Annotated in this window: 231 protein-coding genes, 6 tRNA genes, 2 rRNA genes and 1 riboswitch (1 of these 240 cut by a window edge); of the genes, 97 read left to right on the forward strand and 142 right to left on the reverse strand. The window is 28.3% G+C overall.

Annotation, left to right across the window (positions count from 1 at the left end):
• On the forward strand, positions 1-1,450 hold a 1,450-nt coding region (locus ACTTA0_RS00005), incomplete at its 5' end, for a hypothetical protein (RefSeq protein ID WP_440675411.1).
• Positions 1,451-1,548: 98 nt separating this feature from the next.
• On the opposite strand, the gene ACTTA0_RS00010 is transcribed toward ACTTA0_RS00005, so the two are convergent.
• Entirely contained in the window at positions 1,549-2,790 is a 1,242-nt protein-coding gene (locus ACTTA0_RS00010; RefSeq protein ID WP_440675412.1) for a hypothetical protein, read from the reverse strand.
• Between the two features lie 140 nt (positions 2,791-2,930).
• Here ACTTA0_RS00010 and ACTTA0_RS00015 point away from each other — a divergent pair, with 140 nt between their 5' ends.
• Both ACTTA0_RS00015 and ACTTA0_RS00020 read left to right on the forward strand, forming a co-directional pair.
• The gene (locus tag ACTTA0_RS00015) at positions 2,931-3,902 is read left to right on the forward strand and encodes a GDP-mannose 4,6-dehydratase (protein ID WP_440675413.1); all 972 of its coding nucleotides are present in this window, start codon (positions 2,931-2,933) and stop codon (positions 3,900-3,902) included.
• Between the two features lie 11 nt (positions 3,903-3,913).
• Positions 3,914-4,633, forward strand: coding sequence for a glycosyltransferase family 2 protein (locus tag ACTTA0_RS00020; RefSeq protein WP_440675414.1), 720 nt, complete (start codon positions 3,914-3,916; stop codon positions 4,631-4,633).
• Positions 4,634-4,809: 176 nt separating this feature from the next.
• Here the strand turns inward: ACTTA0_RS00020 and gmd are convergent, their stop codons facing one another.
• From gmd to ACTTA0_RS00040, 4 genes are all read right to left on the reverse strand, one after another.
• Complete coding sequence (gene gmd / locus ACTTA0_RS00025; protein ID WP_440675415.1) at positions 4,810-5,871, reverse strand: GDP-mannose 4,6-dehydratase; 1,062 nt, start codon at positions 5,869-5,871, stop codon at positions 4,810-4,812.
• 25 nt (positions 5,872-5,896) lie between these two features.
• Positions 5,897-6,832 (reverse strand): hypothetical protein, encoded by a 936-nt coding sequence (locus tag ACTTA0_RS00030; RefSeq protein ID WP_440675416.1) that lies wholly within the window; start codon positions 6,830-6,832, stop codon positions 5,897-5,899.
• Positions 6,833-7,047: 215 nt separating this feature from the next.
• Positions 7,048-8,985: a hypothetical protein gene (locus ACTTA0_RS00035; RefSeq protein WP_440675417.1), complete on the reverse strand. Its 1,938-nt coding sequence runs from the start codon at positions 8,983-8,985 to the stop codon at positions 7,048-7,050.
• A 21-nt stretch (positions 8,986-9,006) separates the two neighbouring features.
• The gene (locus ACTTA0_RS00040; RefSeq protein WP_440675418.1) at positions 9,007-9,360 is read right to left on the reverse strand and encodes a phosphoheptose isomerase; all 354 of its coding nucleotides are present in this window, start codon (positions 9,358-9,360) and stop codon (positions 9,007-9,009) included.
• Positions 9,361-9,518: 158 nt separating this feature from the next.
• On the opposite strand from ACTTA0_RS00040, the gene ACTTA0_RS00045 reads away from it, so the two are divergent.
• Positions 9,519-10,196, forward strand: a complete 678-nt coding sequence (locus ACTTA0_RS00045; protein WP_440675419.1) for a glycosyltransferase — start codon at positions 9,519-9,521, stop codon at positions 10,194-10,196.
• A 35-nt stretch (positions 10,197-10,231) separates the two neighbouring features.
• On the opposite strand, the gene ACTTA0_RS00050 is transcribed toward ACTTA0_RS00045, so the two are convergent.
• Positions 10,232-10,855, reverse strand: coding sequence for an SIS domain-containing protein (locus ACTTA0_RS00050; RefSeq protein ID WP_440675420.1), 624 nt, complete (start codon positions 10,853-10,855; stop codon positions 10,232-10,234).
• Positions 10,856-10,994: 139 nt separating this feature from the next.
• On the opposite strand from ACTTA0_RS00050, the gene ACTTA0_RS00055 reads away from it, so the two are divergent.
• Positions 10,995-11,942 (forward strand): SDR family oxidoreductase, encoded by a 948-nt coding sequence (locus ACTTA0_RS00055; RefSeq protein WP_440675421.1) that lies wholly within the window; start codon positions 10,995-10,997, stop codon positions 11,940-11,942.
• Here the strand turns inward: ACTTA0_RS00055 and ACTTA0_RS00060 are convergent.
• The 7 genes from ACTTA0_RS00060 to ACTTA0_RS00090 are packed head-to-tail and all read right to left on the reverse strand — an operon-like array spanning position 11,939 to position 18,656.
• Positions 11,939-13,039 (reverse strand): DegT/DnrJ/EryC1/StrS family aminotransferase, encoded by a 1,101-nt coding sequence (locus tag ACTTA0_RS00060; RefSeq protein WP_440675422.1) that lies wholly within the window; start codon positions 13,037-13,039, stop codon positions 11,939-11,941. The two genes, ACTTA0_RS00055 and ACTTA0_RS00060, sit on opposite strands and share 4 nt — an antisense overlap.
• Positions 13,029-14,183: a DegT/DnrJ/EryC1/StrS family aminotransferase gene (locus tag ACTTA0_RS00065; protein ID WP_440675423.1), complete on the reverse strand. Its 1,155-nt coding sequence runs from the start codon at positions 14,181-14,183 to the stop codon at positions 13,029-13,031. Before ACTTA0_RS00065 ends, ACTTA0_RS00060 begins: the two co-directional genes overlap by 11 nt.
• 4 nt (positions 14,184-14,187) lie before the next feature.
• Entirely contained in the window at positions 14,188-15,120 is a 933-nt protein-coding gene (locus tag ACTTA0_RS00070; protein WP_440675424.1) for an NAD-dependent epimerase/dehydratase family protein, read from the reverse strand.
• 31 nt (positions 15,121-15,151) lie between these two features.
• Positions 15,152-16,312, reverse strand: coding sequence for a radical SAM protein (locus ACTTA0_RS00075; RefSeq protein ID WP_440675425.1), 1,161 nt, complete (start codon positions 16,310-16,312; stop codon positions 15,152-15,154).
• Positions 16,309-16,635, reverse strand: coding sequence for a hypothetical protein (locus ACTTA0_RS00080; RefSeq protein WP_440675426.1), 327 nt, complete (start codon positions 16,633-16,635; stop codon positions 16,309-16,311). Before ACTTA0_RS00080 ends, ACTTA0_RS00075 begins: the two co-directional genes overlap by 4 nt.
• A 4-nt stretch (positions 16,636-16,639) precedes the next feature.
• Positions 16,640-17,704 (reverse strand): alpha-ketoacid dehydrogenase subunit beta, encoded by a 1,065-nt coding sequence (locus tag ACTTA0_RS00085; protein ID WP_440675427.1) that lies wholly within the window; start codon positions 17,702-17,704, stop codon positions 16,640-16,642.
• Entirely contained in the window at positions 17,691-18,656 is a 966-nt protein-coding gene (locus tag ACTTA0_RS00090; RefSeq protein WP_440675428.1) for a thiamine pyrophosphate-dependent dehydrogenase E1 component subunit alpha, read from the reverse strand. The genes ACTTA0_RS00085 and ACTTA0_RS00090 overlap by 14 nt, the downstream gene beginning before the upstream one ends.
• Before the next feature lie 193 nt (positions 18,657-18,849).
• Between ACTTA0_RS00090 and ACTTA0_RS00095 the strand changes: the two genes are divergently transcribed.
• A complete protein-coding gene (locus tag ACTTA0_RS00095) occupies positions 18,850-20,337 on the forward strand; it encodes a PfkB family carbohydrate kinase (RefSeq protein ID WP_440675429.1) in 1,488 nt (495 codons plus the stop codon).
• A 58-nt stretch (positions 20,338-20,395) separates the two neighbouring features.
• On the opposite strand, the gene ACTTA0_RS00100 is transcribed toward ACTTA0_RS00095, so the two are convergent.
• The 4 genes from ACTTA0_RS00100 to ACTTA0_RS00115 all read right to left on the reverse strand — a co-directional run bounded on the left by ACTTA0_RS00100 (position 20,396) and on the right by ACTTA0_RS00115 (position 23,955).
• Positions 20,396-21,082, reverse strand: coding sequence for a sulfotransferase domain-containing protein (locus tag ACTTA0_RS00100; protein WP_440675430.1), 687 nt, complete (start codon positions 21,080-21,082; stop codon positions 20,396-20,398).
• A gap of 104 nt (positions 21,083-21,186) precedes the next feature.
• Positions 21,187-22,530, reverse strand: coding sequence for a pyruvate kinase (locus tag ACTTA0_RS00105; RefSeq protein WP_440675431.1), 1,344 nt, complete (start codon positions 22,528-22,530; stop codon positions 21,187-21,189).
• 4 nt (positions 22,531-22,534) lie between these two features.
• Positions 22,535-23,533 (reverse strand): hypothetical protein, encoded by a 999-nt coding sequence (locus ACTTA0_RS00110; protein WP_440675432.1) that lies wholly within the window; start codon positions 23,531-23,533, stop codon positions 22,535-22,537.
• Complete coding sequence (locus ACTTA0_RS00115; RefSeq protein WP_440675433.1) at positions 23,503-23,955, reverse strand: adenylyl-sulfate kinase; 453 nt, start codon at positions 23,953-23,955, stop codon at positions 23,503-23,505. Before ACTTA0_RS00115 ends, ACTTA0_RS00110 begins: the two co-directional genes overlap by 31 nt.
• Positions 23,956-24,021: 66 nt before the next feature.
• Here ACTTA0_RS00115 and ACTTA0_RS00120 point away from each other — a divergent pair, with 66 nt between their 5' ends.
• Positions 24,022-24,741, forward strand: coding sequence for a TSUP family transporter (locus tag ACTTA0_RS00120; RefSeq protein WP_440675434.1), 720 nt, complete (start codon positions 24,022-24,024; stop codon positions 24,739-24,741).
• A gap of 54 nt (positions 24,742-24,795) precedes the next feature.
• Here the strand turns inward: ACTTA0_RS00120 and ACTTA0_RS00125 are convergent, their stop codons facing one another.
• Together ACTTA0_RS00125 and ACTTA0_RS00130 are read right to left on the reverse strand one after the other, a co-directional pair.
• On the reverse strand, positions 24,796-26,079 hold the full coding sequence (locus tag ACTTA0_RS00125; RefSeq protein WP_440675435.1) for a hypothetical protein: 1,284 nt from the start codon (positions 26,077-26,079) through the stop codon (positions 24,796-24,798).
• A 314-nt stretch (positions 26,080-26,393) separates the two neighbouring features.
• Complete coding sequence (locus ACTTA0_RS00130; RefSeq protein ID WP_440675436.1) at positions 26,394-26,540, reverse strand: hypothetical protein; 147 nt, start codon at positions 26,538-26,540, stop codon at positions 26,394-26,396.
• Positions 26,541-26,716: 176 nt separating this feature from the next.
• Between ACTTA0_RS00130 and ACTTA0_RS00135 the strand changes: the two genes are divergently transcribed.
• Both ACTTA0_RS00135 and ACTTA0_RS00140 read left to right on the forward strand, forming a co-directional pair.
• Positions 26,717-27,499 carry an N-acetylneuraminate synthase family protein gene (locus ACTTA0_RS00135; protein WP_440675437.1) on the forward strand — a complete coding sequence of 261 codons (783 nt, stop codon included), beginning with the start codon at positions 26,717-26,719 and terminating at the stop codon, positions 27,497-27,499.
• Positions 27,496-28,152 carry an SDR family oxidoreductase gene (locus tag ACTTA0_RS00140; RefSeq protein ID WP_440675438.1) on the forward strand — a complete coding sequence of 219 codons (657 nt, stop codon included), beginning with the start codon at positions 27,496-27,498 and terminating at the stop codon, positions 28,150-28,152. The genes ACTTA0_RS00135 and ACTTA0_RS00140 overlap by 4 nt, the downstream gene beginning before the upstream one ends.
• 8 nt (positions 28,153-28,160) lie before the next feature.
• On the opposite strand, the gene ACTTA0_RS00145 is transcribed toward ACTTA0_RS00140, so the two are convergent.
• The 3 genes from ACTTA0_RS00145 to ACTTA0_RS00155 are packed head-to-tail and all read right to left on the reverse strand — an operon-like array spanning position 28,161 to position 30,989.
• Positions 28,161-29,003 (reverse strand): N-acetylneuraminate synthase family protein, encoded by an 843-nt coding sequence (locus ACTTA0_RS00145; RefSeq protein WP_440675439.1) that lies wholly within the window; start codon positions 29,001-29,003, stop codon positions 28,161-28,163.
• A gap of 4 nt (positions 29,004-29,007) precedes the next feature.
• Positions 29,008-30,228: a DegT/DnrJ/EryC1/StrS family aminotransferase gene (locus ACTTA0_RS00150; RefSeq protein ID WP_440675440.1), complete on the reverse strand. Its 1,221-nt coding sequence runs from the start codon at positions 30,226-30,228 to the stop codon at positions 29,008-29,010.
• Between the two features lie 23 nt (positions 30,229-30,251).
• On the reverse strand, positions 30,252-30,989 hold the full coding sequence (locus ACTTA0_RS00155) for a cytidylyltransferase domain-containing protein (protein ID WP_440675441.1): 738 nt from the start codon (positions 30,987-30,989) through the stop codon (positions 30,252-30,254).
• A gap of 24 nt (positions 30,990-31,013) precedes the next feature.
• Here ACTTA0_RS00155 and ACTTA0_RS00160 point away from each other — a divergent pair, with 24 nt between their 5' ends.
• Positions 31,014-31,769, forward strand: a complete 756-nt coding sequence (locus ACTTA0_RS00160; RefSeq protein WP_440675442.1) for an SDR family oxidoreductase — start codon at positions 31,014-31,016, stop codon at positions 31,767-31,769.
• Positions 31,770-31,842: 73 nt separating this feature from the next.
• Here ACTTA0_RS00160 and ACTTA0_RS00165 read toward each other — a convergent pair.
• From ACTTA0_RS00165 to ACTTA0_RS00180, 4 genes are all read right to left on the reverse strand, one after another.
• Positions 31,843-34,595, reverse strand: a 23S ribosomal RNA gene (locus ACTTA0_RS00165).
• Between the two features lie 132 nt (positions 34,596-34,727).
• Positions 34,728-34,803: transfer RNA gene (locus ACTTA0_RS00170), tRNA-Ala, on the reverse strand.
• A gap of 12 nt (positions 34,804-34,815) precedes the next feature.
• A tRNA-Ile gene (locus ACTTA0_RS00175) sits at positions 34,816-34,892 on the reverse strand.
• A gap of 98 nt (positions 34,893-34,990) precedes the next feature.
• Positions 34,991-36,465 (reverse strand): 16S ribosomal RNA (locus ACTTA0_RS00180).
• The 16S and 23S rRNA genes sit together here with 2 tRNA genes alongside, the layout of an rRNA operon.
• A gap of 337 nt (positions 36,466-36,802) precedes the next feature.
• On the opposite strand from ACTTA0_RS00180, the gene ACTTA0_RS00185 reads away from it, so the two are divergent.
• Positions 36,803-38,095, forward strand: a complete 1,293-nt coding sequence (locus ACTTA0_RS00185; protein ID WP_440675443.1) for a peptidoglycan DD-metalloendopeptidase family protein — start codon at positions 36,803-36,805, stop codon at positions 38,093-38,095.
• Here the strand turns inward: ACTTA0_RS00185 and ACTTA0_RS00190 are convergent.
• Genes ACTTA0_RS00190 through ACTTA0_RS00210 form a run of 5 tightly spaced genes read right to left on the reverse strand, consistent with a single transcriptional unit; the run spans position 38,092 to position 42,773 of the window.
• Entirely contained in the window at positions 38,092-38,532 is a 441-nt protein-coding gene (locus ACTTA0_RS00190; RefSeq protein ID WP_440675444.1) for a DUF4167 domain-containing protein, read from the reverse strand. The genes ACTTA0_RS00185 and ACTTA0_RS00190 overlap by 4 nt on opposite strands.
• An 11-nt stretch (positions 38,533-38,543) precedes the next feature.
• Positions 38,544-39,386, reverse strand: a complete 843-nt coding sequence (gene prmC, locus ACTTA0_RS00195; RefSeq protein ID WP_440675445.1) for a peptide chain release factor N(5)-glutamine methyltransferase — start codon at positions 39,384-39,386, stop codon at positions 38,544-38,546.
• A complete protein-coding gene (prfA, locus tag ACTTA0_RS00200) occupies positions 39,387-40,460 on the reverse strand; it encodes a peptide chain release factor 1 (protein ID WP_440675446.1) in 1,074 nt (357 codons plus the stop codon).
• Positions 40,457-41,557, reverse strand: a complete 1,101-nt coding sequence (gene ispG, locus ACTTA0_RS00205; RefSeq protein ID WP_440675447.1) for a flavodoxin-dependent (E)-4-hydroxy-3-methylbut-2-enyl-diphosphate synthase — start codon at positions 41,555-41,557, stop codon at positions 40,457-40,459. Before ispG ends, prfA begins: the two co-directional genes overlap by 4 nt.
• A gap of 4 nt (positions 41,558-41,561) precedes the next feature.
• Positions 41,562-42,773 carry an aspartate kinase gene (locus ACTTA0_RS00210; RefSeq protein ID WP_440675448.1) on the reverse strand — a complete coding sequence of 404 codons (1,212 nt, stop codon included), beginning with the start codon at positions 42,771-42,773 and terminating at the stop codon, positions 41,562-41,564.
• Positions 42,774-42,849: 76 nt separating this feature from the next.
• Here ACTTA0_RS00210 and ubiG point away from each other — a divergent pair, with 76 nt between their 5' ends.
• Positions 42,850-43,572 (forward strand): bifunctional 2-polyprenyl-6-hydroxyphenol methylase/3-demethylubiquinol 3-O-methyltransferase UbiG, encoded by a 723-nt coding sequence (ubiG, locus tag ACTTA0_RS00215; RefSeq protein WP_440675449.1) that lies wholly within the window; start codon positions 42,850-42,852, stop codon positions 43,570-43,572.
• Here ubiG and ACTTA0_RS00220 read toward each other — a convergent pair.
• Both ACTTA0_RS00220 and argJ read right to left on the reverse strand, forming a co-directional pair.
• A complete protein-coding gene (locus ACTTA0_RS00220; protein WP_440675450.1) occupies positions 43,569-43,997 on the reverse strand; it encodes a DUF1178 family protein in 429 nt (142 codons plus the stop codon). The genes ubiG and ACTTA0_RS00220 overlap by 4 nt on opposite strands.
• A gap of 39 nt (positions 43,998-44,036) precedes the next feature.
• Positions 44,037-45,338 (reverse strand): bifunctional glutamate N-acetyltransferase/amino-acid acetyltransferase ArgJ, encoded by a 1,302-nt coding sequence (gene argJ, locus ACTTA0_RS00225; protein ID WP_440675451.1) that lies wholly within the window; start codon positions 45,336-45,338, stop codon positions 44,037-44,039.
• 65 nt (positions 45,339-45,403) lie between these two features.
• Here argJ and secA point away from each other — a divergent pair, with 65 nt between their 5' ends.
• Positions 45,404-47,938 (forward strand): preprotein translocase subunit SecA, encoded by a 2,535-nt coding sequence (secA, locus tag ACTTA0_RS00230; protein WP_440675452.1) that lies wholly within the window; start codon positions 45,404-45,406, stop codon positions 47,936-47,938.
• A gap of 3 nt (positions 47,939-47,941) precedes the next feature.
• On the opposite strand, the gene ACTTA0_RS00235 is transcribed toward secA, so the two are convergent.
• A complete protein-coding gene (locus ACTTA0_RS00235; protein ID WP_440675453.1) occupies positions 47,942-49,036 on the reverse strand; it encodes an acetyl-CoA carboxylase carboxyltransferase subunit alpha in 1,095 nt (364 codons plus the stop codon).
• A gap of 104 nt (positions 49,037-49,140) precedes the next feature.
• Positions 49,141-49,228: riboswitch (glycine riboswitch) on the forward strand.
• 79 nt (positions 49,229-49,307) lie between these two features.
• Between ACTTA0_RS00235 and ACTTA0_RS00240 the strand changes: the two genes are divergently transcribed.
• Positions 49,308-51,470, forward strand: coding sequence for a malate synthase G (locus ACTTA0_RS00240; RefSeq protein WP_440675454.1), 2,163 nt, complete (start codon positions 49,308-49,310; stop codon positions 51,468-51,470).
• Here ACTTA0_RS00240 and recR read toward each other — a convergent pair.
• The 5 genes from recR to kdsB form a co-directional block, all read right to left on the reverse strand.
• The gene (recR, locus tag ACTTA0_RS00245) at positions 51,457-52,068 is read right to left on the reverse strand and encodes a recombination mediator RecR (RefSeq protein WP_440675455.1); all 612 of its coding nucleotides are present in this window, start codon (positions 52,066-52,068) and stop codon (positions 51,457-51,459) included. The genes ACTTA0_RS00240 and recR overlap by 14 nt on opposite strands.
• Positions 52,069-52,071: 3 nt before the next feature.
• Positions 52,072-52,389 (reverse strand): YbaB/EbfC family nucleoid-associated protein, encoded by a 318-nt coding sequence (locus ACTTA0_RS00250; RefSeq protein ID WP_262590178.1) that lies wholly within the window; start codon positions 52,387-52,389, stop codon positions 52,072-52,074.
• Positions 52,382-54,031, reverse strand: a complete 1,650-nt coding sequence (gene dnaX / locus ACTTA0_RS00255; RefSeq protein ID WP_440675456.1) for a DNA polymerase III subunit gamma/tau — start codon at positions 54,029-54,031, stop codon at positions 52,382-52,384. The genes ACTTA0_RS00250 and dnaX overlap by 8 nt, the downstream gene beginning before the upstream one ends.
• 138 nt (positions 54,032-54,169) lie before the next feature.
• Entirely contained in the window at positions 54,170-55,006 is an 837-nt protein-coding gene (locus ACTTA0_RS00260; RefSeq protein WP_440675457.1) for a prephenate dehydratase domain-containing protein, read from the reverse strand.
• The gene (gene kdsB / locus ACTTA0_RS00265; protein ID WP_440675458.1) at positions 55,006-55,737 is read right to left on the reverse strand and encodes a 3-deoxy-manno-octulosonate cytidylyltransferase; all 732 of its coding nucleotides are present in this window, start codon (positions 55,735-55,737) and stop codon (positions 55,006-55,008) included. The genes ACTTA0_RS00260 and kdsB overlap by 1 nt, the downstream gene beginning before the upstream one ends.
• A gap of 93 nt (positions 55,738-55,830) precedes the next feature.
• Between kdsB and ACTTA0_RS00270 the strand changes: the two genes are divergently transcribed.
• Positions 55,831-56,370 carry a c-type cytochrome gene (locus ACTTA0_RS00270; protein ID WP_440675459.1) on the forward strand — a complete coding sequence of 180 codons (540 nt, stop codon included), beginning with the start codon at positions 55,831-55,833 and terminating at the stop codon, positions 56,368-56,370.
• On the opposite strand, the gene argF is transcribed toward ACTTA0_RS00270, so the two are convergent.
• Positions 56,362-57,291, reverse strand: a complete 930-nt coding sequence (gene argF, locus ACTTA0_RS00275; RefSeq protein ID WP_440675460.1) for an ornithine carbamoyltransferase — start codon at positions 57,289-57,291, stop codon at positions 56,362-56,364. The two genes, ACTTA0_RS00270 and argF, sit on opposite strands and share 9 nt — an antisense overlap.
• On the reverse strand, positions 57,291-58,460 hold the full coding sequence (locus ACTTA0_RS00280; protein ID WP_440675461.1) for an aspartate aminotransferase family protein: 1,170 nt from the start codon (positions 58,458-58,460) through the stop codon (positions 57,291-57,293). The genes argF and ACTTA0_RS00280 overlap by 1 nt, the downstream gene beginning before the upstream one ends.
• A 170-nt stretch (positions 58,461-58,630) precedes the next feature.
• Here ACTTA0_RS00280 and ACTTA0_RS00285 point away from each other — a divergent pair, with 170 nt between their 5' ends.
• A complete protein-coding gene (locus ACTTA0_RS00285; RefSeq protein ID WP_440675462.1) occupies positions 58,631-59,125 on the forward strand; it encodes a GcrA family cell cycle regulator in 495 nt (164 codons plus the stop codon).
• A 4-nt stretch (positions 59,126-59,129) separates the two neighbouring features.
• Here ACTTA0_RS00285 and ACTTA0_RS00290 read toward each other — a convergent pair whose 3' ends face one another.
• Positions 59,130-60,113 (reverse strand): complex I NDUFA9 subunit family protein, encoded by a 984-nt coding sequence (locus ACTTA0_RS00290; protein WP_440675463.1) that lies wholly within the window; start codon positions 60,111-60,113, stop codon positions 59,130-59,132.
• Between the two features lie 16 nt (positions 60,114-60,129).
• Here ACTTA0_RS00290 and ACTTA0_RS00295 point away from each other — a divergent pair, with 16 nt between their 5' ends.
• The 14 genes from ACTTA0_RS00295 to ACTTA0_RS00360 are packed head-to-tail and all read left to right on the forward strand — an operon-like array spanning position 60,130 to position 72,548.
• Positions 60,130-60,741 (forward strand): ribonuclease D, encoded by a 612-nt coding sequence (locus ACTTA0_RS00295; RefSeq protein WP_440675464.1) that lies wholly within the window; start codon positions 60,130-60,132, stop codon positions 60,739-60,741.
• On the forward strand, positions 60,741-61,709 hold the full coding sequence (locus tag ACTTA0_RS00300; RefSeq protein WP_440675465.1) for a KpsF/GutQ family sugar-phosphate isomerase: 969 nt from the start codon (positions 60,741-60,743) through the stop codon (positions 61,707-61,709). Before ACTTA0_RS00295 ends, ACTTA0_RS00300 begins: the two co-directional genes overlap by 1 nt.
• On the forward strand, positions 61,710-62,282 hold the full coding sequence (gene lptC / locus ACTTA0_RS00305; protein ID WP_440675466.1) for an LPS export ABC transporter periplasmic protein LptC: 573 nt from the start codon (positions 61,710-61,712) through the stop codon (positions 62,280-62,282).
• Positions 62,282-63,058, forward strand: a complete 777-nt coding sequence (locus ACTTA0_RS00310) for an ATP-binding cassette domain-containing protein (RefSeq protein WP_440675467.1) — start codon at positions 62,282-62,284, stop codon at positions 63,056-63,058. The genes lptC and ACTTA0_RS00310 overlap by 1 nt, the downstream gene beginning before the upstream one ends.
• 6 nt (positions 63,059-63,064) lie before the next feature.
• Complete coding sequence (gene aroA, locus ACTTA0_RS00315) at positions 63,065-64,393, forward strand: 3-phosphoshikimate 1-carboxyvinyltransferase (protein ID WP_440675468.1); 1,329 nt, start codon at positions 63,065-63,067, stop codon at positions 64,391-64,393.
• Positions 64,386-65,042, forward strand: a complete 657-nt coding sequence (gene cmk, locus ACTTA0_RS00320) for a (d)CMP kinase (protein WP_440675469.1) — start codon at positions 64,386-64,388, stop codon at positions 65,040-65,042. The genes aroA and cmk overlap by 8 nt, the downstream gene beginning before the upstream one ends.
• Complete coding sequence (locus ACTTA0_RS00325; RefSeq protein ID WP_440675470.1) at positions 65,042-66,769, forward strand: S1 RNA-binding domain-containing protein; 1,728 nt, start codon at positions 65,042-65,044, stop codon at positions 66,767-66,769. The genes cmk and ACTTA0_RS00325 overlap by 1 nt, the downstream gene beginning before the upstream one ends.
• 16 nt (positions 66,770-66,785) lie before the next feature.
• Entirely contained in the window at positions 66,786-67,076 is a 291-nt protein-coding gene (locus ACTTA0_RS00330; protein ID WP_440675471.1) for an HU family DNA-binding protein, read from the forward strand.
• Positions 67,066-67,755 carry an orotidine-5'-phosphate decarboxylase gene (gene pyrF, locus ACTTA0_RS00335; RefSeq protein ID WP_440675472.1) on the forward strand — a complete coding sequence of 230 codons (690 nt, stop codon included), beginning with the start codon at positions 67,066-67,068 and terminating at the stop codon, positions 67,753-67,755. Before ACTTA0_RS00330 ends, pyrF begins: the two co-directional genes overlap by 11 nt.
• Complete coding sequence (locus tag ACTTA0_RS00340) at positions 67,755-68,384, forward strand: phosphoribosylanthranilate isomerase (protein ID WP_440675473.1); 630 nt, start codon at positions 67,755-67,757, stop codon at positions 68,382-68,384. Before pyrF ends, ACTTA0_RS00340 begins: the two co-directional genes overlap by 1 nt.
• Entirely contained in the window at positions 68,374-69,603 is a 1,230-nt protein-coding gene (gene trpB, locus ACTTA0_RS00345; RefSeq protein ID WP_440675474.1) for a tryptophan synthase subunit beta, read from the forward strand. Before ACTTA0_RS00340 ends, trpB begins: the two co-directional genes overlap by 11 nt.
• Positions 69,603-70,403, forward strand: a complete 801-nt coding sequence (trpA, locus tag ACTTA0_RS00350) for a tryptophan synthase subunit alpha (RefSeq protein ID WP_440675475.1) — start codon at positions 69,603-69,605, stop codon at positions 70,401-70,403. The genes trpB and trpA overlap by 1 nt, the downstream gene beginning before the upstream one ends.
• Positions 70,400-71,329 (forward strand): acetyl-CoA carboxylase carboxyltransferase subunit beta, encoded by a 930-nt coding sequence (locus tag ACTTA0_RS00355; RefSeq protein WP_440675476.1) that lies wholly within the window; start codon positions 70,400-70,402, stop codon positions 71,327-71,329. The genes trpA and ACTTA0_RS00355 overlap by 4 nt, the downstream gene beginning before the upstream one ends.
• A complete protein-coding gene (locus tag ACTTA0_RS00360) occupies positions 71,283-72,548 on the forward strand; it encodes a bifunctional folylpolyglutamate synthase/dihydrofolate synthase (RefSeq protein WP_440675477.1) in 1,266 nt (421 codons plus the stop codon). Before ACTTA0_RS00355 ends, ACTTA0_RS00360 begins: the two co-directional genes overlap by 47 nt.
• Here the strand turns inward: ACTTA0_RS00360 and ACTTA0_RS00365 are convergent.
• The 12 genes from ACTTA0_RS00365 to ACTTA0_RS00420 all read right to left on the reverse strand — a co-directional run bounded on the left by ACTTA0_RS00365 (position 72,545) and on the right by ACTTA0_RS00420 (position 81,837).
• Positions 72,545-72,862 carry a thioredoxin family protein gene (locus tag ACTTA0_RS00365; RefSeq protein WP_440675478.1) on the reverse strand — a complete coding sequence of 106 codons (318 nt, stop codon included), beginning with the start codon at positions 72,860-72,862 and terminating at the stop codon, positions 72,545-72,547. The genes ACTTA0_RS00360 and ACTTA0_RS00365 overlap by 4 nt on opposite strands.
• Before the next feature lie 34 nt (positions 72,863-72,896).
• Positions 72,897-74,333 carry an exonuclease domain-containing protein gene (locus tag ACTTA0_RS00370; RefSeq protein WP_440675479.1) on the reverse strand — a complete coding sequence of 479 codons (1,437 nt, stop codon included), beginning with the start codon at positions 74,331-74,333 and terminating at the stop codon, positions 72,897-72,899.
• Positions 74,334-74,348: 15 nt separating this feature from the next.
• Positions 74,349-75,035 carry a hypothetical protein gene (locus ACTTA0_RS00375; protein ID WP_440675480.1) on the reverse strand — a complete coding sequence of 229 codons (687 nt, stop codon included), beginning with the start codon at positions 75,033-75,035 and terminating at the stop codon, positions 74,349-74,351.
• A gap of 37 nt (positions 75,036-75,072) precedes the next feature.
• Positions 75,073-76,170, reverse strand: coding sequence for a DNA recombination protein RmuC (locus tag ACTTA0_RS00380; protein ID WP_440675481.1), 1,098 nt, complete (start codon positions 76,168-76,170; stop codon positions 75,073-75,075).
• 42 nt (positions 76,171-76,212) lie between these two features.
• Complete coding sequence (locus tag ACTTA0_RS00385; RefSeq protein ID WP_440675482.1) at positions 76,213-76,422, reverse strand: hypothetical protein; 210 nt, start codon at positions 76,420-76,422, stop codon at positions 76,213-76,215.
• Positions 76,422-76,670, reverse strand: a complete 249-nt coding sequence (locus ACTTA0_RS00390) for a hypothetical protein (protein ID WP_440675483.1) — start codon at positions 76,668-76,670, stop codon at positions 76,422-76,424. Before ACTTA0_RS00390 ends, ACTTA0_RS00385 begins: the two co-directional genes overlap by 1 nt.
• 34 nt (positions 76,671-76,704) lie before the next feature.
• Positions 76,705-77,073, reverse strand: a complete 369-nt coding sequence (locus ACTTA0_RS00395) for a very short patch repair endonuclease (protein WP_440675484.1) — start codon at positions 77,071-77,073, stop codon at positions 76,705-76,707.
• Positions 77,073-77,540, reverse strand: a complete 468-nt coding sequence (locus ACTTA0_RS00400) for a hypothetical protein (RefSeq protein ID WP_440675485.1) — start codon at positions 77,538-77,540, stop codon at positions 77,073-77,075. Before ACTTA0_RS00400 ends, ACTTA0_RS00395 begins: the two co-directional genes overlap by 1 nt.
• Entirely contained in the window at positions 77,537-78,328 is a 792-nt protein-coding gene (locus ACTTA0_RS00405; RefSeq protein WP_440675486.1) for a hypothetical protein, read from the reverse strand. The genes ACTTA0_RS00400 and ACTTA0_RS00405 overlap by 4 nt, the downstream gene beginning before the upstream one ends.
• A complete protein-coding gene (locus ACTTA0_RS00410) occupies positions 78,315-79,169 on the reverse strand; it encodes a hypothetical protein (RefSeq protein ID WP_440675487.1) in 855 nt (284 codons plus the stop codon). The genes ACTTA0_RS00405 and ACTTA0_RS00410 overlap by 14 nt, the downstream gene beginning before the upstream one ends.
• A 2-nt stretch (positions 79,170-79,171) precedes the next feature.
• Positions 79,172-81,301: a hypothetical protein gene (locus ACTTA0_RS00415; RefSeq protein WP_440675488.1), complete on the reverse strand. Its 2,130-nt coding sequence runs from the start codon at positions 81,299-81,301 to the stop codon at positions 79,172-79,174.
• A gap of 230 nt (positions 81,302-81,531) precedes the next feature.
• Positions 81,532-81,837: a hypothetical protein gene (locus tag ACTTA0_RS00420; protein ID WP_440675489.1), complete on the reverse strand. Its 306-nt coding sequence runs from the start codon at positions 81,835-81,837 to the stop codon at positions 81,532-81,534.
• A gap of 81 nt (positions 81,838-81,918) precedes the next feature.
• Between ACTTA0_RS00420 and ACTTA0_RS00425 the strand changes: the two genes are divergently transcribed.
• Genes ACTTA0_RS00425 through ACTTA0_RS00435 form a run of 3 tightly spaced genes read left to right on the forward strand, consistent with a single transcriptional unit; the run spans position 81,919 to position 83,507 of the window.
• Entirely contained in the window at positions 81,919-83,127 is a 1,209-nt protein-coding gene (locus tag ACTTA0_RS00425; protein ID WP_440675490.1) for a DNA cytosine methyltransferase, read from the forward strand.
• Positions 83,128-83,129: 2 nt separating this feature from the next.
• Entirely contained in the window at positions 83,130-83,345 is a 216-nt protein-coding gene (locus ACTTA0_RS00430) for a hypothetical protein (protein ID WP_440675491.1), read from the forward strand.
• A 30-nt stretch (positions 83,346-83,375) separates the two neighbouring features.
• The gene (locus ACTTA0_RS00435; protein ID WP_440675492.1) at positions 83,376-83,507 is read left to right on the forward strand and encodes a hypothetical protein; all 132 of its coding nucleotides are present in this window, start codon (positions 83,376-83,378) and stop codon (positions 83,505-83,507) included.
• Here ACTTA0_RS00435 and hisG read toward each other — a convergent pair.
• The 12 genes from hisG to ACTTA0_RS00495 form a co-directional block, all read right to left on the reverse strand.
• Positions 83,490-84,182: an ATP phosphoribosyltransferase gene (gene hisG, locus ACTTA0_RS00440; RefSeq protein ID WP_440675493.1), complete on the reverse strand. Its 693-nt coding sequence runs from the start codon at positions 84,180-84,182 to the stop codon at positions 83,490-83,492. The two genes, ACTTA0_RS00435 and hisG, sit on opposite strands and share 18 nt — an antisense overlap.
• Positions 84,182-85,234, reverse strand: a complete 1,053-nt coding sequence (locus ACTTA0_RS00445) for an ATP phosphoribosyltransferase regulatory subunit (protein WP_440675494.1) — start codon at positions 85,232-85,234, stop codon at positions 84,182-84,184. Before ACTTA0_RS00445 ends, hisG begins: the two co-directional genes overlap by 1 nt.
• Positions 85,212-86,606: a histidine--tRNA ligase gene (gene hisS, locus ACTTA0_RS00450; protein WP_440675495.1), complete on the reverse strand. Its 1,395-nt coding sequence runs from the start codon at positions 86,604-86,606 to the stop codon at positions 85,212-85,214. The genes ACTTA0_RS00445 and hisS overlap by 23 nt, the downstream gene beginning before the upstream one ends.
• A gap of 312 nt (positions 86,607-86,918) precedes the next feature.
• Positions 86,919-87,131, reverse strand: a complete 213-nt coding sequence (locus tag ACTTA0_RS00455; RefSeq protein WP_075505957.1) for a cold-shock protein — start codon at positions 87,129-87,131, stop codon at positions 86,919-86,921.
• Between the two features lie 81 nt (positions 87,132-87,212).
• Positions 87,213-87,287, reverse strand: a tRNA-Phe gene (locus ACTTA0_RS00460).
• Between the two features lie 4 nt (positions 87,288-87,291).
• Positions 87,292-87,507, reverse strand: coding sequence for a translation initiation factor IF-1 (infA, locus tag ACTTA0_RS00465; RefSeq protein ID WP_023854397.1), 216 nt, complete (start codon positions 87,505-87,507; stop codon positions 87,292-87,294).
• A gap of 2 nt (positions 87,508-87,509) precedes the next feature.
• Positions 87,510-88,793: a histidinol dehydrogenase gene (hisD, locus tag ACTTA0_RS00470; RefSeq protein ID WP_440675496.1), complete on the reverse strand. Its 1,284-nt coding sequence runs from the start codon at positions 88,791-88,793 to the stop codon at positions 87,510-87,512.
• 2 nt (positions 88,794-88,795) lie between these two features.
• Positions 88,796-89,188, reverse strand: a complete 393-nt coding sequence (locus ACTTA0_RS00475; RefSeq protein WP_440675497.1) for a DUF2948 family protein — start codon at positions 89,186-89,188, stop codon at positions 88,796-88,798.
• The gene (gene murA / locus ACTTA0_RS00480) at positions 89,185-90,447 is read right to left on the reverse strand and encodes a UDP-N-acetylglucosamine 1-carboxyvinyltransferase (RefSeq protein WP_440675498.1); all 1,263 of its coding nucleotides are present in this window, start codon (positions 90,445-90,447) and stop codon (positions 89,185-89,187) included. Before murA ends, ACTTA0_RS00475 begins: the two co-directional genes overlap by 4 nt.
• 3 nt (positions 90,448-90,450) lie before the next feature.
• Complete coding sequence (dcd, locus tag ACTTA0_RS00485; protein ID WP_440675499.1) at positions 90,451-91,011, reverse strand: dCTP deaminase; 561 nt, start codon at positions 91,009-91,011, stop codon at positions 90,451-90,453.
• A gap of 97 nt (positions 91,012-91,108) precedes the next feature.
• Positions 91,109-91,309, reverse strand: a complete 201-nt coding sequence (locus tag ACTTA0_RS00490) for a hypothetical protein (protein ID WP_440675500.1) — start codon at positions 91,307-91,309, stop codon at positions 91,109-91,111.
• A 172-nt stretch (positions 91,310-91,481) separates the two neighbouring features.
• Complete coding sequence (locus ACTTA0_RS00495) at positions 91,482-92,204, reverse strand: TVP38/TMEM64 family protein (RefSeq protein ID WP_440675501.1); 723 nt, start codon at positions 92,202-92,204, stop codon at positions 91,482-91,484.
• Positions 92,205-92,298: 94 nt separating this feature from the next.
• Between ACTTA0_RS00495 and rpmH the strand changes: the two genes are divergently transcribed.
• From rpmH to ACTTA0_RS00545, 10 genes are read left to right on the forward strand one after another with little or no spacing between them, the layout of a single operon-like run.
• A complete protein-coding gene (gene rpmH, locus ACTTA0_RS00500; protein ID WP_023854404.1) occupies positions 92,299-92,439 on the forward strand; it encodes a 50S ribosomal protein L34 in 141 nt (46 codons plus the stop codon).
• A 4-nt stretch (positions 92,440-92,443) separates the two neighbouring features.
• Positions 92,444-92,785: a ribonuclease P protein component gene (rnpA, locus tag ACTTA0_RS00505; protein ID WP_440675502.1), complete on the forward strand. Its 342-nt coding sequence runs from the start codon at positions 92,444-92,446 to the stop codon at positions 92,783-92,785.
• Positions 92,785-93,033 carry a membrane protein insertion efficiency factor YidD gene (gene yidD, locus ACTTA0_RS00510; protein WP_075505949.1) on the forward strand — a complete coding sequence of 83 codons (249 nt, stop codon included), beginning with the start codon at positions 92,785-92,787 and terminating at the stop codon, positions 93,031-93,033. The genes rnpA and yidD overlap by 1 nt, the downstream gene beginning before the upstream one ends.
• A gap of 1 nt (position 93,034) precedes the next feature.
• A complete protein-coding gene (gene yidC / locus ACTTA0_RS00515) occupies positions 93,035-94,711 on the forward strand; it encodes a membrane protein insertase YidC (RefSeq protein ID WP_075505948.1) in 1,677 nt (558 codons plus the stop codon).
• The gene (gene argB, locus ACTTA0_RS00520; RefSeq protein ID WP_440675503.1) at positions 94,711-95,577 is read left to right on the forward strand and encodes an acetylglutamate kinase; all 867 of its coding nucleotides are present in this window, start codon (positions 94,711-94,713) and stop codon (positions 95,575-95,577) included. The genes yidC and argB overlap by 1 nt, the downstream gene beginning before the upstream one ends.
• The gene (locus tag ACTTA0_RS00525; RefSeq protein WP_440675504.1) at positions 95,574-96,245 is read left to right on the forward strand and encodes a pyrimidine 5'-nucleotidase; all 672 of its coding nucleotides are present in this window, start codon (positions 95,574-95,576) and stop codon (positions 96,243-96,245) included. Before argB ends, ACTTA0_RS00525 begins: the two co-directional genes overlap by 4 nt.
• A gap of 4 nt (positions 96,246-96,249) precedes the next feature.
• Positions 96,250-97,077 (forward strand): 2,3,4,5-tetrahydropyridine-2,6-dicarboxylate N-succinyltransferase, encoded by an 828-nt coding sequence (gene dapD / locus ACTTA0_RS00530; protein WP_440675505.1) that lies wholly within the window; start codon positions 96,250-96,252, stop codon positions 97,075-97,077.
• Position 97,078: 1 nt separating this feature from the next.
• Entirely contained in the window at positions 97,079-98,236 is a 1,158-nt protein-coding gene (dapE, locus tag ACTTA0_RS00535; protein ID WP_440675506.1) for a succinyl-diaminopimelate desuccinylase, read from the forward strand.
• On the forward strand, positions 98,233-99,162 hold the full coding sequence (locus tag ACTTA0_RS00540; protein ID WP_440675507.1) for a histone deacetylase family protein: 930 nt from the start codon (positions 98,233-98,235) through the stop codon (positions 99,160-99,162). The genes dapE and ACTTA0_RS00540 overlap by 4 nt, the downstream gene beginning before the upstream one ends.
• A gap of 31 nt (positions 99,163-99,193) precedes the next feature.
• Positions 99,194-99,685 (forward strand): SET domain-containing protein, encoded by a 492-nt coding sequence (locus tag ACTTA0_RS00545; protein ID WP_262590133.1) that lies wholly within the window; start codon positions 99,194-99,196, stop codon positions 99,683-99,685.
• On the opposite strand, the gene truA is transcribed toward ACTTA0_RS00545, so the two are convergent.
• Genes truA through ACTTA0_RS00570 form a run of 5 tightly spaced genes read right to left on the reverse strand, consistent with a single transcriptional unit; the run spans position 99,665 to position 103,786 of the window.
• Positions 99,665-100,405 carry a tRNA pseudouridine(38-40) synthase TruA gene (gene truA / locus ACTTA0_RS00550; RefSeq protein WP_440675508.1) on the reverse strand — a complete coding sequence of 247 codons (741 nt, stop codon included), beginning with the start codon at positions 100,403-100,405 and terminating at the stop codon, positions 99,665-99,667. The two genes, ACTTA0_RS00545 and truA, sit on opposite strands and share 21 nt — an antisense overlap.
• Positions 100,406-101,326 carry a methionyl-tRNA formyltransferase gene (gene fmt, locus ACTTA0_RS00555; RefSeq protein WP_440675509.1) on the reverse strand — a complete coding sequence of 307 codons (921 nt, stop codon included), beginning with the start codon at positions 101,324-101,326 and terminating at the stop codon, positions 100,406-100,408.
• A gap of 2 nt (positions 101,327-101,328) precedes the next feature.
• Complete coding sequence (def, locus tag ACTTA0_RS00560) at positions 101,329-101,847, reverse strand: peptide deformylase (protein ID WP_262590130.1); 519 nt, start codon at positions 101,845-101,847, stop codon at positions 101,329-101,331.
• A 24-nt stretch (positions 101,848-101,871) separates the two neighbouring features.
• Positions 101,872-103,629, reverse strand: coding sequence for a hypothetical protein (locus ACTTA0_RS00565; RefSeq protein ID WP_440675510.1), 1,758 nt, complete (start codon positions 103,627-103,629; stop codon positions 101,872-101,874).
• Positions 103,604-103,786, reverse strand: a complete 183-nt coding sequence (locus ACTTA0_RS00570; RefSeq protein WP_075505937.1) for a hypothetical protein — start codon at positions 103,784-103,786, stop codon at positions 103,604-103,606. Before ACTTA0_RS00570 ends, ACTTA0_RS00565 begins: the two co-directional genes overlap by 26 nt.
• Positions 103,787-103,843: 57 nt before the next feature.
• Here ACTTA0_RS00570 and ACTTA0_RS00575 point away from each other — a divergent pair, with 57 nt between their 5' ends.
• Together ACTTA0_RS00575 and aroB are read left to right on the forward strand one after the other, a co-directional pair.
• Positions 103,844-104,356, forward strand: coding sequence for a shikimate kinase (locus ACTTA0_RS00575; protein WP_440675511.1), 513 nt, complete (start codon positions 103,844-103,846; stop codon positions 104,354-104,356).
• Positions 104,343-105,446: a 3-dehydroquinate synthase gene (aroB, locus tag ACTTA0_RS00580; RefSeq protein WP_440675512.1), complete on the forward strand. Its 1,104-nt coding sequence runs from the start codon at positions 104,343-104,345 to the stop codon at positions 105,444-105,446. Before ACTTA0_RS00575 ends, aroB begins: the two co-directional genes overlap by 14 nt.
• On the opposite strand, the gene ACTTA0_RS00585 is transcribed toward aroB, so the two are convergent.
• A complete protein-coding gene (locus ACTTA0_RS00585) occupies positions 105,438-105,698 on the reverse strand; it encodes a BolA family protein (RefSeq protein ID WP_440672726.1) in 261 nt (86 codons plus the stop codon). The genes aroB and ACTTA0_RS00585 overlap by 9 nt on opposite strands.
• A 17-nt stretch (positions 105,699-105,715) precedes the next feature.
• Between ACTTA0_RS00585 and ACTTA0_RS00590 the strand changes: the two genes are divergently transcribed.
• The 3 genes from ACTTA0_RS00590 to ACTTA0_RS00600 are packed head-to-tail and all read left to right on the forward strand — an operon-like array spanning position 105,716 to position 109,007.
• The gene (locus ACTTA0_RS00590) at positions 105,716-106,249 is read left to right on the forward strand and encodes a J domain-containing protein (protein ID WP_428079254.1); all 534 of its coding nucleotides are present in this window, start codon (positions 105,716-105,718) and stop codon (positions 106,247-106,249) included.
• Complete coding sequence (gene cobS, locus ACTTA0_RS00595) at positions 106,233-107,207, forward strand: cobaltochelatase subunit CobS (protein ID WP_440613503.1); 975 nt, start codon at positions 106,233-106,235, stop codon at positions 107,205-107,207. Before ACTTA0_RS00590 ends, cobS begins: the two co-directional genes overlap by 17 nt.
• A complete protein-coding gene (locus tag ACTTA0_RS00600) occupies positions 107,208-109,007 on the forward strand; it encodes a cobaltochelatase CobT-related protein (protein ID WP_440675513.1) in 1,800 nt (599 codons plus the stop codon). It abuts the gene before it with no gap.
• Here the strand turns inward: ACTTA0_RS00600 and ACTTA0_RS00605 are convergent.
• Positions 109,001-110,284: an ActS/PrrB/RegB family redox-sensitive histidine kinase gene (locus ACTTA0_RS00605; protein WP_440675514.1), complete on the reverse strand. Its 1,284-nt coding sequence runs from the start codon at positions 110,282-110,284 to the stop codon at positions 109,001-109,003. The genes ACTTA0_RS00600 and ACTTA0_RS00605 overlap by 7 nt on opposite strands.
• Positions 110,285-110,286: 2 nt before the next feature.
• Positions 110,287-112,350 (reverse strand): DNA gyrase subunit B, encoded by a 2,064-nt coding sequence (locus tag ACTTA0_RS00610; protein ID WP_440675515.1) that lies wholly within the window; start codon positions 112,348-112,350, stop codon positions 110,287-110,289.
• A 295-nt stretch (positions 112,351-112,645) separates the two neighbouring features.
• On the opposite strand from ACTTA0_RS00610, the gene ACTTA0_RS00615 reads away from it, so the two are divergent.
• Positions 112,646-113,302, forward strand: a complete 657-nt coding sequence (locus tag ACTTA0_RS00615) for an FkbM family methyltransferase (protein WP_440675516.1) — start codon at positions 112,646-112,648, stop codon at positions 113,300-113,302.
• A gap of 3 nt (positions 113,303-113,305) precedes the next feature.
• Here the strand turns inward: ACTTA0_RS00615 and ACTTA0_RS00620 are convergent.
• The 9 genes from ACTTA0_RS00620 to ACTTA0_RS00660 all read right to left on the reverse strand — a co-directional run bounded on the left by ACTTA0_RS00620 (position 113,306) and on the right by ACTTA0_RS00660 (position 122,961).
• Positions 113,306-113,395: transfer RNA gene (locus ACTTA0_RS00620), tRNA-Ser, on the reverse strand.
• A 2-nt stretch (positions 113,396-113,397) separates the two neighbouring features.
• Positions 113,398-115,206, reverse strand: a complete 1,809-nt coding sequence (lepA, locus tag ACTTA0_RS00625; protein ID WP_440675517.1) for a translation elongation factor 4 — start codon at positions 115,204-115,206, stop codon at positions 113,398-113,400.
• 5 nt (positions 115,207-115,211) lie between these two features.
• Complete coding sequence (gene pheT, locus ACTTA0_RS00630) at positions 115,212-117,620, reverse strand: phenylalanine--tRNA ligase subunit beta (RefSeq protein ID WP_440675518.1); 2,409 nt, start codon at positions 117,618-117,620, stop codon at positions 115,212-115,214.
• Positions 117,617-118,684 carry a phenylalanine--tRNA ligase subunit alpha gene (gene pheS, locus ACTTA0_RS00635; protein ID WP_440675519.1) on the reverse strand — a complete coding sequence of 356 codons (1,068 nt, stop codon included), beginning with the start codon at positions 118,682-118,684 and terminating at the stop codon, positions 117,617-117,619. Before pheS ends, pheT begins: the two co-directional genes overlap by 4 nt.
• A 40-nt stretch (positions 118,685-118,724) precedes the next feature.
• A complete protein-coding gene (gene rplT, locus ACTTA0_RS00640) occupies positions 118,725-119,081 on the reverse strand; it encodes a 50S ribosomal protein L20 (protein ID WP_440633264.1) in 357 nt (118 codons plus the stop codon).
• Positions 119,082-119,083: 2 nt separating this feature from the next.
• The gene (rpmI, locus tag ACTTA0_RS00645; RefSeq protein WP_023854436.1) at positions 119,084-119,290 is read right to left on the reverse strand and encodes a 50S ribosomal protein L35; all 207 of its coding nucleotides are present in this window, start codon (positions 119,288-119,290) and stop codon (positions 119,084-119,086) included.
• A gap of 53 nt (positions 119,291-119,343) precedes the next feature.
• The gene (gene infC, locus ACTTA0_RS00650) at positions 119,344-119,889 is read right to left on the reverse strand and encodes a translation initiation factor IF-3 (protein WP_075505925.1); all 546 of its coding nucleotides are present in this window, start codon (positions 119,887-119,889) and stop codon (positions 119,344-119,346) included.
• On the reverse strand, positions 119,890-121,806 hold the full coding sequence (gene thrS / locus ACTTA0_RS00655; protein WP_440675520.1) for a threonine--tRNA ligase: 1,917 nt from the start codon (positions 121,804-121,806) through the stop codon (positions 119,890-119,892).
• Positions 121,807-122,961 (reverse strand): glycosyltransferase family 4 protein, encoded by a 1,155-nt coding sequence (locus ACTTA0_RS00660; RefSeq protein ID WP_262590113.1) that lies wholly within the window; start codon positions 122,959-122,961, stop codon positions 121,807-121,809.
• A gap of 42 nt (positions 122,962-123,003) precedes the next feature.
• Between ACTTA0_RS00660 and ACTTA0_RS00665 the strand changes: the two genes are divergently transcribed.
• Positions 123,004-123,750, forward strand: a complete 747-nt coding sequence (locus ACTTA0_RS00665; protein WP_440675521.1) for an alpha/beta hydrolase — start codon at positions 123,004-123,006, stop codon at positions 123,748-123,750.
• Here ACTTA0_RS00665 and gltB read toward each other — a convergent pair.
• Both gltB and ACTTA0_RS00675 read right to left on the reverse strand, forming a co-directional pair.
• Positions 123,743-128,248, reverse strand: coding sequence for a glutamate synthase large subunit (gltB, locus tag ACTTA0_RS00670; RefSeq protein ID WP_440675522.1), 4,506 nt, complete (start codon positions 128,246-128,248; stop codon positions 123,743-123,745). The two genes, ACTTA0_RS00665 and gltB, sit on opposite strands and share 8 nt — an antisense overlap.
• The gene (locus ACTTA0_RS00675; RefSeq protein WP_440675523.1) at positions 128,248-129,687 is read right to left on the reverse strand and encodes an NAD(P)-dependent oxidoreductase; all 1,440 of its coding nucleotides are present in this window, start codon (positions 129,685-129,687) and stop codon (positions 128,248-128,250) included. The genes gltB and ACTTA0_RS00675 overlap by 1 nt, the downstream gene beginning before the upstream one ends.
• 182 nt (positions 129,688-129,869) lie before the next feature.
• Here ACTTA0_RS00675 and ACTTA0_RS00680 point away from each other — a divergent pair, with 182 nt between their 5' ends.
• Positions 129,870-130,634 (forward strand): undecaprenyl-diphosphate phosphatase, encoded by a 765-nt coding sequence (locus tag ACTTA0_RS00680; RefSeq protein WP_440675524.1) that lies wholly within the window; start codon positions 129,870-129,872, stop codon positions 130,632-130,634.
• On the opposite strand, the gene ACTTA0_RS00685 is transcribed toward ACTTA0_RS00680, so the two are convergent.
• Genes ACTTA0_RS00685 through aceE form a run of 3 tightly spaced genes read right to left on the reverse strand, consistent with a single transcriptional unit; the run spans position 130,631 to position 135,834 of the window.
• On the reverse strand, positions 130,631-131,524 hold the full coding sequence (locus ACTTA0_RS00685) for a DMT family transporter (protein ID WP_440650654.1): 894 nt from the start codon (positions 131,522-131,524) through the stop codon (positions 130,631-130,633). The two genes, ACTTA0_RS00680 and ACTTA0_RS00685, sit on opposite strands and share 4 nt — an antisense overlap.
• A gap of 6 nt (positions 131,525-131,530) precedes the next feature.
• Positions 131,531-132,793 (reverse strand): 2-oxo acid dehydrogenase subunit E2, encoded by a 1,263-nt coding sequence (locus ACTTA0_RS00690; protein ID WP_440675525.1) that lies wholly within the window; start codon positions 132,791-132,793, stop codon positions 131,531-131,533.
• Complete coding sequence (gene aceE / locus ACTTA0_RS00695) at positions 132,793-135,834, reverse strand: pyruvate dehydrogenase (acetyl-transferring), homodimeric type (protein WP_440675526.1); 3,042 nt, start codon at positions 135,832-135,834, stop codon at positions 132,793-132,795. Before aceE ends, ACTTA0_RS00690 begins: the two co-directional genes overlap by 1 nt.
• Before the next feature lie 147 nt (positions 135,835-135,981).
• Between aceE and ACTTA0_RS00700 the strand changes: the two genes are divergently transcribed.
• Both ACTTA0_RS00700 and ACTTA0_RS00705 read left to right on the forward strand, forming a co-directional pair.
• Positions 135,982-136,058: transfer RNA gene (locus ACTTA0_RS00700), tRNA-Arg, on the forward strand.
• Positions 136,059-136,174: 116 nt separating this feature from the next.
• Complete coding sequence (locus tag ACTTA0_RS00705; RefSeq protein WP_440675527.1) at positions 136,175-136,600, forward strand: PaaI family thioesterase; 426 nt, start codon at positions 136,175-136,177, stop codon at positions 136,598-136,600.
• Between the two features lies 1 nt (position 136,601).
• On the opposite strand, the gene ACTTA0_RS00710 is transcribed toward ACTTA0_RS00705, so the two are convergent.
• The 4 genes from ACTTA0_RS00710 to ACTTA0_RS00725 all read right to left on the reverse strand — a co-directional run bounded on the left by ACTTA0_RS00710 (position 136,602) and on the right by ACTTA0_RS00725 (position 143,273).
• Positions 136,602-138,923: a TRAP transporter permease gene (locus tag ACTTA0_RS00710; protein WP_440675528.1), complete on the reverse strand. Its 2,322-nt coding sequence runs from the start codon at positions 138,921-138,923 to the stop codon at positions 136,602-136,604.
• Positions 138,924-138,995: 72 nt separating this feature from the next.
• Positions 138,996-140,000, reverse strand: coding sequence for a TAXI family TRAP transporter solute-binding subunit (locus ACTTA0_RS00715; RefSeq protein WP_262590104.1), 1,005 nt, complete (start codon positions 139,998-140,000; stop codon positions 138,996-138,998).
• Between the two features lie 84 nt (positions 140,001-140,084).
• Entirely contained in the window at positions 140,085-141,311 is a 1,227-nt protein-coding gene (locus ACTTA0_RS00720; protein ID WP_440675529.1) for a pyridoxal phosphate-dependent aminotransferase, read from the reverse strand.
• The gene (locus ACTTA0_RS00725) at positions 141,312-143,273 is read right to left on the reverse strand and encodes an acetoacetate--CoA ligase (RefSeq protein WP_440675530.1); all 1,962 of its coding nucleotides are present in this window, start codon (positions 143,271-143,273) and stop codon (positions 141,312-141,314) included.
• Positions 143,274-143,447: 174 nt separating this feature from the next.
• On the opposite strand from ACTTA0_RS00725, the gene ACTTA0_RS00730 reads away from it, so the two are divergent.
• Genes ACTTA0_RS00730 through ACTTA0_RS00745 form a run of 4 tightly spaced genes read left to right on the forward strand, consistent with a single transcriptional unit; the run spans position 143,448 to position 147,531 of the window.
• Positions 143,448-145,925 carry a helicase-related protein gene (locus ACTTA0_RS00730; protein ID WP_440675531.1) on the forward strand — a complete coding sequence of 826 codons (2,478 nt, stop codon included), beginning with the start codon at positions 143,448-143,450 and terminating at the stop codon, positions 145,923-145,925.
• A 4-nt stretch (positions 145,926-145,929) separates the two neighbouring features.
• Positions 145,930-146,346 (forward strand): TerB family tellurite resistance protein, encoded by a 417-nt coding sequence (locus ACTTA0_RS00735; RefSeq protein WP_440675532.1) that lies wholly within the window; start codon positions 145,930-145,932, stop codon positions 146,344-146,346.
• A complete protein-coding gene (gene fdxA, locus ACTTA0_RS00740) occupies positions 146,343-146,669 on the forward strand; it encodes a ferredoxin FdxA (RefSeq protein WP_075484280.1) in 327 nt (108 codons plus the stop codon). Before ACTTA0_RS00735 ends, fdxA begins: the two co-directional genes overlap by 4 nt.
• Complete coding sequence (locus ACTTA0_RS00745; RefSeq protein ID WP_440675533.1) at positions 146,611-147,531, forward strand: CarD family transcriptional regulator; 921 nt, start codon at positions 146,611-146,613, stop codon at positions 147,529-147,531. The genes fdxA and ACTTA0_RS00745 overlap by 59 nt, the downstream gene beginning before the upstream one ends.
• A gap of 359 nt (positions 147,532-147,890) precedes the next feature.
• On the opposite strand, the gene ACTTA0_RS00750 is transcribed toward ACTTA0_RS00745, so the two are convergent.
• On the reverse strand, positions 147,891-149,588 hold the full coding sequence (locus ACTTA0_RS00750) for an AMP-dependent synthetase/ligase (protein ID WP_440675534.1): 1,698 nt from the start codon (positions 149,586-149,588) through the stop codon (positions 147,891-147,893).
• A 6-nt stretch (positions 149,589-149,594) separates the two neighbouring features.
• A tRNA-Leu gene (locus ACTTA0_RS00755) sits at positions 149,595-149,679 on the reverse strand.
• A gap of 57 nt (positions 149,680-149,736) precedes the next feature.
• Between ACTTA0_RS00755 and ACTTA0_RS00760 the strand changes: the two genes are divergently transcribed.
• Genes ACTTA0_RS00760 through ACTTA0_RS00770 form a run of 3 tightly spaced genes read left to right on the forward strand, consistent with a single transcriptional unit; the run spans position 149,737 to position 151,337 of the window.
• Positions 149,737-150,345 (forward strand): YqaA family protein, encoded by a 609-nt coding sequence (locus ACTTA0_RS00760; RefSeq protein WP_440675535.1) that lies wholly within the window; start codon positions 149,737-149,739, stop codon positions 150,343-150,345.
• Positions 150,338-150,820, forward strand: coding sequence for a disulfide bond formation protein B (locus ACTTA0_RS00765; RefSeq protein ID WP_440675536.1), 483 nt, complete (start codon positions 150,338-150,340; stop codon positions 150,818-150,820). The genes ACTTA0_RS00760 and ACTTA0_RS00765 overlap by 8 nt, the downstream gene beginning before the upstream one ends.
• Positions 150,804-151,337: a demethoxyubiquinone hydroxylase family protein gene (locus ACTTA0_RS00770; protein ID WP_262590095.1), complete on the forward strand. Its 534-nt coding sequence runs from the start codon at positions 150,804-150,806 to the stop codon at positions 151,335-151,337. Before ACTTA0_RS00765 ends, ACTTA0_RS00770 begins: the two co-directional genes overlap by 17 nt.
• Here ACTTA0_RS00770 and ACTTA0_RS00775 read toward each other — a convergent pair.
• The gene (locus tag ACTTA0_RS00775; protein ID WP_262590094.1) at positions 151,334-151,903 is read right to left on the reverse strand and encodes an HNH endonuclease; all 570 of its coding nucleotides are present in this window, start codon (positions 151,901-151,903) and stop codon (positions 151,334-151,336) included. The two genes, ACTTA0_RS00770 and ACTTA0_RS00775, sit on opposite strands and share 4 nt — an antisense overlap.
• A 47-nt stretch (positions 151,904-151,950) precedes the next feature.
• On the reverse strand, positions 151,951-152,601 hold the full coding sequence (locus ACTTA0_RS00780; RefSeq protein WP_440675537.1) for an alpha/beta hydrolase: 651 nt from the start codon (positions 152,599-152,601) through the stop codon (positions 151,951-151,953).
• A 49-nt stretch (positions 152,602-152,650) separates the two neighbouring features.
• Between ACTTA0_RS00780 and ACTTA0_RS00785 the strand changes: the two genes are divergently transcribed.
• Positions 152,651-152,854, forward strand: a complete 204-nt coding sequence (locus ACTTA0_RS00785) for a twin transmembrane helix small protein (RefSeq protein ID WP_440675538.1) — start codon at positions 152,651-152,653, stop codon at positions 152,852-152,854.
• On the opposite strand, the gene ACTTA0_RS00790 is transcribed toward ACTTA0_RS00785, so the two are convergent.
• The gene (locus ACTTA0_RS00790) at positions 152,851-153,360 is read right to left on the reverse strand and encodes a TlpA family protein disulfide reductase (RefSeq protein ID WP_440675539.1); all 510 of its coding nucleotides are present in this window, start codon (positions 153,358-153,360) and stop codon (positions 152,851-152,853) included. The two genes, ACTTA0_RS00785 and ACTTA0_RS00790, sit on opposite strands and share 4 nt — an antisense overlap.
• Positions 153,361-153,384: 24 nt before the next feature.
• On the opposite strand from ACTTA0_RS00790, the gene argH reads away from it, so the two are divergent.
• The 4 genes from argH to ACTTA0_RS00810 are packed head-to-tail and all read left to right on the forward strand — an operon-like array spanning position 153,385 to position 156,822.
• Complete coding sequence (gene argH / locus ACTTA0_RS00795) at positions 153,385-154,776, forward strand: argininosuccinate lyase (RefSeq protein ID WP_440675540.1); 1,392 nt, start codon at positions 153,385-153,387, stop codon at positions 154,774-154,776.
• Entirely contained in the window at positions 154,773-154,898 is a 126-nt protein-coding gene (locus tag ACTTA0_RS00800) for a hypothetical protein (protein WP_440675541.1), read from the forward strand. The genes argH and ACTTA0_RS00800 overlap by 4 nt, the downstream gene beginning before the upstream one ends.
• Positions 154,895-156,109, forward strand: a complete 1,215-nt coding sequence (lysA, locus tag ACTTA0_RS00805) for a diaminopimelate decarboxylase (RefSeq protein ID WP_440675542.1) — start codon at positions 154,895-154,897, stop codon at positions 156,107-156,109. Before ACTTA0_RS00800 ends, lysA begins: the two co-directional genes overlap by 4 nt.
• A gap of 11 nt (positions 156,110-156,120) precedes the next feature.
• Positions 156,121-156,822: a lysophospholipid acyltransferase family protein gene (locus ACTTA0_RS00810; protein WP_440675543.1), complete on the forward strand. Its 702-nt coding sequence runs from the start codon at positions 156,121-156,123 to the stop codon at positions 156,820-156,822.
• Here the strand turns inward: ACTTA0_RS00810 and dnaN are convergent.
• The 4 genes from dnaN to mutM all read right to left on the reverse strand — a co-directional run bounded on the left by dnaN (position 156,819) and on the right by mutM (position 160,827).
• Complete coding sequence (gene dnaN / locus ACTTA0_RS00815; protein ID WP_440675544.1) at positions 156,819-157,931, reverse strand: DNA polymerase III subunit beta; 1,113 nt, start codon at positions 157,929-157,931, stop codon at positions 156,819-156,821. The two genes, ACTTA0_RS00810 and dnaN, sit on opposite strands and share 4 nt — an antisense overlap.
• Positions 157,921-159,339, reverse strand: a complete 1,419-nt coding sequence (gene dnaA / locus ACTTA0_RS00820) for a chromosomal replication initiator protein DnaA (protein WP_440675545.1) — start codon at positions 159,337-159,339, stop codon at positions 157,921-157,923. Before dnaA ends, dnaN begins: the two co-directional genes overlap by 11 nt.
• Positions 159,340-159,654: 315 nt before the next feature.
• Entirely contained in the window at positions 159,655-159,915 is a 261-nt protein-coding gene (gene rpsT / locus ACTTA0_RS00825; protein WP_262590084.1) for a 30S ribosomal protein S20, read from the reverse strand.
• A gap of 48 nt (positions 159,916-159,963) precedes the next feature.
• On the reverse strand, positions 159,964-160,827 hold the full coding sequence (mutM, locus tag ACTTA0_RS00830; RefSeq protein WP_440675546.1) for a bifunctional DNA-formamidopyrimidine glycosylase/DNA-(apurinic or apyrimidinic site) lyase: 864 nt from the start codon (positions 160,825-160,827) through the stop codon (positions 159,964-159,966).
• A gap of 29 nt (positions 160,828-160,856) precedes the next feature.
• Between mutM and ubiE the strand changes: the two genes are divergently transcribed.
• The 6 genes from ubiE to ACTTA0_RS00860 are packed head-to-tail and all read left to right on the forward strand — an operon-like array spanning position 160,857 to position 165,963.
• Positions 160,857-161,561: a bifunctional demethylmenaquinone methyltransferase/2-methoxy-6-polyprenyl-1,4-benzoquinol methylase UbiE gene (ubiE, locus tag ACTTA0_RS00835; RefSeq protein ID WP_440675547.1), complete on the forward strand. Its 705-nt coding sequence runs from the start codon at positions 160,857-160,859 to the stop codon at positions 161,559-161,561.
• A complete protein-coding gene (ubiB, locus tag ACTTA0_RS00840; protein ID WP_440675548.1) occupies positions 161,561-163,129 on the forward strand; it encodes a 2-polyprenylphenol 6-hydroxylase in 1,569 nt (522 codons plus the stop codon). Before ubiE ends, ubiB begins: the two co-directional genes overlap by 1 nt.
• A gap of 8 nt (positions 163,130-163,137) precedes the next feature.
• Positions 163,138-164,343 carry a bifunctional phosphopantothenoylcysteine decarboxylase/phosphopantothenate--cysteine ligase CoaBC gene (coaBC, locus tag ACTTA0_RS00845; protein ID WP_440675549.1) on the forward strand — a complete coding sequence of 402 codons (1,206 nt, stop codon included), beginning with the start codon at positions 163,138-163,140 and terminating at the stop codon, positions 164,341-164,343.
• Complete coding sequence (dut, locus tag ACTTA0_RS00850; RefSeq protein WP_440675550.1) at positions 164,343-164,780, forward strand: dUTP diphosphatase; 438 nt, start codon at positions 164,343-164,345, stop codon at positions 164,778-164,780. The genes coaBC and dut overlap by 1 nt, the downstream gene beginning before the upstream one ends.
• A complete protein-coding gene (locus tag ACTTA0_RS00855) occupies positions 164,777-165,532 on the forward strand; it encodes a HesA/MoeB/ThiF family protein (RefSeq protein WP_440675551.1) in 756 nt (251 codons plus the stop codon). Before dut ends, ACTTA0_RS00855 begins: the two co-directional genes overlap by 4 nt.
• Positions 165,523-165,963, forward strand: a complete 441-nt coding sequence (locus ACTTA0_RS00860) for an SH3 domain-containing protein (RefSeq protein ID WP_440675552.1) — start codon at positions 165,523-165,525, stop codon at positions 165,961-165,963. Before ACTTA0_RS00855 ends, ACTTA0_RS00860 begins: the two co-directional genes overlap by 10 nt.
• Here ACTTA0_RS00860 and ACTTA0_RS00865 read toward each other — a convergent pair.
• From ACTTA0_RS00865 to ACTTA0_RS00880, 4 genes are all read right to left on the reverse strand, one after another.
• The gene (locus tag ACTTA0_RS00865) at positions 165,960-166,553 is read right to left on the reverse strand and encodes a DUF3501 family protein (protein ID WP_440675553.1); all 594 of its coding nucleotides are present in this window, start codon (positions 166,551-166,553) and stop codon (positions 165,960-165,962) included. The genes ACTTA0_RS00860 and ACTTA0_RS00865 overlap by 4 nt on opposite strands.
• A 2-nt stretch (positions 166,554-166,555) precedes the next feature.
• Positions 166,556-167,887, reverse strand: coding sequence for a (Fe-S)-binding protein (locus tag ACTTA0_RS00870; protein ID WP_440675554.1), 1,332 nt, complete (start codon positions 167,885-167,887; stop codon positions 166,556-166,558).
• A gap of 158 nt (positions 167,888-168,045) precedes the next feature.
• Positions 168,046-168,462 carry a rubrerythrin family protein gene (locus ACTTA0_RS00875; protein ID WP_262590070.1) on the reverse strand — a complete coding sequence of 139 codons (417 nt, stop codon included), beginning with the start codon at positions 168,460-168,462 and terminating at the stop codon, positions 168,046-168,048.
• Between the two features lie 106 nt (positions 168,463-168,568).
• Positions 168,569-168,997: a Fur family transcriptional regulator gene (locus ACTTA0_RS00880; protein WP_440675555.1), complete on the reverse strand. Its 429-nt coding sequence runs from the start codon at positions 168,995-168,997 to the stop codon at positions 168,569-168,571.
• Positions 168,998-169,091: 94 nt separating this feature from the next.
• Here ACTTA0_RS00880 and fabA point away from each other — a divergent pair, with 94 nt between their 5' ends.
• The 3 genes from fabA to ACTTA0_RS00895 are packed head-to-tail and all read left to right on the forward strand — an operon-like array spanning position 169,092 to position 171,592.
• Entirely contained in the window at positions 169,092-169,592 is a 501-nt protein-coding gene (fabA, locus tag ACTTA0_RS00885; protein ID WP_428079165.1) for a bifunctional 3-hydroxydecanoyl-ACP dehydratase/trans-2-decenoyl-ACP isomerase, read from the forward strand.
• The gene (gene fabB, locus ACTTA0_RS00890) at positions 169,592-170,803 is read left to right on the forward strand and encodes a beta-ketoacyl-ACP synthase I (protein ID WP_440675556.1); all 1,212 of its coding nucleotides are present in this window, start codon (positions 169,592-169,594) and stop codon (positions 170,801-170,803) included. The genes fabA and fabB overlap by 1 nt, the downstream gene beginning before the upstream one ends.
• Before the next feature lie 3 nt (positions 170,804-170,806).
• Entirely contained in the window at positions 170,807-171,592 is a 786-nt protein-coding gene (locus tag ACTTA0_RS00895) for an enoyl-ACP reductase FabI (RefSeq protein ID WP_440635116.1), read from the forward strand.
• 72 nt (positions 171,593-171,664) lie between these two features.
• Here ACTTA0_RS00895 and pnp read toward each other — a convergent pair whose 3' ends face one another.
• The 12 genes from pnp to ACTTA0_RS00955 form a co-directional block, all read right to left on the reverse strand.
• The gene (pnp, locus tag ACTTA0_RS00900) at positions 171,665-173,737 is read right to left on the reverse strand and encodes a polyribonucleotide nucleotidyltransferase (protein ID WP_440675557.1); all 2,073 of its coding nucleotides are present in this window, start codon (positions 173,735-173,737) and stop codon (positions 171,665-171,667) included.
• Between the two features lie 57 nt (positions 173,738-173,794).
• Positions 173,795-174,043, reverse strand: coding sequence for a 30S ribosomal protein S15 (gene rpsO, locus ACTTA0_RS00905; RefSeq protein WP_075485648.1), 249 nt, complete (start codon positions 174,041-174,043; stop codon positions 173,795-173,797).
• A gap of 12 nt (positions 174,044-174,055) precedes the next feature.
• Positions 174,056-174,424: a 30S ribosome-binding factor RbfA gene (rbfA, locus tag ACTTA0_RS00910; RefSeq protein ID WP_075485631.1), complete on the reverse strand. Its 369-nt coding sequence runs from the start codon at positions 174,422-174,424 to the stop codon at positions 174,056-174,058.
• The gene (infB, locus tag ACTTA0_RS00915) at positions 174,424-176,640 is read right to left on the reverse strand and encodes a translation initiation factor IF-2 (RefSeq protein ID WP_440675558.1); all 2,217 of its coding nucleotides are present in this window, start codon (positions 176,638-176,640) and stop codon (positions 174,424-174,426) included. The genes rbfA and infB overlap by 1 nt, the downstream gene beginning before the upstream one ends.
• A 10-nt stretch (positions 176,641-176,650) precedes the next feature.
• A complete protein-coding gene (gene nusA / locus ACTTA0_RS00920; RefSeq protein WP_440675559.1) occupies positions 176,651-178,204 on the reverse strand; it encodes a transcription termination factor NusA in 1,554 nt (517 codons plus the stop codon).
• Between the two features lie 97 nt (positions 178,205-178,301).
• A complete protein-coding gene (gene metK, locus ACTTA0_RS00925; protein WP_440675560.1) occupies positions 178,302-179,471 on the reverse strand; it encodes a methionine adenosyltransferase in 1,170 nt (389 codons plus the stop codon).
• Positions 179,464-181,002, reverse strand: coding sequence for an apolipoprotein N-acyltransferase (lnt, locus tag ACTTA0_RS00930; RefSeq protein WP_440675561.1), 1,539 nt, complete (start codon positions 181,000-181,002; stop codon positions 179,464-179,466). The genes metK and lnt overlap by 8 nt, the downstream gene beginning before the upstream one ends.
• A 1-nt stretch (position 181,003) precedes the next feature.
• Positions 181,004-181,465 (reverse strand): rRNA maturation RNase YbeY, encoded by a 462-nt coding sequence (gene ybeY / locus ACTTA0_RS00935; protein ID WP_440675562.1) that lies wholly within the window; start codon positions 181,463-181,465, stop codon positions 181,004-181,006.
• On the reverse strand, positions 181,458-182,453 hold the full coding sequence (locus ACTTA0_RS00940) for a PhoH family protein (RefSeq protein WP_440675563.1): 996 nt from the start codon (positions 182,451-182,453) through the stop codon (positions 181,458-181,460). Before ACTTA0_RS00940 ends, ybeY begins: the two co-directional genes overlap by 8 nt.
• Before the next feature lie 3 nt (positions 182,454-182,456).
• Positions 182,457-183,782 (reverse strand): tRNA (N6-isopentenyl adenosine(37)-C2)-methylthiotransferase MiaB, encoded by a 1,326-nt coding sequence (miaB, locus tag ACTTA0_RS00945; protein ID WP_440675564.1) that lies wholly within the window; start codon positions 183,780-183,782, stop codon positions 182,457-182,459.
• Positions 183,783-183,787: 5 nt separating this feature from the next.
• Entirely contained in the window at positions 183,788-184,198 is a 411-nt protein-coding gene (locus ACTTA0_RS00950) for a Fur family transcriptional regulator (protein WP_262590055.1), read from the reverse strand.
• A gap of 9 nt (positions 184,199-184,207) precedes the next feature.
• Entirely contained in the window at positions 184,208-184,594 is a 387-nt protein-coding gene (locus tag ACTTA0_RS00955; protein ID WP_440675565.1) for a peptidase M22, read from the reverse strand.
• A gap of 7 nt (positions 184,595-184,601) precedes the next feature.
• Between ACTTA0_RS00955 and ACTTA0_RS00960 the strand changes: the two genes are divergently transcribed.
• Entirely contained in the window at positions 184,602-185,603 is a 1,002-nt protein-coding gene (locus tag ACTTA0_RS00960; protein ID WP_440675566.1) for a polysaccharide deacetylase family protein, read from the forward strand.
• Here ACTTA0_RS00960 and ACTTA0_RS00965 read toward each other — a convergent pair.
• From ACTTA0_RS00965 to murJ, 4 genes are read right to left on the reverse strand one after another with little or no spacing between them, the layout of a single operon-like run.
• Positions 185,600-186,667 (reverse strand): glucosaminidase domain-containing protein, encoded by a 1,068-nt coding sequence (locus ACTTA0_RS00965; protein WP_440675567.1) that lies wholly within the window; start codon positions 186,665-186,667, stop codon positions 185,600-185,602. The two genes, ACTTA0_RS00960 and ACTTA0_RS00965, sit on opposite strands and share 4 nt — an antisense overlap.
• 6 nt (positions 186,668-186,673) lie before the next feature.
• Positions 186,674-187,213 (reverse strand): NifU family protein, encoded by a 540-nt coding sequence (locus ACTTA0_RS00970; RefSeq protein WP_440675568.1) that lies wholly within the window; start codon positions 187,211-187,213, stop codon positions 186,674-186,676.
• A 56-nt stretch (positions 187,214-187,269) separates the two neighbouring features.
• Entirely contained in the window at positions 187,270-188,271 is a 1,002-nt protein-coding gene (gene trpS, locus ACTTA0_RS00975) for a tryptophan--tRNA ligase (protein WP_440675569.1), read from the reverse strand.
• A gap of 4 nt (positions 188,272-188,275) precedes the next feature.
• A complete protein-coding gene (gene murJ / locus ACTTA0_RS00980; RefSeq protein WP_440675570.1) occupies positions 188,276-189,805 on the reverse strand; it encodes a murein biosynthesis integral membrane protein MurJ in 1,530 nt (509 codons plus the stop codon).
• 118 nt (positions 189,806-189,923) lie between these two features.
• Here murJ and ACTTA0_RS00985 point away from each other — a divergent pair, with 118 nt between their 5' ends.
• Positions 189,924-192,212: an NADP-dependent malic enzyme gene (locus ACTTA0_RS00985; protein WP_440675571.1), complete on the forward strand. Its 2,289-nt coding sequence runs from the start codon at positions 189,924-189,926 to the stop codon at positions 192,210-192,212.
• On the opposite strand, the gene ACTTA0_RS00990 is transcribed toward ACTTA0_RS00985, so the two are convergent.
• Both ACTTA0_RS00990 and rsmI read right to left on the reverse strand, forming a co-directional pair.
• Positions 192,209-192,805: a BON domain-containing protein gene (locus ACTTA0_RS00990; protein ID WP_440675572.1), complete on the reverse strand. Its 597-nt coding sequence runs from the start codon at positions 192,803-192,805 to the stop codon at positions 192,209-192,211. The genes ACTTA0_RS00985 and ACTTA0_RS00990 overlap by 4 nt on opposite strands.
• The gene (rsmI, locus tag ACTTA0_RS00995; RefSeq protein WP_440675573.1) at positions 192,795-193,655 is read right to left on the reverse strand and encodes a 16S rRNA (cytidine(1402)-2'-O)-methyltransferase; all 861 of its coding nucleotides are present in this window, start codon (positions 193,653-193,655) and stop codon (positions 192,795-192,797) included. The genes ACTTA0_RS00990 and rsmI overlap by 11 nt, the downstream gene beginning before the upstream one ends.
• A 33-nt stretch (positions 193,656-193,688) precedes the next feature.
• Here rsmI and ACTTA0_RS01000 point away from each other — a divergent pair, with 33 nt between their 5' ends.
• A complete protein-coding gene (locus ACTTA0_RS01000; RefSeq protein WP_440675575.1) occupies positions 193,689-194,843 on the forward strand; it encodes an ABC transporter substrate-binding protein in 1,155 nt (384 codons plus the stop codon).
• On the opposite strand, the gene rdgB is transcribed toward ACTTA0_RS01000, so the two are convergent.
• Positions 194,827-195,429: an RdgB/HAM1 family non-canonical purine NTP pyrophosphatase gene (rdgB, locus tag ACTTA0_RS01005; protein ID WP_440675576.1), complete on the reverse strand. Its 603-nt coding sequence runs from the start codon at positions 195,427-195,429 to the stop codon at positions 194,827-194,829. The two genes, ACTTA0_RS01000 and rdgB, sit on opposite strands and share 17 nt — an antisense overlap.
• 36 nt (positions 195,430-195,465) lie before the next feature.
• Between rdgB and grpE the strand changes: the two genes are divergently transcribed.
• From grpE to ACTTA0_RS01035, 6 genes are all read left to right on the forward strand, one after another.
• Positions 195,466-196,119 carry a nucleotide exchange factor GrpE gene (gene grpE / locus ACTTA0_RS01010; protein ID WP_440675578.1) on the forward strand — a complete coding sequence of 218 codons (654 nt, stop codon included), beginning with the start codon at positions 195,466-195,468 and terminating at the stop codon, positions 196,117-196,119.
• 63 nt (positions 196,120-196,182) lie between these two features.
• Positions 196,183-198,108: a molecular chaperone DnaK gene (gene dnaK, locus ACTTA0_RS01015; protein ID WP_440675580.1), complete on the forward strand. Its 1,926-nt coding sequence runs from the start codon at positions 196,183-196,185 to the stop codon at positions 198,106-198,108.
• 29 nt (positions 198,109-198,137) lie between these two features.
• Positions 198,138-199,265 carry a molecular chaperone DnaJ gene (dnaJ, locus tag ACTTA0_RS01020; protein ID WP_440675581.1) on the forward strand — a complete coding sequence of 376 codons (1,128 nt, stop codon included), beginning with the start codon at positions 198,138-198,140 and terminating at the stop codon, positions 199,263-199,265.
• A 170-nt stretch (positions 199,266-199,435) separates the two neighbouring features.
• Positions 199,436-200,212 carry a 4-hydroxy-tetrahydrodipicolinate reductase gene (dapB, locus tag ACTTA0_RS01025; RefSeq protein WP_440675582.1) on the forward strand — a complete coding sequence of 259 codons (777 nt, stop codon included), beginning with the start codon at positions 199,436-199,438 and terminating at the stop codon, positions 200,210-200,212.
• Complete coding sequence (gene nth, locus ACTTA0_RS01030) at positions 200,212-200,865, forward strand: endonuclease III (RefSeq protein WP_440676625.1); 654 nt, start codon at positions 200,212-200,214, stop codon at positions 200,863-200,865. Before dapB ends, nth begins: the two co-directional genes overlap by 1 nt.
• Position 200,866: 1 nt before the next feature.
• Complete coding sequence (locus tag ACTTA0_RS01035) at positions 200,867-201,796, forward strand: adenosine kinase (protein WP_440675583.1); 930 nt, start codon at positions 200,867-200,869, stop codon at positions 201,794-201,796.
• Positions 201,797-201,897: 101 nt separating this feature from the next.
• Here the strand turns inward: ACTTA0_RS01035 and ACTTA0_RS01040 are convergent, their stop codons facing one another.
• Positions 201,898-202,422, reverse strand: coding sequence for a winged helix-turn-helix domain-containing protein (locus ACTTA0_RS01040; protein ID WP_440675585.1), 525 nt, complete (start codon positions 202,420-202,422; stop codon positions 201,898-201,900).
• 50 nt (positions 202,423-202,472) lie between these two features.
• On the opposite strand from ACTTA0_RS01040, the gene ACTTA0_RS01045 reads away from it, so the two are divergent.
• On the forward strand, positions 202,473-202,967 hold the full coding sequence (locus tag ACTTA0_RS01045; RefSeq protein WP_440675587.1) for a L,D-transpeptidase family protein: 495 nt from the start codon (positions 202,473-202,475) through the stop codon (positions 202,965-202,967).
• On the opposite strand, the gene ACTTA0_RS01050 is transcribed toward ACTTA0_RS01045, so the two are convergent.
• Positions 202,964-203,623 (reverse strand): YggS family pyridoxal phosphate-dependent enzyme, encoded by a 660-nt coding sequence (locus tag ACTTA0_RS01050; protein ID WP_440675589.1) that lies wholly within the window; start codon positions 203,621-203,623, stop codon positions 202,964-202,966. The two genes, ACTTA0_RS01045 and ACTTA0_RS01050, sit on opposite strands and share 4 nt — an antisense overlap.
• Here ACTTA0_RS01050 and ACTTA0_RS01055 point away from each other — a divergent pair.
• Positions 203,618-204,142 (forward strand): thiamine phosphate synthase, encoded by a 525-nt coding sequence (locus ACTTA0_RS01055; RefSeq protein ID WP_440675591.1) that lies wholly within the window; start codon positions 203,618-203,620, stop codon positions 204,140-204,142. The two genes, ACTTA0_RS01050 and ACTTA0_RS01055, sit on opposite strands and share 6 nt — an antisense overlap.
• 51 nt (positions 204,143-204,193) lie before the next feature.
• Here ACTTA0_RS01055 and ACTTA0_RS01060 read toward each other — a convergent pair whose 3' ends face one another.
• Positions 204,194-205,147 carry a porin gene (locus tag ACTTA0_RS01060; RefSeq protein ID WP_440675593.1) on the reverse strand — a complete coding sequence of 318 codons (954 nt, stop codon included), beginning with the start codon at positions 205,145-205,147 and terminating at the stop codon, positions 204,194-204,196.
• Positions 205,148-205,351: 204 nt separating this feature from the next.
• Here ACTTA0_RS01060 and ACTTA0_RS01065 point away from each other — a divergent pair, with 204 nt between their 5' ends.
• The 4 genes from ACTTA0_RS01065 (at position 205,352) to holA (ending at position 209,918) form a co-directional block, all read left to right on the forward strand.
• A complete protein-coding gene (locus ACTTA0_RS01065; RefSeq protein WP_440675595.1) occupies positions 205,352-205,945 on the forward strand; it encodes a DUF3576 domain-containing protein in 594 nt (197 codons plus the stop codon).
• Positions 205,946-205,947: 2 nt separating this feature from the next.
• Positions 205,948-208,482: a leucine--tRNA ligase gene (gene leuS / locus ACTTA0_RS01070; RefSeq protein WP_440675597.1), complete on the forward strand. Its 2,535-nt coding sequence runs from the start codon at positions 205,948-205,950 to the stop codon at positions 208,480-208,482.
• A 64-nt stretch (positions 208,483-208,546) separates the two neighbouring features.
• Positions 208,547-208,939 (forward strand): LPS assembly lipoprotein LptE, encoded by a 393-nt coding sequence (lptE, locus tag ACTTA0_RS01075; protein ID WP_440675599.1) that lies wholly within the window; start codon positions 208,547-208,549, stop codon positions 208,937-208,939.
• Entirely contained in the window at positions 208,929-209,918 is a 990-nt protein-coding gene (gene holA, locus ACTTA0_RS01080; RefSeq protein ID WP_440675601.1) for a DNA polymerase III subunit delta, read from the forward strand. The genes lptE and holA overlap by 11 nt, the downstream gene beginning before the upstream one ends.
• Here the strand turns inward: holA and ACTTA0_RS01085 are convergent.
• The 11 genes from ACTTA0_RS01085 to hemE all read right to left on the reverse strand — a co-directional run bounded on the left by ACTTA0_RS01085 (position 209,908) and on the right by hemE (position 222,858).
• The gene (locus ACTTA0_RS01085; protein WP_440675603.1) at positions 209,908-210,747 is read right to left on the reverse strand and encodes a ParB/RepB/Spo0J family partition protein; all 840 of its coding nucleotides are present in this window, start codon (positions 210,745-210,747) and stop codon (positions 209,908-209,910) included. The two genes, holA and ACTTA0_RS01085, sit on opposite strands and share 11 nt — an antisense overlap.
• On the reverse strand, positions 210,747-211,541 hold the full coding sequence (locus ACTTA0_RS01090) for a ParA family protein (protein ID WP_440675605.1): 795 nt from the start codon (positions 211,539-211,541) through the stop codon (positions 210,747-210,749). Before ACTTA0_RS01090 ends, ACTTA0_RS01085 begins: the two co-directional genes overlap by 1 nt.
• A 21-nt stretch (positions 211,542-211,562) precedes the next feature.
• Positions 211,563-212,207 (reverse strand): 16S rRNA (guanine(527)-N(7))-methyltransferase RsmG, encoded by a 645-nt coding sequence (locus ACTTA0_RS01095; protein WP_440675607.1) that lies wholly within the window; start codon positions 212,205-212,207, stop codon positions 211,563-211,565.
• Positions 212,207-214,078: a tRNA uridine-5-carboxymethylaminomethyl(34) synthesis enzyme MnmG gene (gene mnmG, locus ACTTA0_RS01100; RefSeq protein ID WP_440675609.1), complete on the reverse strand. Its 1,872-nt coding sequence runs from the start codon at positions 214,076-214,078 to the stop codon at positions 212,207-212,209. The genes ACTTA0_RS01095 and mnmG overlap by 1 nt, the downstream gene beginning before the upstream one ends.
• Before the next feature lie 118 nt (positions 214,079-214,196).
• Positions 214,197-215,528 (reverse strand): tRNA uridine-5-carboxymethylaminomethyl(34) synthesis GTPase MnmE, encoded by a 1,332-nt coding sequence (gene mnmE, locus ACTTA0_RS01105; RefSeq protein WP_440675611.1) that lies wholly within the window; start codon positions 215,526-215,528, stop codon positions 214,197-214,199.
• Positions 215,529-215,606: 78 nt separating this feature from the next.
• The gene (locus ACTTA0_RS01110; RefSeq protein WP_440675612.1) at positions 215,607-217,316 is read right to left on the reverse strand and encodes an O-linked N-acetylglucosamine transferase, SPINDLY family protein; all 1,710 of its coding nucleotides are present in this window, start codon (positions 217,314-217,316) and stop codon (positions 215,607-215,609) included.
• Entirely contained in the window at positions 217,313-219,016 is a 1,704-nt protein-coding gene (locus tag ACTTA0_RS01115; RefSeq protein ID WP_440675614.1) for an O-linked N-acetylglucosamine transferase, SPINDLY family protein, read from the reverse strand. The genes ACTTA0_RS01110 and ACTTA0_RS01115 overlap by 4 nt, the downstream gene beginning before the upstream one ends.
• Before the next feature lie 72 nt (positions 219,017-219,088).
• The gene (rho, locus tag ACTTA0_RS01120; RefSeq protein ID WP_440675616.1) at positions 219,089-220,357 is read right to left on the reverse strand and encodes a transcription termination factor Rho; all 1,269 of its coding nucleotides are present in this window, start codon (positions 220,355-220,357) and stop codon (positions 219,089-219,091) included.
• A 65-nt stretch (positions 220,358-220,422) separates the two neighbouring features.
• Positions 220,423-220,857 carry a protoporphyrinogen oxidase HemJ gene (gene hemJ / locus ACTTA0_RS01125; protein WP_440675618.1) on the reverse strand — a complete coding sequence of 145 codons (435 nt, stop codon included), beginning with the start codon at positions 220,855-220,857 and terminating at the stop codon, positions 220,423-220,425.
• 3 nt (positions 220,858-220,860) lie between these two features.
• A complete protein-coding gene (gene hemH, locus ACTTA0_RS01130) occupies positions 220,861-221,853 on the reverse strand; it encodes a ferrochelatase (RefSeq protein WP_440675620.1) in 993 nt (330 codons plus the stop codon).
• A 3-nt stretch (positions 221,854-221,856) separates the two neighbouring features.
• Positions 221,857-222,858, reverse strand: coding sequence for a uroporphyrinogen decarboxylase (gene hemE / locus ACTTA0_RS01135; protein WP_440675622.1), 1,002 nt, complete (start codon positions 222,856-222,858; stop codon positions 221,857-221,859).
• A 268-nt stretch (positions 222,859-223,126) separates the two neighbouring features.
• On the opposite strand from hemE, the gene ACTTA0_RS01140 reads away from it, so the two are divergent.
• The 5 genes from ACTTA0_RS01140 to dnaQ are packed head-to-tail and all read left to right on the forward strand — an operon-like array spanning position 223,127 to position 226,544.
• Entirely contained in the window at positions 223,127-223,954 is an 828-nt protein-coding gene (locus tag ACTTA0_RS01140) for a pyruvate, water dikinase regulatory protein (RefSeq protein WP_440675624.1), read from the forward strand.
• The gene (locus ACTTA0_RS01145) at positions 223,944-224,531 is read left to right on the forward strand and encodes a Maf family protein (RefSeq protein WP_440675625.1); all 588 of its coding nucleotides are present in this window, start codon (positions 223,944-223,946) and stop codon (positions 224,529-224,531) included. The genes ACTTA0_RS01140 and ACTTA0_RS01145 overlap by 11 nt, the downstream gene beginning before the upstream one ends.
• On the forward strand, positions 224,528-225,322 hold the full coding sequence (gene aroE, locus ACTTA0_RS01150; protein WP_440675627.1) for a shikimate dehydrogenase: 795 nt from the start codon (positions 224,528-224,530) through the stop codon (positions 225,320-225,322). The genes ACTTA0_RS01145 and aroE overlap by 4 nt, the downstream gene beginning before the upstream one ends.
• On the forward strand, positions 225,315-225,884 hold the full coding sequence (locus tag ACTTA0_RS01155; protein WP_440675629.1) for a dephospho-CoA kinase: 570 nt from the start codon (positions 225,315-225,317) through the stop codon (positions 225,882-225,884). Before aroE ends, ACTTA0_RS01155 begins: the two co-directional genes overlap by 8 nt.
• Complete coding sequence (dnaQ, locus tag ACTTA0_RS01160; RefSeq protein ID WP_440675631.1) at positions 225,885-226,544, forward strand: DNA polymerase III subunit epsilon; 660 nt, start codon at positions 225,885-225,887, stop codon at positions 226,542-226,544. It begins immediately after the preceding gene.
• Here dnaQ and ACTTA0_RS01165 read toward each other — a convergent pair.
• Both ACTTA0_RS01165 and ACTTA0_RS01170 read right to left on the reverse strand, forming a co-directional pair.
• Positions 226,541-226,963, reverse strand: a complete 423-nt coding sequence (locus tag ACTTA0_RS01165; protein ID WP_440675633.1) for a protein-export chaperone SecB — start codon at positions 226,961-226,963, stop codon at positions 226,541-226,543. The genes dnaQ and ACTTA0_RS01165 overlap by 4 nt on opposite strands.
• The gene (locus ACTTA0_RS01170; protein WP_440675635.1) at positions 226,947-227,372 is read right to left on the reverse strand and encodes an FxsA family protein; all 426 of its coding nucleotides are present in this window, start codon (positions 227,370-227,372) and stop codon (positions 226,947-226,949) included. Before ACTTA0_RS01170 ends, ACTTA0_RS01165 begins: the two co-directional genes overlap by 17 nt.
• A gap of 58 nt (positions 227,373-227,430) precedes the next feature.
• Here ACTTA0_RS01170 and ACTTA0_RS01175 point away from each other — a divergent pair, with 58 nt between their 5' ends.
• Genes ACTTA0_RS01175 through ACTTA0_RS01185 form a run of 3 tightly spaced genes read left to right on the forward strand, consistent with a single transcriptional unit; the run spans position 227,431 to position 229,283 of the window.
• Positions 227,431-228,027: a Tim44/TimA family putative adaptor protein gene (locus tag ACTTA0_RS01175; protein WP_440675636.1), complete on the forward strand. Its 597-nt coding sequence runs from the start codon at positions 227,431-227,433 to the stop codon at positions 228,025-228,027.
• Positions 228,028-228,447 (forward strand): Smr/MutS family protein, encoded by a 420-nt coding sequence (locus tag ACTTA0_RS01180; RefSeq protein ID WP_440675637.1) that lies wholly within the window; start codon positions 228,028-228,030, stop codon positions 228,445-228,447.
• Positions 228,444-229,283, forward strand: coding sequence for a sulfotransferase domain-containing protein (locus ACTTA0_RS01185; protein ID WP_440675639.1), 840 nt, complete (start codon positions 228,444-228,446; stop codon positions 229,281-229,283). Before ACTTA0_RS01180 ends, ACTTA0_RS01185 begins: the two co-directional genes overlap by 4 nt.
• A gap of 2 nt (positions 229,284-229,285) precedes the next feature.
• Here ACTTA0_RS01185 and hslU read toward each other — a convergent pair whose 3' ends face one another.
• Both hslU and hslV read right to left on the reverse strand, forming a co-directional pair.
• The gene (hslU, locus tag ACTTA0_RS01190; RefSeq protein WP_440675641.1) at positions 229,286-230,659 is read right to left on the reverse strand and encodes an ATP-dependent protease ATPase subunit HslU; all 1,374 of its coding nucleotides are present in this window, start codon (positions 230,657-230,659) and stop codon (positions 229,286-229,288) included.
• A protein-coding gene (hslV, locus tag ACTTA0_RS01195; RefSeq protein ID WP_440675643.1) for an ATP-dependent protease subunit HslV crosses the window boundary here: on the reverse strand, positions 230,659-230,686 show its 3' portion. The gene runs 488 nt beyond the window's last position; only the last 28 of its 516 coding nucleotides appear in the window; its start codon lies off the right edge, out of view; its stop codon occupies positions 230,659-230,661. The genes hslU and hslV overlap by 1 nt, the downstream gene beginning before the upstream one ends.

Below are 230,686 nucleotides of genomic sequence, written 5' to 3' on the forward strand. Positions count from 1 at the left end.
ATTTAATAAAATTAAATATTCAATATTGCTAATTTTATTTACTTTTTATTTAGTTTCAATTTTACCTATTTCTGATGCTGATAGTATTGCATTACATCAAAATTTATCTAATGAAATATTTTTAAAAGGTCTAAGTAATATTAATTTTGAAAAAAATTTATCTTTTTCAATTTTTTCTAATACTCATAGCTTGCTAATTGTTTCACCTTCATTAAATTCTGATAACTTTGGTGCACAATTAAATATATTAACTTTAATTTTTTTCTTTTTTTCAAACTTTAATAATAAAAAAAATTTTTACTTAATTTTGCTCTCATGTCCTTTGATCATTTATTTGATATCTGTACAAAAACTGCAATTATTTTTTGGAATTTTATATCTAATAATTTTTATTCATGTGAATGAAAGGAAAATTAAAAGTAAACTTGAATTATTTTTAATTATTTTTTTATTAGCTTTTTATTCTTCTGGGATTTCTTCCTATATTTTGTTTTCAATTCCTTTATTTATTTATATTTTTATTCAAAATAAAGAGGTATGGAAAAGATTAATTTCATACTCAATTTTATCTTTTGTCATTATTTGGTTACCATTATTAATATTAAAACAAATATATTTCGAGAATATCCTAGCACCTTTCTTAGATAATTTTTTAGGTCAAAATAATTTTTTGTTCAACGCCTACTCTTTTTCTCTAAGAAGTACTGACGGCTGGCTACTAGATCCATTCAATTATAAATTATATTTAGTACCTTTTATTCCTTATGACGCAAGTTCGCTAACAACTTCTCTTGGAATTATATTTTTAATAATGATTTTAAGTAAATCCTTAAATAAAAAAACAAAATTTTTTCCTGTCGTAATAGTGTTTTTGGTTTTATTTACAGGTCAAATTATTCCAAGATATTATTTAGAATCTTTTTTGATATTATCTTTTTACTACACACCTAAACATTTTATTCCAAAAGCGATAATAGCTCTGCAATTTTTTGCTACTATTATCATGTCATTGGGCTACATATATTCTGCATATATCGATAACAATGTTATTAAAAACAAAGAGAAATATATGAATAAATTTTCATTTACATATTTTAACTCAAAAGAATACAATAAAATAGATACAAAAAAAAATATATTAAATTTAGTAGAGCCTAGAGACTCAATTTTTTTTGATGACAATTTATTTTCAGAGAGAACTATAGATATTGTAAGAGTTTATAATAACAATATAAAAAAAGACAGAAGTTTGGGAAATAATTTTTTAAATGATTTTATTTTAAATAACAAAATAGAATTCATTATAACAAATAAAAAAAAAATAATACCTAATTGTTTAGACGTAAGAAAATTAAAAGATATCAATTATAAATTAGCTGTCAGAAATTATTTAAGAAAAGAAAAATTACAAAAAATAAAACTCTTTGAAATTAAATCTAATAATTGTTAATCAATAATTAAAAATATAATTGATATTTTAACTAATAATAAAAAAAAACTAAAAATTGTATTAACTAAAAATTAAAATACAAAATTCTAAATATTGTTTTATTTGAACTTACCTTCAAATTTTTTTATTAAATGATTAGCTGTTGCTAAGTAAGTTTTCGTAGGGGGTTTAAGGCCAATTTTTTCTATGACAGATGAGTCAAAACAATATACATTTTTGTTTAATTTTCTATTATTTAGAAATTGATTAATTGAAAACAACTTTCCATTAAACTTTATCTTCAAGCAGTGATAATGAAAGCCAAAAGCAAATTTTAAATTTAAAATTTTAAAAACTTTAAGACCTATTTTATTTAAATTTTTAACACTTCTAGTATCATAATTATACTTATTTTTTGTGGTCGCAGATAAAATTATTTTTTTATCGTTTTTAATTTTTATTTCATTATATTCACCATTAATCCAAAACTGGCCATAAAAAAAATATTTACCAAGTATATCTTTGAAAAAAAAAATTATTTTTTTTAATAAATTGCTAAAATGGTAAGGATTTACATCATAAATTATACAAAAATTTACTAATTTATTTTTTTTTTTGATATCTAAGTCTACTAAATTTTTATTATTACTAGATAAATTATTACTTTTTTTAAATCTAAAACCAAATATCATTCTTGGATTATCATCTTTAAATGTAGCATAACTTATTTTTTTAAAAGATCTGATCAATATTAATGCATTGCCAATAGGGCCTGCGCTAAGAATCAAATTACGACAATACAATATTTTTTTTTCTGTCTTTACTAATATCAATTTTTCATTAATTTTTTTAAAAGATATTACTCGATCCTCTAATATTTTCTTTTTATATTTTCTTAAAATATTATTTTTACTTAATAATGGTTTTCTTAATATTGGTGGATTTATTTGTATAAATTGAAAATTATTTTTTTTTATATTCTTTGCTATATTTTGTTGTGGTGATGGATACAATTTATCAATTTCGTCTAAATTTTTTTTATATGAAGAATACTTTTTAAAAATTGACTTTGGCCAATAATCATTTTTTTGATAATTGAAAAATTGTTTACCCCAATAATTTGAAAGGCCTCCTATCTCTGAGGAAGAGTATATATAAAAATCATTTTTTTTTGAATATATAAGGTCAGAAAATTTAGTAGTATTTTTTTTAAGTTTAAGCTTAATTTTAGGATGTATGTTACGAGAGTTTATAACTTTTTTAGTTTTTCCCGTTATTAAGAGAGAATTTTTACTTATTTTGTTAAATATATGACAGCCAATTAGACCTGCACCAATTATAATATTTTTATGAATTTTCATTTACAATTTAATACGTATATGCATCTATCAATATCATAAAATAAATAAATAAGTTAATTGTAAAATTAAATGTGCTACAAAATATTTGATAGCATCCCAATGATTAAATACTAATATAGTATCCAAATATGTTTACTTAAATGAGCAAAATAAATAAAATATTAATAACTGGGGGTTTTGGCTTGGTTGGTACTGCACTTGTGAATTTTTTTTTAAAAAAAAAATTTAAAGTTGTAGTTTTTAGTAAAAAAAAACTAATTATAAGAAAAAATTTTTTTATAAAAAGTAAAAATTTAATTTTTGAAAATGGTAATTTAATTAATAAAACTAGATTAAAAAAAGTATTTAATAAACACGACTTCAGCGGTATATTTCATTTAGGCTCTCAAACTCAGGTATTGAAAGCTCTTAAAAAACCACACAATACATTTAAAGCTAACTTAATTGGTACATTAAATTTGTTGGAAATTCATAGAAAAAAAAATAACAAGGTCCCTTTTATATACAGTTCAACTGATAGAGTTTATGGTGATCTAAAAAAAAAATATTATACTGAAAATGATAACCTAAATGCAATCTATCCATATGATTGTTCCAAAGCTACATCAGACATGATATGTCAATCATTTAGCAAGACATTTAATTCAAAAATAGCAATTATAAGATCTTGTAATATATTTGGAGAATGTGATTTTAATTTAAATAGGATTGTTCCTGAGACTATAATATCTATACTTAAAGACAAAAAACTGAAGATAAGGTCTAACGGAATGCAGAAAAGAGACTATGTTTACGTAGGTGATATTTGCAAGGCTTATTATAAAATTTTTATTAATTTAAAAAATTCTAAAAATGATCTTTTAATTTACAATGCTTCTTCAAACTATAACCTAACTACTCTGCAGCTAGTAAAAAAAATATATAAATTGATGGCTTTAAAAGAAAATTATATGATTGAAAATAATTCAAAAGTTGAAATTAAAAATCAAAGATTAAATTTCAATAAAATAAAAAGTGAAATTAATTGGAAACCAAATACCTCTTTAGAGCAAGGTTTGAGATATACTATAAATTGGTACAAGAAAAACATTCAATTATTTAAAAATTTTTAAACCAAATAAAAATGAAATTATCAATTATTGTATGTGTATTTAATGAAATTAAGACTATAAAAAAAATTTTATTAAAGATTGATAAAGTTAATTTACCATTTTCATATCTTAAAGAAGTAATTATAGTTGACAACAATTCAACTGATGGCACCAAAGAGTATTTAAAAGAATTAAAGTTACCTAAAAATTACAAAATTTTTTTTCAAAATAAAAATTATGGAAAGGGTAACTCGGTTATAAAAGGTATTAAAGCTGCGACTGGTGATTTAACTATTTTTCAAGATGCTGATTTAGAATATGACCCTCAAAATTATATTAAGTTAATTAATTATTTAAAAAAAAATCAACTTGATGCTGTTTTTGGTTCAAGAATTAAAAATACAGAAGATTTTTTTTATTATAGAATAAATCGGCTTGCTGTAATTTATTTAACTAAATTAATCAATTATTTGTTTAAAGGATCATTTACAGATGCAGCTACAAATCATAAATTAATCAAAACTAATATTTTAAGAAAGTTAAAAATAAAAACAAAAGGATTTGAATCAGATTTTGAGATAACTTTAAAATTATTAAAATATAAGTTTAAGTGTGATGAAATTGCAATAAAATATTTTCCTAGAAAACATGAGGCAGGAAAAAAAATTAAATTTCAAGATGGTATTAAAAGTTTAATGATTATTATTTATTTTTACTTAAAATTTTTAACAAAAAAATTAACAAAATATTAACAAAATATATAACTCCAACAAAATTGTTACATTAAAAATTATAATTATCTTAAATTTTTTTAAATAAATTTAATAATTAATTTTTATAAGATTTTTTTGATCATATTTTCTAATTTATAAATTTTTTTTAATAATTTATTAATGAACTAAAATTAATTTTTTCTTTTTTAGTTGGTCTAAATACTTTTGTTTATTAATATTTCTTTTTCGGCAACTTTTAAATCTTCTTTAACCATTTCTGAGACCAATTCATCAAAAGTAATTTTAGGTTGCCAATTTAATTTTTCTTTCGCCTTACTTGCGTCACCCAATAAAGTTTCTACTTCTGTTGGACGAAAATATCGGGGATCAACCTTTATCACAACCTTATTTTTTATAAGACCGACTTCATTTATACCTTTTCCCTTCCACACGATATTTAGATCTAGTATTGATGCTGCTTTATCAATAAACTGACGCACAGAATACTGTTTGCCAGTTGCAATTACAAAATCTTCTGGAATTTTTTTTTGAAGCATTAACCACTGTGCTTCAACAAAATCTTTTGCATGGCCCCAGTCACGTTTTGCATCTAGATTTCCTATATAAAAATTATTTTGAGTACCTAATTTTATTCTTGTTAATGCTCTGGTTATTTTTCTTGTAACAAAAGTTTCACCTCTAACTGGAGACTCGTGATTAAATAAAATTCCATTACATGCATAAATATTATAAGCTTCACGATAATTTACTGTTATCCAATACGCGTAAAGCTTTGCTGCAGCATAAGGGCTTCTTGGATAAAATGGAGTTGTCTCTTTTTGTGGAGTTTCGCGTACTAGTCCATAAAGTTCAGATGTTGAAGCTTGATAAAACTTTGTTTTTTTTTGCAAATTTAACATTCTTATAGCTTCTAAAATTCTCAAAGTTCCAAGAGCGTCGGAGTTCGCAGTATATTCGGGTATTTCAAATGAAACGGAGACATGTGATTGTGCTGCAAGATTATAAATTTCATCTGGTTGCACTTGTTGAATAGTTCTAACTAAAGAGCTAGCGTCTGTTAGATCTCCGTGATGTAAAAATAATTTACATTTTGTATTGTGTGGGTCTTGATAGAGATGGTCTATTCGCTCAGTGTTAAAAAGTGAACTTCGTCGTTTAATACCGTGAACTTCATAACCTTTTTTAAGTAAAAATTCAGCAAGATATGAGCCATCCTGACCAGTAATACCTGTAATAAGTGCTTTTTTTATTTTCATATATCTAATTAAAAATCAACAATTATTAAATTAAAAATTTTTTAAAAACTTGCTTAAAAGTAAGTAAAGAAAAAAAAATAACAAAACCTACTATAATACTTAATAATAAATTTCTAATTAGATTATTTTGATCATGATATAGTTCAGTCTCAAATCTAAAATTAGGTTCAAAAGTAATTTTACTAATTTTATTATTTATTTCGTTAACTAGTTTAATTTGCAACGAAATGTCTTCCAAACTTAAGTCTGAAAAAATTTCTGAAACAGAATAATAATTATTATTATACTTATCAACTAAATTTAATATTTTAAGATCTTTTTCACTTTGGTTTTTATTTTTCGAGTTATTTTCAATTTCTTTTTTAATTTCATATTTTCTATTTAAGATTTCTAATATTTCATTAGATAATTTTAACTTTGAATTAATAAATTCTGATTTAGTTTTAAAAGAAATATATTGAATATAATCTTTTAAAAAATTAGTAACATCAAAATCTACAGGATGCGTTAAAAAAAAAGTAACTAGAAAATCTGCATCAAATTTTGAGTCTATTTCTGCTTCAAATTTCCCTGCTAAATATGACCTTGCATCGAGATTATTTTTATTAAATATTTTCAAATATTTAAGGTTTTTCTCTAGATTCAAAAAGTTGATCAAATTTTCAATTGAAATCAAATCATAGGATAATTTATTTCTATAATATTTAAAACCGTCATTAGTTGAATCATTTACACTCGGTCCTAATAATGAGTTAGTAAGATAAAATAATTCATGACCACTAGTGGGAAGTTCAACAAAAACACTAGTATTTATTTCTTGCATTTTTGAGGACTGTTTATGATTAAACAATATTGTAAAAGAAATTGATAATGCCAAAATAAAAATTAACAAATATTTTTCTTTAAAAATTAAATAAATTAAAGAGGATTCTATTTCACTATTTATTTTTTTGTTTTTCATACTTTTAATGTTTTATTCTGAAAACTATAATTTTAATCTCAATTATTCAAGCATTTACTTTTATTTTGATTATTTTACAAAATACTTTTATCTAATTCAAAATATTTTTCAAAGATAATTAGCACAGTAAGATTTTTATTCTATTAAAACCTAATTAAGTAGTAAATAATTTTGTAAATTTTTAAAATCCATTTTAGAAAGTTAATTTTAAAAAATTAAAATTTTAACAATAAGAAATTTTTATTGTCACATACAATAGATTTTGGATTATCCCTAACAAAACTATATAAAAACTTAGCAAAATCGAGCCAGGTTATTGCTGGATATAAATCATGTTTGCTGTAATTAGGATAAAAATTTTTTAAACTAAAATTATTACCAATCTTTCTCTCTTTAAATTCATTTATATAAGCGGTTACATATAGATCATTATATAAGATGTTTTTCTCAATTAAAATTTGGTCATAATTGTCATTAAAAAATTTTAATTTATCATTAAATGATTGAAAAAAAGGATAAGTTTTTTCAGACATAACAAATCCATACTTGTAATCTATAATGTTAATATTTTTATTCTTAACTAGATAAGCGTGCTTAATTAAAACTAGTAAATCTTTTTTAAATTGTTTTCCTATCAAACAAGATTCAAATTCATTAATATATTTTTTATTATCTTTTTTATTAAAAATTTTATCTCTATAAAAAAAAGGTTTTTTAATTTCTTGTTCTGGATAAATAATATTCTTAACACTTTCAAATCTATTTAGATAAAGTTTTTGGAAAAAACTTAAATCGTAAGTCGCTAAACTTAAGTTAATCAAGATAAAAGCAAAAAAAGTTAAATACAAATATTTTGCTCTCAATAATGTTATATTTTTGGTTGAAGATATATGAAAATGGCTCCAAATTTCTATTAATAAAAAAATTATTAATGCATTTTCTATCGGTAATAAATATCTTCTTGGATTTGAAAAATCTGGTAACGATATTAAACCAAGAATTAGACTGCTAATTAAGTAAGAAATTAATATGATTAAATAAAATGAAATTTTTTTTTTAATTAATATTACAGTAAATATTAGTAAAATAATAAATATTAAATGTTTTTTTACAAAAATTTTAAACCAAAAGTAAGCGTAATTGATTTCGATTGAGTCTATAAAATTTATTTCCTTAAAAAATTCATTATTTGTGATGTAAAAATTACTTCCGAATACTGGTGAAATTGTACCATACAAATAAAATTTATGAAAAAATTCAGGAAGTAAAAAAATGACTGCTATTAAACTAACTGTTATAATTTTTTTATTTAAATATTTAACATTACTAAAAATATTTATAAAAAAAAGAATTATAAATATAAAAGAAGTAGTTGATACCAAGTAGTTAAATCTTAAATTGTAAGCAATAAAAAATAGTGAGCAGATAAGAAGTATATTTTCTGAACCTTTATAAAATTTTCTCAATTCATCCAACAAAATTAAACTTAAAGAAAAAACAATAATATTAGGCATACTTGTTGCTGATAAACTCAAACAGGATAGTGAAATAAAGAATACAAAAAAAATAAATTCTAAATTAGAAATTTTTTTTTGTGTTATCTCATATATAAATATTAGAATTAGAAAGCATCCAAATGCTTGATCAAAAAAATAAAGTGAAGTGTATCCACCTATAAAAATAAAAATTGATTGTATAAAATCATAACCAAAACTTGATAACCATGCTCTTATATTTGCATCTGGTGAAAACTTATAATTATCATTGATTATTGTTGAATAAATATTGAAGTAACCATTAATATCATCATGATTTGTATATTGATAATTAAATACAAAAAGAGAGAAGATAAAAAATAAAAATATTAGTATACCAATTTTTACATTAAAACTTAATTTCAAATACTTATAATTTTTAAATAGTAATAATATGAAATGAATTAAAACTATTAGTAAAATATATTTAAATTTTCCTAATCCTGCTAAATAAATTAAATTGATAACAGAAATAAAAAAACCAAATCCAAGATATATATTTATATATACAATTAAATTCTGTTTAAAAATTTTTTTTGATAAAAATTTTCCAACCTCATTAAAATAAAAAATTAATGAAATTAAAACTAAATATGATGTAATAAAATTTATCAACACTTTTAAACTACATTATAAATTCTATTTTATTTTTAAGAATTTTTTTTGAAGTATTTTTGGCCAATCGTCTCTAAAAAAAAAACATTTATCATCAACAAGTATATCAAAACTTGGTTTTCCAAAAAAAATTTTGTGATAACTGACTTTCCATAATTTTAACTGACTTATGGTTAGTTTTTTGATCAATTTCTCTGATTTTTTTCTGTTATCTAAGGTCCTTCCCATACACCTGGCTGTATAAAGTTTGATTATAAAACCAGATTCAAATAAAGAATTTATCGTTTTAATATTTTTGATTATTGGTACACTTTTTTTATAATTTTTGTATTTTGATTTACAGATTACACCATCGATATCAAAACATATAGTTTTCATTTTATAAAAAAATTTTGAACTTAGAAGATTATAGTTTTTTATTTAAAGATTTAAATATTTTTATATTTCAAAATATGTATATAAACAATTATTTACTAATAATTAAAAGATTAATATTAAATGAATTTAATAAAAATATCTGACTAAATGCGATTTTAATGTCGATTTCAATAAACATACCAGTTTACAATGAAGAATTTAATATTGAGGATACTTATAATAACTTAATTAAAGCAATCAAAATTGTTAAACTAACCGATTATGAAATAATTTTTATTAATGATGGAAGCATTGATAATAGTTTAAAAATAATTAAAAAAATTTCAAAAAAAAATAATAAAGTAAAAATTATTAATAATGAAAAAAATTTAGGGTTAGCTATTTCTGTATTTAAAGCATTTAAAAAATCAAAAAAAGAATTTGTGTGGTGGCTACCATCAGATAATAATGTTAAAAAAATTGAAATTGCCAAAGTTATTTCAGACTATTCAAAAACAGACTTTATTCTTACTAAACATATTATGAGCAGAACTCCTTTTAGAAAGTTTGTTTCTCATGGATATACAATTTTAGTAAATGTAATTTTTTTATTAAATATCCCTTATTATAACGGTCTTTTTTTAATAAAAAAAAAAATGATTAAAAAGATTAAAATAAAATCAAGAAGTCAATTTTGGATGGGTGAAATGGTTATTAATTTACTAAAACTTAGTAATAATTATGAAATTAGAACAATTAAACTTACTGAGAGAAAAAAAGGCACATCTAACATATTTAACTTTAAACAACTATATTTAACAATAATGGATCTAATTAAGTTTAGATTGGGTATTTAAAATAAAGAATTAAATATAGTAATATGTAAATTCAACTAAAAAATACTTTTTTTTAATTTTTTTTGATTTATTCGTGATTGTTTTAAAAATTGTAAAATCAGATGCATCATTATCTGATTACAATCCTCTGAAATACCATAATTATCAATAGGAAAATGCAATGACAAATCACATTTTTTTTTTAAATAACCCCCATCAAATCCTACAAAACTAATTGTTTTGCATTTTTTTTTCTTAGCTAATTTAATTAAATTTATTAAATTTTTTGAGTTGCCAGAACTGGAAAAAAAAATAATCAAATCATTTTTTTCACACAAATTTTCAGCTTGATATGAAAATACTTGGTCATAACTTATATCATTAGAAATGGCAGTTATTAGTTCCAAGTTGTTAGCAAAGCTAATAATTTGAGGAACTAACTTTGTGTTCTGTTTTAAAGTTTTTGCAAAGTCGCAAAGCATATGATTAGCAAGAGAAGCTGAGCCTCCATTTCCACAAATAAAAATTTTTTTTTTTGATATAATTGTCTTTAAAATTAAATCTGAAATTTTTTTTAATTTATTATCATTTAACTTTTCGAGAGTATCGAAGAGATAATAAAAATAATCTTTTTTAAAATCAGTAATTTTAAGGTATTTTTTTAAAGGAAATAATTTCATTATAATTTTGTATTAAAATTATCTTAATAATTATTAATAGTCCATTAATGTTTCAAATAAATAATTTAACATTAATAAATTAAATTAACTGTTGATAAGTATATCAATAATAAATAAAAGCTTTCTAAATTAAAATATTATGAATATATTAGTTACTGGAGGTTGCGGTTACGTTGGATCAGTATTAATTCCTAAATTATTATCTGATGGACATAACATCATCAATATTGATACGCAATGGTTTGGTAATTATTTAAAAAAAAATAAAAACCTAAAAAATTTAAAGCTTAATTTATCAAATATAAATAAAATAAACTTAAAAAAAATAGACTGTTGTATTCATCTAGCATCTATTGCAAATGATCCTATGGCCGAATTAGATAAAAATTTAAGTTGGGAAACATCAGCTTTAAATACTCATACGCTAATGGAGAAACTTATAAAATCAAAAGTTAAAAGAATTATTTATGCTTCTTCGGGATCTGTTTATGGAATTAGTAAAAAAAATAATGTTACTGAAGATACTGAATTAAAACCAATATCTCTTTATAATAAGGTTAAAATGGTTACTGAAAGAGTGATTTTATCGTATTCAAATAAAATTGAGGTTTTCATAATTAGACCAGCCACAGTCTGCGGATACTCTCCTAGAATGAGATTAGATGTAGCTGTAAATGCATTGACTTTTTCTGCACTGAATAATGGAATAATTAAAGTATTTGGTGGAAGTCAAATTAGACCCAATATTCATATAGATGATATGTGTGATCTTTATCGATTTTTTATAAAAACAAAGAAAACAAATTCTGGCATCTATAATGCAGGTTTTGAAAATAAAAGTATTATTCAAATAGCAAATGATATTAAAAAGGAAATAGCGTCTAAAACTCAAATTATTAAAAATCTTAGCGATCCTAGAAGTTATAAACTTAATTCTTCCAAACTAATAAAAATAGGTTTTGTGCCAAAAAAAAATATTAAGAACGCAATTATTGAATTAAAAAATAGCTACTATCAAAGTATACTTAAACAAAAACCAAATTTTCATTCGTTAAAATGGCTAAAAACAATTCTCAAAAAAATTTAATTTTTTCTAAAAAATTCTTTTATACATTTACATACGTAAGATAGCTGTTTTTGCGTAAGAAAATAATGAATTGGTAAACTTAAAATTTGCTTAGAATATTCCTCTGTATTTTTGAGAATTATATTTCCAAAAACTTTTTTATAAGCTTCTTGTTTATGTATTGGTATTGGATAATGAATACTAGTTTGAACACCTTTAGACGCCAAATATTTTTTTAAATTATTTCTTTTACTAGTTCGAATTATATATTGGTGAAATGTTGGCTCTGTATTCTTTTGATCGTATTTGGGTGTTTCAACGTATTTATTTAAATTTGTTGTATAGTAATTAGCTATTTTTAAAAATTTTTTATTTATTCTTTTTATACTTTTTAAAAAAATATTGCCGAATGCAGCTTGTAAATTATCTAATCTTGAATTAGTGCCCCAAACCTTAGACAAATTTCTGTTTTTTAATCCATGATTTCTCAGTAATTTTAGTTTTTCATAAATATTTTTATTATTTGTAACAATGAGACCTCCATCACCCAAAACATGAAAATTTTTTCGAGGGTGTAAACTAAAAATACCAATATCACCTAAAGTACCCAAATATCTATTATTATATTTCCCACCAAAAGCATGCGCTGCATCTTCAATAAAAACTAATTTATTTTTTCTACAAATTTTTTTTATTTTATTAATGTTAACTGGGATTCCAGAAAGATGTACTGGCATAATTACTTTAGTTTTTTTATTTATTTTTTTTTGAATAAGGTCAGGGTTAATATTCATTGTACTGTCTACATCTACAAGTACAGGCTTGCAGCCCGAATAAGCTATTGCTCCACAAGTAGCAATAAAAGAATTTGATACAGTTATAATTTCATCATTTTTTTTTAAATTTAATGCTTTACAAACCATAACCATTCCTTCTGTCCAATTTCCAACTCCTAAGACATACTTAACTTTTAAAAATTTTTTTATGTTTGTTTCAAATTTATTTAATTCAGATCCAAAAACATACTCACCTTTTTTTCCTACTGATTTAAAGGATGATATCAGTTGATCCTCAAAAAACTCAAATTCACTTTTTAAGTCTGTAAAATTAACTTTCATTAAAAAAACCCTTAATTGTTTTTATTATGAAATTTAAATCCTTTTTTTTAATATATTCATGAACAGGTAAAGAAATTGTGGTATTTGATATCTTTTCTGTAGTTGGAAAATCTCCTTTTTTATAACCATATATTTTAGCAGCAGGCTGAAGATGCATTGGAATAGGGTAATGTATTTTTGCATCTATTCCTTTTTTTTGTAAAAACTTTATCAATTTTAATCTAATCTTTTTATTTTTAACTCTAAATTCAAACAAATGAAAAACCTCTTTTAAATACTTTTGCCTTTTTTTAAGAATTATTGATGTTATTTTTGAAAGTTTTTTATCTAGATACAAAGAGTTAGAGATTCTTTTATTTGTAATAAATTTTATTTTTTTTAACAAATGCAATGCTACAACAGCTTGTATCGTATCAAGTCTAGAATTATATCCAAATAATTGATTTTTATTTCTTGATATCAGACCATGGTTTCTTAAAAGCATCATTTTGTCATAAAAAAATTTTTTTTTTATTAAAACAAAGCCTCCATCACCCCAAACATTTAAATTCTTTAAAGGATGAAGACTAAAACATCCAAAGTCTCCGAAGTTTCCAGCCATTTTATTCTTATATTTTGCTAAAATTGCATGACATGAATCTTCCACTATTGGAATTTTATATCTATTTGAAATTTTAATAATTTCATCCATTTCACAAATACGCCCACTCCAATGAACTGGAAGAATAGCTTTAGTTTTTTTTGTTATTTTCTTCTCAATTTCTAATGGATCCAAATTATAGTCATCATTTATATCTACAAATATAGGTTTGGCACCAGCTGTAACAATCGCTCCTATAGTTGCATAAAAAGTATATGGTGATGTAATCACTTCATCTCCTTCTTTCACCCCCAAACACTTTAAGCTTAACATCAATGCATCAGTACCACTACCAACAGCCACTACATAATTTGCTTTTAATAATTTTTTTATCCTTTTCTCAAAATCATTGACATTTTTACCTAAAGTAAAATCGTTATTTCTTACAACTTTTTCAATTTTTTTAAAAATTTTCTTGTGGTCAGAAAATTGCTCAGAAAGATAATTGTGATTAATATTTAATTTTTTATCTTGTTTGTATTGTTTGGGTAAAAAATTTTTCATAAGCTTATCTGTGATAACTCATCATCTTCATTATACCACTCTTTAAGCTATATCTAGGCGACCATTTCAATTTTTTTTTAGTAAAACTGCAATTTAAAAAGTAGTTTTTATCTTTTCCAATTCTATCAGATGTATAATAAATGAGATTATTAAAATTTACCTTATATAATTTACAAACTAATTTTATCACATCTTTAATTGTAAAATATTCATCAGAGGCAAAATGATAAGTTTGTCCATTAACACCCTTGTTCATAACTTTAATTAAAGCATTATTAAAATCATTTTCAAAAATAAAATTTCTTTTTGACAGTCCATTTCCCTGAAGAGGAAATTTTTTATTATTTTTAATACAATCAATTAATTTTGGAATTAATCTGTGCTTCATTTGTCTTAAACCATACATGTTAGAAAATCTTGTAATAATTGATTTTTTCTTAAAAGAATTATTATAATTCAAAAGAGTTTGTTCACATGATAATTTTGATAATGCATAAGGTGTGGAAGGTTTATAATATTTGTTATTTTCATTTATAGATTTATTATTTGATCCAAATACCTCTGGAGTGCTTATATAAATAAATTTTTTTAGAAATTTTATTTTATGTAAACAGCTAATTAAATCTAACTTTGAATTTAAATTTACATTAAAATAATACTTTGGATCATTCCAGCTTTCATTTACTAAACAAATTGAAGCAAAATCAAAAATATATTCTGGCTTAAATTTTTTTACAATTTCAGTTAATTTATGATTATTATTGTTAAGATTTAATTTTACAAGTCTTTTGAGTATTTTTTTATTAGCGAATAACTTTGTTAAATTTTTTTTTGAATTATAAGTTCCTAAAATTTTATAATTGAAGTTATCATTTAAATATTCAAAAAAACTAGAACCTGCAAAACTGGATGCCCCTAAAACTAAAATTTTTTTCATTCGCTTTAATTTTAAATTAAAATAAGATTTCTTATAAAAAATTTACATGAAGTGGTTTTTTTCCTTCACGTTGGGTTATTCTTTGTATTCCTTTTAAATGATTGTCAAGCGCCACACTTGCGTAATGTTGAATAGGTAAAGTACCCATCATAGTTTGTGCATCAAAACTTGGGGAAGCTAGATAACTCATAATTTTCCAATATCTTTCAGATTTAAATATATCTTTAAATCTTTCATCAGTAAAATTACCTATATGTAGTTTAGAATACCTCGCATTAAAAAACATTCCTGACGGAGCAACTAATCCACTACCACTAATTTGTAACAAAAATTGAGGGCCATAAAATCTGTTATATGAGGGTATGCCTTTATCTTTTATTTTATCCCACTTAACAATTATTTTTGTATTTTCATTACTTAAAGATTCTGCTTTGCTCAATAACTCATATAAACTTTCGTAATCTGAATAATTAACTCCTAATGTTCCAAACTCATCATCTGAACAGTGTTTAATTACCCCATAATCAACTCCTAAATCTAATGCGAGTTTTGCAAACGGAATAATTTCTTCTTTAAATTCAGGCATTAAAACCATTTGAATTCCAAGTGTAACATCAAGTTTTAATTTTTTTTTCAACTCCACTGCATATTTTATATGAGAAATTGCTCTGTCAAAAACATCTGTATGATCAGGACCTTTAAACATGATTTTTGAATAACCTTCAGGGGTACCAGCTGCAACTGTAAATCTCACCCAAGTTAAATATGGAAGTACTTGATCAATCTTTTCAGGCTCCCACTCCCAGCCATTAGTTGCATTGCCAACATCAATTCCTATTTTTGATGCGTGTTGTATGAAAGGAACATACGCTTTAGATAATGTGCTCTCGCCATCTGAAATAAGTGAAACAGCTTTTACCCCAACCTCAGCAAAATCATCTAACAAATTTAGTGCATCTTTGGTCTTAATGCCTGATCTTTCTTGTGGTTCTTGCACCATTGCATAACAAAATGAACACATTGCACCACAAGCTCTAGTTAATGCCATATCAACACTAACTGGAGCAATCCTTTCACCACTTTCCCAAGCTTTCACTCTATCATAATGATAAGATAATTTGTGGGAATCTAGTATTAGTTTTCCGTCTTTTGTATTAACCTCATTATTTTCAAAATTTCTTTCTATCATCATGATTTTATAACAACCCCTCTTAGCTTTCTTAATTTACTTTTATCTCCAACTGGTTCACACCAAATTGTAATTCCTTCATCAATATTTTTTTTTAATTCATTTTCTAAATCTAATAGCAAAACACCTCTTTTATTAGATGGTATTAAATGGTCTATTCTTATTACAATTTGACCATTATCAGGAGCCTTCATAACTAAAAATTCCTTATAAACCACATTAGATTTTAAAAAATTTGAAATTATTTTAATTCTTTGACTTTCACTTTTTGTTTTCCATTCCTTACCTGTGGAAGGGGTTATGGAATTTGAAAAATTATCTATCATTTGTTTAAAATGGACCCATAAAATTTTTGTCAGGTTGGTTATAATTCTTATCTATATCATAAGTTTTTTTGATTTTAATTTTTTTTTTTAAAATTTTTTCTACAATTTTAATTATAGTATTTTTATTAGGATATGAAAATTTAGAGAGAGCTTCTGTACTTGGTATTGGTGTATTTGTTACTCCTATTCTGTTAATAGAATAAATTTTATGCTTCAAATTTTCAGAAATAATTGCCATAATTTCTGCACTTACACCATAATTAGTCCATCCATTATCTATAACTAAAATTTTTTTTGTTTTTTTTGCTGATTTTAAAAATAAACTTTTGTCTAAAGGTCTTAAACTTTGAAGGTCAATTATTTCAGCTTCAATTTTATTCTCTTTTAAAATTTTAGCAATTTTAATTGCTTCGATAACCATATAAGAGAAAGTGATTATCGTAATATCTTTTCCTCTTGTGATATATTTAGATTTACCAATTTTTATTTTATAGTATTTTTTTGGAACTTCTGATTTTGTATTATGAAGCCAACGATGCTCAAAAAAAATAACTGGATTATTGTCCTCAATACTGGATGCTAATAAACCTTTAGCGCTGTATGCATCTGAAGGGCATACAACTTTCAATCCTGGTATATGTGAGAACATGGCCTCTAAAGATTGTGAATGCTGAGGTCCCTGGCCCCATCCTCTTCCTATAATCAACCTTATAACTAATGGAACAGGTTTTTGACCTGCGTTCATATATAGCCACTTTGCTGCTTGGTTTACAATTTGATCTATAGCGAGCAATGAAAATTCAACTCTTTGATGAGTTATAATAGGTCTTTTGCCAGATATAGCAAGGCCTATAGCAAATCCTGTCATTGAATTTTCAGAAGTTGGCATATCAAAAACTCTTTTTGGAAAAAATTTATTTAAGTTAAGAGTTGTAGAAAAAATTGCTTTTGGGTCATCAATACCTAAACCCATTAACAAAATATTCCTATTTTTTTTCATTGATAAAAATAAAGCTTCATTTATTGACTCAGAAAATTTTAAAATTCTTTTATTTTTAGATATATACATCTTTGTAAAGGTTTTTTCTTTCTGGAAATTTCGAGTTTTCAGCAAATATAAATGCCTCTTTTATCTCGCTATTAATTTTTTTTTTAAGATTTTTAATAGTATCATTTGATAAAATTTTTTTTTTTAAAAGATAATTTTCTATTCTTTTTAAAGGACATTTGTTTACCCAATAATCAATATATTTTTTATTTCTATAATTTAAATTATCATCATTATTAGGTCCGCAATGTTCAAGATTTCTAAAAGTATCACACAAAAAAATAAAAGGTTTATTTTTTTTTCTCATTCTATTAATCACAATTTTGGATTTCTTATATAAATTTATAGAATTGTTTCCATCTAGATGAAGTCCCTGTATTCCAATCGCTTTTGCAATATTTAGAATATTTCTTTTTTTTGACTGCCTTTTTTTTATATTAGAATAAACTGAAAAATTATTATGCTCACATACAAATAACACAGGTAAACTATGTAAGGACGCAAAATCAAGGCTCTCTTGAAAAACACCCTCTTCTGTTGCTCCATCTCCAAAAAATATTACAATGATTGATTTTTCTTTATTAAGTTTATTACTCCAAGCGGCTCCTACCCCAATAGGAATTGTGCTTCCAACTATTGGAACAGCGCCAAACAAACCTGCTTTTAAGTCTATCAAATGCATTGATCCACCTTTGCCTTTTGCACAGCCTGTTTCTTTTCCATACAATTCAGCAAGCATCCTTTTAAGGTTGCCTCCTTTTGCTAAATAATGGGCGTGAGATCTGTGTGCTGTGAAAACCCTATCTTCTTTATTTAGATTTTTACATATTCCAACTGGAATTGCTTCTTGGCCTATAGATAAGTGAACTGGACATTTCATTTTTTGTTCACTATATTTTTTTGAAATCTCTATCTCAATATTTCTTATTCTAAGTGTTTCAAAATATATTTTTAATGCTGTGTTTTTATTCATTATTATTTTTAAAACTAAATGCAAAAATATTTATTTTTTTTCATAGTATCCAAGTTTATAATTTGTAAAATATATTTACATTTGCTTTATTAATTAAATTAATACATATTTAATCTCAATAGATTTTAGTAAATTAATAAATTTTAGTGTTTTGTTATAAGATGTTAATATATAGAATCTAGAAATTTATTGCATGAAAAGATCAAATAAAGCAAAAAATACTAAATTAAATAAATCTATTGGCATGGTTCATGGTGTATTTGACGTCATACATATTGGCCATATTATGTATTTTAAAGAGGCAAAAAGTAAAGTTGATAAATTAATAGTATCAGTAACTTCTGATAAATATGTAAACAAAGGTCCAGGAAAACCAATTTTTAATACATCGACTAGAATTAAGCTTTTAAGTTCTATTAAATATATTGATAAAGTTATAGAAAGTAACCATCCAACAGCTATTCCTAATATTAAAAAGATAAAACCAAACTTCTATATAAAAGGAATTGATTATAAAAACTTAAAAGATGATTTAAGTAAAAATATTTTTGCGGAAAAAAAAGAGGTCGAAAAATATGGAGGCAAACTTACTTTTACAGATACTCCTTTGTATTCCTCAAGTTCAATTATAAATCAAAATTTTGATTTTTTAACAACTGATGCAAAAAAATTTTTTGCAAAAGAAAAAAATTATTTACTTGGCCCAAAATTTAAAGAATTTATCAAAAAAAAAATAAATGAAAAAATTCTTATTATTGGTGATCCAATTATTGATGTTTTAAGATTTGTTAGACCATCTGGTAAATCAAATAAAAATAATATTATTGCCACAAGATTTCTTAAACAAGAAGAAAACTTAGGAGGTGTACTTTTAGTTTTAAATTTTTTGTCTCAATTTTTTAAAAGTATAGATTATTATTTTATAGGAAATAAGAATGATCTTAATTATATTAAAAGATACTTAAATGAAAATATTACAATCAAAATTATTTCATCTGAAAACAATATTATAAAAAAAATAAGATACGTTGATGATTATTCTCTTAACAAATTCTTTCAAGTAAATAAAAATGAAACTAATAATTTAACTTCCAAAGTTAAAGAAAAATTTTTGTCAATTTTAAATAAGAATATAAATAAATATAAGCAAATAATTATTTTTGATTATGGGTATAACTATAATTTTAAAGAACTAAATTTATTACTTCAAAAATATTCGAATAAACTAGTTGTAAATTGTCAAAGCAACTCTTTCAATTTTGGATTTAACCTAGCAAATAAATATAAAAAATCTTTAATCTTAAGTTTAGATGAAAACGAAATGAGACTAATGTCACAAGATATGCATTCTCCACTTAAAAATGTTATTAAAAAAAATACTCACATTTTTAAAAAAACAAAATTAGCAATAATAACCCAAGGTAGGAAAGGTTGTTTTGTGCTTAATAATAATAAATTACATTTTATTCCAACAATTTTAAAACAAAACCTAGATACAACTGGTTGTGGTGATATTTTTCTTTCAGCTTTTAGTGCATTAAATTTTTCACAAAAGTTTAATTTAAAAGAAAAAATTATTGTATCTCACATTGCAGCCGGTATTCATGCTAATGAATTGGGTAACAGATTCAACGTAAATTTAAAACACATGTCTAGTGTCTTGTCATCTGTTTTAAAATAAAAGAGAGATAAAAATCAAAAAAGTTAAATTCCTGCTTAAAATTTACGTCTATTAACTTTTAGTTTTTGGGTTCAATGCTAGTGCTTCCGTCAAATTGGTATCCTGCTAGTTTTGCTTCTTTACCACAAATCATCCAAAAAATGATATTATGAAGTTTTGTAAAATGATTTCTATAATCTCCAATTTGCCCTTTTCTGGCTTCTGGATTATTTACATCTTCATCACCACGTTTACGACCATAACAATTTTCAAAACTAAAAATATCAATTGATTCTAGTACGGTTTCTTTATTTATATCCAGCTCAAAGTTTGTTAGTATTGAAGTAATTACTTCAAATGTGTTTGTTCTAAGATCTTCGTATCGGACACGGAAGCTCGGTACATTTTGCCAAGATCTAAAATGTTTCCTCCAACTAAAAGCTGTAATAATAAAACTTAAAAATGGAATCATATGAAAAATTAGTTTTCTATCTATTTTACCCTTCTTAATTGCATTTCTAACCATATAATAATATGAAACTGCTACATCTCTTGGATCTCGAGTTAAATAAATAATAGATTTAGTTAAATCAATTTGTTGAGCTGGATGGGAGTGTGTTTTTACAACTATACTATAACGTGAATTTTCACGTCCTTTTAATCGACCTTTAGTGTTTTTTTCAATTACGTCTGATATACTATATTTGATACCTCCCATTAAAGCATAAGGCTCAATAAAACGTGCATTAAGAATATAACACAACATATAACTTAACCAGCCTTGTGCTGAACGTCCAAAATCTGATATTAATAATGTTTCGTCATCTTTATATTTGTTAATCATCTTCAAATTTAAATTGTTTAATTATATTAAAAATTTTCTTTATTAATTAGACTTAAAGTGTTTGCTCTAGATCCTTTTTTTGGAAAATTAGCAAATACAAGTAGTGCGTTGTTATTTTTTTTAAAAACTAAATTTTTATTTCTCTTAATGTTATTAAAAATGAAATTTTCCATATTTTTTGGAAAATCATTTGTCAATATAGGTGTGCAACTTGCTCTAAAATAACAGGTATTAATTACTTTTTTATCACAACTAAAAATTATTAGATTAAATGAGTTATTATTTCTTATTACTTTTTCAATAAAATAACCTTTTTTTGAAAAAACAATCAAAGTACTGTCATTAAGATTATTTAAAATCTTTAAAAAAGAATCTGAATTATATTCAACTGTTTTTTTATTTTCTGTAAAATTAATAAAATTATAAAGCCATTTAATAGTTGTATGATAATTTTTTGATGTAGCGGTTTCATCACTTAACATTATCTCATCTACATTTAATGTCTTAGAAAATGCTAATGACATAATTTCACTTTTGCTTGGTAAAGGATTTTCTATCATAGAACCCAAATTTTCTGTGGCCATGACCAATGGTTTGCCATTTCTTTTACAAATATTTGAAATTTGTATAACTGCTTCATAAAGTTTGGATTCTCCTATTTCTGCACTTAAATCACCCCTATCAATCATAACCATATCACTTGCTTCAGAAATTTTTTCAGTATTTTTAAAACCAATAATATTTTCTATTTTCGATAAAATTAAATGATTAGGGAATTTTTTTTTAATTTTTTTTACGATTTTTTCATTTTGAACATAACTAAGTCCAATGGCATCAAATTTAAATGATTTAATTTTATTTAAAAACTTTAAATATAAATCCAGCTGAAGTTTATTATCATAATATGAATTGGGTAAATTAAGCCCTTTTTTCGGTTTTAAAATGAAACTTTGAAGTGATTTTCCTATAATGATATTTTTTTTGAGCTTTACAATCTTAAAAGAATATAATCCATCTGAAATACTAAACTTCTTTGTTTTATTTTCAGTTTTCGGAATTGGGTTTGTAATTGGTACTTTTATATGTTTTAGGTATTTTTTTAAATTTTCATCTTTTTTAAAATAAAAAATAACTAAATCATTTTTTTTTACATTTATATTTACTTTATTATCTGTTCTGGGCTTTATTCCTGGAATATCTAATAAGATTTTATTGTCAATATTGTTAAATTTTATTCTCTGACAGATTTTTTTATGCCATGCTAAAGAATTGTGAGATCCATTTAGTCTAAAAAGATTAGTAAAGCTGCTAATTTTTTTTATAGAATTTGTACTTTCACTTACAGGACCAATGGTAGCTAATATTTTCATTTTATTAATTTATAAAAATTTTTTGCTTAAGTCCAAATATAAACTTTTGAAGATTGAAATCTGCATATTTAAAATACTTTTTGTTTTTTAAGCAATTTCTAAATTCTGTACCAGATATGTTTATTAATGTTTTGTGTGAACAGCTGGTTTTAATAACAACATCTTCGCATTTCTTGCAATAATAAGATCCTAAAACTTTCTCAACTTTTATGTTTAGATGGGTTTGTAATTTAGAAATATAATTGTAAGCTTGATGTGGTGTATATAAATTCTCAGATCCAGCATGATCTCTTCCAATTACAAAATTTCTAAAACCCAGAGTGTATCTTAAATTTGCATGATGAACAGCTTCTTGGGGGCCAGCATAAAACATATTTGAAATAAAAGGTATGTAGCTAACTTTTTTGTTGTACTTTTCTCTTAACAAAAATTTATATATTTTAGCTAACATATCAAATTTAATGTCTCCCTTTTTTTTAGGTCCAATTAAAGGATTGATTACTACATGGTCATATTTAGATAACAAATAATCTAAAATTTTTTCATGGCCATGATGAGGAATGTTTCTAGTTTGAAATGCACATACATTTTTAAATTTTTTTTTAATATTTTTAATTTCGTTGATTGAATATTTATTAAAATTTATTATTTTATTAACCAGATTTAGGTATCTCTTTTTGGGTTTTACAAAAGTAGAAAATTCATTACCAAATCTAACATAATCTTTAAAAGGCTTATATTTGTCATTTTTAGTATGATAGATATTTTTTAATAAAAAATTACCTTTAATAAAATATTGATCACTATTTGAGTAATCAAAAATTTTTAATTTAACTGGAAAAAGCGCAGGTATACCAAAATGTTTTTTTTTGAAAAAATTGTATACTTCATTTTTATTAAAAATATTACTTTGATACAAAAACAAATTTTGTTTCAAATTTGCATAATCTATTAAATATTTTTTTTCTCCTACTAAAGAATTGACAAATTTAGTGTTTTGCAAAAATTTTTCCTCCCATCGTTAATAATTTTTTTTGTTTTTATTTTTTCAAATGAAATATCTTTTCCTACAACATTCTTTTTATTTTTATAAGTTGGATGAGAATTCATTACATGTTTTATGTCGGTTCTCAAAATTCTATATGGTTCTATTTTGTATTTTTTACATGTTTTATGAACTTCGTTATTAAAGAAAACTGTTGATATAATTGGAAAATAGCCTTGTTCAATTAAAATTATTGCTAAGCCTAAAACTCTCTTGACCTGAATTGATCGGTCTTTTTTCGCATAACCAAGATCAAAACTTATGAATCGCCTTATTTGATCTCCGTCAATTATTACTGATTTTTTTATTTTTTTTTTTATATGATTAGATGCAAAAGTTTTGCCCGAACCTGATAGACCAAAAAACCAAATACCTTTCATTTATATATCTAAAATAAATTAATTGTTTATTTAATATTTTAAAACTTTATAAAATAAAAGATAATTATGTTAGAGACTATAATTATTATACTTTCGATCATTCAATCTATTTTTGGAATTGGGTTATTGGTAATTGGAACTCCCGTACTTCTAATTTTAAATTATGATTTCTTTAATATATTAAGTATTTTATTACCCTGTTCAATTTTAATAAGCATATTGCAAATTAATAGTTATGATACAAAAAACAATATTAACAAAGATGTAATCATATTATCTGTTCCTTTAATTATTTTAGGAACTTTTATTATTTTCATTTATAAATTTTATATAAATTTTAAACTATTTGTCGGAATTGGCATTTTTATTGTTCTTTTTATAAAATTTTTTTTAAAGAAAAACTTCATTAGCAATTTACTTAAAAAAAATAATAAAATTATATTCATGTTAATCGGACTATTCCACGGACTAACTAATGCTGGAGGCACATTAATATCAATTTATTTTCAAGAAATTTTAAAAAAAGGCAAAAAATTGCTAAGATTACATATAGCTTTTTCATATCTAATATTTGCTTCAACTCAATATATTTTAATTAATATATTATCTAACAAAACCGTATTTAATTTAAAAAATTTTGAAATACTCTTATTGAGTGCGGGAAGTTACATAATAGGGAAAAAAATTTTTTTACATTTAAGCTTCAAAAAATATTTATTTTTTTTAAATATAATTATTTTTTTATCTAGTTTTTGGTTAATTTTATCAGGCTTAGAATTGGTATAATTAATTTATACAGTGTTGTGTTAAATATTTTTTAAGTTTTTATTTTTATGAAGATCATAAAATATCTGAAACACTTTTCTTTTCTTTAAAGATATTTTGATTAGGAATTAAATTTAACTTTTTTAAATCTTCCAAATTATCAACATAATAAATATCAGGAGTATACTGTAACATCTCTTTACCAGAATCAAAATTAAAAATATCCAAGCTTATGGAAATTCTATTTCCAAGAAAAATACTCCACCACAAGACTGTAGAAATATCACTTACAATTATTTTTGATTCCAAAATTAATTGTTCGGAATTTGTTGACGATTTTTCAAATTCAATATTATTATATTTTTCAGATATTAATTTTAATACTCTATTCCAAAAAATAGTAGACTCTTCTCTAGGATGTAGCTTAAATTTTATATTAAAATTTTTAAACTTTAATAAAATAATTTGAAAAAAATTTATATATTGTCTCGCAACAAATTTAGTTAAATAATCAAAATTATTATTTTTAATTAATTCTTCATCAAAAAGTCCTGAGGATGGCAAAATTAAAATCTGATTTTTTTCTTCAATTGAACCGTATAGAATTTTATTTACAAACTTTCCTGAAGTAGACAAAGGATGATTTATAATTTCAAGATCTTGAACTTCATTACTTAATGCACTTTTTGCCTCACATTCAAGATATACAAAACATTTACTTATTACTTTGCTGTATAAATCGAGAGATTTTTTAACATGATTCTTACCAGTATAAATATTAAAGTGTGGCTTAAATGTTTTTTTTAAAACAAAAAAAGGAATAATTTTATAATAATACAAATACTTAATTAAATTTCTAAATTTGGTAGAGTAAATTAAAGTTCTAAAAAAATTTTTTAAAAATTTAAATTTTTTTGTTAAAATAAGTGCTTGGATATAAACTTCATACTCTCTATCTTTAACCATGTTTGAAGCAACTCTGGAACTCTGATATTGAAATATTTTTAAATTTTTCTTCTTTTTTTTACAAACGCATAAAAGCACTTGATTTTCAATGAAAGACACGTTGTACATTAAAATTTTATGAGGATCATATTTTTCAAAAATTTTATTATAATCTTTGTATAAATTTTTAATAAGTTTAAATCCCTTATCTTTTTTCTGATAATAAATAAATTTTATATCTAAATATTTTATTATTTTATCAAAATTAATTGAATTAGAATATTCATCACTAACCAATAAAACAAAATCATATTTGTCTTTGAGCTCCCAAAGATAATAAACTCCTGTTGTCCAGAAAAGATGTAAGGGACCAAGTTGAATTAATAAAACTGGTTTTGTTTTTGATATGTTCACAATTATGTGATTATATGACTTTTTAAAAAATAACAATTTTTTAAAATTAATTTATATTCTTAGTCACATATCTAAAGTAACCATTATTCTTTTTAAAAAATCATATAATCCATTGTCTGTAATTTTCCATTTTAAATCATAAATTACATCTAATTACCACGTGCAGTAATAGCTGAAGTATCTTGAGTTAATATTAAAGTGGGTATGGGATTTTTATTAAATGAGATCTTAATCTTAAAATAAATTCAACTACAAAATGTTGTATGTCTGCGGCAGATCCTCCATTTTCGCAAAATAAAATTTTTCCACTTATTTTAATTATTTATTATTAATTTTTTTTTTAAATCTAAATTAACTCTTAAGGTCATATTATTTTGATTTTTAATGTATACTCTTAACTTTTTAGCTATAGGAATTTCATCTTCAATTATTTTTTCTATAGACTCAGAAAAATTTTTCATTCCAGAAAATTTTAACAAAGCTGCTTGATCAAATTTATTTTTTTTATGAATTAGATTTATTTTTATTTTAGAATTTATTTATACATACAATTATAGTGTAACTAATATAATTTTGGTCTATAAGTATTAAATAAATTTTAACAATAAAAAACTGCTTTATTAGTCAGTTATATGCAATGAAAATAAAGATAATAGCTGAAATTGGACTTAATCATTTGGGGAATGAAAAATTGGCCAATAAACTAGTTAATGATCTATTAAAAACTAATATTGATGGCTTATCCTTTCAAGTCAAAAATAGCAAATTTAATAAAAATATAAAAAAATTTCATCAAACAAAAAATTTATCTTTAATAAAAGATATTAGAGAAAAAAGTTTTTTTATTGAAATGTTAAAAAAAAAAAAATTTAACTCATTAATACTTGAAAACTCATTTTATAAAAAAATTATAAAGAAAGTAAAAAAAAAGAATAAACAAATAGGATTTGCAATTTCAGATGTTGGTCAGATTAATCAATTTGATGATTATGGAGCTGATTTTTTTAAAATTTTAAGTGAAGACTTTGGCAATTCAAAACTAATTGATAAAGCTATGAAAACATCTGTAGAAAATATTTACCTTTCTACTGGAAATTCTACTATAAATGAAATTAAGTCTAGGGTTTTAAACATGAAAAATGAGTATAGAAAAAAAACTACTTTAATTCATACTCAATTCGAAAATAATTTAAATAAAATCAATTTTAATAAAATTAAAACACTAAAAAAATTGACAAAACTAAATGTTGCATTTGGCAACCATTCTAAATATCTAGAAATAATAAAATACTCTGCAAAATTTGAACCATATGCTATTTTTTTTTATGTAAAATCAGACTTTGCTAAATTTTTTCCAGATGATGATCATGCAGTAAATATAAAAAAAATAAATAAACTTATAAAGGATCTTAATACATGAAGAGAGCGTTAATTCTTGGTTCGTCTAAAGGAATTGGGAAAGAAATAAAAAATGAAATGGCAAAAATGAATTTAAAAATTTATAGCCCTTCAAGCAAAACACTAGATACATCAAATATTAAATCAGTGGAAAACTTTATTAAAAAATTAAAGAATATAGATTATCTTATATTAAACACCGGAGGTCCTCCTGCAAAAAATTTTTTTGAAATTACACACGATGAATGGAATAAATATTTTAATCAATTATTTTTAGGTTTGGTAACAATTTTACAAAAATTAAAAATTAATAATTATGGATATGTTTTCCTAATATCATCACATACTATAAAAAGTCCTGAGGATAATTTAGTGTTATCAAATAGTTTCAGAATTGCATTATCAAGTGTTTTTAAAACTGTGAGTAGCTTATACTCAAAAAAAAAAATTAACTTTATTAATATTGCTCCTGGACCAATAAAGACTGATAGATTAAAAAAACTAGTAGGTGGGAAAAATATGAAATTTTTTGAAAATAACTTGCCTCTTGGTAAAGCAGGAGACCCTAAAGACATTGCTAAGTTTGTGTCACTAATTATCAAAAATAATATTAGGTATATTAATGGAACAACTATAAATTTTGATGGCGGGTTATCAAAAAATATATTTGGATAATATAAATATTACTTCCAATACTTTTGAGTTTTTAATTTTTGCCTTTCATCTAAAAGAAATTTTTTCTTGCCGTCGCCCAAAATTTCAGGAATATTTTTTAACATTGTACCTAATTTTTCCATTCCACTTATTTCTAAAGAAGCAGAGTGATCAGTCCCCCACATGGTCCTATCCAATGTAATATGTCTTTCTATGTAATTAGCACCTAAAATTGCTGCATATAGACTTGGTGTAACTGAATTTTCATGTCCAGAATATCCAACTTCACATTTATATTTCCTCTTTAAAGTACTTATCATATTCAAATTTAAATTTTTTTCATTTGCTGGATATGTTGAAACGCAATGCATTAAAATAAACTTACAATTATTTTTTTTAAAAATTTTGACTGCTTTATCAATAATTTTCATATTACTCATACCTGTTGAGATTAAAGTAGGTTTTTTTTCTTTTGATATTGAATTTAAAAGATCTATATTCGTTAGCATCGCTGATGCCACTTTATGATATGGCATTTTATATTTTCTTAAAAAATTAACACTATCTATATCCCAAGCACTAGCAAACCAATCAATTTTTATTTTCTTACAATATTTATCAATTTCATCATATTTTTTTCGATCGAATTCTATCTTTTTCTTATAATCTAAATAGCTAATATTGCCCCATGGCGTATTTCTAATCTCAAATTTTTTATTTTCTGGCGTAGAAATATCAGGGTTTCTTTTTTGAAATTTTACTGCATCAAATCCAAATTTTTTTGCTTGTAAAATAATCTGTTTCGCAATTTTAATGTCTCCGTTATGATTTATACCAATTTCTCCTATTAAGTAGTATTTATTTTTTTTCATTTTTTTATTCATAAAATTCTAAAGTTTTTTTAAGTGCTAAAATTTGTTTTTTAATTTCTTTTTTATTTCTTTGATTGGTTGTAAATTGCATAATCTTCTTTTGTAAATTAATTGCAACCGGCGTCTCACCCCAACCATAACTTTTTGAGATTTTCATATTACCAGAAAATAATCCATTTTTTCTAACATCAGCAAAACATGGTTCATTATTTACTGTTTTCCAGGCAGCATAAATTCCATCACCACCATTCTCAATAAATTTTTTTCTAAAAGATTGCCATGAAATTCCTCGACTTTCTCCATTAAACACACATGCAAAAGTATAGAAAGTATGTTTATAATTTTTTTTTATTTCTTGGGGTATTAATAAACTAGTCTTTGATTTTTTTATAAACCTTAAAAAAGCATTGCCAGCTTCAACTCTTTTTTTCACAAAAATATTAATTTTTTCTGTTTGTGCCAACGCAACTGCTGAACAAATCTCAGATAATCTGTAATTATATCCAAACTGATCATGTCTTTCCCAATTTGGGTCTTGAAATTTATCCCTACTAATTCTTACCTTTCCATTTTGTGCAGTTATATTTTTAAATCCAAGCGTTCCGTACTTTCGCATTATTTTTGCAAAATGCGCATTATTAGTAGTTAATATACCGCCCTCTCCAGAAGAAATGTGCTTAGAACTTTCCAAGCTCCAACTGCCAATAGACCCTACGGTTCCTGAAATTCTATTTTTATGATCTTTACCAAGAAAACATTGAGCACAATCTTCCAATACATTTATTTTATATTTGTCAGCTATTTTTAAAATAGCATCCATATCACACATCAAACCATATGTATGGACAACCATTATTGCTTTAGTCTTTTTTGTAATTTTTTTTTCAATATCTTTTGGGTCTATAAGAAAGCTATATTCATCAACATCAGCATAGACGGGAACAGCACCACATTGCCATACAGCAAAACCACACATTGCAACTGTCAGCGCGGGTATTATAACTTCGTGTCCATGTCCAACCCCAATTGAAAGTAGAGCCTGATGTAAAGTTGATGTTCCAGAATTTGATGCAATTGCAAATTTTTGATTATGTATTTTGGCAAACTTTTTTTCAAATTTTTCAGTCATCGAAGCATCTGATCCTGCTGAAAAATCATTTTTTAAAACTTTTGTTAAATATCTAATTTCGTTTCCTTTAAATCTCCAGCCTATTTTTTTTTTCAATTTCAATTAAATTTTATCTTATTCTATTTTTTTGTTTGCTGTTTTTGATTTGTTTTCCAATTTTTGTTAAGGAAAAAATTTATATTGCAAAAATCTTTATGTTTCAACATATATTCAATAATACTTGATGACGTAGCATTTACTGGAAAAATTTTAAAAATTTTTCGAAATAATATTAGATCTTCATTATAGTCTAATGTAAGTCTTATATTTTTATCTAATAATTTTTTAGATACATTAACTATATTCACTTTTATTTTTTTATCTTCTACTAAATTATCAATAATTTCTAATTTTTTATATTTTTTTGATTTTAAAAATAAGATTTTTAAAGCTTCAAAATTTATACAATAAGTGAATATCCCCGTAACTATTTTTGTTGGAAACTTATATATAGTTGGAGATTTAGTATTTAATTTTTTAATTGTTTTTTTAAAAAGATCATAATCAAAAGCAAGGTCATCACCATCAACAAAACATGCACTATCTAAATTATAAAATTTCATACAATTGAACCATCTTGAAACCTTATTTTTTATATTCCCTCTATAAATCTTACAATCGTAATTTTGTTTAATATATTCAACAAGTTTGTCATCTGATTTATCTCTTGTTGTGGCAATAATAATTGGTAATTTTATTTTTTTTGATCTTTTAATAACCACATCAATTGATTTGTGATTTTTTTTTATTTTCTTTAAAATTTTTAAAGGTAGTCTTTTTGAATTTGATCTTACAGTTATTATGGTAGCTTTTTTCAATATTTTATATATTTATAATAAATCATGTATTTCAAAAAGAAAAAAATATTAGTCTCTGGAAGTGAAGGATTTTTAGCAAAAGAGATGAGAAAAAATTTTATTAAAAATGGGGCATCATTTTATGGATTAGATCTAAAAAAAATAAATAATAGCACAATCAAATGTGACATTACTAACGAACAACAAGTTAAAAAAGTTTTTAATCAAAATTTTAACAAATCTGGATTAGACATATTAATAAATAATGCATCCATCAACCCTGGAAATGTAAAAAAATTGTCAAGGAGATATTTTAAATTTAGTGATTATGATTTAGATATTTGGGAAAAAAGCTTAAGAGTTGATTTGGTTGGTTCTTTCTTGCTTTCAAAGTATGCATTAAAAATTTTTGAGAAAAAAGGGACTGGAACTATTATTAACATTTCATCAATTTATGGCATGATTGGGCCTGATCAAAGTTTATATGGCAACAGTTCATTATATAAGGGTTTTAAGCCAATAGAATATTCGGTTGCAAAAGCTGGATTAATTGGATTTACAAAATCATTAGCCGCATATTATTCTAGATCTAATATTAAAATCATTTGTTTAATACTAGGTGGGATTGACAACAATTTTTCAAATAAATTTAAAAATAAATATAAAAGAAAAACTATCCAAGGTAGAATGGGAAATAAAAATGAAATAATGAATTATATTAATTTCTATGCTTCGGATAAAAGTTCTTATTCATCGGGTAACTGCATAATCATTGATGGTGGCGCTACGTCAATAATTTAATTGATAGCAAATTTCATCTTTAGATTTAATAATTAAATTTACCATTAACTATATTAAAATTTTTTTCAGTGCATAAATCAAGCCAATTGAGCTATTAGTACTGGTCAGCTGCACGCATTACTGCGCTTCCACATCCAGCCTATCAACGTGGTGGTCTACCACGGCTCTATAGGAAGAACTAGTTTTGAGGTGAGTTTCCCGCTTAGATGCTTTCAGCAGTTATCTCGTCCATACTTAGCTACCCGGCACTGCAGCTGGCGCTACAACCGGTCCACCAGTGGTATGTTCAACCCGGTCCTCTCGTACTAGGGTCAACTCCTCTCAATTCTTCTACACGCATAGCAGATAGGGACCGAACTGTCTCACGACGTTCTGAACCCAGCTCACGTACCACTTTAATTGGCGAACAGCCAAACCCTTGGGACCTGCTCCAGCCCCAGGATGTGATGAGCCGACATCGAGGTGCCAAACACTGCCGTCGATATGAGCTCTTGGGCAGTATCAGCCTGTTATCCCCGGCGTACCTTTTATCCGTTGAGCGATGGCCCTTCCACTCAGAACCACCGGATCACTATGACCGACTTTCGTCTCTGCTCGACTTGTCAGTCTCACAGTCAGGCAGGCTTATGCCATTGCACTCTACGAACGATTTCTGACCGTTCTGAGCCTACCTTCGCACGCCTCCGTTACTATTTGGGAGGCGACCGCCCCAGTCAAACTACCCACCATACAATGTCTTGATGCCGGATAACGGCGATCAGTTAGATACCAAGAAAAACAAAAGAGGTATTTCACTGGTGACTCCACATAAACTGACGCCTATGCTTCAATGTCTCCCTCCTATACTAAATATGTTTTTCCTAATACCAATGTAAAGTTGCAGTAAAGGTGCACGGGGTCTTTCCGTCTAACTACGCGAACTCCGCATCTTCACGGAGAATTCAATTTCACTGAGTTGATGTTGGAGACAGCGGAGAAATCGTTACGCCATTCATGCAGGTCGGAACTTACCCGACAAGGAATTTCGCTACCTTAGGACCGTTATAGTTACGGCCGCCGTTTACTGGGGCTTCAGAAGTTAGCTTGCACCAACCGCATTAACCTTCCAGCACCGGGCAGGCGTCAGACCCTATACATCCACTTACGTGTTAGCAGAGCCCTGTGTTTTTGATAAACAGTCGCTTCTCCCTGGCTTGTGCCACCCATCTCTAGTTGCCTAAAAACAGGTCTTCCTTATCCCGAAGTTACGGAAGCATTTTGCCGAGTTCCTTCAACATCATTCTCTCAAGCGCCTAAATATACTCTATTAATCCACCTGTGTCGGTTTAGGGTACGGTCTAATGATGGAGCTATTTCTTGGAACCTTTTCGCGGCAAGCTCAATCCATTAAGAACTCACAACTTACAAGATCCGTCACTACCATCTGGTTAAGGAATATTAACCTTATTTCCATCGACTACGGCTTTCGCCCTCGCCTTAGGTGCCGACTAACTCTGCGCGGATTAACCTTGCGCAGAAACCCTTGGATTTTCGGCGAAGAAGTTTTTCACTTCTTTTATCGTTACTTATGTCAGCATTCGCACTTCTGATACCTCCAGGATCCCTCGCGGGTACCCCTTCACAGGCTTACAGAACGTTCCGCTACCAGTTGTAATTTTCGAAAAAATTACAAATCCACAGATTCGGTATATGATTTTAGCCCCGTTACATCTTCGGCGCAGAAACTCTATTAGACCGGTGAGCTGTTACGCTATCTTTAAAGGATGGCTGCTTCTAAGCCAACCTCCCGGCTGTTAAGGAATTTCCACATCCTTTCACACTTAATCATAATTTGGGGACCTTATCTGGTGGTCTGGGCTCTTTCCCTCTCGACCATGGACCTTAGCACCCACAGTCTGTCTGCTGAAGAACAACATTTAGCATTCGGAGTTTTATTAGGTTTGGTAAGAATCTCTTCCCCCTAGCCCATTTAGTGCTCTACCTCTAAATGTCTATTTATTCAACGCACTACCTAAATAGTTTTCGCGGAAAACCAGCTATCTACGAATTTGGTTGGCCTTTCACCCCTTACCACAAGTCATCCAAAGACTTTTCAACGTCAACTGGTTCGGTCCTCCGGTTGGTGTTACCCAACTTTCAACCTGCTCATGGTAAGCTCATTCGTTTTCGGGTCTAATTCATAAAACTAATCGCCCTATTAAGACTTGCTTTCGCTACGCCTACACCTAGATGGCTTAAGCTTGCTTTATAAATTAAGTCACTGACCCATTATACAAAAGGTACGCCGTCACTCTAAAAAGAGCTTCGACTGATTGTAGGCATGCGGTTTCAGGTTCTATTTCACTCCCCTAATAGGGGTTCTTTTCACCTTTCCCTCACGGTACTAGTTCACTATCGGTCACTGAAGAGTATTTAGGCTTAGAGGGTGGTCCCCCTATATTCGAGCAGGATTTCACGTGTCCCGCTTTACTCAAGAATTTTGTTAAACATTACTCATACGGGACTATCACCCTCTATGGTTAGCATTTCCAAACTATTCAAATTTTTTTAACAAAACTGCTGGCCTAGTCCGCGTTCGCTCGCCACTACTAACGGAATCTCAATTGATTTCTTTTCCTCTGGTTACTTAGATGTTTCAGTTCTCCAGGTTGTCTCTTTAAACCTATGTATTCAGTTTAAAGTACCACATAAAGTGGTGGGTTTCCCCATTCGGAAATTTTCGGATCAAAACTTACATACAGCTCCCCGAAACTTATCGCAGTATATCACGTCCTTCATCGGCTTTCAGTGCCAAGGCATCCACTACACGCCCTTAAACGCTTGATTTATGCACAGAAAAAAATTCTGTGTTGAATCAAATTTTTATTTTGAACATTAGATAATAACATTACTAATGTTCGGATATAGATATTGATATTAATTATTAATTTTTTTACGATTTTTTATAGCTAAGTGTTTTGGTGGAGGATAGCGGGATCGAACCGCTGACCTCCTGAATGCAAATCAGGCGCTCTCCCAGCTGAGCTAATCCCCCATGATCTTAAATTGGTGGGCCGAGAAAGACTCGAACTTTCGACCCCACCCTTATCAAGGGTGTGCTCTAACCAACTGAGCTACCGGCCCCTATGCAAAGAGAAACACTACTTTAAGAAGAGAAATGAGGACGGTCAACATTACCTGTGTATTATTTAGAATGAAATATTACTTTCATTCATCCTTAGAAAGGAGGTAATCCAGCCGCAGGTTCCCCTACGGCTACCTTGTTACGACTTCACCCCAGTCGCTGACTATACCGTGGTCAAGGGTTTTAAACCTTGCCTTAAGGTAGAACCAACTCCCATGGTGTGACGGGCGGTGTGTACAAGACCCGGGAACGCATTCACCGTGGCACGCTGATCCACGATTACTAGTAATTCCAGCTTCATGCACTCGAGTTGCAGAGTGCAATCCGAACTGAGGTATCTTTTAAGGATTTGCTTGACCTCGCAGTCTTGCTTCCTGTTGTAGATACCATTGTAGCACGTGTGTAGCCCAACACGTAAGGGCCATGAGGACTTGACGTCATCCCCACCTTCCTCCAGCTTATCACTGGCAGTTCTTTCAGAGTGCCCAACTAAATGATGGCAACTAAAAGTGAGGGTTGCGCTCGTTGCGGGACTTAACCCAACATCTCACGACACGAGCTGACGACAGCCATGCAGCACCTGTGTTTCGTCCGGCCGAACCGAAAACTCTAATCTCTTAGAGTCGCGACGAACATGTCAAGTGTTGGTAAGGTTCTGCGCGTATCTTCGAATTAAACCACATGCTCCACTACTTGTGCGGGTCCCCGTCAATTCATTTGAGTTTTAACCTTGCGGTCGTACTCCCCAGGCGGTGTGTTTATCGCTTTCGCTGCGACACTGAAAATAAATTTCCAACGTCTAACACACATCGTTTACGGCATGGACTACGAGGGTATCTAATCCTCTTCGCTACCCATGCTTTCGTTCCTCAGTGTCAGTAATGATCCAGAAAGCTGCCTTCGCAATTGGTATTCTTTCTAATATCTACGAATTTCACCTCTACACTAGAAATTCTGCTTTCCTCTATCATACTCTAGCTGAAAAGTTTTAATGGCAGTTCCAGAGTTAAGCTCTGGGATTTCACCACTAACTTTTTCAACCACCTACGAACTCTTTAAGCCCAGTAATTCCGAACTACGCTAGGTCCCTTCGTATTACCGCGGCTGCTGGCACGAAGTTAGCCGGACCTTCTTATTCGGGTACAGTCATTTTCTTCCCCGACGAAAGAGCTTTACAACCCAAAGGCCTTCTTCACTCACGCGGCATCGCTGCATCAGAGTTTCCTCCATTGTGCAAGATTCCCCACTGCTGCCTCCCGTAGGAGTTTGGGCCGTGTCTCAGTCCCAATGTGGCTGATCATCCTCTCAAATCAGCTATTGATCACAGTCTTGGTAGGCCATTACCCCACCAACAAACTAATCAAGTGCAGGCTCATCCAATGGTGCATAAAGCTTTCTCCGTAAAGACTTATCCGGTATTAGCACAAGTTTCCTCGTGTTATTCCAGGCCAAAGGGTAGATACCCACATGTTACTCACCCGTCTGCCACTAAGTATTGCTACTTCGTTCGACTTGCATGTGTTAGGCGTGCCGCCAGCGTACGTTCTGAGCCATGATCAAACTCTCAAGTTTAAAAACGGCGCACACTAGCTTCCATATAAATTCTAAGAATAAAATTTATATGTGATTGAAGTGTGTACGACAAATTTTTGGTAACCTTAACCGTCCACACTTCTCTTCTTAAATTTTAACTTTTAAAATAGCTAATTGAGCAAAAAAGGCTCAATAATCCTCACTAATTTATTGTGTTAACAATAATTTTACTGAGAAAGTTCAGTGCTTATAGGCTAAAAATAATGGAAATCAAGCATTTAAGAATAAATTTTTAAATAAAAACACCGCATTTTAAGGGCTTTTTTTTGATTTTTACCATTCTCTAAACTAATAATTGTGTTCACTTAAATATAAAATGTTTAGAAATTTATTTAGTAAGATTAAAAAAAATATTGAAATTTTTGCCTTAGTTTTATTGATTATTCTTACTGTTATCTCCACTAGTTATTTTAATTCAACAAAAAATGAGGGTTTAAAAATCTATAATAATTTTATTGATAACATCTATTTTAAAAAAACTCTTACACACATAGTTGAAAACCTTGAACCAAAATACAAAAAAATAAAACATAAAATAAGATCTGGTGAAACATTTGATAAAATTTTAGAGAATTATCAAATACAAAAAAAAGAAATATTAGAAATAAAAAATGCTTTAAAAAAAAAAGTTAACCTTAATAAATTGAATACTAAACAAATTATTGAGTTCAGTTTAGATAAAACTACTAATCAAATTAATGAATTTACTTTTCAAATATCAAATAAACAAAAAATATTTTTAGTAAGAGATAATTCTAAAAATACTTTTAATGATGAAATTATATCAATTAAATTGGATAAAAAAATAATCTACAAAGAAAACTTAATTTTACAAAGTCTATATAAAGCTGCAACAGATGAAAAAATACCAGCAAATATAATAATTGAATTTGCTAGGATATATGGTTTTCAAGTAGACTTTCAAAGAGATATAAGAAAACAAGATAAGTTTCAAATAATGTATGAAGTTTTTCTCAATAATAAAAATGAAATCATTGAAACAGGAGAAATACTTTTCGCTAATTTAAAATTAAGTGGTCAAGATAATGGGTTTTATTATTTTGATAAAGAAGGAAGCGAAGGTCATTATGATAAAAATGGTAAGAGTGTTAAAAAAGCTTTAATGAAAACTCCAATTAATGGAGCAAGACTTTCGTCTCCTTTTGGTATGAGAAAACATCCTATAGATGGATACAATAAAATGCATAGAGGTACCGATTTTGCTGCACCCACAGGAACACCTATAATGGCATCTGGTGACGGTGTTGTAAAGAAAGCTGGATGGTGTGGTGGAGGTGGTAACTGTGTAAAAATAAGACATAACTCAACTTATCAAACAGTGTATGCTCATATGTCAAAGTTTGCTCGTGGCATTAAAGCAGGAGCAAGAGTAAAACAAGGTCAAACAATAGGTTACGTTGGTTCCACCGGTAAGTCTACTGGACCTCATTTACATTACGAAGTGATTGTTAACGGAAAAAAAGTTAATTCTCAAAAACTAAAACTTCCTTCTGGTAAAATTTTGAAGGGTAAGGAAAGAAAATTATTTGAAACAAATAAAATTAAACTAGATGTTCTTAAATCAGAAAAAATTATAGGTTTAAATTAATTAGCCTCTGCTGGTGTTTCGGCATGAATATCTAAGTTAGAATTGTCTTTTAAATTTTTTTCAGAAACATCGACATTTTCTGATTGCTTATTTGTTTCTTTTTCATTTTTATCAGACTGCTCTTCTAAATTTCTCTCTTTTCTGAAGCTTTCTCTTTCATTGAGAATTCTCGTAAAATGATCAGCGTGCTGAAGGTAATTTTCAGAAAGAATTTTATCACCATTTGACAAGGCCTCTCTTGCTAAATCATTATACTTTTCAATTAATTTAGGCGCATTATGGTTATTTCTACCTGGTGACTTCCTTTTAAAATTATCACCGTTAGAAAAATTTGAACTAAATTTCTGTCTATCACCACTTGACTTAAAGTTTCTATCGTTTCTTCTGAAATTATTTCTTCTATTATTGTTATTGCTGTTATTTCTAAATGTTACCATGATTTAAATAATTATATCTTTGTGCAGATTATACATCGATCATTATAAGCAAGATCTTTTAGAGCACTATTTATATAAAAACCCTCTTTATTTAATAATTTAATTACTTTATTTTTTTGATCAAAACCAATCTCTAAAATAAATTTACCATTTCTTTTAATCAGCTCAGATGATTTTTTAACAACTTTTCTGATTTCTGATAAACCATCTAATCCACCATCTAGTGCTATTTTTGGTTCAAACTTAGCAACTCCTTTATCCAAATATTTTATAATATGTTTTTTAATATAAGGAGGATTAGATACTATCAAATCATATTTGCCCAAACTAAATTTGTCAACATTAGATTTATATAATTTCAGTCTAGTGCGGACTTTTAAACTAGTTGCATTCATATTGGCTATTTTTAAACAATTTTTGCTTATATCTATTCCAGTACCATAAAAATCTTTTCTCTCTTTTAATATAGACAAAAGTATACATCCAGATCCTATGCCAATATCTAAAATACTAAGTTTACTTTTATTTTTTGTTAAATTTAAAATATTTTCAACAATTAGCTCAGTATCAGGACGTGGTATTAAAGTATCTTCTGTTACAAAAAATTCTGAATTCCAAAATAACTTTTTATTAGTTAAATGCGATACTGGCTTACCTTTGGACCTTTCGTCAATTAGTTTTTGAAACAAATTTAAATTTTTTTCTTCTATTTTTTCTTGAGAATTAAGAATTAAGTATTTTTTATCTTTATTAATTGCTTTTGACATTAAAATTTCTGAGTCCAAATAAGGATTTAAACAAAATTCATCCTTTAATATTTGAGCACCTTGAATTATTGCTGATTGAATATTCATTTATTTTAAATTACTTAAACTTTCTTCTTGTGCTTGCAGTGTGAGTGACTCTATCATTTCATCAAATGCTTCACCTTCAAGAAATTCCTCTAATTTGTGCAAAGTTAAATTTATTCTATGATCTGTAACTCTACCCTGTGGAAAATTATAAGTTCTAATTCTTTCCGATCTATCTCCAGTACCAATTTTAGTTTTTCTATCTTGTGATCTTTCTTGATCAATTCTTGATCTTTCAAGTTCATATAATCTTGCTCTTAAGATTTTCATTCCTTTTGCTTTATTTTTGTGCTGTGATTTTTCATCTTGTTGAGAAACTGATAAACCAGTGGGTATATGAGTTATTCTAACAGCGCTATCTGTTGTGTTAACTGATTGTCCACCTGGACCACCCGCTCGAAAAACGTCAATTCTTAAGTCAGAGTCGTTTATTTTTAAATCTACTTCTTCAGCTTCAGGTAAAACAGCAACTGTGGCTGCGGATGTATGCACTCTTCCTTGTGTTTCGGTATCCGGAACTCTTTGAACTCTATGCACACCACTCTCATATTTTAATGTAGAATATATATTTGTACCTTTAATAGATGCAATTACCTCTTTTAAACCCCCAGCATCACTTCTTGAAATAGAAATAAGTTCTAATGACCACTTTTTTTTATGACTTACTTTTTCATACATTTTGAAAAGGTCTGAAGCAAATAAACTTGCCTCTAGTCCACCAGTTCCAGCCCTTATTTCTATTATTGCATTTTTTTTATCTGCTTCATCTTTTGGCAGTAGAAATAATTTTAATTTTTTTTCATTGATCTCATGTTGAGATTTCAAATCAACAAGTTCTAACTCGGCCATATTTTTTAATTCTTTATCTGATGAGTTGTCCTCTAATATTTTCTCCAATTCTTGTTTTTCATTTTCGAAAGATAAATATTTTTTAGCATTTAAAATTATTTCATTAACATCCGAATATTCTTTTGATTTTTCAGCAAATACTTTATTATCTAAACTTCCTGATGATAGATCTTTTTCTAGTGTAGAATGTTTTATAATTAATTCTTCAATAGTCTTTGTTGGTATCATTGTAAATTTTCTAATTCAGAGGCCTTTTTTTCAACTTCCGCTACGACTTTATTAACTATATCATTAGTTAATACTTTTTCACTTTGTACCCCAGATAAATAAAGCATGTTGTTACCTTTTCCACCTCCAGTTATTCCAATATCAGTTAAAGCAGCCTCACCTGGTCCATTCACAACACAGCCAATTATAGATAAGGTAATTGGAGTTTTTATATGAGATAATTTTTCCTCTAAAATTTTAACTGTATCAATTACTTGAAATGCTTGCCTTGCACAAGATGGGCAAGAAATTATTTTGACTCCTCTGTTTCGTAATCCTAAAGATTTAAGGATTTCATTTCCAATCTTAACCTCTTTAACAGGATCATCTGACAAAGAAACTCTTAAGGTGTCACCTATTCCGTCTAACAGCAATGAACCTAGTCCTATTGAAGACTTAACACTTCCTGATACAAAACTTCCAGCCTCAGTTATTCCAAGATGAAGAGGATAATCAGTAGCATCCGAAAGCTGTCTATAAGCTGCAATCGACAAAAATACATCAGAGGACTTAACACTTATCTTGAAATTAAAAAAATCTTGATCCTCTAATATTTTAATGTTTCTTTTTGCGCTCTCTACTAATGCTTCAGGGCATGGCTCCTTATACTTTTCTAAAATATCTTTTTCAAGAGAACCTGCATTAACTCCTATCCGAATCGAACAATCGTTATTTTTTGCTGCACTTAAGACCTCATGGATTTTATTTTTATCACCAATATTTCCAGGATTTATTCTTAAACACTTCGCTCCATTTTCTGCAGCCTCTATGGCTCTTTTATAATGAAAATGAATATCTGCAATTACAGGTATTTGAACATTTTTTGTAATTTCTTTTAAGGCTTTTGAGGAGTCTTCATCTGGACAGGAAACTCTAACAAAGTCAGCACCCTCTTCATGAATTTTATTTATTTGTTCTATAGTAGCTGAAATATCTGTGGTCAAAGTATTAGTCATTGATTGAACTGATATTGGATTATCGCCACCAACTTTAATACTACCAACATTAATTACTTTAGTTTTTTTTCGATTTATATTTCTAAATGGTCTTACATTCATAAGTTTAATCTAGTTTAAATTCTTTATGAAGAGCGGCTATTGCTTTTTTTACATTTTTTGATGAAACTAATACTGAAATTTTAATTTCAGATGTTGATATAACTAAGATGTTTATTTTTTTTGAAGCTAAAGCTTGAAACATCCTGTAAGTAATTCCAGGTGTGGTAATCATCCCAACTCCAATTATAGAAACTTTGGAAAGATTTTTATCAAAAGAAAGTTTTTTATAAGATATCGATTTATTTTGCTTAATTAATTTCTCAGTTTTTTTCAGATCATCAGATTTAATTGTAAAAGTTAAGTCAGTATCTTTTCCATTTTGAGAAATATTTTGTACAACCATATCAACGTTAATTAAATTTCTTGATAGTGGTCTAAAAACTGAAGCAGCAACACCAGGTCTATCTTTAACTCCTACAATTGTGATCTTAGCATCATTTTTAGTTGAAGATATCCCGGTAATTATTTGATCACTAAACGCTTTTTTAGAGCCTGTTATTAATGTACCTGGTTTACTAACAAATGAAGACTTAACTTTAATATCAATATTATTTAGCTTTGCATCTTGAACTGATGTTGGTTGCATCACTTTTGATCCTAATGATGCCATTTCCAACATTTCATCATAAAATATTTTTTTAATTTTCTTTGCTTTTTTATGTTGTCTTGGATCAGTAGTATAAACACCATCGACATCTGTATAAATAATACATTCATCAGCTTTAATAAATTTTGCTAACATTATTGCAGTTGCATCAGAACCACTTCTTCCTATTGTGGTAATTCTATTTTCATTATTAATTCCTTGAAAACCAGTAACAATTGGGATCCCACCTTGTTTCACATAATTATTTAATTCTTTTGTAATTATCTTATTTATTCTTGCTCCAGAATAAGGTCCATCAGTAATTATTGGCAGTTGCCAAGAAACCCATGACCTAGACTTAAAACCATCATGAGTAAGTCTTCCAGCAATTAAAGCACATGAAACTTGTTCTCCAGTGGATACAAGTGCATCATATTCAGATCTACTAAAATTATTACTAATTTGCTTCGTTTTTTTTACGAGCTCATTTGTTACTCCACTCATTGCAGATGAAATCACCAAAACTCTATTTTTTTTCTTTTTATAAGCAGCTATAATTTTGCATACTTTTTTTATCCTATCGATACTACCAACAGAAGTTCCGCCAAATTTTAGTACAACAGTTTTCATGATCAGTTGAATTAATATAATTTAATTATAAATTGATAAAGTACATCTTAATTGTTATGTCAACTAATTATATATTATGAACAGTATTAATAAAAAAGAAATAGAAAAATTTTCAAATATGGCGGCCGAATGGTGGGATCCAGAAGGAAAATTTAAACCTCTTCATAAATTTAATCCTATAAGAATAAAATATATTAAAGAAAATATAGTTAAGGAATTTCAACTTAAAAATAAAAAATATCCTCTTTCTGGAATAAATGTCCTTGATATTGGATGTGGAGGTGGATTGTTATCTGAGCCCATGTGTAAATTAGGAGCTAATGTTACAGCAATCGATGCTTCAAATAAAAATATTGCCATAGCAAACCTACATGCAAAAAAAAACAATCTTAAAATAAACTATATATGTTCATCGCCTGAAAAACTAAAAACTACAAAAAAATTTGATGTAATTTTGAACATGGAGATTGTTGAACATGTTGAGGATGTTGATTTTTTTTTAAAATCATGTGCTAATCTTTTAAAAAAAAATGGATTAATGTTTGTTGCAACTATAAATAAAACCTTAAAATCTTATATATTTGCAATTGTTGGTGCAGAATATGTTTTAAGATGGCTTCCTATTGGCACCCATGAATGGGAAAAGTTTGTTAAGCCTGAGGAATTAAAAAGTATTCTAATCAAGAACAATCTAAATCTCAAAAAAATTGATGGAATGAATTTTAACATTCTAAAGGATGAATGGAATGTTTCAAAAGATTTATCAGTAAATTATATTGCTGAATTTAAGAAAAACTAATTTTCTTTTTCATCAACCCAAGGAATTAATTGAGTATCTATGCCCTCTTCTTTGAGCTCTTTAACGTCTTTCTGAGAGGCTTTACCATATATCCCTTTTGCAGGTTTCTTACTATTGTAATGAATAGATCTAGCTTCATATGCAAAATTATCCCCAACGTACTTAAAATTATCTTTTATAAACTTTTGATAATTTTTAATTGTTTTTTTAATTTTTTTATACTTCTGAGTATCAAATTTTTCTTCATTTTTAGCTTTTCTACTTATTAGCTTAGGAGCCATTAATGTTTTTTCAACTTTTTCAGAATTACAGTTGTGACAGATTAAAAGTTTTTTCTTTTTTAATTTTTCATATTCTGATGAAGTAGAGAACCAACTATCAAACTTTAATTCACAGTTGTTACACAAAAGTTTGTATTTTATCATAGTGGTGAATTAGTTATCAAAATTTATATTTCAATATGTTCAACTTCTATAATCAGCATTAATCTCAATATAATTTTTTGTAAAATCCATAGTAAAAGCAGTAAAGCTTTTAGGACCAGTAAACAAATCTACATTGATTTCTATATTTTCACCTTTCATATACTCAGCTACTAACTTTTCATCGTAGTTCTTGTGTAATTTTCCATCCTGAATTATTTGATAATTTCCAAATTTCAAACCTAATTTATTTAAATTTATTTTTGGTCCTGCTTTTCCTATTGCCATCACTATTCGTCCCCAGTTTGGATCTTCTCCCGCAATAGCTGTTTTTACCAAAGCTGAATTTGCTATTGAGAAAGCAATTGTCTTTGCATCTTGTTCACTTTTGCTTTTATTAATATTTATAGTGACAAATTTTGATGCTCCTTCTCCATCAGAAACTACTCTCTTAGCTAAATTTAATAAAACATTGTTTAATGCTTTGTCAAATTTTTTTAGCTTTATATCATTAATACTTTTAATATTTGAATTGTTTGCTTTATTTGTTGCAAAAATACTAACCATATCATTTGTGCTAGTGTCCCCATCACACGAGATAGCATTAAATGTATTTGTAATATTTTTTTTTAATAATTTACTTAAAATATCATTCGATAAGTTGGCATCTGTAAATATGTATGCCAAGGTGGTTCCCATATTTGGAAATATCATGCCCGAACCCTTGGCGACACCATAAATTTTTACCTCTTTATCTCCAATTTTACATTGTTCCATCGCAAGTTTTGGTTTTGTATCAGTGGTCATTATTCCTAAGGCTGCTTTCATCCAAAGAAATTTGTTTTGTGTATAGTTGATTTTTTTAATCAAGTTTGGAATTTGAACTATTATCTTTTCACATGGAAATGTTTCACCTATTGTACCTGTGCATCCAAAAATAATTTCATTTGAAGTAATTTTCTTTGGATAATCTTCATCTTCAACTTGTTTTTTTGATAATTGTTCAGAGGTTAAATCAGCAATTTTTTCGAGACTTGCATAACCTTGTTTACCTGTGAAAGCATTTGCATTTCTAGTATTTACAATAAGAGAATAAATTTTTTTTGATTTTTGATTTATATTCCATTTGATATTTTCTGAGATAATTTTTGATTGTGTATAGACAGAGGCATGATTTGCGCCATCTCTAAAGTAAAACATTACTAAATCATCTCTTTTAGTTTTATATAAATCTGCGCTTAGAGCTGAAATAGATAAGCCATCTATATGATCGAGGTCCTGGAAATCCATCATTCTGGTATTTTTTGATTTCGAGGTTAAAAAATTTGTTAAATTAATACCCATGATATTTAAAATAATTGTTTAATACATATATTAAACCATATATTTAAAGAATAAATCAAATAGTCATGTTTAACCCACTTAACCTAATTACAAAGTTTATCAAATCTAGTAATCAAAAAGAACTAGATAGAATTGGAAAAATTGTAGAAAAAATAAATTCATACGAGGAACAATTCATAAAATTAAGTGATACAGACTTTCCCAAAAAAACAGTTGAATTTAAAAATCAATTAAAAAATGGAAAAAGTTTAGACGAAATTCTACCTGAAGCATTTGCACTAGTAAGGGAAGCTGCAAAAAGAACAAGACAAGAAAAGCACTTTGATGTTCAACTTATTGGGGGAGTAGTTCTTCACGAAGGTAAAATTGCTGAAATGAGAACGGGTGAGGGAAAAACACTCACTATTGTTTTAGCGGCGTATTTAAATGCGCTTTCTGAAAATGGAGTTCATATAGTAACGGTTAATGATTACTTAGCAAAAAGAGATTCGATAGAAATGGGTATCATATATAATTTTCTAGGCCTTACTTCTGGATTTATAAATAATGACCAAGATGATCTAGAAAGAAAGAAAAACTACAATTGTGACATTACTTATGCAACCAACAGTGAATTAGGATTTGATTATCTAAGAGATAACATGAAGTTTTCTCAAAAAGAAATGGTTCAAAGATCTCATGTATTTTCAATTGTAGATGAAATAGATTCCTGTTTAATTGATGAAGCAAGAACTCCACTTGTAATTTCTGGAGCTGCAGAAGATAAGACTGCTCAATACCTAGCTATAGATAAACTTGTTAAAATTTTAAATAATAAAGATTTTGAAATAGATGAGAAAGAAAAAAGTATACTTTTAACAAACGAGGGTATTAATAATGTTGAAAAACTTTTTTCTAATGCGGGTATCCTAAAAAATGATAATTTTTATGACCCAGAAAATCTTCATTTAGTTCACCACGTAAATCAAGCACTTCGTGCAAATCATTTATTTGAAAAAGGAAAAGATTACATAGTAAAAGATGGAGTTCTTAAAATCATAGACGAATTGACTGGTAGAATTTTAGAAGGAAGAAGATTTGGAGATGGACTTCATCAGGCTCTTGAAGCTAAAGAAAAAATTCAGATACAAGTTGAAAATCAAACTTTAGCATCTATTACCTATCAAAATTATTTTAAACTATATAAAAAAATATCAGGTTGCACCGGTACTGCAGTCACAGAGTCTGAGGAATTTTTTGAGATATATAATCTTTCAGTAGTTGTAATACCAACAAATAAAGAAATGATCCGAAAGGATTATAATGATTTGATCTTTAGAACTGAAAAAGAAAAAAATGATGCAATAATTAATAAGATCATTGAAAAACATGAAATTGGTCAACCAATTTTGGTATTCACATCTAGTATCAACAAATCTGAAGTTTATTCTAAATTATTAAATGAAAAAAATATTAAACACGTAGTTTTAAATGCAAAGAACCATGAAAATGAAGCTGAAATTATTGCAAATGCTGGAAAAGAAAAATCTTTGATAATTACAACTAGTATTTCTGGAAGAGGTGTTGACATCCAGCTTGGTGGAAAAAAAGGATCAATTCCTGATGATCAGTTAAAAATAGATAAAGAAAAAATTAAATCTCTAGGTGGCTTATTTGTAATTGGTACAGAAAGAATGGAGTCTAGAAGAGTGGACAATCAAGCAAGAGGAAGAGCTGGACGACAAGGAGATGAGGGCAGTTCTGTGTTTTATGTAAGTTTAGAAGATGATTTGATGAGAATTTTTGGCTCAGAATCTATGAATAATATGCTTGAAAAACTTGGTTTAAAAGATGGTGAAAGTATTGATCACCCTTGGATCAACAAAGCATTAGAAAGAGCTCAGCAAAAAGTTGAAGCCAGAAATTTTGATATCAGAAAAACACTTATCAAATTTGATAATGTTTTGAATGACCAAAGACATGTTGTGTTTTCTCAAAGAAAAAACGCAATGAATAGTGAAAATATTTTTGATTATTCCGACGAATTTTTAAAAGAAATATCAGAAGACTTGATAAAATTAAAAATTCAAAATCTATCTAACCCAAAAAGTAATGAATTTAACAATAAAGTTAGGCAAATTGTTGGGAAAAGTTTTAATGATACTGAACTTGAAAGTTTGATTTCTGCAAAAGATAATGAACTGAAAGAGCAAATATCCTCAAAATTTAATGATACACGTAATGAAAGAATTAAAGTTCTAAACGAGCAGCATGCAAAAGAAATTGAAAAAAGAATATTTTTGCAAACGATAGATTTGAATTGGAAATCACATATACAATATTTAGAACAACTTAGACAAGTGATTGGATTAAGATCTTACGGTCAAAGAGATCCTTTAGTTGAATATAAAAAAGAAGCTTTTGATTTATTTTCAAATTTATTAGAAAAACTAAAATTAGACTACGTTACAATTTTAATTAATTTAAAAGTTATAACAGAAGAAAGATCTTCTAATGAGGAAAGAGTAAATCCAAAACCACAAACCAAAAAAATGGGAAGAAATGAACCTTGCTTCTGTGGATCGGGTAAGAAGTTTAAACATTGCCATGGAGCTTTGTAATTCTTAAAAAAGAAATAATAAAGAAGCTAAAAACAATAAACCTACACCAATACCAAATAATAATTTTTTTGATTTAAAAATATTATCAAAATTATTTTTCTTAACGGTCAAATTGCTTAAATCTTCTACATTGCTCATAAAACCATCATTTCTTCCAATTTTTAAAAATTTATTTTTTCTTTCATTCATTATATCTTCTGACGTCATTTCTTTGTATTGATCTAAATTTGTAGAAATAGATTTTCTAACGTTATCAAGCATCAGGTCTCTATCCCTGTGAGCACCGCCTAAAGGTTCTGGGATTATTTCATCAATAACTTTTAATTTTAATAAATCTTTTGCAGAAAGCTTCATTGCTTTTGCTGCATCAAGCATTTTTTTTGGATCTCTCCACAATATAGTTGCACAGCCTTCAGGAGATATAACTGAATAAATAGCATTTTCTAGCATGATAACTTTGTTGGACGATGCTAATGCAATCGCACCACCTGAGCCACCTTCACCTATAATTATTGCAATAGTTGGCACCTTAAGTTCCATGCAACATTCAATTGATTTTGCTATTGCCTCAGCTTGACCTCTTTCCTCTGCACCTACACCAGGATAAGCGCCTGGCGTATCTATAAAAGAGATAATTGGAATTTTAAATTTATTTGCTAAATTCATTAATCGAATAGTTTTTCTATAACCCTCAGGTCGCATCATCCCAAAATTTCTTTCGATTCTACTATCTAAATCTTCACCCTTTTCTTGGCCAATAACCAAAACCGAATAACCATTGAATTTTGCAAAACCTGTAAGTACAGATTTATCTTCGCCATAATAACGGTCTCCAGATATAGAAATAAAATCTTCGAATAAATTATCTATGAAAAATTTAGACTTTGGTCTGTCTTCATGTCTTGCAACCATGGTGGTTTGCCATGGATCTAGGTTTGAATATATATCATTTAATTTTTGATCTAACTCAACTTGTGTTTTTGAAATTTTTTGCGTATCTACTTCTGACAATCCCTCTTGATTATAGGGATCTTTTAATTTTTCCAATTCTGTCTCTAAATCTTTAATCTCAGTTTCAAAATTAAGATAATTTTTCATAATATGGTTATAGCGGATGGTTAATTCATAAAAAAGGCAATAAAATGATATTTAATTTAAAGTGTAATTGTTATTAATTGACTCTTTTCTAGAAGAAGATACATATTTTGCTATCGGGAGAGACTAATATATTTAGCACCGAAGGAGCAACCACCCCGGAAACTCTCAGGTAAAAAGGACCGATAGTTGCATAACACTCTGGAAAGAGAATTAATTCCGCCGAAGGAGCAAAACTCTCAGGCAAAAATACAGATGGGGTAATTTAGGTGATATGCAAGAAAAATATATAAATATAAATACTTTAAAAGTATCTGAAAAACTTTCTCAATTTATTAGCGACGAGCTATTAAAAGAAACAGATCTATCTGTTGATAATTTTTGGTCAGGGTTCGAGAAAACAGTCAATGAATTAGCACCTAAAAATAAAGAATTAATAAAATTTAGAGAAGACTTACAAAAACAAATAGACAATTGGCATATAAAAAATAAGGGAAATGAATTTAATTTGTCAGAATATAAAAAATTTCTAACAGAAATTGGTTATTTGAAAGAAGAAGGTGACGATTTTGAAATATCAACTCAAAATGTTGATGAGGAAATAACAAGTATTGCTGGACCTCAACTTGTTGTACCAGTAATGAATGCGAGATATGCATTAAATGCTGCTAATGCTAGATGGATGAGCTTGTACGATAGTCTGTATGGAACAGATGTAATTGAACAATCAGAAGATAGTGTATCTGAAAGATACGACCCATTAAGAGGTGAGATGGTAATAAAATATGGAAGAGATTTTTTAGATAAATATTTTCCATTAGCAGGATTGAGTTGGCAAAAAATTACAAGTTTTGCAGTTAAGTATGGAAAATTTAAAGCTTTAAAAGGTGCTGATATTTATGATTTGTTAGATGAGAATAAGTTTATTGGCCATAGGGGTGAAGCTGACAACCCGTCTGCTATAATTTTAAAAAATAACAATTTACATATAGAAATTTTAAAAGACTCAAGAGCTTTTGCAGCTCAACAAGATCATGCTGGGATTAGTGACATAATTTTAGAATCTGCGGTGTCAACTATATGTGATAACGAAGATAGTGTAGCTGCTGTAGATGCAGAAGATAAAATTGTTTGTTACAGAAATTGGCTAGGTCTGATGAAAGGTGATCTAAAATCAAAATTTGAAAAAGAAGGAAAATTATTTGAAAGAAAACTTAATCCTAATAGAAGCTATATTTCAAAAGATGGAAAAGGTTTAAAGCTTCATGGAAGAAGTTTACTGCTAGTTAGAAATGTTGGTCACTTAATGACTAATCCATCAATAATTTTAAAAGATGGTAGTGAAGTTCCAGAAGGAATAATGGATGCATTCATTACTACAGCTGCAGCCCTTCATGATATTAAGAAAAAAACTAATTCAAGAACTGGTTCTATTTATATTGTGAAACCAAAAATGCATGGACCAGATGAAACTGCATTTACTGATTTGCTTTTCTCAAAAGTTGAAGAAGTTTTAGGTTTGCCAAAATATACCTGCAAGATTGGAATAATGGATGAAGAAAGAAGAACTTCGGCTAATTTAAAAGAGTGCATTAGATCGTTAAAAAATAGAGTTTTCTTTATAAATACAGGTTTTCTAGACAGAACTGGTGATGAAATGCACACCTCTATGGAAGCTGGTCCGATGATTAAAAAAGGTGACATGAAAACTTCAAAATGGATTACAGCATATGAGAACAACAATGTTGATATTGGTTTAAAATGTGGATTATCTGGAAAAGCTCAAATTGGAAAAGGAATGTGGGCAATGCCTGATAAAATGAAAGATATGATGGAGCAAAAAACTGGACATTTAAAAGCAGGTGCAAATTGTGCATGGGTTCCATCTCCGACTGCTGCAGCTTTACATTCGCTACATTATCATGAAATAAATATTTTTGATGAACAACAAAAAATTGAAAATAGAGAACAAGCAAAGCTTGATGATCTTTTAACAATACCTACTGCTGATAGACCAAATTGGTCTGTAGATGAAATTAATAAAGAAATTTCTAACTCAGCTCAAACTTTATTAGGTTATGTGGTCAGATGGATTGATCAGGGCGTTGGATGCTCCAAAGTACCAGATATAAACAACGTAGGTTTGATGGAAGATAGAGCCACTCTTAGAATTTCATCTCAACATATTGCAAATTGGATACATCATGGAATTACAACAAAAATTCAAGTTGTAGAAATTCTTAAAGACATGGCTAAAATTGTTGATGATCAAAATAAAAATGACACTAATTACGTAAGAATGAGTGATAACTTTGAAAATTCAATTGCATTTCAAACTGCATGTGATTTGGTGTTTAAAGGAAAAGAACAGCCATCTGGTTATACTGAACCCTTACTGCATTTAAATAGACTTACTAAAAAGTCTAATCTGAATTAGAAATTAAATTAGACCGATTTTTAAAAGCAGAAAACAAAGTCCCATCATCTAAACTTTCAATTTCACCACCTACAGGTAAACCCTGTGCAAGTTTTGTAATTTTTACATTACAATTTTTTAGGCTATCTTGAATGTAGTAAGCAGTTGTTTGACCTTCAACAGTTGCACTTGTGGCTAATATGACTTCTTCAATTTTATCTCGGTTAACTCTCTCAACCAACGAATTTACAAGTAAATCTTCTTTTCTTTGACCTACTGATGAAATAGTGCCTCCAAGAATATGAAAATACCCTTGGTAAATATTTGAATTTTCAATTGACCATTGATCTGCAATGTCTTCTACAACACAAATCTTTGAATATTTATTTTTTGTATTTTCACAATTTATACATCCAGTTGAAATTGACTTAAGTGAACCACAAGAATTACATCTAGTTACATTTTTATAAACTTGAGCCAATGTATTTGCCATTGGTTTTACTAATTCATCACGGTTATTAATGAGTTTTAAAACAATCCTTTTGGCAGATTTTGGTCCTAAACCTGGAAGCTTTGAAATTAATTTTATTAACTCTTCAATCTCGTTAATATTTTGCATCTACTATAGTGGCCACTTAAAACCAGGTATTCCAAATCCACCTGTAGCTTTTGATATCTCTTCTGATGTTTTCGACTTTAATTGCGATTTAGCGTTATTATGTGCAGCTACAATTAAATCTTCTATTATTGATTTGTCTTCTTTCATTATTTCATCTGATAGTTTAATTGATTGCATTTCACCTTCTCCATCCAAGACGATTTTTGCTGAGTTTGAGCCAGAAACACCCTCTACTCTAATCTCCTTAATTTTTTGCTGACTCTCTTTCATTTTTGCTTCAAGTTCTTTTGCTTTATCTAATATTTTATTAAAATCAGTCATTATCCTTATCCTCCTTAGTTATCGATTTAACATCTACCAGTTCTGCATCAGGAAAATTTTCCATAAAGTTTTTATAAATTTCAGTTTGTTTAGCTTTTTCAATTAATATTTTTTTTTCATTTTCTTTCTTTTCTCTAACTGAGAGATCTCCTTTTGATTTACTAAGTGTGATAATCCATCTTTCTTTTGTCCATTCAAAAAGCTTTGTGGAAAGATCTTTTACAAAATCTTTATCAAGGCTGTCATTAAATGAAATCTCAATCCTATTTTTTTCAAATTTAACCAAATTGACATTTTTCTCTAATTCAAATTTAAGTTTTAATTCTCTTTTACTTGTGCAAGTAGCAATTAATTCATCAAAAGAATTAATTTGAGTTTTAATTTCTGCTTTAACTTCAGTTTGTATTTCAGGATTCTTTTTTTCTTCTTGAGAAATATTTTTTATTTGGTCAATAATTTTACTCTCTGTTTTTATTTCAATTTTGCTAGTTGAATTTTCTTCTTTAGGTTTTGTATCTATTTGTTTAACTTGTTTTACAGAACTTAAATGCATTAATCTAATCAAAAACATCTCAATTGATAAATGTTGGTTTGATACAATATCTAATTCTTCTAATGACTTGATAGAAAATTGCCAAAATAAAATTAATACATCTGGTTGGATTTGATTAGAAATATTTTTTATTTTGTTAAATTCTTCATCATTGAGAGAAAAATTTGTGCTTTCTAAAGTTAAAGAATTTATATTTTTAAAGTAATACAACAGTTCTAAAAAATCATTTAAAAATATTTTTGGTTCAACTCCCTGATCATATATTTTTCTATAAATTTTTATTACCTTTTCTTCTTCTCCTCTTAATATCAATTCAAATAAATCAATTAATTGTGATTTATCAAAATAACCAAAAATATTTTGAGCAGAATTTAAATCTAGTTCTTTATCATTATCTAAACTCAATAACGCTCTATCTAATAGAGATAATGCATCTCTTACTGAGCCCTCTGATATTTTTACAATTAATTTTAGAGCGTCTTCCGTAATTTTTCCTTTTTCTTTATCTTTAATTTTTTTTATAAAATCTAACAATTCAGAAGATTTAATCCTTGAAAGATCAAAACGCTGACACCTTGAAACGACAGTTATAGGAATCTTTTTTATTTCTGTTGTGGCAAATATAAATTTTAAATATGAAGGTGGTTCTTCCAATGTTTTTAGTAAAGCATTAAAAGCTTGTTTACTTAACATATGAACTTCATCGATTATAAAAATTTTGTACTTTGCTGAAGTAGGTCCGTATCTGGAAAACTCAATTAGATCTCTAACATCATCAACTCCTGTTTTGCTGGCCGCATCCATTTCAAGTACATCAATGTGACTTGAATTTGCAATCGACTGACAATTTTCACACAAATTATCCATACACATTTTTTCAATACCATTTGAGCAATTCAAGGCTTTTGCTACTATTCTTGCAGTTGTAGTTTTTCCAATCCCTCTAATTCCAGTAAATAAATATGCATTAGGTACTTTGTCAGCTTTTATTGAGTTTATAATTGTTTCAGCAACAACTTCTTGACCAATAAGATCATCGAATATTTGAGGTCTATATTTAAGAGCCAATACTTTTGAATTGTTATTCATAAATTTTTATAGGAGACTAGAACCTGAATAACTGTCTCTACGACTGCTTCCGTTAAGATCTGGTCGGGTTCAAGCAGCATCCACCTCTAGCCTCCAATTCTATTATAGCAGTTAAAATTTCTAATCTACAAGAAAAGATTATTGTTTTTTTTGTCTCAAAATATCAGCTTCAAAAACACCCAGGACGTGAAAATCTTCACAATGTAAGCCTAGCTCTTCAAGAGATTTTTGAACCTTTGGATCTTCAATATGTCCATCTAAATCACATAAGAAAAAATAAGAGTCGAAAGAATTTTTTTCAGGGTAACTTTGAAGCTTAGTAAGATTTACTCCATTGATAGCAAATCCTCCAAGTGATTGATAAAGAGCTGCAGGTTTACTTTTTAGTTTAAATAAGAATGAAGTTATATATTTTTTATCTCCAAACTCAGGTTGAGATATATTTTTTCCCATAACAAGAAACCTTGTTAAATTTCCACTCTCATTTTCTATATTTTTCTTGATTACATCAAGATTATAAATTTCAGCACTTAAAGATGATGCTATTGCCGCTTGTTTTTTGTCTTTTGTTTTAGAAATCATCTCAGCTGATCCAGCTGTATCTGCTCTTATATGTTCAGCAATATTATTTTCTTTTATGAAATTTGAACATTGCGACAAACCCTGTGCATGAGAATAAACTTCTTTTATATCAGACAGTTTAGCTCCCTGTTGACCTAATAAATTATGTTCGATTTTTTGAAAGTGCTCTTGGTAAATATTCAACCTGTGTTTAAAGATTAAATATTCAATTCCTATATTTCCTGTAATTCTATTAGACTCTGGAATTATTATTCTACAATCGGGTTCTTCTGAAGCTTTATTAAAACAATCATCAAAAGTTTTACAAGGTAAAATTTCAGCATCAGGGTCGATTGATAATGCTGCTAAATGAGAATAAGCTCCAAATGTTCCTTGAAAATATATTTTACCCATCAGGACTTATATTCCATTATTTTTTTTAAGGCCAGATAATCTTCCTCTGTATCAACTCCTATAGGGGCTTTGCTTGCTAGTGCAACATTTATTTTGATATTATTATCTAGAGCTCGAAGTTGTTCTAATTTATTTTCAATTTCATTTTTTGATTGTGGTAATTCAACAAAATTTTTAAGAATTTCAGATGAATAACAGTAAATTCCAATATGGTGATAAACATTTGAGGTATATTCAGATTTCCTTAAAAATATTTTTGCTTTAGAAAACCGGTCATCTTCTAAATTATTTTCAGTAATAACTTTAACTATATTTTCGTTTGTTAAATCTAATTTATCTTCAACTTTAGCAGCCAGAGTTCCTATTTTTGCTTTATGATCTATCATCATTTGGTTTAGATTTGTAATATCCTCAATATTTATTGCCGGTTCATCACCCTGAAGATTCATTATAAAATCAATATTATCTAAGTTGAGTTTTTGATAAGCTTCATATATTCGGTCTGTACCAGTTTTATGTTTATTGCTTGTTAAAATCGCATTTCCTCCATTATTTTTTACATCATTGACAATCTCTTGATCCTCTGCAGCAACAATTACCTCTCCAATATTTGCCTCTTTTGCCTTATTAAATACATGTGAAATAATTGAAATATCATTGATTTTTAATAATGGTTTTCCTGGAAGCCTAGTTGCAGATAATCTAGAGGGTATAATTATAAGAGTTTTCATCAATCACTAATTAAAATAGAGGCAAATTTATACATTAAATTTTAGTCAAATTTTAATTTATCATGTTATACGTTCAAAATTAAATTTATAAAAATGGATTCTTTTGAAATTAACAAAATTGTAGCTGCAGTTCTAATGGTAGCACTTCTTGTTATTGGTATAGGAAAATTATCTGATGTAATTTTTCATGTAGAAAAACCAGAAACTCCAGGTTACACGGTGGAAGTTGAACAACTATCTACTGTATCATCTTCTACAACAACTACTGCAGAGGAAAAAGTCGACATTGCAGCATTAATGGCTATGGGAGATATAGCAAGTGGAGAAAAAATATTTAAAAAGTGTGCAGCCTGTCATTCAATAATTAAGGGTGGGAAAAATGCTATAGGTCCAGCTTTATATAATGTCGTTGGAAGAAAAGCTGGAGCAGTTGAAGATTATAAATATTCAAAAGCATTAGCTGCTTATGAAAAGGAATGGACATTTGAAGAGCTAAATGGATTTCTAAAAAAACCTGCAAAATATATTAAAGGTACAAAAATGGCTTATGCAGGCTTAAGAAAAGAAGCAGATAGAGCTTCGGTAATTAAGTATCTAAATGAAAATTCAGATAGCCCAGTTCCACTACCTTAATTTTCCAAAACAATACAACAAAATACTTTTTTGAACGTGAACTCTATTAAGAGCTTGTACCCATACATGAGATTTTTTTCCTAAGAAAATATCTTCAGAAACTTCATTACCTCTAGGCAGACAATGTAAAAAAATACATTTCTTATTTGCAAAACTCATTAATTTTTTATCAATTTTAAATTTTTTAAATGCTTGAATTTTTTTCTTTTTGTTTACTTTGTCATTTAACGAAATAACTTTATCAGAAAAAATTACATCTGCTCCACTAGCAGCTTTTTTTGGATCATTATAAATATAAATTTTTCTCTTATTTTTTTTAACCCAATTTCTCACTTCTTTTCCTGGTTCAAAGTTTTTTGGACAACCAATACTTAATTTAAAAGAAAATTTAACTGAGGCAGCAATTAAACTATCTAGCACATTATTTGAATCTCCAATCCAGCAAATATTTAATTTAGAAATAGGTTTTTTTTTAATCTCTTCAACTGTAAAAACATCTGAAAGTACTTGAGTTGGATGAGAGGATGGGCTCAAACCATTAATGACCGGAATAGATAAATATTTTTTAAAATCCTCAATTTTTTTATCACTATCTGTTCTCAACATAAATCCATCACCATAAGTTGATAGAACCTTCGCTGTATCTGATATACTTTCGCCACCTTGTCCTAAATGAAGTTCATTAGATCTAAGTGTTACAGTACCTCCTCCAAGCTGTTTTATTGCTAAATAAAAGCTCATTCTTGTTCTCAGGCTTGGTTTTTCAAACATTTGGATCAAAATTTTACCTTTTAATGGAGCACCTTTGTCCGTCTCTAATGTATTAAGTTTTTTTCGAGAGCTTTTTCTTTTTTTTGCATCAGTAATTATTTTTCTTAAATCTTTACTGGGAATATCTTTTAAGTTTATAAAATGTTTCATTATAATTTAAATTGACTACAAACTTTATTTATAATTTTTAAAGCTTCATCAATCTCACTTTTTTTAACATTAAGAGGTGGTAAAATTCTGACAACATTTTCAGCAGCACGAATAGTTAATAATTTATTTTCCATTAATTTTTTAATAAAATTTGTCTGATCTTGATGTAACTGTATACCAATTAGAAAACCTCTTCCTCTTATTTGTTTAATAATACTAGGATATTTTTCTTTAATTTTATTAAGGTTTAATAAAAAATATTTAGATAATTTTTTTACATTATTTAAAAACTTTTTATTTGAAACTATATCCATTACTTTATTTCCAACAGACATAGCAAGTGGGTTGCCTCCAAATGTCGAGCCATGGGTGCCAGGAGTCATCCCTACGGCTACTTTTTTATTCATAAGAACAGCTCCTATTGGAAACCCGCCTCCAATTCCTTTGGCTATTGGAACTATATCTGGTTTTACTTTAGATTTTTCAAATGCAAAGAAATCTCCTGATCTGCCTATTCCACATTGAACTTCATCCAGAATTAAAAGAATTTTTTTCTTATCACACAATTTTCTAAGCTCTTTTAAACAGAAATCTGGAATAACTTTAATTCCTCCCTCTCCCATTATCGTTTCTACCATTATAGCTGCAGTATCTTTTGTGATTTTCTTTTCTAATGCTTTGTGGTCTCCAAAAATAAAGTGATCAAATCCTTTTACTTTAGGGCCAAATCCTTCTGTCATTTTTTTAGAACCACTTGCATAAATTGCAGCTAATGTTCTTCCATGAAATGAATTTTTAATGCAAAGAATTCTATTTTTATTTGGTTTACCTATTGAAAAAAAATATCTTCTAGCAACTTTAATGGCTGCCTCAGTAGCTTCTGCTCCACTATTTTGAAACATCACATAATCAGCGAATGTTTTTTTACATAGTTTTTTTGCTAGATTTTCTCCTTCAGGAATTTGAAAAGCATTTGATACATGCCAAAGCTTTTTTGATTGGTTGTTTATAGTTTTGATTAAACTTGGATGAGCATGACCTAAAGAATTAACGGCAATACCCATAACAAAATCAAGATATTTTTTTCCATCAGTGGAGTAAAGATAGCTTCCCTTACCATACTTAAATGAAATTTTTTTTCTGTTATAATTTTTTGCTAAATTGCTCATAAATTAAATTTGTTTTTATAAATTTTATTTCATAGATACAAGTTATGATTGAAAAACTAATTTTATTTGAGCTAAGCTTTTATTGTTGATAACTCTAATTTTTTCATTGTTTCAATTAAATTAATAACAGTATATTGTCATTTTAAAATTAATTAACACAATATATAGATATGAGTTGGACTGAAGAAAAAGTTTCAAAATTAAAGGAATTATGGGGCAAAGGCAATACAGCTAGTCAAATAGCTGAGATCATTGGTGGTATTAGTCGAAACGCAGTAATTGGAAAAGCTCATAGATTAAATCTTTCAGCAAAAATAAAAACAAGAACTGCAACTTCAAATAAAAATTTCGAAAATTCAATTGAGCAGAATAACGTTAAATCAAAAAGAGGTCGTAAAAGTAAGTTTAAATCATTGATTATCGAAAAAGATTTTGAACCTGAAAATCCTAAACAATTAGAAGAACTAGATGAGAATTCATGCAAGTGGCCAATAGGTCATCCAGATGAAAAAGAATTTTATTTTTGTGGCAGATCCTCTTTAAAAGATTTCTCTTATTGCAAACTTCATTTACTTTATGCTTATCAACCAAAAGGTAAAAAAGAAGAAGTTACAGAAAAAGAGGAAGTTCCAGAATTTATTGAAAAGAAAATTCAATCTGCTTAGAAACTTAACTCGTTTTAATATCTATATTATCTGAATTATATTTTTCTGTGGAAAATTGACCACCTTCCCTCCACATATAGCAATATCTCTTAACTTCATCATCGAAGTATCTCAAACCTGGCACACATATGTCAGAATTAGATTTATATTTTCCAGATAAAACATTATCATATTTAAGAAGTTTTAATTGATCTCTAGTCAAAAGTGGTTTCGGCATAATTTCAAAAAATCTCGCTGAAATTTGTGCTATTGGTAGAGGCATTGGTATTAACAATCTTTTCTTTCCAATTAAATTTAATAATTTTTGTAATATTTCTTTAAATGTAATTATTTCTGGACCAACACATTCAATTATTTTGGAATTAACATCATTTGAAATTACATTTAAAATAACATCAGTAAGGTCTGAACAATGAATTGGAGCAAACTTTGTCTTACCTTGATAATAGAGTGGAAATATTGGCAATCTATTTAAAAGTGTCATAAAATTTGTAGTAAAATTATCGTCTACTGAATACACAATAGAAGGTCTTATAATTGTGGCTAACGGGAAATTTCTAAGAATTCTTTCCTCTCCCTCTAATTTACTTTTAGCATAATCAGAGTCTGTGGCCTCGTTTATTCCAAGTGCTGATAGATGAATAAGGTGCTTAAGTTTGTATTCTTTTGAAAGTTTAGATAACAAAGAAGGAAAAACGGTGTGAATATTTTTAAATGTGTTTCCTTTCTTTGACTCAAATAAAATACCTATTAGATTTATACATATATCTGCATTTTCAAAAAGCTTTCTAAGTTTTTGTTCTTCAAAAATATTAGATTCAACAATATCTATATAACCTGCATTTGCTTGAGTTTTTATGATGTAGCTTTTTTGATGAATGTTTCTCGTAACAACAGTTACTTTGTAATTCTTCTTTGTAAGCTTCCTAATTAGATTTCGACCAATTTGACCGCTACCACCAAAAATTAGACAATTTTTTGCTTTCATATATATATGTTTAAAAATGAGTAATAATATTCAATTGCACAAAAATGATCTACCAGATGATTTAAATTTAGGCAATATAATTGCCGTAGATGGTGAGTTTATGGGTCTAAATGTCAGACGTGATCCGTTGTGTTTAATTCAAGTATCTTCAGGCAACTCAGATGCTCATATAGTTCAATTTGATAGAAAAAATTATCAAGCACCAAATTTAGTGAAGCTATTAAATAATGAAAATATAACAAAAATTTTTCATTATGGACGTGCAGATATGGCCCATATTAAATATTATTTAAAAACAGAAACTAATAATATTTTAGATACAAAAATCGCTTCAAAACTTGCACGATCTTACTCTGACAATCATTCTTTAAAAACTTTAATAAAAGAATTTATAAATATAGATATTAGCAAACAATTTCAGAGTTCAGATTTTGGAGGTGAATTAACACCAGCTCAACTTAAATATTGTGCTAATGATGTAATTTATTTGCATAAAATTCATAATGAATTAAAAAAAATATTAGAACGTGAAAACAGGATACAACTTTACAATGATTGTTTGAAATTTCTAAAAACGAGAGTTGATCTTGATCTTGCACTATTTAGAGATGATATTTGGTCACATTAATGAATAATAAAAAATTTATTTCTACAGCAAGAGATGTAATTAATCTTGAAATAAAAGCATTACAGAGCTTAAAAAAAAATATTAACAAATCATTTAGTGAAGCAGTTTTTGAGATAGCTAACTGTCAATCAAAAGTAATATTATGTGGTGTTGGAAAAAGTGGACTAATTGCTTCAAAAATTGCTGCCACTTTAGCATCAGTTGGAACACCTTCATTTAGTCTTGCTGCAAGTGAGGCTTCTCATGGCGATCTAGGAATGATTTCTAAAAAAGATATTCTAATATTAATTAGCAATTCAGGGGATACAAGTGAGCTTAAAAATATTATTCAATTTGCAAAAAGAAATAAAATTTTATTAATTGGAATTGTTTCAAAAAAAGACTCTATTCTTTATAAAGCTTCAGACATAAAATTACTTACTCCAAAAGTTGATGAAGCTGAAGGTATAGTTCCAACTGCAAGTACTACAACACAATTAGCTTTAGGCGACTCTCTTGCGATAGCATCGATGAAATATAAAAAATTTGGCAAAATGGATTTTAAAAAGCTTCATCCTGCAGGAAGTTTAGGTGCTCAACTTAAAACTGTTGAAGATATAATGATTACAGGAAATAAAATACCCTTTGTTAAAGAAAATTTGAAAATGAATAAAGCTTTAAAAATATTATCTGAAAAAAAATTAGGTATTTTAATTGTTTTAAATGATAAAAATAAAACAGTTGGAATAGTTACTGATGGACAGATCAGAAGGTATACTGAGAAAAAATTTGATTTTCACTTGCATAAAGTCAAAGAAATTATGACTAAAAAACCAATATTCATAGAAAAAGATGAATTAGCAGCGAAGGCACTTTCGATTATGAATAATAAAAAAATTACTTCACTTATAGTTAATAAAAAAGAACAGCCTCAAAAAACAGTTGGTGTCCTGCACATTCATACAATTTTGCAATCCAATATTTCTTAAATGGCTAATAAAAAATTTGTAAAAATTTTTTTAATCATTTCATTATGCACAATAATAGTTTTTTTTATTTATATAAAATTCTTAAAAAAAAATAATTCTAAAATAGTCCAAAAAGAAGAGAGCGAAATAATTTATAATTCTAATTTAATTAAAGATGTTGAATATTCAACCAAAGATAAAGACGGTAATGAATATTTCATAAAAGCTAAAGAGGGAGAAATAGATTTTTCTAATCCAAATATTATTTTTCTTAAAAAAGTTAAAGCTACAATTAAACTAATTGGATCAGATAATGTCATAATTGTTTCTAATTTCGGAAAATATAATTCAGAAAATTATGATACTATTTTTTCAAAAAATGTAATAATTAACTATTTAAATAATAAAATTACTGGAGAATATCTAGATTTTTCTTTAGAAAGAAATTCTATGATAATCTCTAAAAATGTAACTTATAATAATTTAGAAAATGTACTAAAAGCTGATGTCATTGAGATAAATATTGAAACTAAAGACACCAAAATATTCATGCATGAAAGTAAAAAGAAAGTAAACATAAAAAGTAAAAACTAATGGCTATAATTAAAAAATTTAGGATAAAGTCATTCAAAAATACTAATTCTATTATAGAATTTAATAATATTTCACTCTCTTATGGAAATAGATTGATCTTAGATAACTTAAATTTCAAAATTAATGAGGGTCAGATTTTTGGGATGTTGGGTCCTAATGGAGTTGGAAAATCAACAATTTTTAATCTAATTACTGGTTTAATTAGTCCAAATAATGGTAAAATAAAAATAGCAGGTCAAGATGTAACTAACTATCCTATCTACTTGAGAACTAAAAAATTCAAAGTAGGATATGTACCACAATATGGGGGTTTTTTTAATGACCTTACACTTCATGATAATTTAAAAGCAATAAGTGAAATTGTTTTGGAAAATAAAAATTTTAGAACAGAAAGAATTGATTATTTAGTTTCAAAATTTGAACTTGATAATCTTAAAGATATTAAAGCAAAATTTTTATCTGGAGGTCAAAAAAAAAAATTAGTTATTGCACTGTCTTTATTAAGTGAACCAAAAGTTTTGCTTTTAGATGAATGTTTTGCAGCATTAGATGTATTGACTATTAAAATGTTGCAAGAAATAATCGTTAATTTGCAAAGCGAACATAGAATTACAATTTGTATATGTGACCATCAAGCTAGAGACCTCTTGGTTTGTGTTGATATGGCAATGATTTTAAGTAATGGAAAAATAGTTGCACAAGATACACCTTCTAACTTAGTTAATAATACTAATGCTAAAAATGCATATTTTGGTGACAACTTTAAGTTCAATTAACTCTTTATGACAAACATCGTAAAGATAGAAAAGAAAATTGGATACTTTAAAAAAACTATAATTGTTCCAGGTGATAAAAGTTTAAGTATTAGATGGGTACTTTTTTCCTCGTTGGCAAAAGGAACATCAAAAGCGAAAAATCTTTTGATGTCTGAAGATGTATTGGCTGCAATAGAGGCAGTAAAAAAATTGGGAATTAAAGTAATTATAAAAAAAAAAGAATGTAAAATTTATGGAAAAGGGATTAATGGCTATAATTATAAAAAAAACCTCACAATAGATGCTCAAAATTCAGGGACTCTTGGAAGACTTATTCTTGGTCTATTGGTAAATTCTCCAAAGCCAATAAGTTTAATAGGAGATAAAAGTTTATCAAAAAGAGATTTTAAAAGAGTATCAGATCCTTTAAGCAAATTTGGAGTTAAATTTAAATTAAGGAGTAATAATTTTTTACCATTAAAAATTTATGGATCATCTAACCTGAAACCAATTAAATACTATGAAAACAAAGGTTCAGCTCAGTGTAAAAGTTCAATTATTTTTGCCGCAATGAGAACTGATGGAGCAACAACTATTAAAGCAAAAAAATCAAGAAACCATACTGAGCTATTATGTAAATATTTGAAATTACCAATAAGTATTAAAAAAAATAAAAATTTTGATGAAATTAAAATTAAAAAAGTAAAAAAAATTAATACTTTAAACTATGATATTCCATCTGATATTAGTTCTAGTGCATTCTTCATCGTTCTAACTGCATTGTCTAAAAATTCTGAGTTAATAATTAAAAATGTAAATATAAATCCATCCAGGATTGGTATCATAACTATTTTAAAAAAAATGGGTGTAAGAATAATTTTTAAAAATCAAAAAACTTATAAAGGTGAAAAAAAGGCTGACATAAAAATAGTAAGTGCAAAAAATATAAGAGCAATTAATTGCCCTCCTAAATTAAATAGTGGTGCAATTGATGAATTTTTAGTTATATTTTTAGTTGCCGCAAAAGCCAAGGGTGTTTCTTATTTTAGAGATCTTAGCGAACTAAATCAGAAAGAAAGTCCAAGATTAAAATGGGCTGAAAAAATTTTGGCAAGTTTAGGAGTAAAAACAATCACAACAAATGACTCCATTAAAATCTATGGCAATCCTGATTTAAATTTAGACTTTAATAAAAAAATTATAATTAAAAATTATTTAAAAGATCATAGAGTTTTTATGACAAGTTTGATAGCAGCCTTAAGTTTTGGTGGAAAATGGACTATTCACGATAAAGACTCAATTAACACTTCGTTCCCAAATTTTTTGAGAATTATCAAAGATTTAAAAAATGATTAAAAGAAAAAATGTTTTAAAAATTGCTATAGATTCACCTGCTGCAGCAGGTGCTGGGACTTTGGCAAAAGCTATTTCGAAACATTATAATTTATTTTATCTTGATACTGGAAAAATTTATAGATTTATTGCCTATCTAAGAATTAAACACCCAAAAAAATTTAATTATAAATTTATAAAATCAAAAATTAAGTTATTAAAAATAAAAGATCTCTCAGACAATAATTTATTGTCTGATGAAGTTGGAACTGAAGCTTCCATAATTTCTAAAATTAAATCAATAAGAAAAATGGTTCATTCTTTTCAAATCAATTTTGCATATAACCCACCTAAAAAATACAAAGGTTCATGTTTAGATGGCAGAGATATTACATACAATATTATTCCTGACGCTGACTTTAAATTTTATATAACTGCAAATATAAAAACTAGAGCATTAAGGAGATTTAAGGAATTAAAGGGTTTAAAAAAAAAGATAACTTATCAAGAAGTCTTAAAAAGCATTAAAAAACGCGATAAAAGCGATTTTAATAGAAAAATATCTCCATTGAAGAAAACAAAAGATTCACTATTGATTAATACGACAAACCTTAATAAAAGGGCATGTTTTTTAAAAATAAAAAAAATAATAGACAGGAAAACAAATAATTAATGGAAATTTACAAAGATTTATCTAATCCAGCATCTCAAGAATTCGAAAAATTACTAAGTAGTCAGCTTTCAAAAGTTCAAATAGAAGAAGGTAAAATAATTGAAGGTAAAATAAATAAAATTACTGAGAAATTTGTATTTTTATTTGTTGAAGGTTTAAAATCAGAACCTGTTCTTGATATTAATGAATTAAAAAGCATGGGTCTTTCTGAAAGAATTAAAGTTGGTGAAACTATTCCAGTTTTACTTGAAAAAATTGAAGATAAACATGGTGAAGTTTTGGTTTCTGCTAGTAAAGCTCAAAAAATTAAAGGTTGGGATAAATTAGTTGAAGCGTACGAAAAAAATGAACCTATCATGGGAAAAATTACATCCAAGTGCAAAGGTGGATGCATAGTTGAGCATATAGACACTGGCTCACTTATGTTTTTACCTGGTTCACAAATTAGTGATAAACCTTTAAAAGACATAAGTCATTTAATGAATGAACCACAAAAATTTGCGCTTATCAAACTAGATAAGGTTAGAGGTAATGCCTGCGTATCTAGAAGAGAAATAATTTCATCTTTCAAAAAAGAGGATAAAGCAAAAATTGTTGAAAAATACAAAGTTGGTGACATTATAAAAGGTGCTGAAGTAAAAGGATATAGTTCATTTGGTTGCTTCTTTAATGTGAATGGTGAATTAGATGTATTGGTTCATTTACAAGAAATTTCTTATTCAAGAGTAAATCATCCTGATGAAGTATTTAATATAGGTGAAAAACACGACCTAAAAGTTATCAGTGTTGATAAAGAAAAATTACAGGTTGGATGTTCGGTAAAACAATTATCACCAGATCCCTTTGAGCATATTGAAAATTACGAATTAAATAAAATCTATAAAGTTAAAGTAGTAAAATTAATGGACTTTGGAGCTTTTTGTGAGCTAGAACCAGGCTTAACAACCTTGCTTCATTCAAGCGAACTAAGCTGGACGAAAAAAAATATTTCAGCAAAAAAAATGTTTAAAGTTGGAGATGAAATAGATTGTGTAATTACTGAAATTGACAAAGACAAAAGACGAGTTGCTATTTCACATAGATTAACTCAAGATAATCCTTTTGAAACATTTGAGAAAAAATATCCTGTTGGTACAATTGTTGAAGGAGAAGTTGTAAATAAAAATGAATACTCTTTATTTGTTAAAATTGAAGATTTAGATATTGATGCTTTTTTACATTGCAATGATTTAACTTATTTAAATAATGGTGAAGAAGAACTGTCTAAGTATAAAAAAGGTGATAAGCTTAAAGTTAAAGTATTGGAAATAAAATCTTCGGAACAAAAGATTAGAGTTGGTTTAAGACAAACTCAAGCAGATCCATTTGACTGGTTTAAAGATAAGTCAAAAAATCAAACAATAACTGTTAAAGTTGTTTCAACTGATAACAAAGGACTTATAGTAAGACCAGAAGGTTGTGAAATGGACTTCCAGATTAAAAAATCTGCAATAGCAATTAATGCTGCTGATTCTAGACCAAGTAGATGGACAGGTGGTGAAAAATTAGACTGTGCGATCGCAGATTTGGACATGAATAAGAGAAAAGTAACATTAAGCATTAGATTACTTGAAGAAATTGAGAAAAAAGAAGCTCTTGAAAAATATGGATCTGAAGGTTCTGGTAAAAACCTACCTTTTTCATCGCTATCTGAGGATTTAAAGAAAAAAGAAGAAGAGAAAGAATAATTGAAGAAGTTATAAATTGGCTATTGTAAAATCAAAGCTTCTAAAACAACTCTCTCAAAACTACCCAAATTTCTTAAAAAAAGATTTAGAGAAATTTACTGATATAATTTTAAATGAAATAAAAAGATCACTTCGTAGAGGAGATGGAGTTGAATTAAGAAATTTTGGAACATTTAGAGTTAAGATTCAAAAAGCCTCCATTAGAAGAAATCCAAAAACTGGCGAAAAAGTTGCAGTTCCTCAAAAGAAAGTAATATCATGGAAAATGAGCAAGGAAATGTTTAAAAAGATCAATAATGAAGAATAAAATTATTTTCGTTGCATGTGATACTTCAAATTTAGATCAAATAAAGAAAATTCTTAAAAATATTAATACAAAAAAGTTAAAAATTATTCCAAAATTTGGATTACAGTTTTTTTACTCAAAAAATGGAAGAAAATTTTTAGAAAAATACAAATCAGATTTTTGGTTGGATTTAAAAATAAATGATATTCCACAAACAGCTCTTTCAGCAGTTGATAGTTTGAAAGATTTAAAAAAATGTAAATACATTACTGTGCATGCAAATGGTGGACTTAATATGCTTAAAGCTATCAAGGAAAAAACTAAACAAATTAATAAAAATTTAAAAGTACTCGGAGTTACTGTGTTGACTAGTCTTAACAATAAATCATTAAAAGAAATTGGTCATACTAAAACAGTTGACCAACTAGTTTTAAAGCAAGCTGGTATTGTTAAAAAATCAGGATGTGATGGGATAGTTTGTTCTGCAAAAGAAGCAAAAATGATTAGAAAAAAATACAAAAATTTATTAGTCATCACACCTGGTATAAGATTGCCAGGTGATAATTTAAATGATCAAGCTAGAGTAATGACACCAAAAGATGCTTTCAAAAGTAAAGTTTCAGGAGTGGTAATTGGAAGATCTCTTACAAAAGGTAATATTAAGAATAATATTAAAAAATTAATTAATCATTTATACTGATGATTAAGGGTTGTAAAATTTGTGGGATTTCTGATCCTGATACTTTAAATTTTTTAATTAATCACCCTTACCCACCAACATTTATTGGATTTATTTGCAACTATCCAAAAAGTTCTAGATACGTTGGATATGAAAATTTAAAAAAACTTTTAATAAATAATCCAAAACAAAGTTACTATGTTGCTGTTCTGGTAAAACCAAACATAAGTATTTTAGAGAAAATTAAAAATTTACCTTTTGATTACTATCAACTATATGATTGTACACCAGAGGAAATAAAAGAGATAAAAGAAAAATATCAAAAGAAAATTATTACAGCTTTCACAATAAAATCAAAGTCTGATTTGAGTAATTATAAATTATATTCTGATCATACTGATATTTATTTATTTGATAGTAAGGGCTACGAGAAAAGTCAGTCTTTTGATCATAACTTGATTAAAAATATCAAATTAAATAAGGAATTGATGATTGCTGGAAATATTCAATACAATGAAGAGCTTAAAAATTTCAAAAATTTGGCAAATTTTATAGATTTATCTGGTGGTGTAGAAACATCTGGATTAAAAGACTTAACCAAAATAGAATTTTTTTTAAATAAAGTTAATGAAATTAAAAATGAAGCTTAAAAAAGGTGTTCCATTAATTGACCAACACGATCAACAAGGTTTTTGGGGAAGAAAATTTGGAGGCAGTTTTATACCAGAAACTTTAAAAAAACCAGTAGAGGATTTAACAAAAGAATTTAAGAAACTTAGAAATAATAAAGCCTTTTTAAAAAAAAGAGATTATTATTTTAAAAATTATATTGGATCTCCAACTTCTTTTGTGAAATTAGAAAATTTGTCCAATCATTTAGGTGGAGCTCAAATTTGGGCAAAAGTTGTTTCTGAAGCAAATGGAGGTGCGCATAAAATCTATAATGCCACTGTTCATGCACTAATTTGCAAAGCTATGGGTAAAAAATATATCGTTGGCGATACTGGTGCTGGATATGCAGGAAAAATGTTAAGTATGGCAGCTAAAAAATTTGGGCTTAAATGTAAAATTTTTATGGGTGCTAAAGACATTAAAAGACAAAAACCAAATTGTGACGCTATGAGAAAAAACGGTGCAGAAATAGTACCAGTTTATTCTGGAAGTCAGACTTTAGTTGATGCAGTTAGTGAATGCATGCGATATTGGGTATCTAATTGTGATAATACACACATGTGTGTTGGTAGTACTGTTGGACCGAATATCTTTGTAAAAATATGTGGTTGGTCAACTGCACAAATTTCTAGAGAATTAAGAACACAGCTTAAAGAAGAATTTAAAAAAATTCCAAATAAAATTAAGTTAATTAATTGTGTTGGAGGTGGTAGTTCTGCATATGGATTTTGGAGTGAGTTTATTGATTTTGATAAAAAACAAATAGAATTAATTGGTGTAGAAGCTGGAGGTCCTAAAAAATCTAAACTTCATGCAGCACCACTAAGTAGAAACGCAAAAGTGGGTATTTTGCACGGAGCAGCTTCCTATGTTTGCCAAAATAATGAAGGACAAATTAATGATACAGAATCTATAAGTGCTGGTTTAGATTATCCTGGAGTTAGTCCTATTCATTGCTTTTTAAAAGATACTAAAAGAGCAAGATATACTTATGCAACAGATGAGGATGCACTTAATGCACATGTAATGGTAACTAAATTTGAAAAACTTAATCCAAGTTTAGAACCAAGTCATGCTTTTGCTGAGGCAATAAAAATTGCTCCAAAATTAAGCAAAGATACAATTATAATTGTTAACTCTTGTGGTGATGCAAAAAAAGATAGAGATATTTTAAGAGAAAGATTGGGAAAATATTAATGAGCTCTTTACTTAAAAAAGCTTTTTTAAATGCAAAAAAACAAAACAGACCTGCCTTACTGACTTATACAGTTGCAGGTGATAATACTAAAAAAAAATCTTTAGAAATTCTTAAGTCTATTTCAGACTATGCTGATATTTGTGAATTGGGCTTTCCTCACAACACACCCATAGCTGATGGAGGTCAAATCCAGACTAGTGCCTATAGAGCAATTAAAAACGGTATAAAAATTAACGATGTATTTTCAATTGCAAAAAATTTTAAAAAATCAAAAAAAAATACTCCAATTATACTAATGGGTTATTACAATATGATATTTCAGTACAATGAAAATAAATTTTTAGATAAATGTAAAAAATCAAAAGTAGATGGACTAATTGTTGTAGATTTGCCTTATCCTGAAAACAAAAGTTTTGCATCAAGATGTAAAAAGAATGGAGTGAATTTTATACAGCTGGTCTCACCTACTACTTCTCAAATTAGATTAAAAAAAATAATAAAGGACTCGCATGATATGGTTTACTATATTAGCATGTTATCAACTACAGGGGGTAAACTAAAAGTTTCCCCAAAGAAAATCTTGGAAAGATACAATAAAATTAAAAATCAAAATAAATCAAAAAATGTGGTGATTGGCTTTGGTATTACAGAAAAGACAATTAAATCTCTTAAAAAAGCTGATGGTCTTGTAGTTGGTAGTGCGATATGTAAGGAAATATCTAAATCAATTGAAAGAAGACAAAATACTGTCACAAATGTTACTAATATCGTAAAAAGATTAAGAAATAAAATTCAATGAACTGGATAACCAAAATTATTAAAGCAGGTGAAAAGATAAAAACTGCTATACGTGAACGAGCTACTAAAGAAGATATCGCAAAAAGTGAATGGACAAGTTGTTGTCGTGGACCAATTCTAAAGAAAGATTTAGAAGCAAACCTTTGGGTATGTCCAGATTGTAATAAGCATCATAGAATTAAACCAAAACAAAGATTTGATATTTTGTTTGGAAAAAACAACTATGAAGTTTTTAAAACACCCATTCCAAAAGATGATCCTTTAAATTGGACAGACTCTAGATCATACAAAGATAGATTAAAAAGTGCTCGTAAGAAAACTGGATTAGATTGTGGAATGATGGTTGCATCTGGGACAATCAATAATATTAAAGTAACAGCTGTTGCATCTGATTTTGACTTTTTAGGAGCTTCAATGGCTGCTGCAGAGGGTGAAGCATTTTTATATGGAATTCAAAATGCAATAGAAAATCAAACGCCATTTATATGTATAAGTGCTGGTGGAGGAATGAGGATGATGGAAAGTTTAATTTCATTATCTCAAATGACAAGAACCACACTTGCAATTAATGAATTAAAGAAAAATGGTTTGCCATACTTAGTTTGTATTACAGATCCGACCGCAGGAGGAATAACCGCTTCCTATGCAATGTTAGGAGATATTCATATTGCAGAGCCAGGCGCTTTAATTGCATTTGCAGGTGCAAGAGTTATTCAAGGTACAGTAAAAGAAGAATTGCCTGAAGGTTTTCAAAAAAGTGAGTATGTTGAGAAAACTGGGTTTGTTGATTTAATCGTAGAGAGAAGAGATCTAAGATCTAAAATAGGAACTTTATTATCAATATTGTTAAAACAAAATTCTGCTATAAGTTCTGAGCAAAATGAAACTTCAGAAGATACTCAGCAATTTTCAAAAGTTGCATCCTAAAGAAATAGATTTATCTTTAGATAGAATTCAAAATCTTTGTAAAAAATTAGGAAATCCCCAAGATAAAATTAAGGCCATATCAGTTGTTGGAACTAATGGAAAGAACTCTACCATACAGGCTATTTATGCGATTCTTAAGGAGAAGAATTTAAAATGCAATGTATATACGAGCCCACATATACAAAAAATTAATGAAAGATTTGTATTTAATAATCAGGAATTAAATGACGAGGAATTAGCTGATTTATTAGAAGAGGTTGAAAAAGTTAATAATAACGAACCAATAACTGTTTTTGAAATGTTATCAGCTTGTTTTTTTTATAAATCTGCCCAATATCCTGACAATATCAACTTAATAGAAAGTGGTTTATTCCATCGTTTTGATGCTACCAATATTTTAAAGAGTAATCTTGCAAGTATAGTAACATCTATAAGTAAAGACCATCTCGACTGGCTTCCAAAAGAAAATCAAACAATTGAGAAAATTGTTTTTGAAAAAACATCAGCCTTACTTAATTCAAATATTGTTATCGCAAAGCAAAATAAAAAAGAGACAATGGAATGTATTAAAAAAACTATTAAACACAACTCTTCAAATAAGTTATTTTTTAATGAAGACTATAGTTATTCAATTCAAGAGAATGGTTTTTTTTACTATGAGGATAAATTGGGAGGTTTGAAACTTCCTCTACCGAACGTTCTTGGTCAGTTTCAACTAGAAAATATATCAACTGCTATTGCAACTATAAGAACTTTAAATCTTGGAATTCAAAATACTGAAATAGAAAATGGTATTCAAAAAATACATAATCTTGCAAGATTACAGGAAATTAAATCTGGAAAACTAAAAAAACTTGTAAAAAATAATACATTATTAATTTCTGGGGATCATAACCCTGATGGAGCTCGAGTGGTAAATGAATATCTCCAAACTTTAGATTGTAATAAACACATAATCTTAGGTATGATGTCCAACAAGGATCATAATGAGTATATTAGTTATTTTAAAAATATCTCAACCTTGACCACTATTGATATTCCAAACCAACCTAATTCAATTGGCGGAAAAGACTTAAAAAACAAACTAAATTCATTCAAAAATGTTCAGTACAAAGAAAATATATTTGATGCAATCAAGTCTATTTCGGTCAAGAAAAACGATATAATCTTAATTACAGGTTCTCTTTATCTAGCTGGAGAAATACTTAATTTGAATTAGATATTTTTTTCTAAAAATTCTTTCATGTGGCTTTCAGGTACCCCACCAACTTTTCTATCTACTTCAACACCTTTTTTGTAAATAATAACAGTTGGTACGCCTCTTATGCCAGCTGCACTTCCAGTGTTAATTCCACCATCTTCTACATCAGCATAATAAAAACCAGCTTTACCTTTGTATTCATCAGCTAATTTATCCATCACTGGTTTTAAAGCTTTGCAAGGTCCACACCAAGCAGCTGAAAACTGGATTACTGAAACATCTTCATTTTTGATTTTACTTTCAAAATCTTCATCTTTAAAATCTATAAGCATAAATCCTTTCTATAAATTAAAGTTTTAAAGTCAACTATGCAATTTCATATTTTTTTTCAATAGACATAATAAATTCATTTATTTCATCCAATTTTTTTAGTTCTTCTTCATCATCTCTATTAGATGCTTGGTCTCTCAAGGTGTCTATTTCAGTGTAAGCCATTGCTATAGTTTGCCACTTTTCTCTATTTTTACTTAAAATTCTTCTAGCTATCTCACTTTTAATATTTTTATATAAATCAGGTGGCAATACGTGAGGTGCTTCTTGGTAAATAATTTTTTGCCCAAACCATGCACATCTTTTATCTTGAAATTTATCTAATAATCTTAATTTATCTTCCCATGATGAACTGTGCCAAGTTTTGAATAAAGCAGTATCTTTGTTTGGAACAAATTTCTCATACAATGTTTCCTCAGGAAGTAAATCTTCTTGATTTTGAGTTTGAGCCTTTTCTTCTGCAGCTTCCCTATTAATGATTTGAATATTCTTGCATAGGTTTTCGCTAGATCTAACTAATTTGGCTCTTTTTTGAATTGTCTCTAAATCAAGATCTGCATAAGCTTTTTCTTTTAAAGCAAATTTTTTATCTAATACTACAGGCGCTTTATTTGTTTTAATAACCCTTAAAGCTTTAGGACTTATTTTTTTTAGATTAGCTTTAAGCTCATTAACAGACATGTTTAAAAAAGGTTCTGGATCTCTTCTTAAGTCCCAAAGATATCCCCAGGAAGCATAAGATGGATGAAAACAATGCTCTGGATGTAATGTTGATACTAAATACATCATATTTCTTCCTTTAACATTTTCAAAAATTGAATAAATACCCTTTCCTTTTAAAATAGATTCCACACTACTCTTAGTGGAAGTGGTTAAAAATTTTTCCCAATTATCATTATGCTTTTCTTTTATAATTCTTAAAATTTTCAAACTAGTAAATGCATCGTGATACGCAGTATGTTGTTGGGAAGTATCAAATCCTTGTTGTCTTGCTAAGCCTTCAAGAGCAAGACTTTCATTTCCAGCATCTGTTAATTCAGTTTTTAAAGTTTTAGAATTAATTGTTTGTGCAGCTCTTGCAACATGAAGACCATCGTGTTCTTTATTTGGAGACGAATGAGTAATGTAAGGATATCTGTTACCCTTAAAGAAATTGAAATGGAACATTCGTCTATCAAAATTTAAATTACTCCAGCCCATAAATAATGCTGGGGCAGCTTTAGAGAAGAAGTTTTCAACTGCTCCTAAAAATTCATAATGAGAATAGTTTCCTTTGGTAAGTAAATCTATACTTGTTGAGTTTACCAATAGAGCTTTAGCACTTGGCACTTCTCCTTCTGGCATTCTGCCTCTGATATTTAACTTACCAATTTCATTTAAATTTTTATCAACAACAACTGCTCCAACCTCAATAATTGATCCCCAAATAGTGCTATTAGTTGTTTCAGTATCGTAGATTACAAATTTGTCCATATTTTCTTATATATTTTAAGTTAAATTAGATAGTTCATGAAATTTTTTTAATCTTCCTAAAAACAAATTTTGATAGATGATTAAATCATGTCCTTGAATTTTAAATTCTTGGAATAATTTATCTACAGTGCAGACCAAGATTACACAAGAAGTGATATTAGAGTTATACACAACATTATGAGCCAAAGAATAAGCGCTGGTTTGTAATAACCATGAATCGATATACTCAGCTTTCTTTGGTTTATTACTTTGTTTAAAATCTATAATTGTTTCTCTTCCTTCATAAACTCCAACACAATCCGCAGTGCCAGCATATTTATCTGGATAGTACAGTGTACACTCAACACCCCATATTTCTTCCAATCTATTTTTTAAACCATGATCTATTATTTCTTTTGCCATCAATTTATATTGTTCATTATCATCAAAAAAACTTAAATTTTCTCTCCCAAGCAAATAAGATTCTAAGTAGTTATGCATCTGTGAGCCTCTGCTGCTTGCTGCTTTTGTGATAGCTTCAGCTTCTTTATATCCTGTTCTCTCTCTCCAATTTGCTAGTGCTGCTTTATCCTCCTCGGATTTAGTAACATCTAAAATTGAAGTAACACTTGGTAATTTTTCTTCTCCCAAAAGGTATCTTCTAATACCATCAACTGTTGCTCTTGAAGATTTTGGATAATCATATTTACGATTCCATTGCATGAGATTTCTTATAAATGGTATTATCAAAAAAAAGAAATTAATTTTTAATTTGTCTTTGTTTATCAACAAATTTTTCAACGTTGTCTGTTTGTACAGCTTTCTCAACCTGCTCTGGATCTTTTATGCTTTCCAAAGTTCTATTTATTGATCTTGCATCTGTTCCAAATTTATCAACTACACCCATAGCATCTTCTAATTTTTTTCTAAGAACTACTATATTGTCAAAGTGTTTTGAAAATCTTGTGCTTATTGTTTTTAAATGATTATAGATTTCAGTTGCTCCCTTTTGAACTTTCAAGGATTGAAATCCCATGTGTAAAGATTGCAAATATGCTGACAAAGTATTAGGGCCACAGATTACAATTTTATATTTTTTCATTAATTCTTGAGTTAATAATTCTTTTGTACTTGGGTCTTGGTATTCAGTTAACTCTTTGTATAAACTTTCTGTAGGGGCATACACAATTGCAAAGTCAGTAGTTTTTGGTGGTACAATATATTTTTCATTTACACTTTTGGCTTTTGCCTTAAATGCAGTAGCTAATTTTGCTCTAGCATCAGCAACTAACCTTTTATCTTCCGCGTCATGACCATCGGTAATTGCTTTAAATTTCTCCACTGGAAAATGACTATCAACAGGAACTAAAACATCACCTTGAAGCTTGATTGCAAATTCTACATTTTCACTTGTATTTTCTTTCATTTTCACATTTGTCATGAATTGAGAGGCTGGTAGCAAATCTTTAATTAGTGCATCCAAACTAAACTCTGCAAGTGTTCCATATTTTTTAACTCCAGCCAAAATCTTAGTTATACTCTCCTGGCTTTGATTTAATAGTTGAACTTGTTGATTAAAATTCCCAACTTTTTCATCTACTTTAGTTAAAGCTGCTGTCATATCTTTTGTTACTCCAGTAGACAGATTGTTAAATGAAGTGGACATTGCTCCAAGTGAGCTATTGATTGTTGTATTTAAAGTATCCTTTAAACTTGAAATTTCAGATTTTAAGTTAGCTATTTCTTCAGCTTCTTTATTTTCATTATCCTCTTCAGGCTTAGATTTAAGGTTTAGATAAAGTATTGCTGACGCTATTCCTGTTAATACAACTAAAATAATTAATAAAACTGTATCCATGATTCGTATGTTATACCTCCGTGATTATATTTAAAGTTTTTTTCAATTTACTTTTACGATTAAATTGTTTTTTAAAGTTACTTCTGCAAAAAATTCTCTCCCAGAATTACTTGTTAAATGGGGTCTATTGCTCCCAACTAAAACACCATTAGATTTGTATTCATTACCAAATACGCTCGTTTCAGTAAAATTAAGCTTTTTACCTATATTAGCTTTAAGCTCTTTTTTTGAATTATAATTAAAAATAAGCACTAGTTGAGTAACCTTTTTGGAACCTTCCCCATCATTATTTCCTGCATATCAGAAAATTCTGCTTTCACATGATTTTGGACGGTTTTTACAAATGATTTAATAATTTTTTTACTAAAACCTAAATTTATTAAAATTTTTTCTGCCTCTTTAACATTTTCTGTAGAAATATAATGTTCAGCTATAGATAAATATCTAAAAAATAATTCTTTTTGGTTTTCAGATTTAAGCTCTGGAAGTTTCAATTCCATAAGGTGACCCTTGTCAGTTATTTGATAAATATCTTTAGGCAATGATGAGACGTTCAAGGGTGTTAAAAGTTTTATTTATATTCTTTCTTTTTAAAGTACACTCCCATACATCAATTACTTTCCAGCCTAATTTAATCAGTTTGCTTTTGTTAATAAAATCTCTTTTCTTATTAAGCTCTAATCTTTCTATCCAATATTGAGTTTTTGTTTTTGGTACATTGCTATGAGCGCAGCCATGATAGTGCCAATAACAACCATGAACGTTTATAATCGTTTTATGTTTATTTATTACAATATCAGGTTTACCAGGTAGTTCCTTTTTATGAATTCTAAACCGATAACCATTTTTATAAAGTAAAGACCTAATTATTTTTTCTGGTTTTGTGTTTTTAGAATTAGACATTAAATTTCCCCTTTATTATCAAAGACATTGATATGATAATATCCATCATCCCATTTTTTGATAATTCCTGCTCCAATAATTTGGTATTTACTATTAGGTTTTTTTTCTAACTGTTTAATTATTCCAACCGGAACATTGTCCTTCATGCATTTTTTTAAACCTATATTTGTATATTCAATATCTCTTTCCTTAATATTTTTATTTTCTTGAAAATATTTAATGGTATATATTTTATTTTTTTCAATCTTATCTTCATAGGGACCATCCTTTGTCATTCTGATACTTAGTGCATAATCTAAATCTTTTGGTTTATAAATACCCTTAGCTTTCGTTGCTAAAAGTTCATTTTTTGTTGTATTAGGAATCCATCCATCAAATTCTTTATCTTTATTATTTTGAAACCACTCTATTCTTTCTTTATGTGAGTCTTTTAAGTTTTTAATTAATAATTCGAAAGTAGAAATCATTTTGTTATATTTTTTTTATATGAATTAAATTCTTTTGGTAACATCTTTATTATCTCATCAGCTGTCATTCCCCATAGATATTTTACTTTATTAAATTGTGATAATTTATTTCTTAATCTTGGAAAAATACCAGGTTTATCTGGATTGCTTGACGGAGCTTTGCTAGTTCCCGGTATAGCTTCTTTTTTTTTAAAATCAAAATATAACTCTGTACAAACTTTCCCCATAACTTTCATTTCTCTTAAAAAAGCTACTTTTATAAACTGTTCTAAAAAATCATTCTGCTGGTATGGTTTTGTATATGTAAATATCATAGAATTTTCTTTAAATTGATTTTCGGCCCAACATGGTCCTCTTACCAAATGCCTAAAGCTTGTAAAAAAATCATTTATATTTACAGCGTATCGATAAGGGGAAGCACCTCTAATTTTTCCTGGAACAAAAATTTGCTCAAAAAGTATCATAGCAATCCAGTCCCATATTTCTGCTCTATCAATTAAATAAAAATCATATTCTGATAAAGCTAAATTGACACTCTTTGCAAGTTCATAAGAATTATTAAATGTTTTTAATTCAAATTTTTTACTTTTTTCTAATTCTTCAGATAAATTTTCTGAATTTTTAATTAGTTCGTATTTTTCTCTAAAAGTTTCATTGTATCCATTTTTAATGTCGTCTGGTGATATCTTTGAACCTTTTGAATTATTTTTTATTTGTAAAAATAACTCATTATAAAATTCTATCCACTTACTATGACCCTCTGAATTAAATTTTTTAATCTTCATCATCCTCCTCAAAGTTTTGTTCTCGACACTGTTTTTCAAAAACCGATATATAATTTATTTTTTTACCCTTAAATTCTACAGGATTATTTAAACATTCAGATGTAACACTATCTATCCAATCTAAAGCATCCTGGTTTATATTTTGATTTTCATCAAAATAATTTGGGATATCAACAAGATCAGGATCAATTCCTGTATTACTAATTACTTTATCAATAAAGCGTTTTCTTTGGGTGCAATTTTTAAAATTATTATCAGACAAATAAATTGTTAAAATTTGTTTGATTACTGAAGTGTAAATAAAAACCTTTGTTTTGATGTCATGTTTGAACTGTTCTTTCAAATTTAATTTACTTTTCACTAATAATATTGGTTTACTATCAGGACTCATATCTATAGCGAATGGTAAAGAAATTTTATCTGTTTCTCTTATCGGAAGTAAGGTATTTGAAATTTCAGAGTCTTTAGTTGTTTTATTTTTGCCGCTGCTTTCTAAGTTAGGTCTAATTTCATCAGCAAATCCTTTAACAAAATTATTTTCATCAATAACTTTGAGTCTAAACATTAGTGTGTCAAAACTAATGTCATTTATCGTAAATTCAAATTCACCTGTCTTTCCGATAGTTCCTAAAGACCAGGGCTCTTTTGCTATTCCACCAGACTCATAAGCTTGAAGAAAAATTTTATCATTTTCTTTGAAATTATGATCAGCGTTAAATTTAGATTTTGATCTTATTCTAAGTAAATTTTTTTGTTTTTTTACCTCAATTATAAATTCTGTATTTTCACCTTCAGCTGTAATTATTCTTTCTCTTCCAGTTCTATTTGATACTACTTGAGTCATAATTACAAAGTATAATTCCTATCTCTCCATCTTATATCCTCTATACCCTCAGAGAATCCATTTATGGAAAATTCAAATTTTGAGTCATGCACAAAGAAAACTATTTGATTATTATTTTTTTCTAAACCTTTAACATTCTTCATATTAATTTTAAATTCCTCATCAGAAAAATCAAAATCTCTTAAGCTGTATCTTTTAAAGGGGTTAGATAGTCCTTCAGAGTCGAAAGCTGCCTCAACTACAACTCTCCTTGGATAAAATGTGCAACCATCAGTTAAAAAGTTTTGGTACTCAATTATTCTTCTTTCGTATTTTGCTATAGTATTTTGCATTAAATCTAACTGTTTTTTTCCTAACTCATCGGAATATTTTGAAATATCTACTTTTTTTGTTTCTTCTAAATATTTTTGTGCTTTTTGAATAGAATCCTTAATTTGCTCTTTTGTATAAGTTACTCCTTTTAATTTATATGTTACTGTTCCATCCTTCTCATTGAATTGTGAAACTTCGTATTTTTTTAAACCCTTGAAAATAGGTGGAATAACAATATGAGTAACTTTCTCCTTAATTTTTTCTTTGTTTTCTTTTTCGTCTTTTTCACCGTCAGTTCCTAAATCTTCATCTTCCTCATTTTGACCAAATCCCTGTTCATTAACCTTAAAAAAATCTTGGGTAGCCTCAAAGTCTTCCTCTGTATTTTCTAAAGTGATTAATCTGTAAAGTTTTGTTGTAATGTTTCTCGATAAAGAAATAATTTTTCTAAATCCTTTATAATCTTCTTTAAGCTTCCAATTATCAGCACTTATTTCTGAATGATTGGCTTGCTCAGCATGTTTAAACAACAATGCAACATGCTTATCTTGTACATCTACCAAATGAAACATTGAGCATTGTTTATTTCTTCTTTTATAAAGTGGCATTGGGCCCCTTATAAAGTCATTAAATGTTTCTCTAATATTATCTAATGAAGAAGGATATTTTTTAAAATAAACATCATAATAAGTATGAGAGTCTATAGTTCTTGTTTTAGAGTTTTCTTGATATTTTTTTACTTGAAACTTTACTCTTAATTTTACTAACTTATAAGAGTTAAAATCTTCCACTAATTTTTCAAAAGATTCTATATCCTGTTTCTTTATATCTTCCTGATCATAAAAAAGATATTCATACTCATTTTGATTGTCTGAAACACCTTCTAGTTCTTGAAGGAAATTATAATAATCTTCGCACAATCTTTTATTTGATAAATGTTCCTCATTTTCGACTGCCAATTTTTGAATTGTATGGCTATTAATGACAATATCGCCAACTTCTACTTCTAGCTGATTTCTTAAAATGGGAACTCTATAAATATCTAGAAGCTTTTTGATTATAAAATCTTTATCTATTTCCTCCTGATTATAGAATGGTACTACTATACTAGTTCCTGGTTCATCAATTTTTCTTTTTAAACCAAACAATGATATGAATTTTTCAACATTTTCTATTTCACTTTCGGGAACACATTCTTTGTTACCTTCTATTTCTTTTTCTTTACCAAACGAAGCAAAAACACTGTATTTTAAACCATCTACTTTTCTTGACCCAAAGTAAGACATTCCAAAAATACTAGCTTTATTATTATTGGTTGAGTCGACCGATAATCCAAAAAAAGTGGAGATACCTGAGTTGAGCATGAAAGTTTGCATACCTTCACCCTCACTACCTCCTTTAGTATGATCCTCTAATTTTGATTTTCCACCAAAATCATATAGAAAATAATACCAATTATTTCTTTCACCTGATTCAGTTATTTCATCAAGAGTTTCGGGCTCTCCTGTAATTCCAGTTGTGTTAAAATCTTCCATTAAGAGACATGGTATTTCTGATGTAAAGATTGTTCTTTTGTTATACCTTCTTTCATTAAGGTGTTTTTCAAAATTTTTATCAAAAAACTCACAGTCATCTTTGCTTATCATCTTGAATTGAAACTTTAATTTCGTTGTTTTTCTAATTTTATTCTGAACCAGTGCTGCATCGATTGCATTTTGAACACATTCTAAAATACAATTATCTGGCTTTTCAAACTTTTGTTGTGGGGTTGGATCAATAAGTTTTCCACCAGGGTGTTTATCTGGAATAAATTTAAACATTATTTTTTCTTTCAATTTTTAACGCATGCAAGCTACACAGAAAGAAGAAAAGATGTAGCTTCGCACGCATTAAAATTTGCACAGTTAACTTGCTAATTGCAACTTTTGAACCTAAGCATAAAACAAAACCAGGATGCACTCTGGTGAGAGGATTGCTATAAGTTCTAACGATATAGTTGCTTACCGTGTATGACATCCTCTTCTTTTTAACGTGCATCAATTCTAAAATTTTATTCATCCCAATAAGATTTTTTTTGATTTTCTTTAATTTTTTTTCCAGCATTATCCCAAGCCTTAAGCATTGATTGATAAGCCTCTTTGACATCTTTTAAGATTTTTCTTTTTTCTGCTTCTGTATATTTGTAGCCAATCTTGGTTTTTTCATTGTAGACTGTTGATAAATTTTGAACATTTTTCAAAGCACGTAATAGCTTTGGTACTCTTATAGATGCAAACTCTCTAAATTTTTTCTCTGGTGACCAGTTTTTTGTTCTAGGTCTTGGCCCCCTAAATTCTACAATTTTTTTTGTTTCCATAATTTTTATAAATTATATTTGAAATAAATAAACTTGTCAATAGTATTTATTTGTTATATGTATTCTATATAAATAATACAAATGAAAGTCAACAAAATAATAAATATTGCTGAATTATTCTGTGGGGCTGGTGGTTTCGCCCAGGGATCTAAAGAGGCTGGATTTAATCATCTTTGGGGTTTGGATAATCATGAAGATTCATGCAAGTCTTTTGAAAAGAATCAAAAATGCAAATCTTATTGTGAGGATATAAGAGAATTTACTAAACCGTCTTATCTTAAACAAATTAAAAAAACTCATGGAAATATTAATGGATTATTATTTGGTTTCCCATGCAATGACTTTAGTTTAGTTGGAAAAAATAAAAAGATGGAGGGAAAATTTGGTGGACTTTATAAATATGCATGCAAAGTTTTAGATTATTTTGAGCCAGAATTTTTTGTTGCAGAAAATGTTACCTCACTAGGAAAAAAATTAAAACACAATTCTTCAGTAAGAAAAAAAGTTAAAGATATTTTTAATAATGAAAAATTACAAAATCAAAACTATCAAAATTTTAAAAAAATAATGGGAGATTTAGCTAGCTGCTCAAAAAGTGGTTATAGAATTTATGCTGATAATTATAAATTCGAAGAATATGGAGTTCCCCAAACTAGACATAGAATTATCTTAGTAGGATTTAGAGAGGATTTTTTTAAAGAAAATAAAATAAACTTTGAAAAACCAAAAAAAATTGAAGGTCCTTTTGTGACTTGTAAACAAGCGATTGATAAAATTCCTGAATGGGCTAGTCATCAAGAACTAACTAAACATGACGATAAGGTAATACGAAGGTTGAAAAAAACAGCTGAAGGAAAAAATGTTTGGGATTTAGACAATGATGAAGATGGACTACCAGGAGTTAAAAAAGCAAGAATGAGTCATATTTATAAAAGACTTGATAGCTCTAAACCTTCTTATACTGTTACTGGTAGTGGTGGTGGAGGAACACATGTTTATCACTACAAGGAGAATAGAGCCTTAACCAACAGAGAACGTGCTAGATTACAAACATTTCCTGATACATACAATTTTATTGGTGGTAAAGAGTCTATAAGAAGACAAATAGGAATGGCTGTACCTGTGCTTGGGGCAAAAAAAATTATGAATGCTGTTAAAAAAGCTCTAAAAAAAAATAAACAGTATAAATCTTATCATCATGATTGGATGATAAAAGGGAAAACAAGAGATCTATATTTTACTGGAAAAGAATATGTTGGCTATCAAATGAAATTTGATTTTGATGATTAGTCGTGAGTAACTTTATTTGTCCTAGTTGTTTAAGTTATAAAATTTTAACTGAAAAATTTATATCTATAGGTTTACCAAATAATAATGATCCTTGGTCATCTATTACTCAAATAATACAATGTGGAAATTGCAAAAAAAATATCCCAGCACATCTTGGGGAAAGATGGAACAATCTTACTTTAGAAAGCGCGAGAGAAGAACTTAAGAAATATTATTGATAAGGAGTATAATTAGTCTAAAATTTAATAATGGAATTATTATTAATATTTAAAATTATTATTGGTTTAGGAATGCTAATTGGTCTTTATGCAATCCTTCGAAACCTAGATATTATTAAAATTATTCTTATTTATTGGAAAGATTTAATTCTTAGAAAGTAAACTAGCTAAAATTTGAAGAGATTTATTTTTAGACGATGATTTAGATATCATCATACAAGCCTCTGATTTTAAAATCTCCCCATCTTTTAAAATTCTTAAATTATTAGCTTTTAAAGTTTCCCCCGTTGAAGTGATATCAGTAATTATTTCTGATGAACCAGTAAAAGGATATGCCTCCGTAGCACCTAAACTATCTACTAATTTAAATTGAGTAACCCCTTTAGAAAATAAAAATTCTCTTGTTAAATTTGGATATTTGGTTGCAACTCTTAATCTTTTCTTTTTCTTATCTCTAAACTCAAATGCTATTTCCTCTAAATCAGCAATAGTTTGAACATCAATCCAAGGATCTGGAATTGCAACTACTAATGTGGCCTTCCCGAAGTCATATTTTTTAATCACATTAATTTTCTTTTGAATATTTATTTCACTCTCTTTCAACAAATCAAATCCAGAAAATCCTAGATCTAATGAACCATCTCCGAGTCTTTCTATAATTTCTCTTGCATGAAGGTATAAAATTTTAACATTTTTCTTTTGTTTAATTGAACCTAATAAATCTCTTTCTCCTCTTTCTGAAATTAAATTTAATTTATTTTTTTTAAATATGTTTAAGACATCCTTTCTGAGTCTGCCTTTGCTAGGAATTCCAATATTTAAAATGTTTTTTTTCATTAATAATTTAAATTTAATGCAGCCCCAACTGCTGGTATTTGTTTTTTTGACCCAAGATCAGAAATTAATCGATCATAACGACCACCATTAATAATATTTTTTAATTTATTTTTTGATTTAATGTCAATTTTAAAAACCATTCCTGTGTAATATTCTAATTGTCTTCCAAAAGAAGTGGAAAATACTACGTTTAGTTTTGAAACTTTCTTGTTAGAGACAGGAAAATATCTTTGATCAACCACCAAATTAATTCTATTTTTTTTAAAAAATTTGTTTAACTCAGATGCAGCCTCGTTGATTGGACATTTAATTTTTAAAAAGTCTTTAATAATTTTTGATACACCTTTACCTTTACTAGCTCTTCTTGGATCTTTAATTTTGTTATCAAATCGATTTAATATCTCATTAATAGTTCTTCCTGCTATTACATTTGATAAATCTTCTTTCAGCATTTTTAAATAACGCTTTTTATCTATTTCAACGATTGTTGGATCTACATCAGAGTTTGTCTCTAATCTTTTTAAAAGATCGTTAAAGTAATCTTCTCTCCAAAAATGTCTTAATAATCTTAACTTCCATCTTTTTGGAATATTTAGTTTTGAAATTAACAAATTAAATATTTCAACATTTCCAATTGTTAATTTGCCTGATGAATATTTAATATTTTGAAGAGATTTTAATGAGGTATTGATAATTTCTTTATCATCATTTTTTTCATCTTTAGAGCCTAAAATTTCAAATCCAATTTGATCTCGGATAATAGAATCACTTTTATTTTCAGATTTTCTATAAGCTTGACCACTATAAAAAATTTTTTCTTTTCCTTTTAAATTATTTTCTAAATATCTTAAGCAGGATGCAATTGTTAAATCTGGTCTAAGACACAGCTCACTTCCATTTTGATCAGTAAATGAAAAAATAAATTTTCTAAAATTTTCTCCTGACCTTTGAACGATATGATTAGCCTCAATTACCGATGGTAAATCTATGTATTTGTAACCCTTAGATTTTACTGATCTAAGAATGCTTTCAGATAAGTTTTTTGATTTCATCTATTAAATTTGATTTTGGAAATGTTTTGTTATTTTCACCTTTAACACCTTTAAGATTTTTTATCGTTACTGTTCCTTCATTAAATTCATTGTCACCACAAATAACTGCTACATTTAATTCACGCTTATTTGCTAAGGTTAATTGTTTGCCTAAATTTTTCTTTGTATCTAAAAATATTTCTGCATTAATGTTATTTTCCCTTAATTGATCTACAATTTCGTAATAATTTTTTAGATATTTTTCATCCATCACACAGACTAAAACGGGCTTTTGATCATCCACCTTAATCTGATCCAATTGCAAAAGTGCAAATAACAATCTATCCACACCAAAACTAATTCCTGTACCTGGAATATCTACCCCTTTAAATCTTGAGATAAGCTTAGCATAAGAGCCTCCCGAACATATGCTGCCAATATCAACTTCTTTTCCTTTATTATTTGTAACTTTAAAATTTAAGTTAGTTTCAACAATAAAATCAGAATAATAAGCTAAACCTCTAACAATAGTAAAATTGGTTTGTACTTGATCTAAATTAGAACCAAATCCTAAAATTTCAAAAACTTCCTCAAGCTCTTTAATTCCTTCTTGAGACAATGGATTTTTTAAATTTTCTTTTAATTGTTTTAAGTCTTTTATTTTTAAAAAATTTAATATTTGCGATGCTTGTTCATCTGTTAGATCAGCGCCTTTTGTAACTGCGCCGCTTGCATCTTTTCTCTCTTTTTTAAGAAGATCTTCAACACCTTTTAAACCAAATCCAGGTTTATCTAATTTATCAATAGCTCTAATTACTTTTAATTGCTTATCTTCAGATATTTTTAAATCATCAATTAAACCTTGTACAATTTTTCTATTACTAATATTGATTGTAAATTGATCTTTATTCAAACCACAATCTAAGAGTGTACTCGAGATTAAATTGCAAAGTTCTGCATTAGCTTGAGCTGAATTAACATTTCCAACAATATCAAAATCAGCCTGCATGAACTCTCTATATCTTCCATTTCCTGCTTTTTCATTTCTAAAAACATTTTGAATTGCATATCTTTTGTAAATTGATGGAAGCTCTTGGTTGTTTTGAGCAACAAATCTAGCTAAAGGACTGGATAGATCGTATCTAAGAGTAATATTTTTATCGCCATCTTTAAATGAGAATACATCAGACATAGGGTTATCCTCGTCCTCTGCTAAAAACGAACCAATATTTTCGCTAATCTCAAAAGAAGGTGTCTCTAATGGTTCAGCTCCAAATTTTAAAAAATTTTTTTCAATCACTTTTAAAAGTTGTTTTTTTAAAACTAACTTTTTATTCCAACGATCTTCAAATCCAGATGGTAAGGAAGGATTGAGTTTTTTATCTTTTTCCATTTTAGTGGTACTTTGGGTAGGTTACGCTCCTACGACTTCGGATCCACAAACCGACGTGATACTATTTCACCACCAAAGCTTATCCTTTAGTTATTATCTTATTTTATGTGGAATGAAAATTATAATATAAATAAATAGCCTAATGGCTATGGAAACAGTTTCTGTGAGTACTTCTATAAGTAATTCTGTATGTAATATTTATATTCATGAGCAGCGTTTTAGTCAAAAATTATTAATATTCAAGGCTTAAATAAAAAAAGGACGTTAATCTACTAAATGTAGAAATAACGTCCTTTAGAAATTTTACGAAAATTAGTCTATTTTTTTTAAATTTACTGCAGAAGGACCTTTAGGACCGTCTTCTAATGTGAATTCAAGTTTATCACCTTCATTAAGAAATCTCATTCCAGCAGCTTTTACAGCTGAAGCATGTACAAAGGCATCTTTCTCTTTGTCGTCTCTCTCTATAAAGCCATATCCCTTTTTACCATTATACCATTTTATTTTACCTTGTAGTGTACTCATCTTATTTTTTCGTCCTTTTGTTATTTATTATATTAATTAAGTTAATTTCTTTTGCAGGTATTTCAAGATCAAACTTTGTGGTGGTGGCTGAGGAAGGATTCGCACCTCCGACACAAGCCTTTTCAGGGCTCTGCTCTACTCCTGAGCTACTCAGCCTTATTTATCCTCTAAAGATAATTCTTCCTTTAGTAAGATCGTAAGGTGTCATCTCCACAGTTACATTATCACCTTGAAGAACTCTAATTCTGTTTTTTCTTAACTTACCTGCTGTGTGAGCTGTAACCGTATGACCATTCTCTAGCTTAACTCTAAACATTGCATTCGGGAGTAGGTCTATCACAGTCCCCTTGAATTCAAGTAAGTCTTGTTTTGACAAATTTATTTTCTCCTTATTCTTTTTAATACTGATTGAGCATGCCCAACCAGGCCTTCATAATTTGCAAGTGTTATAACTGATGGTCCGAGACTTTCAATACCCTTTTTTGATAGGTTTATGTATGAAATTCTTTTATAGAATTCGTTTACACTTATACCACTTGAATATTTTGCTGATCCGTTAGTTGGTAAAACATGGTTTGAACCTACATTATAATCCGTCATAGCCATAACAGCATATTTTCCTAAACAAATTGATCCTGAATTTTTTATTTTTGAAACAATAGATTTATAATTTTTAACATTTAACTCTAAATGCTCTGGAGCTATTTTGTTGACAATATCTATAATTTTTTTATCTGAATTTACATGCATTAAAATTCCATTATTTTGCAAACTTCTCTTTGCAACAGATTCTCTTGGAATTTCTTTTAATTGTTTAATTATTTCAGTTTTGACTTTATTTAATAAGTTTTTATCTTTTGAAATTAATATGCACTGTGCAAGATCATCATGTTCTGCTTGTCCTATTAAATCACTAGCAATCCATTCTGGATTTGAATACTTGTCACAAACTATTGTAACTTCAGAAGGACCAGCAGTCATACCCTCAATTCCAACATCTCCAAAAACTTCTTTTTTTGCAGCTGCAACGTAAGCATTCCCAGGCCCTACAATTTTATCAACCTTTTTAATTTTTTTTGTTCCATAAGAAACTGCAGCAATAGCAGATGGTCCACCAATTGAATAAATTTCCTTAATTTTGCATTTTTTGGCAGCGTATAATACTGCAGGATTTTGTTTTCCTTTGTAGCCTGGGTTGATCATAACTATTCTTTTTACACCAGCAACAATAGCTGGAATTGCATTCATCAATACACTAGATGGATAGGATGCAGTTGAACCAGGTACATAAATTGCAACCGACTCTAAAGGTAAATATTTATACTCAAGTTTATTTTTAAATTTATCAGTGTAAGAAATATTTTTAAACTTTTGTAATGAGTGAAATTTATAAATCCTGTTGTATGCAGTATCGATGGATTTTTTTACTATAGAATTTAATGATTTAATTGATTTTTGAATTTGATTTGAGCTAGGTTCAATTATTGAATTTTTATTAAATTTTTTCTCATATTTTAATAAAGCTTTATCACCATTTTTTTTAACATCTTTAATAATGTTAGTGACTGAAACAGAGCTTGATTGAACTTTTCTCTTTCTTTGCAATAATAAATTATCTAATAATTTACCAAAATTTTTCTTACTGCTATCTAAAACCTTCATCTCTAATTTATTTCGCTTTGGTCCTCTAATATTGCTTCAATCGTTTCAGCGGTCAAAGCAATATGAGCATTGTTACTAAAAAAGAGATTTATTTCATAAACATCGTTATTTTTCAAATAATCTATTCCTACTAATTCTAAAACCAATTCTTGATTTGATTGATCAATATTTTTTGACTTTACATTATCAACAAAATCAAATCTGCAGATACTATTGACTTTTTTGTCCTCATTTTCATTTTCTACTTTAATACGTTCAATTGATAACAAAAATACTTTATTAGATTCTAGATACTTAATATCTGAAACTTTTACTTTAGCTCCTGAACTACATGCCGAAATCATTTGTAATCCCTCTTTGTCTGTAGCAATAATTTTAGCTAAATATTTGTTCATCTTTTTAATCTTTTTATTTTAACACCAATATTTTTTAATTTATTTTCAATTTTTTCATAACCACGATCTAAATGATAAATTCTGTTAATTACAGATCTTCCATGTGCAACTGAAGCTGCTAAGACAAGTGCCACTGATGCTCTTAGATCACTAGACATTACTTCTGCACCAATAAATTTCGTATTACCCTCAATATAAGCTTTATTATTTTTAGTCCTAATATTCGCACCTAATCTTTGTAATTCAGCAACATGCATAAATCTATTTTCAAAAATATTTTCTGTAATTGAACTTTTTCCTTTTGCTTTACACATTAAGACCATTAATTGCGCCTGTAGATCTGTTGGAATTCCGGGAAACTCTTTTGTTTTAATATTTTTAATAGACTTAATTTTGTCTGGTCCATTTATATGAATTTTATTTTTGCTTACTTTTACTTTGGCGCCAGTTTTTTTTAATAAATTAAGTTCTGTATTTATTATTTTTGGATCTAAATTACTAATTTCTAGAGTTCCTTTAGCTAAAGTTGCTGCTACGCAAAAAGTACCAGCTTCAATTCTATCAGCCATCACTGAATAATTTGTTGAATTTAAAGAACTTACTCCGTTAATAGTACAAGTTCTCCCTTTCCAATTAATTTTTGCACCAGCTGAATTAAGAAAGTTAGTAAGGTCTTTTATTTCTGGCTCAACAGCACAGTTTCTTAATATTGTTTTTCCTTTTGCCAAGCATGCAGCAATTATAGAATTTTCAGTTGCACCAACAGTAATTTTTGGAAATCTAATTAACGCTCCTTTAAGTTTGCCAAAAGATTTTGCTAAAATGTAACCGTCTTTAATTTCATAATTCATGCCAAGTTTTTCTAAAGCTGACAAATGATAATTAACTGGTCTTGCACCAATTAGGCAACCACCTGGTAATGATGTTTTAGACTTATGATATTTTGCAACTAAGGGTCCTAATACTAAAATTGAACCTCTCATTGTTTTAACTAATGAATAACTAGCAAAAGTTTTCATATTTTTATTGTTTGAAATTTTTGCAGTTTTTTTATCTTTAGAAAGTTCAATTTTTGATCCAAGAGACTTAAGTAAATTAAGCATAGTGCTTATATCTTTTACTCTTGGAAGGTTATGAATAGTTACCGGTAAATCAAAAAGTAGTGTAGCTGCTAATATTGGCAGTGAAGCATTTTTAGAACCTGATATTGAAACTTTGCCCTTGATTTTGCTAGGACCGTCAATCAGAAATTTGTCCATAACTTACTTTTTAATTTTAGCAACCTGAATAGTAGTTTGTCCCTGATATTTACCGTTCTTAGATTTATAAGTTGTCTCTGGTTGAGTTTCTGATTTAAAAAATAAAAATTGAGCTATACCTTCATTAGAATAAATTTTTGCTGGATTAGGTGTAGTGTTGCTTAGCTCTATAACTATATTTCCTTCAAATTCGTTTTCAATAGGGGTTACATTACAAATTATACCAGTTCTTGCATAAGTACTTTTACCAACACATATACAAAGTACATCTTTTGGAATTCTGAAATATTCTACTGTTTTAGCCAAAACAAATGAGTTTGGAGGAATAATGCAATGTGGTCCCTTTTTCTCAATAAAATTGTCATCTGAAAAATTTTTTGGATCAACTAAGGAATTATTAACATTAGTGAATATTCTATATTCATCAGAGATCCTAACATCATAACCCATGCTACTTAATCCATATGATATTTTTCCTTCTGCAACTTGATGATCTAAGAATGGATCGATCATATTGTGCTCTTTGCACATCTTCTTAATCCACGAGTCAGGCTGAATAGACATTACTTAGATTTTTTTTTATTTTTTTTTTGAAATAGTTTTCTTTTTTTTAAGTTTTTTCTTAAAGCTAAGCTCAAACGCTCATTTTTATCTTTAGAACTCATTCTTTGTTGGGATTAGTCAAAAAATCTAACGATATTGGTTTATTAGGATCTAATGGTTTTGATGTGGGCTCTTCTTTCTTTGGGCCTTCTTTAGCTAAACGTTTAGCTTTTTTTTCAGCAAGCTTTTTTTCTCTTTTAGCTTGCTTCTCCATAAGCTTGTTGCCTTTTGTAGATTTATAATCGTAGTGAATTCCCATAACATTTTTTTAGTAGATATAGATCATTATGATCAAAAAATTAAGGCAATAATTTGAAAAAAATGCTTTATTATCAATAAATAACTAAATGTATTTTAGCTCCTGTAGTTAAATGGCATAACAAGTCATTGGTAATGACTAGTTCCCTGGTCAGTACAGGGTGGGAGCACCATTAATTTCTATAAAATTTTTTTCTAAAAATAATTGAAATCGAAATTAGTACAAAAAAAGTTAAAAGAGGAATGTAAATATCAGGAGAAAAAATAATATCTGTTATTCCCGGAACTTCAGAGTTTTGATCAATTAATTTTTCAATACCAGACCCAATAGATACAACCAAAAAGACCTGGGGAATTATTCCTAAAAATGTTGCAAATAAAAAATTTTTTACTTTTACATTAAACAATGTGGGTAAAAGACAACTTATTTGCCAAGGAACTCCTCCTATAAATCTATAAATAAGTAAATAAAAAAATTCAGATTTTTTAAATTTAATTTCAAGATTTTCAAATTTGTTAAGAAATTTTTCTCTTATTATATCTTTTAAAAAATAATTTCCAAATAAGTATATAAAAGTTGCACCTATGCTCATAGATAGTACCACAACAATTGTTCCTATCCACTTGCCAAGAATAAATCCACCTAACAAACAAACCGGAGATCCAAACCCTAAAAAAGGGAATATCCAGATTATTGCAAATATTAAAAATAAAAATGAAACTAAGAACATGTTAGAATCTCTTAATTCAATAAAATAAGATCGATTGTTTCTCAGGAAGTCATAGGAAGTTATCTCTTGAATACTAAATTTTGAAAAGAAAAAATATAAAAATAAACTAACAATTAATAAGTAAGATAAACCTATAAATAGTTTAATTTTTTTTGTTTTTTCCATGAATATTGTTATTTTATTCCTAAATCTTCTATTTGCTATTTTTATTATTGCTAATATAAAGAGGCAAAATTTATAAAATTTAATCAATTTATTTATGAAAAGAACATACCAACCTTCAAATAAAAAAAGAGCAAGAAAACACGGCTTTAGATCAAAAATGAAGACTAAAGGTGGAAAGAAACTTTTAGCTAGAAGAAGAGCCAGAGGAAGAAAATCTTTAACTGTATCAGTGTAAATTAATGAAAAGCAAAATTGTTGCTCTTTCAAAAAACGAAGAATTTAAAAATTTACTTAAACAAAAAAAGTTCTCGAATAAGTATGTAACTATTTTCTTTGGTAAATTAATGAATAAAAATAATAATAAATTCAATATTAGCTTTGTAACAAAAAAGAAATTAGGGAATGCAGTTAAGAGAAATAAGATTAAAAGAAGATTAAGGAATATTTTTAACGAAGCAGTTAAAAAAATATCAATAAATTTTAACTATTCATTCCTTGTTATCGCTAAGTCATCTATGCTAAATAATGAATACAAATTAATAAAAGAAACTCTATTTCAGGATTTTGAAAAAATAAAATAATGAATATTTTTACAAATATATTAATTAAAATTATCAAAGGTTATAAATATCTGATTAGCCCTCTATTTGGACATTCTTGTAGATATTTACCTACTTGCTCAGAATACAGTATTGATGCACTTAAAGAATTTGGTCTGTTAAAAGGATCATTTTTAAGTATTAAAAGAATCTTATCTTGTCACCCAATCAAATTTTTGGGTGGTGGTGAAGGTTTTGATCCTGTTAAAAAAAATACAAAATTAAAATAGTATGGATACTAAAAATATAGTAGCAGCAATTTCATTATCAGCAGCAGTTATAGTTTTGTATTCACTATTTTTTGCTCCTCCACCAATTACTAAAGAAAATATGGCTGAAGGAAATAAAGTTGAACAAAACAGTGATACACCTTCACTAGATCAAAAAGAAAATGTTGCTGAAATTTCTAGAGAAGAAGCTTTAAATCAAAGTGAAAGAATTAATTTTGAAAATGAGAGTATTGTTGGTTCTATTTCACTTAAAGGTGGTGTTATTGATGATCTAACTTTTAAGCAATATAATGTCAGTCTAGACTCACAGGAAAAAGTTACACTTCTTTCACCAAGAAATTCAAAAGATGGTTATTTAATTGAAAGTGGTTTTATTACATCTGATAAAAATGTTGAAATTCCAAATTCAAATTCTATTTGGAAAGTTTCAGGAAACAATAAATTAACAGATCAATCTCCTATAAAAATATCTTGGACAAATGATCAAGGTATTACATTTGAAAAAGAGATTGCCTTAGATGACAAATATTTATTTTCAATTAAACAAAGTGTAATCAATCCTACAGATAAAAAGTATGATTTTTATACTTATGGGCAAATCATTAGAAATGAAATGCCTGATATATCTAACTTCTATATCCTTCATGAAGGATTAGTGGCAACACTTGATGATGAACTTATTGAAGAAGATTACGATGATATACAAGAAAAGAAATTTTCAAGAACAGCTCAAAAAGGATGGCTAGGGATTGGAGATAAGTACTGGGTAACTTCACTAATTCCACCTAGAGAAAAAGAATTTAAAACAACATTTGATTATAAAGATAAGTTCAGAGCAAACTTTGTTTCAACTGAGCCATTGGAACTTAATGAAAATTCGTTGATTGAAGAAACCTTACAAATCATTGTTGCTGCAAAAAGAGTTGATGTAATTGATGGATATGCTGAATCTTTAAACATTGATAAATTTGACTTAACAATTGATTGGGGATTTTTATACTTTATTACCAAGCCATTATTTTTTGGAATAGATTATTTCTTTAAATTACTTGGAAATTACGGCTTAGCTATCATAGCAATTACAATTTGTATAAGATTAGCATTTTTCCCGCTTGCAAACTTTTCGTTCAGAAGCATGGCAAAAATGAAAGCCTTACAGCCTGAAATGGCGAGACTAAAAGAGCTACACAAAGATGACAAAATGAAATTGCAACAAGCAATGATGGCTCTCTATAAAAAAGAGAAAGTAAACCCGATGTCTGGTTGTTTACCAATACTTGTACAAATTCCAGTTTTCTTTGCTTTATACAAAGTTTTATTTGTAACAATTGAAATGAGACAAATGCCTTTTTATGGCTGGATACAAGATTTATCTGAGAGAGACCCAACCTCTTTGTTTAATCTATTTGGATTATTGCCATATGATGTTCCATCATTTTTAGTCATTGGAGCATGGCCTGTTGCGATGGGTGTTTCTATGTGGGTTCAACAAAAATTAAATCCTGCACCAACAGATCCGATGCAAGCAAAAATATTTATGTTCTTTCCATTATTCTTAACAATAATTTTGGCACCTTTCCCAGCAGGGTTGGTAATATATTGGACAGTAAATAATATTTTAACTATGGCACAACAAGTTTTTATAATGAAACGAACCACTGTTAAAACAACAACTTAATGTTGGATATTAAAGAAGAAGAATTAAAAACAATTCTACCGCTCGATGGTCCTTCAACTGTAGAAGTACAAAAATATTTAGAAAAATATAACAATGAATATATTGTTATTAAATGTGGTGGTAGCGTTTTAATTGATCAAAATCTTTTTGATATTTTTATTAAAGATATTTCAACACTAAATAAACTAGGATTTACTCCTATTATTGTTCATGGGGGTGGAAAAAGAATAAGCAATAAACTTAATGAGATAGGTTTAGAAAGTAAATTTATAAAAGGATTAAGGGTAACCGACAAAGAAACTATTAAAGTTGTGGAAGAAGTATTAATTGATTTTAATAAAGAAATTATCAATGCACTTGATCAGCAAAATTGCGAAAGTCAGAGTATTAATTCCAAGGAAAATAATATTTTAACAGTTGTACAAGAAAATGAAGAGCTTGGTTTTGTGGGCTCTCCTACAAATGTAGATCAATCAATAATAGATAAAATTATAGCAGATAAAAAAGTGCCTATTATTGCCCCCTTAGGTTTAGATGAAAATGATCAAACTTATAACGTCAATGCAGATACTGCAGCTGGCTTTATTGCTAAAAAAATTAACGCAAGAAGGTTAATTATATTGAGTGACGTAGAAGGTGTTTTGGATAACAATAAAAATCTAATTCCGGAAATTAATTCAGTCTCTATAAAAAACTTAATCGATAATGAAACAATTACTGGTGGTATGATTCCAAAAATAAATAATTGCTTAGATGTTGCTAGTAACGGAGTAAAAGGAGTTGTTATAATAGATGGAAGAAAAAATCATTCTGTTCTATTTGAACTTTTATCAGATGAGGGATCTGGAACTTTAATTAGACAATGAAAAATTTAAGCCATATTAAAAATATTTTATTTGATTGTGATGGTGTACTTTATAGTGACCTAGAGGCAGTATTTGGCCAAGTAAGTCGAAAAATGACTGAATATATCTCAAGTAAACTTAATGTAGATTTAAAAAAAGCCAAAGAACTTCAGACAAATTACTTTCACAAATATAACACAAGCTTAAATGGTCTAATGATACATCATGAAATTGATCCTAAAGAATTTTTAGATTTTGTTCATGATATTGATTTATCTTTTTTAGAAAAAGATACGGCATTAAGATATGAGTTAGAGAATATAAATATAAGAAAATTTGTCTTCACTAATGGTAGTTACAATCATGTAAAGCACATCACTACAACACTAGGAATTGACGACCAATTTGAAGGCATATTTGATATAGTAAATGCAGAATATCATCCAAAACCAGAAGCTAAAGCTTTCGATTTAATGGTAGAAAAATTCAAAATTGATCCAAAAGAAACTTTGTACATTGAAGATATAGCAAAAAACTTATCGATAGGTAAAGAGCGAGGAACAATTACTGCTTGGTTAATTAATGATGAGGAATGGGGCAAAAAAGAATCTGATAAAGAGTATATTGATTATAAAATTGAAAATCTTACTTTATTTTTAAAAGAAATAAGGTTATTAAAAAACCAATAAAACTATGAGTATAGAAAACATTATAAATGAAGCTTGGGAAAACAAAGATCAAGTTAATCAAAATTCAGATCAAAAATTAAAAGATACTATTAATCAAGTAATAGAAGATCTAGATAGTGGTAAATCTAGAGTTGCTGAAAAAATTGATGGTGAATGGGTAACTCATCAACACCTAAAAAAAGCAATTATGCTAAGTTTTAGAATTCATGGAATGGAAACTTTAGATGGTCCCTACTCAGCTTGGAGAGATAAAGCTCATTTATTAAAAGGAAAAACAGCCGGATGGTCAAACACTGATTTTGAAAAAGCAGGTTTTAGAATGGTACCAAATACTGCAATGAGAAAAGGATCATATGTTGCTAAAAATGTTGTTCTAATGCCAAGTTATGTAAATATTGGTGCTTACATAGATGAAGGAACAATGATGGATACATTTAGTCGTGCAGGAAGTTGCTGTCAGATTGGAAAAAATTGTCATATTTCAGCAGGAACTGGTATTGGTGGAGTTTTAGAACCAGCACAAGCGCTTCCAACTATTATTGAAGATAATGTTTTTGTAGGTGCTATGTCAGAAGTTGTGGAAGGGGTAATAGTTGGTGAAGGTTCAGTATTAAGTATGGGTATGTATATTGGCCAATCAACTAAAATCGTTAATAGAAAAACTGGTGAAGTAACACACGGTAAAATACCTCCTTACTCAGTAGTTGTTCCTGGATCATTACCAGATAAGAATAATCCTGCCGCACCTTCGTTATATTGTGCGGTAATCATCAAACAAGTTGATGAAAAAACAAGATCTAAAACATCAGTAAACGATCTTTTAAGAGATTAAAATGCAAACCATTAATGAATTACAATTAGCCAAAGAGCTAATTCGTTACCCGTCTATAACACCAATAGATGCTGGAGTAATGAAATTCTTAGAAAAACAATTAAGAAAACTTGGTTTCAAAACTAAAATATTAGAGTTTAAAGAAAAAAACACTAAACCAGTAAAAAATCTTTATGCAAGACTTGGAACCAAAGGTCCAAATTTTTGCTACGCTGGTCACTTAGATGTTGTACCTGCTGGAAACTTAAAAGATTGGACAGTAAATCCTTTCAGACCCTCAATTAAAAAAGGACATTTAATTGGAAGAGGAGCAAATGACATGAAAAGCTCTATTGCAGCTTTTGTCACTGCTGTCAGTATTTTTGTTAAAAATAATAAAAAATTTAATGGCTCTATAAGCTTACTAATTACAGGTGATGAAGAAGGAATGGCTATTAACGGTACAAAAAAAGTTGTCGAATACTTAAAAAAAAGAAAAGAGAAAATTAATTTTTGTTTAGTTGGAGAACCAACTAATCCAAATAAATTGGGAGAAATGATTAAAATTGGTCGAAGGGGAAGTATGACTGGCAGACTTTCAATTATAGGTATTCAGGGTCATGTTGCTTATCCTCATAGGGCTAACAATCCATCAACTGCTCTTGTTCAAATATTAAAAGAATTGAAGGAAATTAAATTTGATAAAGGAACAAAAGACTTTCAGCCAACAAACCTAGAAGTTACAAAAATAAATATTGATAATACAGCCGATAACGTAATTCCAGGTTTGGCTAATGCAACTTTTAATATTAGATTTAATAACAAACATTCATCGAATTCAATTAAGACAAAAATAAATAAAATATTGAAGAAAATTTGTCATAAAAATAAGTCAAATTACAAAATTGAATATAGTGTATCTGGTGAAGCTTTTTTAACTAAACCTAACCAAACTACATATATGATCCAAGATATAATTAAAAAGATTACTAAAATTAAGCCTGAACTCTCAACCACAGGAGGCACCTCTGATGCAAGATTTATTAGAAAGATTGCTCCCTGTTTAGAATTTGGTTTGGTTGGAAAAACAATGCACAAAGTAGATGAAGCAGTTTCTTTAGGTGATTTAAAAAAATTAACTTTAATTTATTCAAATATTTTAAAGAATTATTTTAAGTGAAAACAGCTTTAATTACTTCTGATACATACAAAAATCATAATACAGGAGATGGACATCCTGAAAAAATAGACAGAGTTACAGCTGTTATTGATAACTTTAAAAAATTAGATAACAAAAATTTAATATGGAAAAAGCCTTCAAAATTTGAAAAATCAATATTAATAAAAACTCATTCTTCTGAATATATTGATCATGTCGATCGATCATACCCTCAAAATGGATTTAATTTTTTAGATGGAGATACAGTTGTCTCCCCTGGTAGCAAAGAAGCAACAATGGATGCTGTTGGATCAATTATAACAGCGATTGATGGTGTGGAGGAAAAAGAATTTAAAAATGCTTTTTGTGCAGTAAGACCTCCAGGTCATCACGCAGAAAAAGAGAAGGCCATGGGCTTTTGTATTTACAACAATGTTGCAGTTGGAGCTAATTATTTAATTGAAAAATATGGTTATAAAAAAATTGCTATAATTGATTTTGACGTCCATCATGGAAATGGAACGCAAGATATTTTTTTCAATAATGAAAAAGTTTTATATATTTCCACTCATCAATTTCCATATTACCCAGGTTCAGGTTCGGAAAAAGAGATTGGAAAATTTAATAATATTTTAAATATTCCACTTGAAGCTGGCACAAGTGCTAGAGAATATTTAAATGCATATGAACTAGTATTAAAAAAATTAAAAGAATTTAAACCAGAATTTCTATTGTTTTCTGCAGGTTTTGATGCACATATTGATGATCCTTTAGCACAATTAAAACTTAATGCTGAAGATTATTATACAATTACAAAAAGAACTTTAGAAATTTCAAAATCATTTTGTAGAGGTAATGTAGTATCTATACTAGAAGGTGGATATGACTTAAAAGCACTACAAGATAGTACTCAAAGACATGTTGATGCTTTAATAGAATTTAATTGATAATTCCAAATAAAAAACTAAATAAAACTCAATGAAATTATATAAAATTAAAAAATCTGATATCGATAAAAAAGGTAGAGGACTTTATGCTACTAAAGATATCAAAGAAGGTACAAAGATAATCGATTACGTTGGTAAACTAATTACAAAAAAACAAACTGAAGAGTCTGATAAATATGACAATAGTAAACCAATCTATTTATTTACTATCAACAAAAGATATGACCTTGATGGAGATTTTCCATGGAATACTGCAGGATTAATTAATCATTCTTGTGACAATAATTGTGATTATGATGGTAAAGGTTTAAAAATTTGGGTTAAAGCTATTAAAGATATCAAAAAAGGTGAAGAATTTACCTGTGATTATGGTTTTGGTTATGATGAAAATTACAAACAATTTCCATGTAAGTGTAAGTCAAAAAATTGTTGTGGGTACATTGTAAGAGCAGAGTCTAGATGGCGAATAAATAAAAAATTTGCCATGAGTAATAAAAAAAATCTAATAAAAAACTCTAGATAAAAACAATCCTGTAGGTGGTGCTGGAGGGGCACACAGTGACCTTTTTTTAGACTTTAGAGCTTTGTCAAAATTTTTTAAATCCCATTTCTTTTCACCTAAATATTTTAAACAACCAACCATAGATCGTACTTGCTGTTGAAGAAAAGATTGAGATTTAAACTGAATTTCTATTTTATCATTTAAAGATTTTAATTTTACAAAATCCATCGTTCTAATTGGACTCTTAGCATTGCAACTTGAAGCCCTAAATGTTGAGAAATCTTTAGTACCAACTAATTTTTTTGCCCCTAATTTCATCAAATCTAAATCTAATTTTTTTCTTACATGCCAAACTTGATTTTTTTCAATCACGGGTGAACTTGTTCTATTTAAAATGAAATATTTATAAACTCTCTTTTTTGCAGAAAATCTTGAATGAAAGTTACTAGTTCTTTTTCTTATTTTAAGAATTGTAATATTTTCATTTTTTAAAAAGTGATTAATTGAGTTAATAAATTTATCTAAGTTCAATAATTTATTTTTTAAATCAAAATGTGCTGACTGCTCGATAGCATGAACACCAGCATCTGTCCTACCCGATCCGACTATAGTAATATTTTCTTTTAATAACTTTCTAATTTTGTCTTGAAGTATTCCTTGAATGGTTTTATTTTTTTTTTGAATTTGCCAACCTTTGTAATTTGTGCCTAAATATTCTATCAAAAGCTGATATCTAAACATTTATATATTTGAACCTTTTTTTATCTGTGAACCTTGAATAAATTCACCAATATTTTGAGGTCTTTTCCCTTGCCTCTGAATTTCCTTAATAATTATCGATTGATTATTACCACAAGCAATTTCAAGATTATCACTCAATACTAACCCTGGATTTCCTTGAGCTCTTCCAATTTGAGCTTTTAAGATTTTATATCTTTCTCCATTAAACATAAAAAATGCTCCTGGTGATGGATATAAACCGTTTATCTTACCAATAATTTTTTCAGCATTTTCATCCCAATTAATTTGACCTTCGGTTTTTTGAATTTTAGATGCATAGGTTGCATTCGAATGATCTTGTTCAATAAAATTTGCTTTACCATCTAAAATATCATCTACGTTATCTAAAATTTTTTCTGCTGCTAAGTTAGAAAGCTTTTCGCTAATTTCTAACGCATTCAAATTTTCATTAAGTTGAATTTTATAATTATTACAAACTGGTCCTGTATCTAATTTTTCAGCAATCCTCATTATACTTATTCCAGTTTCTTGATCTAAATTCATAATTGATCTTTGAATTGGTGCGGCACCTCTCCATTTAGGCAGTAATGATGCATGTATATTTATAAAACCCATTTTAGTTAAACTTAGAAATTTTTTAGGAATAATTTGTCCATAAGCAACAACTATTGCTAAGTCAGCATCTAAAGAGTTTAAAAAATTATACTCCTCTTCATTATTTAAAACTGGTGGCGTTCTATATTCTAAATTTAAAGTTTCAGAAATACCTTGTATTGGAGACTTATTAATTTTTTGTCCTCTTTTTGATTTTTGAGGTGGCTGTGTATACACACAAGAAATATTATATCCATTTTGATATAGAGATTTTAAAATTGGTACAGCGAACATGGGCGTACCCATAAAAACTAACTTTTTTGACATTTTTAAACTTCAGCAGTATTTGATTTTAATTTTGAAAGTTTCTTTATGATCATTGATTTTTTTAGTTTTGAAAGATAGTCGATAAACAATATACCTTCCAAGTGATCCATTTCATGCTGTATGCATGTTGCAAGCAATCCATCTGCCTTTAGTATTTGTTTCTTTCCATTGTAATCCAAATATTCTACCTCGCATTTACTCGGTCGATCTATTTCAGCAAATTGATTTGGTACAGATAAACATCCTTCTTCATAAGTTGCCTTAAGCGGATCTTTATTTTTTATTACAGGATTTACAAAGTATCTGGGCTCTTTTTTGTTTTCATCCTTGCTTATATCCATCACTATAATTCTTTTTGGTATACCAATCTGAATTGCTGCAAGACCAATACCATTAGCATCATACATTGTATCGAGCATATCATTCATTAATTTTTGCTCTTCGCTTCCAACGGCTTCTACAGGTTTTGATACTTGTCGAAGTAATTTGTTTGGTTCAGTAATAATCGTTCTTATCGCCATAAAATTTGCATGTTATTATAATTTTTATACTTTTAAAGGAAGAACTTTTAGTAATAGTTTATTTCTTATTAAATCCGCATTTATTTGATTTAATGTATTCGAAATTAAATAAAGTCTTTTTTCATCAATATTTTCTATTTTGTTATTACCTATTATCTCAATTAAAGACAATAAAACTGTTCCAACTTCATTTGCCTCTATCAAGTCCACTAAACTTTTATCTAGCTCATAAGGCTTTTGTGAAAATAAACTGTTATACTCGCTAGGTATTTCTACTCCGTCTGATTTCAGACTTTCTATAAAAATTATATCTTTGGTGGACAAAGTTTCATTACTAAAAATTATTCTATCAAGAAATTTTTTTAAATCTTCTTGTATTTCAGATTTTGAATAATCTCCTCTAAAATAATTTACCCACTTAGATTGATGTAAAATATTATTATTGTATTGAATTTTTTTGAACTCTGAATTCTGATTTTTTGAAAAGTTATTGTAAAAACTTAAATAATCTGAGGGAACATTATCTACTTCAATTTCGTTCAAAAAGTTATTTAGCTCTATATCAAAAGCTAATCCAATGTTGTTGTCCTCAAATAGCTGCTTCAACAATTGTAAAAATTCTAATTTTAATTCTGGTTCACTCGTCAAAAGTGCTCTTTGATAAATTAATGCTCTCGCTTCTAATGGAGATAGCAACTTGTAAGTATCAGTTGCACTTAATAATTGATCAATATTAAATTGAAATTTTTTATAATAATCAAATAAGTCTTTTTCTGAGAAAATTTTATAATTTGCAGCTTTCTCAATAATTAAGATTTTATCTTGATCATTTATGTCAATATTACTTAGATCTGGTAGTAAATTTGAATTTGATAGATATTTCCAAATTAATTGAGGTGTATTTTCATTAGGTTCATAAGAAAAATCTGGATTTGTCCTATGAGCTAAATGAAACTCAAATACTGAACTTTCAGAAACTTCTTTGGATGCTTCTTCAATATAACCAAACAGGTAATTCATTTTATTTTCAAAATATTCATCTTGAAAACCTAACTCTTTTTTAAGATCTAGAATTAATTGGGCTTCTTCATTTTTTCCATAATTAACTAAACAATATAAATTTAATTTAGATAAATATTCATCTTCAACTGGTTCTTTAATTTTTGTAAAAAATTCACAGGTCTTCTTTATATCTTTGTCTGATAAATAGTTATCTAATAAATGTCTGGTTAGTTTGGGATGAGAATTTACAATTTGATTATTAACCAAAAATTCTTCAATGAGTTCTAAATTAGAATTTTTAATTAACCAGTCAGATTTAAATTTTAAAAATTCATTTTCAGTAATATTTTGATTAGGATAATGAGCGTTAGTTAATAATGAGACTTCCATAATTTCTAATGCATCATTAGAAAGATTAATTTTCTCTAAACTGTTAAATAAATTTTTTAGCTTTTGACCATCAGAATTTGTCCACATATCAATAGTCAAACCATGTTCTTCAGGATCGTATAATCCTACTATTTTGACTTCTTTTGATATTAAATTTTCATCTAATTCTATCGAGCCAGCGTTTTTATCTGACTGCATATCAAAAACACTTATTTGATCATTATTATTTTCACCTTCAGTAATAACTGCTTCCTCAACAGTTTCATTTTCTTTTTTTTCAAGATTCCATATATCGATTGGATTATCTTCTGCGTGAATAGGATTTAAAATAATTAGAAAGCTTAAAAAAATAAAAAAGAATTTTTTACTTAACAATTTTAAAATTTTCATTTGGAATAATTTTTTCAATTTCCTTTTTAGGAGCAGGAAAATCAATTGAATTGAGAATTAAAACAACGCCAAGAACAATTACTAGTCCAAAAATAGATTTAACAACTAGTCCGATTATACTTTTTTTACCTGAACTTGTATTTTTGTTGAATTGCATATAACTTTAGTTAATTTCAAATTAAGACATATTTGTGTTTTTTCAATATTTAAACTTATGAAATCAAAAAAAAATCTAGTTTTTCTAGGTATGATGGGATCTGGTAAGAGTTCTATAGGCTCTTTAGTAGCAAAAAAATTTAAATTAAATTTTGTAGATGTAGATAAAGAAATAGAGAAAAATTTAAATACAACAATTCGAAAAATATTCGAAACAAAAGGAGAAGAATATTTTAGAAAAATTGAGGAAAAAACTACACTTAAAAAATTAAAACTTAGTTCTACAGTTGTCTCTCTTGGAGGAGGTGCTTTTGCAAATAAAAATATTAGAAATGAAGTTTTAAAAAATCATTATTCATTTTGGTTAAATTGGAATGAAAAAATTTTAGTTGAAAGAATTAAAAATAGCAAAAAAAGACCTTTAACAATTAATGCTACAGATAATGATTTAATTGATTTAATTAAAAAACGAACTAACATTTATTCTAAAGCCTTATATGAAATCAAATGTGATAATCTTACAAAAAATGAAATAGTAGGTAAAATTAAAGAAATTTATGAAACCAATTAAATTAAAAATTGAAACAAAAACACAAAAATATCCAATAATAATTGGATCAAATTTAATTACTAACCTATCAAAAATAATTAAGAGTAATTCTTTAACATTCAATCAATGTCTTCTTGTAGTTGATAAAAATGTACCAAAAAAATTTATCACTAAAATAAAAAATTCATTAAAAAAAAAGAAAATACATATATGTTTTTTTAATGCCAGTGAGACCAATAAAAACTTTAGTATTATTAATAAGATCTTAGAAATTTTATTAAATAAAAACTTTTCTAGAGATGACTGTATAATATCAATAGGTGGGGGTATTACAGGTGATGTAAGTGGTTTTGCATCTAGTATCTTTAAAAGAGGTATGAAATTTATAAATATACCAACAACACTTTTGTCCCAAGTTGACTCTTCGATTGGTGGCAAAACTGGCATAAATTCACATTACGGAAAAAACCTAATTGGTAGTTTTTATCAACCAAACTTAGTTATATCAGATGTTGATTTTCTTAAATCGCTTCCAAAAAGAGAGATTATTTGTGGATATGGTGAAATTTTAAAACATTCTCTGATAAGAGATAAAAATTTCTTTATATTTTTAAATAAGAATATGAATAAAATTACTAAACTGAGCTCTCCATTTATTGAAAAAGCAATTTATGAAAGCTGTAAAATTAAAAAAAATGTGGTTGAAAAAGACGAGAAAGAAAAAAATTTAAGAAAAGTTTTAAATTTTGGACATACATTTGGCCATGCTTATGAAGCAAGCTTAAATTACAATAAGAAATTAAATCACGGTGAAGCAGTAATCTTAGGTATAAAGACAGCATTAAGTTTTAGTTTAAATTTAAAAATGCTTAAAAAAAGTGATTACAACCTAATATTAAATCATATCAATAATTTAAATCTAGCAATATCAGTTAATAAATTTTTTACAAAAAAAGATATAAATAAAATATTATTTTTCATGACAAAGGATAAAAAAAATAAATCCCAAAAAATTAATTTGGTGCTTTTAAAAAAAATTGGGTCTCCGCAAATTAATATTGAATATCCAAAAGAAAGATTGAAAAGATTTTTTAATGATTACTTAAGATAATTGAATTTGAATTGAGTGAATAGTTTCTTTCAATTCTTTATCTAATACTTTATAAATTTTTTTATTACTTTCAATTCTGTTCATACTTTTTAACTCATCAGAAACTATATTTAACTTTAAATGATATTTACCTTCTTGATTACCTTTGTGATTTTTGTGAAGAAAAGATTTATCTTCTATATCTATACTTTGAATATTTATTTGATCTGATAATTTTTTTTTTATAATTGCAATTAATTCATTTATATCCATATAGTAATTATTATATCATGAAAAATATTTGTGACTGGAATAATTGTAATGAAATTGGTGAATATAGAGCACCAATTGAGAAAGATAATAGCAGGAAATATAGAATGCTTTGTCTAGAACATGTTAAAGAATTTAACAAAAATTGGAATTATTTTTCAGGGATGAGTGATAATCAGGTAATCAATTTTTTAAAGTCAGATATGACTTGGCATAAACCCACTCAAAATTTTAGTTCTTCAGATAATTTTTTTAAGGTCCTGTGGAACACAACATTAAAAGATGAATTTGATAAAGATAAATTCAATGGAGACTACAATCATATGCGTCAATTTAAATTTGATCATAAAGATATTAAAGCATTTGGAATATTGGGAATATCTGTAGGTTTAAAGTGGCAAAAAATACAAGAAAAATTCAAAGTGCTTGTTAAAAAATTTCACCCTGATATGAATGCCGGAAATAAAAAATACGAGGAAAAATTAAAACTGATAACTTTAGCTTACACACAGCTAAAAAACACTTATAGGGAAAAAATTGACTCCAAATCTTAACATCCAACCTGACATAAAAGTTTCTTTAAAACAATCTTTTGGAATAGATTCCGAAATGGAAGTAGATGCATTTTCAAAAAAAAATGAATATGTGCCTGAAATAGATAAAAACTATAAATTTGATAGAGATACTACACTTGCAATCATTTCAGGATTTGCGTTCAATAAAAGAGTATTGGTACAAGGATATCATGGTACTGGAAAATCAACACACATAGAGCAAATAGCTGCAAGACTAAACTGGCCGTGTATTCGAGTAAATTTAGACAGTCATGTTAGTCGAATAGATTTAATAGGTAAGGATGCAATTGTTCTTAAAGATGGAAAACAAGTGACACAGTTTAATGAGGGTATTCTGCCATGGTCAATTCAAAATCCAGTTGCTTTAGTATTTGATGAGTATGACGCTGGAAGACCTGATGTTATGTTCGTTATTCAAAGAGTGTTGGAGGCTGAAGGAAATTTCACACTACTAGATAAAAACAAAGTAATTAGTCAAAATAAGTATTTCAGGTTATTTGCTACATCTAATACAGTTGGGCTTGGTGATACTACTGGACTTTATCACGGAACACAGCAGATTAACCAAGGGCAAATGGATAGATGGAATATTGTAACAACATTAAACTATCTAAGCCTAGATAGAGAAATGGATATAGTTTTATCAAAGAATAAAAATTTAAATAATGCTAAGGGAAAAGAAAAAGTTGCTAATATGATTAAAGTAGCATCCTTAACTAGAAAAGGTTTTATTGCTGGAGATATATCTACTGTAATGAGCCCAAGAACAGTTCTTCATTGGGCTGAAAATTCTGAAATTTTTAAAGATACTGGATATGCTTTTAGAGTAACCTTTTTAAATAAGTGCGATGATATCGAGAAAAATACAATCGCAGAATATTATCAAAGATGTTTTGGTGAAGAATTGCCTGAGTCTTTGATCAATATTCAAATCTAAATGAGCAATAAAGAAACAAATTTAAAAGAAAAATTTAGAATTGCTTTATCTTCAACAGCAAAAGTTATCGCAGATGATATTGATATAAACAATAAATCTTCTGAAGATAAAAAGACTAAAGATATTTCGTCTTTTGAAATAAATGATCTAACTAGTCCAAGTGATTTTATAAAATTAAGGGCTGAAACAGACTCTACAGCACTTAAAAAAAGGTTTTCTAATGAAAAAATTTACAGAAAAAATTTGCCTTCAAATACTTCCTCTAGATCTTTATATAATATAGCTGAAAAGATTAGATATGAAGCCCTAGGAGGCAAAATGTTGAAAGGAATTCAAAAAAATTTTTCTGAAAACTATTCACAAATAATTAATCGTAAAAGAAAAGATCAGCTTAAAACAAAAGAAGACGTTCCTGTTGCTGAAGCATTTGAGCTATATATGCTTAAAAATTTTCATAATATAGACCTAAATCCTTTAACATCTAGAATGCTTAATTTCTGGGAAAAAGATTTTGAGCAATCAATTAAGAAGCATAAAGAATTTTTATTAAATAATTTAGAAAATCAAAATACATATAGTTCTAAATTTTCTGAAATACTTGAAGAAATGGATATTTTTCAAAGTGATGAGGAAGACCAAGAAGAGGAAGAAAATCAAGATCAAGGTCAAGACAATCCCTCAAATGATGACCAAAATAAAGAGAATGAAGATAGCAAAGATGAAAATGATGAACAGCAAACAGAAGCTTCTGTTGATGCTGATTATAGTATTGACGAGTTTAATTTGGATGAGCAGTTGTCTGATATTGAGTCTGATGAACAAAACTCTGAGCAGGTAATTCAAAAAAAAATTGATAATTTAAATCTTGATTACAAAATATTTACTACACAATACGATGAAGTTGTTAAAGCTGAAAATCTAGAAAATGCAGATGAGGCTACTAAACTTAGAAAAAATTTAGATCAACAGTTAATTGGTTTCCAAGATGTAATTACTAAGTTAGCTAATAAACTTCAAAGACAATTACTTGCAAAACAAAATAGAGCTTGGGAATTTGATTTAGAAGAAGGCTTACTTGATAGTTCAAAGTTACCAAGAATAATAATGGATCCATATAATTCTTTGTCATTTAAGAAAGAAAAGGATCTAGACTTTAAAGATACAGTTGTAACTTTGCTTATTGATAATTCTGGTTCTATGAGAGGAAGACCAATAACGATTGCTGCTATTTGTGCAGATATTCTCTCAAGAACACTCGAAAGATGTTCGGTCAAAGTAGAGATTTTAGGATTTACTACAAAAAACTGGAAAGGTGGACAGAGTAGAGAATTTTGGACTAAAAATTCAAAACCAAAAACACCTGGGAGACTTAACGACCTAAGACATATAATTTATAAAGGTGCTGATACACATTGGAGACAGGCAAAAAATAATTTAGGTCTGATGTTAAAAGAGGGTTTGTTAAAAGAAAATATTGATGGTGAAGCTATATCTTGGGCTTACAACAGGATTAAAAAAAGAAAAGAAGAAAGAAAAATTTTAATGGTAATTTCTGATGGAGCTCCAGTTGACGACTCAACGCTTTCAGTAAATTCAGGAGACTTTTTAGAAAAACATTTAAAGAAAATGGTCAAATTTATTGAGAATAAATCTGATATTGAAATTTTAGCGATTGGTATTGGCCATGATGTTTCGAGATATTATGATAGAGCTATAAAAATTACCGATGTAAATGAATTAGGTGATGTGATGATATCTCAACTAAGCTCTTTGTTCGAAACAAAGAAAAAATTTCATTGAATATTAAATAAATCTTTATTTCTCCATTTAATTATCACTTCAGCACCAGATCTTGTTTTAGAGTTTCTACATATTACAGAAGCAAAATTTTTTTCTAACAATGTTTTTCCTATAAACAAACCTAAACCAAGTCCTGTTTTTGATCTATCTTGAGGATTATTTGATTTTAAATACGGTTCTCCTATTTTTGACAAAATATCTTTTGGATAACCTGGACCATCATCCTCAACACTTATTTCGGTAAATTCACTATCACTCTTTAAATTTATAAATATATTTTCATCAGAAAATTTATTAGCATTACCTATAAAATTTCTTAGTCCATAAACAATTTCTATAGATTTAACTATTTTTTTTGAGTTAGAATCTTGATCAAAATTAAAGATAAATTTCTTTGTACTTATCTCTTTAAATGAATTTAAAATTTCATTTAAATAATCTCTTATAGAAATGTCCTTATCAATAAATTCATCTTCTTCATCTGGATTTAGAGTTAATTTTTTTAATATTTCATTACATCTTTCAACCTGACTAGATAATAAACTTATATCTTTTTCCACATCTTTGTTACCTTCAAATTGTTTTAGTAACTCTTGGGTAATTATTTTTATTGTAGAAAGTGGTGTTCCCAAAGAATGAGCAGCTGCAGCGGCTTGACCACCCAAGGACAATAGTTCGTGTTCTTTGGCCATTACTTCTTCCATTTTTGTAAGAGCTTCTTTTCTTAACCTAGATTGAGTTCCAAATGTCATTGCAAAATAATTTAAAAAAACAAGAGCAATAATCAAAGCAATCGGGATAGAGTAATAATAATAAGGGCTTACATGAAAATGATCCCCAAGTGGAGAAGGTAATTCTGTTGAATAAAAAGTTAAAAATATAATTGATAAGACTGTTAACAATACAAGCATAGTATTTGTTCTAAAACTTAAATTGGATGATGAAAATACACTTGGAATAATTATAAAAATAACAAATGGATTAAGAATTCCACCTGACAAGTACAGTAAAATAGCTAATTGCAAAATATCAATAACTAAAAAAATGAAAGCTGATCTGTCTGATAATTGAGTTTTTTTATAAATAAAAATTAAGTAAAAATTACTTATGATACCAATAAATATAATTAGATTAGAAGTTATAAAGTCAAATTTAAAATCTAATACAAAGTATACAAAATTAACTGCAATTAACTGTCCAATTATGCCAATCCATCTTAAGGTAATATAAGTAGATTTTTTGAATGAATGGTGTTTTGAAGTTTCAAAAAACTTCATTTTTAAATATCAAGATTTTTTACATTGATAGCATTTGAGACTATGAAATCTTTTCTTAACGCAACATCACTTCCCATTAGTGTATGGATAAGACTTTGATCTTTTTTAAGATCTTTAGAGTACTGCACTTGAAGCAAATTTCTAGTTTCAGGGTCTAAAGTTGTATTCCACAACTCTTCTGGGTTCATTTCACCAAGTCCCTTGAACCTTTGTATATTCATTTTTGATTTTTCTAAATCTAAAGAATTATAATATTCTTTTGAGCCTTTTTTTATTTTTTTTAATTCTTTGTTATTATTTACGATATAATCCTCTAATTCTTTTTCATCTTTAATATAAATCCCTTTTGAACCTTTATTAATTTTAAACAATGGTGGTTGAGCTAAATAAACATGACCATTTTCAATTAATTTATTAAATGGTTTGTTATTAAAAAAAGTTAACAACAATGCTCTTATGTGAGAACCATCAACATCGGCATCGGTCATTATAATTATTTTACCATATCTTAAATCTTTTAAATCTATTTCCTGAGATTTAGGATCAAGTCCAAGTGCATTAATTAATGTTACTATCTCATTTGAAGATATCATTTTTGCAAGAGCTTTGGTTCTTAGATCAGAACCATTACCATTGCCATTACCATTTTTTTTTAAATTTATGTCCTCTACATAAGTGTTTAAAATTTTACCTCTTAGAGGCAAAACAGCTTGATTTGCTCTATTTCTTCCTTGTTTAGCAGAACCACCTGCTGAGTCTCCCTCAACTATAAACAACTCTGTACCCTCTTGTTTTCCTATCTGACAATCAGCCAATTTTCCTGGTAATCCACTTAACTCAAGGGCTCCTTTTCTTCTTACATTTTCTCTAGCTTTTCTTGCAACATCTCTTGCCATAGCTGCTTGAATAACTTTAGCTAAAACAATTTTGGCAATCGATGGATTTTGATCAAACCAAATTGATAATTTTTCATTTACCAAAGTTTCAACAATCATTCTTACCTCGGACGAAACTAACTTGTCTTTGGTTTGTGAAGAAAACTTAGGATCAGGGATTTTAGTTGAAAGCACACACGTTAAGCCCTCTTTAATGTCATCTCCTGAAATAGCTAATTTATTCTTTTTTAATAAATTATTTTCATTGGCATATTTGTTTATGACTCTTGTAAGAGCGCTTCTGAAACCCAATAAATGGGTTCCACCATCTTTTTGATAAATATTATTTGTGTATGGAAATATATCTTCTGCATAACCAGCATTCCATTTTAATGAACACTCTATTTCAATGTTATTCTTTTTGCCCTCAATGTAAATTGGTTTTCGAAATAAATCATTACCATTTTTATTTTGTAGTTTTTCTCTTTTCTCATCTAAAAAATCTACAAATTCCAAAACACCGCCATCATATTTAAACTCAGATGTTTTTTCTTTTTTTTGACTAGCATCAGTAAAAATTATTTTGATACCTTTGTTTAAGAAGGCTAACTCTCTCATCCTTTTAATTAAAATATTTGCACTAAATTTAATTGATGAGAATATATCTTTTGAAGGTAAAAATGTTATTTGAGTACCTGTATTTTTTGATTTTCCAATTACTTTTAATGGAAATTTTACTTCACCATTTTTAAATTCTATAAAATGTTTTTTTCCGTCTCTATTTATTTCTAATTCCAGTTTTTCTGATAATGCATTAACAACTGAAACACCGACTCCATGTAACCCACCAGAAACTTTATAAGAGTCATGATCAAACTTACCACCAGCATGAAGTTGAGTCATAATTACCTCAGCTGCAGATTTTTTTTCCCCTTTATGCATGTCGACAGGGATACCTCTTCCGTCATCATTTACAGTAATTGTTCCATCAGCATTAATTTTTACATTAATATTTTTACAATGACCTGCTAATGCCTCATCTATGGAATTGTCTACAACCTCATAAACCATATGATGCAAGCCAGTACCATCATCAGTATCTCCTATATACATCCCTGGTCTTTTTCTAACTGCCTCAAGACCTTTTAAAACTTTAATCGAATCTGCTTGGTAATTATTTTTATTTGTCATTTTTTTAATTTTTTGGAAAAATTAATTATATCATTTTTTAATAATTATTGTTGGTAAATAACAACTTTTGTCGAAAAAAAGCTTTTAAAATACATTTAAAAACAATGAGATTTTGCATATTTAAAGTCCTCAAATCATTGATATATGATTTTACCAATAAAAAAGAAATATTTTAATGATATTCAGGAAAATTCTTAAACTCCCAATTTTAAAAAGACTTATACCAAGTGTACTGATCAGATTATTAAAAATTTTAAATAAAAATAGAGGGTATTTTAAAATTAAAAATACTAAAATGTTTCTAGATTTTCTAGATCCAATAGATAGAGAATTAATATTACATAATGAATTTGAAAGTTTGGAAATTAATTATCTAATTGAAAAAATTAATATCAATAAAATAAATTTTTTTTTAGATATTGGAGCTAATTGTGGTTACTATTCTTTAACAATCGGAAAAAATGTCGAAAATATTTCTATTTTAGCCTTTGAGCCTAACAAAGAAGCTTTTTATAAATTTTCAAAATCATTAGATATAAATTCTGATTTATCAAAAAAAATTAATTTAAATAATTTTGGATTATCTAATGTTTCAAAGAAGCTAAAGATGCAAACAATGGTTAAATTTGGATATCAACAAACTGGCGGTGCGGGCGTAACGAATAATGATACTAATTTAAAAAATGATAGCAGTTTTTTTGCGGACTTTAAAATTGGTGATGAATATTTAAATTTGAGAGATGAAAAATTATCCTTAAAAATTGATGTAGAGGGACATGAATTAAATGTTTTAGAAGGTTTAAATAAGACTCTTTCGAATAATAAATGTATTTTACAAATTGAAATTTTTGAAAAAAATTTTAATTCAGTTAACAATTATCTGTCATCTTTGGGTTACAAAAAAATTTTTGAAATAAAAAATAGATCTAATTTTTTTTATAATAATTTTTAATTATGGTGGAGAGAATGGGATTCGAACCCATGAAAGAATTGCTCCTTTACACGCTTTCCAAGCGTGCGCCTTCAACCACTCGGCCACCTCTCCGGTTATTTTTCTTTTGAAATTTTAAGAACACCAATAAATGCCTCTTGAGGTATTTCTACTCTTCCAAATTGTTTTGATCTGGCCTTACCCTTTTTTTGTTTTTCTAATAATTTTCTTTTTCTATCTGTAGCTCCACCACCATGAATTTTTGTTAAAACATCTTTTTTAAATCCTTTAATTGTTTCTCTAGCAATAATTTTTCCACCAATTGCAGCTTGAACAGGAATCATAAAATTATGTCTTGGAATTAAGTCTTTTAGTTTTTCACAAACTTCTCTCCCAGTTTTTTGAGCAAAATCTTTATGTATCATCATGGCTAAGGCATCAACAGGTTCACCATTTACTAATATACCAAGTTTTACTAAATCGCCTTCTCTATGCTCAATTATCTCATAATCAAAACTTGCATATCCACTCGTCATAGACTTAAGTCTGTCGTTGAAATCAAAAACAACTTCATTTAAGGGAAGTTCATAATTTACCACTGCTCTATTGCCAGAATAACTAAGATTGGTTTGCACTCCTCTTTTGTCCTGGCACATCTTAATTATTGAACCTAGATACTGATCTGGTGTAATGATAGTCGCTTTAATCCAAGGTTCTTCAATATTTTTTATCAATGTTGGATCTGGTAAACTTGATGGATTTTGTAAATCTATAGTCTCGCCACTATTTAAATGAACTTTATAAACTACACCAGGAGTTGTTGTTAATAAATTAACATCAAATTCTCTTTCAAGTCTTTCTGTTACAATTTCTAAATGAAGTAAACCTAAAAACCCACATCTAAAACCTAAGCCTAAAGCTGAAGATGATTCTGGTTCAAAAGAAAAGCTAGCATCATTTAATTGTAACTTCGCTAACCCATCTTTTAATTTTTGAAACTCTGAGCTATCTACAGGAAACAATCCACAAAATACTACAGGTTTACTAGGTTTAAAACCTGGCAAAGCTTCATTTAATGGCTTTGTTGCATCACAAATTGTATCTCCAACTTTTGTTTCTGATAACACTTTTATTCCTGTTGTTATAAACCCTATTTCTCCTGTTTTTAATTCAGTGATATCAACTGGCTTTGGTGTAAAAACACCAACTTTTTCAACGATATATTCTTGATTTGTAGACATCATTTTGATCTTCATATGTTTTGAAAGTTTCCCATCTATAACTCTAACTAATATGACAACTCCTAAGTAAGTATCGTACCAACTATCAACTAGTAAACATTTTAAATCTGATGAACTTTCTCCTTTTGGAGCCGGTAAAGTGGTTATAATTTGCTCTAAAATATCTCCTATTCCTTCGCCAGTTTTTCCAGAACACGGAATAGCATTCTCAGTATCTATCCCAATAACTTCCTCGATTTGCTTTTTTGTTCTCTCTAAATCAGAAGCTGGCAAATCTACTTTATTCAATACTGGGACAATTTCATGATTTGTATCTAATGCCTGGTAAACGTTTGCCAAAGTTTGGGCCTCTACTCCTTGTGTACTATCCACAATCAAAATTGAACCTTCGCACGCATATAATGATCTACTAACCTCATAGCTAAAGTCTACATGGCCCGGGGTATCTATAATGTTTAAAATATATTCTTTTCCATCTTTAGCTTTATAATTTAGCTTTACTGTTTGAGCTTTAATAGTGATACCTCTCTCTCGTTCAATATCCATTGAATCTAAAACTTGAGCTTTCATCTCTCTTTCGGTCAGACCACCACAACTATGAATTATTCTGTCTGCAATAGTAGATTTTCCATGATCAATGTGTGCGATGATTGCAAAATTTCTTATATTATCGATTGAACTCATTGGCTTTAGGATCGAATTTTAGCGCCAGTTTTATTTTCGACTGTTTCTATAATTGACTTATTTATTTGATCTAAATCTGCTTCTTTGAGAGTTTTTTCTTGAGATTGAATTGTAACACTGATTGCAATTGATTTTTGGTTTTCAGGAATATTATCGCCCTCATAAACATCAAAAACTTTAATGTTAGAAATCAAATTTTTATCAACATTTGATACAACATTTACCAAATCTTGAACCTTAATTTTCTTATCAACTATAAAAGCAAAATCCCTTTCTGACTTTTGATAATCTGAAACAGAATATTTTGTTTTTTGATCTTTCAATGATTTTTTTGGTAATTTTAAATTATCAAGAAATATTTCAAAACCTACTAAGGACTCAGTTTTCATATCAATTGTCTTAATGATATTTGGATGAATTTCACCAAAGTATGCAACTACACTTTCTTTACCTCTATTTAAAAACAGTCTTCCTGATTTTCCCGGATGATAATAATCAGGCGTTTCATCATCGATAAAAAATTTTTCTGCATCGTAACCTGCTTCAACTAAAGTTTGAACTACATCTTTTTTGATATCAAAAACATCAACATTTCTCTCTTTTTCTAGCCAGGAAAGACGAGATTTTTTTCCAGCTGCTAAACCACAAACTACTATATTTTGTTCACCAGGCTGTTTTCCAAAAAACGTTGGTCCAATTTCAAAAATAGACAAATCTTTAATTCCTCTATCTATATTTTTACTCATATACATAATTAAATTTGAAAATATTGAATTTCTTAAAACTCCTAATTCTGAACTTATAGGGTTTACAATTTTTAATTCTTCATTTTGCCCTCTGAAATGATCATTGTATTTTGCATCTGTGAAAGACCAAGTAATTGCTTCCAAATAACCTTTTGAAGCAACAGATCTTTGAAGGAAATGAAACAATTTTTGAGTTTGTGTTAAAGTAGATTTTTTTCTCTCTTTGATTGGCTCTTCTAACTTGATTTTATCATACCCTACTATTCTTACCAATTCCTCAACTACATCTATTTCCTGAGTAATATCTGGTCTCCATGATGGGATAGTTAATTTAAAAAATTTTTTATCTTTTTTGCATATAAAACCTAGGTTATCTAAAATTTTTAACATATCTTTCGTTAAAATTTTAAAACCTGTTACTTTTTCAAATAAATTTGGATCAAATTTAATTATTGGATTTTTAAATGTACTAATTTTTTGGATATCAATCTTACTAATTTCACCACCACAAATTTCTTTAATTAAAAATGCTGCTTTATTTAAACCTTCTTCGATCGACAATTGATCTATTCCTCTTTCAAATCTAAACTTTGCATCTGTATCGATATTTAATCTTTTTGCTGTTCGTCTAATTGATCTTGGGTCAAAATAAGCTGACTCGATTAAAACGTTTTGTGTATCCATTTCTGTTCCAGATCTAGTGCCTCCAATAATACCACCTAGTCCTAACACGCCTTTGTTATCACTAATTACACACATGTCATCTTCAAGCTTATAGGTTTTGTTATCTAGGGCTGTAAACTCTTCGCCAGATTTTGAGTTTCTAACAATTATACCTTTTTCAATTTTATCAGCATCATATGCGTGTAATGGACGATTAATATCAATCATTACATAATTTGTAATATCAACAATTGCTGAAATAGGTTTTTGACCTATAGAAATTAATTTATCCTTTAACCACTTTGGACTTTCAGTATTTTTTACATTTGTTACCAAACAGCTTCCAAAAGAAAAACATCCTTGGTTTTTTTCGTTTGTAATTTTTACTTTAATTGTTTGAGATTTTTTCGAGTTTATTTTTTGTTTTTTAATCTGTTTTAATTTACCAAAGCCTGAAGCTGCTAAATCTCTGGCTATTCCTCTAACACCAAGACAATCCGGTCTGTTAGGTGTGATTGATAAATCAATTAAATTAGAATTAGATTGAGTAAAAAAACTTTTTCCAATACTTTTGTTGTATTTTGAGGTTGAAAGCTCAGTAATTCCATCACTTTCCTCAGACAAATTGAGTTCAGATTCAGAACAAAGCATACCATAAGATGTAACATCTCTAATTTTTGCTATAACTAATTTAGTTTTATTTTTTGGAATAACCGCACCAGGAGGAGCATAAACAGTGATTAAACCTTCTCTAGCATTTGGTGCACCACACACGACCTTCTTAATTTCTTTTTCACCCACATCAACATCGCAAACTTTTAAACGGTCTGCATTAGGATGTTTTTCCGTTTTTAAAATTTTTGCTACTTTGAATAAATCTAAACCTTCAGATAAATTTTCAACACTTTCAACTTCAAGTCCAATATCAGTTAATTTCTCAAGTAACTTCTCTTCTTTAGCACTTACAGATAAGTGATATTTTAACCAATCAAATGTTATCTTCATCGACTTAGACCTCTATAATTTGTGGGTACATCAAGTGGATCAAATCCAAAGTGATTTAACCATCTATAATCACAGTCAAAGAAAGCTCTTAAATCATTAATACCGTATTTTAGCATTGCCAACCTGTCTATACCTATGCCAAATGCATATCCTTGGTATTTAGCAGGATCAACTTTAACATTTTTTAAAACGTTTGGATGAACCATTCCACATCCTAAAATTTCAAGCCACTGATCTCCTTCTCCTATAACAATTTTACCATCTTTAATTTCGTAACCAATATCTACTTCTGCAGATGGTTCTGTAAAAGGGAAATGACTTGGTCTGAATCTCATTTTGATTTTTTCCACTTCAAAGAACTCTTTAATAAAATAATTTAAACATCCCTTTAAATGACCCATATTAATATTTTTATCTATATGAAGGCCCTCAACCTGATGGAACATTGGTGCATGTGTTTGATCACTATCTGATCTATATGTTCTACCTGGAGCAATAATTTTAAACGGTGGTTTATCCTTTAACATAGTTCTAATTTGAACTGGTGAAGTATGCGTTCTTAACAAAACTTCCTTATTTTCGTCCAAATAAAAAGTATCGTGCATGTCACGAGCTGGGTGATTATCTGGAGTGTTTAATGCAGTAAAATTATTATATTCGTTTTCTACATCTGGTCCTTCTTCAACACTAAAACCTATTTCTGAAAAGATAGATGAAATCTCATCTATCGTTTGAGATACAGGATGGATTTTACCTCTAACAAAAGATCTACCTGGTAAAGTTATATCAACTCTTTCTTTTTCAAGTTTTTGATTAATTTCTTTTGTCTCAATTTCTTTAATCTTTTCCGAAATTAAAGATTGAAGCTCATCCTTTATTTTATTTAAATCAGCTGCAAAAGTTTTTCTATCAGACTCTGGAATTGATCCTACTGTTTTGAATAAAGATGAAATTTGACCATTTTTTCCAAATAACTCTGTTTTGATTGTATTGATTTCATCTAAGCTTAATTCATTTTTAAGCTTTGATACAAATTGATCTCTAATATTTTTTATGTCTGACATATTAGTAGATTATTTCCTTAAGAAATAAAAACAATAGAGATTAATTTAAAGCGGATTGAGCTTTTTGTACAATTGTTTTAAATGCTTCTGGACTATCGTAAGCAATTTCAGCTAAAATTTTTCTATCTATTGCAACACCACATTTACTTAAACCATTAATGAATTTTGAATAAGTCATACCCTCTGCTCTTACACCAGCATTAATTCTTTGTATCCATAATGATTTGAAATCTCTTTTTTTGTTTCTTCTATCTCTGTAAGCATACTGCATGGATTTCTCCATAGCTTGTTTAGCAACTCTGATAGTATTTTTTCTTCTGCCCCACTGACCTTTTACGGCTTTCAAAACTTTTTTATGTTTTGCTTTACTTGTTACGCCTCTTTTAACTCTTGCCATTATTACCCTCTTAAACTGTAAGGCATGTATGATTTAACAATTTTGCCATCTTGTTTAGACAAAGTCGTAGTGCCTCTTAATTTTCTAATTTGCGAATTCGTTCGTTTAATCATACCGTGTCTTTTACCTGCTTGAGCAGATATAACTTTGCCCTTAGCTGATATCTTAAACCTTTTTTTTGCTGAGCTTTTTGTTTTTAATTTTGGCATAATTCTGCGGACTTATACAAAGAATGTTGAAATTTTACAACCTCTATTAAAGCTTATAAAGGTTGAATTACCATGATCATTTGCTTCCCATCAAATTTAGGTTGCAACTCTACTCTACCAATATCCTTCATATCCTCTTTAATTTTACCCATCAGTTCATTTCCTAAATGAGAGTGTTGGAGCTCTCGCCCTTTAAATCTGATGGTAAATTTAACTTTATCTCCTTTGGAGATAAATTTTTTTGCATTTTTGACCTTAAATTCATAATCATGAGTTTCTGTTACAGGTCTCATTTTAATTTCTTTTAATGAAATTATTTTTTGTTTCTTTTTTGCAAGATTTGCTTTTTTTTGAGCATCATATTTATACTTACCCATATCCATGATTTTGCATACAGGTGGGTTTGCATTAGGTGCAATTTCAATTAAATCTAATCCTTGGTTTTTTGCCATTGATATAGCTTCATTAGTACTAATGACACCAAGATTTTCACCATCACTTGCAATGACTTGAACATCCGGTGAAGATATTCGGTTATTAGACCTTGGACCTCTATCCTTTGTTCTTCTTTGAAAGTAGTTTTGTTTGAAATCTGCCACTTAGTTTGATGATGCTTTGTTTAAAGCAGAGAAAGTTTTTAAAAATGAATCTATATCCATATTTTCTTGTTTATTAGAGTCTAACCTTCTAATCGTTACTGAATTGGAGTCAACTTCTTTTTTACCACAAATTAATAAAAGAGGTATTTTTGCCAAAGAATGATCTCTAATTTTATAGTTTAAATTATTATTTTTAATATCAACTGCAGAACTTATGCCTGCTTCTTTAATTTTTTTAGACACTTCTATTGCGTAATCATTAAATTCTTCTGAAATTGGAATTACCATTGTTTGTAAAGGTGAAATCCAAAAAGGAAATTTACCAGCATAATTTTCAATCAATATTCCTATAAATCTTTCTAGAGAACCAAACAACGCTCTGTGAAGCATAACAGGAACTTTTTTTGTTCCGTCTTTATCAACATATGATGCATCTAATCTACCAGGTAAATTTAAATCAACTTGTAAAGTTCCACATTGCCAATCTCTTCCGATAGCATCTCTTAAAACAAATTCAATTTTAGGTCCGTAGAAAGCACCTTCACCTTTATTAATACTATACTCTAACTTAGAAGCTTTAACTGCTTCAAGAAGTGAGGCCTCTGCCTTGTCCCAAACCTCATCATCTCCAACTCTAACATTTGGTCGATCTGCATATTTTAAAATTACATTTTCAAAACCAAGGTCTTTATAAATATCTAAAATTAAGTTTGTTACATTTAAACACTCACTCGTAATTTGATCTTCAGCACAAAAAATATGTGCATCATCTTGTGTAAAAGCTCTTACTCTAAGCAAACCATGTAAAGCACCTGATGGTTCGTAACGATGAACCTTACCAAATTCTGTGATACGTAATGGAAGATCTCTATAACTTTTCAATCCTTGATTAAATACTTGTATATGACCTGGACAATTCATTGGTTTTATCGCAAAGACTTTTTCATCAGGAGTTTCTGATGTGTACATATTTTCTCCATATTTTTCCCAGTGACCGGATTTTTCCCACAATTGGCGGTCTAAAATTTCAGGTGTATTTACCTCTTTGTATCCAGCAGCATCCTGTCTGCTTCTCATATAATTAATTAATTTTTGAAATAATGCCCACCCTCTCTCATGCCAAAAAACTGAGCCTGGACTTTCTTCTCTAAAATGAAACAAGTCCATTTCTTTTCCTAATTTTCTATGATCTCTTTTTTCTGCTTCTTCTATTCTTTTTAGATGCTCATCTAAATCTTTTTGAGAAGCCCAGCTTGTACCATAAATTCTTTGAAGCATTTCATTGTTTGAATCACCTCTCCAATAAGCTCCTGAAACTTTCATTAATTTAAAGTATTTACCTATTTTACCTGTTGAAGAAAGATGAGGTCCTCTACAAAGATCATGCCAATCTCCATGAAAATAAATTGAAACATCCTCATTCTCTGGTATTGCCTCAATTAACTCGGCTTTATAGATTTCACCTTTTTTTTTAAAATGGTCTATAGCTTTATTTCTGTCCCAAACTTCTCTTTTAGTAATCTCGTCCCGATCAACAATTTCTTTCATTTTATTTTCAATCTTTGCTAAATCATCTTCTGTAAACGGATCTTTTCTAGCAAAATCATAATAAAATCCGTTTTCAATTACAGGGCCAATCGTAACTTGTGTTCCTGGAAACAATTCTTGCACTGCCATTGCTAATATGTGAGCAGTATCATGTCTGATGGTTTCTAGACCCTCAGGATTTTTAGATGTAAAAATTTTTACAGAACAATCTTTCTCAATTAGATGTTCTAAGTCTTTCAACTCGCCATCTACGCTTATTACCATTGCTTGTTTAGCTAATGATTTGCTAATTTTTTCTGCTACTTCTAATCCAGTAACTTTATTTGGGAAATCAATATTATTTCCATCAGGTAATGTAATTATAGGCATTTAATTTATTAATCTTTTATACTCTGAATAAGTAGAAAAGCACATTTTTTCAACATTAAATTTTTGAACTATATTTTTTCTTCCTTCAACACCAATTAATTTTAATTGAGTTTCGTCAATTGTCAGTGTTTTTAAAATTTTCTGACTTAAAGACTTTGCATCACCCGCTTTAAATAAATAGCCTGTTTTTTCATCAATGACAGTCTCATTAGAGCCACCAATATTACTTGCAATAATTGGTTTCTCCATAGATTGGGCCTCCACGGAAACTCTACCAAAAGCTTCTGGTTCAATAGAAGCTGAAACAATTATATCAGAAACTTTGTAAGCTAATGCCATATCTTTGCAGTGATCGATAAATCTTAGCTGTTTAGTTAACCTATATTGTTCTGAAAGTCTTATTAGTTTTTTTTTATACAAGTCTCTTCCCTGATCACTTCCAAGGATAACAGCATAAAATGCCTCATAACCTAATTCAATATTTGCCAGATTAATTGCTTCAATAAATACCTCTTGTCCCTTCCAGGTAGTTAATCTACCAGGCAAAAGTATAATCTTTTTATCTTTTTCTATTTCCCATTGTTTTAATAATTTTTTTTCTTCAGTTTCAAGTTTTGTAGTAGGATCAAAATAATCAACATTAATTCCCCTAAATACTACTAATAATTTTTTTTTTTGATTTAAATAATTTGAATAATTTTCTTTGATGTGTGAAAAAATAAAATTTGATCCTGCAATAATTAAATCAGATCGAACCATTACTGAATTATATAATTTTTTCAAATTACTTTTAAAATTATAAGTTCCATGAAATGTAGTTACAAACTTTCTGCTTGTTATCTTGGAGGCTATTAAACAAGACCATGCAGGCGCTCTACTTCTGGCGTGTATGATCGAAATATTATTAATTAAAATAATAAAAGTTAAAATTATTGCATTAATTAAAATTAATATTGGATTTTTACTCTGAACTGGAAGTCTAAAAACTTTTACTTTATTTTTATCTACAAATTTAAGTAACTCACCACCACTAGTAACTATAAATGACTTACAACCGTTTTCTGGCAAATAGTGAGCAATATCATAACAGCCGGTCTCTGCACCACCATATCCAAGTTTTGGTATTACTTGCAAAACTTTTAAATTAGATGACATTTGATATGATTATATATTAATTAGCAATTCTTATAAACGATTATGGCAAATTTCAGATTCCACAAAATTTCAAAGACTAAGAAAATTAGACATATTTGTAAAATTTATAAAAATTCTCCATTCATAGTTTTCTTACATGGGTTTATGTCAGATCTTGAGGGAAAAAAGCCAGAAGCTTTTTTAAAATTTGCAAGAAAAAATAAAATAAGTTTTCTTGCTTTAGAATATTCAGGTCATGGAAAATCTACAGGTAAATTCACAAATGGAAATATTTCAAAATGGACTAAAGAAACTTCTATATTGATAAATAAATATATAAAAAATAATAATTTTTATGTCATTGGTTCAAGTATGGGCGCTTGGATTGCTTTAAGACAATTCAAAATATTTAAAAAACAAATTATGGGATTTTTGGGAATTGGCTCGGCACCTGAGTTTTTAGAAAATTTGATGTGGAAAAAATTCTCCAAAAAAATAAAGCAAGAAACAATCCAAAAAGGTATATATCACCTAAAACATGGGAATTATGAGTATCCAATCACTTATCAGCTTATAAAAGATGGAAGAAAAAATAAAGTTTTAAATAAAAAAATAAATTCAAAAATTAATGTTACTATGGTGCATGGTGAATATGATGAAGCTGTACCGGTAAGTTATTCTAGAAAAGTTTTAAAACTATTTCCAAAAGCAAAAAAGAAATTGATCATTGTAAAAAAAGGTGACCATAGCTTATCAAATAAGAAATGGCTTAATATAATCTTAAAAGAATTAAAATTATTAATTAACTAACTTCTTTTATAACTTTTTTTAAACTGATCGGGTTTTTTAGTTTATCTAACATTTCTTTAGGACAAACCTGAATGAAATTATTTATTTCATTATCATAATTTTGAATTATTTCTTTAGATAACAAAGATCCTGTCTCTCCATGGTGTTCTTTGATTAAATTTTTTAAATTTTCTTTCCAGTAATCTGTTTCAACATTCTGCCAAACAACTGACTCTGGGTTTACTTTTTTTTCAAATTCTTGTGATTTGTCATAGATAAATGCCATACCACCTGTCATACCAGCAGCAAAGTTATCTCCAACATCCCCTAGAATTACTACTGTGCCACCAGTCATATACTCACAACCATTCGAGTCACACCCCTCAATAACTGTAACTGCACCTGAATTTCTTACAGAGAATCTTTCACCAGCTTGACCAGCTGCAAAAAGTTTTCCAGATGTTGCTCCGTATAGAACTGTATTTCCTAAGATAGTATTTTCATTTGAAACTAAGTTGCTTTCCTCTGGTAGTCTTATCGAAATTGTGGCTCCTGAAAGGCCTTTGCCAACATAATCATTTGCATCACCTTTTAAAACCAACTTCAAACCTTTGGATGAAAAGGCCCCAAAAGATTGCCCAGCTGATCCTTTAAAGTTTAATACTAAAAAATTATCATCAAGTTTTTCATAGCCATATTTTTTATACAAATGGTGAGAAATTCTTGTCCCAACTGCTCTATGAGTATTTTTAATTAAATATTCTTTTTCAATTTTTTCAGAACTATCTAAAGCCTTTTCAATCTCAGGCCATATTTCTTGGTCTAGAGTATCTGGTACCAAATTAATTTCTTGTTTTTCACAGTATCTAGTATTGTTCCCGGTATCTGCTTGAACAAATAAAGGATTTAAATCTAAATCATCTAAATTATCTGAACCCTTGCTAACTTGTCTAAGTAAGTCAGTTCTACCAATAATATCATTTAATGATTTAAAACCTAATTTGGCTAGAATTTCTCTAACCTCAGTTGCTATAAACGTAAATAGATTAACAACCTTATCTGGTGTTCCAGTAAATTTTTCTCTTAATTTTTCATCTTGAGTACAGACACCAACGGGACATGTATTCGAATGACATTGTCTTACCATTATGCATCCCATTGCAACTAGAGCAGTTGTTGCAACTCCATACTCTTCTGCTCCCATCATGGCTGCTATAACAACATCTCTACCTGTTTTAATTCCCCCATCAGTTCTAAGTGTAACTGTATGTCTAAGATTATTTAATGTTAAAACCTGATTAGCCTCTGTTAATCCCATCTCCCATGGAATACCTACGTATTTTACACTCGTTTGCGGGGTAGCTCCAGTTCCACCGTTATGTCCTGAAATTAATATTATGTCTGCTTTTGCTTTAGCAACTCCTGCAGCAATAGTCCCAACTCCTGAAGATGCAACTAGTTTTACTCCAATTCTTGCTTTTGGATTAATCTGTTTTAAATCGTAAATAAGCTGCGCAAGATCTTCAATTGAATAAATATCGTGGTGTGGTGGAGGAGAAATTAGTGTTACTCCAGGCGTTGAGTGTCTTAACTTTGCTATTTCATCGGTAACTTTGAAACCTGGAAGTTGTCCACCTTCTCCTGGCTTTGCACCTTGTGCAATTTTTATTTCAATCTCATTACAATTATTTAAATAATTAACTGTTACACCAAACCTTGCTGAAGCTATTTGTTTTACTCTTGAGTTTGCACTATCTCCGTTATCTAAAACTTTAAATCTTTTTTCATCTTCTCCGCCTTCACCACTACAAGAAGCTCCTTTAATTCTATTCATACCTGTAGCCAAAGTTTCATGTGCCTCTTTAGATAAAGCACCATGAGACATGCTTCCGCTTCCAAATCTTTTTAAAATATTTTCTATTGGTTCTACTTCTGAAATATCTATAGCTCCCTTTAATTTTTTTTCTCTAAAATCAATTAAGTCCCTTAAATTTATTGGTGGTAAATTATAAATGCCTTCTGCATATCTCTTATAGGCGTCATAAGAATTAGAACCAACTGCACTTTGAAGTAAATGTATAAGTTTCCCTTGATATTGGTGTGTTTCTCCATTTTTTCTATATCTATAAATCCCTCCAATAGGAAGAATTGTATCTGTGCTTTCAAATGCTTCTTTATGAATTGCTCTTATTTTTTTTTCAATTCCAGTAAGTCCAATACCAGAAATTTTAGACACAACTCCTGGAAAATAATCTGAAACAATAGTTCTGCTCAATCCAACAGTCTCAAAATTGCATCCACCTCTGTAAGAACTTAAGACAGAGATACCCATCTTAGACATGATTTTTAATAAACCTGCATTGACAGATTTAATGTATCTTTCAACACATTCTTCAAAGCTAAACTTTCCAAATAATTTTTTTTCAAATCTTTGATATAAACTATCGAACGCCAAGTAAGGATTGACTGTTGTTGCTCCAACACCGATTAAAGTTGCAAAAGAGTGTGTATCTAATGCTTCTCCAGATTGGACATTGATTGATACATATCCTCTTAATTTTTTCTCAATTAAAAACGAGTTGATTGCACCTACTGCAAGCAGCATTGGAATTGGAAGTTTTGAAATTGATATATCTTTATCGCTAAGAATTAATTGTGTAACACCCTGTCTAACAGCAATTTCTGCATCTTTTTGAATTTTTTTAATAGCTTCGTACAAACTATTACTTTCTTCAAAGGTGCAATCAATTATTGTTGAATTATTTCCAAAAAAATTGATAAATTTTTCAAACTGAGAATTAGATAAGATTGGGCTATTAAGAACGTAAATATTCTGTTTTGTTAAATTATCAAAATCCAGAATATTGCCTAGATTTCCAAATCTTGTTTTTAAACTCATCACTTTGTTTTCTCTCAAAGAGTCTATTGGTGGATTTGTAACTTGGCTAAAATTTTGTCTAAAAAAATGATACAGAGGTCTATATTTATCTGATAGCACAGCTAAAGGGGTATCATCACCCATAGACCCTGTGGCCTCTTTTGCATCCTCAGCCATAGGGTGTAAAATTAATTCAAGATCCTCTAAGCTAATTCCAAAAGTATACTGTCTTCTTCTTAGATCATCCCCTGAAAAAGAATTTTTTTCATCCTCAATCGTTAGCTTGTCATCTAAATCAATAATTTGTGAATTAAAATGTTTGTACTCTTTTGCTAAATAATCCTTAATTTGTTTATTAGTAAATACTTTACCTTTTTCAATTCTTACTCCTATAATTTCTCCAGGACCTAATCTTCCTTTTGATAAAATTCTTTTTTCATTTAGCTCGATCATCCCAGTTTCTGAGCCTGCAAACAATAACTTGTCCTTTGTGATTGCATATCTTAGAGGTCTTAATCCATTTCTATCGTTTGCTGCAATAACCCACTCATTGTCAGTTCCAGCTATAGCGGCAGGTCCATCCCAAGGTTCCATTGTGCTATTTAAAAAATTGAATAATTGCTGATGATCTTTTGGTAAAGTCTTATTCTTCTTAGACCATGCATCAGGAACTAACATTAATTTAGCTAATGGTGCAGGTTGACCTGAAATGTTTAATAATTCGAAAACATTATCTAAAGCAGCAGAATCTGAGGCTCCTTGTTGAATAACTGGCTTAAGATTTTCTATATCATCAAATAATGGACTATTCATTTCTTGTTCATGAACTTTCATCCAATTTTTGTTTCCTCTATAAGTATTAATTTCTCCATTATGTGCAATTGCTCTGAATGGTTGAGCAAGATTCCAACTTGGAGCTGTGTTGGTTGAAAACCGCTGATGAAATATTGCGTATCTTGATACAAACCTTTCATCATTTAAATCTAGATAAAATTCTGAAATTGCTTCGGCTAAGAACATTCCTTTGTAAATAATTGACTTTGAACTTAAGGAACAAATATAAAAATTATTTAATGATTTTTTGAAAGCTTCGTTTTCGATTTTTCTTCTTGTCTCATAAATTTTTCTCTCCAAATCTTTATTTGTAAGTTCTTTATTATGAGGTTTGAAAAGTACCTGAATAATTTCAGGCATAGTTTGAAAAGCTTTTTCACCTAAAACCTTTGGATTAACGGGAACTTGTCTCCATCCATAAATATTAAAATCATTTTTCGTTAGTTCGCTTTCAACAATTGTTTTACAGCTCTCTTGTGCTGCATAGTCATTACGTGGAAGAAAAATCATTCCTACGCAGATTTCAGAATTATCATGCGTGTGTCCTGTAACTTCAATTTTCTCAATAAAAAAATCTTTTGGAATTTCTACGTGAATTCCAGCTCCATCTCCTGTTTTCCCATCAGCATCTACCGCACCTCTATGCCAAACAGCTTTTAAAGCTTCAATTCCATATTCAACTACATTCCTGGATTTTTTTCCCTCAGTGGAAGCTATTAAACCTACTCCACACGCATCATGCTCCATATCCTCAGAATAGACATTGTTTTTCTTAAGTAGATCAAAATTTTTTTTATAAGTTTTCATTAAGCAACTTTTTTCTCATTTTTGGATTTTGTTTCTAAATAATTTTTTATGGAATCTGCTGCGTCTCTACCATCTTTAATTGCCCAAACAACTAATGAAGCTCCTCTAACTATATCCCCAGCAGCAAAAACGCCACTTAGATTAGTTTCCATAGTATCAAAATCAGTTTTTATTGTTCCCCATTTTGTAACTTGAAGTTCATTGCTATCGAATAAATTAGGTAAATTCTCTGGATCAAATCCAAGAGCTTTAATAACCATATCTGCTTTTATTTCATAACTTGATCCTTCTTGTACTTCGGGTTTTCTTCTGCCAGTTTCATCTGGTTCACCTAGCTTTATTTGATCTACAAGTAAATTTTCTACCTTATTAGTTCCTTTAAATTCTTTAGGACTAGATAGCCATACAAATTCAACACCTTCCTCTTCAGCATTCGCAACTTCTCTTGCTGAACCAGGCATATTTTCTTTATCTCTTCTGTATAAGCATTTTACTGATTTTGCTTTTTGTCTTACTGAAGTTCTCACACAATCCATTGCGGTATCACCTCCACCAATTACAACAACATCTTTTCCCTCTGCATTTAGAATTCCCTTATCAAATAATTCAACCTCATCGCCCAATCCTTTTTTATTTGATGCTGTAAGAAAATCCATTGCCGGAAAAATATTGTCTAAATCATTACCTGGTAAATTAACTTCTCTAGCTTTGTAAACTCCTGTTGCAATTAATACTGCATCATGTCTTTTTCTTAATTGCTCTAAGCTTGCATCCTTGCCAACTTCGAAATTTTGTATGAATTCTATTCCACCATCTCTTAAAAGCTTTGTTCGTCTTTCAACTATTTCTTTTTCTAATTTAAAATTTGGAATTCCATATATTAATAATCCTCCAGCTCTATCATAACGATCGTAAACTGTAATTTTATACCCATTTTTTCTTAACTGTTCTGCCGCTGCTAATCCTGCAGGACCAGCTCCTATAATTCCGACACTTTGATTTTTTTCATTTGTAACTTCGATTGGTTTAACCCAACCTTGTTCCCAAGCATTATCTGTTATATATTTTTCAACGGAACCAATTGTAACTGTTCCGTGACCAGACTGTTCAATTACACAATTTCCCTCACATAATCTATCTTGCGGACAGATTCTTCCACAAACCTCGGGCATATTATTAGTGCTTTGTGAAAGCTCGTATGCTTCTTTTAATCTTCCCTCGGCAGTTAACTTTAGCCAGTCAGGAATATTGTTACTTAAAGGACAATGAACCTGACAGAAAGGAACTCCGCACTGAGAACATCTACTTGATTGTTCTTTAGCTTTTTCGTTGATATATTCGTCATATATCTCGTTAAAATCCTTTTTTCTTTGATCAACTTCCCTTTTAGGTGGAGTTTGCTGACCTATTTTTACAAATTTTAACATTTTGTCAGTCATAAAAAATATAATTTTCGGCAAATTATATAATGATTTTACAAAATAAAGCATTTAATAGGTCATATTTATTGACCTTTAATCTTTCATTTTTGTTATAAACAAACGGGTTTCTAATAAATGCATAGCTACTATGATCAAATCGTATTGTTTGAAATATAAGCTTTATAAGCTACGAAGAAATTATGTTTCAGAATATTATAGAAGTTTTAATCCTTTCAGCAATTCAAGGGATCTCAGAATTTCTTCCAATAAGTTCTTCTGCACATTTAATTTTAGTTTCAAGTTTGTATGAATTTAAATCTAGCTCATTACTAATTGATATTAGCCTTCATCTAGGATCTCTTTTTGCAATAGTTTATTATTTCAAAGAAGAGTTATTAAACATTAATAAAAATAAAAGACTAATAAGTTTAATTATTATTGGATCTATTCCATTAATAATCTTTGGATATATTTTATACACTACAGGGATAATTTATAGTTTACGAAACATTGAAACTATTGCATGGACAACTTTAATATTTGCAATTGTTTTATACATTTCTGACAAAAGTCGTTTTGATAAAAAAATTTCTACAAATTTAAATATTCAATCAATTTTATTTATAGGAGTAATGCAAATTTTATCTTTGATACCTGGAGTAAGCAGAGCAGGTGTTACAATAACAGCTGCGAGGATTTTAAAGTTTAATAGAGTGGATTCGAGTAAAATATCTTTTTTGCTATCTATACCAGCATTAGCTGGTGCAAGTGTACTTAGTTTAAAAGATATTTTTAATCAACCAACAGAATTTAATTATTTGGTAATAATTGCAATTATATCTTCTTTTATTCTTTCTTTTTTAACAGTTAAATATTTTTTAATTTTTATAAATAAGTTTTCTATGAATGCATTTGTAATTTATAGAATAATAATTGCTTTAGTATTGTTTAGTTTAATTTATTAAATTTTTTTTCTTTTTATAAGTGGGAGTAATTGTGATAATAAAACTCCACACAAAATAAAAAAACATCCAAGTATATTATTTATATCTAATACTTGATTTAAAATAAACCATGCAGCTACAGTTGCAAATACACCCTCAAGGGAAAAAATAATTGCTGCTGGTGCAGGTGTAATATTTTTTTGTGCATAAATCTGTAATACAAATGCAAATCCTCCAGATAATATTCCAGCATATAATATAGAATACATTTCCATTAGAATGTTGTTCCAAACAAATTCTTCATAAAGAATTCCAATGAAAAAAGACAAAATAGCTACGATTAAAGTTTGAATTGCTCCAATTGTAAGTGGAAGATTGTATTTAGAAATAATAATTCCAGTAAATATAATATGTGTGCTCCAAAATAGAGCTCCTAGTACAACCAAGGTATCTCCCAACCTAACAGTTGCATCGTAAAAATTTGTTAATAAATAACCTCCAATTAAACATAAAATTACTGAAGGCCATACACTCCAATGTATTGATTTTTTTCCAAACAAATAAATTATGATAGGCACCATAGGTACATAAAAGATCGTAAAAAAGGCTGCATTTGCAACATCTGTATAGAGCAAAGCAACCTGTTGTAATGCAGAACCTAAAAATAAGGACAATCCTATTAAAGACACATAAATTACAAATGTTTTTTTATCTGTTTTTAATTCTGGTTTAAAATTTTTTAATTCAAATAAAATTACGAGTGGGGTAATAGCTAAAAAACCAACAAAAAATCTAACAGCATTAAATGTAAAAGGACCAATATTGTCCATGCCAGTATCTTGAGCAATAAAAGTTGTGCCCCATATAAAAGTGCATAACAAAGCACTTAATAGGGAAATAGGCTTAGACATTTTTGATTATACAGCTAGCTTATAAGCAAAATTTTTGCCTAAGTTTTCTTTAAGATCATTGTTAAATCTTGCTGCCTCAGCTCCATCAATAATTCTATGATCATAAGACAAAGAAATCGGTAGCATTGTTCTAGTTTGAAACTTTCCATTTATATAAATTTGTTTTTTCTCTGATCTACCTACTCCTAATATTGCTACTTCAGGATAATTTATTATTGGTGTAAAAAATGATCCACCTATTCCACCCAAACTAGTAATAGTCATTGAACCACCAAACAATTCTTTTTTATCTATTTTTAAATTTCTACAAAGCTCACTTACCTCTCTCAACTCTCTACTAATATGAGAAATTTTTTTATTATTAGCATTTCTAATTTTTGGAACCATTAGTCCATTTGGAGTGTCTACAGCTATACCTATATGGTAATATTTTTTCATTGTCATTTTACCTGTTTCAATTTCATCAATTGAAGAATTAAAACTTGGAAATTTTTTTAACGAAGCAACTAAAGCTTTTACAATAAATGCTAAAGGAGTAATTTTAATTTTTTCTCCCGTATAAATATCAGTCAAAGAATTTCTGAAGTTTTCCATTTCTGTAATATCAGCCTCATCATGATTTGTAACATGAGGTATAGTGGTCCATGAATTTGTTAAATACTTTGATGATAATTTTTTTACTCTTGGTATATCTTTGATCTCTATTTCACCAAAATCTGAATGCTCAAATTCATTTTTAATTTTGCTTGGTTTTTTTTCCTCAACAACCTCAGTGTTATTGTTTGATCTTAATGCTACAAATTTTTTTATATCGTCTTCAACTACTCTTCCATCTCTCTTACTTCCTAAAACTTTATTTATATCTACACCGAGTTCTCTAGCAAATTTTCTAGCTTTTGGGCTTGCTGATGAAATGTTAGATACATTATTTAAAACTTTAGTTTCTTGTTGAACTTCAGGTTTTATTACTTCAATTTTTTTAAATTCTTTTTCTATTATTGGCTTCTGTTCAACTTTTTGATTTATCTGTGATGACTTTTCTAAAGTTAAAATTAAATCTCCTTCAGATACTTTATCTCCAACTTTTATATTTAAGTTAGAAATTTTACCTTCAAAACTAGATGGTATTTCTACGCTAGACTTATCACTTTCTATTGTAATTAAAGGGTCATTTTTTTTTATTGATTGGCCTTTTTTTACCAATACTTCAATAACCTCAACATCTTTAAAATCTCCTATATTTGGTACCTTAATTTCAATATCTGACATTATAATTTTGTTGGCATAGGTTTGTCGCCATCAATTTTGTATTTTTTCATAGCATCTTTTGCATATTTTGAAGCTATCAATTGTTCTTTTGCTAAAATGCTTAATCCATAAGCTACTAAATGTTCTTTATCTACCTCAAAGAATTTTCTTAAATTTTTTCTAGTATCACTTCTTCCGAAACCATCTGCACCTAGTGAATAAAAGCTCTTATTGTTTGTGTAAGGTCTTATTTGATCAGAGTTCATTCTCATATAATCAGATGCTGCCATAATTGGCCCTTCAGTACTTCCAAGACATTGCTCTACATATGATTTTTTAGGAGTTTTGTCCGGATTTAGAAGGTTATATCTTTCAACTTCCATTCCATCTTTTCTTAACTCATTAAAACTTGTAACACTCCATATTTCACTATCAATTTGATAGTCGTTTTGTAAAATTTCAGCTGCTGACATCATCTCTCTTAATATTGTTCCTGAGCCTAAAAGTTGAAGTTTTGTTTTTTTATATTTGTTAAATTCTTTTATCTTATACATTCCTTTAAGAATTCCCTCTTCACAATTTTTATCCTTAGGCATTTCAGGATGTGAATAATTTTCGTTCATTGTTGTAATATAATAGAAAACATTTTCTTTCTTCTCATGCATTCTTCTTAGGCCTTCTCTAAAAATAGTTGCTAATTCATAATGAAATGTGGGATCATATGTTACACAATTAGGAATTGTTGATGCAATCAAATGACTATGTCCATCTTGATGTTGTAATCCTTCGCCTGCTAATGTTGTTCTTCCAGCTGTTGCACCAACTAAAAAACCTCTAGCCTGGCTATCACCTGCGGCCCAAGCTAAATCTCCAATTCTTTGAAATCCAAACATAGAATAAAAAATGTATATTGGAATCATTTCAATATCATGATTTGTGTAAGCAGTTGCAGCTGCTATCCAAGAAGACATTGCTCCTGCCTCATTAATTCCTTCTTCAAGTACCTGTCCACTTTTATCTTCTCTATAAGAACTTAGTTGTGCAGCATCTTCGGGTTCATATTTCTGTCCTTCGTGAGCGTATATTCCAATTTTTTGAAAAAATCCTTCCATACCGAATGTTCTTGCTTCATCTGGGATAATTGGAACTAATCTAGGTGAAATATTTTTATCTCTTAACAAATTAGTTAACATTCTGACCAGTGCCATTGTGGTAGACATTTCTTTTTCACCAGTTGAAACTTTCATAAAATCAAAAATATCTTTTGATGGTGCTTTAATAGGTTTTGCAAAGGTTGATCTCTCTGGCAAATAACCACCCAGTTTAAGTCTTCTCTCTTTTATGTACCTAATCTCTGGAGATTTCTCATCAGGCCTAAAGTATTCTATGTTTCTAACTTGTTCATCAGTTAGGGGAACATCAAAACGATCTCTATAATACATAAGATCATCCACATCTAATTTTTTAGTTTGGTGAGTAGTGTTTACACTTTCACCTGTTTTTCCCATTCCATATCCCTTGATTGTTTTTGCAATAATAACTGTTGGACTTCCTTGGTTTTTAATTGCTTTATCATAAGCTGCGTATACCTTATGAGGATCGTGTCCTCCTCGATTTAATCTCCAAATATCTTTATCTGACATAGATGAAACCATCTCCAAAGTATCTGGATTTTTTCCAAAAAACTTTTCTCTCACATATGCGCCATCTCTTGCTTTCATAGCTTGGTATTCACCATCTACAGTTTCATTCATAATTTTTACTAATTGACCAGTTTTGTCATTAGCTAACAATGAGTCCCAGTATGAACCCCAAATAACTTTTATGACATTCCATCCAGCGCCTCTAAAGCTACCTTCTAGTTCTTGGATAATTTTTCCATTTCCTCTTACAGGTCCATCAAGTCTTTGAAGATTACAATTAATTACAAAAATTAAATTATCTAGTTTTTCTCTAGCTGCTAATCCAATTGCACCCATGGACTCTGGTTCATCCATTTCACCATCTCCTAAAAAAGCCCAGACCTTTCGTCCCTCATCTTTGATCAATCCTCTATTGATTAAATATTTCATGTATCTTGCTTGATAAATTGCAAGCATTGGTCCTAACCCCATCGAAACAGTCGGAAATTGCCAAAAATTTGGCATTAGCCAAGGGTGAGGGTATGAAGACAATCCTCCAGGTTTTACTTCCTGTCTAAAACTATCTAATTGTTTCTCAGTTAATCTACCCTCTAAAAATGCTCTAGCATACATTCCAGGTGCACTGTGTCCTTGGAAATATACTAGATCACCTCCAAATTTATTGTTTTTTGCTCTCCAAAAATGATTCATTCCAACATCATATAAAGTTGCAGCAGATGCAAAGGTTCCTATGTGTCCACCTAATTCTGGAAATTTTTTGTTAGCTCTTACTACCATTGCAGCTGCATTCCATCTGATCAGAGATCTTATTCTTCTCTCAATATTTTGGTCTCCATTTGATTTTATTTCAGCCTCAGGAGGAATGGTATTTATATATGGAGTATTTTGGGTGTAAGGAATATTTGCTCCTTCACGATAGGCTTTGTTAATTAATTCCTTAATTAAAAAATGAGCTCTTTGATTTCCATCTTTTGAAATTACTGCAGATAAAGACTCTAGCCAATCTTGAGTTTCTAAAGGATCTGTATCTAATCCATTTGTAACTTGAATTATAGATTGTTTTTTTTCTTTGGCTGGCTCTGGAACATTCACCAGCTCCTTTTTATTTACAGCCATAGCTTCCTCAGCTTGTTTAATAATATTTTCTGTATCTTTAGGAAGATTACTCTCTGGGAGATTTTTGGTTGAATTGCTTAAACTTAAAAGTAAATCACCTTTTGAAACTTTATCACCTACTTTGACATTAATGGTATCAATTTTTCCTGAAATAGTTGATGGAATTTCAACACTAGATTTATCACTTTCAATTGTGACTATTGGATCATTTTCCTTGATTGTGTCTCCTGGCTTTACAAGTAATTCTATTACCTCAACATTCTCAAAATCACCAATGTCAGGAACAAGTAGTTTTTCGCTCATTATTTAAAAGGCTTATACACTCAAATAAAATATATTTTTATGTTATTTTATCACATTAATTAATCTTTTTATGCAAAGCTGTGTTTTAATTGAACAAAATTTGTTAATAAAACCATAAAATACAGTATCTTTAATAAAATTAATTTTGGACCGCTGGCCAAATTGGATAAGGCGCTCGGCTACGAACCGGGAGATTCCAGATTCGAGTTCTGGGCGGTCCACCAAAAAGGAAAAAAATGATTGATTGGCTATTAAAAGCTTCTTTACAAAAATCAGTAATTTACTTTTTTATAATTATTACATTGTTATTATTGCTATTAACAATTGTATTGTAAATTTTATGAGTAATGAGTTTGAACAAATAAGTCTAACCCCAGGGTTCATGAAACATAATGGAGGTGTTTTGTTTAGAAATATCTCTGAAACTGAATATGAATTTAAATCTACTATAAATGAAAATCACTTAAATGCTGCAGGAATAACTCATGGAGGATATCTATCGGCATTAATAGATGCTGGTGCTGGAACCGCAGCTCACAGATCTTCTGGTAATGCTCCATGTGTAACTATTTCGTTAGATATTAAATTTATTGGTGTCTCAAAAGTTGGTGATGAAATTATTGGGCACACAAAAATATTAAAAAAAACAAATACATTAATATTTTTATTTTGTGAGCTTAAATGTAACAATAAAATTATAACATCAGCAACTGGAGTTTGGAAAATTTTAAAAGTTAAACCTTCAAACTTAGGTCCAGGTGGTTAATTCATTCCTTTCTTCTAATATTAAAATATCCACAAATAACTAATAAAATTAAAGCAATTGGATAAACTATATTTTTCGATGGTCTATCAGAATTTTCAATTTTGAATTCACTGATATAATCTCCCATTTCAAAACCATTTTTTTTTGCTTCTCCATTCCATTTTAAATTATCAACTATTATTTTTTCATCCTGCTCTAATAAAGTAATCCCATAATCCTCTAGAGTAAAATGATCCTCAAATGTATTTTTTGATATTACAAAAAGCTTATATCTTTCTCCATATAAACTAGGTCTCGTTATTTTAATTTGAATTTCTTTTTCTGAATCTAATTTTAATGAATTTATTTTACTAATTTCTTCATAATTATATTTTGGATAAAATTTATTTAAAACAAAATCTGGAGACAACAAAGAAATAGAAATGATTAAAAAAATAATAATTTCGTACCATTTAAGTTTATTTACAAACCATCCTTGTGTCGCTGATGTAAAAACTAAAATTCCAATTAATGAAGTTATAATAACAACTAGTCCATGCCAAATATTCTCAATACCAATAAGTAAAAGTTCATGATTAAATAAAAAGACTATCGGCAATATTCCTGTTCTTAAACTATACCAGAAAGCTTGAACTCCAGTTCTTAATGGATCTCCTCCTGATATTCCCGCAGCTGCATAAGAAGCTAGTCCTACTGGCGGTGTTACATCTGCCATCAGTCCAAAGTAAAAAACAAATAAATGAACTGCTATCAGTGGAAAAATAAACCCAGATGCATTTCCAACATCAACTAAAACAGTTGCCATCAAAGATGCAACTACAACATAATTTGCAGTGGTTGGTAAACCCATTCCTAATAATAAACACAAAATTATAGTTAAAAATAATAGTATTGTGACATTATCTTTAGCAATAGATTCGATAACAATAATTAAGTTTGTACTTAAGCCAGTTGAGCCAACTGCACCTACTATGATACCAGCTGTAGCAATTGCAATGCCAACTGCAACCATATTTAATGCTCCTTTTTCAAAACCAACGATTGTTTGATTAAACCATTCTTTAAAAGAATCTTTAGAATAATTATTTTTAATTATTAAGTTGATTAGATTTACTAAAATTAAAGTAATTGTTGCATAAAAAATTGAATACGAGGCAGTAAACCTTAAATAAACAAGAGTATAAATTAAAACAAAAATAGGAATTAAAAAGTGAATTCCAGATAAAAATGTTTTTTTCAAATTAGGAACGTCCGCATCGTCCATTCCTTTAAGATTTAATTTTAAAGCTTCTAGGTGAGATATATAAAATAGAGCAATATAGGAAATAATTGCAGGTAAAAAAGCATGTTTAACTATTTCAAAATAAGTAACTCCAATAAAACTTGCCATTACAAATGCTGCGGCACCCATCACAGGCGGCATTATTTGTCCATTTACAGATGATGAAACCTCAATTGCACCTGCCTTTTCTTTAGAGAAACCTGTTTTTTTCATTATTGGAATAGTAAATGTTCCAGTAGTTACGGTATTAGCAATTGATGATCCTGAAATTAAGCCAGTCATTCCTGAACCTAGAATTGCGGCTTTGGCTGGTCCACCTCTCATTTTACCAACCATCGCAAAAGCTAAATCTAAAAAATATTTACCACCACCTGCTGTTTCAAGTAAGGCACCAAATAAAACGAACAGAAAAATAAAATCTACGGAAACCCCAATAGGGATTCCAAATATTGCCTCTTGATCCAACCATTGAAATCCTACCAATCTATTTAAAGACAAGCCTCCATGAGATATTATTTCTGGGGCATACCTTCCAAAATATGAAAATAATAAAAAACAAGTTGCAATGATTACCAAAGGTAATCCAATTGCTCTTCTTGTGGCCTCTAAAAGAATTAAAATACCACATCCTCCTAAAATTAATTCTACTGGAAAATTAAATGTATCAGTGATTTCCAAACTTAAAAGGACACCACCCCTCTCTACTAGTTGATCATAAAAAAAATAAATATAGAGACAAGAAAAAGCACCTACAAAACTTATAATAATATCAAAAAATGAAATTTTTTTTCCTTTTGCTACCGGGTAAATTAAAAATGCTAAAGTTAATGCAAATCCTAAATGTATTGCTCTAGCCGGTAAACCTTTGAACATTCCAATATTCAACATAAATGGAAATGGTGATGCGTACCAAAGTTGAAATAAGGACCAAATGATAGCTATTGCAGATACTACCTTTAAATGAAATCCAGTAATGTTTCTAGTTGGTGATAAATCCTCGCTTATTTTATTTTTTATATTGGCACTAATTGAATCACTCATAAGAAATATTCATACCATAAAAAAAAGGCCCGGTAAAAATTACCAGGCCTTTTAAAAAGTAAAAAACTTAGATTACATTAATCCAGCTTCTTTATAATATTTAATTGCACCAGGATGTAGTGGAGCAGATAAACCATCTTTAATCATGTTTTTCTTTTCCAAAAATCCAAATGCTGGATGTTGTTTTTTGAAATCATCAAAGTTTTCAAAAACTGCTTTTGTAACTAAGTATACTAATTCTTCAGAAACATCTGCCGAAGTTACCACAGTTGCTTTAACACCAAATGTAGTAGCATCTTTTTTCTGTTTTGTATAAGTGCCTTTAGGAATTACAGCTTGCGCATAATAATCAGCACCATCAATTAAGCCTTGAACTTCTGGTCCAGTCAAATTGATTGGAGATGCTTTAGCTGCACAAGTTGCTGCTTGTTCCATTGCACCATTTGGAAATCCTACCGAATAACCAAATGCATCAATTTTACCATCACATAAAGCTTTCACTTGCTCTGAAGAAGTTAACTCTGTTGTTGATTTAAAGAAACTATTATCAACACCCATAGCTTTCATTAGCTCTTCCATAGTTCCTCTCTGACCAGAACCAGGGTTACCAATGTTTACTACTTTACCTTCTAAGTCTGCAAAATCTTTAATTCTTGCTTTTTTTCTAGCCCAAATTTGAAAAGGTTCGTTGTGAACTGAAAACACAGCTCTCAAATCACTAAACTGTTTTCCTTCCCATTTGCTTGAACCATTCACTGCGTGATATTGCCAGTCAGATTGAGCTACACCAAATTGAAATTCTCCAGCTGCTATTTGTCCAATATTGTAGTTTGAACCACCTGTCGATGGAGCAGTACATCTATACGCTTTAGCTGTACCTTTTTTTCTACCGTGCTCAGCACTAATTGCTGATTTATGAAGCATTTTACATATAGCGTTACCTGTTTGGAAATATACTCCAGTAGGTCCACCAGTTCCTATCGTGAAGAACTCAGCTGATTTAGCAACTGTAGTTAAGGACAGTGATGCAAATAAAATCAGTAAAGCACTTGATAGGGATGTGATTATTTTTTTCATTATTTTTCCCTCTCTATAATTGTATGTCGTTATTTTTTATAAATTAATCTTACCAAAAAATTATAATAGATGTATAGGCTGATTTTAAAGATTTTCTGACCATTTTTTTAAATTATCAATACCTTCTACAACCTTTGGTGCCAACTTTTCGATTATATTAAAATCAATAGATTGATCTTCCTTAATACTATTCATGAATTTTTCTCCATCAAAATCAGTAAAGCTTAATCTTGCAAGCATTTTACTTTCATTAAATCCAAAATCTGATCCAGGTAATAATGCAACACCTGTTTCTTTTAAAATATTTTCACACATTTCTGATGAAGTTTTAAATTTAGAATTTAAAAATTCAGGCATTAAATAGAAACCTCCTTGAGGTTCATTAATTAAAATTTTGTTTGATTTTAAATTTTTATAAACATAATTGCCGACAGCCTTTAAAATATTTCTAGATTTATTAATGTATTTACTATGATTGTTTTCATATGCTTTTATTGCAGCATATTGGATAGGCGCACTTACTGCTGAAAAGGTTTCACTGGCTAAAACATTAATCATATTTTTTATGTCATTTAAGCTCTCTGGGACAATAAAATATCCCAATCTCCAACCACCAGCTCCACACCATTTACTTAGGCCGGTACTGATAATTGTTTTTTCAGGACAAAAATTTGAAATAGACTTATAATTTTTTGTAAAAGTCAGTTCTGAATATATCTCATCAGATAAAATTATAAGATTATGTTTATTTGCAACATTAGAAATCTCTTCCAAATTTTCACAAACTTGTCCTGAAGGATTATTGGGGGAATTTAAAAATAATAAATAATTTTTATTTTTATCTTTTAATATTACTTCCTCTATTTCTTGGGCTGTAGGGAACCAATTATTTTCTCTTTTTGTTTGTAAAATTTGAATTTTGTTTCTTCCTAATATTGCTTGTGGCGCATAAGAAACCCAACTAGGTGCAGGCAATATAATTTCACCATCGAATATTACATGAAGTAAAAACATCAACTCTTTAGAGCCTGGTCCTATGATGACATTCTCAGAATTATATTCATAATTTTTTTTCTTTGATGAGTATTTTGCAACAGACTGTCTTAGTTCTGAAAGACCTTGCATGGGCAAATATTTGTTTTGATACGCATTGTTTTTAAGCTCCTCTACTACGTCTTGTGGAACTTTAAAGGGTGATTGTCCAAAACCAAATTTAAATATTTTTTTTCCTTCATCTTCAAGTTTTTTTGAAGCTTCATTAATTGCTAGCGTAGAAGATGGTTTTAAATCTTTAACTATATTTTTTAACATTTAATAACTTAACTGTTTCAAATTTTTGTATTGTTTTAAAACTTCTGGGTTTGCTAAAGCTTCTTTATTTTTAACAACACTTCCTTCTATAGTGCTTTTAACTGCAAGCTCAACAATTTTACCACTTTTGGTTCTTGGAATATCTTTTACAACAATTACTTTGCTAGGGACATGTCTTGGTGATGCATTTATTCTTATTTGAGTTTTTATTCTATTAAGTAAAGAATCATTAAGTATGTATTCATTACTCATTACAACGAAAAGAATTATTCTTATATCATTATCCAAAGATTGACCAACTACTAGTGCTTCTTTAATTTCTTTAAACTTTTCAACCTCAGAATATATTTCAGCAGTACCAAGTCTTACACCTCCTGGATTAAGGGTAGTGTCAGATCTTCCATGTATAATAAAACCATCGGTATTTCTTCTTTCAGCATAATCACCATGATGCCAAGTATTTTTATATCTATTGAAGTAAGCTTTTTTAAATTTTACGTCATTTTTATCATTCCAAAATTTAAGAGGCATTGATGGAAATGGATTTTTACAAACTAGTTCACCTTTAGAATTTTTTAAAGATTTACCGCTATCATTAAAAACATCAACATCTAAACCTAAGCCTGAATTTTGTATTTCACCAATATTTACTGGCTGATATATATTTCCTAAAACAAAACATGATACAATATCTGTACCACCCGAAATAGATGAGAGATGAACTTTCTTTTTAATATTTTTATAAACATATTTAAAACCTTCACTTGATAAAGGAGAACCTGTTGAACATATTGTTTTTAGTTTTTGAAGTTTATATTTAAATTTAAGATTAGGTTCTAATTTTCTTAGAGCATCAATATATTTAGCACTAATTCCAAACAGAGTAATTTTTTCTCTTTGTGCTATTTTTAAAAGTAAATCACTTGATTTATACATTGGAGAACCATCAAAAAGTACTATTGATGCCTTTGAAGCTAACGAGCTTACTAACCAATTCCACATCATCCAACCACAAGTGGTAAAATAAAACACGTTATCATTTTCTTTTATATCGCAATGTAATTGGTGTTCTTTCTTATGTTGAAGAAGAACTCCACCAGTTCTGTGGCAAATACATTTTGGTTTTCCGGTTGTTCCACTTGAATATAAAATAGTCAACTCGCTTTCGAAATCATACTTTTTAAAATTTATTTTTTCAGATTGATTTTGAATAATCTCACGCCATTTAATTAAATTTATTTTCTTATATTTACTTTTATTAGTGACATATTTTTTTCCAGGATAATTAACAATCACAACATTTTTAATTGATGGAATAGATTTTAAAATTTGAGATAATCTCTCTAATACATTAATTTTTTTCCCATTGTAAAAATACTGGTCTGTAATGAACAAAACTTTTGGATTAATTTGAGAAAATCTTTCAACAACACCTTTAATACCAAAATCAGGACTGCATGAAGACCAAATGCTTCCTAAAGTACTCGCTGCTATAAACGCCTCAACTGTCTCGATAGTATTAGGCATATAAGCTGCAACTCTGTCTCCTTTTTTAATTTTAATTTCCTTTAAAAACTTTACAATTTTGCCTGTACTTAAATTTAATTCTCTCCAAGACTTTTCTTCTCTAAAACCATTTTCGCTTATAAAAGTGATTGCCTTATCATCATTATTTTTTGACAATAAATTCTCACCAAAATTTAACTTACTACCTGGTAAGAATAAATTTTTATAAAATATTTTAGATTTTTTAATTTTTTTTTTACTTTTCAATCCTTTAATTTCTGAAAATTCCCAAAAATAATTCCAAAACTCAGGAGAATTTTTAACAGTCCAATTTAAAAAAGTTTTGTAATTTAAATTAAATTTTTTTTTGATTTTATTTGAAATAAATTTCTCAAAAGCATAAAGATTTGAATTTTTTTTCTCTTTTATAGATGCTTCCCAAAGTTTATTGGTCATTTTTATTTTATTAAATTACTATTATAGAATTAATCTCAATTATGATATTCTCATTAATATTAATATAAAAATGAGAACTTTTTACCCTCCGATTCGGTCATGTTTTAGTCTATTTTTGTTCTTTAGCACTAACAATATCTGGTAGGTAAAAAAAATTATACACCAAAGATAGAAATGCCTAAAAATAAAATTACAGCTGTTCTTGGTCCAACAAACACAGGTAAAACTCATCTTGCAATTGACACAATGCTATCTTTTGACAGCGGAATGATTGGGTTCCCATTAAGATTATTAGCAAGAGAGGTTTACGATAAAGTAATAAAAAAAATTAGTATAGACAAAGTTGCTTTAATTACTGGTGAAGAAAAAATAATTCCTACAAACGCAAAATATTATTTATGCACAGTCGAATCAATGCCTATTGAAAAACATTTAGAATTTGTGGGCATAGATGAAATCCAAATGTGTGCAGATCATGAAAGAGGTCACATATTCACAGATAGATTATTAAATTTAAGAGGTGAAAAACTTACGATGCTAATGGGTTCTAGTACTATTAAAAACATCATATCTAAATTAAACGAGGATTTAGAGTTTATTAATAGAGATAGATTGTCAAAACTCACTTATGCCGGACATAAAAAGATATCAAGGATAAATAGAAAAACTGCAATTATAGCTTTTTCAGCGGAGGAAGTTTATGCAATAGCAGAATTAATAAGAAGACAAAAGGGTGGGGCAGCTATAGTTATGGGTTCATTAAGTCCTAAAACGAGAAATGCTCAAGTAGAACTTTACCAATCTGGAGATGTCGATTTTTTAGTAGCCACTGACGCTATTGGAATGGGAATAAATATGGATCTAGATTATGTATATTTTTCAAATCTTAAAAAATTTGATGGAAAAAAATTAAGAAAATTAAATTTATCTGAAATAGGTCAAATAGCGGGAAGAGCTGGAAGATATTTAAATGATGGTGGTTTTGGAATAACTGGTGATTGTAAAGAAATTTCACCTGAAGAAGTGGAATTAATTGAAGGACATAAATTTGAAGAAATAAGAACTTTATTCTGGAGAAATTCTGATCTTAATTTCAATAACCCAAATTCACTGATTAAAAGTCTTGAAGAAAGACCCCAGATGGAATGGTTAAGAAAAGTTCACGAATGTGAGGATGAAAGAGCGCTAAAATATTTTATAAAAGATGAAAAAAATAATCTAGAATTTAACGAAAGAACTCTCAAATTATTATGGGAATGTTGTCAGATACCTGATTTTGTTAAAAAAACCTATGGCAATCATTATGAAGTGATCAAAAATGTTTTTAAATTTTTAAACAGTGAAAAAGGTCTAATTTCAGAAGATTACATGAGATTACAACTCATGAAACTTGATAAATTAGAGGGAAATGTAGATTCTTTATCAAATAGAATTGCAAATGTAAGAACTTGGTCTTATGTTTCAAATAAAAATAATTGGGTAGAAAATCAAAATTATTGGATAGAAAAAACAAAACATTTAGAAGATAGACTTTCTGACAGACTTCATGAAGAACTTACCAAGACTTTTATCGACAAAAGAGCAAGTATACTTGCAAGAGGTTTAAAACAAGACATGGAATTCAAAACTGAAATATTACAGAACAATGACGTTAAAATAGATGATCAGTTTATTGGTAAAATCAAAGGTTTGAAATTAGAATTAGATTTAAAAAAAGGCTCTCTTGAAACTGATATCAAGTCATTAAAAAAAGCTGCTAGACAATCAATTGGGCCTGAGTTTAATAAAAGAATTCAATCAATTATAGATACGGGATTAATAGATTTAAAAGAGGATTTTAAAATATATTGGAATGAATTTCCAATTGCTAGACTGTTACCAGGAAATGATTATTTAAGTCCTAATTTTACTTTAGTCGTTGATGACATTATTGAACAAAATCCAAAACAAAAACTAAATGATTTTATTCAAAAATGGCTAAACTCTAAAATAAGCGATGTCTTGAAAAGTTTAATAGATTTAAAAAACATTAAAGAAGATAAGTCTTCAATTAAGGCTTTGGCTTATCAGCTTTATGAAAATAATGGTGTTTTAAAAAGAGAACAAGTTTCTGATTATTTAAAAAATCTTGAACAAATAGATAGAAAAGTACTTAGAGAATTGGGTGTAAAATTTGGAAGATACCATGTATTCCTTTATCAGCTTATAAAACCAGATGCTGTATCTTTAAGAACCTTATTGTGGAAAAATTTTCATCAAAAATTCTATAATTTAAAACCACCAACTTTTGGATTAAATTTTTTAGAAGATAAAGACTCTAAAAATAAAAACTTTATGCTTCTCTGTGGATTTGAAAAATTTGATAATCTTTTTGTAAGAATAGATATTCTTGAAAGACTCTTTGTGCAAATTATTAATGCTACTTCAAAAGAAAATAATGAAATAAAAATGATACCTGAAATGTTAAATCTTTTAGGGTGCAGCAAAGAGAACTTTAAAAAATTATTACAAAAAATGGATTATAAAACTTATGAGAAAGAGCAAGACATGTTTTTTAAATATAATCCTGTTAAAAAATTTAAAAAGATACAGAACAAAAAAGTTTCAAATGAAAATCCATTTAAAGTTCTTAAAAATCTCAAGTTAGGTTAATTTTATGTTTTTTAAAAAGACAGATAAAAAAGAAGAGAATAATTTTATAATAAAAGTTTGTGCTTTATTAATCCATGCTGCAAAAATAGATGAAAATTATACTGACAAAGAAGAGCAAATAATTAAAAAAACACTTCTAGAGTTGGGCCTTGAAAGTGAAAAAATCACAAAAACTATACAAGATGCAAAAATTATTGAGGAAAATTCAAACCAAATTTTAGACTTCACAAGAGAAATTAAAAATTTACCTGAAAAAGATAAAATTAAAATAGTGGAAGCTCTTTGGTCAATTATTTATTCTAATGAACATGCAGATATGTATGAAACAAATCTTATGAGAAGACTAGCGGGACTTTTATACATTGACAGTAAAACTATGGGGGATATTAAGCATAGATTAAAAAAGGAAAGTAAAGAGTGACTTATATTGTAAACGATAATTGTATTAAGTGTAAACTTACTGATTGTGTAGACGTTTGTCCGGTTGATTGTTTTTATGAAGGTAAAAATATGCTTGTAATTAAACCGGATGAGTGTATAGATTGTGGCGTTTGTGAGCCAGAGTGTCCCGTTGATGCTATAAAAGCAGATACAGAACCTGGAAGCGAAAAATGGCTAGAGATCAATAAAAAATACTCAGAAATCTGGCCAAACATAAGTGAGAAAAAAGATCCCCCTGCGGATCATGAAAAATTTAAAAATGAGCAAAATAAGTACGAAAAGTATTTTAAAGAAAATCTTTAAAGGCAAATCAGATAAAGAAATGATAAAAAAAGTTAAAAAGAAAAAAGTAATTAAAGTTAAAAAAGTTGTAAAACCTAAAACTAAAAAAGTTAAAAAAGTAGTAGTAAAAAAAACCAAAAAAGTTTCAAAAAAAATTCCAAATAAATCACCTAAAATTAAAAAAGTTTCAAAAACTACTGAAACGCAAGATGAACCTAAAGTAGATAATTTAAGAATATCAAAAACTAATGAGGTTAAGCCAGAGATAAAAAAAGTTAAAAAACAGGAAACTGAAAAAAGAGAATTTAAAATTAAAGATTATGTTGTTTATCCAAAACATGGTGTTGGTCAAATTACAGAATTTAAAAAGATAAATATTGGTGGTATTGATGTTGAAACATACGTTATAAAATTTGAAAAAGATAAAGCTAATGGTATGGTACCCGTTAACAAACAGTCTCACCTAAGGCCTTTGGCAACAATTAATCAAGTAAACAAATGTATTTCTATATTAAAAAGTAAGCCAAAAATCAAAAGATCAATGTGGAGTAGAAGAGCACAAGAATATGAGGCAAAAATTTCATCAGGTAAAATTTATGAATTAGCTGAAGTTGTAAGAGATCTCAACAAAGGTGATGATCTTATGGTTGATCAATCTTATAGTGAAAGACAACTTTTTGAAAAAGCTTATGAAAGAATGCAATCAGAATTTCAGATAATTTTAAATTTATCTCCAGAAGACACTCAAAAAAAATTAGATAAAGCATTAAAGAGAAATGTTGGTGGACAAACACAAGCTATTAGTGCTACTCCTAAAACTCCAACTGCTGATTTACCTGTCGAAGAACCTATTTCTGAAACTGACGAACCTTTAGACGAATAAAAAAAAACGCCTCTCACACAAAAAGTTATGAGAAGCGTTTTTTGTAAAGAATACTAAGTTATTATTTTCTTCTTTTCTTAGCCTTTTTAGCTTTTTTCTTAGCTTTTTTCTTAGCTTTTTTCTTAGTTTTCTTTGCCGCTTTTTTTCTTTTCTTAGGCATCTTTAGCTCCCTTTTTAGTTTAACGAATCAAATTGATTCGTTGTTAACTTATTTTTATTTTTTTATACAACTTATGTCAAATCATTAATTAAAAGCGAATTTTAAAAAAATTATTTTTTATTTTTTATTTATTATAAAAAATTTTTTAATTAATTTAGTTAATGTTTATGCGGTAAATAAACTCTTAATTTAAAGAAATTTAATAAAGTTTTTCTATTTCACTTTTATACTTTTCAATAATTTTATATCTTTTTAACTTTAAAGTTGGTGTCATTAATCCATTTTCAATTGTAAATTGATCTTTAATTACAAAAAACTTTTTAATTTTTTCTATCTTAGATAAGTTTTTATTTATTGTTTCTATTTCTTTTGAAATGTTTTCATCTGACACATTACTTTCATTATTATTTAAAACTAAAATAGCTATTAAATATGGTTTGTTATCCCCATAAACTAATGCTTGCTCTACAAATTCAATCTTAAGTAAATCATTTTCAATTTTCACAGGAGAAATATCGTCACCACCTGGTGTAATTAAAATATCTTTTTTTCTATCAGTGATTTTTAAATATCCATTTTCAAAATGTCCTATATCTCCAGTATATAACCAGCCATCCTTTAGAACTTTTTCTGTCTCTTCCTTTTTATTCCAATAGCCTAACATAACATTTTCACCTTTAACCAGAATTTCACCATCGTCAGCAATTTTCACTTCATTACCACTAAAAGCAGGACCTACTGTATCTATCCTTATATCTTTTATTGGGTTGCAACTTACAACTGGGGAAGTTTCAGTTAACCCATACCCTTGCAAAGTCGGTAAACCTATCGAATTTAAAAAAACACCCACTTCCTTATCTAGCGCACCTCCTCCAGAAATGAATGCTTTTAGAGAACCTCCAAATTGAGCTTTTATTTTTTTTCTAACTATTTTTTCGCATATTGTATTTTGCACTTTTTCAAAAAAAGTAAGTTTTTGATTTGTTAGTACTTTTTCTCCAAGATAAAGCATTTTGTTTATTAGAGATTTTTTAAAACCAGTAGCTTTATTAAAAGTAGAATTAATTTTTTGATAAAGATTCTGATAAAATCTTGGAACAGCTGTCATAATATCTGGACTACATTCTCCCATATTTTTAATCAACTTATCTATACTTTCTGCATAGTAAACTTCGGCTCCTATTGCTATTTGGACAAACTGAACGGTGTGTTCATAAGAATGCGATAATGGCAACCAAGTTAGGAATTTAGGTTTGTAAGATATTATCTCTTTTAAAAGTGAAAAAGAACCTTCACAATTATTTAAAATCCCTCCATGGCTGAGCATTACTCCCTTGGGGTTACCTTGGGTTCCTGATGTATAAATAATACAAGCTACATCTTTTCTTGAAATTTCTAATTTTAAAAAATCGATCTCTTCACAATCATTCTTTAGAAAAATGTCTTTAATACATATAGTATCTGATTGACTGTCAATTTGATCAAAGGTGATAACCTTTTTTATAAATGGCTTTATAGAAATTATATTTTTAATTTTATTATATTGAACTTGATCTGAGACAACTATTACTGATGGATTACAATCATCAATTAAATATTCATAATCTCTTTCGGTGTAAGTGGTATAGGCTGGCACAGTAATTCCACCTGCTAACATTATCGCTAAATCAGATATCATCCATTCAGGCCTATTTTCTGAAATTAATAAACATCTATCTTTTTTTTGAATTAAAGATTTAATCTCATTGCTTAATTTTAAAATATTCAAATAAGTTTCTCTCCAAGAAAATTTATCGTTTGAATTTTTTAAGGATTTTAGAAAAATTTGATCTGCTTTTTCTTTTGTATACTGATTATAAAATAGTTCTAAAAGATTATTATAGTTTTTAATATTCATAAACTTTGGTGGGCGAAGAGAGAATCGAACTCTCACTTCTTGCGAAACACGATTTTGAGTCGTGCGCGTCTACCAGTTCCGCCATTCGCCCATTTTGTTAAATAATAATTAAATAGTATAAGAACTAAAATTATATTAAAACTAAAAAATGTTCCAAAGTCTTTATAAATATTGTTTAAATTTAGCTGCTCACAAAAGTTCAAATTTATACTTAGGAATTGTTTCCTTCACTGAAAGTTCATTTTTTCCTATACCTCCAGATGTAATGATTATTCCTATGGTGATTGCTAAAAAAAAAGAATATTTTAAAATATTTTTAATCGCATCTATATTTTCAGTTTTAGGTGGAATTTTTGGATATTTACTAGGTTATTTGTTTTATGATTTAGCTATTCATGTAATTACATTTTATGGCTATGAAGATAAAGTAGAATATTTGAAGGCAAGTTTGTCTCGGGGATCGGTAGGTTATTTTGCCTGGCTAAGTATTCTTTTTCTTGCAGGATTTACCCCACTTCCCTATAAAGCATTCACAATCGCAAGTGGTGTTGTTGCTTTTAGTTTACCTTTATTTATTGTTGTTAGTTTAATCTCTAGAAGTCTTAGATTTTTTATTGTTGCTTATTTATCTTATAAATTCGGTGACTTATTTACTGAATTCATGGAGAAGCATGGTTCAAAATGGTTCACTATAATTGGAATTTTAATAATTATAGTATTAGGAATTATATTTTTAATTTTTAAATTTAATGCTTAATAACAAATCATTGTTACTTAATCTAATTTTATTTGTCAGTTTCATTGCTTTAATGTCAGCGTTCTTTATTGAATATGTTTTAGGTCATCAACCATGCAATCTTTGTATCTTAGAGAGAATTCCATATGTAATTGCAATAGTAATTATACTCTTGAATTATAAATTTTTTCAGTTTGAAAAAATATTTTTGATTTTATTGGTAATAGTTTTTTTAACAGCTACTATCTTATCAGTTTATCATTTTGGTATTGAACAAGGATTTGTCGAGGAATCTCTAGTTTGTGACATAAAAAATGGCTCTGAGGCAACTTCCAAAGAAGAGATTTTAAAACAATTGCAGGAACAAAATGTGAGCTGCAAAGATGTAACATTTAAAATTTTTGGATTATCACTTACAACTTACAATATTGTAATTTCTATACTAATTACAATCAATGCATTAAAAATTTATTTAAACTATGCCAAAAGTAAGTAAAAAAAAAATTGAAGAATTTATAAGGGTAGATCATGCTGGTGAACGTGGAGCAGTTAAAATATATGAAGGTCAATTGTTAGCTTTAAATACATTTGTCAAAGATGAAAATTTGAAAAAAATCATAGAAGATATGAAAATTCATGAAAAAGAACATAGTGAATTCTTTGAAAATGAAATTAAAAAAAGAAACATTGCTCCTACAAAACTTTTACCTCTGTGGGATTTGCTAGGTGTTGGTTTAGGATTTGGTTCTACTTTGTTAGGGAAAAAGGCAGCCATGCTATGCACAGCATCTGTAGAGGAAGTAATTGATGAACATTATTTAAATCAAATTAATCAATTAGATGAAGATGAAAAATTTCTCAAAAACAAAATTACAAAATTTAGAGAAGATGAGCTTAATCATAAAGATATCGCTTATGAAAAGGGTGCAACTAAAAAAGGACCTTATAGTATTTTAGATAAAATAATTAAAACTGGTTCTAAAATTGCAATTAATATTTCTGAAAAAATTTAAGTTTCTAATTCAACATCCCAATACAAATAATCCATCCAACTTTTGTGTAAAAAGTTAGGAGGAAAGTTCTTACCATTTTTATGCAAATCTTCTGTTGAAGGTCTAAATGGATATTGATTTAATTTCATTCCTGAGTGTTTTAATAATTTTCCACCTTTTTTTACATTACAAGCTGAACAAGCTGTAACAACATTGTCCCAATTTGTTTCTCCACCTTTAGACCTTGGAAGCAAATGATCAAAAGTAAGTTCCTCATTACTTCCACAATATTGACAAGAGAATTTATCTCTTAAAAAAACGTTAAATCTAGTAAAACTTGGTTTCGTTTGAGGAACAATATAGTCTTTTAAAGCTATAACACTTGGTAGCTTCATATTAAACGAAGGGCTTCTGATAGTTCTATCGTAATGACTTACAATTATAACTCTATCAAGAAAAACTGATTTCACAGTGTCTTGCCATGACCATAATGATAGTGGGTAATAGCTTAGAGGTCTGTAATCAGCATTAAGAACTAATGCAGGACATTTTTCTAATGATACATCTTGTTCAATAAAGTTGTTCACAGTAAAACATTAACTTAGTTTAGCATCATAATCAATATGATCAAATGTTAAATTTTTTTTAAAATATAATTTAATGCTGTACTTGATGCCTCGATAGGAATGTGATGGTCACAATTTTTTATTAATAACGTTTCAACAGGAATATTATTTCGAATTAAAAAATCTTTAGCTTCAAGTAAATGTGTTGATGGAACAATTTGGTCGACATCACCATGTATTAGTAATGTATCTGTGCTATTTTTGATTCTATCTTTCAAATTAATTTGATCTATTATTTTTCCTGAAAATCCTACGACACATAAAAATTTTTCATTTGAAGTAAGACCAACATTCAAAGACATCATGCAACCCTGGCTAAAGCCTGATAAACAAATTTGTTGATTTGATAAGTTGTATTCAGTTTTAACTTCCTCAATAAATTTTTTAATAACATTTTCAGCTTTAATTGACTCTTCAAGAATATAAGATGGATCCTCTTTGGTTAAATCAAACCATTGATATCCTGATGGATTAATTGCACACTTTTCATGTCCATTAGGACAAATAAAAATAGTGTTTGGCAGATGTCTTTTCCAATTTAAAGTTAACATACTTATGTCTTTTCCATCTCCACCATACCCATGAAGTAAAATTATCGCATTATTGATTTCTGTTCCTTCTTCTGGCTTGATGATGATTGAATTAAGGCAAAATGTCATAGATGATTTATTATGTTTTTTATTTTTAAAAACACACTACAATAATAATATGGTTTCAGGAATATTAGTTAAAATTTTATCTATTGCTTTTCTAATAGCTGTTGGAATAGTTTTGGTTTTGGGTATTGGAACCTTATTTAAAGGTGGAGAAACAAGTAAAAAATATTCAAATAAACTAATGCAACTTAGAGTTCTACTGCAATTTGTGGCTATACTTGTTTTGGTAGCTTTCGCATATTTTTTTAAAAACTAATTATATTTTTCAATCCACTTTAAAAAATCTTTGTCATTAAAGTCTATGTCACCAAGAACCCTTGCAAATTCCTCGCCTTCTTTATTTATAAATATTGATGTTGGAACTCCTCTTAGAGAAAATGTTTTAGCTAAAGTTACTTCTGGATCAAAAAAAGGTTCCAAATTTTTTAAGTCTAATTTCACAAAAAATTCTTCAACTTTATTTAGTTTTTCTTTCCCAATATTAATAGGAAAAACTTTTAAATTATTAAGTGATGAATTTGCTTGCATATTGTCTAATGAAGGCATTTCTTCTTTACAAGGAGGACACCAAGTAGCCCAAAAATTTAAAACTAACAATTTACCTTTGAAATCATTAATTTTAATTTTTTCATTTTTCTTATTTAAAAAAAATACATTTTCATACATTTTTGGAACTTTATGAATAACAATATTTTTAATGTTCGGTAAATCACTAGCTTCTGCAGTTGTAATTAAAAAAATAAATAATGCTAAAATTCTCATATTAATTAGGTATAACTAAATATCATGGCAAAAAATAAAAACAACCAAGCAATATGGAACACGCGAATACAAAAGGAAGCGTCAAACTTATTTCAAAAAGTTGGTAATTCTATTGATATAGACAAGAGACTTTACAAAGAAGACATCCAAGGATCCATTGCACACGTTGAAATGCTTTTTAGACAAAAGATAATTTCCTTTAAAATAAAAAATAAAATTATCTATGGTCTAAATAAAATTGATAAAGAAATAACTCACAAAAAATTTGAATTTAATAAAAAATATGAAGACATTCATATGAATATAGAGAAAAGATTATTTCAAATAATTGGTGATGAAGCTGGATACATTCATACAGCTAGATCAAGAAATGATCAGGTAATAACTGATTTTAAAATTTGGATTAAAACTGCAACAAAAGATATTAATAATAATATAGATAAAGTAATCAAAAGTTCAATTAAACTGGCTGAAAAAAATGTTGAGACTATTATGCCAGGATTCACTCATCTTAAAAATGCTCAAGCTATATCATTTGGCCATTATTTAATGGCTTATGTGGAAATGTTTACTAGAGATAAAAAAAGATTTTTAAACAATTTAGATAATTTAGATGAAAGCCCGTTGGGTGTAGCAGCTCTATCAGGCACTTCATTTAACATAGATAGAAATTTTACATCTAAAAAACTTGGGTTTAAAAGACCAACCAATAATTCAATAGATACAGTTTCAGATAGAGACTTTGTGCTAGATTTCCTTTATGCTGTTTCTGTATGTTCAATGCATATTTCTAGAATTGCAGAGGAATTAATTATATGGAATTCAGATGGATTTAACTTAATCAACTTATCAGATAAAGTTGTTACAGGCTCTTCAATTATGCCTCAAAAAAAGAACCCTGATCTTCTGGAATATCTAAGAGGAAAAACTGGTGCTTCTTATGGAAATTTTTTTTCTATGCTAACTATACTAAAGGGCTTGCCGCTATCCTATTTTAAAGATTTACAGGATGATAAGGAATTAGTTTTTAATTCTAATGACACTCTCATAAATTGCTTAAAAATATTTGATGAAGTTTTAAAAAATTGCAGTGCGAATAAAAAGAAAATGCTTGAACTTGCTAATACAGGTCATATTACGGCAACAGATTTAGCTGATTATTTAGTTAAAGAACACAACATGTCATTTAGAAAGGCATATCAAAAAACAGCTGCTATTGTGAACATGGCAGAAAAAAGAAAGAAAAATTTAAACGAGTTGACTTTACATGAACTAAAAAAAATTGAACCAAAACTCACAGATGAAGTTTTAAATATTTTTGAATTAAAAAATTCTATTAATTCAAAAAAATCTTTTGGAGGAACATCTTTTGATAATATAAGAAAAATGATAATAAAATATAAGAAAACAAAATGATTAAAAAAATATCACTTTTAATTTTAATTTCATTTATGCTGGTATCTTGTGGTAAGAAAAATTGTCCAACTTATACAGGTTCAGAAGAGGAGAAATGTGATCCTCTATTTAAAACAAAATGAAATATATAAATAAAAAACTTTCAATTGATAAACATTATTTCCAAGATATTGCTCAAAAGTACAATACTCCAACTTATTGTTACTCATATTCAAGGTTAAGAGAAAATATATTAAATTTCAAAAAAAATTTTAAATCAATATCCCCATTGATATGTTTTGCAGTTAAATCAAATACAAATTTAAATTTAATACACGAAATAGCAAAATTTGGTTTAGGAGCTGACGTTGTTTCTGTTGGTGAAATGATGATGGCTCTTAAAGCAGGTGTTAATCCAAAAAAAATTGTATTTTCGGGAGTGGGTAAAACTACAGATGAAATAAAATATGCAATAGACAAAAAAATTTTATTGATAAATGCAGAATCTAAAAGCGAAATAGAAGAAATAAATAGAGTTGCTAAAATTAAAAATAAAATTGTAAAAATTGGTCTAAGATTAAATCCTAATACTGATGCCAAAACATTAAGCCAAATTTCAACTGGTAAGAAAGAAAATAAATTTGGTGTAAATGAAAAAACATTTTATGAAATTATTGATTATTGTAAAAATTCAAAAAATATTGATCTTAATTGTTTAAGTGTTCATATTGGAAGCCAAATTTTAGATCATAAACCATATGAAAAAATGCTTAAGGTGGTTGATAATATTCTGAAAAAAACATCTCATGAATTTGAATATATCGATTTAGGCGGTGGTATGGGAATTAAATACACAGACGATAGTAAAAAACTTAATTATAAAAAATATAATTTAGCCATTAAGAAATTTTTAAAAAATAAAAAATGTAAAATAATATTTGAACCTGGACGGTCTATAATAGGAAATGCTGGAACATTAATTACAAAAGTTATTTATATAAAAGACAGTGAAAGTAAAAAATTCATTATATTAGATGCGGCAATGAATGATTTAATGAGACCAGCATTATATGGTGCAATTCATAAAACTTTACCCGTTATTAAATCTGGAAAAGTTTCCAAAAAACCTTATGAATTTGTGGGACCTATATGCGAAAGTACAGACAAGTTTGTAACAATTAAAAATTTTCAAAAACTCAAAGAAAAGGACTATATTGCAATATGCGATGCAGGAGCTTATGGAATGTCGCTGAGTTCAAATTATAATTTAAGAACAAAGCCCTTAGAATTACTAATTAAAAACAATAAAATAAAAATAATTAGAAAAAGACAAAAGCATAAAGAAATAATCTAGCTTTTGAGACAATGATAAGAAACATTCTATTTTCAATAATTTTTTTTACTGGAATTATTGTTATTTCTATAATTTTTTTACCTTCTTTCTTTCTACCAAGAAAAGTTGTTTTAATTGGTGGCAAATTAATGGGCTATTGGACTAGTATTTGCTTAAGGTTTATCCTTTCAGTAAAAATCCTTATCAAAGGTGAAGAAAATATAATCAAAGAGGATAAATTTTTTATTGCTGCATCTCATCAATCAATGTTTGAAACCTTTTATTTGCAAACTATTTTTAATTCACCAGTTTTTATTTTAAAGAAAGAGCTTCTTCAAATACCAATATTTGGTTGGTATTTAAAAAAAATAGGATCAATTTCAATAAATAGAAATAAAACAACTAAAGATAATTTGGGTTTTTTTAGTGATATTTCAAAAACAATATCACAATCAAATCGTCCATTAATTATTTTTCCTCAAGGTACCAGGGTATTACCTGATGATAGAACTCCATTTAAAAAAGGAGCCTCAAGGATATATGAAGAATTAAAAATAAATTGTTTACCAGTAGCCATAAACTCTGGTTACGTATGGCCAAAAAAAGGTGGAAAAAATAGTAATAGAACAATTACTATATCAATATTAAAACCTATTTCAGCTGGCCTAGAAAAAAATGAATTTTTAAAAACTCTAGAAAAAAATATTTATCAAGAATTAGATTTAATTAATTAACCCTTCATTGGCATCACAACATAAATACTATCAAAATCACCTGGATCTTTTATTAAAGCTGGTGAACCCGTATCATTAAAGAAGATTTCGACTTTATCACCATCTAATTGTGAAGCTACATCAATCAAATATCTTGAGTTAAAACTTATTTCTAAGTCATGATCAAATTTAACATTTAATGTTTCTTTTCCGTCTCCACTATTAGTATTATTTACCGAAAGATTAAGAGTATCATTTGATAAATTAAATTTTACACCATCTTTTTTATCCAGAGATACAGAGGCCACTCTATCAACTGAGTTTAAGAAAAGTTTTAAATCAATTTCTAATTTTTTTTGATTATTTTTAGGTATTACTTGAATATAATTCGGGAATTTTCCATCGATAAGTTTTGAAATTAAAATACTATTATTCAGTTCAAACTTAATTTTTGACTTTAGATTTGATACTTTTACATCACCATCATAACTATCTAACAGTGAACAAAGTTGAAAAATTGTTTTTTTAGGAAGTATAATAGGGTCAAATTCAATTTTTTCATCTAGCCTGATTTTTGAAATCGACATTCTATGACTGTCTGTAGCAACAGCTGTTAAATAATTTTTATCCTCAACTTCGGTTTGGTGAAAATAAATACCACTTAAATAATGTCGAGTTTCATCATTTGAAACAGAAAATTTACATTTATTTAGAAGCTTCAATAATTGTTTTGATTTTATAGTAAATTCATTTTCATTAAAATTTTCATCAGTCAAAGGGAACTCGGTAGCACTAATACAATTTAAATTAAAAATTGATTTTTCTGACTCTACTTGTAATTTACTTACATCGGTAAGTGTAAGGTTAATTTTTTTTCCTGATGTTAACTTTCTGATTATATCATACATAATTGATGAGGTTGTTGTTGTTTTTCCTTCTTCCAGAATTTCAACATTATTTAGCTGGTGTATAAAAATTAAATCAAGATCTGTAGCAGTAATTGTTAATTTCGAATTACTAGCATCTAATAAAATATTAGATAAAATTGGTAACGTGCTTCTCTTTTCAATTACACCCTGACAATAATTTAGTGCTTGCTGAAGGTCTTGTTGGTTGACGTTAAATTTCATTTTCTTTGTTATTGTATAATATCTGATTTTTAAGTTTATTGATATTATCTACCATTTCTGGATCTTTTTCTTTGATTTTCTCAATTGTTTTAACAGAATGGATAATTGTAGTGTGATCTCTATTCGAGAATTCTCTACCAATTTCTGGTAATGATTTTGAAGTTAAAATTTTAGTTAAGTAAATTGCTGTCTGTCGAGGTCTTACAAGATATCTTGATCTTCTTGAAGAAAGCATTTCATTTTTGCTTATCTTAAAAAACTTACACACAATAGTCTGTATTAAGTCAATTGTTACTTTATTTTCTGAGATATTTAAAAGATCTTTTAATACCACTTTAGTTTCAGGTAAATTTGGAACTTTGTTATAAATTCTTGAAAAGGATACTATTCGATTAACTGCTCCAACTAATTCTCTAACACTTCCTGAGATCTCACTACTGATAAAATCTTGTATATCTTTTGATACTTGAAGCTGATCTGAATATAAATTGTTTAATTCTTCTGTTTTTTTTTGAACTATTTTTTTTCGTAATTCTAAATCAGGTTTTTGAATGTCAACAACCAATCCACCTGAAAATCTGGATTTAATTCTCTCTTGAATACGCATTAATTTATTAGGTGCTCTATCAGCAGATACTATAATTTGTGATCCTTTATCTAACAAAGCATTGAATGTATGAAAAAATTCTTCCTGCATTGCTTCTTTGCCGCTAATAAACTGGATGTCATCTATTAATAAAATATCAGTATTTCTAAAATATTCTTTAAACTTAACCATATCATTTGATTTAATTGATTTTACAAACTGATACATGAAACGTTCAGCTGAAATGAACATCACTTTATTTTTTTTCTTCATCTCAAAACCAATAGAATTTAATAAGTGAGTTTTCCCCATTCCTACACCACCATAAATATAGAGTGGATTATAATGAGAGATAGTTTCTGTAACCTTTAAAGAAGCTTCATATGCAAGTTTATTGCTTGATCCAGCTATAAAGTTATCAAATCGTTTGTTTGGATCTATTCTGTTATACTGAAGGTACGAGTCTTTTATAAATGAAACATTTTTATTTTGGGTATTTTCAATATTTGTTGTGTCTTTTAAATCCTTATCAACTTTTTGATCAATAATTTTAAATTCAATTCTAATTATATCTTTTTTATACAATTTAATTATTTTCAGAATTTGGTCTAAATACCTCGAAGTAATCCAGTCTCTGATAAATCTAGTTGGAACAGATAAAAGTAAATAATTATTATGCTCCTCAAGAAATGATATTTTTTTCAACCAACTTTCATAAATTTCTAAACCTAATTTATTCTTCATTTCAGATTGAATTTGTTGCCAATCGATCTCTTCTGAAGCAAAATTATTAATATTTTTATTTGTAAAAGATTTATTCATAACTTAAGGGAAGATCTCAGTTAGAACGATTTAAAAAATTTTGCAACAAGTATTAAATTTAAAATTAAAAAAAAATTAAATCTGCAATTGTAAAATTTATTGTCACAATCATTTTTTTTATGGACATAAATTTTTAAATTCGTTTTAAATTTTCTTAAAAATAAAATTTTTGATTGAATCAAATACAGATTGAATCAAACATTGATTGTATTGTGTGAGATCAAAGATTTACTAAATCTAAATATAGTAATTTGAAAATATTTAGATCTTATATAATGTGTGTGTGAAATTTATCTTCAAAACAACTTAAGGTTTTTAAATTGCTGCAATCTTTTTAGTTATTCTTGAAACGTTTCTTGATGCATTTTGTTTTTTAATTACACCAGTCTTTGCAATTTTCATCAACTCAGAGTTTAATTTAGGTAAGAATTTTAACGCTTCATCTTTCTTTTTGGTATCAATTAAAGCGTTCATTTTCTTTAATGCATTTCTAAATCTACTTTTTCTAGCTTTATTAACTGCTGTTTGCTTAGAAATACGTCTTATACGTTTAATAGCTGATTTTGTATTTGCCATGCGCAGGGGTATAGCTTGAGAACTGAAAACGGTCAACTAATTATTTGGCTAATTTTGGCAGGAATTACAAAAAAAAGTAGATCTATTTGATACAATTTTTTTCTGTATAGTATCTGTACATCCTATAGTTTTACATCTTAATCCTTCTTGCTGATATACTTTAAATTCTTTTTGATAGTTTCCAGAAGATCCCAGCGTATCCTTAAAATCTCTAATACTTGAACCACCTTTTTTAATTGCTCTTAATAAAATTTTTTTTGAATAGTAAATAATTTTTTTACAATCTTCTCTAGTTAACAAACTTGCTTTTTTGAATGGATAAATCTTACTTAGAAATAAAATTTCACTTGCATAAATATTCCCAATTCCAGAAACAAATTTTTGGTCTAATAAAAATGTTTTAATATTTTTATTCTTTCCTTTGAAGTAATTAAAAACATAATTCAAATTAAAATTTAAATTGAATGGTTCTGGTCCCAAATTTTTAAATCTATTTTCTAATTTTTCACTATTTTCTACTAACTCAAAAAAACCAAATCTTCTTGGATCATTATAAATTACTTTCAAAGAATTAAATATTAATTCAATATGATTATGTTTTTTTGGTAATATAGGGGAATGATAAAAACTAGCATTGGTAAATTTTAATTTTTTTTTACTATCAATGATGTGCATGGTTCCAGACATGCCTAAATGTATCAAACAAAACTCTCCACTTTTAAAATTCAATATTAAGTACTTTGAAAATCTATCTACTTTAATAATTTTTTTATTCTTTAAAAAAGAACTAAAATTTTTTGGAACCGTAAACCTAAGATTTTTATTTCTAATAATTACTTTTTTAATACTTTTTTGTTTAATTTTTTTATCTAAAGATTGTCTAACAATTTCTACTTCTGGTAATTCTGGCATTTCTCACTATATTCAATATATATTTTTTTATGCAACAATATCTTCAAAATAAAAAAGGCCTTGTAGAGGGTGTTTTTGATCAAGTTTATAATAAATACGACTTGATGAATGATTTCATGTCACTGGGCATTCATAGATTTTGGAAAAAAAGTCTAATCAATATTATGAAGCCGTCTCCAAATAGAAAATTAATAGACGTTGCTTGTGGTACTGGAGATATTGGTAAATTATTTTTGAATAATACAAATCAAATGTCAGAGGTCACTTGTGTAGACCCAAATAAAGGTATGATTAGTCAAGGCAAACAAAAATTATCTAAATATAAAAATATAAAATGGATCAATGCAGCTGCTGAGAAACTTCCACTTCAAGATAACGAATTTGATTATTACACAATAAGTTTTGGCCTTAGAAATACAAAGAATTTAGATAAAGCTCTATCTGAAGCTTATAGGGTATTAAAACCAGGCGGAAGATTTCTATGTTTAGAATTTTCAAAAATTCAAAACTCTAACCTAGATTTTGTTTATAAAAACTATTCAAAAATAATTCCTCATATTGGTCAATTTATTGTTGGCGATAAAAAACCATATGAATATTTAGTAAAAAGTATTGAAGAATTTATTAATCAAGAAGAATTAATTGACTTAATGAAAAAGCATAATTTTACAAAATGTAATTATAGGAACTTTTCAGGTGGTATAGTTTCTATCCATAGTGGTTGGAAAATATAATGCTAAGAAAATTAATTACTTTATTTAAGTTAGGAAGAAAGATTGCAAAATCTGATATTTTAGATATTGCCTCTAAATTTAAAAAACCGCCAGTTGCGATCAGAATTTTATTTCAGCTATTAGCAATATCTTTTGAAAAAAAAGAATTGAGTCATCATGCGCTAGATGATGGTGAAAGACTTTCGAAATCATTAGAGTCGATGGGTACAACTTTTATAAAATTAGGTCAATTTTTAGCTACTAGACCTGATATTATAGGAGAAGAACTTTCTACAAAGCTGGAAAAATTACAAGATCGTGTACCACCATTCTCTATTGATCAGGCAAAAGAAATAATTAAAAATGATTTAGGCAATGATGCTTACAATTCTATTATTGATTTAAGTGAGCCAGTTGCTGCTGCATCAATAGCACAAGTTCATAAAGCTAAAATAAATGACAATGGTACAATTAAAGATGTAGCAATAAAAATTATAAGACCTGACATAAAAAAAATATTTAATGAAGAAATTGATGCGATGATGTTATTTGCATTTATCATTGAGTCATTTTTAAAAAAAACTAAAAGATTAAAACTTGTGGAAGTTGTTTTTTTGTTGAAAGAAATAACCAACTTAGAAATGGATTTAAGGTTTGAGGCAGCAGCCGCAAATGAATATGCAGAAAATACAAAAAATGATGCTGGATTCAAAGTTCCTGAAATTTATTGGAACTTTACTAGTGAGAATGTGATGACATTAGATTGGATAGACGGAGTATCTATTCGTGAAACAGAAGAGCTGAAAAAAAGAAATCTAAATACTAATAAAATTGCTGAAGATATTATCCAGCATTTTTTAAGACATGCAGTAAGGGATGGTTTTTTTCATGCTGATATGCACCAAGGAAATATATTTATTGATGATAGCGGTCAAATAGCTCCAATAGATTTTGGCATAATGGGTAGATTAGACAAAATGAGTAAACGTTTTTTAGCTGAAATTTTATTTGGATTTATACAAAGAGATTATAAAAAAGTTGCTGAGGTTCACTTGGTAGCAGGATTAGTCCCTAAAAATGTGCCAATAGATGATCTTGCGCAAGCATTAAGGTCAATAGGAGAGCCAATATTTGGTCAAGAGGTTAAAGATATTTCAGGTGGAAAATTATTAAAACAGCTTTTTGATGTTACAGAAAAATTCAATATGCAAACTCAACCTCAATTGTTGATGTTACAAAAAACAATGGTTGTAGTTGAGGGTGTTGCAAGAAAATTAAATCCTAACACTAATATTTGGACAACCTCTAAACCAGTTCTTGAAAATTGGTTAAGAGAAACAAAAGATCCTATAAATAATTTTAACGAAACACTTAAAAATAGTACTGAAGTAATTAAAAGATTACCTGAGTTACCTGAAATCATGGACAAAGCAAATCAAGCTCTAACATTTTTAGCTAGCGGACAAATTCCTCAAAACTCCAATTCTTATACAGCTTTAAACGATAAAAAATCTGAAATGATAGCATTTAGAAACCAATCTATTATTGGTTTATTACTTCTTGTAATTTTTGGTCTTATAGTATTTTAATTCTGCAAATGAAAAATCTTAATAACAAAAAAATTCTTTTTATTATTTGTGGTGGTATTTCAGCTTATAAAAGTCTTGAAACGATTAGATTATTAAAAAAAAATGGTGCAGAAATAAAAACTATACTTACTTCTAGTGCTAAAGAATTTGTAACTCCATTATCAGTAGCATCATTATCTCAAGGTAAAGTTTATAGTGATTTGTTTAGCTTAGAAAACGAAACTGAAATGGATCACATTTCACTTTCTAGATGGGCAAACATAGTTATCGTTGCACCAACTACAGCAAATACAATTTCAAAATTAGCACAAGGTACTACAGATGATTTGGCTTCTACTGTAATACTTGCTTCAAATAAACAAATTTATTTAGCACCAGCGATGAATGTTAGAATGTGGGAACATAAATCTACAAAGACTAATTTAAAAAAATTAAAAGATTTTGGTTATAAGTTTATTGGTCCAGAAATAGGAGATATGGCATGCGGGGAATACGGAGAAGGTAAGATGTCAGAACCATTAAAAATTGTGGATGAGTTAAACAAATTTTTTTTAAACCAAAGTCAAAATAAAAAATTTAAAGCTTTAGTTACTGCGGGTCCAACAAATGAGTATATCGACCCGGTGCGTTTTATAACAAATAAATCAAGTGGCAAACAAGGATATGAACTAGCTAAATGTCTATCGAAAAAAGGTTTTGATACAACACTGATTTCAGGACCAACTAATCTAGAAGTAGAAAAAGATATTAAACTCATTGAAGTTGAAACAGCAGATGAAATGTTTGCTGCTACACAAGAGAATTTACCTGTAGATGTAGCAATTTTTTCAGCAGCAGTATCAGACTTTAAAGTAAAAAATAAATCTCAATCAAAAATAAAAAAAGAAGAAGCATTAAATTTAAATTTAGAAAAAAATATTGATATTTTAAATTACATATCAAATCATAATTCTATGAGGCCTGAAATTGTGATTGGTTTTGCAGCAGAAACAAACGAAGTTTTAAAAAATGCAGAAGAAAAATTAAATAAAAAGAATTGTGATTGGATAATTGCTAATGATGTTTCTAAAAAAAATATTGGATTTAACTCAGATTATAATGAAGTTGTAATCCACTACAAAAATAAATCTTTAAAAAATGAAGTCCTACCATACAAAAGAAAATCTGAAATTTCTGAAGAAATAGTTGATAGAATAATTGATCAATTAAATTAATGGCAAAAATCCTTGTTAAAAAATTAGATCCTTCAATAGAGCTACCTGCCTACAAAACAGAAGGAGCTTCGGGAATGGATCTTATGGCATTTATAAAAGAACCTATTATACTTAAATCCCAAAATTCTTGTTTAGTTCCAACTGGAATTGCCGTTGCTTTTTCAAATGAATTTGAAATTCAAATACGACCTAGATCAGGTTTAGCAGCAAAAAATAATATTAGTGTTTTAAATACACCAGGAACAATAGATAGTGATTACAGGGGTGAGATAAAAGTAATACTTTACAATCACGGAAAAGAAGATTTTTTAATAAACAATAAAGACAGAATAGCTCAAATGGTTCTCGCACCAGTGATAAAAATGAATTTTGAAGAAACATATGAGCTTCCAGAAACAATTAGAGGCGAAGGCGGATTTGGCTCAACAGGAAAATGAGCAAAAAATTAAACAAAAAACAAATCGAACGTTTTTCAAGACAGATCATATTAAAAAATATTGGTATTTTAGGTCAAAATAAAATTACAAATGCAAAAGTATTAATAATAGGCATGGGTGGTCTTGGGTGCCCAGTAGCAGAATTCTTGACTAGGTCAGGGGTTGGCTCATTAGGAATTGTGGATTATGATCGAATAAGCCTTTCAAATATTCATAGGCAGAGTTTATTCAATCAAAAAGATTTAAATCAACTAAAAGTCAAAATAGCTAAAAAAAAATTAAACAACATTAATTCTTTAACAAAAATAAAAATTTTTAATTACAAATTAAATAAATCTAATTTTCAAAAAATTATTAAAGATTACGATTATATTGTTGATGGAACTGATAATTTTGAAAGTAAATTTCTAATTAATGATTTAAGTTTAAAGTATAAAAAGTTTTTGGTAACTGGTGCTATAAGTAAATTTGATGGTCATATCTTTACATTTAATTTCAAAAATAAAAAAGAACCATGCCTTAGATGTTTTTATCAAGAGGAAAAAATATCAGATGAAATACTCAATTGTGAATATGAAGGAATCCTGGGAACTGTAGCGGGAACAGTTGGCACAATGCAAGCTAATGAAATTTTAAAAAATATTTTAAATACAGGCCAAAGTTTAAACAATTATATTTTAATTATTGATTTATTAAATTTAAATTTTAGAAAAGCAAAGATTAAAAAAAGAAAAAACTGTCTATGCAATTAATTATAAGAATAATTTTAATTTTTATCTTATCAATTTTAACAAGTTCAGCTGATGAAATATTTGTTTCTTTAAAAAAAAATAAAGTAAACGTTAGGTACGGTCCAAGTTTTGATTCAGATGTAAAATATGTTTACAAAAAAATTAACCTTCCTTTAAAACAAATAGATAAAAAAGAAAACTTTAGAAGAATTATAGACCTTAAAAATAATGGTGGTTGGATACATATATCTCAATTAAAAAAAAATAATTCTGTAATAGCAACAAAGGATAAAATTTTATTTAAAAACCCTACATCTTTTGCAAAACCAATTGCTCTTATTAAGGAAGGTAGGTTATTAATATTAGAAAAGTGTGAGCAAGAATGGTGTCAGATAACATCTGGAAAATTTCAAGGTTGGGTTAAAACAGATAATATCTGGGGATTTAATTAACTAAAATCAGCAGAAAGTGACTTTTTGTTCTCTACAGACAGCTTGGTAGTATGGGAATATTCTTTATGATCTATTCCTATTTCAACTTCAATTTCTTCAGATTTAAATTTAGCTATTTGGTCATCTGAAAAATTAAAATGAATAAATTGAACTGAAGAAGCTTTTCCTTCAGCTGATGTTCTATCAACATCTTCCTCTGGTATAGCTTTTATTTTTTCTCCATTAATTTTCATAAACACTGTTTCTTCTATTCCACCCACTTTTCCTAGGAAAGCTGCACGTGATATAGGATTGTCTATTTCAAACATCAAAGTAGCGGTTAATTCTTTACCATTTGGAATTAGAGGATTGTATGCTGACAACTCATCTTTAAGTTGTTCATCTCCGCCTTTTTCAATATATAACATTTCTTGAACTTGAGCTAACATTGTCTCGTAACTTTCAAAATAAAAAGTTGCATAAGGACCTAATGCAATTCTTCTATTTTTTTTAAAATCAACAATATTTTTTCTCAGTTCTCTTCTATTTTTTGTGTAAACATCCAATGGCATGATGTCTTCTTTTTGTATCTCTCTTTTTTCTCTTGGCATAATCATAATTTATAACTTTTAGCCATCAATTCGATAGGATGTAGTGCCTCATCATTGGAGATGTTAGTATCCACTTCAAGCTGCTTTAGGTGCTTACCTGCTAAAGGACAATCAGAAGCCATGTACTTGTTATTTTTTGTTTTAATTTGTCTTGCAGTTGGTCTTCCTACTTTATTGGCCAGATCATGTGTTTCTTTCATCACACCAAAAGTTCCACCATGCCCAGCACATTTCTCTACAACATCAATTTTAACATTCGGGATAAGTTTAAGCATGTCTCTCGCTTTGATACCCATGTTTTGTGCTCTTGCGTGACACGCATGATGCACTGTCACTCCACCATCTATTTCTTGTAAACCATCTGCTAATCCCTCATTGTTTGCAATATCAACAACATACTCATCAATATCCATAACGTTTGCAGATAATTTTTTTATTTTATCATCATTAGGTAAAAGCAATGGCCATTCAAATTTTAACATTAAACCACAACTAGCAGTTAAGGTAACAACTTTGTAACCTTTGTTAATCCATTCCATTAAATCTTTAGAAACTTTTTTAGCCTGTTCCACAACTTTAGGAAGATCAGCTTGCTCTAAGAATGGCATTCCACAACATCCAGGATAGGCTTCTTGAACTTCTACACCATTTTTCTTTAAAACTTTTAAAGCTGCAACACCCGTATTTTTTTTATTAAAGTTAACAAAACAAGTAGAATAAATTACAACTTTTCTATCATTAGTTTTTGTATCATAGTTTATTTTGTCATTATTTTTCTTAAAAAAGTTAGAAAAAGTTTCTGAATTGTATTTTGGAAGTTGAACCCTTTTATCGATACCCGCAACTACCTCTAATATTTTTCTGAAAAACTTATTTTTTATATCTGATGCCCAATTAATTATTTTAGAAAATAAAACCCCAATTTTTGCGTTTCTATCTATTTGGGCTAATTGCATTGGAACACTTGGTAATTTACCTAATTTTTTCTGTGCCGTTCTGTACCTCAACATTAAATGAGGGAAATCAAGATCAAAATCATGAGGAGGTACATAAGGACATTTGGTCATAAAACACATGTCGCAAAGAGTACAGGCATCAACAACCGGAGCAAATTGCTCACTTTTTAAACTTTCTACGTCTTCATTTTCAGACTCATCAATCATATCGAACAATTTTGGAAAGGAATCACAAAGATTAAAACATCTTCGACATCCATGGCAAATATCAAACACTCTTCGCATTTCTGCATCTAATTTTTCAGGATTTAAAAAATCTGGATGCTCAAAATCAATAGGGTGACGTATTGGGGCGTCTAGACTTCCTTCTTTGCTCATACGATTATATTAGAAATAATAATTAATGATAAAGAAACTAATACGACTGGTTCATTAAACCAATCTTTTATTAGTTGTAAAAGTTGCTCTTTCATTTTTTTGATTTTAGAAATTTTGTTAAATTTAGTGGGCGGTAAACGCCCACTAATGAATATTATTTAGGCAATAGACTCTAAAGTTTTTTGAAATTTACCAGCATGAGATTTTTCAGCTTTTGCTAAAGTCTCAAACCAATCTGCAATTTCTTCAAAACCTTCTTCTCTTGCAGTTTTAGCCATACCTGGGTACATGTCAGTATATTCATGCGTTTCTCCCTCAATTGCTGAAGCTAAATTTGCTTTAGTTTCACCAATTGGTTTCCCAGTAGCTGGATCTCCAACTTGCTCAAGGTATTCTAAGTGACCATGTGCGTGACCAGTTTCACCTTCTGCTGTTGATCTAAATACTGTAGCTACATCATTGTAACCTTCGATGTCAGCTTTTTGTGCAAAATAAAGATATCTTCTATTTGCTTGACTTTCACCAGCGAATGCTGCTTTTAAGTTCTCTTCTGTTTTACTTCCTTTTAAAGACATTTTTTTCTCCTTAATTTAACTTTATAGACCATATAGTGTCTAAAACTTTAATGTCAATAGTTTAGAATTATTATAATCTAGATTTTATATAATTGATTTAATTGAATTATTTTTGAGTTTGATTATCACTCGCAACTTTAACCAAAACTTCAACTGAATTTATTTTTTTTCCTGTAATATTTTTTTTAATATTTACTGGGTCTATATCATTTTCATCACAATCTATTAGCTGGTGAGTATCTTCATCATAAAAATGATGATGAACAGATGTGTTTGTGTCAAAATAACTTTTATCGCTGTTAATTGAAATTTCTTTTAAATAACCTTTTTTCTTAAATGCATGAACAGTATTGTAAACTGTTGCTAAAGAAATTTTTTCATTCATCTCCTCAGAAATCATTTTTACGAGATCATTGATTGTAAAATGAAAAGTTTTTTCTCTATTAAATAGAACTTCACACATTTTAACCCTTTGTTTAGTGGGTCTAAGTCCTAAATCTCTTAATTTTTCAACAAAATTACAGTTTTTTACCATTATATTTTATAATTATTCTAATGTATGAATAAAAATATACAGTTTTATTATATTATATTGGCATTAAATCAAGTAATAAGGTTTCTCAAAAAATATGAAAAAAAATTCCTACTCATATGACGATCTAATAAGTTGTGGAAATGGTGATCTTTTTGGACCAGGTAATGCAAAATTACCACTTCCTCCAATGTTGATGTTTGATAGAATAACTGAAATCAACGAGAATAATGGAGCTTTCAATAAAGGCTCTTTAAAGGCTGAATTAGATATAAAAAATGATCTGTGGTTTTTTGACTGTCATTTTAAAGAGGATCCAGTCATGCCTGGGTGTCTAGGTTTAGATGCTATGTGGCAACTAGTTGGATTTTTTCTTGGCTGGTTAGGAAATCCTGGCAAAGGTAGAGCTCTAGGAGTTGGTACTGTAAAATTTACTGGTGAAGTTTTACAAAATGTTAAAAATGTAAGGTACGAAATAGATATGAAAAAAATTATGTCGCCAGGTGGAACAACTGTTGGTCTTGCCAATGGAATTGTACTTGCTGATGACAAAAAAATATATTCAGCAGAAAGTTTGAAAGTGGGGTTATTTAAATAATGAGAAGAGTAGTAGTTACAGGATTAGGAATTGTCTCTTGTTTGGGAAACAACCAAGAGGAAGTTCATCAATCATTAATTAATTCAAAATCAGGAATTTCTTATGCTGAGGAATATAAAGAACATAATCTTAAAAGTCATGTTCATGGCAAACCAAATATAAAATTAGAAGATCATATTGATCGAAAAACAATTAGATTTATGGGTTCAGGTTCAGCTTATAATTATATTGCAATGAAAGAGGCTATTGCTGATTCTGGATTAGAAGAAACTGAAGTTAGCAATTTTAAAACTGGAATCGTTATGGGTTCTGGTGGTCCATCAATTGAAAATGTTATTTTAGCTGCGGATAAAACGAGGGCTAAAACTCCAAAATTAATGGGACCGTTCATTGTTCCAAGAACAATGGCAAGTACAGCTTCTGCAACACTTGCTGTTCCATTTAAAATTAAAGGAACTAACTACACAATGAGTTCTGCTTGCGCAACAAGTGGCCACTGTATTGGTAATTCAATGGAATTAATTCAAATGGGCAAACAAGATGTTGTTTTTGCAGGTGGAAGTGAAGAAGTTCATTGGGCTATGACAGCAATGTTTGATGCGATGACTGCTTTATCATCAAAATATAATGATGCTCCCGAAACAGCATCAAGAGCATATGACAAAACAAGAGATGGTTTTGTAATTGCAGGTGGTGCAGGTGTGTTAGTGCTAGAGGAATATGAACACGCTAAAGCAAGAGGTGCTAAAATATACGCAGAATTAACTGGTTATGGAGCAACTTCAGATGGATACGATATGGTAGCTCCATCAGGAGAAGGTGCTGTCAGATGTATGCAAATGGCAATGTCTACTGCTAAAAATAAAATTGATTATATCAATACTCATGGAACTTCTACTCCAGTTGGAGATATCACGGAGCTAAATGCAGTTAAAAATACTTTTGGAGACAATATCCCAAAGATTAGTTCGACAAAATCTTTATCGGGACATCCACTTGGTGCGGCTTCAGTTCATGAAGCAATTTACTGTTTGATAATGATGAAGAATAATTTCATAGCTAGCTCTGCAAACATAAGTGAGATGGATGAAGAAGCTAAGAAATTTCCTATAGTTTCAAAAACTGAAACGGGAGCAACTTTAAATACAGTAATGTCAAATAGCTTTGGTTTTGGTGGAACTAATGCAGCTTTAATTTTTGAAAAGGTTTAATTTATGAGTTTAATGAAAGGTAAAAAGGGATTAATCATGGGTGTTGCAAATGAAAGATCTATTGCCTGGGGTATATCTCAAAAACTTGCTGAAGCAGGGGCAGAACTAGCATTTACATATTTAGGCGATGCTTTGAAAAAAAGAGTAGTTCCTTTAGCAGAAAAATTAAATTCAAACGTTACATTTAGTTGTGATGTTGAAAAAAAAGAAGAGGTTGTAAAATTATTTGAAGATATCAAATCCCAATGGGGTGAAATTGACTTTGTAGTTCATGCAGTTGCTTTCTCTGATAAATCAGAATTATCAGGTGAATATTTAAATACCACTAGAGAAAACTTTTTAAGAAGTATGTTAATCTCATGCTTTTCATTTACTGAAGTAGCAAAAGAAGCCTCAAAGGTAATGAAACAAGGCGGAAGTTTATTAACTTTAACTTACGAGTCTACTAAAGCAATTCCAAATTATAACGTAATGGGTGTTTGTAAATCAGCTTTAGAAGCTAGTGTTAAGTATCTAGCTCGAGATTTGGGTGCCAGGGGCATGAGAGTAAATGCAATAAGTGCAGGCCCTATTAAAACATTAGCAGCTTCTGCGATTGGAGATGCAAAATTCCTATATAAATGGAATGAAGACCATTCTTTTCTCAAAAGAAACGTAGATATCCATGATGTTGGAAATTCAGCATTATATCTATTAAGTGATCTTGCAAACGGAGTTACTGGTGAAATTCACTATGTAGATGCAGGATATAACAAAGTTGGAATGCCTGACCCAAAGAATATTAGCTAAATTTAGTTAATTTTAGTTAAAAAAAACCCCCAGAACTCTCATTCCAGGGGTTTAGAATTTTAATTTAGGATATTACTCAGCAGCTTGTTTCATAGAAAGTTTAACTTTACCTCTATCGAAACCAATCACTTTAACTTTAACTTCATCACCCTCTTTGACAACATCAGTTACTTTAGCAACTCTTTTGTCTGCAAGTTCTGAGATATGAACAAGCCCATCTTGTTTTCCTAAGAAATTAACAAATGCACCAAATTCCATAATCTTCATTACTTTACCTGAATAAATTTTATTCAGTTCAGCTTTTGCGGTTATGTCTTTAATCATCTGCATTGCGATGTTTCTAGACTCTTCATCTGGAGCAGCAACTGTTACCACACCTTCGTCATTTACATCTACTTTCGCACCTGATTTTTCAACTATCTCTCTGATTGTTGCACCACCTTTTCCAATTACAGCAGCAATGTCTTTTTTATCAACATTAACTTGTTCCATTTTTGGAGTATGTTTTCCAACATCGGATCTTGAAGCTGACAATGCTTTATTCATCTCTCCTAAGATATGAACTCTTCCATCTTTAGCTTGGCTTAATGCTTGCTCCATGATTTCAAATGTAATACCTGTAATTTTGATATCCATTTGAAGAGAAGTAATTCCATCTTTAGTTCCAGCAACTTTAAAGTCCATATCACCTAGGTGATCTTCATCACCTAAAATATCTGATAAGACACTAAAATCATCGCCTTCTTTAATTAAACCCATTGCAATACCTGCAACTGGCTCTTTGATTGGCACTCCAGCGTCCATTAACGCTAAAGACGTTCCGCAAACAGTAGCCATTGAAGAAGAACCATTAGACTCAGTTATTTCTGAAACCACTCTAAAAGTATATGGAAATGCCTCTTTAGTTGGTAATGAGGAGTTAATAGCTCTCCAAGCTAATTTACCATGTCCGATTTCTCTTCTACCAGTTCCAATTCTTCCAGTTTCTCCAACTGAAAAAGGAGGAAAATTATAGTGAAGCATAAATCGTTCCCTCTGAAGCCCATCTAAACTTTCAATTCTTTGTTCGTCATCAGAAGTCCCTAAAGTTGCTACAACAATTGCTTGGGTTTCTCCTCTAGTAAATAATGCAGAACCATGAGCTCTAGGTAAAATACCCACTTCACACTCGATAGGTCTTACATCAGATAAACCTCTTCCATCAATTCTATTTTTATTTTTTAGAATATCAGTTCTAACAATTGATTTTTCTAAGCTTTTTAGCTGACTGTTAACATCAAGATCTGTATATTTTTCATCTTCCTCATAAAGTTTTTTAGCTTTATCAGTAATTTTGGAAATTTGATTTGATCTATCTTGTTTATCTCTTGTAGCAAAAGCTTTTTTAAGATCTTCAGTAAAAGTTTCCTCAAGTTTTTTCTTAACTTCAGATAAATCTTTTTTCTCAACTGTCCATTCAGGTTTTCTACATTCTTTTGCAAGCTCCTCAATCATTTCAATCACTGGAACAAAGCCTTCATGACCAAATTTAACTGCGTTTAACATTTCCTCTTCAGTTAAACCGCTTGCTTCTGACTCAACCATAAGCACAGCATCTTTTGTACCCGCTACAACCAAATCTAATTTCGATTTTTCTAACTCTGCTTTAGATGGGTTTAAAACATATTTTCCATCAATAAATCCAACCCTTGAGGCCCCTACAGGTCCCATGAAAGGCATTCCTGATATAGCTAATGCTGCTGATGAAGCAGTGATTGATAAAATATCTGGTTCGTTTTCTTTGTCGTATGAAATTACAGTTGGTAATAACTGTACTTCATTTTTAAATTCATCAGGAAACAAAGGTCTGATTGGTCTATCAATTAATCTAGAGATTAATGTTTCGCTCTCAGTTGGTCTTGCTTCTCTTTTAAAATATCCACCTGGTATTTTTCCAGCTGCATAATATTTCTCTTGGTAATTTACAGATAATGGAAAGTAATCCATATCAGGATTTACTTTTTTTGCCCCCACTACTGTTGCTAGTACGACTGTCTCTCCACATGTTGCGATTATTGCACCGTCTGCCTGTCTTGCTACTTTACCTGTTTCTAAACTTATCTTTTTTCCTGCTACTTCAATTTCCTTCTTGTATACTTTAAACATTTCATTTCCATTTCGTTTCGTTCGTTTCGTTCCATTCCGTTCTATCTATCTTGACTTCTATTTTCTTAAATTCAATTTCGACAGTACATTTTTGTAAGAATCCATTTTGTTTTTCTTTAGGTATTCTAACAATTTCTTTCTTCTATTTACCGCTCTCAACAATCCAACAGATGAATGTTTATCCTTCTTGAATTGCTTAATATGCTTAGAGAGAGTTTCAATTTTCTCTGTTAGCAAAGCGATTTGGATTTCTGAAGATCCAGTATCTTTATCATGCATTGCTAATTCTTGTGCCTTTTTATTCATGCCTCTTTCTTCCTATTTATTTGTTTGTTTTATTAAGTTTTCTATTTTTTCCGCATACTCAAAAGACTCATCTTTTCTAAAAAGTAATTTTGGTAAAAATTTCATAACCACTTTTTGTGATAAAATTTTTCTTATTAAAAATGAGTATTCTTTCAAAACATTAATTGTTTCCTCAGCATCTTTTCCTCCCAATGGAAGAACATATGCTTTAGCAATTTTTAAATCAGGACTCATTCTAACCTCAGTAACTGTTATAGTATTTGTTTCTAAATTTGGCACCTTAGCCTCATTTCTTATAAAAATCATGCTTAAAGACTGCTTAATCATTTCTCCAACTCTAAGCTGTCTTTGTGATACTGGTTTTCCTATTCTATCAGCCATTAAATCGATCTCTCTTTAGATGTAACACTAAATGCCTCTATTGTGTCGTTTTTTTGGAAATCCATATAATCTTTAACAGTAATTCCACATTCTTGACCATCACTAACTTGTTTTACTTGGTTTTTTTCTCTGAAAATTGTTGAAACTTTTCCTGTGTAAATTATTGCACCGTCTCTAATAATTCTTACATCGGAATTACTATTTATTTCACCTTCAGTAATTTTTGAACCTGCAACTTTTCCAGCACCTGAAACTTTGAATATCTCAAGAATTTGTGCTGTTCCAGTAATTGTTTCTTGAACATCAGGAGATAATAGTCCAGACATTTTTTGTTTAACATAGTCCAACACCTCATAAATGATATTGTAAGAAGAGATTTTTATTTTTTCATTTTCAGCAAGTTTTTTAGCCTCTTTACTCGGTTTTACATTAAAGGCTATAAGAACAGCATTAGATGCTTTAGCCAATGTAACATCAGTTTCTGTTACCATTCCTATATCTGCTAATATTATTTTTGGCTTGACTTCTTCGTGTTTAATTTGAGCAATTGCATTTTTGATAGCCTCTGATGATCCTTGTACATCAGATTTAATAATTAAATTTAATTCCTCTGAAGATTTGTCTGAAAAAGCAGAATCCTGTGTCGCAAACGTTAATGGGTTTTTTCCATCTTTACTCTCTTGAGCTCTATTTTCACTCAGAGTTTTAGCTTCTTTTTCAGTATCTAAAACAATAAAATCATCTCCAGCTTTAGCAGCACCATTTATACCCAAAACTTCTATAGGAGTTGAAGGTGGAGCCTCGCTAATATTTTGACCTTTATCATTAATAATTGCTCTAACCTTTCCCCATTTTAAACCACTTACAAAAAAATCACCTTTTTTAAGAGTACCTGTCGTTACAATAATATTTGCAACAGGACCTCTTCCAACATCTATTTTTGACTCTAATACGATACCTGTAGCTTTAGATTCATAATCTGTTTTAAGATCTAATATTTCAGCTTGTAAAATTATAGACTCAACTAACTTATCTAAGTTTTGTTTTGTTTTTGTTGAAACCTCAACCATTAAAGTGTCTCCAGATAAATCTTCTGCAATTAACTCATGTTCAAGTAGTTGGTTTTTAATTTTCTGCGGATCAGCTTCTGGAAGATCGCACTTATTTATTGCAACTACTATTGGAACATTTGCAGCTTTTGCGTGTTTAATAGACTCAACTGTTTGTGGCTTCACTCCATCATCAGCTGCAACAACTAAAACAACTACATCTGTTAATTTAGAGCCTCTAGCTCTCATTTCTGTAAAAGCTGCGTGACCTGGGGTATCTATAAAAGTTAATTTATTATTTTGACTTTCAATTTGGTATGCTCCGATATGTTGAGTAATTCCACCAAACTCTCCTGAAACAACATTAGCACTTCTTAAAACATCTAAAACAGAAGTTTTACCATGATCAACATGGCCCATAACAGTAACAATAGGTGGTCTATTTTTTAAATTTTCTACTCTAGTAGCTTTTATTTTTTGAATAATTTCCTCTGCTTTTTCCTCTCTTATTGGATTATGTCCAAATTCCTTAACTAGAAATTCAGCTGTATCAGCGGCTAAAGTTTGATTAATTGTTACAGTCACACCCATTCCAAATAAATATTTAATTACATTGCTAGACTGTTCTGCCATTCTATTTGCTAACTCTCTAACAGTTATTGCCTCTGGAATATTGATGTCTCTTTTAACTGGTTTTGGATTTTCTTGTGCCTCTTCTTTGGAAGAGTTTTTCATCTCTTTTTGTCGAGCTCTTTTAACTGATGCTAAACTTCTTTCTCTTGCTTCTATTTCGTCACTTAATGCTCTTGAAACAGTTAATTTTAATTCTCTTTTTTTTGTTCCAGCTTTTAATGTTTTTTTATCTTTTTCACTATCTCCCTTTAGTCTTTTGGTGGCTCTTTGCTCTGCCAGTTTTCTTCTTTCAAAATCGCTTGTAATTGGAGGAGATTTCGGTGCAAAAGACGGTTTTGATAGTGCGCCTCTATTAAATGAAGTGGTAGATTTTGGTTTTCCTGCACCAGGTCTAAACGATCCACCTCTATTAGTGAATTTTCCACCTTGTTTTTCAATTACTCTAGAATTTTTTCCTTGAGTTTTAGCTATCTCAATATTTCTTATAGATTTCTTTGCAGAGCCGGATATTGTTAATTTTGTTTTTTTCTCCATTGCTCATCTCTCAATCTTTATAAATTATATTTCTAGCAGACATAATTAATTCATCTGCCTCTTCTTTAGATAAAGCAAAATCCTCTAGATAACCATGAATTTTAACTCTCTCTCCTTTAACTACATCGTAGCCACCAGTAAGTTCATCAGATGCTAGATCTGCAAAATCTTCTAATGTTAATATTTTTTGTTCACCCAATGTAACTAGCATTCCTGGAGTTAGACCTTCAAGGTTGATAAGAGCATCTTGTAGACCAAGCTCTTTAATTCTTTCCGATATATCTTCTTGGTCTTTTTGATGAAACTCTTTTGCTCTATCAATTAACGCAATAGCTGTTTCTTCCTCAATTCCCTCTATTTTAGTTAAATTTTCTGGCAAGCTATCTTTAATATCGTCTATTGTTGAAAAACCTTCGGCAACTAATAACTGACCTAAAGTTTCATCTAATTCTAAATTTTTAACAAAGTTATCTGTCTTTTCTTTAAATTCTAATTGTCTTCTCTCGGAGTCTTCTGCATCAGTCATAATATTGATTTCATAATTTAACAATTTAGTTGCCAATCTTACATTTTGACCCCTTCGACCAATCGCTTTACTCAAATTTTCTTCAGTTAAAATCACATCAAGTTTTTTTCTTTCTGCATCAACATTAACTCTTTGAACTTCTGCAGGCGACAAAGCATTTGATACTAATATTGCAGCATCCTCTGACCAATTAACAATATCAATTTTTTCTCCTTGAAGTTCATTTACAACTGCCTGAACTCTAGAACCTCTCATACCAACACAAGCTCCAACAGGGTCTAATGATGTATCAACTGCTTTAACACAAATCTTTGCTCTACTTCCAGGATCCCTTGAAGAAGATTTAATTTCGATTAATCCATCATATATTTCTGGCACTTCTTGAACAAAAAGTTTTTCCATAAATTTTGGGTGAGCTCTAGACAAGAAGATTTGTTGACCTCTTGGCTCTCTTCTTACGTCATAACAATAAGCTTTTACTCTATCACCAGCTTTAATATTTTCTCTAGGAATTAATTCATTTTTTTGAATGATTGCTTCTGTTCTACCTAGATCAACAATAACACTTCCAAATTCTAATCTCTTAACAATACCACTTAAAATTGTATCTTTTTTATCAATAAAGTCATTAAATTGTCTTTCTCTCTCTGCTTCTCTAACATTAAAGCTTATTACCTGTTTTGCAGTTTGAGCAGCTATTCTACCAAAATCAAAAGATGGTAATGGCTGAAGAACTTCATCACCGATTGACTTATCTTTATTATTTTCATTAAGACTTATCGCATCTTCTAATTTTATTTCTGTATTTGCATTTTCAGGATTTTCAGAAATAACAAGTTTTCTGAACAATTCTATATCTCCATTATCTCTATTGATTGAAACTTTAATTTCATTTTCTTGACCAAACTTAGATTTAGCTGCTTTAGCTATTCCTGTTTCCATAGAACTAATTATAAGTTCTTTATCTATCGATTTTTCCAAAGCTACTGCTTCAGCAATTCTTAATAATTCTAATTTATCTGCTCTTTTATTTAACATTTTTTATCTGCTCCAAAAAAAAATGGGCCAGAGCCCATTTTGATAATTCAACAATGTAAGGGCAATATAGTAAAGTTTTTTTTTAATTCAACTGAAACTATTTAGAAAAAACGTTGATTTTATCAGTTTTTTCCCATGAAAATGATCCATCATCTCCTGGAGTTCTGCCAAAGTGACCATAGGCTGCTGTTTTTTCATATATAGGTCTATTAAGGTTTAACATCTCTCTAATTCCTCTAGGACTGAGATCAAAATTTTCATTAATCTTTTCAACAACAAATTTGTTTTTATCTAAATCATTATCAAACAAATCAACATAAATTGATAAAGGTTTTGAAACTCCTATTGCATAAGCTAACTGTATCAAACATTTGTCTGCTATTTTTGAAGCAACAACATTTTTAGCAATGTATCTTGCTGCATAAGCGGCAGATCTATCTACTTTTGTAGGATCCTTTCCTGAAAATGCTCCTCCTCCATGGGGTGCTGCTCCACCATAGGTATCTACAATAATTTTTCTTCCTGTTAAACCGCAGTCCCCATCTGGACCACCTATTACAAAATTACCAGTTGGGTTTACATAAAACTCTTCCTCATTAAAGTCTTTAAGAAATTTTTCTGGAATTGATTTTAACATATACGGTCTTAATAATTCTCTTACCTGAGCTTGATTAACATCAGGAGAATGTTGAGATGATATAACAACAGATTTTACTTTAGTCGGTTTACCATCAACATATTCGAATGTAACTTGGCTTTTTGAGTCAGGTTCAATATTTTTTAATTTACCAGATTTTCTATCCTCGGCCATAAGTCTTAAAATTTTATGTGAATAATGAATTGGTGCAGGCATAAATACATCTGTTTCATTACATGCATAACCAAACATTATACCTTGGTCTCCTGCGCCCTCATCTTTATTTCCAGATGAGTCTACACCCATTGCAATATCAGCAGATTGAGAATGCAAATGACTTTCTATTTTTGTTACTTCTTTCCAGGTAAATCCTTCCTGATCATATCCAATATCTTTTATGCAATTCCTTACTTTTTCGATTAAATCATCTTTTTTAATCTCAGGTCCTCTTACTTCACCTGCAAGCACAACCTTGTTTGTTGTCGTTAAAGTTTCACAAGCAACTCTTGAATAAGGATCTCCAGAAATGTAACTATCAACAACCATATCAGAAATTCTATCTGATACTTTATCTGGATGTCCCTCTGAAACTGACTCACTTGTAAATAGGAAATTTTTTAAATTACTCATTTTTATTTCTATTAAATGAAAATATTAAAAAAATATACAATAAAATTGTTAAACCAAAAATTTTATTCCCATATTTAGAAAAGACTGTTGGCTGAATTTTTCTCATTTTTGTAAAATCAATATGTCCAACTTCATTAAAGTTAATTTTTTCCTCAACTATACCAAGAGGATTTACTATCGCAGCTATTCCGTTATTAGCTGACCTAATTACATATTTTCCACTTTCGATAGCTCGAAATATACTGTGAACAAAGTGTTGTTCTGGTCCTATTGATTGACCAAACCATCCATCCTCTGAAATATTCACTATTACATCAAAGTCATGATTTTTATATAATTTTCCAGAATAAATTATCTCATAACAAATTAATGGTAAAAATTTTATAGAAAATTTTTTTTGGTTTAACTCTATAATTTCCCTCTTTTGACCTTTTGAGTAGGATTGATAATTGTTAGTTAAAGATTTGAGACCTACTTTTTTTAATAAATTTTCCATGGGTAAAAATTCTCCAAATGGTACGAGATTTATTTTATTATAATAATTTAATAAATTAAGATTATGATCATAAACAGATAAAGAATTGTAATACTTAACTTGATCATTAACTTTTAATTTATTGTTGATGCCTAAAATGAGTAAATGATTTTCGTTAAAATTTTCATTAAATAAATAATCATAACTTTGAATTTGATCCTGAGAAATTCCAGGCAATATACCCTCTGGCCAAATGAAAATTATTTTCTCTTTCTTGTTTGGTGAACTAATATTTATAAGATCTTCTATAGTTGATAAAGGCCCCTCTCCTGAATAAAACCTATCCAAAGAAATATCCGTACCAACTAATCTTATTTTATAATCAAGTTTTTCAACATTATTATTGTAAAAATCCTGCTTATTTGAATATCCAAAGAAATAAAATAATAAAAATATTAAAGGTAAAATTAAGCAAAAAATTAAATCTTTTTTGTCATTCCGTAAAATGAAGAGTGCAGGACTTAAAAACAAAGTTATGCAAAATAAGTTGAAAGAATATGTGCCTATTAAAGATGTTATGCTTAGAATTTCTAAATGATTTGAAAAACTATATGCAATTAAGTTCCAAGGAAAACCTGATAAAATTGAACCTCTAATGAATTCTAGAAAACCAAAGATTACAGAAAATAATAAAATTGAACTCAAAGTTTTATTTGGTTTAAAAAAAATAAACAAATAACAAACAAAACCATAAAATAACGCAATGAAAGAAGGAACTAAAATTAGAGCAAATGGAATTAAAAATTTAAAATTTTCATCAAATGTTAATGAAATAGAGATCCAATATATATTTGTTAGAAAATATCCAAATCCAAATAACCAGCCATAGAAAAAAAATAATTTATGTTTGCTCTCTTTTTTTTTAATCAAAAAAATAAAGAATAAGCTAAAGGATAGAAAATTAATTATTAACAAATTGAAAGGTGGCAAACTTAATGAAGTTATCGCTCCAAGGAACAATAAATAAACTACATCAATATATAAATTTTTTTTCAATTTACTTAATTTTTGAGATAACTGATTTATAGATTTTTTCTTCTTCTTTTAACATTTTTAAATACTCTTTATTTTTTATGTGATCAAATCCTAACAAGTGTAAAAAACCATGAATAAATGTTTTAATTATTTTTTCTTTGAATTGTTTATCTGTTTGTGATTTTGGTTTATTCATAAAATTAAAACTAATAATTATATCTCCTAAGTAAGTTTGCTTTGATATTTTTAATATTTTGCTAGATGGAAAAGATAAAATATCAGTAGATTTATTTTTATTTCTAAATTTTTTATTTAAAATTTTAATTTTTTTGTTGTTTGAAAGAAGTAAAGATAAACTTATTTTTTTATTTAAAAATTTATATTTTTTTGGAAAAGCATTACAAATACTTTTAAAAAAAAAATCTTTTTTTTTAAGTTTTTTAGACCAAGCCTTCTCTTCTGAGAAGACGTTTAAATTAATCATTTTTAGAGTAGGCTTTTACAATTTTAGAAACCAGTGGATGTCTAACTACATCTGAATGATCAAAGTCTACAACTGAAATTTCATTTAGATGCCCCAATAATTCTTTTGATCTAACTAATCCTGACATACTTTTGTTAGGAAGATCTATCTGAGTAGGATCTCCATTAACTACAATTTTTGAATTTTCACCAATCCTTGTTAAAAACATTTTTATTTGTGTATCTGTTGCATTTTGCGCTTCATCTAATATAGCAAAAGAATTTTTTAGTGTTCTACCTCTCATAAATGCCAAAGGAGCGATTTCGATATCACCAATTTCGATCATTCTTTGTATTTTTTCAAAATCGAATAAGTCATACAAAGAGTCATATAAAGGTCTTAAATATGGATCTACTTTTTCTTTCATATCTCCAGGTAAAAAACCAAGTCTCTCACCTGCTTCAACAGCAGGCCTAGATAAAATAATTCTTTCTATTTTTTTTTCTAATAACATAGTCAAACCAACTGCCACAGCTAAAAAAGTTTTTCCTGTTCCAGCTGGACCGGCTGAGATCACAATATCACTTTGTCTTAGAGCTCTGACATAGCTTTTTTGTTTTTCGGATCTAGGAATAATTGATTTTTTTGGTGTTTTTATAATGTCAGTTACATTATTATTTTTAACCTTCTCTCTAATCATAAATTGATCAACTGATGATATAAGATCTTTATTTTCAATTGAACCATTATTTATAAATTGATTAGTTAAAAATTGAATTGCATTTTTTATTAACTCATTTTTTTGTGGATCTGATTTTATCATTATTGAATTTCCCCTAGAATACAAACTAGAATTAGTCATCTTTTCTAATTCTTTTAAATTTTTATTAAATTCTCCGGCAACACCCATGAGTAATTCATTGTTGTGAAATATTACACTTAATGAATTATTGTCTGAGTAAACAAATTTTAGAGTGGTATCAATTTTTTTTTTAATTGTATTATTCAAAGATTATGCCACCTTTTGATCTGGGTTGCTTAACAATTCTCCAAACAATGTGGTTCTATTACTATTTGTAATTTTTACTTTCACAATTTTTCCAATATGTTCTCTTTTACCATTAAAAATTACTGATGTCATATATTCAGTTCTGCCAAAAGCTTTGGATTTATCTTCAGTTAAATTTTCAACCAAAACATTGATTGTTCTATTTTCTAATTTTTTGTTCATTTGAGTTTGATTTTCAGATAATAAGTTTTGAATAAATTCTAACCTTTTCATTGAAATTTTTTTATCAATTAAATCTAGACCTTCTGCCTTTGTCCCAGGCCTTGGACTAAAAATAAATGAGTAAGAATTTATAAAATTAACTTTTTTAATTAAATCGACTGTACTTTGGAAGTCTTCTTCAGTTTCACCAGGATAACCAATAATAAAATCACTAGAAAATTCAATTGATTGATTAATTTTTTTCAATTCGTCATAAACTCTTAAATAATGATCTATTTTATGTTTTCTATTCATCAACTTTAAAATCCTATCGGATCCACTCTGGACTGGAAGATGGACTAAAGGCATTAACTTTTTAGAAACTTTATATACTTCAATTAAATCATCAGTCATATCTTTTGGATGCGAAGTTGTGTATCTAATTCTTTTTACATCTTTAATCTTTTCAATTTCTAAAATCAAATCAGATAGTCTTTTGCTATTATCATTGTAAGCATTTACATTTTGTCCTAAAAGTATGACTTCCTTTGCTCCATTATCTGACAAATAGTTTGCCTCCTCAATTATTTGATTGAATGGTCTAGAATATTCTGGTCCACGAGTATATGGAACCACACAAAAATGACAAAACTTATCACATCCTTCTTGAATAGTTAAAAAAGACGAAACCTTACCTGCTTCATTCTTTATTTTACTAAAATATTTAAATTTTGAAACAGCATCAAAATCTGTTTGTTCAATTTTTTTTCTTTTTTCAATATGATCCAGAATTGTTTCGTTAATCTTATGATAAGCTTGAGGGCCAATTACTAAATCTATATAAGGCTCACGTTTAAGCATCTCTTGGTTTTCTGCTTGAGCAACACACCCTGCAATTATTACTAATGGTTTTTTTTTGGCTCTAAAGCTTTTTTTAACTCTTCCTATTTCAGAATAAACTTTTTCTTTTGCCTTATCTCTGATGTGACAAGTGTTCAATAAATAACAGTCGGCTTCTTCTAGGTTTTCACTCTTTTGATAACCAATTTTCTTTACTGAATCAAAAATTCTATTTGAATCATATTCATTCATTTGACAACCAAACGTTTTAATGAAAATTTTTTGCATTTTATTTAGGATTTTTTTTTTATCCCATAAAGTTCAAGCTTATGATCAACTAAAGTGTAACCATATTTATCTGCTACCTTTTTTTGAAGTTTTTCGATTTCTTCATCAACAAATTCTATTATTTCACCTGACTTCACATCTATTAGATGATCATGATGTCCTTCGTTAAGCTCTTCATACCTTGCTTTTCCACCTTTAAACTCATGCTTAGTAAGTATTCCAGATTCTTCAAATAATTTTACTGTTCTGTAGACGGTAGCAATACTTATTTTATTATCAATCTTTGAAACTCTATTATAAAGTTCATCAACATCAGGATGATCGGTAGACTCTGACATGACCTGAGCAATTATCTTTCTCTGATCTGTCAATTTCACTCCTTTTGCTAAACATTTTTGTTCAATTGTTTCAGACATAATTTAATTTTAACTTATATAAATAGGGTTAATCAAATTTTTTTTAATTTTAAATTTATCGCACAAATAAGGGACATTTTCATATTTTACATCTTTTTCACCTTTAAAATCTTCTAAACTATAACAATAATAATCAATATTTTTTGCTAATTTAAGAGCCTTTACAACAGAGATAGAATTTCTAATCCCTGCAAAACTTCCTGGGCCTCTGTTTATGTATATTTTGTTAATATCCTTCAATTCAAATTTATTTAATTCTAAAAATTCTTTTATTATCAAAGTTAATTTTTCATAATTTATTTTAGTATTCTCATGAGTAATATTGTAAATATGATCATCAGCTATGATCATTAAAAAAATTTTATCTCCAGCTACATCAATTATAAGTTTATTCATTTTATCTTTGTTTTTTAGTTTTGGTTCTAAATCAGATGAAAATAATATCAAATTTTATTCAGAAGATAATGGGATTTTATCAATAATGTATCATCGTTTTAATGAACATAAATACCCATCAACTAATATTAATATGGAGGTATTTAAGAAGCACTTAGAAATTGTTAAAAATTCTAAATATAATTTTCTTAATCCTAATGAATTTGACTCAAAATTTAAAACTTCAAAATCAAAAAAAGAAGTTTTGATAACAATTGATGATGCATTTGAGTCATTTTACAATGAAGCTTGGCCACATTTAAGAGATAACAAAATTCCATTTATACTTTTTGTTTCAACAGAACCAGTTGGAAACAAGGGTTATATGACCTGGGATCAAATTAGAGAAATTGATGCAGTAGATTTTTCTTTAATTGGACATCATTCTCATAGCCACGAATACCTAATTGAAGAAACTGAGGAAAATTTTATTTTAGATATTGAAACTGCAAACAAAATTTTTAAACAAGAACTTAATTATATTCCTGATTTGTTCTCTTATCCATTTGGTGAATATTCTAAATTTATGAGAGATTATATTTCTCAAAACTTTAAATACGCATTTGGTCAACATTCAGGGGTTATTGATCTTAATAAAAATAAATTTGAATTGCCAAGATTTCCGATAAATGAAAAATATGGAGAGCTTAAAAGATTTAAATCTATAATTAATTATTATCCTTTAGAATATAAAAGTTTATCTCCAAGTGAAAAACAGCTTACAATAAATAATAATCCACCAAATTTTAAAGTTGAATTTTTTAAAGAACAAAAAAATTTAAACAATATTACATGCTATTCCAACGAAGGAGATAAGTGGGATAAATCTAAAACTAATTTATCTAATCAAATCTTAACTATTGAATTTAGAGAACCTTTTAAACCTAGAAGAGGTAGGATAAACTGTTCTTTAAATGATAACGGCAAATGGAGATGGTTTGGAGTTCAATTTCCAATCAAGAAAAATTAAATTAAGCTTTCTAAATCCTTACTAGATGGCAACAATCTTGCCTCATCAAAATCTTTCAATTTATTTTGATTAATTATTTTTTGTAGTACTTCAATGTACTGATTTCCTGTTTCTGCATATTTATCTAAATGTTTAGATAATATTATACTATCAAGCGGTTTATCATTGCTTCTTAGCTCACTTCTAGCTTTTCTTAAATTTATGTAAGATTTATGAGTATTTAAATTTCTTAAATATGCTCTCACAGATAGTTGTAAGCTATTAAATTTCATGACCTTATGAGTCTCGCTTTTGTCAGCTTCTTTGGGTTTTAAACCTTCACCTGACCATGTCCATTGACCAAATAAAGCATTTCCTTTTCTTGCAAATCTTGAAGTTCCCCAACCTGTTTCTTTTGCTGCTTGTGCAATTGCTAACGAAGCTGGAATTTCATCCATTCTTACCTTTAATGATGAAAAATCATTTTGCCTAACACCATATTGCTTAAATTTTTTCTCAAGCCATTTTTTTTCGATATCAGTATTGCTACTTTTATTTAAAATCGTAAATAGTCTTTTTCTATCTATTCTAATTTTAGTGTTTTCTTTAACAATCAATGGGAGGATTATTTTAATAAACATATCCTTTTTTTTCTTTGAACTAGAGATGTCATTTATTTCGTTTGGAAGAAGTCCTATATCGATAGGCTTTACTAGTTTATTTTCCCTCACATCTTTTAAGTTATAGTTTACCTCTTTAAATAATGAATTAATTTCTGAAGTTGTATACCTGACTAAATTAATTTCTGAATTATTTTCCTCTAAGATATCATAAAGTAAATCCATCTCATCTACTTCACCTGAGATATCTTCTTCAATTAAACCATTTGTATTAAGTTTTTTTAATAAAAGATTTTTAGAATTATTTGTGAATTCTTTATGATTAAAATTTTTTTCAGCAAAGTTAATAAACATCGGAGTTACATAAAAAAATGAGATTAAAAAAATCCCACTTAACATAAATCTAGAAATAGAATTAATACTTTTATTTTTACTAAATTGAAATTTGATTAAATTTTTTTTCATAAACTTTTATATCGCAACAACTTCTTTTACCTCTGGAAGATAATGACATAGAAGATTTTGTACTCCTTGCTTTAATGTCATTGTTGAACTTGGGCAGCCTGAACAACTTCCTTGTAATTGTACTTTTACTATTCCGTCTTTGAATTCTTTAAATTTTATATCACCACCATCTCTTGCAACTGCAGGTCTAATTTTTTGGTCTAAAATTTTTACAATTTTTTCCTCAATTTCACTCAAATTGTTATTTTTTTCCTCTTCATTTTCATCAATGACGTATTCTTTACCATCTAAATAAAAATCGTTTATTAATGAAATAACAATATGTTTAATTTCGTCCCATTTAATTTGATCATTTTTGTTTACTGAAATAAAATCCTGTCCTAAAAAAATACCCTCTACCCCATTGACTGATAAGATATTTCTGACCAAATCATTATTTATTTGATCTTTATTTGTGATTTCGTAGGGACCACTATTTGATACTTTCTTCCCAGGAAGAAATTTCAAAGAGTTAGGGTTTGGCGTTATTTCTGTTTTTACAAACATGCTGTAAATATATATAGAGCTTATTTCTAAAATTTAAACTTGATATTTAAATTATATTAAAATCCAAGTATTTCTTTAATTCTATCTATCTTTTTTGATGCAATTAAGTTTGCTTTTTCAACTCCTTCTAGAAGGATTTTATCTAAATAAGGTTGATCATTTAAAAGTTTTTTTATTTCTAAAGATATAGGTTCAATCTTTTTAACCAATAAATCAGAAAGTTGATTTTTAAATTCAGAAAAATTTTTACCTGAAAAATTTTCGACTGTATTATGTAAAGTTGAATTATTTAAACTAGAATATATGCCAAGAAGGTTTTTTGCCTCTAACCTCTCATTTAATTCTTCGATACTACTTGGCATTGGTAACGGATCAGTTTTTGCTTTTTTTATTTTATTTACAATTGCATCTCTGTCATCTGTTAAATTAATTCTGCTTAAATCTGATAATTCAGATTTGCTCATCTTTTTTGATCCATCTTTTAAACTCATAATTCTAGAAAATTCTTTTTGAATTAAAGGTTCAGGTACTTGCAAAAAGTTATCTTGATCAAAATCGTTATTAAACTTTTGAGCAATATCTCTACATAGCTCGAGATGTTGTTTTTGATCATCACCAACGGGGACATGAGACGCATCGTACAAAAGAATATCTGCTGCCATTAAAACAGGATATGAGTACAGTCCAACGCTTGCTTTTTCTTTATCTTTACCTGCTTTTTCCTTGAATTGCGTCATTCTATTTAACCAACCCATTCGAGCAACACAGCTCAAAATCCAAGCTCCCTCTGAATGAGCTGCTACACCAGATTGATTAAAAATAATACTTTTTTTAGGATCAATTCCACTTGCTATAAAAGTAGCTACGGTCTCTCGAATATTATTTTTTAGCTCTTTTGGATCTTGTTTAACTGTAATTGCATGCAGATCAACCACACAGAAGATACAATCATTATCAACGTCATTATTAAGGTCTACAAAATTTTTGATTGCACCCAAATAATTACCGAGATGAAGATTGCCTGTTGGCTGAACACCAGAAAATATTTTTTTACCCATATTTTTAATAGTTTATTTTAATATCACTAATTTTAAAAGCCTTGATGAAATAACAAATAAATATGTAAAAGAACAGTGCAAATAATACGCTTAAGATTAAATAAATTGATTTAAAACTATAATAAAATGAAAGTTGATTTTCAAAAAAGTTTAATAGAAAATTAAAGAATAATCCCATTAAAATTGATGCAAAAATTATTTTAAAGAAATTTAAAAAAAAGTTATTTTGAAAATAGAATAAATTATTATTTTTTAAGTATATAAATAATATTACTGCATTAAACCACGATGAAATTGAAGTTGCGATTGGAATTATAATAAAACCTATTTTGTTAAAATAATAAATGCTAATCAAAATGTTTAAAAGTACCGAAATTAACGAAATATAAAATGGTATTTTTGTATTATGATTGGCAAATAAAAAACTTGAAAAAACTTTTATCAAAGCAAAAGCCGGTAAACCTAAAGCAAAATAAAATAAAGCAAGACTTGAGTTAACAACAGATTCTTTATTAAAGTTACCATAACCAAACAACGCTGAAATTATTTCCTCTGAAGCAATCACTAAAGCTATCGTTGCTGGAATGCTTAAAAATAAACTCAACTCTAAAGCTTTGTTTTGAATAAGAGAAATTTTTTCTTCATTTTTAGAATCTATAAACCTTGAAAGTTGTGGTAGAATCACAACTCCAATAGCAATACCAGCTATAGCTAGATTAATCTGATAAATTCTGTCTGCGTAATAAAGATAAGAAACTGCGCTAGCTTGAAAAGAAGCAATAATTGTTCCAACCAAAATATTGATTTGCGTCACGCCAGATGAAAAAATGCTCGGTAATAGTTTTTTGAAAAAAAACTTTACTTTTTCATCACTTGCTAACTTAAAATTAAATTTAAATGAAAAAAATCTTTTAACAAAATAATATAAAAAAATTAATTGTAAGAATCCTGCTAAAGATACACCATAAGATAAATAGTAAACAAGCTCATCACCTAAAGCTTTAGAAAAAAATAAAACAATAATTAAAATAACATTTAATAGAATTGGTGCTGCTGAAGCTGCAGCAAATTTATTATGAGAATTTAATATTGCAGAAAAAAAAGATGCTAAACTAATAAATAACAAAAAAGGAAAAGTAATCCTTGTTAAACTAATAGCTAAATCCATTTTTTCTAGATCATCTACAAAACCTGGGGCAATAATTGATACAAATCCAGGCATAAAAATCTGAACGACTATTGTTAAAATTAAGAGACCTAAAAATAAAAGATTAAAAATATTATTTGCAAAATCGTTTGCAGATTTTTTTGCTTTGTTCATTTCAGAAGTATAACTAGGTACAAAGGCTGCATTGAAAGTTCCTTCTGAGAATAGTCTTCTAAATGTATTTGGAATTCGAAATGCTACAAAAAAAGCATCTGCCAACAAACCTGTTCCAAGAAATATTGCAATTAATATATCTCTAATATATCCAAGCAATCTGCTAATGATGGTATAAAAGCCAAATGTGCCTGTTGACTTAATTAAGTTCATAAATCATATTAGTCTTAATTTTACCCTAATTGTATAGTTATTATCAGAATATATAGATCAAATATTCCAAATAATAAAAAATATAAAATAGATAAAGTTTGTATTCAGTTTAATAAAAATGAAAAAAACAAAGATTGATCATTACACAGATAAAGAAGCTTTAGATTTTCATAAGGATAAGAAACCTGGCAAGATCGAAATAATTTCTTCAAAGAACATGACCACTAAAAGAGACCTTGCTCTTGCTTATTCTCCAGGAGTTGCTGCCCCAGTTAAAAAAATAAGTGAGGATCCAGAAGCCGCTTATGATTATACAAGTAAAGGAAATTTAGTAGCCGTAATTAGTAATGGTTCTGCAATTTTAGGATTGGGCAACTTAGGGGCATTAGCCTCTAAACCAGTTATGGAAGGAAAAGCAGTACTATTTAAAAGGTTTGCAGATATAGATTCGATTGATTTAGAAATAGACTGTAAAGACGCTGAAGAAATTATCAATTCAATTAAAAACTTTGCTCCGAGTTTTGGAGGAATAAATTTAGAGGATATAGCTGCACCAGATTGTTTTATCATTGAGCAAAAACTTAAAGAAATATTAGATATTCCAGTATTTCATGATGATCAACATGGAACAGCGATTATCACAACCGCTGCTTTGCTGAATGCACTCGACATAAATGGAAAATCTATTAAAGATATAAAAGTCGTTGTTAATGGTGCTGGTGCATCCGCTCAAGCATGTACAGAATTATTTATTAACTCAGGTGTTAAATCTGAAAATGTAATAATGCTAGATCGAAAAGGTGTGATTTATAAAGGAAGAGCGGGAGGTATAGATCAATGGAAATCGAGATTTGCAATTAATACAGATTTAAGAACTTTAAATGATGCAATTAAAGGAGCTGATGTTTTCTTAGGATTATCCTCAAAAGGTGTTTTGAAAAAAGAAATGGTTAAAAGCATGTCTAAAAATCCTATAATATTTGCATGCGCAAATCCTGATCCAGAGATTACACCAGAAGAAATAAATGAAGTAAGAGATGATGCAATTATTGCAACTGGAAGATCAGATTATCCCAATCAAGTAAATAATTTAATTGGATTTCCTTACATATTCAGAGGTGCACTAGATGTAAGATCAAAAACAATTAATGAAGAAATGAAAGTTGCTGCTGCTGAAGCTATAGCAAAACTTGCTAGAGAAGATGTCCCAGATGAAGTTGTAGCGGCTATGGGAGGAGAAAGACCTCATTACGGCAAAGATTATATAATTCCATCAACTTTTGATCCAAGATTAATTAGTGTTATTCCTGCTGCTGTAGCCAAAGCAGCAATCGAAAGTGGAGTTGCTAGAAAAAAAATTGATAACTTTGAAAATTATAAAGAGCAACTAAAACAAAGATTAGACCCGACAGTTACAATTATGCAAGGTATAAACTCTTTCATTAAAAAGAGTCAAAAAAGAATTGTTTTTGCAGATGGGGAAGATGAAAATACTTTAAAAGCTGCAATAGCATTTAAAAATTCAAAACTTGGTATTCCAATTTTAGTTGGTAAAGAAAGTAAAATTAAAGAGCAGATTAAAAATATAGGTTACAGCGAAAATTTTGATATTGAAATCACCAATTCAAAAGACGACGAAAAAAGAAAAAAATATGTAAATCATCTATTCAAAAAACTTCAAAGAGAACAAGGTTTATTAGAACGAGATTGTGATCGAATGGTCAGAAACGATAGAGTTGTCTGGGCTACTAGCATGGTTGCTTGTGGAGATGCGGATGGTGCAGTTACAGGAAATACTAGACGTTTTGGAGCATCTCTTGAAAAAATTAAACAAGTTGTTGATGTTAGAAAAGGTGAAATAATGTTTGGACTAAACATGGTTGTCAATAAAGGAAAAACTATTTTCATTGCAGATACAAGCGTTCATGAATACCCTACATCAGAAGAAATGGCAGAAATAGCAATTTCTGCAGCTAGAGTAGTAAGACTTTTTGGAATTGATCCAAAAATAGCATTTGTTTCACACTCCACATTCGGACAACCTTTGACAAGTAGAACAAAACATATTCGTACGGCAGTAGATATTTTAAAAGATAAACAAGTTGATTTTGAATTTGACGGTGATATGCAGCCTGATGTAGCTCTAAATCCTGATTATGAAGAACTTTATCCTTTTGCAAAAATAGTGGGTAAAGCAAATATCCTAATAATGCCTGGACAACATAGTGCAGCAATATCTTATAAACTAATGAAAACTTTAGGTGATGCTAAAGTTATAGGACCCTTATTAATTGGTCTTGGATTACCAATTGAGATAGCTCCACTTAGATCTTCAACATCTGAAATCATTAATTTAGCATCAATTGCTGCTTATTCATCTGAGGTAATTGAATATAAAAATGATTAATTTTTTTGAATTCTCAAGTCTTCAAGTAATAAAATACTTGCCACAACATCTTCAACGTCTAGAATTTCTTTTGCTTCACTAATAACCATTTCTTTTTCTTCTTCAGTTAAAGCTATTCCATAAACATAAATTTTCTTTTTATAGGTATCAATTTGATAATTTGTTGCTTTGATATTTTTATTAACTATTAGAGCTGTTCTTAATTGAGACGTAATAAGTAGATCTTTTGCTGATTGCTTAAAGTTAAATTCTTCATTTATTTTAATGTCGTTTCTTACAGATCTTGCACCTTTTGTTTCCCAAGCGATTTTAGTAATTTTCAATTTTTCTTCTGGTGCATCAACTTTTCCAGTAATAAATATTCTTCCATCCAAAACTTTAGTTTTAACTTTTAAAAAATGTTTTTTATCCATAGTAAGTATTTTACTTGAAATTGTTTTTTGCATAATTGAATCATCTATTTGTGTTCCAACTGTTCTTGGATCAATTGCAATTGATACTCCAGTTCCAAATAAACCAGATGAGCTAACTCCTGGTACACAGCCCGATAAAGTAATAGATAATAAAATAATTATTAAAAGTTTAATTTTCATTTTTTAATTTTAAACAAAAATTATAAACCACTTTTTTGGGAATATTTTTATCGCTACATATTAAATCTGTAATTTCTTTTGTAGTTAATTTGTTAATCATTTTCTTAATCAAATTAATATCTGATTCACTAAGCTTTTGTGAAGCTTTTTCTTCTTTTTTTTCAGAAATAACTATTGTTAATTCGCCTTTTAATTCATTGTTAAACAATTCCAATTCATCAATATTTTTTCTAATATACTCCTCATATAACTTAGACAGCTCTCTACAGAAGACTATTTTTCTTCCATTAAAAAATTTTTTAAATGCTGGAATAAGTCTATTTATTTTTTTTGATGATGAAAAAAAAACTAAACTGTGATTGAAGTTTGATAGTTTTTTAAATTCATCTTCAATTTGATTTTTTTTTTCTGGTAAAAAACCATAAAATAAAAACTTATCCGAAAACCCACTTGCTGCAATAGCAGTTGTTACCGCGGATGGTCCTGGTATTGAAAATATATTGATATTATTTTTTATACATTCATTTACTAACACCAAACCAGGGTCCGAAATACTTGGTGTTCCTGCATCAGATATGAGTGAAATTAATTTACCTGATTTTAAATATTCAATTATCTGTAATGTATTTTTTTTTTCATTAAATTTATGATTTGAAATCAATTTTGATTTAATTTGATATTTTCCTAATAAATTTTTAGAAATGCGTGTATCCTCACAAAGTATATAATCTGATTTTTCCAGAACCTCTAATGATCTAAATGATATATCTTTTAAATTACCTATTGGTGTTGCTACTAAATAAAGCCCATTTTTATAATCATTTGATTTAAATTGTGGTTTTGTGATCATAATTCAGCTTAAAAATTATATAATAACACCAAAATGAAAAAGATTATCAAAATTATTTCTATTTCTTTACTTCTCTTATTCTTAAATTTCTTAAATTTAGTTTATGCCAATGAAAAAATAAAAATTGGACTGTTGGTTCCGATGACTGGAGAAAATAAAGATCTAGGATCGTCTATTATTAAAGCTGTAAGTTTAGCTGTCAAAGATATTAATAATGATTTAATTGAAATTTATCCAAAAGATACCGGGACAAGAGCTAACCAAACTCTTAAGTCTGCTTTTGAATTAAAACAAATGGGAATAAAAATTATTATTGGACCAATATTTCATGAGAGCTTAACTTATTTGGATGAGATGGAAGATTTAACTTTTTTATCTTTAACAAATAAGACTTTGGATTTGCCTAAAAATGTAATTTCTGCTGGAATAAATTCTACTTCACAGTTTAATACTATAAAAAAATTTTTAGATGAAAATAATTTAGAAAAAAATCTTTTTTTAACACCAATTCAGAACTTTGAGTTTGAAGTAAAAGATGGTTTTAAGAATTCCAAAATAAAAGTTTTTAAAAATTTTGAATATAATACTGAACCAACAAAACTTACAAAACAAATTGAAGAAATAACTAAATACAAAATTAGAAAACAAAATCTAGCGGATGAAATAAAAAGAATTCAGGAGTCAAATGAACCAAACAAGGAAAGAAAAATAAAAAACTTGGAAAAAAAATATACAATTGGAAATGTTGATTTTGATGCTGTTGTTATATCTGATTTTGATGAAAGTCTTAAGAGTGTTGCAACTTCATTACTTTATACTGACGTGTCACCAAAAAATAAATACTTTATAACTCTTAACCAGTGGTTTGATGAAAGTTTAATAGAAGAAACAAATATTCAACCAATTTACTATCCATCAATTAATAAAGAAAATTTTGAAGATTATAAAATCAAATATTTTAATGCTTTTAATCAAAACCCATCCCATCTATCGCTGTTAAGTTATGATTTGGTTGGTTTAGTATATTATCTTTCATTAAAATCGGATCTTTCAAAAATGGATAAATTATTTAAGAAAAAAAATTCATTTAAAGGTAAGATAGGAATTTTTGATATTAAAGATAACAAAATTAACCACAGATTAAATTTTTATAAAATAGAAGATAAAAAACTTACAAAAATCTTTTAAGCTTTTTGAAAGCTTGATAACGATGGTCCATTTTATATTTTTGAGATGGTTTCATTTCACCAAATGTTTTAGATTTTTTTAGTGGAATAAAAATTGGATCATAACCAAATCCATTTTTTCCCTTTGGCTCATTTGATATTCGACCCTCAACTTTGCCTAATACACAAGTAATTTTTTTATTTAAATGCGAGATTGATAAAGCACAAACAAATCTTGCTTTAATTTTTTTATTTTTCCAATTCTTATCTTTTTTATCTAACTCTCTAAATACTTTTTTAATAGCTTTATTAAAATCCGCTGATTTTCCTCCCCATCGTGCAGAATAGATTCCAGGTCTTTTGTCTAAATGATCTATCTCCAAACCAGAGTCATCAGCCAAACATATTAGACCAGTCTTTTTAGAGAAATGTTTTGATTTAATTAAGGAATTTTCCTCAAAAGTTTTTCCATTTTCAGCAGGACTTTTAAGTTTAAAATCAGAAGTAGAGTAAATTTTGATATAATTTGGCAATAAACTCCTAATTTCTCTCAATTTACCCTTGTTGTTAGTGCCAATGAGTAATCGTTTAATTTTTTGTTTAGACATCTAGAAATAATTAAATTCCTTACCATATATGAGCATATGGAAAAAGAAGAAAACCAAAACAATGCTCCACAAGACAAAAATCAGAATTTAGAAGAAGAAACAGAAAAACGTGAGGAAAGCTCAGTAGGTGAAAATAAACAAGAAACACTTCAGGAAACCAAAGAAGAGATTAAAGAACTAACTCCAGAAGAAAAAATTGCAGAACTAGAAGATAAACTGGCACGAACTTTTGCTGAAATGGAAAATCAAAGAAGAAGGTTTGAAAAAGAAAAAGAGGATGCGTTTGAGTATGGAGGTTCTAGCTTTGCTAAAGAAGCATTAAATTTAATTGATAACTTAGATCGTTCTAAACATGTTTTAGAAAGCGATGACAAGTTAAAAGAAACAGACGCTTTAAAGAAGACACTGGAACATTTAAATATAATAAAGAAAGATTTAATTTCTATTTTTGAAAAAAATAATATTAAACCAATTGATTGTATTAACAAAAAACTAGATCCTAACTTTCATCAAGCAATGATGGAGATTGAAGATGACACTAAAGAAGCTGGTACAATTGTTCAAGAAATTCAAAAAGGCTTCACTATTAAAGATAGACTTCTAAGACCTTCATTGGTTGGTGTTTCAAAAAAAGTAACTAAAAAAGAGGAAAAAACTGAACAAAATCAAGAGAATTCAGGAGATAAATAATAATGAGATCAACTTGTAGTTTCAAATTTAAACCCTATATGACGAAAGAGAGAAATTAATATTATGAGTAAAATAATCGGAATAGACTTAGGAACAACTAACTCTTGTGTTGCAGTAATGGAAGGTACACAAGCTAAAGTTTTAGAAAATGCAGAGGGAGCAAGAACAACTCCTTCAGTTGTTGCATTTACTGATGAAAAAGAAAAATTAATAGGTCAACCTGCTAAAAGACAGGCAGTAACAAATCCTGAAAACACAATTTTTGCAGTTAAAAGATTAATTGGAAGAAATTTTGATGATCCAACAGTAAAAAAAGATGTTGAAGCTGCTCCATTTAAGATAGTTAATTCTGAAAAAGGAGACGCTTGGATTGAAGCTAAAGGAGAAAAATATTCTCCATCTCAAATCTCTGCTTTCATTTTACAAAAAATGAAAGAGACAGCAGAAAAATATTTAGGATCAGAAGTAACAAAAGCCGTAATAACAGTACCAGCATATTTTAACGATGCACAAAGACAGGCTACAAAAGATGCAGGTAAAATTGCAGGACTTGAAGTTTTAAGAATTATAAATGAACCAACTGCTGCATCGCTAGCTTATGGTTTAGATAAAAAACAAAATAAAAAAATTGCTGTATACGATCTAGGTGGAGGAACATTTGATGTTTCTATACTTGAGTTAGGTGATGGTGTATTTGAGGTTAAATCAACTAATGGTGATACTTTTTTAGGTGGTGAAGATTTTGATAATGCTATAGTTAATTATTTAATTTCTGAATTTAAGAAAGATAATGGTATTGATCTTAAATCAGATAAACTTGCTTTACAAAGATTAAAAGAAGCAGCCGAAAAAGCAAAAATAGAATTATCATCTGCTGAACAAACAGATATAAACTTACCATTTATAACTGCAGATAAAACAGGTCCAAAACACATTAATTTAAAAATGACCAGAGCTAAACTTGAAGCTTTAGTTGAAGACTTAATCGCTAGAACAATGCCTCCATGTAAAACTGCATTAAAAGATGCAGGAATTACCGCAAGTGAGATAGATGAAGTGGTTATGGTTGGTGGTATGACTAGAATGCCAAAAGTTATAGCGGAAGTTAAAAACTTTTTTGGAAAAGACCCTAATAAAAGTGTAAACCCTGATGAAGTAGTAGCAATGGGTGCTGCTATTCAAGCAGGAGTGTTACAAGGAGATGTTAAAGACGTTCTTTTATTGGACGTTACACCGTTATCATTAGGTATTGAAACGCTTGGTGGTGTTTCAACAAAACTAATTGATAAAAATACGACAATTCCAACTAAAAAAAGCCAAGTTTTCTCAACCGCTGAAGATAATCAGCCAGCTGTTTCTATTAGAGTTTTACAAGGTGAAAGAGAGATGGCTTCCGATAACAAGTTATTAGGTAATTTTGAATTGGTAGGTATTGCGCCAGCTCCAAGAGGAGTTCCTCAAATTGAAGTTACATTTGATATTGACGCTAACGGTATCGTAAATGTTTCGGCAAAAGACAAGGGAACAGGTAAAGAGCAGAAGATACAAATTCAAGCTTCTGGTGGATTAAGTGATGAAGAAATTGAAAAAATGGTCAAAGATGCTGAAGCTAATAAAGAAGCCGATAAAAAGAAAAGAGAGTCGGTTGATGTTAGAAACCAAGCAGACACTTTAATTCATTCAACTGAGAAGAACTTAAAAGAGCATGGATCAAAAATTTCAGATGCTGAGAAAAAAGCAATTGAAGATGCATCCTCTGCAGTAAAAGAAGCTCTGAAAGGCGAAGATGTTGAAGATATCAAGAAAAAAACAGAAGCTTTAGTTCAAGCTTCAATGAAGCTTGGAGAAGCAATCTATAAATCACAACAAAGTGCTAAACCAGAGTCAGGTAAAGATGATGGTGGAGATGATACAGGTAAAAAAGACGAAAATGTTGTTGATGCTGATTTCGAAGAAGTAAAAGACGAGAATAAAGAAAAAAGCGCATAAACTGACATTTAATTGTCTGGGGTAATTTGATGGCTAAAAGAGACTATTATGATGTCCTAGGCGTTAGTAAGAACGCGAGTCCTGATGAGCTTAAATCCGCATATAGAAAACTAGCAGTTAAATATCATCCAGATAAAAATCCAGGTGATTCAAAGGCTGAAGAAAAGTTTAAAGAGGCTAGTGAAGCTTACGGGATACTTTCAGATAAAGAGAAAAAACAAAACTACGACAACTTTGGACATGCAGCTTTTGAAAATGGCGGTGGCAGACCAGGTGGCGGTTTTGGTGGTTTTAGTGGAGCTGATTTTTCTGATATTTTTGAGGATTTCTTTGGCGATTTTGGAGGTGGAGGAAGATCAAGAAACAGAAGATCAAATAATAGAGGCTCAGATTTAAGATACGATTTATCAATTTCATTAGAAGAGGCTTATCATGGAAAAAAACAAGATATAAAATTTGCAACTACTGAGCAGTGTGGAACTTGCAAAGGTAATGGTTCTGAACCAGGTTATTCTCCAGACAGGTGTTCTTATTGTGGAGGAAATGGAAGAATAAGATCTAACCAAGGTTTCTTTACTGTTCAACAAACATGTCCACAATGTAATGGTAATGGTGAGGAAATTACTAATCCATGTAATGATTGTAATGGTCAGGGGAAAAAACAAACATCCAAAAAAATATCTGTAACTATTCCTAAAGGTGTAGATGATGGTACAAGAATAAGACTTGCCGGCAAAGGTGAAGCTGGCAGCAGAGGTGGTACTACAGGTGATTTATATTTATTTATAAATGTTAATTCTCATGAACTATTTAAAAGATCAGATGAAAACCTATTTTTTGAATTTCCTCTATCTCTTACTGATGCAGCGCTTGGAACTATCATCGAAATACCAACGATTGATGGTGGACGAGCAAAAATAAAAATTCCAGATGGAACTCAAAATGGTAAACAATTTAGATTAAAAGGCAAAGGAATGCCATTTATGAGAAGAGGTGATTTTGGTGATTTATATGTTCAGGTAAAAACAGAGGTACCTGTATACCTAAATAAAAAACAAAAAGAATTATTGGAACAATTTAGAAAAATAGAAAACGACAAATCAAATCCAAGTATTAAAAAGTTTTTTCAAAAGGCTAAAGATTTTTGGAAAAACTAAATTATGGAAATAGAGGAAATAATTCCATCAATAGCTTTAATATTAATACTAATTCTAATTTTACCTAGCTTCATAAAATCAAACTTTAAGAAAAAAGTATTTTTTAAAAATTTAAGTATTTGGGGTGTAATTATAATTGTTCTTATGATACTTTTATATTTTATCACTTAATGAAAAAAATTAATTTAGCTATTTCAGGATGTATGGGAAGGATGGGTCAACAACTCATCAAATCATCTAAGAAAAATAAAAATTTCAAATTAGTTACACTTACAGAAAATAGATTGGTAAATAAAAAATTTAATGGAATTAAACCTGAACTAAATTCTGATAAAGCTTTTAAAAAAACTGATGTGATTATTGATTTTACTATTCCTAAGTGCACTCTTGAAATATTAAAAATAGCATCAAAATTAAGAAAAAAAGTAGTAATTGGTACCACTGGATTTACTAGAGCTCAAGAAAATCAAATTAAAAAATATTCAAAAAAAATAGCTATTTTAAAAGCTGGCAACATGAGTTTGGGTGTAAATTTATTAATGTACTTAACTGAAATTGCCTCTAAATCACTAAATGAGGAATACTTGAGTAAAATATTTGAAGTACATCACAAACATAAAAAAGACTATCCATCAGGTACCGCATTAATGCTTGGAAAAGGAATTGCTGATGGAAAAAATAAAAATTTATATAGTTTGATTGGTAAGAAATTCTTGAATAAAAAATCATTTCCTTATGGAAAAAAAATTAATTTCAGTTCAATTAGAAAAGGTGAAATTATTGGTGAACATGAAGTAAAATTCTCTAGTGGAAAAGAAATAATTACATTGAACCATGAAGCTTTTGATAGAGCACTTTACTCAGATGGAGCTTTGACTGCATCAAAATGGTTAATGAAAAAAAAACCAGGATTATATTCGATGAGAGATTTGCTTAACTTTTCATGATGAATGAAAAACAAAAAGCAAAAATAATTATTAAGACTTTAAATAAAATTTATCCTAAAGCACCTGTTCCTTTAAAAAGCAAAAATACGTTTACGTTATTAATTTCAGTCCTGCTGTCTGCCCAATGTACTGATGTAAATGTTAATAATGTAACAAAAGATATTTATCCAATATACTATAAGCCAGAACATTTTGTAAAATTAGGGAGAAAAAAAATCGAAAAATTAATTAAAAAAATTGGAATTTTTAGAGTTAAAGCCAAAAGTATTTACTTAATGTCAAAACAAGTGTTAGAAAAACACAGAGGTAAAGTACCCAAAACTTTTGAGGAACTTGAAAAACTGCCTGGTGTAGGACATAAAACAGCAAGTGTTGTGATGTCTCAAGGTTTTGGATACCCGGCTTTTGCTGTTGATACTCATATTCACAGACTTGCACAGCGTTGGGGTTTAACAAATGGAAAAAATGTAGCTCAAACTGAAAAGGATTTGAAAAGAATATTTCCTAAAAAAACCTGGTCTAAACTTCATCTACAAATAATCTTTTATGGAAGAGAATATTGTAAAGCCAGAGATTGCTATGGATTGAGTTGTAAAATATGTACTAGTTGCTACCCAAAAAGAAAAAAACCTGTTATTACCAAAAAAGCTTAATATGAAAATTTTAGGAATAGGTAATGCAATTGTAGATGTTATTTGTAAAGTGGATGACAGTTTCATCGAGCAAAATAATCTTACAAAAAGTACAATGAAATTATTCTTTGATGAAAATGAATTCAAAAGTTTATTAAAAAATCTTAAAATAGAAAAAACAGTACCTGGAGGATCGGTTGCTAACTCAATAGTTGGTATATCTCAACTTGGCGATAAAGTTGGTTTTATAGGTAAGATTTCCGATGATCAGTTTGGTGGTAATTATGAAGAAGGGTTAAATAAAGAAAAAGTTGAGTTTATTTATTCAAAAAAAAAGGAGGAGTTACCGACTGGAACATGTCTAATATTAGTAACACCTGATTCTGAAAGAACAATGTGCACTTTTTTAGGTACAGCAGGAAAAATAAATGAAAATGATGTTAGTTCAGAAGCTATTAAAAAAAGCGAAATAATATTTTTGGAAGGTTATTTATGGGACGAAGGAGAGCCTAAAAAAGCATTTGATAAAGCTATAAGTAATGCGAATAAAGTTGCGATGTCACTCTCTGACTTGTTTTGTGTGGATAGACACAAGCCTCATTTTTTAAACTTAGTTAAAAACAAACTAGATATAACTTTCGCTAACGAACAAGAAATTACATCTTTAATTGACGCAAAAAACTTTAATGAAGTAATAAATTTTTCAAAACAACTTAACAAATTAATTATTGTAACAAGAGGCGAAAAAGGTTCAGTTGCAATTAATGGAGATAAAGTTTTTGAAAATGATATACAAAAAAATTTAAAAATTATTGACCTTACAGGCGCGGGAGATCTCTTTGCTGCTGGATTTTTACATGGATATTTAAATAAATTGTCTACAAAAGAATGCCTTGAAAAAGGTACTGAAATGTCATCAAAAGTAATACAGCAAATCGGTGCAAGACTTTAGATTAACTTTTTTTTCTTTTAAAACTCCCTTTACCCTTTTTAGGCTTTATTGTTTTTGGTTTATAATTTTTAGAAAATAAATTTTTAGCGATAGGATTTTTTTTAGTTAATTTGGTAACCATTTTTTTTACTGATTATAAATTCATTATCATCAAAAGTATTTAAAATTTTTTTTCTTAATCTATAAATGTGGGTCTCAACAGTATGGGTTTCCATATCAGATTGATAACTCCATACTTTTTTTTGTAATTCATCAACGCTAACTGGTTTATTTGATTTAGATAAAAATATAATCGTATTAATTTCTTTTTCAGTCAATTTGAGCCTGATTTTTTTTTCAGACATCTCTCTTGAATTTAAATCTATAATATAATTACTTACTTTAACTTCTGATTGACTGTTGAATTTCACTTTTAAAAATTCAATATTTATTTTTTCTTTAAATTTAGAAATGTTGACAGGTGTATCGTCTAAAACAAATTGATGGCCAATATTTGGATATTCTCTATCTGTAATAATCAAATAATTATTAAGACTTTTAATTGTATCATTTAAAGTATTTTCATCATCTACAAATAAAATTTTAAAATTTAAATCTAACTCAATTTCTTCAAGGATATGATACAATTGCGAAAATTTATATATTATTAAATTCTGAGGTAACACAAAAATAGAATATGACAATTTTGGTAAAAAATAAACATACTCTTCAAATAGATGAATTTACATTTAGGTGTTGTATAGGAAAAAGGGGATTAACAGCGAATAAAAAAGAAGGAGATAAAAAAACCCCAATGGGTACCTTTAAAATTGAAAATCTTTATTTTAGGAAAGACCGTTTAAAAAAACCATCAACAACACTGAAATGTGTTGAAATAAAAAAAAATATGGGTTGGTGCGATGATATTAATTTTTCCAAAAAATATAACAAGCTTATCAAAATTGATAAAAAAGTTGGTCATGAAAAGTTACTTAGAAAAGATCATAAGTATGATTTTCTAATACCAATTAAATACAACTTTGAAAAACCAATTACTGGTCTTGGAAGTTGTATTTTTATTCACTTAACTAAAGATTTCAAACCAACTAATGGATGTGTTGCTTTAAAGAAAAAGGATTTTTTAATCCTACTTAAGTTAATTAAAAAAAATTCTAAAATTAAAATTTTTTAGTTTCTATGTCCAAATATACTAGATCCAACTCTAACGTATGTAGCAAAATGTTTAGCAGCAATAAGATAATCCGAAGACATACCCATGCTTAAATCTTTAAAACTAAAGGATTTATTAAGTTGGTTCATCTCTTCAAAGTAATTATTAGGATCAACATTTGCTGGGGGAATACACATTAAGCCAATTAAATCTAATCCAATTTCTTTACAGTAAGCAACCAGCTGATTTACTTCGGTTTTATTAATACCTGATTTTTGATCTTCATAACCTATGTTTATCTGTAAAAAAATTTTAATTTTTTTATTTATTTTATTTTGTTCATCTGCAATTTTTTTTGCAAGTTTTGCGCTGTCAACAGAATGGATGTAATCAAATATTCTTACTGCATATTTTACTTTGTTCGTCTGTAATTTTCCGATCATATGTAGTTTTATGCGCGAATTATTTTTTTTAATATCCATCCATTTTTCGCTTGCTTCCTGAACTTTATTTTCACCAAAATCAATATGTCCGTATTCTATAAGTGGTAAAATTTTTTCAATTTTAAAAGTTTTAGATACTGCTATAATTTTAGGTTTAGTGGTTATATTTAATCTATTGAGATAAATTTGAATATTATTATCAATATCTAATAAATTTTTTACAGTGTTATGCATAAAGAAAAGAAATATTACTTCATAAATAAATTTCAGACAAACAATATCGATAAACAAGACAAACAAACAATTATTATCTTTAGAAATTATTCATCAAAAACAGCAGATGTGAAACTTATCTTAAAAATTAAAAACTATTGTAAGAAAAAAGGAATTAAATTTTATCTATCTAACAACATTCAACTAGCAATAAGACTTAATTTAGATGGAGCATATATTCCATCATTTAACAAAAATATTAAACATTTATCGTATTCGCTAAAAAAAAAATTTAAAATTGTTGGATCGGCACATAATCTTAAAGAAATTAGAACTAAAGAAACACAAAAAGTAAATAAAATTTTTATATCATCTTTATTTAAAAAAAATAAAAATTATTTAGGAGTAAATAAATTTAAACTACTTTCAAAACTTACACGTAAAAAAGTTGTTGTCTTAGGGGGTATCTCTAAACAAAATCTAAAAAAAATGAAAATTTTAGATCAATCTAGTTTTGCTGGAATATCTTATTTTGAATAAAAAAAAGGCCCCTGAATAGGGGCCCTTTTTTAAAATTTAACTTAAATTAAATTAGAATGCAAATGCAGCACTTACAGTCCAATATTCAAAATCTGCATTTGAATTTGTTGAACCATCAATGTTTTCAGCTTCTTCTAATTTAGCTGTAAGTGTCATACCACCAGCTGTGTAAGAAGCAACAAGTGCAGAGTATTCTGCATCCGAACTTGTGTTTCCATCGTCAAGCGCTTCAGTTCCATAACTTACTGAAATCTCATCACTTACAGTATAAGCAATGCTGTAAGATGAAATTTCTTTATCGTTACTAGCTGCGTCCATATCGTAATCAGCTTGCGTTGCTGCAAGAGTTACTGGACCTATTGCGTAAGATACATGCCACGCTGTTTGATCACCTGAAGTAGTAGTTGTACCTGTATTTTCATCAGACTGTGCATACTTAAGTGTTAAACCTTCGATACCAGTATAATTTATACCAATACCAGTTTCTGACTCAGCTTGAGAACCTTGTGGATTGTAATGACCATATATGCTTACACCATCCATTAAAGTTGGAGCTGTGTAGAATATATTGTTGTCAGTTCCACCAGACATACCGTGAGTTAAACCAGTAACTCCACCTCTAACACCATCAAATCCATCCCAGATGTCACCTGCAGCAGTTGCATCCATAGATGAAACAGCTGAAGAACCACCGTGTCCAGAGAATTTAATTGATCCAAGTTCATCAGAACTAATTGTTATTGAGTGATCATCAAATGGATTAACTGAATCAGTTTCATCTAATTGAAATGATAAAGCTATGTTTAAACCATTATCTAGTTCACCGCTACCAGATACCGTAAACTGGTTACCCATTGAGAATGTAGTACCTGCATTAAGTTCCTCGGCACTGTATCCTCCAACTGCAACTGAAGCTGCTCCTGAAATTGTCATCTCACCAGCATGTGCTGACATAGAAACAAGTGAAGCTGCAAGTGCAGTCATACCTACTTTTTTAATGTTCATATTAATTACTCCTTTATTTATTTGTTATTATTAATAATAAACATTGTTTTTATATCTCATTAGAGTTTAATTCTTTCAAATTAGGCCTAATTTAATTGAAAAAGACACAAAGTGTTGCATTTTTACATCACTTAATACCTTAATTTACGTTAATATTAGATATTTTAAAGAAATATAGTAGATATAAGCAAAAATTATTATCACATGTATTTATCTAAAAAATTTAAAGTAATAACCTTACTACTAATTATTCCACTTTTTTTATTTGCCTGCAAAGGTCCAGACGGAAAATTTAAATTGCCAGGAGGAGATGCAAGAAAAACACCTGCTGATCCAAAAAAAAGAGTTGAACAAAATATTAGGGAAGGAAAAGGTATAAGGTTTAATGATGTTATGGGTAGTAACAAGGGAGGTGTTTTTGATTTTGCTAGCTCTAATGAGTTATGGCGAGCATCTTTGGATATAATCGAATTTATGCCTCTTTCATCTGTAAACTACAGTGGAGGAATTATTATTACAGATTGGTATTCTGAAACAAATTCTCCAAATGAAAGTATTAAAATCTCAATAAGATTTTTAACGAATGAAATAAGATCAGACGCATTAGACATAAAAATATTTACTAGAAAATGTATTGATACTCTGGCTAACTGTAGTTTTAATGAATTAGATGGAAGTTTATCAACAGAAATTAAAAAAGAAATACTAAAAAAAGCAGCAGTATATAAAAAAGAAATAGATGCAAAAAAACCTGAAAGCACTTACACCTATCCAAATACTGGTGACGAACAACGTTAGAAGTGGAAAGATATAATTTTAAATCTGTAGAAAAAAAGTGGCAGAAAGAATGGGAAAGCACAAAAGCCTTTTCTGTTCAAACTGATATAAGTAAAAAAAAGTTTTACTGTTTAGAAATGTTCCCATACCCATCAGGAAAGATTCACATGGGTCATGTAAGAAATTATACAATTGGCGATGTACTCGCTAGATACAAAACACTTCAAGGATTTAATGTTCTACATCCAATGGGGTGGGACTCGTTTGGAATGCCAGCAGAAAATGCAGCGAAACAAAATAATTTAAGCCCTAAAAATTGGACTGAGACAAATATTTCAAATATGAGATCTCAATTAAAAAAACTTGGCTTATCTATTGATTGGGACAGAGAAATTTCGACATGTTCAGAGCAATACTATAAACATCAACAAAAGTTTTTCTTAGAATTATTTGACAAAAAACTAGTTTATAGAAAAGAAAACTATGTAAACTGGGACCCAGTTGATGAAACTGTATTGGCTAATGAACAAGTAATAGATGGGAAGGGTTGGCGATCTGGAGCTGTTGTAGAAAGAAAAAAATTAAGTCAATGGTTTTTCAATATTTCAGAATTTTCACAAGATCTACTTGATGGTCTAGAAAAACTTAAGAATTGGCCAAACAAAGTAAAAACTATGCAAAAAAATTGGATAGGAAAATCGTTTGGTTGTGAAATTGATTTTAAAATTGAAGGAGATACAAGAGTTAAAAACATAAAATGTTTTACTACTAGACCTGACACTTTGTTTGGATTTTCCTTTTTAGCTGTTTCAGCTGATCATGAAATATCTCAATACTATAAGAAAGATCCTAAATTTATAGAATTTAAAGAGCAGTGCTCAAAAACTGGGACTACAGAAGAGGCTATAGCTGTTGGGGAAAAGATTGGATTTAAAACAAACCTATACGCGATCAACCCTTTAAGTCCATCTGAAAGAGTTCCAGTGTATTTCGCAAATTTTGTATTAATGGATTACGGTTTTGGCGCAGTTTTTGGATGCCCTGCTCATGATCAAAGGGACTTTGAATTCGCTAAAAAATATAATCTTGAAATTAAAACAGTGGTAAGACCTGAAAATGAAAACGAGAGCTTTAAAGTTACATCTGAAGCTTATACTGGTGAGGGAACATTAATTAACTCAAAATATTTGAATAATCTAAAAGTACCAGATCAATCAATACTAGAAACTATCAAAATTCTTGAAGAGAAAAAAATTGGCTCAAAAAAAATAAATTTTAGACTTAAAGATTGGGGGGTTTCAAGACAAAGATATTGGGGTTGCCCAATCCCAATTGCATATGATGAGAATGGTGACGTGCACAAAATTCCAGAAGAAATGTTACCTGTAAAACTACCTGAAAAAATTAATTTGAAAGTAAAAGGTAACCCTCTTGATCATATTGATGAATGGAAAAACATAGAAATTAATGGAAAAAAAATGATAAGGGAAACTGATACTTTAGATACATTTGTTTGTTCTTCATGGTATTTTCTTAGATTTTGTTCTCCAAATGAAGAGAATTATGGTTTTAGTGAGGAAGATATTAAATATTGGATGCCAGTTGATCAATACATAGGTGGGATTGAACATGCCATACTTCACTTGCTTTATTCAAGATTTTTTATGCGTGCTATTTCAAAAAATAACAAAATTATAAATTTAAGTGAACCATTTAACGGTCTATTTACTCAAGGGATGGTTTGCCATGAAACTTATAAAGATAATAAAAATAACTGGATAAGCCCCGATGAAGTACAAACAATAAATGGGAAAAAATTTCTTAAAAAAGATAACTCAATTCCAATAAAAGTAGGCCCAATAGAGTCTATGTCAAAGTCAAAGAAAAACACAATTGATCCGGAAAATATTATTTCAAATTACGGAGCAGATGCAGCAAGATTGTTTATTTTATCAGATAGCCCTCCAGAAAAAGATGTTTTGTGGTCTGAAGAAGGTATTTCTTCATCATATAAATTTATACAAAAACTATGGAATCTAAATTTAAAATTTATTGAGGAAATAGGCAAAAATCACAAACAAGATTCTGATGATGAAATTGAAAGATATACAAATAAATTTTTAAAGAAGGTGACAGAAAATTTAGAAGGATTTAGTTATAATAAAATTATAGCTAACTTACATGAGATGTATTCATTTATGATAAAACAAATAAGTAAAAATTATAAGAAAAATACTTTAAAGAAAAATTATAAAAAAATATTAATTTCTTTACAACCTGTAATACCTCATTTTTCAAATGAATGCTTAGAATTGATAAACGAAAAAGATATAAATTGGCCTGAGATAGACGAAAACATCATTAGAGAAGAAGTTATCAATATAGTAGTACAAGTAAACGGAAAAAAAAGAGGACTTCTTAAAACTAAGATCGATGAAACAGAAAAAAAGATCATGGATATAATTAAAAAAGATGAAAAGATATATAAATATTTAAATAATAATGAAATTAAGAAAAGCATTTATATAAAAAATAAATTAATAAATTTTATAATTTAAAATTATGAGGAAAATTATTATTCTAATTTTATGCACCTTTATTTATGGATGCGGATATAACTCAGTGTATAAAGATAAAAAAGACATAGATTTATTTATTTATGTTGTAAATTTTAAAGGTGATTTGGAGATAAGTAATTTTATTAAAAATCAATTGAAAATTGCTTCTGATGTAAATTCAACTAAAAAACATGAAATAAATTTTGAAAGTAAGTATGAAAAAATAATATTAGCTAAAGATTCTACAGGAAAAGCTACTGACTACAAGTTAAACATGAGTGTAAAATTTCAACTTCTTTCCAAAAATAATAAGGAAATTAATTTTAATCAAAATTTCAAAATAAAAAGCACTGAAAATTTTGAACAATCTAATTACGAAAAAGAAATAAAAAGAAATTTTTCAAAAGCAGCAAAAGATGAATTAATTCGTAATTTAATTAACTTAAATGATAATTAAATATTTTGAGATCAACAAAATAGATTTGGATAAAAATAATCTAATTTTATTTTATGGCAATAATGAAGGACTTAAAAATGAAACGATAAATCATTTAATTAAAGAAAATCTAGAAAAATTTAAATATGAAGAAAAAGAAGTTTTAGAAACAAAAGATAATTTTTTATCTAGTGTTCTTAACAAATCATTATTTGAGGAAAAAAAGATTATAATTGTCAGAAGAGCAACAGAAAAAATACTAAAAATATTAAATGAAATAAATGATAAAAGTATCAACGATATAATAATAATCATCGCTGATAATTTAGAAAAAAAATCTAAATTAAGAAATTTTTTTGAAAAAGGAAAGGATACAATCTGTATTCCATTTTACCCAGATAATGAGCAAACACTTTCTAAGCTATGTAATGATTTTTTAAAAAAAAAAAAAATTGCAATATCTCAAGCATACTTAAATCAAATTGTAAACAAATCATCAGGCGATAGAAATAACCTTCTGAAAGAACTAGAAAAAATAGAAAATTTTCTAAAAAATGGAAAAAAACTTTCTGACGAAAATTTAATGAAATTAATTAATTTATCAGAAGATTATAGTATATCAGAGTTAGTTGATAATTGTTTAGCCAAAAATCATAAAAAATTTATTACTATTTTAAATGAAAATAATTTTACTAATGAAGATTGCATCATAATCTTAAGAACATTTTTAAATAAAACAAAAAAAATCTTGAAACTTTCCAATGAGTTAGAAAAAACTCAAAACATAGATTTAGTAATTTCTAATGCTAAACCACCAATATTTTGGAAAGATAAAGATATTACAAAACAACAACTAACTAAATGGAAAACTCGTAAGCTTAAAGAATTGATTTATAGAATCAGCAAAATTGAATTAGAAGTTAAGAAAAATATTAATTTCTCAATCAATCTAATAACGGATTTTTTAATAGAGCAATCATTTCAAACAACTAATAATTAGATTTAATTATATCAATAATTTTATGTAATTGATCCATATCTTTATATTCAAAACTTATTTTTCCCTTATTTCTTATATTATTTTGTATATCAACATTTAAACCAATTTTATTTGAAATAGATAATTCAAGTGCAATAATATTTGCATCTTTACTAGAAGAAGATTTTTTTTTATTTTTAAAAATTTTGACAAAATTCTCAGTTTGTCGCACAGAAAGTTTTTTCTCAATAATTTTATTTGCAACAAAAATTGCGTTTTCAAGACCAACTAAAATTTTAGCATGGCCAGCTGATAATTGTTGAGTTTCAATTAATTTTATTACTTCATTAGGTAGAGTTAGAAGTCTTAAAGAATTTGTAATGTGACTTCTACTTTTTCCTATAAATTTTGACACTTTTTCTTGATCATAATAGAACTCATTTATTAATCTTTTGTATCCTAAAGCTTCCTCCAAAGGATTTAGATCATGTCTTTGAACATTTTCAACAATTGCGAATTCCAAAGATTTTAAATCATCAGCTTCTGTAATAACAACGGGAACATTGTGAAGACCGGCCCTTTGAGCCGCAAGCCACCTCCTCTCTCCTGCTATAATTTCATATTTTGCTTTATCATCGTTTGACTTTCTGACAATGATTGGCTGTATCATTCCTCTTTCTTTGATAGAATTGGTTAAATCTTCTAAATTTTTTTCATCAAATATTTTTCTTGGTTGATACTTATTTGGAATTAGATCACTTACTTGCAATTGGTTAGTTTGAAGTTCTACTTTTGCTTCACCAATCAAGGAAGACAAACCCCTTCCTAAACCTTTTTTAATTTTGTCCATTAAGCAGCACTCCCTATTTTTGACTCTTGATTTATAAATTCATCTGTAAAACTAAAATACGACTTGCTACCTGGGCATGATTTATCATAAATCAAAACTGGCATTCCATGAGAAGGTGCTTCTGATAATCTAACGTTTCTAGGTATTACTGTTGAGTAAACTTTTTCACTAAAATAATCTCTAGCTTCTTTTTCAACTTGTGAAGATAACTTATTTCTTTTGTCATACATTGTTAAAAGTATACCTCGAATTTTTAATTCTGGATTCAAGCTTATTTTTATTCTTTCTATTGTCTTCATAAGCTGAGTTAGACCCTCAAGAGCAAAAAATTCTGTCTGTAAAGGAACGAGTAGTGAGCTTGAACAAACAAGGGCCATAACAGTTAATAGACTGAGAGAAGGAGGACAGTCAATCAGTATATAATCATAGGATCCTCTAGAATCATTTAAATAAGCGGCCAATTTAAGCTTTAAGATAAAAGCTCTGTTTGTATCATCAGCTGTTTCAACCTCTAGACCTGATAAGTCAACGTTAGAAGTTATCATGTCCAAATTTTCAAACTGGGTTTTCTTGATTACTTGATAAATTTCTTTAGTTCCATTCAAAACGCCGTAGATTGTATCGCTTGAGTTTTCAATATTAGATAATCCTAGTCCTGTAGTAGCATTTCCCTGCGGATCTAGGTCTATAACTAAAATTTTTTTATTATGTTGTGATAGTCCAGCTGCAAGATTTATTACTGTAGTAGTTTTTCCTACCCCACCCTTTTGATTTATGACCGAAATAATTTGCATTTAATTTTTTTAAATTTCTTTTTAATTTTTTTTTTTGATTTTTTTTATATTTATTAAAAATGAATCCTTACTTGTTAAACTTTTCTTTTCTATATATTCCAAATTCCATTTTTTTTTAGAATTTTCAAAAACTTTTTTTCCACTTTTACCCATAAAGAAAATCAAATTTTTATATTTCGAAAAATTTTCATAAACTAAATCTAAAACAACAGGCATAGGTTTAAATGCTCTCGACATAATTGTTCCTGTCTCTAAATTTTTTATATCAAAAATATTTTTTTGAAAAACTTTTGTATTTAAATTTAATTTTTCTGAAACTTCTTTCAAAAAACGGCTTTTATGGTAGCTTTTTTCATACAGATGCACATTCATTTTATTTTTCATGTTTTTTAGTATAATTGCTACTATAATTCCTGGTAAACCAGCTCCAGAACCTAAATCTATGGTTGTATTGCAATTTAAATCAACAAAATCAATTATTTGTGCAGAATCTATAATATGACGCTCAATTATTGCATTTTTTGATGCTGTATTTTGACCAATTATGTTAATTTTTTTATTTTTTTCCAGAATTAGAGATATATAGTTTTCAAAGTCTAAAAATGTTTCACGTGAAACATTTAGATCATTAAGTCTAGAGTAAGAATTTAAAATTTCTTGATCCATTAAGCTATATGCTTAATAGACTTTCTTTTTACGTGTGACAACAAAATATATACAGCTGCTGGGGTTATTCCATCAATTCTTAAAGCTTGACCCATAGTTTTAGGCTTTATTTCTTTAAATTTAGCTTTTACTTCATTAGATAAACCTGAAAGCCCATCATAATTAATTTTATCAGGGATAATTAGGTTCTCGTCCCTCTTAAAAGCTAAAATATCTGCTTTTTGCTTCTTTAAATATCCTCTGTAATGAGCATTAATTTCTACTTGCTCATCAATTTCTTTGCTAAAAAAGGGTATTTCAGGCCATATTTCCCTAATTTTACTCATATTTACACCTTTTTGAGTTAACACCTCATTTGAAGACCTCAATATTCCATCTTTTGCTATTTTAATCCCAAATTTTTCTGCTTTAGATGGTGAAATACTAGATTTATTCATTTTTAAATTAATTTTTTCAATTTTATCAAATTTATTCAAATATAAAGCTTTTCTCTCCTCTCCAATTAACCCAATTTCTATTCCTTTAGCTGTTAATCTTTGATCTGCATTATCTGCTCTCAAACTTAATCGATATTCTGCTCTTGATGTAAACATACGGTAAGGCTCGGCAACTCCCTTAGTAACTAAGTCATCAATCATTACACCAATATAGGCATCAGATCTATCAAGGATAAATGGCTCAGCATTTTTAACAGATAAAGCTGCATTTATACCGGCTATAAGGCCTTGAGCAGCTGCTTCCTCATATCCTGTTGTTCCGTTAATCTGCCCAGCAAAATAAAGATTGCTGATCTTCTTGGTTTCAAGGGTCAAGAATAGTTCACGTGGATCTATATAGTCATATTCTATAGCATATCCTGGTCTTATGATAGTAACATTCTCTAAACCACTGATATTATTACATATTTCTTCTTGTACTTCAGCTGGAAGGGATGTGGAGATCCCGTTTGGGTAAATTGTGTGATCATTAAGTCCTTCTGGTTCTAAAAAAACCTGATGACGAACTTTATCAGCAAATTTTACTATCTTATCTTCTATAGATGGACAATATCTTGGACCTACACCTTTTATGTTGCCTGAGTACATTGCACTTTTAGATAAATTTTTTTCTATAATTTTATGAACCTTCTCATTAGTATAAGTCATTCGACATGACACTTGTTTGTTTAAATTTTTTTTAGTTAAAAAAGAAAAAAAATAAGGATCATCATCTGCAAATTGTTCTTCAAGCTTTCCAAAATTAATCGTTCTTGCATCTAACCTTGGAGGTGTTCCAGTTTTTAATCTTCCAATTTTAAAATCATATTTTGCTAATTGTTCACTTAATCCTGTTGAAGGTTTTTCATCATACCTACCTGCTGGTGTTCTTTCATCACCTATGTGTATCAAACCATTTAAAAAAGTTCCTGTTGTTAGTATTAACTTGTTGCATGATACCTTTTTACCTTCTTTAGTTTCAAAACCACTTATAATGTTTTTATTAAAAATAAACCTTATTGCTGGATCAGAAAAAATGCTTAAATTACAATAGTTTAAAAGTTTTTCTTGCATAAATTTACGGTAAAGTATCCTATCTGATTGAGTTCTTGGTCCACGCACAGCTGGACCTCTGCTTCTATTTAATAATCTAAATTGTATGCCTGATTTATCTGCAACATCTCCCATAACACCATCTAGTGCATCTATTTCTCGAACTAAATGACCTTTGCCCAAACCACCAATTGCTGGGTTACATGACATCTCACCAATAGTTTCTATTTTATGAGTGAATAAGGCGGTGTTAACTCCTAGTCGAGCAGAAGCTGCAGCTGCCTCACATCCTGCATGACCTCCACCAATTACAACTACGTCAAATGACAAATCATTTTTCATGAGCCAAATTTATATGTGATTACATAATTTACAAGATAGGCTTATTTTTTTTGTAAATAAGCGTTAATTATCAAGAGTTTTTGATAAAAAATTTCTAAAAAATAAGGAAAATAGGGGATTACTTACCGATGCAAAAATCGTTGAAAATACTACCCAATATCTCTTCCACATCAACTTTTCCAACGATCATACCCAAATGTCTAGTAGCTAATCTTAAATCTTCTGCTGCTTTATCAAAATCTTCTATTTCTTTTTTTTGATTAAAGTTATTCAAATGGTTTAAACACTGCTCTAAATGTTGTCTGTGTCTTTCTCTAGTAATTAAAATATCATCACTAGTTATAAATTTATTTTTTAAATTATTTTTAATTTTTGAAATTAGTTCATCAACATTTTTATTATCTTTAATGGAGATTAAAACATGATTTATATTTTTTATTTCTGAATCAATTTCATTTTCTAAAAGATCAGACTTATTTATAACTAAAATCGCATTTTCATCTAATAATCTCTTCAAAACGTTAGTAAAATTAAGGCTTTTTGCATCTACCACTACAAGCTTTAAATCTGCTTCTTCGGCTCTATTCAAAGATAATTTTACACCTTTTTTTTCTATCTCATCTTTAGAGTCTCTTATTCCTGCAGTATCAGATATTATTACAGGATAACCATCTATATTAAGATGAGTTTCGATAACATCTCTTGTAGTACCAGCAAATTCAGAGACAATTGCAACATCTCTATTTGATAAATAATTTATTAAACTAGATTTGCCTGCATTGGTAGGTCCAAGAATTGCAATCTTAAAACCTTCTCTAATTCTTTCTCCAACTTTTTGGTCATTTAAAATCTTTTTAATTTTTTGAATAACATCATTTGAATCATTTTTGATTTCATCCAAAATATCATTTGGTAAATCTTCATCAGGAAAATCAATTTTAGCTTCTACATATGACAAAATTTTTAAAAGTTTTTCTCTTAAAAAATTAAATTGATCAGCAGATTTACCATTCATAATTTTAATTGCTTGCTGTCTTTGAATTTCAGTTTCTGATGAAATTAGATCAGCAATACTTTCTGCTTTTAACAAGTTTATTTTTCCATTTTGGAATGCAAGCTTTGTAAATTCTCCTGGTTCAGCTAATCTACAATTTTCAATTTTAGAAATAGAGGCGTGTAGGGCATCAACAACAGCTTTGCTACCATGAATTTGAATTTCTGCCATATCTTCTCCTGTGTAGCTCTCAGGGCCGGGAAACCATAATATTATCCCCTCATCTATAAGCTCAGAAGTGTTGATTTTATTGATTTTTCTTAATGTTGCTACTCTTGGAGGGGGAACTTTATTGCCTGTTAGAGTCTCAATTACTTTTAAGGATTGTTCACCTGAAATTCTAATTATAGCAACACCCGAAATACCAGGTCCGGTAGATAAAGCAAAAATAGTCATAAAGTGATTATATCTATAAAAAAATAATTGTGTAAAATTTAATTATAGAATTTTTAAGATAAAACTAATTAAAAATTTCTATAAATTATTTGAATTATATTTTTTATTTATAGTTAATAGGATTTCTGTAAAATTTTTTGTAAATTTTTCAGTGTCAAAAATATCAGTTGATAAAACATTATCATATAAATTTTTTCTTATAGTTTTTAACTTTTCTATATCTTTTGCTAACAAAATTGCTTTTGAAACATACTCATCAAAATCTTTTGCTATTAAAAAATTATTATTTGAATTTTTAATAATACTTTCTCCACATCTTGAATTAAAATTATTTCCCTTTAGAACAAGCACGGGAACATTCATCCATAACGACTCGAAAGTAGTCGTAACCCCATTCCATGGAAATGTATCCAAACATAAATCAATTTTTTTATATATATTTAGGTGATCTTCGTGATTTTTAAAATTATACTTATCTAAAATAATAACTTTGCCATCTAAACCTTTTGATTTAAATTTACTTCTTAAAATATCAGAATTATGAAAATTAGAGGACTTTAATATTAAATTTGAGTTATCAACTTCATCTAAAATTTTACACCATGAATCAAAAGTTTCGTTAGATATTTTCATAAAATTATTTAAAGATCCAAATGTAAAGTTATTATTTTCTAAAAAGGGTAATTCATTAAATTTTCTTTGATAACTAAACCCAGAGTGTGCATTCCAAATATTTGGAAATTTAACAACTTTCTCAGCATAGAAATTTTTTTCATTCTGATATATCAAATTTTCATCAGCCAAAATATAATCTACTGAATTAAAACCGGTAGTATTGCAATAAGCTAACCAAGAAATTTGAATTGGTGCAACTCTTGAATTAAAAATCTCTATTCTCTTTGAATTAGTATATCCAATTAAATCAAACAATATTTTAATATTTTTTTCCTGAATAATTTCAACTATTTGTTGATTGCTTAAATCTTGCATATCAAACCATTCACTTGAGATATCTCTTAATTCGTTTTGACTTAGGTCACTTTCATCTTTTTTATTTAAAGAAAAAAGAAAAATTCTAAATTTATATTTATTCAGATTTTTGAGAGTGTTTTTTAAAAAATATATTACAGAATGATTTTTAATTAGATCGCAACTAACAAATCCTAAGTTTATAATTTCATCTTCATTATGAAACTTTTTTTCAATATTTTTAACCTTAAGTTTAGAAAAATATTCAGAATTTTTTTTTGAAATATTGTTTATTTTTTCTTGAGAAAAGTCATAAAAATAATTTAACATAAATGTTGCTTGTCCTCTTAAATCATTTGATTGAATATTTTCTTCAAGGATTATGTGAATAATTTCTTTTAATTTTTTTTTATCTAATAAATAAGAAAATAGCAAAATTCCACTTTGTAAAAATTCATGATTTTTTGCAAAATTAATTTCAGCCTCTAGATATAAACTTTTAGCTTTAATTAAGAATTTTGAAAACTCTTTTGAAACTCTAGATGTCTTAATTCCAACAATTATTAAATTTTTAATTGCATTTAATCCATGTATAGAATCTTTTTCTTTTAAATAAGATTCCTCGAATAAATTTAATGCTTTAAAAATTTCATCCTTCGTAGAATTTTTTCTGGAGCAATAAGAAATTGCAAGAAGATTAATAAGCCCAGATGGTCTATGTTCTTTTAATGTAAATTCTTCGGTAAAATCAATCAATTCATCATATTTTTGTTTCAAATAAAGAGATTTTATTTTGTTCTTAATTTCTTCAGAAATCATAATTCACTAGCTAATCTTTTATTAAAAATTTTTTCTAAAGATGTAAAAAATTCGTTTGAAAATTTTTCTTTATTGAAAAGAGATGAATCTAAAGCATCTTCAAAAAGATTTTTTCTTATGTCGTAAAGTTTATTTTTATCTTGAGCTAAAGTTACTGCTTTGCTTATATATTCTTCTTTATTCTTAGCAATTAAGCTTAAAAGTTTTAAATTTTTATTTATAGACGAACCACATCTAGAACTAAAATTAAATCCTTCTAGTACCAAAACCGGAACATTCATCCAAATGGACTCGAAAGTTGTTGTGACTCCATTCCATGGAAATGTATCTAATGCAATATCTATTTTTTTATATTCATTTAAATGATCTTTAAAACTTTTATTGTAATCACTAAATGTAACAGATTTTAAAACTCCAAAATTATCAAATTTTTTTTGATAAAATTCCATAGATGTAGCAATTGAAGTTTTCAAAAGTAATTTTGAATTTTTGACAGTTTTAAGTATAGAAGACCAAGTCTCAATAACTTCGTCATTTATTTTCCTAAAATTATTAAAACTTCCAAATGTTATGTAATTATTGGTTTTAATAGGCATTAAGTTTTCTGATCTTTCATAGGGATAACCAGAATGACAATTCCAAATGTTGGGTAAATAAAAAATTTTTTCAGAATAATATTTTTCCTCTTCAGGTCTTATCAAATTTCTGTCAGCTAATAGATAATCCATTTCATCTAATCCAGTTGTATTTGTGTATCCACACCATGAAATTTGTATTGGTGCTAAACGATTTTTGAATAGAGCTAATCTGTGATTTGACGAAAAACCATTTAGATCAATGATAATGTCTATTTCATCTGCTCTAATTTTGTTAATTACATCTGTATCTTTAAGCGTATTTATATATGAAAAGTTCGCAACAAAATTATTTAATTCTATAGTGGTGGGATCATTTATTAGATTATGATTATGATATAAATAAATCTTAAATTTTTCTTGGTTATAAAATAACAAAATTGTTTTTAAAAAATAAGTAATCGAATGTTTAGATCTTATATCTGATGAAACAAATCCAATATTAATTTTATCTTTTTTTGAAAATTTTAAATTGATTAATTCTCCAGATGAAAATGTGGGTAATTTTTGATTAACTTTTTTAGAGTTATGATAATAATCAGATTGTTTCCAGTCAAAAATATAATTGTTAAAAAAATTATAAGATGCAATAGTATCTGGGTCAGAATGTAAATTTAAAATTTTTTTTAAACATTGAATTGTACTTTTAGCATCAGAAGTCCTCTTCAAAACTTTAGAAATAGCTTTAAGCAAGTTTACGTCATTATCAAAAATTTGTTTATTTTGTTGATAGATTAAGTCTATTTCTACGAAAAAATCACTGCCTAGGTTTCTTTCATTCTTAATATATTCTTTGTCAAAGAGAGTTGAAGATGCATTAATTAAATTTTTTATTGCATCTTTTGTTTTTGTTTTGTCCTTTTCTAAATAATAAGATTTTTTAAAATCCTCGATAGCAAGCTTAATTGTTTCAATTGAACTAGTGGACAGCATCCTACAAACACCTAATAGATTTAATAAGGAAGAATTTATCTCTTCCTTTTTAATTTGTTCAATTTTAAATATGATTTCTGAATATTTTTTTTCTTTAAATAAATTTAATAAATTCAAATTTTCTTTACGCATAGAGAATATTATATCTATTTAATTTATTGAGTTGTAAAATTTTGATGGATTTTACTATAATTAAAGAAAAAATTAAGCAGGTTTATTCATTGAATTAAAAAATTCTGCATTATTTTTAGTATCTTTTAATTTTGAATTAATAAACTCTATTGCATCCATAGTTCCCATTGGGGCAATTATTCTTCTTAAAACATTCATCTTTTGGAGATCATTTTTATCAAACAATAGTTCTTCTCTCCTTGTTCCCGACTTTGTTATGTCAATCGCAGGGTAAATTCTTTTATCGGCAATTTTTCTATCTAAGACAGTTTCACTATTACCTGTTCCTTTAAATTCTTCAAAAATAACCTCATCCATTCTACTTCCAGTATCTATTAAAGCAGTAGAAATAATAGTTAATGAACCACCTTCCTCAATGTTTCTTGCGGCACCAAAAAATCTTTTGGGTCTCTGAAGTGCATTTGCATCTACACCCCCTGTTAAGACTTTTCCTGAACTTGGTATTACAGCGTTATAAGCTCGTCCCAATCTTGTTATCGAATCTAATAAAATTACAACATCTTTTTTATGTTCTGTTAATCTTTTAGCCTTTTCTATAACCATTTCAGCAACAGCAACATGTCTTTGTGCAGGTTCATCAAAAGTAGAGCTGATTACTTCACCTTTTACAGTTCTTTGCATGTCCGTAACTTCCTCTGGACGTTCGTCTATCAACAAAACTATCAAATAACACTCTGGATAATTTTTAGCTATTGAGTTTGCTATACTTTGCAAAATCATTGTCTTTCCAGCTTTTGGTGGTGAAATAATTATTGATCTTTGTCCTTTTCCAATTGGACTAACGAGATCGATTAATCTTGGGGTAAGATCTGGTTTTTTTTCTACCTTAGTTGTCTCGATTTCCATCACCAATTGTTTGTCTGGATATAATGGAGTTAAATTATCAAATGCAATTTTATGTCTTGTTTTTTCAGGTTCTTCAAAATTTATTTTGCTTACTTGTAATAGTGCAAAATATCTTTCTCCTTCTTTAGGAGCTCTTACTGGTCCTTCAACAGTATCACCTGTTCTTAAACCAAATTTTCTAATTTGGCTTGGACTTACATATATATCATCTGGTCCTGGAAGATAATTAGACTCCATTGCTCTAAGAAAACCAAAACCGTCTTGCAATAACTGCAAAACACCAACTCCAGTAATCTCTTCTTTTTCTGCAACTTTTTTGAGAATAGCAAAAAGGATTTCCTGTTTTCTTAGGGTGCTAGCATTTTCAATTCCAAGCTCTTCCGCTTGTGTAATTAACTGTTCAGATGATTTAAGTTTTAGTTCTTGAATGTTCATGATTAATTTTATGATAAGGGCTTATCAATATTATTAATATATATGCTGTTTTTGTTATTTCAACCCTAGATTGGCTTAAAAATAGCTAAAAATACAACAATAATTAAAATTACAGTTGGTACTTCATTAATAATTCTAAAAAATTTAGAAGATCTTACGTTTGTTTCATTTTTCAATGCTTGAAGACATTTGCCCAAATATTCATGATAAATTGATAGAAATAATACCAACACCAGTTTGATTTGCATCCATAAATTTGAAAAAACTTCAAAGCCAATTAAATAAATTAATATTAATCCAAAAGCCCATGTTAACAACATAGCAGGACGCATAATGTAATTATATAGTTTCTTCTCCATCAAAATAAAAACATCAGTGGTTTCTTTTTTTTCTTTGTTTTCAACATGATAAACAAAAATTCTTGGAAGATATAAAAGACCAGCCATCCAAGAAACAACAGCAATTAAATGTAAGGACTTAAAAAGCAAATAAGTATTCATTGATCAAATATTTTTTTCAATTAAAGATTTTAATAAAACAATATGGTCCTCATTGTCATTTAAACATGGAACCATATCAAAGTTTTTTCCTCCAGCATTTATAAAACTTTCTTTACCTTGAATTAATATTTCTTCTAATGTTTCTACACAATCAGATGAAAAACCTGGACAAATTGTAAGAATATTTTTAATTCCTTCTTTTGGTAAATTTTCTAAAGTTCTGTCAGTATATGGTTGAAGCCATTCTTGTGGACCAAATCTTGACTGGAAGGTAGTTTTGATTTTTATAGAATTAAACTTTTCTGAAATAAGTCTTGTTGTTTTATGACAATAACAATGATACGGGTCTCCTTTTTCAAAATATTTTTTTGGTATCCCGTGATATGAGGCTATGATTAGATCTGGTTTCCAATTTATTTCATTAATTTTTTTATTAATTGAATTAACTAGTGCGTCAATGTAGAGAGGATTGGATTCATAGTGTGGTATTATTTTTAGTGAAGGTTGCCATCTCATTTTCATTAACGTTCTATAAACTTCATCACAAACTGTTGCCGTTGTTGCTGCTGCATATTGAGGATAAAGAGGCAAAATTACTAAATTTTCACAACCCATCTCATGTAATTTATGTATCTTCTTTTTAATACTTGGATTTCCATACCTCATCGCAAAATCTAAAATGATATTTTCTTTTTGTAATGACTGAGAGGTTTTTTCAGATTGTTTTTTTGTATAATAAAGGAGTGGAGACATATTTTCATTTTTCATCCAAATTTCTTTATAAGCCTTGGCGGTCTTGGAAGGTCTAAAAGTTAGAATAAATAAATTTAAAATTATTTGCCAAATTATAGGATTTACTTCTATCACTCTTCCATCTGACAAAAATTCTTTTAAATATTTCCTAATATCAAACCAGTTTGTTGAATCTGGTGTGCCCAAATTAATTATGAGCACCCCTGTTTTTCCATAATTTAATGGTGGATGATTTTTATCCATAGTTTAATTATTTTTCACTATTTTAATTAAATTTTCGACCATTTCTGGATTGGTTTCAGGAAGAATACCATGCCCTAAATTAAATATATATGGATGATCTTTAAAAATTTCCAAATACTTATTTGTTTCTTTTTTCAAATTGTCATAATTAGTTAATAAAACCTTAGGATCTAGACCACCTTGTACGGGGATTTTAATATCTTTTAGTATTTTCTTTGGATCAACATTATAATCAATGCTTATTGCATCAGGTTTAACAATTTCACAAAATTCTTTGTAATTTTTGATTTCTCTTGGAAAACATATTACTGGTACTTTTAAAGACTTAACATAATCCACTAAATTCAAAGTAGGAGTATAAATATAATTTGGAAGATCTTTTTCTTCTAATAAACCAGCCCAGCTATCAAAAATTTGAATAACATTTGCTCCATTATCTATTTGATTTTTAATATGAACTTTCAAAAATTTTTCTATAAGTAATAAAATTCTATTTATTAAAAATTCGTCTTTAAAAAAATTTTTATTCAAATCTTTTTTTGGAGATTTTAAATTAATCATATAAACTAGAAGAGTCCATGGTGCTCCGACAAATCCAATAGTATTTTTGTTTTTTACAATCGAATTAGAACTTACTTTTTTGATCGCTTTATAAACAGGATATATTTTTTCAACAAAATCTATCTCATCTAATTTAGCTATGTTTTTTAAATCTAGATTTTCTAGCTTGGGACCAAAATTTTTTTCAAATTTTACTTTTTGACCTAAACCGTAAGGTAACATTAAAATGTCTGAAAAGATTATTGCAGCATCAATATCAAATCTTTTTAATGGTTGTAATGTTATTTCAGCTGATAAGTTGTCATCTAAACATAAATTAATAAAATCAGGATTTTTTTTTCTAATTTCTCTAAATTCTGGTAAATATCGACCTGCTTGTCTCATTATCCATATAGGATTAAATGAGGTGTCTTTGTTAATAATTACTTTATTTAAAGGTTTCATATTAAAGTCTTATAAATTATTGTAGTATTAATATATCCTGTGAATAAAGGAGATTATTTTTTATAAACATTATCCTTACAATTTATCAACATGTTTGACGATTAAAATTGTGTAAAATGAAGCTTTTTTAATTATCTCAATTTTTGTGGATTGTTTTAACTTATTTATTATTATTGTTAATAAAAGTCAGGTTTTACAGATGTTATTGGAGAAATTTTGAATTGTATAATTTAATCAAAATAATACAGAGTTTATTAACAATTTATTTATGAATAATACATATCAAATTTATTTAATTTCTGACTCAACTGGAGAAACTTTAGATAGAATATTTTTGGCGCTTAAAGCACAATTTTTAAACATAGAATATAAAGTTAATTCTTATTCATTTACAAGAACAGAAAATCAAATTTTAAAAATTTTAGAAGATGCAAAAAAACACGAAAACTCAATAATCTTGTATACGATTGTAGATAATAACCTTGCTAAGTATTTAGCTAATGAGAGTGAAAATAAGAAGATACCTTGTTTCGGAGTATTAGGTAATTTAATATTAAATTTTTCTAAAATTTTAAATCAAAAAGCCACACACGAACCAAGTGGACAACACGTTTTAAACGATGAGTATTATGATAGAATTGAAGCAATACAATTTACCATGAATCATGATGATGGTAATTTAATAAGTGAAGTTGAAAAATCTGATATCATTCTTGTTGGAGTTAGTAGAACTAGCAAAACCCCAACTTCTATTTATCTTGCTAATAAAGGTTTTAAGACATCAAACATTCCTTTGGTTAATGAAAACTCTTTACCAGAAAAACTTAAACAAAATCCGCATATAACTTGTGTTGTTGGATTAAGTACAGAACCTGAACGACTAGCAGATTTAAGAAAAAATAGAATGAATTCGTTAAAAGAAACAGAAAGTATAGATTACACTAACCTAGAGAGTATAAAAAAAGAAGTTCTTCGGGCAAAAAAAACATTTCAAAAATATAAATGGCCCTTGATAGATGTAACAAGAAAATCTGTTGAAGAAACTGCTGCTTCAATAATAAAAATACACGAAATATATTCAAACAATGCTAAATAAAATTATTCTAGCCTCTAAGAGCAAAGTCAGAAAAGATATTTTAAATAAAAACAACATAGAAAGTATTGTGGAACCTTCAAACGTTGACGAAGATATTGTAAAATTATCTTTGCTTAAAGAAAATGCTACCCCAGAAATAATTTCCAAAAATTTAGCAGAGTTAAAAGCAAATAAGGTTAGTGCTAAAAGACAAGGCGAAACAGTAATTGGAGCAGATAGTGTTATCGATTTAGATGGTGAGTTAATATCAAAGCCTCAAAGTAGAGAAGAGGCAATGAAAATATTAAAAAAACTCAACGGTAAATCACACTTTTTAATAAGCTCTGTTTGTATTTCAAAAAATGGCTCAATGATTTGGAACTATACTGATAAAGCAACATTAACGATGAAAAATTTTTCAGACTTTGAATTAGCAGAATATTTATCAAAGATATCTGATGAAAAACTTTATGCTTATAATGTCTATCAAATAGAAGGGGAGGGTAGAAAATTATTCACTAGTATAAAAGGAAATGAAGATACAATAATGGGCCTACCTATAAAAAAAATAAAAGAATATCTAAATTTACAAAAATGAAAAAATATTTTGTAATTGGAAACCCGATTAATCATTCATTATCTCCAAAACTGCACAACTATTGGTTAAAACAAAATAATATTAATGCAGTTTATGAAAAAATTAAACTTGAAGAAGATGAAATTGAAAATTTTATTCTTAAGATTAAAAAACAAGAAATAAATGGTTGTAATGTAACTGTTCCATTTAAAAAAATTGTAATTCCTTACCTCGATAGTTTAAGTTTGGAAGCAAAACAAACAAAGTCAGTGAACACAATTTGCTTTAATGATGGTCAACTCATTGGCCATAATACAGATATTTTTGGTTTCCAGAAAGCTATAAATAGTTTGAACTACAAAATTCAAAACAAAAAAATCTTAATTTTAGGAGCTGGTGGAGTTGTTCCATCATTAATTGTTGCTTTAAATAAAATGGAGCCCTCAGAAATAATTATAAGCAACAGAACTAGTAAAAAAGCTGAAGATTTAAAAATTCAATTTAATCAAATTAATATCGTAAGTTGGGGCGAGGTGCCTGATTTTGATATGATTATAAACGCAACTAGTTTAGGTTTAAATAATGAGACCATCGATTTAAACACTTCTAAAATTGGTAAAGATAAATTTTTTTATGATGTTATTTATAATCCTAAAGAAACCAATTTTTTAAAATTAGGAAAAAAAATGGGAAACCAAACAGAGAATGGTAAATTAATGTTTATTTATCAAGCGTTTGAAGCATTTAGATTGTGGCATGGTGTTGAACCAAGTGTGAGTGAAAAAATATTGAAATTATTGGATCATGATTAGAATAGGTATAATTGGAGATATTGGTTCTGGAAAGACTTTTGTAGCAAATAATTTTGGATATCCAGTATTTAATGCAGATCTTGAAGTATCAAAAATTTATAAAAAAGATAAAAAAATTTTTTTAAAGTTAAAAAATAAATTACCAAAATACATAACTAAATTTCCTATAGATAAAAACGAAATTACAGACGCTATTTTAAATAATCAAAATAATTTAAATAAAATAATTAAAATTGTACATAAAGAAATAAGAAAAAAACTTAATGTTTTTTTAAAGAAACATAAAAAAGAAAAAATTGTAATTTTAGATATTCCATTATTAATCGAAAATAAACTTTTTAAAAAAGAAGATTTTTTAATTTTTGTTAAATCTAAAAAAAAAGATATTGATAAAAGAATTAAGAAAAGACCAAAATTTAATTCAAAACTTTTAAAAATTTTTAAAAAAGTTCAGCTCAGCCCAAGTTATAAAAAAAAAAAATCTCATTTTATAATTAAAAATACATTTACAGAAAAACCTGTTAAAAATGAAATTATAAAAATTATGAATAAAATTTTATAAATGAAAGAAATTGTTTTAGATACAGAGACTACCGGAATATCGATTAAAGATGGCCATAGAATAGTTGAAATAGGGTGTATTGAATTAGATAATTTGGTACCTATAAATAAGTTTCACTCATATTTAAACCCTGAAAGAAAAGTTTCTGAAAAAGCATTTGAGGTACACGGTTATTCTGATGAGTTTTTATCAAAACAAAAAAAATTTTCTGAAATAGTAAATGATTTTTTAAATTTTATTGAAGGTAAAAACTTAATTATTCATAATGCAGAATTTGATATTGCTCATTTAAATAATGAGCTCTCGTTAATTGGAGAAAATAAAATTAGCAATAAAATAATCGATACTCTTGAATTAGCTAGATCTAAATTTCCAGGATCATCATCAAGTCTAGATGCATTGTGTAAAAGGTATAGAATTGATAACTCTAGAAGGGTGCAGCATACGGCTTTAATTGATTGTGACCTTTTAGCAAAAGTTTATATAAATTTAATTGATCAAAAAGAACCTACACTTAATTTTAAAGACGAGCAAAATTTTGAGGCAAATAAATCTAATGCAGAGATTTTATATTTTAAGAAAATTATAACTCCTTCAAAAGATGAAATATCTAAGCACCAGAAATATTTAAAAAATCATTTAAAAAAGAATTACTTTTAATTAACTCTTTTTTTATAAAGATCCTCAAAATCTATCTTTTTTTCAAATTTAATGCCCTCATATCCCGAATTATGCAACATATTCAAAAAAGATTTTTCAAGGTCTGGATAAATTTTAATTTGAGCATCGCACAAAATAATTCTTTCTAAATCTTCTTTTTCTTTAATATCTTCATTTATTTTTATAATTGTTGCAAAATTCATTTCAAAATAAGATTTGTATTTTGAATTTTCTTTATCTTCGAATTTTAATATTGTGTTTATCTCAACCATTTTATTTTTTAATGGTTTCGTTTTTATATCAATATTTAATTGATACTTTAAAATATTATCTTTAACAAAAAAATATGTCTCAGCATCTTTTGTTTCGCTAGACATATCTTTAATATATTTACCTAAAATTCTAAATTTTTCCATCATCGTTATCGTCTATATCTTCGTACTCACCATCAATAAAATTATTTTTTTTTTTATTTACAGGATTAAATTTTTTAAACAAACTATTAAATATAAATTTCCTACTTAATGGAAAAATTAATAGAAAACCCAAAAAGTCAGTGGCAAAGCCTGGAATTATTAATAATAATGCTGCAAAAGCGATAGCAGCACCAGACAACATTTCATAAGTAGGATTTTCATTTTGCCTCAATTGGTTAAAACCTGATTTGAGAGTATTTAAACCCTCATACTTAGCATAGTACACTCCGACAATAGCTGTAGAAAAAATTAGAAAAATAGTTGTTAAAGCTCCTATTTCTGACCCTATTTTAATTAAAAGGTAAATTTCAATAACTGGGATGAGGATAATTGTTAAAAATACTGAGTTCATTTGTCTTTAATCTAAATTGCTGGTTGAAATTAATCAACAGAGTAATTACTATAAATCAATGAATTACAGTTTCGAGTATATCGATATTATTTTACTTGCAATGATTGCAGGTTTTATTTTTTTACGATTAAGAGGAATTCTTGGTAAAAGAACTGGGTATGAGGGAAAATCTCCAGCACAATTTCAAGAGGTATTAAAAAAAATTAAGGTTGATCAACAAAAAAAATCTAGTGATAAATTTGATGATGAAGCTAAAAAAGAATTTATAAAAGGTGCTAAAATTGCTTATGAAACAATTATTACTGATTTTAGTGATAACGATAACAAAATTACAAATGCCAAACCTTTGTTGAATAAGGAAATATTTAATCAATTTGATGAAGCATTAAAAGAAAGAGCAAAAAAAGGCCATATTGCTGAAATTACTTTTATTGGAGTAAATAAGGCTGAAATAAAAGAACATAAAAAAACTGGAAACATTCTAAATGTAACGGTTGATTTTATAGCCGAGGTAATCACTTGTATCAGAGATAAAGAAAAAAAAATTGTATCTGGAGATCCTGAAAAAATTAAAAAGATCTACGATACTTGGGTTTTTTCACGTGATACAACTTCGCAAAATCCAAACTGGCAATTAGTTAGTATTTTAACTTAGTTGAACGATAAAATTTCAAAAAAAGATAAAACAGATTGGGAAAATTTTCTTAATAGTAAAGATAAGTTAATTGATAAGGATTATAAAAAAAAAACATCCAAATCATATTTAACCAAATCAATAGACTTACATGGCTATACTTTGGATCAAGCCAATAAAACTGTAGAACAATTTATTATCAAAGCATTTTATGACAAAATAAATAAATTAATTATCGTAACAGGAAAAGGTATTCATTCTAATAATGAAAAAAATCCATATGTTTCTCAAGATTTAAGTATTCTGAAGTACTCTGTTCCAGAATTTATTTCGACAAACAAAAAATTAATGGAAATGATTAATGAAATTAAAGATGCAAAAATTGAGGATGGTGGTAGTGGTGCATTTTACATTTATTTAAAAAAAAATAAAAAACCATGATAATTTGGTTGGCATCTTACCCTAAAAGTGGAAATACACTATTAAGATCATTATTATCTTCTTATTTTTATTCATCTGATGGTTCATTTACTTTTAAAAATTTAGAAAAAATATCTCAGTTCCCATTAACAAGTCATTTAATGTCTATAGGAGTGAATATTGATAATGAAGAAGATGTATTTAAAAATTTTATCAATGCACAAAATCTAATTAATCAAGATAAAGGTAAAATTAAATTTTTCAAAACGCATAGCTCTTTAAGTCAAACTTATGAGTCAAATTTTACAGACTTAAGAAACACATTAGGCACAATTTATATTGTTCGAGATCCAAGAAATGTCGTCACTTCTTTTGCTCATCATTATAGTATGTCCATAGATCAGGCAACAGATGTAATGATTGATAAAAATAGGTTTATGGACAAAACACCAAAAAATTGTCGAGTTTTTTTAGGTTCATGGTCTTTTAATTATAATTCATGGAAAAATCTTCAAAAACATAACAAATATTTATTAATTAAATACGAGGATTTAATCAGTAAGAAAAAAAATGTTTTATTAAAAATTTTTAAATATCTTGATTTTTTAGGATTAAAAACAAATCTTGATATTATTAAATTAAATAAAGCAATTAAAACGACCCAATTTGAGGATATGAAAAAAAAAGAAGAAAATGAAGTATTTTATGAAGCCCTGATTGACACTAATACAGGTAAAAGAAAAAATTTTTTTAACCTTGGTCCAAAAAATGATTGGAGAAAACTTTTAGATAAAAAAAATTTAGATAAAATTGAAAAAAACTTTGAAAAAGAAATGATTGAACTGGGGTATTTGTAGTTTTAAAGAATAAATTTCGACAAATCAGTATCTTTAACTAAGTTATCCAGGTTTTTATTTATATATTCCTTATTAATTATTATTTTTTCACCAGCTCTGTCTGTTGCTGTAAAACTGATATCATCTAATATTTTTTCAATAATTGTGTGTAATCTTCTTGCTCCAATATTCTCTACTGTCGCATTAACCTCCGAAGCAATATTTGCAATTGTATCAATACCATCATCAGAAAATTCAAGTTCCACATTTTCAGTTTTTAAAAGAGCAACATATTGTTTGATTAAACTATAATCTGGTTCTTTTAAAATTCTTTTAAAATCATCACTTGTTAATGCTTCTAATTCAACTCTTATTGGTAATCTTCCTTGTAACTCTGGAAGTAAATCAGATGGTTTAGCAAGTTGAAAAGCACCTGAAGCAATAAATAAAATGTGATCTGTTTTGATTGGACCATGTTTTGTATTAACTGTCGTTCCTTCTATTAAAGGTAGCAAGTCTCTTTGAACCCCTTCTCTTGATACATCACCTCCAACTCTATCAGTTCTTGCAGAAATTTTATCTATTTCATCTAGGAAAACTATTCCGTTATTTTCAGTAGATATTTTGGCAGCTTTAACAATTTTATCTTGCTCAATTAATTTGTCGGATTCATCATTAATTAAAATTTCATGTGACTCTTTTACTGTCATTTTTTTCTTTTTTTCTTTGTTACCCATAGACTTACCAATCATTTCCCCAATGTTTATCATTCCAACATTAGCACCTGGCATTCCTGGTATTTCAAAAGAAGCACCGTTTGAACCTGTATCGCTTACGGCTATCTCTATTTCATTATCATCTAAGTCACCATTTCTAAGTCTTTTTCTAAAACTTTCTCTTGTCGCAAGACTTGCTTTTTTTCCCACCAAAGCATCTAGTACTTTTTCCTCAGCTGCCTTTTGGGCTTGTGCATGAACTTCTTTTCTTTTCTTCACTTTTTCCATTGCAATTGCAATTTCAATCAAATCTCTAACAATTTGTTCAACATCTCTTCCAACATATCCAACTTCTGTAAATCTAGTTGCCTCAACTTTAACAAAAGGAGCTTCAGCTAGTTTTGAAAGTCTTCTAGAAATTTCTGTTTTCCCAACTCCTGTTGGTCCAATCATTAAAATATTTTTTGGCAGAACTTCATTTTTCATTTCACCTTTTAAAGCCTGTCTTCTCCATCTATTTCTTAATGCAACAGCGACAGCTTTTTTTGCTTTATTTTGTCCAACAACAAAACGATCTAATTCTGAAACTATTTCTCTTGGTGAAAGAGCGCTTACTAAAGAAGCTTCTTCTTTCTGAGTTTTTTCTTTAGGGTGTAAAGGTGTTACGTTTGAATTATCCATTATATTTTTTCAAATTTGACATTGTCA

The sequence above is a fragment of the Candidatus Pelagibacter sp. HIMB1593 genome (assembly GCF_052047755.1).
Taxonomy (GTDB): domain Bacteria; phylum Pseudomonadota; class Alphaproteobacteria; order Pelagibacterales; family Pelagibacteraceae; genus Pelagibacter.

Coding starts and splice junctions, on each gene's coding strand:
- ACTTA0_RS00115 (WP_440675433.1), bottom strand. CDS start 23,955: ATGAAAGGTATTTGGTTTTTTGGTCTATCAGGTTCGGGCAAAACTTTT.
- ACTTA0_RS00715 (WP_262590104.1), bottom strand. CDS start 140,000: ATGAAAAAAATAATCACATCCCTATCAAGTGCTTTACTGATTTTATTT.
- ACTTA0_RS00895 (WP_440635116.1), top strand. CDS start 170,807: ATGAGTTTAATGAAAGGTAAAAAGGGATTAATCATGGGTGTTGCAAAT.
- ACTTA0_RS00735 (WP_440675532.1), top strand. CDS start 145,930: ATGTTTTTTAAAAAGACAGATAAAAAAGAAGAGAATAATTTTATAATA.
- ACTTA0_RS00300 (WP_440675465.1), top strand. CDS start 60,741: ATGAATAATAAAAAATTTATTTCTACAGCAAGAGATGTAATTAATCTT.
- ACTTA0_RS00220 (WP_440675450.1), bottom strand. CDS start 43,997: ATGATAAAATACAAACTTTTGTGTAACAACTGTGAATTAAAGTTTGAT.
- ACTTA0_RS00590 (WP_428079254.1), top strand. CDS start 105,716: ATGAAAAATATTTGTGACTGGAATAATTGTAATGAAATTGGTGAATAT.
- rplT (WP_440633264.1), bottom strand. CDS start 119,081: ATGGCAAGAGTTAAAAGAGGCGTAACAAGTAAAGCAAAACATAAAAAA.
- ACTTA0_RS00190 (WP_440675444.1), bottom strand. CDS start 38,532: ATGGTAACATTTAGAAATAACAGCAATAACAATAATAGAAGAAATAAT.
- ACTTA0_RS00100 (WP_440675430.1), bottom strand. CDS start 21,082: ATGTTGTGTTATATTCTTAATGCACGTTTTATTGAGCCTTATGCTTTA.
- rpsT (WP_262590084.1), bottom strand. CDS start 159,915: ATGGCAAATACAAAATCAGCTATTAAACGTATAAGACGTATTTCTAAG.
- dnaN (WP_440675544.1), bottom strand. CDS start 157,931: ATGAAATTTAACGTCAACCAACAAGACCTTCAGCAAGCACTAAATTAT.
- ACTTA0_RS00055 (WP_440675421.1), top strand. CDS start 10,995: ATGAATATATTAGTTACTGGAGGTTGCGGTTACGTTGGATCAGTATTA.
- ACTTA0_RS00365 (WP_440675478.1), bottom strand. CDS start 72,862: ATGCTTATAGATTTTAAAGATGAAGATTTTGAAAGTAAAATCAAAAAT.
- recR (WP_440675455.1), bottom strand. CDS start 52,068: ATGCAAAATATTAACGAGATTGAAGAGTTAATAAAATTAATTTCAAAG.
- ACTTA0_RS00145 (WP_440675439.1), bottom strand. CDS start 29,003: ATGAAAAAAAATAAATACTACTTAATAGGAGAAATTGGTATAAATCAT.
- dapD (WP_440675505.1), top strand. CDS start 96,250: ATGAGTATAGAAAACATTATAAATGAAGCTTGGGAAAACAAAGATCAA.
- ACTTA0_RS00955 (WP_440675565.1), bottom strand. CDS start 184,594: ATGAATAAACTTATAATTGATGTAGCTGGAGATAAAATTTTTTTAATG.
- ACTTA0_RS00965 (WP_440675567.1), bottom strand. CDS start 186,667: ATGAAAAAAAATTTAATCAAATTTCAATTTAGTAAAAATAAAAGTATT.
- yidC (WP_075505948.1), top strand. CDS start 93,035: ATGGATACTAAAAATATAGTAGCAGCAATTTCATTATCAGCAGCAGTT.
- pyrF (WP_440675472.1), top strand. CDS start 67,066: ATGAAGAATAAAATTATTTTCGTTGCATGTGATACTTCAAATTTAGAT.
- hemH (WP_440675620.1), bottom strand. CDS start 221,853: ATGGATAAAAATCATCCACCATTAAATTATGGAAAAACAGGGGTGCTC.
- ACTTA0_RS00875 (WP_262590070.1), bottom strand. CDS start 168,462: ATGTCTTTAAAAGGAAGTAAAACAGAAGAGAACTTAAAAGCAGCATTC.
- hisS (WP_440675495.1), bottom strand. CDS start 86,606: ATGGAAAAAGATAAAAAACTCAATCCTTCCTTACCATCTGGATTTGAA.
- ACTTA0_RS01045 (WP_440675587.1), top strand. CDS start 202,473: ATGACAATTTTGGTAAAAAATAAACATACTCTTCAAATAGATGAATTT.
- rpmH (WP_023854404.1), top strand. CDS start 92,299: ATGAAAAGAACATACCAACCTTCAAATAAAAAAAGAGCAAGAAAACAC.
- lysA (WP_440675542.1), top strand. CDS start 154,895: ATGAAATATATAAATAAAAAACTTTCAATTGATAAACATTATTTCCAA.
- ACTTA0_RS00490 (WP_440675500.1), bottom strand. CDS start 91,309: ATGGGAATTCACTACGATTATAAATCTACAAAAGGCAACAAGCTTATG.
- ACTTA0_RS00770 (WP_262590095.1), top strand. CDS start 150,804: ATGCCAAAAGTAAGTAAAAAAAAAATTGAAGAATTTATAAGGGTAGAT.
- fabA (WP_428079165.1), top strand. CDS start 169,092: ATGAAAAAAAATTCCTACTCATATGACGATCTAATAAGTTGTGGAAAT.
- ACTTA0_RS01050 (WP_440675589.1), bottom strand. CDS start 203,623: ATGCATAACACTGTAAAAAATTTATTAGATATTGATAATAATATTCAA.
- ACTTA0_RS00570 (WP_075505937.1), bottom strand. CDS start 103,786: ATGCAATTCAACAAAAATACAAGTTCAGGTAAAAAAAGTATAATCGGA.
- ACTTA0_RS01115 (WP_440675614.1), bottom strand. CDS start 219,016: ATGCGTAAAGAAAATTTGAATTTATTAAATTTATTTAAAGAAAAAAAA.
- ACTTA0_RS00240 (WP_440675454.1), top strand. CDS start 49,308: ATGCAAGAAAAATATATAAATATAAATACTTTAAAAGTATCTGAAAAA.
- lptC (WP_440675466.1), top strand. CDS start 61,710: ATGGCTAATAAAAAATTTGTAAAAATTTTTTTAATCATTTCATTATGC.
- ACTTA0_RS00375 (WP_440675480.1), bottom strand. CDS start 75,035: ATGCAATGGAATCGTAAATATGATTATCCAAAATCTTCAAGAGCAACA.
- ACTTA0_RS00010 (WP_440675412.1), bottom strand. CDS start 2,790: ATGAAAATTCATAAAAATATTATAATTGGTGCAGGTCTAATTGGCTGT.
- dapB (WP_440675582.1), top strand. CDS start 199,436: ATGAAAAAAATTAATTTAGCTATTTCAGGATGTATGGGAAGGATGGGT.
- hslU (WP_440675641.1), bottom strand. CDS start 230,659: ATGGATAATTCAAACGTAACACCTTTACACCCTAAAGAAAAAACTCAG.
- def (WP_262590130.1), bottom strand. CDS start 101,847: ATGGCGATAAGAACGATTATTACTGAACCAAACAAATTACTTCGACAA.
- trpB (WP_440675474.1), top strand. CDS start 68,374: ATGAAGCTTAAAAAAGGTGTTCCATTAATTGACCAACACGATCAACAA.
- ACTTA0_RS00270 (WP_440675459.1), top strand. CDS start 55,831: ATGGATTCTTTTGAAATTAACAAAATTGTAGCTGCAGTTCTAATGGTA.
- dnaQ (WP_440675631.1), top strand. CDS start 225,885: ATGAAAGAAATTGTTTTAGATACAGAGACTACCGGAATATCGATTAAA.
- ACTTA0_RS00140 (WP_440675438.1), top strand. CDS start 27,496: ATGAAGAGAGCGTTAATTCTTGGTTCGTCTAAAGGAATTGGGAAAGAA.
- ACTTA0_RS00780 (WP_440675537.1), bottom strand. CDS start 152,601: ATGACATTTTGCCTTAATTCAATCATCATCAAGCCAGAAGAAGGAACA.
- dnaA (WP_440675545.1), bottom strand. CDS start 159,339: ATGAATAAATCTTTTACAAATAAAAATATTAATAATTTTGCTTCAGAA.
- rnpA (WP_440675502.1), top strand. CDS start 92,444: ATGAAAAGCAAAATTGTTGCTCTTTCAAAAAACGAAGAATTTAAAAAT.
- ACTTA0_RS00855 (WP_440675551.1), top strand. CDS start 164,777: ATGAGCAAAAAATTAAACAAAAAACAAATCGAACGTTTTTCAAGACAG.
- ACTTA0_RS00105 (WP_440675431.1), bottom strand. CDS start 22,530: ATGAAAATATTAGCTACCATTGGTCCTGTAAGTGAAAGTACAAATTCT.
- ACTTA0_RS00030 (WP_440675416.1), bottom strand. CDS start 6,832: ATGAAAAACAAAAAAATAAATAGTGAAATAGAATCCTCTTTAATTTAT.
- ACTTA0_RS00380 (WP_440675481.1), bottom strand. CDS start 76,170: ATGGATACAGTTTTATTAATTATTTTAGTTGTATTAACAGGAATAGCG.
- aroE (WP_440675627.1), top strand. CDS start 224,528: ATGAAAAAATATTTTGTAATTGGAAACCCGATTAATCATTCATTATCT.
- ACTTA0_RS00080 (WP_440675426.1), bottom strand. CDS start 16,635: ATGATAGATAATTTTTCAAATTCCATAACCCCTTCCACAGGTAAGGAA.
- ACTTA0_RS00950 (WP_262590055.1), bottom strand. CDS start 184,198: ATGTCTGAAACAATTGAACAAAAATGTTTAGCAAAAGGAGTGAAATTG.
- ACTTA0_RS00720 (WP_440675529.1), bottom strand. CDS start 141,311: ATGTTAAAAAATATAGTTAAAGATTTAAAACCATCTTCTACGCTAGCA.
- dnaK (WP_440675580.1), top strand. CDS start 196,183: ATGAGTAAAATAATCGGAATAGACTTAGGAACAACTAACTCTTGTGTT.
- argH (WP_440675540.1), top strand. CDS start 153,385: ATGGCAAAAAATAAAAACAACCAAGCAATATGGAACACGCGAATACAA.
- pheT (WP_440675518.1), bottom strand. CDS start 117,620: ATGAAGATAACATTTGATTGGTTAAAATATCACTTATCTGTAAGTGCT.
- ACTTA0_RS00410 (WP_440675487.1), bottom strand. CDS start 79,169: ATGACTCAAGTAGTATCAAATAGAACTGGAAGAGAAAGAATAATTACA.
- ACTTA0_RS00210 (WP_440675448.1), bottom strand. CDS start 42,773: ATGAAAACTGTTGTACTAAAATTTGGCGGAACTTCTGTTGGTAGTATC.
- ACTTA0_RS00565 (WP_440675510.1), bottom strand. CDS start 103,629: ATGAAAATTTTAAAATTGTTAAGTAAAAAATTCTTTTTTATTTTTTTA.
- ACTTA0_RS00325 (WP_440675470.1), top strand. CDS start 65,042: ATGGAAATTTACAAAGATTTATCTAATCCAGCATCTCAAGAATTCGAA.
- thrS (WP_440675520.1), bottom strand. CDS start 121,806: ATGCCTATAATTACATTACCTGATGGAAATAATATTGATTTCCCAAAT.
- ACTTA0_RS00455 (WP_075505957.1), bottom strand. CDS start 87,131: ATGAGTACACTACAAGGTAAAATAAAATGGTATAATGGTAAAAAGGGA.
- ACTTA0_RS01060 (WP_440675593.1), bottom strand. CDS start 205,147: ATGAACATTAAAAAAGTAGGTATGACTGCACTTGCAGCTTCACTTGTT.
- dnaJ (WP_440675581.1), top strand. CDS start 198,138: ATGGCTAAAAGAGACTATTATGATGTCCTAGGCGTTAGTAAGAACGCG.
- aceE (WP_440675526.1), bottom strand. CDS start 135,834: ATGAGCGAAAAACTACTTGTTCCTGACATTGGTGATTTTGAGAATGTT.
- ACTTA0_RS00285 (WP_440675462.1), top strand. CDS start 58,631: ATGAGTTGGACTGAAGAAAAAGTTTCAAAATTAAAGGAATTATGGGGC.
- holA (WP_440675601.1), top strand. CDS start 208,929: ATGATAATTAAATATTTTGAGATCAACAAAATAGATTTGGATAAAAAT.
- ACTTA0_RS00260 (WP_440675457.1), bottom strand. CDS start 55,006: ATGGGTAAAATATATTTTCAAGGAACATTTGGAGCTTATTCTCATTTA.
- ACTTA0_RS00985 (WP_440675571.1), top strand. CDS start 189,924: ATGAAAAAAACAAAGATTGATCATTACACAGATAAAGAAGCTTTAGAT.
- ACTTA0_RS01155 (WP_440675629.1), top strand. CDS start 225,315: ATGATTAGAATAGGTATAATTGGAGATATTGGTTCTGGAAAGACTTTT.
- ACTTA0_RS01065 (WP_440675595.1), top strand. CDS start 205,352: ATGTATTTATCTAAAAAATTTAAAGTAATAACCTTACTACTAATTATT.
- pheS (WP_440675519.1), bottom strand. CDS start 118,684: ATGTCAGACATAAAAAATATTAGAGATCAATTTGTATCAAAGCTTAAA.
- mnmE (WP_440675611.1), bottom strand. CDS start 215,528: ATGACTATTTTTGCTTTATCTACCGGACCTGGTATTTCGGGTGTTGCT.
- ACTTA0_RS00705 (WP_440675527.1), top strand. CDS start 136,175: ATGAGTAATGAGTTTGAACAAATAAGTCTAACCCCAGGGTTCATGAAA.
- ACTTA0_RS00745 (WP_440675533.1), top strand. CDS start 146,611: ATGAAAAATTTAAAAATGAGCAAAATAAGTACGAAAAGTATTTTAAAG.
- ACTTA0_RS00045 (WP_440675419.1), top strand. CDS start 9,519: ATGTCGATTTCAATAAACATACCAGTTTACAATGAAGAATTTAATATT.
- nusA (WP_440675559.1), bottom strand. CDS start 178,204: ATGTTAAATAAAAGAGCAGATAAATTAGAATTATTAAGAATTGCTGAA.
- ACTTA0_RS00395 (WP_440675484.1), bottom strand. CDS start 77,073: ATGTCTAATTCTAAAAACACAAAACCAGAAAAAATAATTAGGTCTTTA.
- rpsO (WP_075485648.1), bottom strand. CDS start 174,043: ATGAATAAAAAGGCACAAGAATTAGCAATGCATGATAAAGATACTGGA.
- ACTTA0_RS00310 (WP_440675467.1), top strand. CDS start 62,282: ATGGCTATAATTAAAAAATTTAGGATAAAGTCATTCAAAAATACTAAT.
- ACTTA0_RS00075 (WP_440675425.1), bottom strand. CDS start 16,312: ATGATGATAGAAAGAAATTTTGAAAATAATGAGGTTAATACAAAAGAC.
- ACTTA0_RS00760 (WP_440675535.1), top strand. CDS start 149,737: ATGTTCCAAAGTCTTTATAAATATTGTTTAAATTTAGCTGCTCACAAA.
- gmd (WP_440675415.1), bottom strand. CDS start 5,871: ATGAAAATAAAAAAAGCACTTATTACAGGTATTACTGGTCAGGATGGC.
- ubiE (WP_440675547.1), top strand. CDS start 160,857: ATGCAACAATATCTTCAAAATAAAAAAGGCCTTGTAGAGGGTGTTTTT.
- ACTTA0_RS00415 (WP_440675488.1), bottom strand. CDS start 81,301: ATGTTTAAATTTATTCCAGATAAACACCCTGGTGGAAAACTTATTGAT.
- ACTTA0_RS01090 (WP_440675605.1), bottom strand. CDS start 211,541: ATGCAAATTATTTCGGTCATAAATCAAAAGGGTGGGGTAGGAAAAACT.
- dnaX (WP_440675456.1), bottom strand. CDS start 54,031: ATGAATAACAATTCAAAAGTATTGGCTCTTAAATATAGACCTCAAATA.
- ACTTA0_RS01170 (WP_440675635.1), bottom strand. CDS start 227,372: ATGAACTCAGTATTTTTAACAATTATCCTCATCCCAGTTATTGAAATT.
- grpE (WP_440675578.1), top strand. CDS start 195,466: ATGGAAAAAGAAGAAAACCAAAACAATGCTCCACAAGACAAAAATCAG.
- gltB (WP_440675522.1), bottom strand. CDS start 128,248: ATGAAAACTTATAAAAAAAATTTTGATCTACTTAAGAAAAACAATGTC.
- ACTTA0_RS00370 (WP_440675479.1), bottom strand. CDS start 74,333: ATGGACAAATTTGTAATCTACGATACTGAAACAACTAATAGCACTATT.
- prfA (WP_440675446.1), bottom strand. CDS start 40,460: ATGATACCAACAAAGACTATTGAAGAATTAATTATAAAACATTCTACA.
- ACTTA0_RS00610 (WP_440675515.1), bottom strand. CDS start 112,350: ATGACAAATAAAAATAATTACCAAGCAGATTCGATTAAAGTTTTAAAA.
- ACTTA0_RS00420 (WP_440675489.1), bottom strand. CDS start 81,837: ATGGAAACAAAAAAAATTGTAGAATTTAGGGGGCCAAGACCTAGAACA.
- ACTTA0_RS00405 (WP_440675486.1), bottom strand. CDS start 78,328: ATGATGAAGATTAAAAAATTTAATTCAGAGGGTCATAGTAAGTGGATA.
- ACTTA0_RS00120 (WP_440675434.1), top strand. CDS start 24,022: ATGTTAGAGACTATAATTATTATACTTTCGATCATTCAATCTATTTTT.
- ACTTA0_RS00090 (WP_440675428.1), bottom strand. CDS start 18,656: ATGAATAAAAACACAGCATTAAAAATATATTTTGAAACACTTAGAATA.
- ACTTA0_RS00585 (WP_440672726.1), bottom strand. CDS start 105,698: ATGGATATAAATGAATTAATTGCAATTATAAAAAAAAAATTATCAGAT.
- ACTTA0_RS00340 (WP_440675473.1), top strand. CDS start 67,755: ATGATTAAGGGTTGTAAAATTTGTGGGATTTCTGATCCTGATACTTTA.
- ACTTA0_RS00765 (WP_440675536.1), top strand. CDS start 150,338: ATGCTTAATAACAAATCATTGTTACTTAATCTAATTTTATTTGTCAGT.
- hisG (WP_440675493.1), bottom strand. CDS start 84,182: ATGAAAAAAAACATTTTAAATATTGGAATTCCTAGCAAAGGCAGACTC.
- ACTTA0_RS00575 (WP_440675511.1), top strand. CDS start 103,844: ATGAAATCAAAAAAAAATCTAGTTTTTCTAGGTATGATGGGATCTGGT.
- ACTTA0_RS00800 (WP_440675541.1), top strand. CDS start 154,773: ATGATTAAAAAAATATCACTTTTAATTTTAATTTCATTTATGCTGGTA.
- ACTTA0_RS01035 (WP_440675583.1), top strand. CDS start 200,867: ATGAAAATTTTAGGAATAGGTAATGCAATTGTAGATGTTATTTGTAAA.
- ACTTA0_RS01110 (WP_440675612.1), bottom strand. CDS start 217,316: ATGATTTCTGAAGAAATTAAGAACAAAATAAAATCTCTTTATTTGAAA.
- ACTTA0_RS00020 (WP_440675414.1), top strand. CDS start 3,914: ATGAAATTATCAATTATTGTATGTGTATTTAATGAAATTAAGACTATA.
- ACTTA0_RS00040 (WP_440675418.1), bottom strand. CDS start 9,360: ATGAAAACTATATGTTTTGATATCGATGGTGTAATCTGTAAATCAAAA.
- ACTTA0_RS00970 (WP_440675568.1), bottom strand. CDS start 187,213: ATGTTTGTAAAAACAGAAATAACGCCAAACCCTAACTCTTTGAAATTT.
- ACTTA0_RS00680 (WP_440675524.1), top strand. CDS start 129,870: ATGTTTCAGAATATTATAGAAGTTTTAATCCTTTCAGCAATTCAAGGG.
- ACTTA0_RS00250 (WP_262590178.1), bottom strand. CDS start 52,389: ATGACTGATTTTAATAAAATATTAGATAAAGCAAAAGAACTTGAAGCA.
- ACTTA0_RS00050 (WP_440675420.1), bottom strand. CDS start 10,855: ATGAAATTATTTCCTTTAAAAAAATACCTTAAAATTACTGATTTTAAA.
- ACTTA0_RS00015 (WP_440675413.1), top strand. CDS start 2,931: ATGAGCAAAATAAATAAAATATTAATAACTGGGGGTTTTGGCTTGGTT.
- ACTTA0_RS00600 (WP_440675513.1), top strand. CDS start 107,208: ATGAGCAATAAAGAAACAAATTTAAAAGAAAAATTTAGAATTGCTTTA.
- ACTTA0_RS00390 (WP_440675483.1), bottom strand. CDS start 76,670: ATGGAATTGAAACTTCCAGAGCTTAAATCTGAAAACCAAAAAGAATTA.
- prmC (WP_440675445.1), bottom strand. CDS start 39,386: ATGAATATTCAATCAGCAATAATTCAAGGTGCTCAAATATTAAAGGAT.
- fabB (WP_440675556.1), top strand. CDS start 169,592: ATGAGAAGAGTAGTAGTTACAGGATTAGGAATTGTCTCTTGTTTGGGA.
- ACTTA0_RS00400 (WP_440675485.1), bottom strand. CDS start 77,540: ATGATTTCTACTTTCGAATTATTAATTAAAAACTTAAAAGACTCACAT.
- hemE (WP_440675622.1), bottom strand. CDS start 222,858: ATGAAACCTTTAAATAAAGTAATTATTAACAAAGACACCTCATTTAAT.
- rdgB (WP_440675576.1), bottom strand. CDS start 195,429: ATGTCTAAACAAAAAATTAAACGATTACTCATTGGCACTAACAACAAG.
- aroA (WP_440675468.1), top strand. CDS start 63,065: ATGACAAACATCGTAAAGATAGAAAAGAAAATTGGATACTTTAAAAAA.
- fmt (WP_440675509.1), bottom strand. CDS start 101,326: ATGTCAAAAAAGTTAGTTTTTATGGGTACGCCCATGTTCGCTGTACCA.
- ACTTA0_RS00785 (WP_440675538.1), top strand. CDS start 152,651: ATGGTTTCAGGAATATTAGTTAAAATTTTATCTATTGCTTTTCTAATA.
- nth (WP_440676625.1), top strand. CDS start 200,212: ATGAATGAAAAACAAAAAGCAAAAATAATTATTAAGACTTTAAATAAA.
- ACTTA0_RS01165 (WP_440675633.1), bottom strand. CDS start 226,963: ATGATGGAAAAATTTAGAATTTTAGGTAAATATATTAAAGATATGTCT.
- metK (WP_440675560.1), bottom strand. CDS start 179,471: ATGAGTAATTTAAAAAATTTCCTATTTACAAGTGAGTCAGTTTCAGAG.
- ACTTA0_RS00290 (WP_440675463.1), bottom strand. CDS start 60,113: ATGAAAGCAAAAAATTGTCTAATTTTTGGTGGTAGCGGTCAAATTGGT.
- hisD (WP_440675496.1), bottom strand. CDS start 88,793: ATGAAGGTTTTAGATAGCAGTAAGAAAAATTTTGGTAAATTATTAGAT.
- ACTTA0_RS00445 (WP_440675494.1), bottom strand. CDS start 85,234: ATGAAATCAAAAAACTTATCTGAAAGCATTCTTAGATCAGTAAAATCT.
- ACTTA0_RS00070 (WP_440675424.1), bottom strand. CDS start 15,120: ATGAAAAAAATTTTAGTTTTAGGGGCATCCAGTTTTGCAGGTTCTAGT.
- rbfA (WP_075485631.1), bottom strand. CDS start 174,424: ATGGCTGATAGAATAGGAAAACCAGTATCACAAAGACAGCTTAGAGTT.
- aroB (WP_440675512.1), top strand. CDS start 104,343: ATGAAACCAATTAAATTAAAAATTGAAACAAAAACACAAAAATATCCA.
- ACTTA0_RS00750 (WP_440675534.1), bottom strand. CDS start 149,588: ATGAATATTAAAAACTATAATAATCTTTTAGAACTATTTTATAATCAG.
- ACTTA0_RS01085 (WP_440675603.1), bottom strand. CDS start 210,747: ATGGACAAAATTAAAAAAGGTTTAGGAAGGGGTTTGTCTTCCTTGATT.
- ACTTA0_RS00360 (WP_440675477.1), top strand. CDS start 71,283: ATGAAACTTCAGAAGATACTCAGCAATTTTCAAAAGTTGCATCCTAAA.
- dut (WP_440675550.1), top strand. CDS start 164,343: ATGGCAAAAATCCTTGTTAAAAAATTAGATCCTTCAATAGAGCTACCT.
- yidD (WP_075505949.1), top strand. CDS start 92,785: ATGAATATTTTTACAAATATATTAATTAAAATTATCAAAGGTTATAAA.
- miaB (WP_440675564.1), bottom strand. CDS start 183,782: ATGCAAAAAATTTTCATTAAAACGTTTGGTTGTCAAATGAATGAATAT.
- mutM (WP_440675546.1), bottom strand. CDS start 160,827: ATGCCAGAATTACCAGAAGTAGAAATTGTTAGACAATCTTTAGATAAA.
- pnp (WP_440675557.1), bottom strand. CDS start 173,737: ATGTTTAAAGTATACAAGAAGGAAATTGAAGTAGCAGGAAAAAAGATA.
- ACTTA0_RS00065 (WP_440675423.1), bottom strand. CDS start 14,183: ATGAAAAATTTTTTACCCAAACAATACAAACAAGATAAAAAATTAAAT.
- hemJ (WP_440675618.1), bottom strand. CDS start 220,857: ATGAATACTTATTTGCTTTTTAAGTCCTTACATTTAATTGCTGTTGTT.
- infB (WP_440675558.1), bottom strand. CDS start 176,640: ATGGAGAAAAAAACAAAATTAACAATATCCGGCTCTGCAAAGAAATCT.
- ACTTA0_RS01055 (WP_440675591.1), top strand. CDS start 203,618: ATGCATAAAGAAAAGAAATATTACTTCATAAATAAATTTCAGACAAAC.
- ACTTA0_RS00095 (WP_440675429.1), top strand. CDS start 18,850: ATGAAAAGATCAAATAAAGCAAAAAATACTAAATTAAATAAATCTATT.
- ispG (WP_440675447.1), bottom strand. CDS start 41,557: ATGAATGTAAGACCATTTAGAAATATAAATCGAAAAAAAACTAAAGTA.
- ACTTA0_RS00725 (WP_440675530.1), bottom strand. CDS start 143,273: ATGACCAATAAACTTTGGGAAGCATCTATAAAAGAGAAAAAAAATTCA.
- ACTTA0_RS00675 (WP_440675523.1), bottom strand. CDS start 129,687: ATGACTGACAAAATGTTAAAATTTGTAAAAATAGGTCAGCAAACTCCA.
- ybeY (WP_440675562.1), bottom strand. CDS start 181,465: ATGATTAATTTAAACGTCTTCTCAGAAGAGAAGGCTTGGTCTAAAAAA.
- ACTTA0_RS00525 (WP_440675504.1), top strand. CDS start 95,574: ATGAAAAATTTAAGCCATATTAAAAATATTTTATTTGATTGTGATGGT.
- ACTTA0_RS00660 (WP_262590113.1), bottom strand. CDS start 122,961: ATGTCATCTAATTTAAAAGTTTTGCAAGTAATACCAAAACTTGGATAT.
- ACTTA0_RS00730 (WP_440675531.1), top strand. CDS start 143,448: ATGCCTAAAAATAAAATTACAGCTGTTCTTGGTCCAACAAACACAGGT.
- ubiG (WP_440675449.1), top strand. CDS start 42,850: ATGAACAGTATTAATAAAAAAGAAATAGAAAAATTTTCAAATATGGCG.
- argJ (WP_440675451.1), bottom strand. CDS start 45,338: ATGGGTATTAATTTAACAAATTTTTTAACCTCGAAATCAAAAAATACC.
- kdsB (WP_440675458.1), bottom strand. CDS start 55,737: ATGAAAACTCTTATAATTATACCCTCTAGATTATCTGCAACTAGGCTT.
- ACTTA0_RS01000 (WP_440675575.1), top strand. CDS start 193,689: ATGAAAAAGATTATCAAAATTATTTCTATTTCTTTACTTCTCTTATTC.
- ACTTA0_RS00425 (WP_440675490.1), top strand. CDS start 81,919: ATGAAAGTCAACAAAATAATAAATATTGCTGAATTATTCTGTGGGGCT.
- rho (WP_440675616.1), bottom strand. CDS start 220,357: ATGAACATTCAAGAACTAAAACTTAAATCATCTGAACAGTTAATTACA.
- ACTTA0_RS00235 (WP_440675453.1), bottom strand. CDS start 49,036: ATGAAAAATTATCTTAATTTTGAAACTGAGATTAAAGATTTAGAGACA.
- ACTTA0_RS00665 (WP_440675521.1), top strand. CDS start 123,004: ATGGCAAATTTCAGATTCCACAAAATTTCAAAGACTAAGAAAATTAGA.
- ACTTA0_RS00880 (WP_440675555.1), bottom strand. CDS start 168,997: ATGGTAAAAAACTGTAATTTTGTTGAAAAATTAAGAGATTTAGGACTT.
- ACTTA0_RS00810 (WP_440675543.1), top strand. CDS start 156,121: ATGATAAGAAACATTCTATTTTCAATAATTTTTTTTACTGGAATTATT.
- dcd (WP_440675499.1), bottom strand. CDS start 91,011: ATGTCTATTCAGCCTGACTCGTGGATTAAGAAGATGTGCAAAGAGCAC.
- ACTTA0_RS01185 (WP_440675639.1), top strand. CDS start 228,444: ATGATAATTTGGTTGGCATCTTACCCTAAAAGTGGAAATACACTATTA.
- ACTTA0_RS00085 (WP_440675427.1), bottom strand. CDS start 17,704: ATGTATATATCTAAAAATAAAAGAATTTTAAAATTTTCTGAGTCAATA.
- argB (WP_440675503.1), top strand. CDS start 94,711: ATGTTGGATATTAAAGAAGAAGAATTAAAAACAATTCTACCGCTCGAT.
- ACTTA0_RS00135 (WP_440675437.1), top strand. CDS start 26,717: ATGAAAATAAAGATAATAGCTGAAATTGGACTTAATCATTTGGGGAAT.
- rsmI (WP_440675573.1), bottom strand. CDS start 193,655: ATGATCACAAAACCACAATTTAAATCAAATGATTATAAAAATGGGCTT.
- murJ (WP_440675570.1), bottom strand. CDS start 189,805: ATGAACTTAATTAAGTCAACAGGCACATTTGGCTTTTATACCATCATT.
- ACTTA0_RS00860 (WP_440675552.1), top strand. CDS start 165,523: ATGCAATTAATTATAAGAATAATTTTAATTTTTATCTTATCAATTTTA.
- trpS (WP_440675569.1), bottom strand. CDS start 188,271: ATGGGTAAAAAAATATTTTCTGGTGTTCAGCCAACAGGCAATCTTCAT.
- ACTTA0_RS00865 (WP_440675553.1), bottom strand. CDS start 166,553: ATGCCAAGAGAAAAAAGAGAGATACAAAAAGAAGACATCATGCCATTG.
- dapE (WP_440675506.1), top strand. CDS start 97,079: ATGCAAACCATTAATGAATTACAATTAGCCAAAGAGCTAATTCGTTAC.
- ACTTA0_RS00280 (WP_440675461.1), bottom strand. CDS start 58,460: ATGAGCAATTTAGCAAAAAATTATAACAGAAAAAAAATTTCATTTAAG.
- murA (WP_440675498.1), bottom strand. CDS start 90,447: ATGGACAAATTTCTGATTGACGGTCCTAGCAAAATCAAGGGCAAAGTT.
- ACTTA0_RS00475 (WP_440675497.1), bottom strand. CDS start 89,188: ATGAACAAATATTTAGCTAAAATTATTGCTACAGACAAAGAGGGATTA.
- ACTTA0_RS00710 (WP_440675528.1), bottom strand. CDS start 138,923: ATGAGTGATTCAATTAGTGCCAATATAAAAAATAAAATAAGCGAGGAT.
- lepA (WP_440675517.1), bottom strand. CDS start 115,206: ATGAGTTCAATCGATAATATAAGAAATTTTGCAATCATCGCACACATT.
- truA (WP_440675508.1), bottom strand. CDS start 100,405: ATGTTTAGATATCAGCTTTTGATAGAATATTTAGGCACAAATTACAAA.
- ACTTA0_RS00130 (WP_440675436.1), bottom strand. CDS start 26,540: ATGAAAAATTTTTCTGAGTCTATAGAAAAAATAATTGAAGATGAAATT.
- ACTTA0_RS01175 (WP_440675636.1), top strand. CDS start 227,431: ATGAATTACAGTTTCGAGTATATCGATATTATTTTACTTGCAATGATT.
- ACTTA0_RS00870 (WP_440675554.1), bottom strand. CDS start 167,887: ATGAGCAAAGAAGGAAGTCTAGACGCCCCAATACGTCACCCTATTGAT.
- argF (WP_440675460.1), bottom strand. CDS start 57,291: ATGAAACATTTTATAAACTTAAAAGATATTCCCAGTAAAGATTTAAGA.
- secA (WP_440675452.1), top strand. CDS start 45,404: ATGTTTAACCCACTTAACCTAATTACAAAGTTTATCAAATCTAGTAAT.
- ACTTA0_RS00690 (WP_440675525.1), bottom strand. CDS start 132,793: ATGTCAGATATTGAAATTAAGGTACCAAATATAGGAGATTTTAAAGAT.
- ACTTA0_RS00790 (WP_440675539.1), bottom strand. CDS start 153,360: ATGAGAATTTTAGCATTATTTATTTTTTTAATTACAACTGCAGAAGCT.
- ACTTA0_RS00685 (WP_440650654.1), bottom strand. CDS start 131,524: ATGTCTAAGCCTATTTCCCTATTAAGTGCTTTGTTATGCACTTTTATA.
- ACTTA0_RS00060 (WP_440675422.1), bottom strand. CDS start 13,039: ATGAAAGTTAATTTTACAGACTTAAAAAGTGAATTTGAGTTTTTTGAG.
- ACTTA0_RS01140 (WP_440675624.1), top strand. CDS start 223,127: ATGAATAATACATATCAAATTTATTTAATTTCTGACTCAACTGGAGAA.
- cmk (WP_440675469.1), top strand. CDS start 64,386: ATGATTAAAAGAAAAAATGTTTTAAAAATTGCTATAGATTCACCTGCT.
- ACTTA0_RS00605 (WP_440675514.1), bottom strand. CDS start 110,284: ATGAAGTTTTTTGAAACTTCAAAACACCATTCATTCAAAAAATCTACT.
- trpA (WP_440675475.1), top strand. CDS start 69,603: ATGAGCTCTTTACTTAAAAAAGCTTTTTTAAATGCAAAAAAACAAAAC.
- ACTTA0_RS00495 (WP_440675501.1), bottom strand. CDS start 92,204: ATGGAAAAAACAAAAAAAATTAAACTATTTATAGGTTTATCTTACTTA.
- mnmG (WP_440675609.1), bottom strand. CDS start 214,078: ATGAAAAATGATTTGTCATTTGACGTAGTTGTAATTGGTGGAGGTCAT.
- ACTTA0_RS00185 (WP_440675443.1), top strand. CDS start 36,803: ATGTTTAGAAATTTATTTAGTAAGATTAAAAAAAATATTGAAATTTTT.
- ACTTA0_RS00435 (WP_440675492.1), top strand. CDS start 83,376: ATGGAATTATTATTAATATTTAAAATTATTATTGGTTTAGGAATGCTA.
- coaBC (WP_440675549.1), top strand. CDS start 163,138: ATGAAAAATCTTAATAACAAAAAAATTCTTTTTATTATTTGTGGTGGT.
- ubiB (WP_440675548.1), top strand. CDS start 161,561: ATGCTAAGAAAATTAATTACTTTATTTAAGTTAGGAAGAAAGATTGCA.
- rpmI (WP_023854436.1), bottom strand. CDS start 119,290: ATGCCAAAATTAAAAACAAAAAGCTCAGCAAAAAAAAGGTTTAAGATA.
- ACTTA0_RS01145 (WP_440675625.1), top strand. CDS start 223,944: ATGCTAAATAAAATTATTCTAGCCTCTAAGAGCAAAGTCAGAAAAGAT.
- ACTTA0_RS00545 (WP_262590133.1), top strand. CDS start 99,194: ATGAAATTATATAAAATTAAAAAATCTGATATCGATAAAAAAGGTAGA.
- ACTTA0_RS00295 (WP_440675464.1), top strand. CDS start 60,130: ATGAGTAATAATATTCAATTGCACAAAAATGATCTACCAGATGATTTA.
- ACTTA0_RS00355 (WP_440675476.1), top strand. CDS start 70,400: ATGAACTGGATAACCAAAATTATTAAAGCAGGTGAAAAGATAAAAACT.
- ACTTA0_RS00990 (WP_440675572.1), bottom strand. CDS start 192,805: ATGAAAATTAAACTTTTAATAATTATTTTATTATCTATTACTTTATCG.
- ACTTA0_RS00160 (WP_440675442.1), top strand. CDS start 31,014: ATGTATTTCAAAAAGAAAAAAATATTAGTCTCTGGAAGTGAAGGATTT.
- ACTTA0_RS00615 (WP_440675516.1), top strand. CDS start 112,646: ATGTTTCTAGATTTTCTAGATCCAATAGATAGAGAATTAATATTACAT.
- ACTTA0_RS01095 (WP_440675607.1), bottom strand. CDS start 212,207: ATGGATCAAGAAATTTTAAATTCTTACTCTAGACTTAATGATCTAAAT.